Raw genomic sequence first — 226,448 nt, 5'->3', positions numbered from 1 at the left:
CGATCAGGGCCTCACCGGTCTTGCCCTGCACCTTGGCGGCACGCTCGTAGGCGCGCACCAGCTGGCGCTCGGAGATGTCGTACTGAGCGCGCAGACGCTGCTTCTCGAGCAGACGGACCTTGTAGTCCGAGTTCTGCTTGCGGCCACGGCCGTGCTCACCCGGCGGGTAGGGACGGGCCTCGAAGTACTTGACGGCCTTCGGCGTCAGCGCGATGCCGAGGGCACGCGACTTCTTGACCTTGGGGCGGGACTGGTTCGCCACTGTTTCTCTTTTCCTTGTTCCGGCTTGTCAGGGTTGCGGGAGGTCGCATCCGCAGCCGGGGAAACCCGTCGGGTCCACACGGGACCTGCCGGGCAGCCGCTCCCCTGATCTGGGCACATACGTGCAGCACGCGAGTGGCCCACCGACCTTTCCCGGAGCTCCGGGTGGTGGTGGGCTGCCCGCGACACCGTTCGACGGTGCGCGACGCTCCTGGAACCCGCGGGGGGTTCCGGCCGGCTGTCCCGCTCTGACGGCACGGAACTCGGCACTTCAGGGCAGTCTACAGGGCGCTCAGGACCGCTTGCGACCGAGGTGCTTGCGGGTCCACTCCACGGCGTCCGCGTAGCGCGCCTCCGCGCCGTGCCGGGTCGGGGTGTAGTACTCGCGGTCCTTGAGCACGTCCGGGGCGTACTGCTGGGCGGCGATGCCCTCGGCCAGGTCGTGCGGGTAGACGTAGCCCTGGCCGTGGCCGAGCTTGCCGGCGCCCTTGTAGTGGCTGTCGCGCAGATGCGCGGGAACCGCCCCGGCCAGCCCCTTGCGTACGTCGTCCAGGGCGGCGCCGATCGCCGTGGTGGCGGAGTTGGACTTCGGCGCCAGCGCGAGGGCGATGGTGGCGTGGCTGAGGGTGAGCGCGGCCTCGGGGAAGCCGATCATGGCGACGGCCTGCGCCGCGGCGACCGCGATGGGCAGGGCGTTCGGGTCGGCCAGGCCGATGTCCTCGCTGGCGGAGATCATCAGACGGCGGGCGATGAACCGGGGGTCCTCGCCGGCCTCGATCATGCGGGCCAGGTAGTGCAGGGCCGCGTCGACGTCGGAGCCGCGGATGGACTTGATCAGGGCGCTGGCGACGTCGTAGTGCTGGTCGCCGTCGCGGTCGTACTTCACCGCGGCCCGGTCGACGGTCTCCTCCAGGGTGGACAGGGAGATCTCCGCCTCGCCCTTGTCCAGGGCGGCCCCGGCGGCGGCCTCCAGTGCGGTGAGCGCGCGGCGGGCGTCGCCGCCGGCGATGCGCAGCAAGTGGTTCTCGGTGTCCTCGGGGAGGTCGACGGCGCTCTTCAGGCCGCGCTCGTCGGTGAGGGCGCGCTTCAGCAGGCCGCGGATGTCGTCGTCGCTGAGGGGTTCGAGGGTGAGCAGCAGGGAGCGGGACAGCAGCGGGGAGATGACCGAGAAGTACGGGTTCTCGGTGGTGGCCGCGATCAGGGTCACCCAGCGGTTCTCGACGGCGGGCAGCAGGGAATCCTGCTGTGCCTTGCTGAAGCGGTGGATCTCGTCGAGGAAGAGGACGGTCTCCTGGCCGTATCCGCCGCTGGCGCGGCGGGCGCCGTCGATGACCGTGCGCACCTCCTTGACCCCGGCGGTGATCGCGGACAGCTCCACGAAGCGCTTGTTGGTGGCCTTGGAGACGACGTAGGCGAGCGTCGTCTTGCCCGTACCGGGCGGGCCCCACAGGATCACCGAGGACGGCCCCGCCGGCCCCTTGGCGCCCTCGCCGACCAGCCGGCGCAGGGGTGAACCCGGCTTGAGCAGGTGCTGCTGCCCGACGACCTCGTCGAGGGTGCGCGGACGCATCCGGACCGCGAGGGGGCTGGTCGTCGGGTCCTTCTCCTGGCGTTCTTCGGCTGCGGCGGTGAACAGGTCGGGCTCCACGTCAGAAACCCTAAAGGACGGCACTGACAACCCGGCGGGCCGATCTCGGCCGCGCGGACCGCCGGGGCGGCGTCAGCTGGTCCAGAAGTCCCACCAGCGGGTCAGGACCAGCATGCCGATGATGCCGACGTGAAGGACCGGCAGGACCCAGGTGAACTCGCCGAAGAAGCCCTTGAGCCAGCGGGGGGCGGGCAGCAGGTCGTTGCGGATGTTGAACGACGTCACGTACCAGAACATGGTGATCGTGGCGACCCAGGCCAGGGAGCACCACAGGCACAGCGCGTTGATCCGGTACAGGGACTGGAACTGCAGCCAGGTGCAGAAAGCCACCCCGAAGAGCGTGCCGAAGTTGAAGGTGAGCCAGTACCAGCGCGGGAAGCGGGCGCGGGCCAGCAGGCTCATGCCGACGCAGACGACGATGCCGTAGCAGACCAGGCCGAGCATCGGGTTGGGGAATCCGAAGGCGGCGGCCTGCTTGGACTCCATCACGCTGCCGCAGGAGACGACCGGATTGAAGCTGCAGCCGGGCGTGAACGTCTTGCCCGCGACCTTGGCCTCGAGGATCTTGAACTTGTCCAGGGTGATGACCCAGGCGGCGAGCAGTCCGGCCGAGCCGGTGATCACCAGCAGCACTCCGAAGGCGCGGCTGCCGCCCACGGTGCGCGGCGCGGCGGCCCCGGCGTGCTGCGGCTCGGGGTCGGTGGAGACGTCCTTCACTGTCGTCTTGCTCATTCCGCCGGTTCCGTCACTTGAGAGTTGGACCTTCTTCGGGCAGGGCCATTGTGCCGCACGCGTCCCACTGTCCACCGTTCGATGGACATAAGGAAGTACGCGCCCGGGAGGGCGGGCGTTCGGATCCGGCCGCTGATCGGACGCCCCGCCGCGCATGTCGCGCGCCCGGCCCGAAAATCCCCTCGCGGAGCGACCGCGCGGGCGCCGGGTTGACGGCGGAGGGCGCCCGGTCGACGGCGGAGGGCGCCGGGATCACCCGGCGCCCTCCGTGGTTGTGGTCGGTCGTCAGCGGCCGAGCCGGGACTCCAGCTCCGCCACGATCTCGTTCACGCCGACCGCCGTCTGCTCGCCGGACTCCATGTCCTTCAGCTGGACGACGCCCTCGGCGAGGTCGCGCTCGCCGGCCACGATCGTGTAGCGGGCGCCGCTGCGGTTGGCGTTCTTCATCGCACCCTTGAGCCCCTTGTGCCCGTAGGAGAAGTCGGCCGCCACGCCCACCTTGCGCAACTCGGTGACCTTGGCGAACAGCACGCGGCGGGCCTCGTCGCCGAGCGGCACCGCGAAGACGCTGGTCGTGGAGGGCAGTTCGAGCTCGACGCCCTCCGCCTCGAGCGCGAGCACCGTGCGGTCCACGCCGAGCGCCCAGCCGACGGACGGCAGCGCGGGGCCGCCGATCATCTCCGACAGGCCGTCGTAGCGGCCGCCGCCGCCCACCGCGGACTGCGAGCCGAGGCCGTCGTGGACGAACTCGAAGGTGGTGCGGGTGTAGTAGTCGAGGCCGCGCACCAGCTTCGGGTCGTCCTCGAAGGCCACGCCCGCGGCCGTGATCAGCTCGCGGACCTCCTCGTGGTACGCCTTGCAGGCGTCGCACAGGTAGTCGCGCAGCAGCGGGGCGCCGGTGAGCTGCTTCTGCACCGCCTCGCGCTTGTCGTCCAGGACGCGCAGCGGGTTGATCTCCGCGCGGCGCAGCGTGTCCTCGTCGAGGTCGAGGCCGCGCAGGAAGTCCTGCAGCGCGGCCCGGTACACCGGCCGGCACTCCTTGTCGCCCAGGCTGTTGAGCAGGATGCGGAAGTTCCGCAGACCGAGCGAGCGGTACGCCTGGTCGGCGAGGATGATCAACTCAGCGTCGAGCGCCGGGTCCTCCGCGCCGATCGCCTCGGCGCCGACCTGGGAGAAGTGCCGGTAGCGGCCCTTCTGCGGGCGCTCGTAGCGGTAGTAGGAGCCGGAGTACCAGAGCTTGACGGGGAGGTTGCCCGCCTTGTGGAGGTTGGCCTCCAGCGCGGCGCGCAGCACGGAGGCGGTGCCCTCGGGGCGCAGGGCGAGCCTGTCGCCGCCCTTGGTCTCGAAGGCGTACATCTCCTTGGTCACGATGTCCGTGGACTCGCCGACACCGCGCGCGAACAGCTCGACGTTCTCGAAGCCGGGGGTCTCGATGTAGCCGTAGCCGGAGGCGCGCAGCGGGGCGGCGATCGCCTCGCGCACCGCGAGGTACGCGGCCGAGTCCGGCGGGATCAGGTCGTACGTGCCCTTGGGGGCCTTGAAGGTGCTCACGGAAGTCTCTCGATCACATTCCTCGTCGGGGAGCCGTAGGCGCTCCCTGGCCGGCCGCCACCTGCCGCAGATACGGGTTGGTGGCGCGCTCCTGGCCGATGGTCGTCTGGGGGCCGTGTCCGGACAGCACCACGGTCGCGTCGTCGAGCGGCAGGACCACGCGGGTCAGGGACTCGAGCATGTCGTCCATGGAGCCACCGGGGAAGTCGGTGCGTCCGATGGAGCCGGCGAACAGCAGGTCGCCCGAGAACAGGATCGGCGGGATGTCCGCCGTCTCGGGCAGGCCGAAGGTCACCGACCCCTTGGTATGGCCCGGCGCGTGCGCCACGGTCAGCTCCAGACCGGCCAGCTCCAGCTGCGCGCCGTCGGTCAGCTCCTTGACGTCGTCCGGCTCCCCCACGGTCAGCTCGCCCATCAGCGGCATGCCGATGGACCGGCCGAGCGCCTTCTCCGGGTCGCTCATCATGAACCGGTCCTCGGGGTGGATCCAGGCCGGTACGTCGTGCGCGCCGCACACGGGGACGACGGAGGCCACGTGGTCGATGTGACCGTGGGTGAGGACGACGGCGACGGGCTTGAGCCGATGCTTCTTCAGCGCCTCTTCGACTCCGGGGGCCGCCTGATGGCCCGGGTCGATGATCACGCACTCCTCACCGGCGGCGGGGGCGACGAGATAGCAATTCGTCCCCCAGGCCCCGGCGGGGAACCCGGCAATGAGCACGATCGTCCTTCGTTGTGGCGGTTGTGGTCGGTATGGGGGCGGCGTCTCGCGCCCGCGCCCGCGGTCAGAGCCTACCGGCGCTGCCGATTCCTCAGCGAACCCATATACGGTACGGGGCACACGCAGGCGATCGGTTCATCGGACGCACGCGCCCCACCCGACGTACCAGAGGCATTGAGGAGTAACCCCGGTGGTCAGCCAGGAGCAGCGGCGGCGTCAGCTCGCCCGGGAGAAGTTCTTGCGGCAGCAGCAGCGGCGCACCGACGCGCGGCGCAAGGCGCGGGTCCGTAATTCCGTGATCGCCTCGGTGCTCGGTGTGGTCCTGGTGGGCGGGCTCGCGGTGTACACGACCGGGGTGTTCAAGGACGACGGCAAGTCGAACGCGAGCGCCGACGTGACGCCGTCGGCGTCGGCCAAGCCGAAGGACCCGTGCGCGAAGCCGGCTCCGGGCGCGGTGAAGAAGCTGAAGTTCGACAAGGAGCCGGCGATGTCGATCGACACGTCGGCCAAGTACACGATGAAGCTGGACACCACGTGCGGTGAGATCGACCTGGCGCTGAAGGCGTCGGCGGCCCCGCACACGGTGAACTCGTTCCACTTCCTCGCGGGCAAGGGCTACTTCGACCACACCAAGTGCCACCGGCTGACCACGTCCGGCATCTACGTGCTGCAGTGCGGCGACCCGACGGCCACGGGCATGGGCGACCCGGGCTACAAGATGAAGGACGAGAACCTCAAGGACAAGAGCCTGAAGGGCAACGTCTACCCGGCGGGCACGGTCGCGATGGCGAACTCCGGCCCGAACACCAACGGCAGCCAGTTCTTCCTCGTGTACCAGGACAGCCCGCTGCCGCCCAGCTACACACCGTTCGGTACGGTGTCGCCGGCGGGCATGCAGGTGCTGAAGAAGATCGCGAACGCCGGTGCCCAGCCCGCCGATCCCACCACCCAGAACACCGCCCCGAACGCGACGGTGGTGATCGACAGGGCGACGGTCGTGAAGTCGTGACGCGACCTGGGCGTCCGGCGCGGCCAGCTGGGAAATTTCCGTCGCGCTGGATGCGGACAGGCAACCCGCTGGTCGCCTATGTTGGCGGTGAACAAACTGTGGACGATGCCCGGGGGAGCTCGAAGGCCCCTCGCAGGCATCATGTGGAGGAGGCGCTGTGAGCAGCGACCCGTGGGGCCGCGTCGACGAGACGGGGACCGTGTACGTGCGGACGGCCGACGGCGAGCAGGTCGTCGGTTCCTGGCAGGCAGGCTCCCCTGAGGAGGCGCTGGCCTACTTCGAGCGCAAGTACGAGGGCCTGGTTGTCGAGATCGGCCTCCTCGAGAAGCGAGTGCGCACCACCGATCTGTCGGCCAAGGACGCCACGGCCGCGATCGACCACCTGCGCGAGCAGGTGGACGCGCACCACGCGGTGGGTGACCTGGACGCGCTGCGGCAGCGCCTGGACAAGCTCGTGGCGACCGTCGAGTCGCGCCGCGAGGAGCGCAAGGCACAGCGGGCCAAGCAGGCCGACGAGGCCCGGCACGCCAAGGAGTCCCTGGTCGTGGAGGCCGAGGAGCTGGCGCAGTCCGACCAGTGGCGGGCGGCCGGCGAGCGGCTGCGGGCCCTGGTGGACACCTGGAAGGGGCTGCCGCGGCTCGACCGCAAGTCGGACGACGAGCTGTGGCACCGGTTCTCGCACGCCCGGTCGGCGTTCTCCAAGCGCCGCAAGGCCCACTTCGCGCAGCTGGACGCGCAGCGCGAGGAGGCCCGCCGGACCAAGGAGCGCCTGGTCGCCGAGGCCGAGGCCCTGTCGAGCTCGACGGACTGGGGGCCGACGGCTGCCCGCTACCGCGAGCTGATGGCCGAGTGGAAGGCCGCCGGCCGCGCCCAGCGCGAGCACGAGGACGACCTGTGGAACCGCTTCCGCGGCGCCCAGGACGTCTTCTTCGCCGCGCGCAGCTCGGTGTTCGCGGAGCGGGACGCCGAGCAGGCGGAGAACCTGAAGCTGAAGGAGGAGCTGGCCGAGGAGGCCGAGAAGCTCCTGCCGGTGACGGACCTCAAGGCCGCGCGGGCCGGGTTCCGCTCGATCAACGAGCGCTGGGAGGCCATCGGCCATGTGCCGCGGGACGCCCGGCCGAAGGTCGAGGGCCGGATGCACGCGGTCGAGCGGGCGATCCAGGAGGCCGAGGAGGCCGAGTGGCGCCGGACGAACCCGGAGGCACGCGCGCGTGCCGAGGGTCTGACCGGTCAGCTCCAGGCCGCCGTCGACAAGCTCCGCGGCCAGATCGAGCAGGCGCGCGCCCAGGGCAACACCGCGAAGGCCGACAAGCTGGAGCGTGAGCTGGAGGGCCGCCAGGCCCTGCTGGACCAGGCGCTGAAGGGCCTGCAGGAGTTCGGCGGCTGAGCCGCTCCTCCCGGGCACGGTAAAGCCCCCGTACACCTCGTGTACGGGGGCTTTCCCATGCCATGTCTCCCGCGGCCTGTACGGCCCTGTGGCCGGCCTTACGACGGCCGGCGGGCCGAGGTGACGCGGTAGACGTCGTAGACGCCCTCGACGCCGCGTACGGCCTTCAGGACGTGACCCAGGTGCTTGGGGTCGCCCATCTCGAAGGTGAACCGTGAGGTCGCCACCCGGTCGCGGGACGTCTGGACGGCCGCGGACAGGATGTTGACGTGCTGGTCGGACAGCACGCGCGTGACGTCGGAGAGGAGCCGGGAGCGGTCCAGGGCCTCGACCTGGATGGCGACCAGGAAGACCGAGGACTGGGTGGGCGCCCACTCGACCTCGAGGATGCGCTCCGGCTCACGGGAGAGCGACTCCACGTTGACGCAGTCGCTGCGGTGAACCGATACGCCGCTGCCGCGGGTGACGAAGCCGATGATGGGATCGCCGGGCACCGGCGTACAGCAGCGGGCCAGCTTCACCCACACGTCGTCGACGCCCTTGACCACGACACCGGGGTCGTTGCTGCTGCGCCGCTTGCGGCCGCGGCCGCGGGTGGGCGGGACCGCCTCGTCGATCTCCTCGGTGGCGGCCTCCTCGCCGCCGAGCGCCTGCACCAGCTTCTGCACGATGTGCTGCGCGGAGACATGGCCCTCGCCGATCGCCGCGTACAGCGCGGAGATGTCGGAGTAGCGCATCTCGTGCGCCAGCGTGACCAGGGAGTCGCCGGTGAGGATGCGCTGGATCGGCAGGTTCTGCTTGCGCATGGCCCGCACGATGGCGTCCTTGCCCTGCTCGATCGCCTCGTCGCGGCGCTCCTTGGAGAACCAGGCCCGGATCTTGTTGCGGGCGCGGGGCGACTTGACGAAGCCGAGCCAGTCCCGGGAGGGTCCGGCGCCGGCGGCCTTGGAGGTGAAGACCTCGACCAGGTCGCCGTTGTCGAGGGTCGACTCCAGCGGGACGAGCCGGCCGTTGACGCGCGCTCCTATGGTGCGGTGGCCGACCTCGGTGTGCACGGCGTAGGCGAAGTCCACCGGGGTGGCGCCGGCCGGCAGGGCGATGACGTCGCCCTTGGGGGTGAAGACGAAGACCTCGTTGCGGGACAGGTCGAAGCGCAGGGACTCCAGGAACTCGCCCGGGTCCTCGGTCTCCTTCTGCCAGTCCAGCAGCTGGCGCAGCCACGCCATGTCGTTGAGGTGGTCGTCCTTGCCCTTGCCGGACGACTTCGGCGCGTCGGTGCGCACCTTGGAGGCGCCGGCGACGGCCTCCTGCTTGTACTTCCAGTGCGCGGCGATGCCGTACTCGGCGCGGCGGTGCATGTCGAAGGTGCGGATCTGCAGCTCGACGGGCTTGCCGCTGGGCCCGATCACCGTCGTGTGCAGCGACTGGTACATGTTGAACTTGGGCATCGCGATGTAGTCCTTGAACCGCCCGGGAACGGGGTTCCAGCGGGCGTGGACGGTGCCCAGCGCGGCGTAGCAGTCGCGGACGGTGTCCACCAGGACGCGGATGCCGACCAGGTCGTAGATCTCCGCGAAGTCACGGCCGCGGACGATCATCTTCTGGTAGACGCTGTAGTAGTGCTTGGGGCGGCCGGTGACGGTGGCGCGGATGCGGGCGGCACGCAGGTCGCCCTGGACCTCGTCGATCACCTTGGCCAGGTACTCGTCGCGCTTGGGGGCGCGCTCGGCGACCAGGCGCACGATCTCGTCGTACATCTTGGGGTAGAGGATCGCGAAGGCGAGATCCTCCAGCTCCCACTTGATGGTGTTCATGCCCAGGCGGTGGGCGAGCGGCGCGTAGATCTCCAGGGTCTCGCGCGCCTTCTTCTCCTGCTTCTCGCGCTTGAGGTAGCGCATGGTGCGCATGTTGTGCAGGCGGTCGGCGAGCTTGATGACCAGGACGCGGGGGTCCTTGGCCATGGCGACGACCATCTTGCGCACGGTCTCGGCCTGCGCGGCCTCGCCGAACTTGACCTTGTCCAGCTTGGTCACGCCGTCGACGAGCAGGGCGACGACGTCGCCGAAGTCGCGGCGCAGGTCCTCCAGGCCGTACTCGGTGTCCTCAACGGTGTCGTGCAGCAGGCCGGCCATCAGCGTGGCCGGGTCCATGCCCAGCTCGGCGAGGATGGTGGTGACCGCGAGCGGGTGCGTGATGTACGGGTCGCCGCTCTTGCGCTTCTGGCCGCGGTGCCAGCGCTCGGCGACCTGGTAGGCGCGCTCGATCTGCCGCAGGGTGGAGTTCTCGATCTTGGGGTCGTTGCTGCGGACTATCCGCAGCAGCGGTTCCAGGACCGGGTTGTAGGGGTTGGCGCGCTGGACGCCGAGGCGGGCCAGACGGGCGCGGACGCGGTTGGAGGAGCCCGTGCGGGCGGGCGGGGCCGCGGGCGTGCGGACCACGGGCGCGTTGACGGGCCGCTCGGGGGGCGCGGGCTTGGGGCGGATCTCCTCGGCCGGCTTGTCGACGGGCGCCGACTGGGCGTGCTGGACCGGCCCGCGGGTGTCGTTCTTCGCGTGCGGCGCGGTCGGCGCGGGCTGTGCCGCGGATCCCGGGGCTGGCTCGGGCTTGGCGGCGGTCAGGTGCTGGGCCTCGTCTGGCAAGAGGACTCCTCGTGCGCGATCCGGGTCCCCCGGTCAGGCTCCGGAGTCCCCATCGTAGCGAGCCTGGGCTCCAGGATCGCCTTCAGGCCACTGTGCGGACCGTGTACCCCGGAAACACAAGGGGCGGGCACCGGATTCCCCCGGGCCCGCCTCTCGTGTGACCTTCGGTTGCGTCAGACCGTGAGCAGCGCCTCCAGCGGGGCCTCGCCGAGGGCGGCCTGCAGGCGCGGGCGGCCCTCGAGGAAGCTCAGCTCCATCAGGACCGCGGCGCCCGCGACCTCGGCGCCGGCCCGCTGGATCAGCTGGACCGCTGCCTCGGCGGTGCCGCCGGTGGCGAGGACGTCGTCGACGATCAGGACGCGGTCGTCGGCGCTCAGGTCCTCGGCGTGCACCTCGATCTCGGCCGAGCCGTACTCCAGGTCGTAGGACTGGCTCAGGGTGGCTCCGGGGAGCTTGCCCGCCTTGCGGACCGGGATGAAGCCGAGGCCCGCGCGGACGGCGACGGGGGCGCCGAGGATGAAGCCCCGGGCCTCCAGGCCGACGATCTTGGTGGCGCGGGTGCGCTCGGCGATCTCGGCGAACGCGTCGGTGAGCGCGGTGAACGCCGCCGGGTCCGCGAGCAGCGGGGTGATGTCCTTGAACATCACGCCGGGCTCCGGATAGTCGGCCACGTCCCGGATACGGCTGAGGAGCAGCTCGCGGATCTCGGTCATCGGCGCTTCCCCGAGGGCCGGCCGCGACCGCGGTTGCGGGTGGCGGACTGGTCACGGGGGCCGACGACCGCGGGCGCGGCGTCGTCGGAGTCGTCGGCGCCGCTGCGGGCGGCTGCGAACTCCTCCTGGGCGCCGGCCTGGGCCCGCTTGGCCAGGACGCGCTTCCTCAGGGCCTTCATCTGCGGCTCGCGCTCCTTGAGGTCGGCGACGAGCGGCGTGGCGATGAAGATCGAGGAGTACGCACCGGCCGCGAGGCCGACGAACAGCGACAGCGAGATGTCGTTGAGCATGCCGGCGCCGAGGAAGCCGCCGCCGATGAACAGCAGGCCGGCGACCGGCAGCAGCGCGACCACCGTGGTGTTGATGGAACGGACCAGGGTGCCGTTGATGGAGCGGTTCGCGATGTCGCTGTAGGTCCACCTGGTCTGCTTGGTGATGTCCTTCGTCTGCTCCTTGAGGCTGTCGAAGACGACGACCGTGTCGTAGAGCGAGTAACCGAGGATGGTCAGCAGACCGATCACCGTGCCCGGAGTGACCTCGAAGCCGACGAGGGCGTAGATACCGGTGGTGATGGTGATGTCGTGGATCAGGGCGACGAGCGCGGCCACGGCCATGCGCCACTCGAAGGCGATCGCCAGGTAGATCACGACGAGGACCATGAAGATGGCGAGGCCCTGCCACGCCTTGTTGGCGATCTGCTCGCCCCAGCTGGGACCGACCAGGTCGGCGTTGATCTTCTCCGCGTCGACCTTGAGGTCCTTGGCCAGCTCGTTCTTGATCTTGGTGGCGTCGCTGGTCTCGATGCCCGCGACCTGGATGCGCAGGCTGCCGTCACCGAGCTTCTGGACGATCGCGTCGTGGCCGGAGGCGTCCTGTGCGTAGCCCTCGGCGCTCGCCACCGACACCGACATGTTCTTCGGGGTGGTGAAGACGGCACCGCCCTGGAACTCGATGCCCATGTTCAGGCCGCGCACCGCAAGGCCCAGGATGGCCGTGATGGTGATCAGGATCGAGACGCCGTACCAGATCTTGCGCTTGCCGATGAAGTCGTAGCCGATTTCGCCACGGTGGAGCCGGGCGCCGAGGTTGCCGAGCTTCGACATCTCTCACGCCTCCTTCGGGTCGACGGGGCCGCCGGCGGCCGGACGGGAGGAACGACGGGTGCTGCGCAGCGGCGGCTTGGCGCCCAGGCTCCGGGGGTCGAGGCCGGACCACTTGTGGCCGTCCGCGAAGAACTTCCGGCGGGCCAGGATCGTCAGCAGCGGCTTGGTGAAGAGGAACACCACGACGACGTCGAGCAGGGTGGTCAGACCGAGCGTGAACGCGAAGCCCTGCACCTTGCCGACGGTCACGATGAACAGCACCGCGGCGGCGAGGAAGGAGACGAAGTCGGAGACGAGGATCGTGCGCCGGGCACGCGGCCAGCCGCGCTCCACGGCGGGACGCAGGGAGCGGCCCTCGCGGATCTCGTCGCGGACGCGTTCGAAGTAGACGATGAACGAGTCCGCGGTGATACCGATGGCGACGATCGCACCGCACACGGCCGGCAGGTTCAGCGCGAAGCCGATGGCCGGGCCGAGCAGCGACATGATCACGTAAGTGAGCGCGGCGGACACCAGCAGCGAGGCGCAGGCGATCAGCGCCAGGCCACGGTAGTAGGCCACCAGGTAGATCACGACCAGGGCGAGACCGATCGCACCGGCGATCAGACCGGCCTTGAGCTGCTCACCGCCGAGCGCCGCGGTCACCGTGGTGACGCTGTCCTCCTTGAAGGTCAGCGGCAGGGCGCCGTAGGAGAGCATGTTGGCGAGGCTCTGCGCCTCCTCCTGCGAGAAGTGGCCGGTGATCTCGGCGTTGCCGCCGGTCAGCGCCTCGCGGACGAACGGGTCGGAGACGACGTTGCCGTCGAGGACGATCGCGAACTGGTTCTGCGGGGTCTGCTGCTGGGCCAGCTTGCCGGTGATGTCGGCGAACTTCTTCGCGCCCTTGGAGGTGAACTCCATGGTGACGGTCCAGCCGGAGGCGTTCTGCGTGTTGAAGACGGCCTGCGCCTTCTTCACGTCGGTGCCGTCCACGCCGGCCGGGCCGAGGATGTACTTCTGCCACTGGCCGCTGGAGTTGCCGCAGGCCAGCGTGGGCTCGTCGGGCTTGCTGCCCTTGCCGGCCGTGGCGCGCTGGTCCGCCTTGGAGCAGTCCAGCGCGGCGTACTGCGCCTGGAGCTTGGAGGTGGCGTCACCGGGGGCGCTGCTCGACGCGGAGGGGGACGCCTTGGGGCTGCCGGAGCCGCTCGAGGACGGCGTGGCGTCCGCCTTCAGCGCGTCCGAGACGGGCCGACCCTGGGAGGTGGCGCTCGCCGACGGGGTGGCCGACGGGGAGGACGAGCCCTTGCCGGTCGCCTCCGGCTTGCCCGAGGCCTTGCCGCTCGCCTTGCCGCTCGGCGACGCCGAGGGCTTGCCGGTGCCGCTCGGCGTCGGGGTCGCCGTGCCGGGGCCGGAGAGCTCGGTGGCCAGGACCGGGCGGAAGTAGAGCTTGGCGGTGGTGCCGACCTGCTGGCGCGCCTGCTCGGAGTTCGTGCCCTTGGGGATGTTGACGATGATGTTGCGATTGCCCTGGGTCTGGACCTCGGACTCCGACACACCAAGACCGTTGACGCGGCGTTCCATGATCTGGACCGCGGTGTCCATGTTGGTCTTGTTGATCGCGGACTCCTGGCCGGCCTCGGGGACCGCCCGGAGCGTGATGCTCGTACCGCCGGCAAGGTCGATGCCCAGACGCGGGGTGGTGTGCCCGGAGGCAAACATCCCGCCGGTGAGCGCCACGATGGCGATCAGGATCAGGGCCAGCGCGCGCCACGGCTTGCTCTGGGCGCTCGCGGTCCGGCCCTTTCTAGGTGCTGCCACCTTCTCGTACTCCCTCTCGGGCCGCCCCGCGCCGGGTCAGCGCTGCGGCGGCCATGACATGGTTGGGACCCCCTGCGAGAAGCGCACGTCGCCCAGGGCACGCGCGACGGTGGTGGCGCGTGCCCCGCGGACGCGACTACTTCGCGTCGGTGTCGCCCTCGGACTTCTTCGGCTCTTCGTCGGCCTGAGCCTTCGCCTCGGCCGCGTCGGCCTTGTCCTCGGCGGCCTTGATCGCGTCGTCGCCCCGCTCGGCGGCGTCCGGCTTGCCGAGGTCGATCTTGTCCTCGGAGGCGGCAGCGGCGGACTCGTCGTCGGTGAGGGCGGACGCGTCGTCGGGGACGATGTCGGCGTCGGACTTCAGGTCGTGCTCGATGCCGTGGACGATGCGGTTGTACTCGTCGTCGCTCAGGACGGCGCCGATCGAGTTCTTCGCGAAGAGGAGCTCCACACCGGGACCGGCGTCAAGGAGGACCGTCTCCTCGTTGACCTCCTTGACCGTCGCGTACATGCCCCCGATGGTGCGGACGCCGGAACCGGGCTGCATGTGGTTCCGCATGTCCGCGGCCTGCTGCTGCTTCTTCTTGGCGGAGCGGGTCATCAGGAACATGGCCCCGATGAGCACGATGAACGGGAGGAGGGTCACGAGACTCACGGGTCGGTACTTCCTTCACACGACCGCGATGGTGAGCGGCCTGATGGCTGGGGGTGTATGGGGGCTGCCGTCACAGGCGGCATCGGCGGAGTCTAAGCGAGTCCGCGCGCAAGGAACAACGCTCAGCATGGCACCTGGGTTCCTGAGCCCGCCAATCCCTCGCCGATGCGCCTCCGTCATGCACCGTCTCCTGCTGTCATGCCCCGAACAGGTCCGCTTGTCCGTTTCCGGCCGCCGACGAGCGCGGCGGGGTGAGACCGAGATGGGCCCAGGCGGCGGGGGTGGCGACCCGGCCGCGCGGCGTGCGGGCCAGCAGGCCCTCGCGCACCAGGAAGGGTTCGGCCACCTCCTCGACCGTCTCGCGCTCCTCCCCCACCGCGACGGCCAGGGTCGACAGGCCGACGGGGCCGCCGCCGAACAGCTTCAGCAGCGCCTCCAGCACGGCCCGGTCCAGGCGGTCGAGACCGCGCTCGTCTACCTCGTAGACGGCTAGGGCGGCGGCGGCGATGTCCCGGGTGATCAGGCCGTCGGCCTTGACCTGCGCGTAGTCGCGGACGCGGCGCAGCAGCCGGTTGGCGATGCGGGGCGTGCCCCGGGAGCGGCCCGCGATCTCGGCGGCACCGGCGGGATCGATCTCGACGTCCAGCAGGTGCGCCGAGCGGTGCACGACGCGCTCCAGTTCGTGCGGCTCGTAGAACTCCATGTGCGCGGTGAAGCCGAAGCGGTCGCGCAGCGGCGGCGGCAGCAGGCCCGCCCGGGTGGTGGCCCCGACCAGGGTGAAGGGGGGCAGTTCGAGCGGGATCGCGGTGGCGCCGGGGCCCTTGCCGACGATCACGTCGACGCGGAAGTCCTCCATGGCCATGTACAGCATCTCCTCGGCGGGCCGCGACATGCGGTGGATCTCGTCGAGGAAGAGCACCTCTCCCTCCTGCAGGGAGGACAGGATGGCGGCGAGGTCGCCGGCGTGCTGGATGGCGGGGCCGGACGTGATGCGGATGGGGGCGCCCATCTCGGCCGCGATGATCATGGACAGGGTGGTCTTGCCGAGGCCGGGGGCGCCGGAGAGCAGCACATGGTCGGCCGTGGCGCCGCGCGCGCGGGCGGCGCGCAGCACCAGGTCGAGCTGCTCGCGCACCTTTTCCTGGCCGATGAACTCGCCCAGGTCCTTGGGGCGCAGTGCGGCCTCGACGGCCTGGTCCTCACGGTCGGCGACAGAGCCCACCAGCCGCTCGGGGGCGGGGGTGTCGGTGGAGTCGTCCCAGTTCATGTGGTGTGCCTTCGGCTGTCGGGGTCGGCGGGGCGCGTGCGGTCGGCGGCGCGTGCGGTCAGCGGGCGCGGTTCAGGGTCTGCAGGGCGGCCTTCAGCAGCTGTCCGACCTGCGGCGTGCCGCCCGCGGCCTCGGCCTGGGGCGCGACGGCGGTCACCGCCTCGTCGGCCTCCCGGGTCGCGTAGCCCAGTCCGATCAGGGCGGCGTGCAGCTGGTCGCGCCAGCCCTGGGTGACCGGGGCACCGACGACGGGCGCCCCGACGGGCTCGCCGAGCCGGTCCTTCAGCTCCAGCAGCAGCTTCTGGGCGCCCTTCTTGCCGATGCCGGGGACCGCCGTGAGGGCCTTCTCGTCACCGGTGGCCACCGCGCGGCGCAGCGCGTCCGGGGTGTGCACGGCGAGCATCGCCTGGGCGAGGCGCGGTCCGACACCGCTCGCGGTCTGGAGCAGCTCGAAGACCTGGCGCTCGTCGTCGTCGGTGAAGCCGTACAGGGTGAGGGAGTCCTCGCGGACGACCAGGGACGTGTGCAGCTTGGCGGGCTGGCCCATGCGGAGCGTGGACAGCGTGTTCGGCGTGCACTGGACGGCCATGCCGACCCCGCCGACCTCCACCACCGCGGCGTCGGGGGCGAGCGCGGCGACCGTGCCGCTGACGAAGGCGATCATGCCGTACGGCCTTTCGATACGGGGGTGGTGTGCCGGGCGACGGCCTGCTGGAGCCGGCTGTGGGCGGGGGCACGCCAGATGTGGCAGATGGCGAGCGCCAGGGCGTCGGCGGCGTCGGCGGGCTTGGGGGGTGCGGCGAGCCGGAGCAACCGGGTGACCATCGCTCCGACCTGCGCCTTGTCGGCGCGGCCGCTGCCGGTGACGGCTGCCTTGACCTCGCTGGGCGTGTGCAGGGCGACGGGGATGCCGCGGCGGGCGGCGCAGAGCATGGCGACGGCGCTGGCCTGGGCGGTGCCCATGACCGTGCGCACGTTGTGCTGGCTGAAGACGCGCTCGACGGCGACGCATTCCGGCCGGTGCTCGTCCAGCCACTGCTCGATGCCCTGCTCGACGGCCAGCAGCCGGTGGCTGAGCTCGGCATCGGCGGGTGTGCGGACGACTCCGACACCCACCATCGTGAGCGGGCGGCCCGCGACGCCCTCGACCACGCCGACACCGCACCGGGTCAGTCCGGGGTCCACCCCCAGTACGCGCACCGCGCCCCTCCCTCGGATCCCTCGATCACCTGTTTGTGCAGGCTATCGGGTCCCACTGACAATGACGGCGGGCCGGTGGGACGTGTCCCACGGGCCCGCCGTCATTCCGCTGGTCTCAGCGGGGCGTCACGCGTCGACCTTCTCCATGATCTCGTCGCTGACGTCGAAGTTGGCGAAGACGTTCTGCACGTCGTCGCTGTCCTCGAGCGCGTCGATCAGCTTGAAGATCTTCCTCGCGCCCTCCTCGTCCAGCTCGACCTGCACGGACGGCACGAAACTGGAGTCGGCGGAGTCGTAGTCGATGCCGGCGTCCTGGAGGGCGGTGCGGACCGCGACCAGGTCGGTGGCCTCGCTGATGACCTCGAAGGTGTCACCGAGGTCGTTGACCTCCTCGGCGCCCGCGTCCAGGACGGCGCCGAGGACGTCGTCCTCGGTCAGCTCGCCCTTGGGGACGATGACGACGCCCTTGCGGCTGAACATGTACGACACCGAGCCCGGGTCAGCCATGTTGCCGCCGTTGCGGGTCATGGCGACGCGGACGTCGGAGGCGGCGCGGTTGCGGTTGTCGGTGAGGCACTCGATGAGCACGGCGACACCGTTCGGGCCGTAACCCTCGTACATGATCGTCTCGTAGTCGGCGCCGCCCGCCTCGAGACCGCCGCCGCGCTTGATGGCGGAGTCGATGTTCTTGTTCGGGACAGACTGCTTCTTGGCCTTCTGGACAGCGTCGTAGAGGGTCGGGTTGCCGTCCAGGTCGACGCCGCCCATACGTGCCGCGACCTCGATGTTCTTAATCAGCTTCGCGAAGAGCTTGCCGCGCTTGGCGTCGATCACGGCCTTCTTGTGCTTCGTCGTAGCCCATTTAGAGTGGCCGGACATCTGCCTGTCTCCTTCGCGTAACCCATCTCTGTACGAACGCCTGGAATCCTACAAGGACTACGACGTCCCGTTCGCGCGCACCATGTCGACGAACAGGGAGTGCACGCGATGGTCGCCGGTCAGTTCCGGGTGGAACGACGTGGCGAGGGCGTTGCCCTGGCGCACGGCGACGATGTGGCCCTCGTGCTCGGCGAGCACCTCGGCGCCGGCACCGACGGACTCCACCCAGGGGGCGCGGATGAAGACGCCCTCGACGGGAGCGCCCTCGACGCCCCGGACACCGACCGCCGCCTCGAAGGACTCGTTCTGGCGGCCGAAGGCGTTGCGGCGCACGATCATGTCGATGCCGCCGATCGTCTCCTGGCCCGAGCGCGGGTCGAGGATCTTGTCGGCGAGCATGATCATGCCGGCGCAGGTGCCGTAGACGGGCATTCCCTCACGCACGCGTGCGCGCAGGGGCTCCATCAGGCCGAACAGGACGGCCAGCTTGGAGATGGTGGTGGACTCGCCGCCGGGGAGGACGAGACCGTCGACCTCGGCGAGCTCTTCGGGGCGCCGCACCGGCCTGGCCACGGCGTCCGCCGCGGCCAGGGCGATGAGGTGCTCCCGTACGTCGCCCTGGAGAGCCAGGACGCCGATGACAGGAGTGTTCATGAGTGGCTTACCTGTAGTGGCGTACCGGGGTGATTACCAGCCGCGGTTGGCGTAGCGCTCGGTCTCGGGGAGGGTGTCGCAGTTGATGCCGACCATGGCCTCGCCGAGGTTGCGGGACGCGTCCGCGATGATCTTCGGGTCGTCGTAGAACGTGGTGGCCTTCACGATGGCGGCGGCGCGCTTGGCCGGGTCGCCGGACTTGAAGATGCCGGAACCGACGAACACGCCCTCGGCGCCGAGCTGACGCATCAGGGCCGCGTCGGCCGGGGTGGCGACGCCACCGGCGGAGAAGAGGACGACCGGGAGCTTGCCCAGCTCGGCGACCTCCTTGACCAGCTCGTACGGGGCGCGCAGCTCCTTGGCGGCGGCGTACAGCTCGTGGTTGTCGAAGCCGCGCAGCTTGGCGATCTCGTTCTTGATCTGGCGCAGGTGGCGGACGGCCTCGACGACGTTGCCGGTGCCGGCCTCGCCCTTGGAGCGGATCATCGCGGCGCCCTCGGCGATACGCCGCAGGGCCTCGCCCAGGTTGGTGGCGCCACAGACGAAGGGGGTGGTGAACGCCCACTTGTCGGAGTGGTTGACCTCGTCGGCCGGGGTGAGGACCTCGGACTCGTCGATGTAGTCGACGCCGAGGGACTGCAGGACCTGGGCCTCGACGAAGTGACCGATGCGGGACTTGGCCATGACCGGGATCGAGACGGCGTCGATGATGCCCTCGATCATGTCCGGGTCGGACATACGGGCCACGCCGCCGTCCTTGCGGATGTCGGCCGGGACCCGCTCGAGGGCCATGACCGCGACGGCGCCCGCGTCCTCGGCGATCTTCGCCTGCTCCGGCGTGACGACGTCCATGATCACGCCGCCCTTGAGCTGCTCGGCCATGCCGCGCTTGACGCGGGCGGTACCGATCTCGGGAGCCTGGTTCTCGGTGCTGGACACGGGTGACCTCACTGAAGGAAAAGAGGGGGTTACTGCAGCACTGAGGAAACGTGACCCGACCAGTCCACAGCAAGGGCCAATGAAAACCCGGTGGCTCCTTTTGGCCGGAACCGGTCTGTCTGGAACCGTATGGGGGGTGTCAGGCGGAGCGGTCGGCCAAGGGCGCCGGGGGCTCGTCGTCCATTTCGAAGGCCATCGGGAACGGGGCGTGGCCGGCGAGGCGGAACCAGCGGACCTTGCGGTGCTCGCGCAGGCGGCGGGCCGCACCGACCGCGTCGTTGTGGAAGCGGCGGGCCATCGGGACGCGGCGCACGGCCTCCGTCAGCTCGCGGGCCGCCTCCTCACCCCCGGGCGCGTCCCGGACCGCCGCCAGTTGCTCCCGTTCCGCGAACACCGCGCGCAGCGCCTGGCTCAGCTCGCTCTCGGCGACCTCGCGCTGCTCCTCCTCGGCCTGCCGGGCGGCGTGCGCGGCCTCGTACAGCACGATCGACGCGGCCGGGTCCAGCACGCCCGAGGTCGCGACCTCCTGCGCCACCGAGGCCCGCCGCAGCAGCTGCGCGTCCAGGGCGGCGCGGGCGGCGTCGATCCGCGCGTGGAGCCGGTCCAGCCGCCCCGCGGTCCAGCTGAGGTACAGGCCGATCGCGACGAGGACGACGAGGGTCCAGATGAGGGTTGCGGTCACGGGCGGCCACCTTACCGGCGCGGCACGGACGGACCTCCGGCCCGCGCAGCCTCGCCGGGGTCACCGGGCGGGCGCCCGGCCCGGACGTCACCGAACCCGCCGGCCACGAGCCTCCCGGGTCGTGCGCAACCCGGCCGGCGTCACACTCCGGCAGGGCGTCTCAGCCCCGCGCCCCGGCAGGGCCGTCGCAGTCCCGCGCCCGCCCAAGCCGTCCCGGTCCCGCGCCCGGCAAGGCCCTCTCAGTCCCGCGCCAGCCCCCACCGGGCCCGCAGACCTGTGGGCCCGGTGTCCTCCGCGGCCACCGCGGCCGCGCCGGCCGTGACCGTCTCGTACACCGACAGGATGTCCGCGCCGACCGTGGACCAGTCGAAGCGGCGGACGTGGGCGCTGCCGCGCTCGCCGAGTTCCGCCAGCCGCGCCGGGTCGTCCAGCAGCCGCAGCGCCGCCCCGGCGAGCGCGTCGGCGTCCTCGTTGGCGAACAGCTCGCCCGCCTTGCCCTGGTCGAGGACCTGGGCGAAGGCGTCGAGGTCGGAGGCGAGCACGGGCGCGCCCGCGGACATCGCCTCGACCAGGATGATCCCGAAGCTCTCGCCCCCGGTGTTGGGTGCGACGTAGAGGTCGACCGAGCGCAGGAAGCGGGCCTTGTCCGCGTCGCTGACCATGCCGAGGAACTCCACGCGGGAGCGCAGCTCGGCCGGCAGGGAGGCCACCGCCTCCTCCTCGTCGCCGCGCCCGGCGACCAGCAGCCGGGTCTGCGGCCGGGCGGCGAGGATCTTCGGCAGGGCCCTCATCAGCACCGGCAGGCCCTTGCGGGGCTCGTCGATGCGCCCGATGAAGCCGATGGTGTCGCCCTGCCACGCGGGGTTCGGCTCGGCCTTGGCGAAGAAGTCGACGTCCACGCCGTTCGGGATGACGACGGCGTCCCCGCCGAGGTGCTCGACCAGGGTGCGCCGCGCGTACTCGCTCACCGCGATCCGCGCGCTGATCTTCTCCAGCGCGGCCTGCAGGATGGCGTACGCGGCGATCATCGCCTTGGAGCGCGGGTTGGAGGTGTGGAAGGTGGCGACCATCGGTCCGCGCGCCGCCCAGCAGGTCAGCAGGCCCAGGGACGGCGAGGTCGGCTCGTGGATGTGGACGACGTCGAAGTTGCCGTCGTGCAGCCAGCGGCGTACCCGGGCCGCCGACAGGAACCCGAAGTTCAGCCGGGCCACCGAGCCGTTGTACGGCACCGGCACCGCGCGCCCGGCCGAGACGACGTACGGCGGCAGGGGCGTGTCGTCGTCGGCGGGCGCCAGGACGGACACCTCGTGGCCGAGCCGGATGAAGTACTCGGCCAGGTCCCGGATGTGGAACTGGACGCCGCCGGGCACGTCCCAGGAGTACGGGCAGACGATGCCGATCCTCACGCGGGCCCCTTCGACGGGTCGAGATCGGCGAGCCACAGCCGCTGCAGCATGTGCCAGTCCTCCGGATGGTCGGCGATCCCCGTGGCGAAGGCGTCGGCCAGCGCCTGTGTCATGGAGGACGTCTTCTCGGCGCGCGTACCTGACTCGGGGACGTCGACCGGCGGATGCACCCGGCCCCGCATGACCGGCGAGTCGTCGTACCAGAGGGTGACCGGCAGCAGCAGGGCGCCGGTCTGCTGGGCCAGCAGGGCCGGTCCGGCGGGCATGCGGGCCGTGTCGCCGAAGAAGTCGACCTCCACACCCGAGGAGGACAGGTCGCGGTCGGCGACCAGGCAGACGAGGCCGCCGTCGCGCAGCCGCCGGGCGAGCGTGCCGAAGGCGGAGCCGCCGCTGTGCGGCAGGACCTCCATGCCGAGGCCCTCGCGGTAGGCGACGAAACGGTCGTACAGCGTCTCGGGCTTCAGGCGTTCGGCGACGGTGGTGAACGGGATGCCGAGCTTGGTGGTGACCCAGGCGCCGGCCAGGTCCCAGTTGGCCAGGTGCGGCAGGGCGAGTATGACGCCCTTGCCGGCGGCCATGCCCTCGGTGAGGTGGTGGAGGTCCTTGGGGTCGAAACCCTCCTTGATGCGCTCGGTGCTCCAGGCGGGCAGCCGGAAGGACTCCATCCAGTAGCGCAGATAGGAGCGCATCCCCGCGCGGGACAGCTCGGCGAGGCGTTCGGGGCTCGCGCCGGGCACCACGCGCGCGTAGTTGGACTCCAGCCGCTGGACGCCCTTGCCGCGCTGCTTCCAGGCGAGGTCGGCGATCGTGCGGCCGAGGCGCACCGCGGCCGGCTCGGGGAGTTTCTTCACGGTGCCCCAGCCGAGGCCGTACAGGGCGTCGGTCAGCCGCTCCTGGGCGCTCACTTGGCGGTCTCCCTCCCCTGCGGCTCCCCCGGTGTCGCGGCGGCCGCCGCCTCCGCCTCCGCCGACTCGCGGCGCACGGTGACGACCCGCTGGATCAGCGTGACCAGGCTGCCGACGGCGACGATCCACAGGGCGACGGGCAGCAGGTACTGGATGCCGGGCACCCCGAACTTGTGCAGGCCCGCGAAACCGGCCGCGACCAGCGAGATCACCAGCCGCTCCGCCCGTTCGACGAGCCCGTTGACGGCGACCGGCAGCCCGATCGACTCGCCGCGCGCCTTGGTGTACGACACCACCTGGCCGCTGGCCAGACAGAAGATCGACACCGCGCACAGCACGTTGTCGTTGCCGTTCCCCGCATACCAGAGGGCGAAGCCGCCGAAGATCGCGCCGTCGGCGACCCGGTCGAGCGTGGAGTCCAGGAAGGCGCCCCAGCGGCTGGAGCGGCCCAGCTGGCGGGCCATGTTGCCGTCGACGAGGTCCGAGAAGACGAACAGCGTGATCACGACCGTGCCCCAGAAGAACTCGCCCCGGGGGTAGAAGACCAGCGCTCCGGCGATCACCCCGGCGGTGCCGATCAGCGTCACCGTGTCGGGGCTGACCCCCCGGCGGATGAGAAACGCGGCGAACGGCGTGAGAACACGCGTGAAGAAAGCACGCGCGTACTTGTTCAGCATGGCCTTCCCGACTGGTCGGTGTCGCCGTGCGGCCCCTGCTGGCCACCGGCTGGCCCATCGTAGCCACGCGCGCGTGCGGCCGAGGGGCGGGCACCCGCAGCCGTGTCACCCATCGGGGCCCGCCGGGCACCGGGGCGCGCGCGTCCCTCGTATGGACGCGGCGTTACGGGAGTGGAAAGCTCGAAGGACGCGGGCGTCGCCGGAGCCGCCCACACGCGGCCTCCCGCGTGTCCGCGCCCACAGTGACCTCACCGTGCACGGGAGGCAGGATCATGGGCGACAAGGCACAATCCCACCCCGGAGCCGCCGGCAGGGCTACGGCGGCCGACCACCCCGCGTCCATTCGGAATGTGGTGCTGGTCGGCCACTCCGGATCGGGCAAGACGACTCTGGTGGAGGCTCTCGCGCTGACCGCGGGAGCGGTGAACCGGGCGGGCCGCGTGGAGGACGGCGGCACCGTCTCCGACCACGACGACATCGAGCACCGCCAGCAGCGCTCGGTGCAGCTGTCCCTGGTGCCCGTCGAATGGGACGGCATCAAGATCAACTTGCTGGACACCCCGGGATACGCCGATTTCGTCGGGGAACTGCGGGCCGGTCTGCGCGCGGCGGACGCGGCCCTCTTCGTCGTCTCCGCCTCGGACGGGGTGGACGGCGCGACCCGCATGGTGTGGGACGAGTGCGCGGCCGTCGGCATGCCGCGGGCGATCGTCGTCACGCACCTGGAGGCGGCCCGCGCGGACTTCGAGGACATGACCCGGGTCTGCGCCGAGGCGTTCGGCGGTGACGACCCCGACGCCGTGCTGCCGCTGTATCTGCCGCTGCACGGCTCACCGGGGCCCGACGGGCACGCGCCCGTGACCGGTCTGGTCGGGCTGCTCACACAGAAGCTGTTCGACTACTCCTCCGGCGAGCGCAAGGAGTCCGAGCCCGGCGACGACCAGCTGCCGGACCTCACCGAGGCCCGCAACCGGCTGATCGAGGGGATCATCGCCGAGAGTGAGGACGAGACCCTGATGGACCGCTACCTCGGCGGCGAGCAGGTCGAGCTGAAGACACTGATCCAGGACCTGGAGCGGGCCGTGGCACGCGGCACGTTCTTCCCCGTCCTGGCCGCCGCCCCGGCCGCCGAGGGCGCCAAGCAGGGCATCGGCACGGTGGAGCTGCTGGAGCTGATCACCGGTGGGTTCCCGACCCCGTTCGAGCACCCCACGCCCGCGGTCACCACGATCGACGGCGCGCCGCGCGAGCTGAAGCCGTGCGACACCGACGGACCGCTGGTCGCCGAGGTCGTCAAGACCTCCTCCGACCCCTACGTCGGCCGGATCTCCCTGGTCCGCGTGTTCTCCGGCACCCTGCGCCCCGACCAGACCGTCCATGTCTCCGGGCACGGACTGACCGACCGCGGCCACGAGGACCACGACGTCGACGAGAAGGTCGGCGCCCTGTCCACCCCGTTCGGCAAGCAGCAGCGGCCGGTGACGCACGCCGTCGCGGGCGACCTGGTGTCCGTGGCGAAACTCAGCCGTGCCGAGACCGGGGACACGCTCTCCGCCAAGGACGACCCGCTGCTGATGGAGCCCTGGCAGATGCCGGACCCGCTGCTGCCGCTGGCCATCCAGGCGCACAGCAAGGCCGACGAGGACAAGCTGTCCCAGGGCCTGGCCCGGCTGGTCGCCGAGGACCCGACGATGCGCCTGGAGCAGAACCAGGACACCCACCAGGTCGTGCTGTGGTGCCTGGGCGAGGCGCACGCCGACGTCGCGCTGGAGCGGCTGCGCACCCGGTACGGCGTCCAGGTCGACGTCGTCCCGCACAAGGTGTCGCTGCGGGAGACCTTCGCGAACAAGTCGGCCGGGCGCGGCCGGCACGTGAAGCAGTCCGGCGGGCACGGGCAGTACGCCATCTGCGAGATCGAGGTGGAACCGCTGCCGGGCGGCTCGGGCGTCGAGTTCGTCGACAAGGTGGTCGGCGGGGCCGTGCCCCGGCAGTTCATCCCGTCGGTCGAGAAGGGCGTACGGGCGCAGGCGGCCAAGGGCGTCGCGGCCGGCCATCCGCTGATCGACGTGCGGGTGACGCTCCTCGACGGCAAGGCGCACTCGGTGGACTCCTCCGACGCCGCCTTCCAGACCGCGGGCGCGCTCGCCCTGCGGGAGGCCGCGGCCGACGCGAAGATCCATCTGCTGGAGCCGGTGGCCGAGGTGTCCGTGCTGGTCGGCGACGAGTACGTCGGCGCCGTGATGAGCGACCTGTCCGGCCGGCGCGGTCGGGTGCTGGGCACCGAGCAGACCAGCGGCGGGCGCACGCTCGTACGGGCCGAGGTGCCGGAGATCGAGATCGGGCGGTACGCCATCGATCTGCGGTCGATGACCCACGGCACGGCGCGCTTCGACCGCCGCTATGTGCGGCACGAGCCGATGCCGGCGCAGGTCGCCGAGCGGATCCGGGAACAGGAGCGCGCGGCTTCGTAGTTGACACCCTCCCGCGCACAACCGGCGTGCGGGCGGGGCTCTTCCGGCTCGGCGGGCGGCTCCTTGGGCCGTCCGCCGACGGATGTCGGTGCGTGCGGATACGCTGATGACCTGATCAACAGGTGTGCGCAGGACGCAAGTCGGGAAGGCCGCAGAAGCGAGCAATGCGGCGACCGGGGGTGGGGATGAGCGTGGACGGCGGTTACGCGGACTTCTTCGGGCCACAGGTGCCGCGCACCGGCGACGAGGGCCAGACGGCGACGTTCGCGCTGGCCTCCGCGGCCTACCGGGACAACCCGATGGAGGAGATCAAGAAGGCCGACAACGAGTGGCACCAGTCGGAGGTGAAACCCGGCAAGCTCGCGCTGTTCCGGCCGAACCTGGGCGAGGCGTTCGCCCGCGCGGTCGTGGACCGCATGATCGGCGAGGGCCGCAAGCCGCTCATCCAGTCCTTCGGCGCCGAGCCGCAGGCCGTCGTCGAGCACTGCCTGGCGGCGAACAACATCCGCCGGGACCGCGACAACCGGCTCACCGCCGCCATCGTGCTGTGCGGAGTGCTCTTCCTGCCCGGGTTCCTGGTGTGGCTGCTGGTCTTCCAGATCCGCACCACCATCGACAAGACCGACAACAGGCGGGCCTCGGCGCTGGCGACCGTCCTGCTCGTCGCCGTGGCCGCGCTCGCCGTGGTCTTTCTGCTCCGCATGCCCTTCAGCGGCTTCTGGGGGTGGTACGCGCGCGCCGCCGTGGTGATGCCGGTGATCGGCTGGTTCTGGGCCCGGCGGATCTGCGAGCGCACCGCCGTGGACCTGCGGGAGCGCTGGGCCGGCCTGCTGTCGGGCAGCAGCGTCGGCGCGAAGGTGCCCGAGGCGGTGCCCACCGGCCCCCGCGAGACCGCCGCCGAGCAGCTGCGCCAGTCCCTGGCCCGGCTCGGCGCCGAGCAGCAGTCGAACTCCGTCTTCTACGCCGGCCCCAAGGGCGTTCTCGGCATGGGCACCCGCTGGGGGTCCTGGCAGCTCGCCGAGGAACTGGTGCCCGCCGGCCCCGGTCGGGAGATCCATCCCTTCCGCAGCTGGGACGTGATCCGCGCGATCCACGACCAGCTGCGCATGCTGGAGCGCGGCCCGCTGAACACCGGCGGCTTCCCGGCCCCGTCGATACGGCACTGGATCGTCACGCCGATCGGTGAGAACGCCCAGGAAGTGGCCCGGCCCTCGGGCACGGACGTCGACGCGTACCAGGTGAAGTCGCACGCGATACAGGACATCTGCAACAAGCAGCAGTTCGGCGCGGGTGACCGGCACTACCTGGGCGTGCAGTGGACGCTGTGGGACGGCCAGCTGGTGATCACCATGATGATCACGGTGACGGTGCTGCACGCGACGCTGCGCATCGAGGTCACCGGGCATGCGCTGGGGCCGGTGAATTCGCTGTTCACGACGAAGCCGGAGGCGCCGACCAAGGAGGTCGCGAAGTCCTTCAAGCCGTGGGAGACACGCAAGATCAATCTCCCGCTGGTCACCACCAACGAGGTCGTACGGCTCGCGGTGCGGGCGCCGCTGACCTGGTATCCCCCGGCGCTGAAGTGGCTGGGCGGCACGATCGGCCTGCCGGAGCCGTTCGGTCTGCGGCACGCGTGGGCCGATCAGCCGTGGAGGCACCGCTTCATGGCGGACGACGCGCTGCGGGCGGCGACGCCGGTCCTGCGCGTGGTGCACGCGGCGGCGATCAAGGTGCTGGAGGAGAACGGCGTGGACACGGGAAAGTTCGGCACGCGCTCGGCGTTCCTCAGCACGGCCGTGCAGGACGTCTCACCGAGGAAGGCGGACGTGTACGACGCCTGAGCGGTGCCCCCGCGCGACCGGGGGCGCCCGCCCGCGCTCAGGAGGGCCAGGCCTCCGCGAGCATCTTCCGCGTGTCGGCCAGGAGCTGCGGCAGCACCTTCGTGTGGCCGACGACCGGCATGAAGTTCGTGTCGCCGCCCCAGCGCGGGACGATGTGCTGGTGCAGATGGGCCGCGATCCCCGCGCCGGCCACCGTCCCCTGGTTCATGCCGATGTTGAAGCCGTGCGCGCCGGAGGCGGTGCGCAGCGCCGTCATGGCCTGCTTGGTCAGCTCCGCCAGCTCGGCGGTCTCCGCGTCCGTGAGGTCGGTGTAGTCGGCGACGTGCCGGTACGGGACCGTCATCAGATGGCCGCCGTTGTACGGGTACAGATTCAGCACCGCGTACACCTGCCGGCCGCGCCTGACGATCAGCCCGTCCTCGTCGGACTTGGCCGGGAGCGAGCAGAAGGGACAGCCGTCGTCGGCCCCCGGGCCGCTCGGCTTGTTCTCCCCCTGGATGTAGGCCATCCGGTGGGGGGTCCACAGGCGCTGGAACGCGTCCTGCGTCCCCACTCCGATCTGCTGCTCCGGCTCACTCGTCATGCGTGCAGCATATGGCGTCCACACGGGTGACAGGGCAAGGCCCCCGGCGGGATCGAGTCACCGGGGGCCTGCTCACAGCGGGGTCAGATCTGGGCCCGCTCCTCGACGACCTTCGTGATCTTCGCGATCGCCTCGTCGAAGGGGATGCCGTTCTCCTGGGAGCCGTCGCGGTAGCGGAAGGACACGGTGTGGTGACCCATGTCCTCGTCGCCCGCGATGACCATGAACGGCACCTTCTGCTTCTGGGCGTTGCGGATCTTCTTCTGCATGCGGTCCGAGGAGGAGTCGACCTCGACCCGCAGCCCCTTCTCCTTCGCGGCCTCGGCCCACTGCCGGAGGTAGTCGACGTGGGCGTCGCCGATCGGGATGCCGACGGCCTGCACCGGCGCGAGCCACGCCGGGAAGGCGCCCGCGTAGTGCTCCAGGAGCACGCCGAAGAACCGCTCGATGGAGCCGAACAGCGCGCGGTGGATCATCACCGGCTGCTGGCGGGAGCCGTCGGCCGCGGTGTACTCCAGACCGAACCGCTTGGGCTGGTTGAAGTCGACCTGGATGGTCGACATCTGCCAGGAGCGGCCGATGGCGTCCTTGGCCTGCACGGAGATCTTCGGGCCGTAGTAGGCGGCGCCGCCCGGGTCCGGGACCAGGGGCAGGTTCTGCTTCTCGGCGGCCTGGCGGAGGGCCTCGGTGGCCTCCTCCCAGTCCTCGTCCGTACCGATGAACTTGTCGGAGTCGTCGCGGGTGGACAGCTCCAGCTCGAACTCGGTCAGACCGTAGTCGCGCAGCAGGTCCAGGACGAACGTCAGGAGCGTGTCCAGCTCCTGCGGCATCTGCTCCTTGGTGCAGTAGATGTGCGAGTCGTCCTGGGTGAAGCCGCGCGAGCGGGTCAGGCCGTGCACCACGCCCGACTTCTCGTACCGGTACACGGTCCCGAACTCGAAGAGACGCAGCGGCAGTTCACGGTAGGAACGCCCGCGCGACTTGAAGATCAGGTTGTGCATCGGGCAGTTCATCGCCTTGAGGCGGTAGTTCTGCTCGTCGAACTCGATGGCCGGGAACATGCCCTCGGCGTAGTGCGGCAGGTGGCCGGAGATCTCGAACAGCCGCTCCTTGGAGATGTGCGGGGTGTTCACGAACTCGTAGCCGGAGACCTCGTGCCGCTTGCGCGAGTAGGTCTCCATCTCCTTGCGGATCACACCGCCCTTGGGGTGGAACACGGCGAGGCCCGGGCCGAGCTCCTCCGGGAAGGAGAACAGGTCCAGTTCGGCGCCGAGCTTGCGGTGGTCGCGCTTCTCGGCCTCGGCGAGGAAGTCCAGGTACTGCTTCAGTTCGTCCTTGGTCGGCCAGGCGGTGCCGTAGATGCGCTGGAGCTGCGGGTTCTTCTCGCTGCCGCGCCAGTAGGCGGCGGCCGAGCGCATCAGCTTGAACGCCGGGACGACCCGGGTGGTGGGCAGGTGGGGACCGCGGCAGAGGTCCTTCCAGCACAGCTCGCCGGTCTTGGCGTCGAGGTTGTCGTAGATCGTCAGCTCGCCGCCGCCGACCTCCGCGTCGGCGCCCTCGGCGGCCTGGGCGGCGTTGCCCTTGAGACCGATCAGCTCCAGCTTGTACGGCTCGCCGGCCAGCTCCTCGCGGGCGTCCTCGTCGGTGGTGACGCGGCGGGAGAAGCGCTGACCGCGCTTGATGATCTCCTGCATCTTCTTCTCGATGCGCTTGAGATCGTCGGGGTGGAACGGCTCGGCCACGTCGAAGTCGTAGTAGAAGCCGTCGCGGATGGGCGGGCCGATGCCGAGCTTGGCCTCGGGGAAGATCTCCTGCACGGCCTGCGCCATGATGTGCGCGGTGGAGTGGCGCAGGATGTTGAGACCGTCCTCGGAGGAGATCTCGACGCCTTCGACGGTCTCGCCGTCCTTGACCTCGTAGGCGAGGTCCCTGAGCTCACCGCCGACACGGGCGGCCACGACCGAGCGCTCGCCGGCGAAGAGGTCGGCGGCCGTAGTGCCCGTCGTCACCACGCGTTCTTCCCGCTCGGAATCGCGCTGGATGATCACACGGACGTCTGACACCGGTCTCTCCTGACTGAAGGTGGGGATGCGGCGCCATACCGGAGCGCACGCACGAGTAAGGATCGTACCGACCGAACACGTCCGGAGGCGAAACGGTTCCTGGTTGCCATGCGCACGACAGTGGGCCCTGAGCAGCGGGGCGGACCGCCGCACCCTCAGGGCCGCGGGGAACTGCGCGAGCAGCCACGACGAAATCCGCACACGGAGAACGACGGCTCCACCCCGCTCCCCCACGGCTCCACCCCGCTCCCCCGCACCCCTCAGTCCCCTCCGCAGGCCTCCTCGAAGAAGTCCAGGTTCTCCTGGAGCGATTTGATCAGCCGGTCCCGTTCCGTCTCGTCCACCTCGACCGGCGCCACCCCGGACACCCCCGTGAGCCGGCGGAAGCCGTCCCGGCTCTCCAGCCGTCCATGGACCCGCACCGGCAGCCCGACCAGGTGCGCGTGCCCGGCGATGCGGTAGTCCTCCTCGTCCAGGGTCAGCCGTACGTGCGGCACGTCCGCGCCGGCCAGGACACGCAGCCGTATCGTTCCCTCGCCGCCCGGGGCGGCCCGGCGCATCCGCACCACGGTCCCCGTCAGAACCACCGGTACCGCGGGTTCGCCGCGCAGATAGCGCGCCCCGGCCTCCCGCAGCACGCTCAGGTCTCCCGGCGAGAACTCCACCGGCTCCCCGTCCGCGGCGCAGCCGTCCGGCACTCCGGCCGCCGGCGCCCACAGCACCGCGACCCGCGCCCCCTCCGTGCCCTGAACGAGCGCGATCAACGCCTGGGTGAGCTCCCTGCTGACCCCCGCCCGCACCGCTCCGTCGAACGCGTCCATGCTCCCAGTGGCGCGCTGGTAGTCGACGGCCTCCCGCGCCGCGTACAGCGCCTGCTGCAGCCGCACGGCCAGCGGGCGCGCGGCGGCGACCGGCACGAACGCGGTCAGACCGCCGTCGCCGCCCGCCCCGACCAGCACTTGGTCCAGCAGCGCCGCGGCCGGCCGGCGGTGCCGGGCCCCGTGGTAGCCGGCCCGCGCCCGGGTGGCCAGCGCCGCGGCGAGCAGCATCCGCCGGGCGGCGCCGCGCAGCCGCTCGTCGGCGCTCCAGGCGGCGCTGCCGGCCGGCCCGCCGGGCGGCGCGTCCCGCCACCAGCGGATCTCGTCGCTCGGCACGGCGAGCGAGACGAGCACCTCGCGCGCGGACGGCGTACCGCTGCGGGCGAGCGCGTCGAGCGCCTCGGCGAGCAGGTCGTCGCTGTCGGGGAAGGCACGGCTGACCGGCACGAGCAGGCTGGTGCCGGCCCCGCCCGGCCCGGGCGGTGTCCAGCGGCCGTAACGGCCGGGGGCGCCACCGCGGCGCTGCCAGCCGTGCCGGTGCAGCAGGGCGGCAAGGACGGCCGGGTCGACGTCTGCGGGGGCGGGCGCTCGCGCCGGGAAGGTCTCGGGGTGAGCCCGCGGGGCGTCCGGCAGTGGGCGGTGGGTCATGGTCTGCCTCCCGTCCCGACCCGCGTCATTATCTCGCACAGCGCCCGGTCGTCGAAGATGCGCGAGGTCGGGATGCGCACGGTGGTGCGGTTCCGGCCGGTGATCGGGTGCCCGGCGAGGTTGACCCAGTAGCAGCAGTGCCGCAGGTCGAGCCGGTCGTGGCCGGCGCGCAGCCACTGGTCCCGCGAGCGCGGGACGATCATGACGACGAGGATCTTGTGCACGGAGACCGGGGTGCGGGCGAGCTTGCGCAGGTGGTCGTTGTCGAGCGTGAAGGAGAAGGAGCGGCCCGGCGGATGGGGCGCGACCTGGTACGTGGCCTTCAACTGCACCTTGATGGTGACCTCGTCGTCCACGGTGTGCCCGGGCGAGCCGTGACTGACGTGCCAGTCGATGCCGTTGTCCGGGAACGGCTGGGACAGCGAACAGCCCGCGGCCGCCGCGACCGCGTGCAGATAGCCCACCTGCAGTGTCTCCATGCAGGCGGTGGTGGCCAGTGAGCCGCGAAGAGGGCCCGCGCGATCGGGCAGCAGCCCGCCCCGCTCGGGCTGCGCTATCGCCATGGCGAACAGCCTTCCACGCAAAGTGATACCCCGCTGCGGGCCGCTGAACTGCAAAGACCCGTACTCCTGTTGTCTCCTTGCGGCGTACGGCGCAAACAGCCCGGGTATCACCGAAGCGGGCAGAAGACGGTGCGTCAACTGCCGATGGTGAACGAGGGGTTGTTGGGTATGGCGTGCTGGTACGAGGGGCCCCTGGCCGCCTTCGACACGGAGACCACGGGCGTGGACGTCGAGACCGACCGGATCGTGTCGGCCTCCCTCGTCGTGCAGGACGGTCCGGGCTACCGGCCGCGGGTGAGCCGCTGGCTGGTCAACCCGGGTGTGCCGGTGCCCGAGGAGGCGACGGCGGTGCACGGGCTGACGGAGGATCATCTGCAGCGCAACGGCCGCTGGCCGGCGCCGGTGATGTACGAGATAGCCGAGCAGCTGGCCGATCAGGCGCTGGCCCGCCGCCCGCTGGTGGTGATGAACGCGCCGTTCGACCTGACGCTGCTGGACCGGGAACTGCGCCGGCACCGGGCCTCGAGCCTGGACCGGTGGTTCGAGCGGGCCCCGCTGCTGGTGCTGGACCCGCGGGTGCTGGACAAACACCTCGACCGCTACCGCAAGGGCCGCCGCACCCTGACCGACCTGTGCGCGCACTACGGCGTCACGCTGGACGAGGCGCACGACGCGGCGGCGGACGCACTGGCGGCGCTGGAGGTCGTACGGGCCCTGGGCCGCCGGTTCGCCGCGCGGCTGGAGCGGCTGACCCCCGCCGAGCTGCACACCCTGCAGGCGACCTGGCACGCGGCACAGGCCCGCGGCCTGCAGGCGTGGTTCGCGCGCAGCGGCTCGGAGGAGGAAGTGGACCCGGCGTGGCCGATGCGCCCGGAGCTGCCGGCGGCGGCCTAGCCGGAACGCGTAAGGCCGGTCCGCTGCTGCGGACCGGCCTTCCCGGTGGTGGGCGATACTGGGTTCGAACCAGTGACCTCTTCGGTGTGAACGAAGCGCTCTCCCACTGAGCTAATCGCCCGGGAACGCACTGAACAATACAGGGACCGGCGGGCTTCCTTCAAACCGCTTCGAGATACGTGACGAGTCCGCGCCGTCCGGCGCGCATCATCAGCCGGTGGTTGGCGCGGAAGAGCGGCCGTCCGGGCACGGCCAGCCGCCTCAGCAGCGGCTTGGTCACATCGACGACCTGCTCGTAGCGGGCGAGGCTGCCGGGCCCGCCGGCGGTGACGGTCCAGCGCGCCCACCCGGCGACGTCGCCGGACAGCGCGCTCTCCAGGACGCCGGCCGCCGGGTCGCGGCGCACCTCGCGCGCGGTCAAGGACAGGGCGTACGGCAGAAGGGACCGGATCGTGATCAGCCCCGTGGTGTCGTCCAGCCGGGTCACCGACCGCACCTGGGGCCACCAGCGCGGGTAGTCCTCGACCCGTTCCAGCACGGGGTAGACGGTGGCCGGCGGGGCGGGCAGGGGCCAAAGGCTGACGAAGCGGTAGTGCGTCCAGTCCATGCGCCGAGTCTGCCCGGCCCGGCCTGAGTACGTTCTTGAGTACGCGCGCTCATGCCGTACGCCGTGACACGGCCCACACTCCGAACCATGACACACGTTCCGCCACCGGCCGAGGAGCTGCGGCTCATCGACGCCGAGCTGTGGCAACTGGACGCCCGACGGGCGCAGTTGCTCGCCCGTCGCGCCTGGCTGGTCGCCCACCTCCCGGCCCCGGTGCCGTTCCCGGCGCCGCCGCAGCCGTCCCAGCCGCCCCGCCCCGAGGCCACCGCGCCGCGGGTGCAGAACGTGCTGCTGCTCCTCGGCGGCCTGCTGCTGACCATCGCGGCGATCGCGTTCACGCTGGTCAGCTGGGGACACTTGGGGATCACCGGCCGGTCGCTGGTGCTGGGCGCGGTCACGGTGGCCGCGCTGGCCGCACCGCTGCCGCTGCTCGGGCGCGGCCTGCGTTCGACGGCCGAGGCGGTGGCGGGGCTCGCGCTGGCGCTGACGGTCCTCGACGCGTACGCGCTGCACGAGGCCGCCCTGACCGGAGTGGACGGCACGGCGTACTCGGCGGTCGCCTCGGCGGTACTGGCTGCCGTGTGGACGGGGTACGGGCTGCTGCCGCGCCCGGCGGTACTGCGGCTGCCGCGCCCGGCGGCGCTGGCCGCGGCCCAGTTGCCGCTGCTGCTGGGGGCGGTGGCGGCGGGCGCGGGGCGCTCCGGGATCGTCGCCGCGCTGCTGGTGACGGCCGCGTGCGACACGGTGGTGGTACTGCGCGCCGCGGCCGGTCCGGTGCGGATCACCGCCGTGGTCGGCGCGTACGGCACGGGGGTGTGCGGCGCGCTGGGCGCGGCCGGGCTGTCGTGGACGGCCGGCGGTCCGGGCGCCGGGATGCGTGCGGCGGCGCTGCTGCTGTTCGCGGCCGGCATCGCGCTGGCGACGGCGCGGCACGAACGGGCCGGGGGGCACGCCGTCGCCCTGTCCGTGGCGGCCGGTCTGCTCTCGGTGACCGCCCTCGGCGGCATCGCCCGCCCGGCTCTGCCGGTCACCTGGACGGTTCCCGTGCATCTGGCCTTCGGTGTCGCACTGTTGGCGGCGGCACGGGCCGGCCGGCTGCCGGGGCCGGTGCGGCGGGGTCTCGCCGTCGCCTCCACCGTCGTGCAGGGCCTGGCGGTGCTGTGGGCGCTGCCCCTGGTGGCGCTGACACTGCTGGGGCCGGCCACCTCGGTGACCGGTGTCTGGTCGGGGGCGCCGCGTGGTGCCCGGGAGGCCGTGACGGCCGGTGAGCCGTGGCTGCCGCAGTTGCAGGCGGCTCCGCTGGTCCTGGCCGCCGTCGCCGTCGTCGCCGCGCTCGCGGTCCGCGACCTCGCCTGGCGGCCCCGGGCGCTGACGGGTGCGCTCGCCCTCGGCTGGGGCGCTCTCCTGGTCGTACCGGTGGCGCTGGACGCGCCGTATCCGGTGGCGCTGCTGATGGAGGGGCTGGCGACGGCCGCTCTGCTCGTGGGGGCGGCGCGGAGCCGGACGACCGGGCGGGCCGAGGCGCTGCCCACGTTGGTGCTCGCCCTCATCACCTCGGTCTCGCTCACGTTTCTCGCGCTGCCCGAGCGGTCCGCGACCCTCGGGGTTCTCACCGCCCTGACGGTGCTCTTCGCGGCGGTCTCCCTCAGGCCGGGCCCGGCGCTCGTCACCGCCCCGGCCGCTCTCGCGTACGGCGCCGCCCTGGCCTGTGCGGTGGGGGCGGCGGCGCACTGGGCTTCCGCGCACACGGCGCTGCTCGTGCTCGTGGTTCCGGCCGTGGCGGCGCTTCTCGCGGCCCGGATCGCCGACGTGCCGACGACCGTGGCGGTCGAGGCGACGGGCGCGGCCGCCGGTCTCCTCGCGCTCGCGCTCGCGGTCGGCGAACCGGCGATGCTCGCGCTGGTGCTGTCGCTGTGCGCGGTGATCGCCGCCGGGACGGCGCTGCGCCCCGACCGCCGCCGCGCCGCCTACGCGGCCACCGCCCTGTTCGCCCTGGCCGCCTGGCTACGTCTCGCGGCCTGGGACGTCACCGCACCGGAGGCGTACACACTGCCGGTGTCCGTCCCGGCCCTCGCGCTGGGCGTCCTGCGCCGGCGCCGGGATCCACGGGCCTCGTCCTGGGTGGCGTACGGGCCCGGACTCGCGGTCACGCTCGTGCCGAGTCTCGCGGCCGCCTGGACCGATGCGCACGCCATGCGGCCGTGGCTGCTGGGCGCGGCGGCGCTGCTCGTCACCCTGCTGGGCGCCCGGCACCGGCTGCGGGCGCCGCTGCTGCTCGGCGGCGCGGTGCTCGTGCTGGACGGGCTGCACGAGCTGGCCCCCTATCTGGTGCAGTTCGCCGACGCCCTCCCCCGCTGGGTACCCCCGGCACTGGCCGGAGCCCTGCTGCTCGCCGTCGGCGCGACCTACGAACGGCGCCTGCGGGACGTGCGACGGGTGCGGGAGGTCCTGGGGCGGATGAACTAGCCGGCTGCTACGGCATCCTGTCGCCGAGCAGCAGCCGAGCGCGTCGGCCTGCCCGAAGCCGAGGGCGACCTTGGCGAAGAGGGCCTTGGCGTCCTGCCGGAGGTGGAGGTCGTACAGGTTGCTTGCCGCCCACCTCTCCAACGGATGTGACGCCGTCTCGGAAGTCACGGATCCTCAGATTACCGGCGTGTATCCGGGACTTGAGGTCCAGCAGGACTCCACGCTTGTCGTACTTCCCAAGAAATGTGACGGAGTTCTGGAAATCGTCCTCGGGATTTCCGCCCGCGGCCTGCGCCTGGAACTTCTCCCAAAAAGAGACGTAGTCCTGGAAGTCGGTCTTCACCTGGATCTTCGGATACTTCTCCTCGAACAGCGCGATGGACTGGTTGATCCCGCCCGGGGCGGCAGCGGGCGCCGGCCCGGGGCGGCCGCTTCGGCGGCAGGCCGGCCGCCCGCTGACCGGACGGAGCCCGGAACCTTGCGGTGGCCGGAAGCAGGCCGGAGCCGAAGGAGGCCGGAGCCGGGCGGCAGGCGGATGTGTGTCGTAGGCCGCCGTGCCGGCGGGCCGCCGGCACGGCAGATGGCGAGGGTCGCACGGCGGGGCCCTCTGCGGCCTCGGCGTGGCGGTGCCCTCCCCCGGTGGGCAGCGCGCCGTCCGGGCTACGTCATCGGTCCCGGTCCCGGAGGGCCTGGGGCCGTGCACAGTCCACGCTGTCCCGCTCGGTGGGCGCTACCTCACCGGCCGTAGCCGGCCGCGACACGGCGGAAGGGTCCCGCGCAGGAACGACACCGGCCCGCCTGCGTTGTCGCAGGCGGGCCGGTGTTCCGGGTGGGCGATACTGGGTTCGAACCAGTGACCTCTTCGGTGTGAACGAAGCGCTCTCCCACTGAGCTAATCGCCCGGGCGCAGGAAGAACATTACCCCATGTCAGGGGGTGCCTGTGACCACCCCGGGCCGGGGCGGACGCGACCCGCGCCGCCCGCGCCCCCGGGTGCGTGTCACTGATCCTTGATCTTCCATGGCATCACAAAACCGAACTTCCACACGTAGAAGCCGACCAGCGCCGCCACGATGACGAGACCGATGCTCGTGAGGATGATGTTGCGCCGCCGCACCTTGGGGTCGAGCGCCTTCTGGGCCGCCTCGGTGACCTTCCGTTTCGTCCAGCGGAGCACCAGCTGCGCCCAGACGAACTCCGTGGCCCAGATCGCCATGCCGCCGAAGATCACGACCCAGCCCGGCCCGGGAAGGGGCAGCATCACGATGCCGGCCGCCACGACCGCCAGGCCGATCACGAAGACGCCCACCTGCCAGCTCAGATGGAGCATCCGGCGGGACTTGATGAATTCCGGCGCCCGGGACCCGAGCCCGTGCCCGTCCTCGTTCGTCCGCGCCTCGCCAGGCTTCTCACCGTCTGCCGACACGGCGACCTCGCCCGGCCCGTCACTCCCCGTATTCATACGGAGAAACTTTACCCGAAGGAAACCAGTCACCGGAATGGCCGTAGTTCGCGAAGATCTCTCGGCCGGAAGAGTTACGTAAAGAGACGCAAAACCCTCAGAGGGGTTTACAACGGCACCGTAGGTGGCATGTCGATTTCGCCGACGTGCGAATCCCCGAGCGCACACTGAGCGAAAGGCCCTGGCGCTTATGAACACCACGGTCAGCTGCGAGCTGCACCTGCGCCTCGTTGTGTCGAGCGAGTCCTCCCTGCCTGTCCCCGCAGGCCTGCGGTACGACACGGCCGACCCCTACGCCGTGCACGCCACCTTCCACACCGGAGCCGAGGAGACCGTCGAGTGGGTGTTCGCCCGCGACCTCCTCGCCGAGGGGCTTCATCGACCCACCGGCACCGGCGACGTCCGTGTCTGGCCGTCGCGCAGTCACGGCCAGGGCGTGGTCTGCATCGCCCTGAGCTCGCCGGAGGGCGAAGCCCTGCTCGAGGCCCCGGCGCGGGCCCTCGAGTCGTTTCTGAAGCGGACGGACGCCGCCGTGCCCCCCGGCACGGAGCACCGGCACTTCGATCTCGACAAAGAGCTCTCCCACATCCTGGCGGAGAGCTAGGCCGCGGCCCTCACCAAGCCGCCCGGCGCCGTCCACTCGGGGAGACGGCACGGGCCCAGGACAACCGCATAGGGCATACGCCGACGTCGTCCGGGCAGTCAGCTGCGGACGGCGTCGGCGTGCGCGCGTGCGGGGCCCTCGCTCCGCCTCGCTCACGCTCCGCTGCCGTGACTCTTCGCGTTCGCTCGGGAACCCTCGCGGCCCCTGTCGCGTTCTACCGGCATCCGCGGGCCGTAGCGACCGGTGCGCGGCCGACGGGAGCCATTACCATCGGCCAGCATCGGCGGGCGCCTGCCCGACCCCCAGGCCAGGGAGCGAAACGTGCTGATCACCCACGACACCCGGTGCGCCCTCGACGCCGTGGTGGATCTGGTGAACACCGCGCCGGAGGACGACGCGACGCCCGACGGACTGCAGGATGTCGCCGCGCTCGCGGACTTCGTGCGAAAGCACCAGATCAGCGATGTGGGGGTGCTGTCGGAGTTCGATCTCTCGGCCGTGCGCAAGGTCCGCGGACGGTTCGCCGGTATCTTCGCCGCGCCCGACGCCCGCAGCGCGGCCGGACTGATCAACGATCTGGTGGCCGCCGCCGGCACCACCCCGCGTCTGACGGACCACGACGGCTACGACTGGCATGTGCACTACTTCGCCCCCGGCGCGTCGGTCGCCGACCACCTGGCGGCCGACTGCGGCATGGCGCTGGCGTTCTTCGTGGTGGCCGGTGAGCAGGAGCGGCTGCGGCGCTGTGAGGCACCGGACTGCCGGCGGGCGTTCGTCGACCTGTCCCGCAACCGCTCGCGCCGGTACTGCGACAGCCGCACCTGCGGCAACCGGCTGCATGTGGCCGCCTACCGGGCGCGCCGCAAGGAAGCGGCGGGCTGACCGCCGGGGAGGATCGCGGCGCCCGGCGGGTGACGCCGGGCTCCACGGGTACGGCTCACAGCAACAGCAGGTCGTGCAACGAAGCCATGAGCAGCAGACACCCGATCACCGCAAGGAAGATCATCAGCGGTGGCTGGGAAAGGGCGAAGAGGCAGCCGCGCGGCTCTTCCTGCGGCGGCGCGGCCTCGCTCTGTGTCGTGTCCAGCTGCGTCGTGTCCAGCATCTCGCGGTGATGATGGCGCAGCCGGGCCGCCCTCGGCGATCAACACACCCCTCATGTCCGGTAGATCGCCGGAATCGTGATGACCTGCGCGAACCGTGATCGTTGAGTGATCACTTCGGGCCGCGCGCGGATCCCCTGTGTCGTTTCGCCGCCGGGCTCCTGTGCCGTTTCCGCCCCCGGGCTCTTCAGCCGACGGCGAGGCCGTGCCTCATATGCCGTGCTTCTTGAGGATGGCCTCGATGTCGGAGAAATCGTCGGACGCGTTCGCCTTCGGTGCGGTCGCGGGCCGGGTCGCCGGCCGCGTGCCCGGGCCGAGGGAGGCGGCGGACGCGGTCGGGGCGACGGCGTCGGGCTGGGCGGCTCGGGCAGCCTTGCGCTCGGCGCGCGTACCGCCGCGGCGGCGCTCGACGGCGCGGGTCGTCATGAAGAGAGCCCAGGCTCCGCCGAGGATCACCACCCCTGCCCAGGCCGTGGGACTGAATGCGGTGTCGGCCGCCCACTGGACGACCCCCGTCATGACGAGACCGAGCGGCACGAGGGCGTACGCCGCGATACGGGCAGCGGCGAGGAAGCGCTTGCGGTAGGCGGTGACCACCGCGATGCCCAGGCCGGCGGCGGCGACGGCTGAGCAGACGGTCTCGGCAATCATCCGGTCCTCCAGCGGGCTCGGTCGGGCAGACGGACGGTCGGTTCGTCCCTTCCATCCTGCACCGCCCGATCCCCCGCGGGCCATGCCTGAGGCCCGACATCAGGGAGATGTCCGGGTCGCCCCCTCCCGGGACTCCGGGTCGTCTCCACCCGTGGGAGCAGACACCCTCCTCCCCAGGCCCCGCCGCCTCAGGTCCCGCCGCCCAGGGTCCCGCCGCCCAGGTCCCTTCACCCTGGGGCCCGCCCCCGACCCAGGACCGTGAGGGGCCTGCCTCCTTGCCCGGTCCGGATTGGGGTGTCGCGAGCCGGACTGGGAGACTGGGCGCATGAGCGAGTCCTCCTCCGCGGCCACCACTCCCGCGTCCCCCGCCGCCCCCGTCGTCCTCGACGTGTGGTGCGAGTTGCAGTGCCCCGACTGCCGCACCGCCCTCGACGACCTGCGCGCCCTGCGCGCCCGCTACGGCGAGCGGCTGGAGGTGCGGCTGCGGCACTTCCCGCTGGAGAAGCACAAGCACGCCTTCGCCGCGGCGCAGGCCGCCGAGGAGGCGTTGGTCCAGGGGCAGGGGTGGCCGTATGTGGAGGCGGTGCTCGGCCGGGTCGAGGAGCTGGACCGCAAGGGAGAGCCCTTCCTCGTCGAGGTGGCCGGCGAACTCGGTCTGGACGCGGAGGAGTTCGACACCGCGCTGATCGACGGCCGGCACATCCTGATGGTGGACGCCGACCAGGCCGAGGGCAAGGCGATCGGAGTGACGGGCACCCCGACGTACGTCATCGGCGGTGAGCGCCTCGACGGCAGCAAGAGCCAGGAGGGGCTGCGCGAGCGCGTCGAGGAGATCGCCGACCGCCTGCTGGCGTCCGGCCAGGAAAGCTGACCCCCTAACCCTCCGCCCCCCTGTCCCTGACCCCCGGGGGCCTTGCCCCTGACCCCCGGGCCCCCTGCACCGGACGCCACGGGCTCCTCCGGATCCTCCGGCTGCTCCGCCACCTGCGGTTCCGGGACGGCTACACCAGCTGTTTGTAGACGGAGTACAGCGTCGTCTCGTAGCCGAGGGACTCGTAGAGCCGCTCGGCGGGTGTGTTGCCCGCGAAGACGTTGAGGCCGATCCTCCGCTGCCCCGCCATGACGGCCTGGGCCTCGGCCAGCAGCATGAGGGAACGCCCGTGCCCGCGGCCGCGGTGGGCGGCGTCGGCCTCGACGTCGAAGACGAAGGCGCCGTCCTCGCGCAGCGCCAGCCACAGCGTGCCGACCGGTGTCCCCTCGTGTTCGAGGACGCTGACGAGCATGCCGGGGGTGGCGCGGCCCTCGGGCAGCAGGGTGGCGTGATCCCGCTCCGACTTGGCCCGCGCCTCGGCCTCCGGCACCCCGCGCGCGATCCAGCTGCGGGCGTAGTCCTCCTTGCCCTTGGCCAGCCAGGGACCGAACTCGTCGTCCGTCATCGGCCGCCCGGCGCTGCCCTCGGGCAGCGGGGGCGGGGCGTCGCCGAGCGGCTTGGCCATGTTCCGGTTGCGCACCACGTACCCGAGCGTCGTGGCGAGGCGGAACGCGGCGGCGGCGTCGGCCGGGACGGTCGCCTCGATACGCCGGCAGCCCCAGCCGCGTACGACCTCCTCGGCGGCGAGCGCCGCGACCATCGCGCGGCCGCGCCGCCGGTCGGGTTCCTCGATGCGCAGGTCGAGGACCTCGGCGACGGCGTCGCCGAAGACGGGGTGGGTGCCGAGGTGTATCGCGCCGACGGGTCGGCCGTTCACGCACACCTGGAAGCGGCGCGAACGGGTCCCGTCGGCGTTTCGCTGGAGCGGCTCGGTCGGCCGCAGGGTCGTGGTCATCACGGGTGTTCTACCCGCCCTGCGCCCCCGCGTCAGCCGAATATCGCGGGGCTCTACGGGTCGAGGTCGTCCCCGGCGCGCTCCTGGAAGATCCGCATGGCCTTGGCGGTCACCGGGCCGGGCGCGCCGGGCAGTTCGCGGCCGTCGACCCGGTGCACGGCCTGCACATCGCGCAGGGTGGAGGTCAGGAAGATCTCCTCGGCGCGCTCGAGCACGTCGAGCGGGAGGTCGGTCTCCTTGGCGCCGGTCCACTCGACCACCAGCTGCCGGGTGATGCCGGCGAGGCAGCCGGAGGCGACGGGCGGGGTGTGGAGCTCGCCGTCGAGCACGACGAAGACGTTCGAACCGGTGCCCTCGCACAGCTGCCCGACGGTGTTGCCGAACAGCGCCTCGGAGGCGCCCTGTTCGTGGGCGCGGGCGAGGGCGACGACGTTCTCGGCATAGGAGGTCGTCTTCAGTCCGGTGAGGGCACCGCGCTCGTTGCGGGTCCACGGGACGGTGACGACGGCCGTGGTGTCCGGGCGGCGGGTGGTCTCGCCCAGGGCGACGACCAGGGTGGGGCCGTGCTCGCCGCGGTCGGAGCCGAGGGGGCCGTGGCCGCCGGTGTAGGTGATGCGCAGCCGGCCGAGCGGCATGGGGTTGGCCGCGAGGACGGCCGCGCAGGCGCGGCGGACCTCGTCGTGGTCGGGGTCGGGCAGGCCGAGGCCGCGTGCGGAGCGGGACAGCCGGTCGAGATGGCGGGTCAGGGCGAACGGCGTGCCGTCCACCGCCTTCACCGTCTCGAAGATGCCGTCGCCCACGGTCAGCCCGTGGTCGAAGACGGAGACGCGGGCGGACTCGATGTCCTGCAGCGCGCCGTCCAGCCAGATCTTCACTGGTCGCTACCTCGCAACTTCGGGCCGGGGACCCGGCCGCCGCCGCCCGTCCGGGGTCGGTGCGTCATGCCGTCGGTCCTTCTCCACTCACCTCGTACGTCCCCGACGCTACCGCGAGCAGCCGGGACGCCTTCAGCTCGGTCTCCCGCCACTCCCCCTCCGGGTCGGATCCCCAGGTGATCCCGGCGCCGGTGCCGAAGCGCAGCGTGCCGTCGCCGCGGTCGATCCAGAAGGTGCGGATGCCGACGGCCAGCTCGCCGGTGCCCCGGTCGGCGTCGACCCAGCCGATGCCGCCGCAGTACGGGCCGCGGGGTGCCGTCTCCAGCTCCTCGATGATCCGCAGGGCACTGGACTTCGGGGCGCCGGTGACGGAGCCCGGCGGGAAGGCGGCGGCGAGCAGCTCGGGCCAGCCGGCCCCCTCGCGCAGTTCGCCGCGCACGGTGGAGACCAGGTGGACGAGGCCGGGGTGCTTCTCGACGACGCACAGGTCGGGGACGGTGACGCTGCCGGTGGCGCACACGCGCCCGATGTCGTTGCGGACCAGGTCCACGATCATCACGTTCTCGGCGTAGTCCTTGGCCAGCAGGTCCGCCTCGGTCCGTCCGGTGCCCTTGATCGGCCCGGACTCGACGACGCGCCCGTCGCGGCGCAGGAACAGCTCCGGCGAGGCGGTCGCTGTCTCCACGCCGTGCGCAGGAAGCCGAATCGTTCCTGCATACGGCGCCGGGTTGCCGCGGGCCAGCACGGCCGTGAGGGCGTCCACGTCGGCGTCCGGCGGGACGGGCGCGGACAGCACGCGGCAGAGGTTGGCCTGGTAGACCTCGCCGGCCGCGATGTACTCGCGGATCCGCCGCACGCCCGCGGTGTACGCGGCGTGGTCGAGGGAGGACGTCCAGTCGCCGGCGGCCGGGCCGTGCCAGGCGCCGGGCACGGGCGCGGGCACCGGCTCCTGACGGACGTCCGAGAAGCGGGCGCAGGTCAGCCGGCCCTCGAAGTCGGCGGCGACCGCCCAGAAGCCGGAGGAGTCCAGGGCCGCGGGGTCGTCGGTGACGTCGGTCAGGCCGGTGGCGAGGCGGTCGCCGAACCGGGCGAGCGGGGGCAGTTCGAGCACGCAGTCGAGTCTATGGCGGGTGTGCGCCGGGCGGTCCGGGCGTGTCCCCGCGGTGCTCCGGGCGCGTGCCCGTGCTGCTCCGGGCGTGTCCCCGCGGTGCTCCGGGCGGCGGAGTGAGCGGCCCTGAGCAGGTCGTCGCGGGGGCGCACCGCAGCACGCTGCGCAAACGCGTTTTTGTACTGGCCCAGGAATCCGCTAGAGTTCAACACGTCGCCGGGACGCGCAAGCGGACCGAAACGACAGGCGGACGTAGCTCAGTTGGTAGAGCGCAACCTTGCCAAGGTTGAGGTCGCGAGTTCGAGCCTCGTCGTCCGCTCGAAGGACGTAAGGGATCTTCCTGGATCCCCTACACTCCTGGTGGAGTGGCCGAGAGGCGAGGCAACGGCCTGCAAAGCCGTCTACACGGGTTCAAATCCCGTCTCCACCTCCAAGGACGATTAGCTCAGCGGGAGAGCGCTTCCCTGACACGGAAGAGGTCACTGGTTCAATCCCAGTATCGTCCACTGGATCTCCCCGGAGGTCCGAGGATCTTCTCGAAGATCCACACCCCCCGCGCGATTAGCTCAGCGGGAGAGCGCTTCCCTGACACGGAAGAGGTCACTGGTTCAATCCCAGTATCGCGCACTGTCGGTGACCCGGTGGTCACTGATCCCGGACGATTAGCTCAGCGGGAGAGCGCTTCCCTGACACGGAAGAGGTCACTGGTTCAATCCCAGTATCGTCCACACACCGAAGCCCCCGGTCCTGCGACCGGGGGCTTCTTCGTGCCCTGCGCTCAGCTGGAGAAGAGCATGTGGCCGAAGCTCTTGTGGCGGTGGTGCCCGCCGTGGCCGTAGTGACCGCCGTGGTGGCCGCCGTGCTGCGGGGCGCCCCAGGCGGGAGCCTGCGGGGCCGGATAGGCCTGCGGGGCGGGCGGAGGCGGGACCGGCTGGGACCACTGCGACTCCAGGCGGGTCAGCGCCTCCAGCTCGCCGTAGTCGAGGAAGATCCCCCGGCAGCCGCTGCACTGCTCGATCTGCACGCCGTTGCGGTTGTAGGTGTGCATGGGCGCATGACACTTGGGACACTGCATCGTCGGCTCAACTCCTCGCCGTTCGGTCCTGCTTCGCGTATCGCCAGGACAGACTCTGTCCGGCCGCGTGTCGGTTGCACCCTACGGTGTGACCTGCGCCGCCGTCTGCGCCGGGGCGCCGGCCATGCGGGCGCAGGCGTCCACGACGGCCCGCTCCACCTCGTCCAGCGGGCGGCCCGCCGCGGCGGCCTTCACGAGCGCGCGGGCCGCGGTCTGGACGGTCAGGGCGCGTGCCGGGACGTCCAGCGCCGGCCAGGGGTCGCCGGTCGCGGGGACCGCGGGGCCGCCGGCGGCGCGGTAGGTGTCCAGGAAGCGGGAGAACTCCTCGGGCGGAAGCAGCCCGCAGGCGTACCAGGCGGCCGGACGGGCCAGATCCCACGCCGGTACGCCGACACCGAGATCGTCGACGTCGATGAGCCGCCAGGCCCCGGCCGGCGCGGGATGCCGGACGAGCTGACCGAGGTGCAGATCGCCGTGGCAGACGGCGAGAGGGCCGGGCATGGGCGCCTCGGCGCGGGCCCAGGCGGGCAGAGCGGCCCAGGCGCGCAGGACGGGAGCGGCGTCGGCATCGGCATCGGCATCGGCATCGGCGTCGGCATCGACGACGAGGGTGGGGGGCCGGGTGGCGGTGGCTTCGGCGAGGGGGGCCGGGACACGGGCTTCGGTGGAGGCGGATCGCAGGGCGGCACGCAGGCGGCTGACCGCGTCCGCCGCCTTGGCCGGGCCGCGCATGGCGGGCAGGTCCGGCGGGACGGGGGCCCGGTGGAGGCGGGCGAGGAGGGCGCCGGCGGCCTCCCAGGGAGCGGCGTCCGGGTCGTCGGGGTCCACCGGGGCCCCGTAGGGCCAGAACGTCACCGGGCGTCCGTGCAGGGTGAGCGGGGTCTCGGTCAGCGGCGGCAGGAGCACGTCGGGCAGCCGGGCGGCGACGGCGAGGCGGGGGGCGAGACCGGCGGGGTCGGTGTGCGGTGCGTGCGCCTTGGCGACCGTGTCGGCGTGGCGCACGACGGTGGCGTCGGGGCGGTCGGCGAGCGTGCCCACCGCGCAGGCGGAACAGCGCGCGCCGGTGGGGTGGGCCCTGTGTCCGACCTGGCGGGCGAGGTCGGCGAGGAGGGCATCGGGCATGGGGGTGAGCGTACGACGGGTCCGGGGGCCGGGGTTCCGCGTGACCGGGATTCGGGGCGACCGGGGGTACCGGGTACCCGGGGTTCCAGGTGACCGGGCGTGACCGGGTGGCTGGGCGTGACCGGGTGGCCGGGTCTGAGGTGACCGCGCGTCACGGGTGGTCGGGGGTGGGGTGCGGGTCCCGGCGTCGTGCGGTGCGGTGCGTGAGGGCAGAGCAATGCCGGCGCAGCTCCCCAGCTGCGCCGGCATTTTTGCCGTCCGCCGCACCCCCGTCCCCACGGGGTTTCATGGATGGATGTCCCCGCCCGGACCGCTCTTTCCGGGCCTGGGGTCGCCGCTCAGCGCCCCAGCATCACACCCACGGACGACGCCTGTGTGGCCACTGTGTCCCAGCCGTCGAAGACGAGCAGGAGCAGGGCCGCCAGGGGAAGGGCCATCAGCGTCGCCACCAGGGGGTGGCGGCGGCCCGTGCGGCGGGGGCGCGTGAGGCGTCCCTGCGTGCGGAACAGTGTCCGCGGTGCCGTGTGGGCCATGGTCCCTCTCCCGACCGTGATCAGTTGTCGTTGGCAGCGGCGAGTGTCGTGACCTCGGGGGACGAGTGCTGCACCCGCCGCTTGACCTCAAATCTAGGCGGGCGGCGCGGCGGAGACGTCATGCCTTCGTATCGATTGCCGGGCCTCCCGGAGGATGAGCCGCCACCTGGGACGTACTCCCCTGGGTGGAGACGCGGGCCCGCGTCTCGGGGTCTTCCCGGAGGGGGCGTGCGCTGCGGACGGGTTCGTCCCGGCCTTTCCGCCCCGCTCAGGAGGTCCGGCCGGGTGACTTCGATCACTTCGTCCGCTCCGGGGTGGGCCGTCGTCGCCGCCCGGCGGCCCGCCCCGCCGGTCCGCGTCCCGCGCGGGCCAGGCGTGTCCCCCGCCGCCGAGACCGGCGAGCGGTGGTCGCGCGCCTCAAGATCAACTTCCCTGATGTCGTGGGCGGTTGGGATCCGTCCTCGTTCGGAAGCAGGTCGTCCGTACTGCTTCTGACCCGGCCTCAAGTGCCGTCCGTGCGACCGGCAACGCATCGGGACGAGAGGGCGCGGCCTCTGCGCGCAACCGGCCGCGGAAACGTAAGCTGTGCCACGTCACACGGACCGGGCAGCGGGGATGAACATGGCGATGATGCGCCTGAGGCGCGAGGACCCGCGCGTCGTCGGCTCGTTCAGGCTTCACCGACGGCTCGGCGCGGGCGGGATGGGCGTGGTCTACCTGGGCTCCGACAAGAAAGGGCAGCGGGTCGCGCTGAAGGTGATCCGCCCCGATCTTGCGGAGGACCAGGAGTTCCGGTCACGGTTCGCGCGCGAGGTCTCGGCGGCGCGGCGCATCCGCGGCGGATGTACGGCCCGGCTGGTGGCCGCCGATCTGGAGGCGGAGCGGCCCTGGTTCGCGACGCAGTACGTGCCCGGACCGTCGCTGCACGACAAGGTCGCCGACGAGGGACCGCTGATCGCGGCCGACGTCGCCGCGGTCGGGGCCGCCCTGTCGGAGGGGCTGGTCGCGGTCCACGAGGCCGGCGTGGTGCACCGGGACCTCAAGCCGTCCAACATCCTGCTCTCCCCCAAGGGCCCGCGGATCATCGACTTCGGCATCGCCTGGGCCACCGGCGCCTCCACGCTGACGCACGTCGGCACGGCCGTCGGCTCGCCGGGCTTCCTGGCGCCGGAGCAGGTGCGCGGCGCGGCGGTCACTCCGGCCACGGACGTGTTCTCGCTGGGGGCGACCCTGGCGTACGCGTGCACCGGTGACTCGCCGTTCGGGCACGGCAGTTCCGAGGTGATGCTCTACCGGGTGGTGCACGAGGAGCCGCAGCTGCACGGCGTACCGGACGCGCTCGCGCCGCTCGTGCGCACCTGCCTGGCGAAGGACCCCGAGGAGCGGCCCAGCACGCTGGAGCTGTCGCTGCGGCTGAAGGAGATCGCGGCCCGTGAGGCGCAGGGCCTCGCCGATGTGCGTCCGCCCGCGCCGCGCGCCGCCGAGGCCGACCGGCCCACGGGGCGGCTGGCCGACACGCTGTACCCGGAGCACACCCAGCGGCGGCCGCAGGGCCCCACGAGCAACCCCGGGACTCCGCTGCCGCGTGGCAGCGCCGGATCGCGGGCCGGCGCGGCCCGGGGCGGGGCGCCGGCGCGCGGTGACAGCCCCTCCCGGGGCGGGGGCGCGGCCGCGCGCGGCGGGGGCCCGGTGTCGCGGGGCGGCTCCGGTTCCCGGTCCACCGGCCGGTCGACGCCGGCCTCGCGCGACGGACGGCGGCCGGGCAGCGGCAGCCGGCCCGCGCCGCGCAGCGCCTCCGGACGTCCGGCACCGCGCACCACGGGGACGCGGCTGCGGCCGGCCAACCCCCGGCTGCTGCGCCAGCGGCTGACCGTGTTCGTGGTGGTGACGCTGCTCGTGGCGCTCGGTATCGCCCTCGTCCAGGGCTGCGAGGGCCCGGCCCGGGGACTCGGCGACGACAGCCGCGTACGGCAGACGCACCAGACCCAGGACCGGACGCAGGAACGGACGCAGCCGGTGCGGGAGAGCGGGCTGCCCGGCTTCACGCCCCTGCCCGAGGACGGGCTGATGTCGCAGCGGTACGAGTCGACGCTGCGGCAGGACTGAGCGAGCCCCTGCGGCAGCGCTCGGCGGGCTGAGAGCGACCCCGTCTCACTGGGCCGCCGACCTACAGCGAGCGCGGTGCGGGTGCGCTTGTCCCGGTCTGCGAGCGCGGCGAAAAGGACGGCGCGGTCCGGTCTGGGAGCCAGGCGGCCCCTGAGCGCGCCCCCTCCTCAGACCTGTCGGGGTCCTGAGCGCGGCCCCGCCCTCGAAGCCGGTGGGAGCCGAGTGACCCCCGAGTCGGGGTCCGGCGGGTGCGCCGCTGCTTCAGAGCTGTGGGCGGCCCGTCGCCACCGCGTAGAAGGCGACCGCTGCCGCCGCGCCCACGTTGAGGGAGTCCACGCCGTGGGACATCGGGATGCGGACCCATTCGTCGGCGGCGGCCAGGGCCCGCCGGGACAGGCCGTCGCCCTCCGCGCCGAGCATGAGCGCGACGCGGTCCATGGTGTGCGGGGCGCACTCGTCGAGGGTCCTGGCCTTGTCGTCGGGCGTGAGGGCGAGCAGCGTGAAGCCTGCCTCGCGCACCGCGTCGAGCCCCTGGGGCCAGGTCTCCAGCCGGGCGTAGGGCACGGAGAAGACCGCGCCCATCGACACCTTCACGCTGCGCCGGTACAGGGGGTCGGCGCAGTCCGGGGACAGCAGCACCGCGTCCATGCCGAGGGCCGCGGCCGAGCGGAAGATGGCGCCGATGTTGGTGTGGTCGTTGACGGACTCCATGACCGCGACGCGGCGGGCGCCCGCCAGCAGTTCGCCCGCCGTCGGCAGGGGCTTGCGCTGCATGGACGCGAGAGCGCCGCGGTGGACGTGGTAGCCGGTGACCCGTTCGGCGAGTTCCGGGTCGATCGTGTAGACGGGCGCCGTCGACGCGTCGATGACGTCGCGCATCGTCTCGATCCACTTGGCCGACAGCAGCATCGAGCGCATCGCGTAGCCGGCCTCACCGGCCCGCCGGATGACCTTCTCGCCCTCGGCGATGAACAGGCCCTCGGCCGGCTCGCGCCGGCGGCGCAGCTCGACGTCGGTCAGTCCGGTGTAGTCGGTGAGGCGAGGGTCGTCGGGGTCGTCGATGGTGATGAGTTCGGCCACGGGGTGATACTGCCTTGTCGTGCGTGCGGAGCGGGCGGCGCGGGTGAGGGGGCTGCCGGGTTACGGGGTCGGGCCCACCTTCACGACCTCGCCGATGACGATGACGGCCGGGGGCTTCACGTCCTCGGCGCGGACGGTCTCCGCGACCGTCGCGAGGGTGGCGTCGACGCGGCGCTGCGCCGCCGTCGTGCCCTCCTGGACGAGCGCGACCGGGGTGTCCGGGGACTTGCCGTGGTCGACGAGCGTCTCGGCGATCTTGCCGATCTTGTCGACGCCCATGAGGACGACGAGCGTGCCGGTCAGCTTGGCCAGCGAAGGCCAGTCGACCAGGGAACGCTCGTCGTCGGGCGCGACATGCCCGCTGACGACGGTGAACTCGTGGGCGACTCCGCGGTGGGTGACCGGGATGCCGGCCGCGCCGGGGACGGAGATCGAGCTGGAGATGCCGGGCACGACGGTGCAGGGGATGCCCGCCTCGGCGAGCGCGTGCAGTTCCTCCATGCCGCGGCCGAAGACGTACGGGTCGCCGCCCTTGAGCCGGACGACCGACTTGCCCTGCTTGGCGTGCTCGATCAGCGCGTTGTTGATGGCCTCCTGGGCCATGAACCGGCCGTAGGGGATCTTCGCCGCGTCGATCACCTCGACGTGCGGCGGGAGTTCGGCGAGCAGGTCGCGCGGGCCGAGGCGGTCGGCGATGACGACGTCGGCCTCGGCGAGCAGCCGGCGGCCGCGCACGGTGATCAGGTCCGGGTCGCCGGGGCCGCCGCCGACCAGGGCGACACCCGGGGTGCGGGTGCGGTGGTGCGGGGCGACCAGGGTGCCGTCCCGCAGGCCCTCGACCACCGCGTCGCGGATGGCGGCGGTGTGGCGGGGGTCGCGGCCGCGGGCGTTCGTGGTCAGTACGGCGACGGTGACGCCCTCGCTGTGACCGGTGGCCGGTGTCCACGCGGTCGCCGCGTCGGCGTCGTCGGAGCGCACGCACCACACGCGGTGCCGTTCGGCCTCGGCGGAGGCGGCGGTGTTGGCGTCGGCGTCGCTGGTGGCGATCAGGGCGTACCAGGCCTCGGCGAGGTCGCCGTCCTGGTAGGGGCGCCGGTGCCAGGTGATCTCGCCGGCGTCGGCCATGGCCTCGACCGACGGGGTCGCCCCGGGCGACACGAGGTGGACGTCAGCGCCGGCCGCGATGAGGGCGGGCAGGCGGCGCTGGGCGACCTGGCCGCCGCCGAGGACGACCACGCGACGGCCGGTGAGGCGGAGTCCTACGGGGTAGGCGGGGTGTTCGGCCATGAGGGACGGCTCCTCGTGCAGCGGTGCGGTGGGGCGCGCTGCGGCTCCGGAGCGGCCCTGACGTGCGGATTTTAGGCGGTGGGCGGGGCGGGGCGCACGGGTGGTCCGGCAGCTGAACGCCGGACCGCCCGTGGCGGGTCGCCTGCTTCTGCGGCGGCGGGTCGCCTACTTCTCGGTGACGCCGGCCGAGTCGAACGTCGCCACCTCGTGCATCGCCCGGGCCGTGGACTGCACCAGCGGCAGGGCGAGCAGCGCGCCGGTGCCCTCACCGAGGCGCAGGTCGAGGTCGACCAGGGGGCGCAGGCCCAGCTTGTTGAGCGCGGCGACATGGCCGGGCTCGGCGCTGCGGTGACCGGCGATGCAGGCGGCCAGCACCTCGGGCGCGATGGCGCGGGCCACCAGGGCCGCGGCGCCCGCGCTGACGCCGTCGAGGATCACCGGCGTCCGCAGGGAGGCACCGCCGAGCAGCAGGCCGACCATGGCCGCGTGCTCGAAGCCGCCGATCGCCGCGAGCACGCCGATCGGGTCGGCCGGGTCCGGCTGGTGCAGTTCCAGTGCGCGGCGGACCACCTCGGTCTTGCGGGCGAGCGTCTCGTCGTTGATGCCGGTGCCGCGGCCGGTGACCTCGGCCGGGTCGGCGCCGGTGTAGACGGAGATCAGCGCGGCGGACGCGGTGGTGTTGGCGATGCCCATCTCGCCGGTGAGCAGCGCCTTGTTGCCGGCCGCGACCAGGTCGCGGGCGGTCTCGATGCCGACCTCGATGGCCTTCTTGGCCTCCTCGCGGGTCATCGCGGGGCCGGTGGTCATGTCGGACGTACCGCCGCGGACCTTGCGCGGCAGCAGACCGGGCGTGGCGGGCAGGTCGGCGACGACACCGACGTCCACGACGCACACCTCGGCGCCGACCTGGTTCGCGAAGGCGTTGCAGACCGCGCCGCCGCCCAGGAAGTTGGCCACCATCTGGGCGGTGACCTCCTGCGGCCAGGGGGTGACGCCCTGGGCGTGCACACCGTGGTCGCCCGCGAAGATCGCGACGGCCGCGGGCTCCGGGATCGGCGGGGGGCACTGCCGGGACAGCCCGGACAGCTGCGCGGAGATGATCTCCAGCATGCCGAGCGCACCGGCCGGCTTGGTCATCCGCTTCTGCCGCTCCCACGCCTCGCCGAGAGCCTTGGCGTCCAGCGGGCGGATCTGCGCGACCGTCTCGGCGAGCAGGTCGTGCGGCTCCTCGCCGGGCAGCGCGCGACGGCCGTACGTCTCCTCGTGCACGACCCAGGACAGCGGGCGGCGCTTGGACCAGCCGGCCTGCATCAGCTCGGGCTCGTCCGGGAACTCGTCGACGTACCCGACGCACAGGTAGGCGATGACCTCCAGGTGCTCGGGCAGGCCGAGGGCGCGGACCATCTCGCGCTCGTCGAAGAAGCTGACCCAGCCGACGCCGAGGCCCTCGGCGCGGGCGGCGAGCCACAGGTTCTCCACGGCGAGCGCGGCGGAGTAGGGCGCCATCTGCGGCTGCGTGTGGCGGCCGAGGGTGTGGCGGCCGCCGCGGGTCGGGTCGGCGGTGACCACGATGTTCACCGGGGTGTCGAGGATCGCCTCGATCTTCAGTTCCTTGAACTGCTTCGCCCGGCCCTTCGGCAGCGACTTGGCGTACGCGTCGCGCTGCCGCATCGCCAGCTCGTGCATCGCACGGCGGGTGTCGGCGGAGCGGATGACGACGAAGTCCCACGGCTGGGAGTGGCCGACGGACGGCGCGTGGTGCGCGGCCTCCAGGACGCGCAGCAGCACCTCGTGCGGGATGGGGTCGCTGCGGAAGCCGTTGCGGATGTCGCGGCGCTCGCGCATCACCTTCAGCACGGCCTCGCGTTCGGCCTCGTCGTAGCCGGGCGCCGCCGGGCCGGTGGACTCTGGTGTCTCTGCCACGGCGGCCTTGCTCTCGTCGTCCCGGTCGTCCCGGGGTTCCGGCTGTTCCTGGTCTTCCCGCGGTTCCAGGTCCTCCTGGTCCGCGGCCGTCGTCCGCAGCTCGTCCGCGTGCTGGACGACACCGGCGTCGGCCTCGGCCTCACGGGGGGCCGGGACCGGGGCGACCTGCTCCTCCACGGGCACGGTGAGGGGGTGCGGCGGGGTCGGGGCGAGGTGCGGAGTGGTGGGCACCTGTCCGTCGACCGGCACGAACTGCCCGAGCGGCAGCGCGGCCGCGGGGTCGAACGCGGCCGGCTGCGCCTCGGAGGGCGCGGGCACGGCGGCGGGAGCGGGCTGCGCTGCCCCGGGTGCGGCGGCCTGCGGCACGGCGTGCTGCGGGGCCTGCGGGGCGGCGACGGCCACCGCCGGCTGCGGGACGTCCTGCGGCTGCGGCACCTGCGGGCCCTGGACGGGCGCGGTGGCGGTGATCTGGGTGTCCGGCTGAGGAGCCGGGGCGGGCGCGGGCTGCGCCGCTTCGTCCGGGGTCGGCAGGGGGGTCTCCTGAGCTGCGGCGACAGCCACCGGGGGGTGTGCGGCGGCGGACGCGTCCTGCGGGGCGGCGACCCGGGCGGTACCCGGGTCGGCGGCCGGGGCGTCGGTGGGCTGCGGGGACGCGGCGGCGTCCGGCTCGGCGGCCGGGGCGTTCGCGTCGGGCAGCGGGGCCTCGGCGGTGGGCAGCGAAGCCTCGGCAGTGGGCTCGGCGGGCCGGGGTGCTGCCACGACGGGGGGCTCCGGGGCCTGGTCGGCCTCCGCGGGGGCCGGCGGGGCAGCGGTGGGCTCGACGGGGGCCGGTTCGGCGGCGGGCTCCGGGGCGGCGACCGGCTCGGCAGCGGCGGCTGCAGCAGCGTCGGCGGCGTCGGCGGTCGGCTCGGATGCCTGGGGGGCCTCGGGGGCGGCAGGCTCGGGAGTCTGCGGGGCCTCGGCTGCCGGCTCGGCTGCCTCCGGTGCGGGGGCCTCCGAAGCCGGGGCCGCGGGCGCTTCAGCGGGGGTGGCGGCGGGCGCCTCGGCCTGCGGTGCCACGGCAACGGGCTGCGCGTCGGGCGTCGCGGGGACCTCGGGTGCCTGCGCTGCGGCGGGGGCCCCGGGGGCGGTGGCGGTGTCCGCCGGGGCCGCGTCGGTGCCCTGCGCCTCGGGGGCGTCGGTTGCCTGGGCATCGGCCGGCGACGACTCGTCGGCCGACGGTGCCTCGGCGGCGGCCGTCGGCTCGGGCGTGTGCGCCTCGGCGGGGAGTTCGGAAACCGCCTGCGCCGCCTCGGGAGCCTGCGGCGCCTCGGGAGCCGGCGGCGCCGTGGGAGTCTGCGGCGCCTCGGCCGGGGTGGCCACCGGCTGGGCTGCCTCGGGCGCCACGGGCGCGGCGGCGGCCTGGGTCGCGTCGGCAGCGACCGGCTCGGCAGGCGTGGCGTCGGCCGGGAGCGGCTGGACGGCGAGCGCAGGCTCGGCGACCGGAGTGGCCTCGGCGGCCGGAGCGGCGGGCTGTGCCGGTTCCACGGCCGGAGCGGCGGCGGGCTGGGCGGCATCGACGGGCTCCGGGGCGGCGACCGGCTCGGCCGTCGGCGCGGCGGCGTCCTCGCTCAGCGGGACAGCGGCGGTCTCCCCCGCCGTGGCCGGCTCCGTCGCCGGCGACTCCGCCACGGCGGGCTCGTCAGTCGGCTCCACCACGGCAGCCTCCACCACCGCAGCCTCCGCCACGGCAGGCTCCGCCCCGGCAGGGCCGTCCTCCGTCGGCGCATCCGCCGGCGCGTTCTCGGCGCCCGGGGCTTCGACGGTCTCGGCCGCGGCCGGCTGCTCCGGGGCGTCGGCCTGGGTCTGCGCGGCCGTGGCGGCGACGTCCGCGGCTGCGTCGGCCGGGACCGCCTCGGCACCGGTCCCTGCCGCCGTGTCCTGCACCGACGCCTCGGCGACGACGGGCTCGGCAGCAGCCGGCGTCTCCTGCTCCGGCTGCACCGCCTCGGGCAGTTCGGTCGGCGCCGGTACCTGAGCCGACGCCTGAGCCGGAGCCTCCGCAGGAGCGGGCACCTCGGCCGGCGCCTGCGTCTCGGCCTCGGCAGCGGCCACGCCGTGCGCCGCCGCCTCCGTCACCGCCTCTTGGACCTGCGGCGGCAGCACATGGCTGCCCGTCGCCGTGACCGCCTCCGTCGTGAGGCGGGCCACGGCGGCCTGGGCCGCGTCCACCGGGCCGGGCTGCGGGGCCGCCGCCGGGTCAACCGTTTCGGCAGGGGCCGGTCCGGCGGCCACCTGGACCTGCGCGGGCCACGGCGCGGCCTCCGCGGATGCCGGAGCGCCGGCCTGCTGCGGGGTGTCGAAGTACTCGGGTCCGGCGGTGGGCGGGGCCGCCTGCCGGAGCGGGGCGTCGGCGGGGCCGCGGTCGGCGAGGGAGCGGACCGGGCTCGCGGAGGCGTCCGGGATCGGCGGGCCGAGGTGCAGCGGCCGGCGGGGGGTGATCGGCGGGATGGGCCGGGTGGGCGCCGTCCGCTGGGGCGCCGGACCCGGGAGCCGTACGCCGTTCAGGTCGACGGAGCCGCTGTCGCGGCCGGACAGCTCGTGCGGGCCCGGCTCGTGCACGGCCTCGACGACCGGCTCGGGGGCGGGCGGCGCCACCTCGTTGCCCCAGGCCCCGTGGGAGCCGGGCAGCAACAGGTCTTCGTCCTCGGCGGGGCTCTCGGAGAGGTAGGCGTACGCACCGGGCGCGGAGACGCCCGGCTGCTCCACCGTGCCTGCGTTCTCCGGCAGCCCCTCGCCCGGGACCTGGCCGGTGTCGGTCATGCGTACCCCTCGCCCATCGGTTAGTGCCTCTACGACCAGTTCACCCGGAACGGCGCACCGACCGCCCCGCAGTGAAGAACGAGCGGGCGTGCCCAGCGGCACGAACGACCGCCCGCAAAAGGCGACAAAGCCATTCAGTGGCATTGTCCCGGCCGTTGCGCCGTCGCGACAGCGTGATCCGCGACAGCCCGCTGTGGACTGCGCCACGTTGCGCATCCACGCGTTCTGCCGTACCACACCCGCCCCGAAACGAGCCGGTTTTTACGGACATTGACCGGCGCAGCGCCGGGCGACCGGTTGCGGTACGACGATCGGCCAGCCTACCCCGCGATACGACAAGCCGATCACGGGGTTCGGTCCGCGAGCACCCCGGTGAGCAGGAACGCCACGCTCCGCTCGGTCTCGGTCCAGGCGCGGGTGTCGAGCTCGACGGACTGCCGCAGGGCGCACTGCACCTGGTAGCCGTGCTCGGTCAGGTCCCGGCCGATGAGTTCGGCGGCGTCGCGGGTGCCGGCGTGGGTGACGATGCGCTGCGGGCGGCGGTCGGCGACGGCCGAGACGACGGCCGCTCCCCCGCCGCCGACCCGTACGACGTCGGGTTCGGGGAGGTCTTCCAGGACCTGCGGGGCGGTGCCGTGGACGATCTGCAGCTGGACGCCGTGGCGGCGGGCGGCGGCGTCGGTGCGGGCGCAGGCGTCCGGGTCGCGGTCGACGGCGAGGACGGCGGCACCGGCGCGGGCGGCCTCGGTGGCGAAGGCGCCGGAGCCGCAGCCGATGTCCCACACGAGGTCGCCGACGCGGGGTCCGAGGCGGGCGAGTTGCGCGGCGCGCAGCGACTCGGTCTCACCCTCGCCGAGGTCGCCGTCGTAGGCGTCGGCGGGCAGGGTCCAGCCGCGGGGCGCGGTGGCCGGGTCGCGGCCGGCGATCCAGCCGCCGTCCTCCGCGGCGCCGGCCCGGCCGCCGATGACGATGACGACGTTCGGGTCGCGCCAGGTGTGGTCGGCGGCCTTGTCGGAGGTGACGACGGAGACCTGTTCGCGTTCGGTGCCCAGCTCCTCGCAGATGACGAAGGTGCGGTGGACGCCTTCGAGGAGCAGGCCCAGTTCGGCGGGGCCTGCGCCGGGGGCGGTGAGGACGGCGACCTTGGTGTGGGCGCGGCACACGTTGACGGCGCGGCGCAGGGTGCGGGGGTGGGCGACGACCACCAGGGCGTCGTCCCAGGGCATGCCGGCGCGGGCGAAGGCGGCGGCGACGGAGGAGACGGCGGGAACGACCTCGACCTCCAGGCCGAACTCGGGGGCGCGCAGGGTGCGCACGACGCCGAAGAAGCCGGGGTCGCCGTCGGCGAGGACGACGGCGGTGCCGCGGTGGCCGGCGATGCGGCGGGCGGCGAGGGCGACGCTGCCCAGCCGGATGCGTTCGGCGCCGGGCGGTACCTCGGGCAGTGCGAGGTGGTGGGCGGCACCGGCCACCAGCGTGGCGGCGCCGAGGGCGGCGCGTGCCGCGTCGGTCAGCGGCGAGCCGTCCCAGCCGATCACCGTGACCCGGTCGGCCATCGTCGTCAGTCTCCAGGTTTGCGCAGGTCGTCAGGGGTGCTGGGCCCGGGGGCGGCTTTGAGCGTACCTGGTGGGGTGCCGCGGCTCAGTTCCAGTCGGAGTACGGCGCGAAGCCGCTGGTGTCGGCGAGCTGCTCGTCGGCTCCCTCGAGGTCCTCCGGGAGCAGGCTCCACACGATGAAGTCGGTACGCACGTCGGTCCACGTGCCGTCCTCGGTGCGGACGTGGACTATGCAGGCGTTGCGCAGCACGCCCTCGCTGATGCAGCCGATCTTCTGGGCGACCTGCTGGGAGGCGGTGTTGTCGGCGGCGGTGCGCAGTTCGATGCGCTCGAACTTCTGGTCGTTGAAGAGCCACTGGGCGGTGGCGAGCGCGGCCTCGGAGGCGTAGCCCTCGCCGCGCGCCCACGGGGCGACGATGTACGACAGTTCGGTGGACCGGATGTGCCAGTTGGTCTTGGTGAGCTGGACGACGCCGACCAGGCGCTGGGTGAGGAACTCGGTGACCGCGAGGTCGAGGCCGCGTCCCGTGGTGCGCTCGGCGGGCGCGTACTCGGTGATCCACTGCCGGGCGCCGTCCTCGGTGAACGGCTGGGGCACGTCGGTCCAGGCGGCGGTCTGCTCGTCGTTCATCATGGCGGTCAGGGCGGGCACGTCGTCCTCGTCGAGGGGACGCAGCACCAACCGCTCCGTGCTGATGGAGATGTTGGGGAAGGTGCTAGTCATGCGACGCTCCGTAACCTTCGGGAGTTTCTTGAGGAACCGTCAGGGCCCGCTGAACTGCCCAGCATGCAGCATGTAACCACTGAACCGCACAACGGGGTCCACCCCCGGTGAGGGAGTGGACCCCGTTGGCTCATGCGCGGGCTCAGAACGCCGGGACGACGGCGCCCTGGTACTTGTCCTCGATGAACTTCTTCACCTCGGGGGAGGTGAGGAGCTTCGCGAGCTTCTTGACGCGCGGGTCGTTCTCGTCGCCCTTCTTCACCGCGAGGAAGTTGGCGTACGGGTTGTTCTGGGCCTTCTCCGCGGCGAGGGCGTCCTTCGCGGGGCTGAGCTTGGCCTCCAGCGCGTAGTTGCCGTTGATGACGGCGGCGTCCACGTCACCGAGGGAGCGCGGCAGCTGGGCCGCCTCCAGCTCCTTGAACTTCAGGTTCTTGGGGTTGGAGGTGACGTCCTTGGGGGTCGCGGAGTACCCGGCACCGGCCTTGAGCTTGATCACCCCGTTGTCCTCGAGGAGCTTGAGCGCGCGGGCCTCGTTGGTGGTGTCGTTGGGCAGCGCGACGGTGGCGCCCGACGTGAGGTCGCTGAGCTTCTTCAGGCTCTTGGAGTAGACGCCGAGCGGCTCCAGGTGGACCGTACCGCCGGGCACCGGGACGATGTCGGTGCCGTTCTTCTTGTTGAAGTCGTCGAGGTACGGCTTGTGCTGGAAGTAGTTGGCGTCGACCTCGCCCTGCTGGACGGCCGTGTTCGGGGTCACGTAGTCGGTGAACTCCTTGACCTCGAGCTTGAGGCCGGCCTTCTGCGCCAGGTTGTCCTTGATGTAGGTGAGGATCTCGCCCTGCGGGGTGGGCGTGGCGGCGACCGTCAGCGTGGCGTTCGGGTCCTTGGCGGAGTCCTTGTCCGAGCCGCAGGCGGACAGGCCCAGGGTGAGGGCTGCGGCGGCGAGGACGGCGGTGGTGATCTTGGCGGTGTTACGCACGAAAAGTGCCTTTCCTTATGGGTGGTGCGGCCCCGTTGTGAGGTGAACGGGGAGTTCTCGGGGTTGCTCAGCCCTTGCGGACGGCGTCGGTGGCGACCGTGCCGCCGAAGACGCCGCGCATCGGGCGGAACAGGAGCAGGCCGCCGGTTTTGCCGGTGCGGCGGTGCAGGGTGCGGGCGGCGTGGTCGCCGGCGAACTGCAGCAGGGAGATGACGACGGCCAGGATGGCCACCGTGATCCACATCAGTCCGGTCTCGAAGCGCTGGTAGCCGTAGCGGATGGCGATGTCGCCGAGGCCGCCGGCGCCGACGGTGCCGGCCATGGCGGAGTAGCCGATGAGGGCGATGATCGTGGTGGTGGTGCCGGAGATCAGCGACGGGAGCGACTCGGGGACGAGGACGCTGCGCACGACCTTCCAGGTGCTGCCGCCCATCGCCTGGACCGCCTCCACGAGACCGCCGTCCACTTCGCGGACGGACGTCTCGACGAGCCGCGCGAAGAACGGGATCGCGCCGATCGCGAGCGGCACGATCGCCGCGTCACGGCCGATGGTGGTGCCGGTGACCCAGCGGGTGAAGCCCATCAGCGCGACCATCAGGATGATGAACGGCATCGAGCGGGCGATGTTCACGATCTGGCCGATGACCTTGTTCGCGACGACGTTCTGCAGCAGGCCGCCCCGGTCCGTCAGGACCAGCAGGATGCCGAGCGGCAGGCCGCCGACGACGGCGATGAGGGTGGACCAGCCCACCATGTAGAGGGTGTCCCAACACGCCTGCGACAGCAGGGGCTGCATCTCGGACCAGGTCACTTGGCACCTTCCTTCACCAGCACGGGCTCCTGGCCCAGGACGTCGATCTGGAGTCCCTGCTCGCGCAGGAAGCCGATGGGCACGACGTTGTCCTCGTAGCGGCCGGGCAGCTCGATGCGCATCCGGCCGATCTGCAGTCCGCCGACGGTGTCGATGGCGGCGCCGAGGATCGAGATGTCGATGTTGTAGGTGCGCGCGAGCTGGGAGATGACCGGCTGGGTGGCGGCCTCGCCCTGGAAGGTGACGTCGAGGACGGTGCGGTCGTCCGCGGAGGCCTCGCCGCCGACCGGGAACAGCGCGGTGGCGAGCTTGCTGCCGGGGGTGGCGAGCAGTTCGCTGACCGTGCCGGACTCGACGATGCGGCCCTTCTCCATCAGCGCGGCGGAGTCGCAGACCGTCTTCACGACGTCCATCTCGTGGGTGATGAGCAGGACGGTGAGGCCGAGCTCGCGGTTGAGGTCGCGCAGCAGGGTCAGGATGGAGCGGGTGGTCTCCGGGTCGAGGGCGCTGGTGGCCTCGTCGGAGAGCAGCACCTTGGGGTCGCCGGCCAGGGCGCGGGCGATGCCGACGCGCTGCTTCTGGCCGCCGGAGAGCTGGGCGGGGTAGGCGCCCGCCTTGTCGGCGAGGCCGACGAGGTCGAGCAGTTCGAGCGCCTTGCGGGAGCGGTCCTTGCCGGAGCGGCCGAGGATCTCCAGGGGCAGCTCGACGTTGTCCTGCACGGTCCGCGAGGACAGCAGGTTGAAGTGCTGGAAGACCATGCCGATCCGGCTGCGGGCCTGCCGCAGCTCGCGGCCGGCGCGCGGGCCGCGCCCGGCGAGGGCGGTGAGGTCCTGACCGGCGACGGTCACGGTGCCGGAGGTGGGGCGCTCCAGCAGGTTGACGCAGCGGATGAGGGAGGACTTGCCGGCGCCGGACTGGCCGATGACGCCGTAGACCTCGCCTTCGCGGACGTGCAGGTCGACGCCGGCCAGGGCGGTGACCTCGCGGCCGCGTGAGCGGTAGACCTTGGTGAGGCCCTGTGTGGTGATCACGTGGGGTTTCCGTCACTGTCGAGTGCGCGGCACGTCGTGGGCGCCGGGCACGGGGCATGAAGAATCGAAGGCAGCCGGGGCGCGGCGTGTTCTTCGGCGCGGGGGTGCGGCCGTGGGGGTGGAACGTGCGCGCGCGGGGCGGGGCTCGGCCGCGCAGGGCGGAACACGAGCGGGCACTCGCTTCGGGGCGCGAGGCTCAGGTGGTGCGGGGGCCCTCTAGCAGGCGCACATTCGGCGCGTACGACACATACAACGAGCACCGGGCGTCATGGTCGCCTCGGTCGCAGGGGTGCGGTCGCTCGTCGTGGTCATGCGATCAGTAAAGCAGACGTACGGTGCTGACCGGTCAGGACTGTCCGGATAGTGGACAGTGGTGGGACGGCACCGGACGCGGCGCAGGCCCGTGCACCGGTCCCGGCGCCGGCGGCGGTGACCAGTACGGACAGGGCCGGCCGGCCGCCCGCGAGGCGGTCGGTGCCGGGCTCGTGGGCACGGTGGTTGTGGCCAACGCCACGGTGACCGTGACGGCGGGCGCCGCCGGTCCGGGCGCCGACGGCAGGGGTGCGGACGGCGGGACGATTCGGCCGTAATAAAGTCGCTGCATGCTTGATGTCCTGACGCTGGTGACCGGGGTCGCCGCGCTGTTGCTGGCCGCCTGGTGCGGCTGGGCGGCCTATCGTGACCAGCCGACCAAGGACTGGCACTTCATCGGCATGGGCGTGGTCTCGCTGCTGGCCGTGGTCCAGCTGGTGGTCGGGATCGTGCAGCTGGCGCGGGGCGAGAAGCCGGCGCAGGGCACGGCGATCTTCGTGGCGTATCTGCTGGGCGCCTTCGCGTGCGTCCCGGCGGCCGGGTTCATGTCGCTGGCCGAGCGCACCCGGTGGGGTTCGGTGACCGTCGCCGCCGGCGGCGTGGTGCTCGCCGTGCTGGAAGTACGGCTCTACGACATCTGGGGAGGCTGAGATGACGGCGGTGCAGGAGAAGCCGGCCCGGCTGATCAGCGGGCCCGGCATGCTGCTGGTGTGGCTGTACGGCGTGATGGTGGTCGGCGCGGTGTCGCGGTCCGTCTACCAGATCGCGACCGAGTTCGACCGGGCGCCGCTGGCCTACTCGCTGTCGGCGGTGGCCGGCGTCGTCTACGGCTTCATCACGTACTCGCTGGTGCGCGGCGGCGAGCGCGCTCGCCGCGCCGCCCTGTGGTGCTGCGCCGCGGAACTCGCGGGCGTACTGACCGTCGGCACCTGGACCCTGCTGGAACCGTCGGCGTTCCCCGACGCGACCGTGTGGTCCGACTACGGCATGGGGTACGTCTTCATCCCGGTGCTGCTGCCGCTCTCGGCGATCTACTGGCTGCGGGCGTCGCGGCAGCAGCAACCCTGAGTCACGCCGTCTGCGCGTAGACCCCGGCCGGCTTCTCCAGGACGATCATCCGGACGCCGTCGGTGCCCTCGGCGGTACCGACCGCCTGGTAGCCGACCTTGCGGTACAGCCGCAGGTTGCCCTCGCTGCGGTGGCCGGTGTGCAGCCGGAACCGGGTGACGCCGTGCTCGTCGGTGAGCACCGTCTCGGCCTTGCGCAGCAGCCGGGCGCCGATGCCGTGCCCCTGCAGGCGCGGGTGGACGCAGAGCTTGCCGATGGCCGCCGAGCCGTCCTCGGTGACGTGGCCGCGCACCGAGCCGACCACCTCGTCGCCGAGCCGCGCCACGTAGACGCAGTCCCGGGCGACCTCCTCGCGCACCGAGTCCAGGGTCTGCACGAGCGGGTCGATGCGGTAGTTGCCGTACAGCGCGGCCTCGCTCTGGAAGCACAGGTACTGCAGCCTGAAGATGTGTTCGGCATCCTGCTCGGTCGCCGCAGAGATGGTCACGCTCATGCCCATGTGCGCATGCCTCCCGCTCACCTGATCACCTGTCGTCCCCCACTCCTATCCCCGCGGTCAACGCGCCGCAACCTCCCGAACGAGCAAACGCCGCAGACATCCCAGACATCTGGAGCGTTCCGGGCCGAGACTGCCCTGTGAGATACCCAACTCCCCCGCGATCTCCCGGTATGTCAGGTCCCGGGGCGACAGCAGCGCCTCCAGCAACCGCGGGCACCGGCCCGGCAGCCGGCGCACCGCGGCACGCAGAGCCCGCCCCCGCGCGGCGGCCAGCACCAGCGCTTCCGGCCCGGGCTCCTTGCCGGCCGGCTCATCGTCGTAGCGCTCCTCGCGCCGCCGGGTGCGACGGGTGCCGCGGGCCTCGGCGCGGACGGCCCGGCGCAGCCAGCGCTGCGGGTCGGGCGGCGGGCCCGCGGTGGCGAGGCGTTCGAGGAGCCGCAGCCAGACCGCCTGCTCCAGGTCCGCGGCCTCGCCCCCGCAGGCATGCGCCTCGGCACGGGCCTCGGCGGCGAGCAGCGGACGCAGGGCGGCGAGCAGGTCGTGTCCCCGGTGCGGCAGGTCGTGTGCCCCATGCGGCAGGTCGTGTGCCCCGTGCGGGACGTGGTGCGTCATGTCCGGCACGACGCGGCCGCCCGGGCGGTGGGTTGCCCGGACGGCCGTGAGGTCACTCCAACGAGTCGGTCAGCCGTTGACGAAGGCCTCGCGGGCCAGCACTCCTGTGTCCGCGTTGTCGGTGAAGACGCCGTCGATGCCGGTGGCGAAGTACGTCCGGAAGGCGCCGAACGCGTCGCCGTAGCCGTCGGCGTCGGTCCCCTTGCGGAAGCCCGCCGACAGGAAGGGGTTCTCGTTGCGCATGGTGTAGGGGTGCAGGATCAGCCCCACCTTGTGCGCGTCGGCGACGAGCGTGGTGGGCCGGGTGAGGTCGCCGTTCGCGTCCTTGGGGATGACCAGGTCCAGGGTGGGCCCGATGCCCTGCGCGTAGCCGGCGATCTCCCGCAGGCCCCGGGGGGTGATCAGGTCGGCGGTCGTGCGCGGGTCGCCGGAGTCGACGAAGTCGTACGGACGGCTGTTCGCGGACGACAGCAGTACGACCAGCGGGTTGTCGACGAGCTTGTTCAGCCGCTGGATGCTGGTCGGTTCGAAGGACTGCAGGATGACCGGCGAGGTGCGCTTGTCCTTGCCGTGCTTGTGCAGCAGCTTGGCCACCCGCTCCTCCAGGCCGAGGCCCAGCTTGCGGAAGTAGGTGGGGTGCTTGGTCTCCGGGTAGATCCACACCTGCTTGCCGCGCTTGCGGGTCTGCTCGTCCTGCCACTTCAGGACCTCTTCGAAGGTGGGGATCTCCCAGCGGCCGTTGTAGAGCGTGTTGTGCGGCCGGTTGGCCGGGATGCGCTCGATCGCGCGCAGCGTCTTCAGCTCGGCGAGCGTGAAGTCCTCGGTGAACCAGCCCGTGGTGGGCACGCCGTCGAGCGTCTTGGTGGTCCTGCGGCCGGCGAACTCGGGATGGTCGGCGACGTCCGTGGTGCCGCCGATCTCCGGCTCGTGCCGGCACACCAGATGGCCGTCCTTCGTGGGCACCAGGTCACCGGCCTCGACGATGTCGGCGCCCAGGTCGAGGGCCAGCTGGTAGGAGCCGAAGGTGTGCTCCGGCCGGTAGCCGCTCGCGCCGCGGTGCCCGATGATCGTCGGCACGGGCAGGCTCTTCAGACCGCCGCCGTGGCGCGCGGCACCGCCGGCCGCCCGCGCCGTGCCGGCGAGTCCCAGCACGGAGGCGCCCGCCCCGAGCACCGCGGCGCCGAGCAGCGCGCGCCGTCCGGTTCCCCCGCTCGTGGTCCCTTCCGTCTCCCGCGACTCCTGTGTGCCCATGTGCGACCTCCTGCCCCTCGATGTCCGTGCGCGGCGATCGTAGGGGCGTGCACATGACGAAGGGGAGGCCCTGACGGGAACACACGGATGACTGCGGATGTCGTATTTCGTCTCGTCCCCCGGCTGCTGACCCACCGTCGGGGTACTCGTGCGGCGTCCGGGTGAGCCGTCGGTCACATCGTCACCGGCGTGTCATACGCCGTCCACAGGGCGGCACCGCAGGTAAACCGGCGTCAACAGTGCGTAAGACCTCGGTGAACCCGATGTGCGCCGGCCCCCCGGCCGCGAGTATCGTCCTCACCTGCACATACTCATACCGACTCCCTTGACACCGGAGGGCCCGTTGTCCCGCTTCGCGATCATCAAGGCAGTGCTCGGACCGGTCATGCGCCTGATGTTCCGTTTCCGGGTCGAGGGCGCCGAGCACATCCCGGGCGACGGCCCGGTGATCCTCGCCGGCAACCACCTCACCTTCATCGACTCGATGATCCTGCCGGTCGTCTGCGACCGTCAGGTGTTCTTCATCGGCAAGGACGAGTACGTCACCGGCAAGGGCCTCAAGGGCCGGCTGATGGCCTGGTTCTTCACGGGCGTCGGCATGATCCCGGTCGACCGCGACGGCGGCCGCGGCGGTGTCGCGGCACTCATGACCGGCCGCCGGATCCTGGAGGAGGGCAAGGTCTTCGGCATCTACCCCGAGGGCACCCGCTCGCCCGACGGACGGCTGTACCGGGGGCGCACCGGTATCGCCCGGCTGACGCTGATGACCGGTGCGCCGGTGGTGCCGTTCGCCATGATCGGCACGGACAAGGTCCAGCCGGGCGGGGCGGGGATGCCGCGCCCGGGCCAGGTGACCGTCCGCTTCGGTGAGCCGATGGAGTTCTCCCGGTACGAGGGCATGGACCGGGACCGGTATGTGCTGCGGGCCGTGACGGACTCCGTGATGGCCGAGGTGATGCGGCTGTCGGGGCAGGAGTACGTGGACATGTACGCGAGCAAGGCGAAGGAAGCGGCGTAGGTCTTCGGCGCCTTTGCCTACCCGCCGTCTCGCCTTGTGACGTACGGCGGGTTCGGGGTTCGTTGTGGCTGGTCGCGCAGTTCCCCGCGCCCCTTGGCGGTGTTGTCCAGCCGTTGGCCTCGCGGTTCCGGGCTCTTCTACGCGGCGTTGTCCAGTCGTTGGCCTCGCAGCATGAACCATGCCGCTGCTGCCGCTGCCAGCAGGACCGCCGCGCCGACGCCGGAGGCGAGGGCGAGGCCGTCCACGAAGGACTGGCGGGCCGCGTCCAGCAGCGTCTGTGCCGTGTCGGCCGGCAGGCCCTGGGCCGCCTCGACCGCGCCACCGAGTGATTCGTGGGCCTCGGCCGGGGTGCCCGCCGGGGACGCGAAGTTCCGGTAGACGCCCGTCACGATCGAGCCGAGGACGGCGATGCCCAGGGCGGCGCCGAGTTCGTACGCCGTCTCGGAGACCGCGGAGGCCGCGCCCGCCTGGTCCTTGGGGACGCTGGAGAGGATCACGTCGGCGGTCACCGTGAACGAGAAGCCCGCGCCGATGCCGACGACCAGCAGCACGGTGCCGAGGACGGGGTAACCCGTCGACTGGCCCAGCAGGGTCAGCGCGGCCAGCGCGAGGCCGACCACGGCCAGTCCGCCGGAGACCACCGTACGGACCGAGAAGCGGCGCGCCGCACGGCCGGCGATCAGACCGGCCGCCACCGCGCCGACGGCGGCCGGGACTTCGGCCAGGCCCGCCTCGAAGGGGCGCCTGCCCTGCACCAACTGCAGGTACTGGGACAGGAAGAACACCAGTCCGGACATGCCGAGGACGGTCAGCAGGTCGGCCAGTACGGCGCCGCTGAAGCCGCGGTTGCGGAACAGCCGCATGTCCAGCAGCGGGGTCGGCATGGTGAGCTGGCGGTGGACGAAGCCGTAGAGGGCCGCCGCGCCGAGGAGGCCCACGGCGAGGGCCGGCAGGCCGAAGCCGTGGGAGGCGGTGTCCTTGACGGCGTAGACGACGCCGATCATGCCCAGCAGCGACAGCAGGACGCTGCGCAGGTCCCAGGGGCCCGGGTTCGGGTTGCGGGACTCCGGCAGCATCCTGACGCCGACCAGCACCAGCACCGCCATCACCGGCAGGTTGATCAGGAAGACCGAGCCCCACCAGAAGTGCTCCAGCAGGAAGCCGCCCGCGATCGGGCCGACGGCGGTGCCGGCGGACGCGGTGGCGCCCCAGATGCCGATGGCGAAGCTGCGCTCGCGCGGGTCGTGGAAGATGTTGCGGATCAGGGCCAGGGTGGCCGGCATCAGGGTGGCGCCCGCGACGCCGAGCAGGGCGCGGGCCAGGATCATCAGCTCGGGTGTGCCGGCGTAGGCGTTGAGCACCGAGACCGCGCCGAACGCGGTGGCGCCGACGAGCAGGATCCGCTTGCGGCCGATGCGGTCGCCGAGGCTGCCCATGGAGACCAGCAGGCCGGCGATGACGAAGGAGTAGACGTCGCCGATCCACAGCAGCTGGGTGCCGGACGGCCTGAGGTCTTCGCTGATGTAGGGGGTCGCGAGGCCGAGGACGGTCGCGTCGACGGCCACCAGCAGCACGGCCAGGACGAGGACGGACAGCGCGAGCCAGCGGCCCGGGCGCTTCACCGCCTCCGTCGTGCCGGCCGGCTGCAGGGTGCTGGTCATGGTTCCTCTCTTCTGATCGGGTCGTTGCGTCGTGCACCGCCGAGCAGCAGCTCGACGATCATGTAGGTGAAGTCCTTGGGGGCCACCCGGCCCTCGGTCACCGCCCAGGCGCCGGAGGCCAGCAGGCCGTACAGCGCCTCGGTGAGCCAGACCGGGGTGAGGTCGATGCGGAACTCGCCGCTCGCCTGGCCGCGCCGGAACAGGGCCGTCATGCGCTCGTCGATGCGGGTCCAGCCGGCGTTCTGCTCCTCCCCCTCGAACAGCTGGTTCTCGGTGTAGAGGAAGGCGATCAGCCCGGCGGCGGGTTCGATCTCCCGCACGAGCCGGTGGACGGCGTCCGCTGCCGGGCCGTCGTCGAGCCGGGCCGCGTCCAGCGCGGCCTCGCACTCGGCGATGCCGAGCGCCTCCAGCGCCCGGACCAGTGCGTCGCGTCCGGCGAACTGCCGGTGCAGGGTGGCGCGGCTGATCCCGGCGGCCTTGGCGACCTCGTCCATGGTCGCGGTGGCTTTCCGGGTCAGCAGGGCCGCGGCACTGCGCAGCACATGGTCACGATCGACAGCCATGAGACAAGCATAGACCACATGAGACATTCGTGTCTCATTGAATGCGCACGTGTCTCATCGGTTGGGCCCCCTCGCGGGGAACTCAGTGCCAGGGCAGCCGGCCGCGCCCCTCCCAGTAGGCGGCCGGGTCCTCGGCCAGGGTGGCGAGCCGGGTGAGCTGCTCCTCGTCCAGGTCGACGACGGCCGCGTGCAGGTTGGAGGCGAGCTGCCGGGTGGTCGCCGCGCCGGACAGGACGACACCCGCCCATGGCCGGCGCAGCACGAACGCGAGGGCCACGGCGTCGCAGCCGAGGCCGGTGGCCGCGGCCACGGCCCGCAGGGCGTCCGGGGCCTGCGGATCGGCGAGGCGCCCGTTGGCCATGCCCTCCTTGACGATCACCGTGAGTCCGGCGGCGTGCGCCTCGGCGAGGGCGGGGCCGGCGGAGGTCTCCAGCAGGTTGAAGGTGGACTGGACGGTCCGGAAGAGGGGCTCACCGTCGACGGTCACGGCGAGCGCGGCACGGATCGCGTCCGCCTGGGCGGGCCCGCTGGTGGAGAACCCGATGGTGACGCCCTGCGCGGCGGCCTCGGCGAGCCGGGCGTGCAGGTCCTTGTCGGTGAGGGCCGGGCTGTCCGGGGTGACCGAGTGGATCTGGTAGAGGTCGAGCCGGTCGCCGAGGAGTGCGTCGGTCTCCGCGCGCTGCCGTTCGTAGGTGGCGAGGCTGTGGTCCTTGACCTCGTGCCGCTCGGCGTCGGTGGACCAGTCGGCGGTGTAGGTGTAGCCCCATTTGCTGCCGACGACGACGTCCTGGATCTCGGGGCGGGCCTTCAGCCAGTCGGCGAGGAACTCCTCGGAGCGGCCGTAGGAGCGGGCCGCGTCGAGGTAGCGCACACCCTGGGCGTAGGCGGCGTCGAGGAGTTCGTGCGTGCGGGCGCGCAGGGCGTCGACGCTGCGGTCCTGGCCGAGGTCGTCGTCGCGGCCGAGGTTGATGTAGCCGGGACGGCCGACGGCGGCGAGACCCAGTCCGAGGTGGCAGGTCGGGGTGGTTGCTGCGGCCAGTCGCGCGAAGGGCATCGCGGGCTCCGTTCGGTCGGCTCCGGTGCGGCTGCCGACCAACGTAACCCGCGATGCCCTTCGGTCACTTCTTGGCGTTCGCCCACTCCTGCTGCGTCGCCACGTCCGCCTTGACCTCCGCCAGCTGGACGGCCACGGCGCTGGGCGCCGTACCGCCCCGGCCGTTGCGGGAGGCGAGGGCGCCGGGGACGTCGAGGACCGAGCGCACCTCGGGGGTGAGATGGGCGGAGATCTTCGCGAACTGCTCGTCCGTGAGCTCGTCCAGTTCCTTGCCCTCGGCCTCGGCGACCTTCACGCACTCGCCGGCCACCTCGTGCGCGACCCGGAAGGGCACGCCCTGCTTGACCAGCCACTCGGCGATGTCGGTGGCGAGGGAGAAGCCGGCCGGGGCCAGTTCCTCCATGCGCTCGCGGTTGACGGTGAGGGTGGCGATCATGCCGGTGAAGGCCGGGAGCAGCACCTCGAGCTGGTCGCAGGAGTCGAAGACGGGCTCCTTGTCCTCCTGGAGGTCGCGGTTGTACGCGAGCGGGAGGGCCTTCAGCGTCGCCATCAGGCCGGTCAGGTTGCCGATCAGGCGCCCGGACTTGCCCCGGGCCAGCTCGGCGATGTCCGGGTTCTTCTTCTGCGGCATGATCGAGGAGCCGGTGGAGAACGCGTCGTGCAGGGTCACGAAGGAGAACTCCTTCGTGTTCCAGATGATGATCTCCTCGGCGATCCGGGAGAGGTCGACGCCGATCATCGCGGTGATGAAGGCGAACTCGGCGACGAAGTCCCGGGAGGCCGTGCCGTCGATGGAGTTGCCGACGCTGCCGTGCTCGAAGCCCAGGTCCTTGGCGACCGCCTCCGGGTCCAGGCCCAGGGAGGAACCGGCGAGGGCGCCGGAGCCGTACGGCGAGACGGCCGTGCGCTCGTCCCACTGGCGCAGCCGCTCCGCGTCCCGGGACAGGGACTGCACATGCGCGAGGACATGGTGGGCGAAGAGCACCGGCTGGGCGTGCTGGAGGTGGGTGCGGCCGGGCATGGCCACGTCCGGGTGGGCCTCGGCGAGGCCGATCAGCGCCTCCTGGAGCTCGGCGATCAGAGCGCCGATGATCCGGGCGTGGTCGCGCAGGTACATCCGGAAGAGGGTCGCCACCTGGTCGTTGCGGGAGCGGCCGGCGCGCAGCTTGCCGCCGAGGTCGGGGCCGAGGCGCTCCAGCAGGCCGCGCTCCAGGGCGGTGTGGACGTCCTCGTCGGCGATGGTGCCGACGAAGGTGCCGGCGGCGACGTCGGCCTCCAGCCGGTCGAGCCCGGCGATCATCCGGGTCAGCTCGTCCTCGGTGAGGAGCCCCGCCTTGTGCAGCACGCGCGCGTGGGCACGCGAGCCGGCGATGTCGTACGGCGCGAGCCGCCAGTCGAAGTGGACGGATGCGGACAGCTTCGCCAGGGCGTCGGCGGGACCGTCGGCGAAACGGCCGCCCCAGAGCCGTACGTCACCGCTGTTGCTGCTCACTGCGTTGCTCCTAGAGAGGTACGGATGTGCCACCGCCTCCCCACACTTGCAGGCGGGGAGGCGGCTGTCAGCCGGATGCGGGTGAGGTGAACCCGTACGGGGTCAGGCCAGGTCCCGCTTGGCGGCGATCTTCGACGACAGGCTGTAGATGTCGATGAAGCCCTTGGCCGCGGACTGGTCGAACGTGTCGCCCGTGTCGTAGGTAGCGAGGTTGAAGTCGTACAGCGACTCCGCCGAGCGCCGGCCGGTGACCACCGCGCGGCCGCCGTGCAGGGTCATCCGGATGTCGCCGGTGACGTGCTGGTTGGCCTCGTTGATGAAGCCGTCCAGGGCGCGCTTGAGCGGGGAGAACCACTGGCCGTCGTAGACCAGCTCGCCCCAGCGCTGCTCGACCTGCCGCTTGTAGCGGGCCAGCTCACGCTCGACGGTGACGTTCTCCAGCTCCTGGTGGGCGGTGATCAGGGCGATCGCGCCGGGAGCCTCGTAGACCTCGCGGGACTTGATGCCGACGAGACGGTCCTCGACCATGTCGATCCGGCCGATGCCCTGGGCGCCGGCGCGCTCGTTGAGCTGCTGGATGGCCTGCAGGACGGTGACGGGCTTGCCGTCGATGGCGACGGGGACGCCCTCCTTGAAGGAGATGATCACCTCGTCGGCCTCGCGGGCGACGGCCGGGTTCTGGGTGTACTCGTAGATGTCCTCGATCGGGGCGTTCCAGATGTCCTCGAGGAAGCCGGTCTCGACGGCACGGCCGAAGACGTTCTGGTCGATGGAGTACGGGGACTTCTTGGTGGTCGCGATCGGGAGGTTCTTCTCCTCGCAGAACGCGATGGCCTTGTCCCGGGTCATCGCGTAGTCACGGACCGGGGCGATGCACTTCAGGTCGGGGGCGAGGGCGACGATGCCGGCCTCGAAGCGGACCTGGTCGTTGCCCTTGCCGGTGCAGCCGTGGGCGACCGTGGTGGCGCCGTGCTTCTGGGCGGCGGCGACGAGGTGCTTGACGATCGTCGGCCGGGAGAGGGCGGAGACCAGCGGGTAGCGGTCCATGTAGAGGGCGTTGGCCTTGATCGCCGGGAGGCAGGACTCGTCGGCGAACTCGTCCTTGGCATCGGCGACCTCGGCCTCGACGGCACCGCAGGCGAGCGCGCGCTTGCGGATGACGTCCAGGTCCTCGCCGCCCTGGCCGACGTCGACCGCAACGGCGATGACCTCGGCGCCCGTCTCCTCGGCGATCCAGCCGATGGCGACGGAGGTGTCCAGACCGCCTGAGTAGGCGAGTACGACGCGCTCGGTCACGGGTTTCTCCTCACAGTGCATTCGCTGACATGCATGAGTATGCAGAACTCTGCATGGTTCGTCAATCCGCGCCGGATGACATCGCCACAAGGACCCATATTCGTTAGACACTCGAACAATTTTGCTGAATAATCGTTAGTCATGGGAAAGACTCATGAGCGCATCGACGGCAGGCTCCGCACCTTCATCGAGGAGCAGCCGCTCTTCTTCACGGCGACCGCGCCCCTGGCCGGCGACGGCACGATCAACCTCTCCCCCAAAGGGCTCAAGGGGTCCTTCGCCGTGCTGGACGAGCACACGGTCGCCTATCTGGACTTCGCCGGGTCCAACGCCGAGACCATCGCCCATCTGCGGGAGAACGGCCGCATCACGCTGATGTGGACCGCCTTCCAGGGCCCGCCGAACATCGTGCGCGTGCACGGCCGCGGCGAGCCCGTCTTCCGCGACGACCCCCGCTTCCCGGAGCTGCTCGCCCACTTCCCGGACATCGACCCGACCCCGCACGGCCTGCGCGCGATCATCCTCGTGCACGCCGAACTCGTCCGTGACACCTGCGGATACGCGGTGCCGTTCATGACGTACGACGCCGAGCGGGATCTGCACGCCAAGCGGTTCGCCCGCGAGGACGACGACTCGCTCAGCGCGTACTTCACCAAGAAGGAGCACATCGCGACCAGCCTGGACGGCCTGCCCGGGCTGCCGCTTCCGCTGCCCCCGTCTACGGTCTGAGCCATGCGCTCCCGTGTCGTCGCCACCGCCCTCGCCTGCGCGGCCCTGCCCGTCCTCGGTGCCGCGCCCGGCGGCGAGGCCCCGCTGCCCGCGCGGATGCGGGACACCGGCGGCGGCACACAGCTGATCGTCGCCCGGGCGCCGAGCACAACCTCGACGACGGGCACGGTCAGCTGGTGGGACCTGCGCGGCGGGCGGTGGGTGCGGATCGGCTCGGCGCCGGCCCGGTTCGGAGCGAAGGGGCTCGTGGAGGGCACGAAGCGGCGGCAGGGGACGAACAGGACGCCGACGGGGCTGTACGACCTGCCGTTCGCGTTCGGCGTTCAGGCGGCGCCGAACGGTACACGGATGCCGTACCGGCCGGTGCGCCAGGACTCCTGGTGGTGTCAGGACAACGGCTCCCGTGCCTACAACCGGTGGAGCGAGCCACTGGCCTCCGACTGCCGGGCCGCGGAGGCCGAGCACCTGGTGACCTACCGCACGCAGTACGCCTACGCGCTCGTCGTGGCGTTCAACTACCGCACGCCGGTGCGGAATCGCGGCGCAGGCATTTTCCTGCATGTCCACGGGCGTGGGGCTACGGCGGGGTGCGTTTCCGTCCCGGAGGACGCGATGCGGGAGATTCTGCGGTGGGCTCTGCCTGGTCGTAAGCCGCACATTGCTGTGGGAACCGTGAGCGGGGCTACGGCCGTCACGCGGTACTGAGGCTCTGAGCGCGGTTCCTCGCGCCCCTTTCACGTCGGTATACGCACCGTGAACGTCGTCGCACCCGGCGAGCTCGCCACCCCCACGCTTCCCCCGTGTGCCCTCACCACCGCCGACACGATCGACAGGCCCAGGCCCGCTCCGCCGCCGGGGGCGTTCGTGCGGCGGTGGTCGGCCCGGGTGAAGCGTTCGAAGACGTCCGGCTGGATGTCGGCGGGGATGCCGGGGCCGTCGTCGTGGACCGTGAGGACCGCGTCCGGGCCGCCGGTCGACAGGGACACCGTGACCTTCGTGCCGGCGGGGGTGTGGACCCGGGCGTTGGCGAGCAGATTGGCCAGCACCTGCTGCAGCCGGTGGGCGTCGCCGGTGACCGACACCGGCTCCTCCGGCAGGTCCAGGGACCAGCGGTGGCCGGGGCCCGCGGCACGGGCGTCGGTGACCGCGTCCAGCACCAGGCGGGTCAGGTCGACCGGGCGGCTCTCGAGCGGACGGCCCGCGTCCAGGCGGGCCAGCAGCAGCATCTCGTCGACCATCTCCCCCATGCGGGAGGACTCGGCGGCGATGCGCTCCAGGGCGCGGCTGATCTCGGGCGGCACCGGCCCGGGGTGCAGCAGCGCCAGCTCCGCGTGCCCGCGCACCGAGGCGACGGGGGTGCGCAGCTCGTGGCTGGCGTCGGCGGCGAAGCGGCGCAGCCGCTCCTCACTGGCGTGCCGTTTCGTCAGCGCGTCCTCGACGTGACCGAGCATGCGGTTGAAGGCGGCGGCGACCCGGCCCACCTCGCCGCGCGGGTCGGACTCCGGCGCCCTGGGCGGCAGCGCCACCTCTCCGCTGGCCAGCGGCAGCTCGCTGACCCGGGTGGCGGTCGCCGCGACCCGGCTGAGCGGCCGCAGCGACCAGCGCACCCACAGCGCCCCGGCCACCCCGGTCACGGCGAGCGCGACACCGAAGACGATCGCGGCGACCGCCTCCAGCCGGTGCACGGCGGACTCCACGGGCTCCAGCGGCAGCCCGGTGATCAGCACGTCGCCGTCCCGGCCGCGGCCGGCCACGACCCGGTAGTCGTCCAGTGCGCTCAGACGGACGCTGTGGCCGTGGCCGTCGGCGGGGACGGCGGCCAGCGTGCGCTGGTCGCGGGGCGAGAGGGTCACGCCGAGGTCGGTCGTCACATCGCCGGAGCGGACCACGGCCGCATTGGTGACCCTGCCGTCCAGCAGGCGGGCGCCGAAGGTGCCGGTGGCCTGGCGGCGGGTGTCGCCGTGCTCGTCGCCGTCGTGGTCGTCGGGTTTCTGCCCGGCGTGCTCCAGGCTCGCCGGGAAACGGCTGCCGACGTCGGTGAGCTGCTGGTCGAGGCGGCGGGTGAGGAAGCCGTCGAGTTCGACGACGGCGGCCACGCCGACCGCGGCGCAGCTGATCGCCAGCAGCACCACCAGACCGGCGGTCAGCCGGGCGCGCAGGGTGCGCGGCCAGGGCACACGGATCCGCCGCGGCCACGGCGGGCGCGGGGTCACGGTGTCACCGGCTTCAGCACGTATCCGGCACCGCGCACGGTGTGGATCATCGGTTCCCGGCCGGCGTCGACCTTTTTACGCAGGTAGGAGATGTACAGCTCGACGACATGGGCGCGGCCGCCGAAGTCGTAGGACCAGACCCGGTCGAGGATCTGGGCCTTGCTGAGCACCCGGCGCGGGTTGCGCATGAGGAAGCGCAGCAGCTCGAACTCGGTCGGGGACAGCTCGATCAGCGCCCCGGCGCGGGTGACCTCGCGGGCCTCCTCGTCCATGACCAGATCGCCGACGACGAGCTGGTCGCCCTCCTCGCTCTGGCGGGCCATGCCGGCGCGGCGCAGCAGGCCGCGCAGCCGGGCGACGACCTCCTCCAGGCTGAACGGCTTGGTGACGTAGTCGTCGCCGCCCGCGGTGATGCCGGCGATGCGGTCCTCCACGGCGTCGCGCGCGGTGAGGAACAGCACGCACACGTCCGGCCGGACCGCGCGCAGGCCGCGCAGCACGGCGAAGCCGTCGGTGTCGGGGAGCATGACGTCCAGGACGACCGCGTCGGGCAGGTGCTCGCGGGCGGCGGCGAGTGCCGACGTGCCGTCGCCCGCCGTGCGGATCTGCCAGCCCTCGTAGCGCAGGGCGCCGGAGAGGACCTCGGCGAGGTCGGGGTCGTCGTCGACGACGAGGACGCGCACGGGCGTGCCGTCGGGGCGGGTGAGCGCGGGGCGGCCGGAGCGGGTGGTGGTGTTCATGGCTGTCTCCAGCATCGCCCCTCGCGTGGGCCGCGGGTGCCGCCGGAGGCTCTGAGTTTGCTTTGAGTCCGCGCTGAGACCGCCGTTTCAGAGGGTCCTCAGAGGTTCGCCCCGCAGAGTTGCGTTCCGGACAGGCGAAAGGACACGAGTGATGACGACGGTGGACGAGCGGCGGGCCGCCCCGCCCGTGGCGCCGCCCGCCCGGCCCTCCCCCGCGGCCGCCGTACTGGCCGCGATAGGGGCGGGGGTCGCGGCGGTGATCGCGCTGTGGTGGTCGGACACCGCATCCGTGGTCGGTACGGCGGGATGGCTGACCGGGGCCGGGCGGATCGCGGGGCTGCTGTGCGGGTACGCGTGCGCGGTGCTCGTCGCGCTGATGGCCCGGGTGCCGCTGCTGGAGCGGCGGATCGGCTCGGACCGGGTGGCCCGCTGGCACGCCATGGCCGGCCGCTACACGGTCTGCCTGCTGCTCGCGCACATCACGCTGATCCTCGCCGGGTACGCCGCGCAGGACCACGCCTCCCTGCTGCACGAGACGCTGACGGTGGTCCTGGACTACCCGGACATGCTAAAGGCGACCGCCGGCACGGTGATCCTCCTCGCGGTGGGTGTCACCTCGGCGCGCGCGGTGCGCCGCCGCACCGGTTACGAGTTCTGGTACTACGTCCACCTGCTCACCTACGCCGCCGTCTTCCTCGCCTTCGGCCATCAGCTGACCCTCGGCAACGACTTCAACGGCAAGCCGGCCGCGACCGCCTTCTGGTACGTGCTGTACCTGGGGTCCGCCGCCCTGGTGGTGTGGTTCCGGCTGCTGACGCCGTGGCGGCTCAACTCCCGGCACCGGCTGCGCGTGGAATCCGTGCACGTCGAGGCGCCCGGCGTGTGCTCGGTGGTCGTGCGCGGGCGGCGGCTGGACGAACTGGGGGCGCGGCCGGGGCAGTTCTTCCGGTGGCGGTTCCTCGCGCCGGGGCTGGCGTGGACGTCGACGCCGTACTCGCTGTCGGCGCCGCCGCGCGCGGACCGGATGCGGATCACGGTCAAGGCGCTCGGCGGGCACAGCGCCGCCGTGGCGGGGCTGCGGCCGGGCACCCGGGTGTGGGCGGAGGGGCCGTACGGCTCGCTCACCGCCGACCGGCGCACGGCGGCGAAGTCGCTGCTGATCGCGGGCGGTGTGGGCATCACCCCGCTGCGCGCGCTGTTCGAGACGCTGCCGGGCGAGGTGACCCTGCTGTACCGGGCGCGCCGGGCGGAGGACCTGGCGCTCGGCGGAGAACTGGAGGCGCTCGCCCGCTGGCGCGGCGCCCGGGTGCGGTACGCGCTCAACGGGCCGCACGGCGAACGCCCTGACCTGTCGGCCGCCGCCCTGCGGACGGAGTTCGGGGACCTCGCCGCCTACGACGTGTACCTGTGCGGTCCGCACGGCTTCGCCGCCTTCCTATACGAGCAGTTGCGCGCCGCCGGGGTGCCGGACGGGCGTATCCACCACGAGTCGTTCGAGCTGTGAGGCCTGCGGAAGTGCACGCACTGAGGAAGAACCGTCCGCTGCGCCGGATCGTGCTGGCGAGCGCCGCCACCGTCTCCGGCGCGGTGCTGCTGCTGTCGCTGAAGCCGCACACCACGCCTGCCCTGGCCACGGACAACACCCCGAGGACGTCGGTGAGTTCGAGTGCCACCCCCGGGGCTTCGGGCGCCACCGGAGGCACCGGCGGCACCGGCAGCAAGACCGCCACCGGCGCGTCCGTCGACACCCGCTGGGGTCCCGTCCAGGTGCGGGTGACCGTCACCGACGGCAAGTTGGCCGACGTCACCGCGGTCGTCTACCCGTCGGAGAACCCCCGCGACCAGGAGATCAACGCCTACGCCATCCCCCAACTGCGGCGTGAGGCACTGGACGCGCAGAGCGCGGACATCGACTCCGTCTCCGGCGCCACCTACACCAGCGACGGCTACAAGCAGTCGCTGCAGTCCGCGCTGGACTCGGCGGGCCTCTGAACGCTCCCGCGGGACGGCGCGTATGTGTGGGCCAAGGGTCCCGTCCCCCCGGAGGATTCGTGAGCACCACGCTCGCCGGCGGCCGTGCCGCCCGTCGCCAGACGATGCGCCGCATCCGCCCGCGCCGCTCCCCCGCCGCCGTGCTGCTGCTCGCCGTGGGGGCGGGCGCGGCCGGCGTGCTGTGGCTGTGGTGGCGCAACACGCCGTCCATCGCCGACGACACCGCCCGGGTCCTGGGCGCGGGCCGGATCACCGGCCTGCTGGCCGGCTATCTGATGGCGCTGGTCGTGCTCCAGATGGCACGGGTGCCCGCGCTGGAGCGGCGGGTGGGCTCCGACCGGGTGGCGCGCTGGCACGCCATGAGCGGCCGTTACACGCTCAGCCTGGTGCTCGCGCACATCGTGCTGACCATGTGGGGCTACGCCCTCCAGGCGGGCAGGTCGGCCACGGACCTCGTCCGGCAGACGGTCGATTCCGTCACCACGCTGCCCGACCTGGGCAAGGCGGCGATCGGCACCGGTCTGCTGCTGCTCATCGGGCTGCTGTCGGTGGGCGGCGTGCGCCGCCGGCTGGGCTACGACACCTGGTACCACGTCCATCTGCTGACCTACGCGGCGGTGTTCCTGACGTTCTGGCACCAGATCAGCGACGGCAACGACTTCGCCGTCGAGCCGCTCGCGAAAACCTTCTGGTACGGGCTGTACGGCACGGTCACCGCGCTGGTGCTCTGGTACCGCGTCCTCACCCCGCTCCGGCTCAACCTGCGGCACCGCATGCGGGTCGAGGCGGTGATCGAGGAGACACCGGGCATCGTGTCGGTCCTCATCAGCGGCACCAAGCTGCACCGCATGGGCGCGGAGGCCGGGCAGTTCTTCCGCTGGCGGTTCCTCGCACCGGGGATGCGGTTCAGCTCGCACCCGTACTCGCTGTCGGCGGCGCCGCGCCCCGGCATGCTGCGGATCACCGTGAAGGCGATCGGCGACCACAGCTCCCGGCTGCGTGAGCTGACGCCGGGGACCCGGGTGTGGGCGGAGGGCCCCTACGGCGCGCTGACCGCGCAGCGCCGCAGCCGGGGCAAGGTGCTGCTGGTGGCGGGCGGGGTCGGCATCACGCCGATGCGGGCCCTGTTCGAGACGCTGCCCGGCGCGGCCGGCGACCTCACGCTGCTGTACCGGGCCAACAGCACACAGGACCTGGCCCTGTGGGACGAGCTGGCGACGATCGCCGACGAGCGCGGGGCACGGCTGATGTACGCCGTGAACAGCCCCGACGGGGAGCGCCCCGACATCTCGCCCGAGTCGCTGGCCCGCAAGATCCCGGACATCGACCACCACGACGTCTTCCTGTGCGGGCCGCCCGGGTTCGCGCAGTCCGTCTACGAGGCGCTGCGGGGCGCCGGGGTGCCCGCCCGCCGTATCCACCACGAGTCGTTCGAGATGTGAGCGGGAGCTGCACACGATGAGGAAGAACCACCCCGTCCGGCGGATCGTGCTGACGACCGCCGCGACCGTGTCCGGTGTCGTCCTGCTGCTGACCCTCAAGCCGGCCTCCGGCCCGACGTCGGCGCAGGCCGGCGCCGCCGCCGCGCCGCCGGCCGCCGCGCAGCCGTCCGCGCAGGGCGGCACCGCCGCGGGAACGGTCACCGGGGACGTGGCCCGGACGCAGTACGGCGCGGTCCAGGTCCGTCTCACCGTGGCCGGCGGCCGCATCACCGGGGCGGAGGCGGTGCAGGCTCCGAAGGGCGGCCACAGCGACGAGGTCACGGCGATGGCGGTGCCGCGGCTGAACCGGGCGGCGGTGGCGGCGGGCAGCGCGGACATCGACGCGGTCTCCGGTGCGACGTACACCAGCGCCGGGTACAAGCAGTCGCTCCAGTCCGCGCTGGACAAGGTCGGCAAGGCCGGCAAGGCCGGCAAGGCCGGCACGGGCGGCACCGCGACCGCCGGGGCGCGGACCGTCACCGGCGCGACGGCGAAGACGCAGTACGGCCCGGTGCAGGTCCGGATCACGGTCAGCGGTGGCCGGATCACCGAGGCGGAGGCCGTCCAGGCACCCCAGGGCGGTCTCAGCGACCAGAAGACGGCGCTGGCCGTGCCCCGGCTCAACCAGGAGGCGGTCGCGGCCGGCAGCGCACGGATCGACACGGTGTCCGGTGCGACCTACACCAGCGCCGGGTACAAGCAGTCACTGCAGTCGGCTCTGGACAAGGCAGGGGGCTGAAGAAGATGGACGCGACGACTCCCGCCGCGGTGCGCCGGACGGAGGAGGTCATGGGGACGGTCTTCTCCTTCGACGTCCGCGGCGGGGACCCCCGGGCGGTCCGGACCGCGCTCGCCGAGGCCGTCGCCGGTCTGCACCGCGCCGACGAGATGTTCAGCACCTACCGCGGGGACAGCCAGCTCTCCCGGCTGGCCCGTGACGAGCTGACCGTGGACGCTTGCGACCCCGAGATGGCCGAGGTGCTGGAGCTGGCGGCGCAGGCGGAACTCGTCAGCGACGGCTGGTTCAGCCCTCGTTACGCGGGCCGGCTCGACCCGACCGGCATCGTCAAGGGCTGGGCGGCCGAACGCGCGGCACGGGTGCTGGCGCAGGCCGGGGCGAGCGGGGTGAGCGTCAACGGCGGCGGGGACGTGCAGATGTACGGCGCGCCCGGCCCCGAGCGCCCCTGGCGGGTCGGCATCGCGGACCCGCTGCGCCCCGGCGGCCTGGCCGCGGTGATCTCGGCGGCCGGCACCGACGAACTCGCGGTCGCCACCTCGGGCACGGCGGAGCGCGGCGCGCACATCGTCGACCCCCGCACGGGCCGTCCCGCCGTCACGGACCTGGTCGCGGTCACGGTGACGGCCCCCTCCCTGACCTGGGCGGACTGCTGGGCGACGGCGGCCTTCGCGATGGGGTCGCGCACGGCCCTGCCCTGGCTGGAGTCCCTGCCGGGGGTGGAAGCGCTGCTGATCACATCGGGCGACGAAGTCAGGTGCACCGGCGGGCTCGCGGCACGGCTGGGCTGAGACGGCGTCCTCCGCCGCCCCGCACCGGTGGCGCGGTTCTGTCCGCGGCGCGCGACCGGTGCACGCGACCGGTGCGACCGGCGCGCACGGCTTCGCCGGGGTGATTTTGCCGGCGAGCGCGATTTTTTACCGAGCAACGGCCATCCGTCCGCGGCCCTGCCACGTATCCCCTCTGAGCACCTTTCAGGAGGCACGGTATGGCTATCTTCACCTCTCTGATGCCGGCGAAGCACCGGAAGCACGGGAAGGACACATCCAGCGACGACTCCACGCGGCACGGGCACCGTCACGACAAGACCAGCCGCCACGGCCACACCAGTCGTCACGGCAACAGCCGCAACAAGTAGCGGACCCGCACGAAGGCTGAGCGGACCGGAGGCCCGGCGGGCCCGTCCGCTCCGCCTTCGAGCCAACGGGTACGGCTGCCATGGTGCATGTCCTGCGGCGTCTGCTGTCGGTGAGCGAGTCCTCCGACGCCGTGGTCGCGGCCGCGCCGCCGCTGCCCCCGCTCGAGGTGTTCCGGCGCTTCTGGCCCTACACCCGCGGTGGCCGGCGCTGGCTCGTGCCCGTCGTCCTGTTCAGCCTGGCCGGTCCCGTCGTCGACGCCGCGGAGATCTGGCTGTTCAAGATCGTCGTGGACGACGTGCTGGTCCCCCGCGATCTGCGACCGTTCCTGTGGATCGCCCCGGCCTATCTGGGCCTGATCCTCTGCTCCGGCATTCTCGGATTCGCCGACGACGTGACGTCCACCTGGGTCAGCGAACGGTTCCTGCTCGCGCTGCGCTCCGACGTCTTCCGGCATGTCCAGGGGCTGTCGCTCGGCTTCTTCGAACGGCGGCGGCTCGGCGACGTACTGTCACGGGTCACCGGTGACGTCGACGCGGTCGAGACCTTCCTGCTCTCGGGTGTCGCCGACGCCCTGTACTACGTGATCCGCCTGGGCGTCTTCCTCAGTCTGCTGTTCTATCTGCGCTGGGACCTGACCCTGCTCGCCCTGGTCATCGTGCCGCTGTTCTGGGGCGCCGCCCGGCACTTCTCCCGGCTGATCAAGAAGGCGTCACGCGAGCGCAGGCGCCGCACCGGCTCGATCAGCGCGATCGCCGAGGAGTCGCTGGGCAACGTGGCCCTGGTACAGGCGTACAACCGGCAGGGCTGGGAGCAGCGCCGGTTCGAGCGGGAGAGCCTCGGCAGGTTCCGGGCGGCGATGGCCTCGGCACGCATCCGCGCCGTCTACGGTCCCGTCGTCGAGATCATCGAGGTGTCCGGCGGTCTCGCGGTCATGGGCCTCGGCACCTGGAAGCTGGCCCAGGGGCAGCTGACGCTCGGCGAACTGCTGGTCTTCCTGGCGCTGATCGGCAAGATGTACAGCCCGGTGCGGGGCCTGTCCCGCCTGGGCACCACGTTCTACACGGCGTCCGCATCGGCCGAGCGGATCATCGAGTTGCTGGACCAGAAACCGCAGGTCGTCGACGCTCCCGGGGCCCGGCGCACCGGCCGGGCGCGGGGCGAGGTCGAGTTCGACGGCGTCTGCTTCCGCTACCCCGGCACCTCCCGCCCGGCCCTGTCGGAGGTGTCCTTCCATGTGGCGCCCGGGGAGACGCTGGCCCTGGTCGGGGCGAGCGGCGCCGGCAAGTCGACCATCGCCAAGCTCCAGCTGCGCTTCTACGACCCGGACCGGGGCGCGGTCCGCCTCGACGGCGCCGACCTGCGGGAGCTGCGGCTGGGTGACGTACGGGAGAGTGTCGCGGTGGTGCTGCAGGAGACGCTCGTCTTCCACGGCACCGTGCGGGAGAACATCGCCTACGGCCGGCCCGGGGCCACGGAGGCGGACATCGTCGCGGCGGCGCGGGCCGCGGACGCGCACGAGTTCGTCGAGCGGCTCCCGGAGGGCTACGACACGCTGGTGGGCCAGCGCGGCCGCACCCTGTCCGGCGGGCAGTGCCAGCGTCTGGCGATCGCCCGCGCGATGATCAGGGACGCGCCCGTGCTCCTGCTGGACGAACCGACCACGGGGCTCGACGCCGGCTCGGGCCGGCGGATCATGGACCCGCTGCGCCGGCTCATGGCGGGGCGCACCACCGTCGTCATCTCCCACAACCTGCTGACCGTCCGCGACGCCACCCGCATCGTGGTGCTCGACCACGGCCGGGTCGTCGAGGACGGCACCCATGACGACCTCCTCCGCCTCGGCGGGGCCTACGCCCGGCTGCACCGGCTCGGTACGGTGACCGCCGCCCCGGCCGCGGGGACGGTGCTGTCGTGAGCGTCACCGCGGCCCCGGTGGCCGCGCCCCTGGCCCCGGGCACCCGGCCGGTCCCGGGCTACGCGATCCTGGCGCACCTGACGCGCACGGGCTGGCTCGACGTCTACGACGCGTGGAGCGAGGAACGGGCCTGCCGGTGCGTGATCAAGGTGGTGCGCCCCGACCGCCGGGGCGAGGAGCGGCTGCGCGCACGGCTGCTGCGGGAGGGCCGGTGGCTGCGGGACTTCACCCATCCGCATCTGACCCGCGCCTACGACACCTTCGAGCAGCCGGAGCCGATGGTCGTCCTGGAGACGCTGACCGGTGAGACGCTGTCCCACCTGCTCGACCGGTTGCGGCGCCGGCCGGCCGCCGCCGACGTGGCACTGCTCGGGGTGCAGCTGTGCTCGGCGGTCCACTATCTGCACGGCCGGGACGTGCTGCACCTGGATCTCAAGCCGTCCAACGTGGTGGTGGAGCGCGGTCACGCCAAGGTGCTGGACCTGAGCGTGGCCCGGCCGCCCGGGCCGGCCCCCGCCGGGCTCGGCACCTGCTGCTATCTGTCTCCGGAACAGGCCCGCGGCGGGCGGCTCACGGCCGCCGCCGACGTGTGGGGCATCGGTATCACCCTGTTCGAGTTCGCCTGTGGTGAGCTGCCGTTCGACTGCGGCAGGCCCTCCGGGTCACCGGACGACGGGGGTGGCGACGGCTCACAGGAGTGGTTCCCGCAGGCGGAGGGCAGTGCCCCGCCGGTCCGGTCCCGGCGGCGTCTGCCCTCCGTGCTCGCCGCCGCCGTCGACGCGTGCCTGCGGCCCGAGCCGGCCGCCCGGCCGACGGTCACCGAGCTGGCCTCCGCGCTGGAGGCGGCACTGGGCTGACCACGGCGTCACAGGGCGCCGGGCCCGGGCGTCAGGGGGCGGCCGATGCGGGGCCCGTGCGGGGGCTCAGTCCGGGGTGGTCACGACGCGGCTCGTCTGCAGGCGGGCCGTGGCAAGGACGGTGCCGTCGGGGGCGGTCAGCCGGGCGCCGGAGACCGTCACGGGGTCGACGCGGGCGGCCACGCCCCAGTGGCCGTGCCCGTCGTGCAGGGTGAAGTCACCGACGCGGACGGTCGTGCCGTCCGCGTGTTCGAGAACGCACTCCACCTTGCCGTGGTAGGCGCTGTCGCGGCCCGCGAGATCGACGGAGACGAAGACCCAGCCGGGGGCGCCGGGATGGGCGTAGATCTCGCCGACGGGCTGCCCACCGTCCACGGCGGGTGCGGTCATGTCCCCGACCAGCATGGGTTCGGACTCCACGGCGGGCGGGGCCGACGCCGTGCTGCCGTCCACGGTCGTGCCGACCGCCCAGCCGGCGAACCCGAAGGTGACGGCGACCCCGGCGGCGACCGCCACGAGACGCAGCCGGGTCCGGCGGGCGCGGCCGTGCAGACCGCGGTGCCCCGGCGACGCCCCACGGGCCGGGCGTCCCTCGTACGCCGCCGCGCCCTGGGGCAGCCTGCGCGCCACCCGGGTCTCGAAGCCGAGCGGCGGCTCGCAGTCGGGAAGCAGGCCGACGAGCCGGTCGCCGAGGAGGGTCAGCCGCCGGACGTACTCCCGGCAGTCCGCGCACCGTTCCAGATGGCCGACCGCCTCGGCCCGCTCCCGGCCGGGCAGCACCCCGAGTGCCAGCTCGGCGCCGTACTCCCGCAACTTGTCGCAGGTGACTTCACTGGCCATGGCCGCCTCGCTCCGGAGACGCAAGTGTGGTGCGCAGCTTCGCCATCGCTGCCCTGATCCGTGTCTTGGCCGTGCCGAGCGGGATCTCCTCCACCTCGGCGATCTGCTGGGCCGTCATCCCGTAGATGCCCGCCATCACCAGGGCCCGGGCCTGTCCCCGCGGCAGCCGCGCCACGGCGGCCCTCAGCTGGGACGAGGCCTCGTCGACCAGGGCCCAGCGCTCGGGGGTCTCGGTGACGACGCCGAGGAGGGCGTCGAGGTCCTCGGGTGCCACGGGCTCCGTGCGCCGCGCGCGGACGGCGTCGATGGCGAGGTTGTGCGCGATGGTCGTCAGCCAGGTCGTGACCGAACCGCGACGCGAGTCGTAGATCTGCGCGTGCCGCCAGGCACGCTCGAACGTCTGCTGGGCGATGTCCTCCGCGAGCTGGGGGTCCCCGGTGACGGCCATGGCCACCCCGAAGACCCGGTGCTGGAACCTCCGTACGAAGGTGACGGCGAGTTCCGGGTCACCGGTGGCCAGCCCGGACAGCAGAGCCTCGTCCGGGAGACGGCCCAGAGGGAACCGGAAACCCGACACATCTGTGTATACGGTCGCCGGCCGCCAGGGGATTGCCCGCCCGCCCCGGAAGATCACCCACCCATTGTCCGCCGCCCGCCCGGGCGGTGCAGGAGGATCAGTGCCCGTTCTGCGCCAGCCGCAGCAGGTGGTCCGCCAGCGCCTGGCCCCCGGTGGGTTCCCGGCTGATCAGCAGCAGCGTGTCGTCCCCCGCGATGGTGCCGAGGATGTCGTGCAGCTCGGCCTGGTCGATGGCCGAGGCCAGGAACTGCGCGGCCCCCGGAGGGGTGCGCAGGACCACGAGGTTCGCCGAGGCCTCCGCGGAGATCAGCAGCTCCTGCGACAGCCGCCGCATCCGCTCCTCCTTGGCGGACTCACCGAGCGGCGCCCGGGGCGTGCGGAAACCGCCCTCGCTGGGCACCGCGTAGATGAGGTCGCCGTCGGTGTTGCGAATCTTCACCGCGTTCAGCTCGTCGAGGTCGCGCGAGAGCGTCGCCTGGGTGACGCTCAGCCCGTCGTCGGCGAGGAGCTTCGCCAACTGGCTCTGCGACCGCACCGGTTGCCGGTTGAGGATGTCCACGATCCGGCGGTGGCGGGCGGTGCGGGTCTGCGGCACGGCAGGCCCCGCGGTGCCGTTCTCGTGCTCCTGCGCCTGACTCATCGTCGTCTCATTCTCCGGCTCGTCCGTCCCCGTTCACCTGCGCCAGGATGCCGGGCAGCGCCCCGAGGAACGCGTCCACCTCGTCGTCCCCCACATTCAGGGCGGGCATCAGCCGTACGACGTCGGCGGCGGGCGCGTTCACCAGGAACCCGGCCTCCTGGGCCGCCTGCTGCACCTGCTGCGCGTACGGCCCGGTGAGCACGATACCCAGGAGGAGTCCCGCTCCCCGGACATGTCCGATCAAGGGGTGGCCGAGGCCCTCGATCCCGGTGCGCAGCTTCTCGCCCTGCCGCTTGACGTTCTCCAGCAGGCCGTCGTTCGCGATGGTGTCGAGGACGGCGAGGCCGGCGGCGCAGGCGACGGGGTTGCCGCCGAAGGTCGTGCCGTGCTGGCCGGGCTGAAGCAGCTCCGCGGCCCGTCCGAAGGCGACGGTCGCGCCCAGCGGCAGACCGCCGCCGAGCTGCTTGGCGAGGGTGACGACGTCGGGCAGGACGCCCTCGTGGGCCTGGTAGGCGAACCAGTGCCCGGTGCGGCCGGTGCCGGTCTGCACCTCGTCGAGGACGAGCAGCGCACCGGTGGCCGCCGTGATCGCGCGGGCCGCCTTGAGATAGCCGGCGGGCGGCACGACGACGCCGTTCTCGCCCTGGATGGGCTCGATGACGACGAGGGCCGTCTCCTCCGTCACCGCCGCAGCGAGCGCCTGCGCGTCGCCGTAGGGCACGTGGGTGACGTCGCCGGGCAGCGGCCGGAACGGCTCCTGCTTGGCGGGCTGGCCGGTCAGGGCCAGGGCGCCCATGGTGCGGCCGTGGAAGCCGCCCTCGGTGGCGACGATGTGCGTGCGCCCGGTCAGCCGGCCGATCTTGAAGGCGGCCTCGTTGGCCTCGGCGCCGGAGTTGCAGAAGAACACCCGTCCCTCGCGGCCGAAGAGCTGCAGCAGCCGTTCGGCGAGCGCGAGCGTGGGCTCGGCCATGAAGAAGTTGGAGATGTGCCCGAGGGAGCCGATCTGCCGGCTGACGGCCTCGACGATCGCGGGGTGGGCGTGGCCGAGGGCGTTGGTGGCGATGCCGCCGACGAAGTCCAGGTAGCGGGTGCCGTCGGCGTCCCAGACCTGCGTGCCCTCGCCGCGGACGAGGGGCAGCCGCGGGGTGCCGTAGTTGTTCATGAGCGCGCCCTGCCACCGCGCGGTCATCTCCTGGTTGTTCATGTCTCCCCCTCGGTGTCCGAGTCGGGCACGACCATGGTGCCGATACCCTCGTCCGTGAAGATCTCCAGCAGGATCGAGTGCTGGACGCGGCCGTCGATGACGCGGGCGGTCGTCACGCCGTTGCGCACGGCGTGCAGACAGCCCTCCATCTTCGGGACCATGCCGGAACTCAGCTCCGGCAGCAGCTTCTCCAGCTGGGAAGCGGTGAGGCGGCTGATCACCTCGTCGGAGTTCGGCCAGTCCTCGTAGAGACCCTCGACGTCGGTGAGGACCATGAGGGTCTCGGCGCCCAGTGCCGCGGCGAGCGCGGCGGCCGCCGTGTCGGCGTTGACGTTGTAGACGTGCCCGTCGTCCTCGGAGCGGGCGATCGACGAGACGACCGGGATACGGCCGTCCGCGAGCAGCGCCTCGATCGCGCCGGTGTCGATGCCGGTGATCTCGCCGACGCGGCCGATGTCGACGCGCTCGCCGTCGATCTCCGGGGTGTGCCGGGTGGCGGTGATGGTGTGCGCGTCCTCGCCGGTCAGACCGACGGCGAGCGGGCCGTGCTGGTTGAGCAGCCCGACCAGCTCGCGCTGCACCTGCCCGGCGAGCACCATGCGGACGACGTCCATGGCCTCCTCAGTGGTGACGCGCAGGCCGGCCTTGAACTCGCTGACGATGCCGTGCCGGTCGAGCGCGGCGCTGATCTGCGGACCGCCGCCGTGCACGACGACCGGCTTGAGGCCGGCGTGGTGGAGGAAGACGACGTCCTGGGCGAACGCGGCCTTCAGCTCCTCGTCGACCATGGCGTTGCCGCCGAACTTGATGACGACGGTCTTGCCGTTGTGCCGGGTCAGCCAGGGCAGCGCCTCGATGAGGATCTGCGCCTTGGGCAGCGCGGTGTGCTTCCGGGTGGATGTCATGACGAGTAGGCGCTGTTCTCGTGGACGTAGTCGGCGGTGAGGTCGTTGGTCCAGATCGTCGCGGTCTCGGAACCGGCGGCGAGGTCGGCGACGATGTGCACCTCGCGGTAGCGCATGTCGACCTTGTCGCGGTCCTCGCCGACGGAGCCGTTCTTGCACACCCAGACGCCGTTGATGGCGACGTTGAGCCGGTCCGGCTCGAAGACGGCCTGCGTGGTGCCGATCGCGGACAGGACACGGCCCCAGTTGGGGTCCTCGCCGTGGATGGCGCACTTGAGGAGGTTGTTGCGGGCGATGGTGCGGCCCACGTCGACGGCGTCCTCCTCGGTCGCGGCGCCCACCACCTCGACCTTGATGTCCTTGCTGGCGCCCTCGGCGTCGCCGATGAGCTGCCGGCCGAGGTCGTCGCAGACGGTGCGGACGGCCTCGGCGAACCCGGCGTACTCGGGGGTGATGCCGGAGGCACCCGAGGCCAGGAGCAGGACGGTGTCGTTGGTGGACATGCAGCCGTCGGAGTCGACCCGGTCGAAGGTGACCTTGGTGGCGGCGCGCAGGGCCTTGTCCAGGGTCTCGCTGTCGACGTCGGCGTCGGTGGTGATCACGACGAGCATGGTGGCGAGGCCGGGGGCGAGCATGCCGGCGCCCTTGGCCATGCCGCCGACGGTCCAGCCGTCCTTGGTGACGACGGAGGTCTTGTGGACGGTGTCGGTGGTCTTGATGGCGATGGCGGCCTTCTCGCCGCCGTGCTCGGAGAGCTGGGCGGCGGCGGTCTCGACGCCGGGCAGGACCTTGTCCATGGGGAGCAGCAGGCCGATGAGGCCGGTGGAGCAGACGGCCACCTCGCCGGCGCCGCAGCCGAGGACCTCGGCGGCCTTCTCGGCGGTGGCGTGGGTGTCCTGGAAGCCCTTGGGGCCGGTGCAGGCGTTGGCGCCGCCGGAGTTGAGGACGACGGCGGTCAGCTGCCCGCTCTTGAGGACCTGCTCGGACCACAGCACCGGGGCGGCCTTGACGCGGTTGGAGGTGAAGACGCCGGCGGCGGCGCGGCGGGGGCCGGTGTTGACCACGAGGGCCAGGTCGGGGTTGCCGTTCTCCTTGATCCCGGCGGCGATGCCCGCCGCCGTGAATCCCTTCGCTGCCGTCACACTCACGGCGCAACTCCGATCGTCGTCAATCCCGTGGTCTCGTCGAGACCGAGGGCGATGTTCATGCTCTGGACGGCACCTCCGGCGGTGCCCTTGGTCAGGTTGTCGATGGCGCTGATCGCGATGATCCGTCCCGCGGCCCCGTCGTGGGCGACCTGGACCTGGACGGCGTTGGAACCGTAGACGGAGGCGGTCGCCGGCCACTGCCCCTCGGGCAGCAGGTGCACGAAGGGCTCGTCGGCGTACGCCTTGGCGTAGGCGGCGCGCACGGACTCCGCGGTCACCCCGGGCAGGGCCTTCGCGCTGCACGTGGCGAGGATGCCGCGGGGCATCGGCGCGAGGGTGGGTGTGAAGGAGACGCCGACCCGCTCGCCCGCCACACCGCTGAGGTTCTGGATCATCTCGGGCGTGTGCCGGTGACCGCCGCCGACGCCGTACGGCGTCATGGAGCCCATGACCTCGCTGCCCAGCAGGTGCGGCTTGGGCGCCTTGCCCGCCCCGGAGGTGCCGGAGGCGGCGACGATCACGGCCTCGGGCTCGGCGAGCTGGGCGGCGTAGGCCGGGAACAGGGCGAGGGAGACGGCGGTGGGGTAGCAACCGGGGACCGCGATGCGCTTGGACCCCTCCAGCGCGGGGCGGGCACCCGGAAGTTCGGGAAGGCCGTAGGGCCAGGTGCCGGCGTGCGGGGAGCCGTAGAACGTCTCCCAGTCGGCGGCGTCCTTCAGCCGGAAGTCGGCGCCCATGTCCACGACGAGGACGTCCGGACCGAGTTGCTCGGCGACGGCGGCGGACTGGCCGTGGGGCAGGGCGAGGAAGACGACGTCGTGGCCGGCGAGGGTGTCGGCACTGGTCTCGGCGAGGGTGCGGTCGGCCAGTGGCAGCAGGTGCGGCTGCAGGGCGCCCAGCTTCTGTCCGGCGTTGGAGTTGCCGGTGAGGGCGCCGATCTCGACCTCGGGGTGGGCCAGGAGCAGGCGCAGCAGCTCCCCGCCTGCGTATCCGCTCGCTCCGGCGACTGCCGCGCGTACTGCCATGGAATCCTCCTCGTGGATGGCATGACTATACGCAGCGCTGCACGTTTATGCAATCTCCTGAATCGCTATGCGGACCGGGCCGCCCGTGGGGACGCGCCGCCCGGGTGATCCCGCGCCTCGCGTGACGGGTCTTGCGTTGGAGTGGGCTCCAACTCCTACGGTTCTGGGCATGAGCAACCAGCACAGCAGCACCCGTGACGAGCGCTTCGCCCAGGGACTCGAGGTCCTCAGGAGTGTCGACGGCGAGGCCGGGCAGCGAGTCATCGACTCGCTCGCCGACATCAGCCCCGAGCTCGGCCACCAGATCGTCGCCTGGGGCTTCGGGGAGATCTACGCCCGGCCCCAGCTGGCCCCGCGCGACCGCCAGCTGGTGACCCTGGGCATGCTCACCGCGCTCGGCGGCTGCGAGCCGCAGCTGGAGGTGCATGTCAACGCCGCCCTGAACGTGGGCCTCACCCCGGAGCAGATCGTCGAGGCCATGCTGCACTCCGCCGGGTACTGCGGTTTCCCGCGCGCCCTGAACGCCACGTTCGTCGCCAAGAAGGTGTTCGCCGAGCGGGGGCTGCTGCCCGTCGGACAGCAGCCCCCGCAGGAGGATCCGGCTGCCTCTGCCTGATCCGCAGGAAGGTCAATGGGTCGTGCGGCAACCACGGAGAATGGCGTGATGGATGAGTTCTGGCCGGTTCCGGACGTCCTGGCGTACCTGGCCGGGGACTGGCAGGTCGAACGGTCGGTGCGGGACCTGGCGAGCGGCGACGAGGGCCGGTTCACCGGCACGACGGTGTTCGAACCGCTGGACGGCGGCGGTCTGCTGCACGTCGAGACCGGCACGTTCGTCTGGCAGGGCGTCGCCCGCCCCGCCGAGCGCACCCTGCGCTTCCTGCCCGGCGGCGCACCCGGCACGGCCGACGTGCGCTTCGCCGACGGCCGTCCCTTCCACGACCTGGACCTCACCGGCGGTCACCACGTCGCCGACCACCCGTGCGCGGCCGACCTCTACCGGGGCGAGTTCACCGTCCGGGACGCCGCGCACTGGCGGACGGTGTGGCGGGTGCGCGGCCCCGCCAAGGACCTGGTGCTGACCACGCACTACCGTCGCGGCCGCTGAGCGGGGCTCACTCGAAGACGAGGGCCATCCACTGGTCCGGCCGGTCCAGTGGCCGGAAACCGATCTTCTCGTAGACCCCGTGCGCATCGTGCGTGGCGAGCAGGATCCGCTTCAGCCCGTACGGCCGCAGGTGCTCGCGTACGGCGGCCACCAGCGCCCGGCCGATGCCCTTGCCGCGCACCGAGCGGTCGACGTACACGTCGCACAGCCAGGCGAAGGTGGCCCGGTCGGTGACCACCCGGGCGTACGCGACCTGGTCGCCCGACGCGGCGCTGTAGACGCCGAAGTTGAGCGAGCCGGCGATGGCGCTCTCCTGCTTCTCGCGCACCCGGCCGAGCGCCCAGTAGGCGTCGGTGGACAGCCAGTGGTGCACGCGGGTCACGTCGAGCCGGGCGGGGTCGGTGGAGATCTCGTAGCCGTCGGCGAGCGGCGGTGTCTCGGTCATGACGGGATCCTGGCAGACCGGCAAGGGCCCCCACCACGGAGTTCCGGCGGCCGCACCACGCCGCCGCCCCGCAGTACCGGCGGGCCCCGACGGGCCGGTTGCAGTCGGCTCGGGTGCTGCCCACACTGGTGTGGTCGGTGCTGCCGCGCCCGCAATGGTGAGGAGGGCCCACACGATGCACGCAACCGTGGGCGACCAGCTTGTCCAGCACGGCAGGGTGGTCGGTCAACACGACAAGGTCGGCGAGATCGTCGAAGTCCTGGGCCAGGAAGGCAATCCGCCCTACCGCGTCCGCTTCGACGACGGCCACGAGGGCGTGTGCTCGCCCGGCCCGGACACCGAGATCCGCCACCGGGCGACGAGCATGCCCCAGATGCCCAAGATGATGCCGTAGCCGCGCGGACACCGCAGGTCAGCGCGGGGGGCTCGCCGGCTGCCCGTAGTGGTCGGCGACCACCCGTGTCATCGCCCCGAGCGGGTCCGCGGCGACCTCCTTCGCGGCGAAGAAGACGTGCCCGCGCACCTGCGGGTACTTCTTCGCGAGCGTGAGATGGCGGGACAGTTCCGCCGGGTCCTGCCAGGCGGCGGGCTGGGCGGGGTCCCCCACCTTGTACAGCGCCTCCCCCAAGTAGAGCTTCGTGGCCGTCCCCTTGGCGACGCCGGCCCACCAGGGCACGAGCGTGGCGTAGTCGGCGGCGGCCAGGCCGATGTTCCAGTACAGCTGCGGCACGATGTAGTCGATCCAGTTCTCGCGCACCCAGGTCCGGGTGTCCGCGTACAGGTCGTCGTACGACTGCACACCGCCCTGGGTGTCCGAGCCCGCCGGGTCGGTGGACGCGTTGCGCCACACGCCGAACGGGCTGACGCCGAACCGCGCGGTGGGACGGAGCTGCCTGGTGCGGGCGCCCGTCTCGCGGATCAGGGTGTCGATGTTGTGCCGGCGCCAGGCGGCGCGGTTCGGGAAGCCGCCGCCGTACCGGTCGTAGGCCTCGTCGTCGTCGAAGGTCTCCCCGGCCACGGGATAGGGGTAGAAGTAGTCGTCGAAGTGGACCGCGTCGAGCGGGTAGCGGCGGACCGCGTCGAGGATCGCGTCCTCCACGAAGGTCCGCACCTCGGGCAGCCCGGGGTTGTAGTAGAGCCTGCCGCCGTACGCCACGACCCAGTCGGGATGGCGGCGGGCCGGATGCCCGGCCACCAGCCGGCCCGGATCGGTGTGGTCGGCGACCCGGAACGGGTTGAACCAGGCGTGCAACTGCAGGCCCCGCTCGTGGGCCTCGGCGACGGCCGTGCCGAGCGGGTCCCAGCCGGGGTCCTTCCCCTGGGTCCCGGTGAGGTACTGCGACCACGGTTCGTACGGTGACGGCCACAGCGCGTCGGCCATCGGGCGGACCTGGAGGATCACCGTGTTCAGCCGCCGTCCGACCGCCGCGTCGAGGAGGGCGAGCAGTTCGGAGCGCTGCCGCGCCGCGCTCAGCCCGGGCTGCGAGGGCCAGTCGCGGTTCTCCACGGTGGCCAGCCACATGCCCCGCATCTCGGCCGCGGCCCGGGCGTCCCGGGCGTGGCTCCGCGCCGGTGCGGCGCCGAGCGCCAGCGTCGACAGCGCGGCCGCCGCGAACGCCCGCCTCGTCAGTCGTCCCATCGCGGAACCCCTTACGTCATGCATCCGACCGGTGACGGATCGTCACCGGGAGTTCAGGATGCCGCACCCCGTCGATCGATCATCGATACTTCGCGGTAACGTGCACGATCGGAGCAGGCCGTCCGACCCGGAGGTCCTGCCAGTGCCGTGGATCAGCGAAGGGGTCGATGTGACGGGCTTCCCAACGGGAGATATTGCGCGCGTCGGAATCGTGGGCTGCGGGCAGATGGGCGCCGGCATCGCCGAGGTGTGCGCACGCGCCGGTCTGGACGTGAAGGTCGCCGAGACCAACGGCGAGGCCCTGGAGATCGGCCGTACCCGGCTGTTCAACTCCCTGGCCAAGGCCGCCGAGCGCGGCAAGATCACCGAGGAGGAGCGGGACGCGACCCAGGCGCGGCTGAGCTTCACCACCGACCTCGGCGAGTTCGCCGACCGTGACCTCACCATCGAGGCGGTCGTGGAGAACGAGCAGGTGAAGACCGAGATCTTCCAGGTGCTCGACCAGGTGGTGACCCGTCCGGACGCGATCCTGGCGTCCAACACCTCCTCGATCCCGCTGGTCAAGCTGGCGGTCGCCACCGCGCGCCCCGACCACGTCGTCGGCATCCACTTCTTCAACCCGGCCCCGGTGCAGAACCTGGTCGAGCTGGTTCCCGCGCTGACCACGTCCGAGGGCACCCTGAGCCGCGCGCAGATCTTCGCCGAGAAGGTGCTGGGCAAGCACACCATCCGCGCCCAGGACCGCTCCGGCTTCATCGTCAACGCGCTGCTGGTGCCCTACCTGCTCTCCGCGATCCGCATGTTCGAGTCGGGCATCGCCGGGCGCGAGGACATCGACAACGGCATGGAGATGGGCTGCGCCCACCCCATGGGCCCGCTGAAGCTCGCGGACCTCATCGGCCTGGACACCGTCGTGTCGATCGCGAACTCGATGTACGCCGAGTACAAGGAGCCGCTGTACGCCGCTCCCCCGCTGCTCCAGCGCATGGTCGAGGCGGGCCGGCTGGGCCGCAAGACCGGCTCCGGGTTCTACACCTACGGCTGATCACTCAGCGCGACACCCGGGCGGGCCCGGCACCCACAAGGTGCCGGGCCCGTCCGTTTCACACGCCGTGTGCGCGCCGGGCACGCATATGCCCCTCGCACACTCTCCCCAGGCGCCGACCAGGCGAGTTCACTCTTCATGCGCATGCAAGGGACGCACCCCGCGTCCCTTCGACCACGGAAAGGAGTGGACACGTGAGCGCCGACTCCGGCCATCCCGTCGCCCCAGGAGACCTCGCAGAGTTACGACGCCGGCTCGACGTGGCGTACGCGCGCGTCGAGGGCGGGCTGGCCCTGCTCAGTCATCGCACCGAGGAGACCGCCAAGGAGCTGGACGAGCTGAACAGCAGGCTCGCCAGCCTGGAGCACGCCCGTTGGCCACTGCCCTCGGTGGCCGCGGTCACGGCGCTGGGCGCGCTGATCGTGGCGGTCTGGCAGGTACTGGCCCGCTGACCACCGGCCTCGGCGGTCCCGGCGAGCCGAAGTGGCGCAGCCCCGGACTCGTGCGAGCCGAAGTGGCGTAGCCCGGGCTCAGGCGAGCCTGAGGTGGTGCAGCAGAAGTAACGCGGCCGCCATGTTGGCGGCCGGCACCTCCCCGCGGGCGATCAGGTCGGGGACGACTTTGAGGGGGACCCATTCCCGGCGGTCCGACTCGAAGTCGTCCACGGGATGCCCGACGTACTCGCCCGTCTCGGACCAGTAGATGTGGTGCCGGGCGTCGGTGAGACCGTTGGACGGCTCCACACTCATCAGGTGGTGCAGGGGCCCCGGCCGCCAGCCGGTCTCCTCCTCGAGTTCGCGGGCGGCCGCGGCGGCGATGTCCTCGCCGTCCTCGACGACGCCCGCGGCCAGCTCCCAGCCCCAGCTGTCGGTGATGAAGCGGTGCCGCCAGAGCAGCAGCACCTCGTTGGCCTCGTTGACGACCGTCGCGACGGCGACCGGCCGCAGCCGTATCAAGAAGTGGTCGAGGTGCCGGCCGTCCGGCAGCACGACGTCCGCCAGATTGACGCTGAACCAGCGATTCGAGTACACAGTCTGTTCGGTCTGTTTCGTCCACTGCACGGTTCTGCCACCTTCCGACGAGTAAGTGGCAATATCGCAGCAGGGAGGGGTCCCGCCTACCGGGCGCCGACGGTCACAGCGGCACGCGCAGGGCCCCGTCGATCAGTTCGGCCGCCTCGGCCGTGCCCGCACAGCCGCTGCTCGCCAGGTGCTCGCGCACCGCTCTGAGCCGGTCGCGCAGCCGCTGGGACTCCATCCCGCGCGCCTGCTCGGCCATCTGCACGGCCGTCGTCACCGCTTTGTCCGCGTTTCCCTGACGCAGCTCGATCGTGCTGAGCATGGCCAGCCGGTGCACCCGGCCACGGTCGTGGGCGGGAGTGTCCACGGCCGCCGCCGCGTGCTCCGCCGCCGCCCGCAGCTCACCGAGGCTCAGCAGCGCCTCCGCCACCTGCACATTGACCAGGCCCGGCTGCACATAACCGGTCTCGTCGGGCTCGTGACCGCGCCGGATGCGTTCGGCGGCCTGCTCGGCCCGCCGGATGCAGGACAGCGCGCTGCCGCCGTCACCGAGGTGCGCGTACGCCTTCGCCTGCATCGCGTACAGATCGGAGGTGAGCGCCGGCGTGATGTGCCGGTCGGCGGCCCGCAGCGCGGCCTCGGCGAAGGCGACGGCCTGCCGGTACTCCCGCATGAACAGCGACTGGTTGACCAGCAGCGCTATCACATACGCCCCGAGTCCCCGGTCGCCGCTGGCCTTGGCGAGCCGCAGCGCCTGGTGGAAGTAGCGCTGGGCGAGGCCGTGCGCGTCGGAGTCGTAGGCGCAGATGCCCGCGACGGCCACCAATCCACCGGTGGCCCGGTGCAGTTGGCGGCCGGTCTCGTCGGTGTAGCCGCCGCGCAGCAGCGGCGCGGCCTCGGCGTTGAGGAACCCGACGATCCGGGAGCGGGTCGCGACGCCACCGGTCTTGCGGTACATCTGCTCGTAGTGCGCGCGGGCGGCGCGCAGCATCTCGATGTCGGCCGGGGTGACCCGGTGCCGCCCACCGCGCGAGACGTCCACGTCCTCCGGCGGGTTCTCCCACTCCCACACCGGCATCACGGCCGGCGTGCCGGTGACCGCCGGGGCGCCCAGCAGATGCGGGCGCTGCTGCTCGTCGGACCGCCACAGGGCGGTGGCCCGCTCCACGAAGCCGGACAGGGAGGTGCCGTTCGGGGGGTGGGGCTCGCCCGGGACGCCGAGGCCGATGTCGTCGAGGGTGACGGGACGCCGCAGCCGGCCGGCGAGCACCTCGCAGATCAGGTCCGGCACCTGGCCGCGCGGCCGCTGCCCCTTCAACCAGCGGGCCACGGCGGTGTGTTCGTAGCGCAGGGCGAGTCCGCGGGAGCGGCCGGCCTGGTTGACGTGCGCGGCCAGACCGGCGTGCGAGATACCCGCCTCGTCCAGGATCGCGTCGAGCAGTGTGTTGGGCTGCATGGGTGGCCCCCCGGTGGCTCGGTGCCCGACAGAGTAGTGCGTCCCGCTTCGCACGGGGTGTGAACGGAGTACGCGAATCCGCGGCGTACACGCGGTGTCGCTCCACGTGTCCGGCGGGGTTTCATGGTCGTCTCGCAAGAGGCCCGGCCGGGCCACCGGCTCCCCCTCACAACAGCGGTGGCCCGGCCTCCGGCGGCTGCCTCCGGCGGGTCGGCGGTGCGATTCAGCGGCGCTGGGCCACCGGTGGTTCGTCGGGTGCGGGTGCGTGGTGGCTGGTCGCGCAGTTCCCCGCGCCCCTGGGGGTCGGCTGCTGCAGCCGTTCGTTTCTCAGGATCAACAGCGCGATGTCGTCCATCGGCATGCCCGCTGCGTGGCGCAGGAGCGCCGTGAGGAGAGTCTTGAGGACCCGCTCCGGGGTGATCGGCGATGCCCTGACCGCTCCGGCCAGAGCTGCCCGTAACGGGAAGAAGCGCCCCCGGCGGTCGCGGGCGTCCTCCGCGCCATCCGTGAAGAGGACGAGCATCTCGCGGGGCCGCAGAGGACGACAGGACAGCGCGGACAGATCGGCCGGAAGCGGGAACGGGCCCAGCGGGGGCAGCGGGTCGGTCCGGGCCAGCGGTTCGACGCGGGGGCCGCTGAGGCGGTACGGCCAGGGATGGCCGCAGTTCAGGGCGTGGAGGCGGCCGTCGCGGGCGATCTCCAGGAGCAGGACGGTGACGAACTCCTCGGCGACCGGACCGTCCGGGACCGCCTGGCCCGCAGAGGGGTGCTCGGCTCGGGCCCGCTCCCGCAGGTGCCGGGCCAGCGCCCGGTCCAGGCGGCGCAGGACACCGGCCAGGTCGGGCTCGTCGTGCGCGGCCTCCCGGAAACTGCCGAGAACCGCGGCGACCGTGCCGAGCGCCGCGAGCCCGTGGCCGCGCACGTCGCCGATCACGGCACGGACGCCGTGCTCGGTGGCGACGACCTCGTACAGATCGCCGCCGACACAGGCGCCGCGCTCGGCGGCGAGCTGCGCCGCCGCGACGTGCAGACCGTCGATGCGGGGCGGCAGCGGCCGGACCAGCACGCGCTGGGCCGCGCCGGCGATACGGCGTATCTGCCGCAGTTCCCTGAGCAGGGTGCCGCGGGCATGGGCGACGATGCCCGTGCCGACGGCGAAGAAGACGGCGCTGGTGGCGATCCGCGCGCCGAACCCGTCCTGCTGGGCCAGCGGACAGGCCAGCTTGTAGGTGACCGCCACGGCGCCCCAGGCCATGGGCAGCCCGAGCGCGGCGGCCCGGCGCAGCGGCACCCTGATGCGGAACATGTCGTTGGCCCCCCAATCAGGCCCTGACAGCGCAGACGGACCGACCCCGAAAGGCCGGTCCGATTCTGTCGCCGCATGACCCGGAAGGGCTGGGTCCGCCGGATACCTCACCCATATGAGTGAGGTGACTGAGAGCGCCCCGAAAGGGGCGCGGGGAACTGCGCGATCAACCGGACACAACCCGCACCCGGCAGACCACCCGGTCCCCCACGGCGACTAGCCGCGAATCACAGCCCCCGTGCGCTCGCCCGCAAGGGCAACCGCCGCATCCCGAGCCGCCGACGCCTCGTCGACCGTCAGCGTCCGGTCGCCCGCGCGGAAGCGCAGCGCGTACGCCAGCGACTTCTTGCCGTCGCCCAGCTGCTCCGCGTTCTCGTACACGTCGAACAGCCGGATGTACTCGAGGAGTTCACCCGCGCCCTCGCGCAGCGCGGCCTCGACCTCGGCGGCCGGGACCGGCTTGTCGACGACGAGGGCGACGTCCTGCGTGGCGACCGGGAAGGTGGAGATCCGCGGCGCCTGCGGGGTGTCGTCGCCGACCCGCTCCACCGCGTCGAGGTTCAGCTCCATCGCGCAGGTGCGCTCGGGCAGGCCGAGGGTCTTCATCACACGCGGGTGCAGCTCACCCGCGTGACCGATGACCTGCTCCTCGCCGTCGGCCACGACGGCCAGCTCGGCGCAGCGGCCGGGGTGCCACGGGCCGTACGCGCCCTTGCGGACGATCAGCTCCGCACCGGCCTCCCGGGCGACGGCCCGCGCGGCCTCGACCGCGTCGGCCCAGCCGGCCGGGCGGCCCGCGCCCCACCAGCCGGCCTGCTCGCGGGCGCCCGCGAGGACGGCGGCGACGTGGCGCGGCTGCTCGGGCAGCGCGGCGTCGAGCTCGGCGATCTCCTCGACCGTGGGGCGCCGGTCCACCGGCAGCGCGGCGGCGGTCTTCTGCTCGGCGCGCGGGTGGAAGACCAGGCCGGTCTCGAAGAGGGCGAGGTCGTGCGAGCCCCGGCCGTCGTTGCGGCGCAGGGCGCCCAGCAGACCCGGCAGCAGCGACGTACGGAGGGCGGGCTCCTCGTCGTTGAGCGGGTTGGTGAGCTTGACGACACGGCGGGCCGGGTCGTCGGCCTCCAGGCCAAGCTGGTCGAAGACCTGCTCGGAGACGAACGGGTAGTTCGGCGCCTCGACGTAGCCGGCCCCGGCCAGCGCGCGGCCGACGCGGCGGTGCAGACGCTGGCGGTGGGTGAGACCGCGCCCGGACGGCGGCTTGGGCAGCGTGGAGGGCAGGTTCTCGTAGCCCTCCAGCCGGATGACCTCTTCGGCCAGGTCGTTCGGGTCGGTGAGGTCCGGCCGCCAGGACGGGACGGTGACGATCAGCTCGTCCTGCCCGTAGACGTCGCAGCCGATCTCCTGGAGGCGGCGCACGACGGTCTCACGGCCGTAGGTGACACCCGCGACCTTGTCGGGGTGGTCGGCCGGGATGGCGATCGTGCGCGGCGCGGAGGGCGCGACGACCTCGGTGACGCCCGCCTCGGCGGTGCCGCCCGCGAGGATCACCAGCAGGTCGACCGTGCGCTGCGCGGCAGCGGCGGCGGCCGCCGGGTCGACGCCGCGCTCGAAGCGGCGGGAGGCCTCGGAGGACAGCTTGTGGCGGCGTGCCGTGCGCGCGATGGAGACCGCGTCGAAGTGGGCGGCCTCGATCACGACGTCGGTCGTCGCGTTCTCCACGTCGTCGTGGTCGGCGATCTCGGTGTTGGCGCCGCCCATCACACCGGCGAGGCCGATGGGACCGCGCTCGTCGATGATGACGAGGTCCTCGGCGTCCAGGGTGCGGCTCACACCGTCGAGGGTGACGAGCTTCTCGCCCGCCTCCGCGCGGCGCACGCCGATGGTGCCCTGGACCAGGTTGCGGTCGTAGGCGTGCAGCGGCTGGCCCAGCTCCATCATCACGTAGTTCGTGACGTCGACGGCGAGCGAGATCGGGCGCATGCCGACCTTCTGCAGGCGGCGCTGCAGCCAGATCGGGGAGCGGGCCTCGGGGGTCAGACCGGTGACGGTGCGCGCGGTGAAGCGGTCGCAGCCGACCGGGTCGGTGACCTGCACCGGGTAGCCGAAGGCGTTCGGGGCGGGCACGTCGAGCAGGGCCGGGTCGCGCAGCGGCAGGCCGTAGGCGATGGCGGCCTCGCGGGCGACGCCGCGGATGGACAGGCAGTCGCCGCGGTTGGCGGTGACGGCGATGTCGAGGACCTCGTCGACCAGTTCCAGCAGCTCGACGGCGTCCTTGCCGATCTCGGTCTCCGGCGGCAGCACGATGATGCCGTGCGTGCCGTCGTCGCCCATGTTCAGCTCGTCGCTGGAGCAGATCATGCCGCGCGAGATCCGGCCGTACGTCTTGCGCTCGGCGATCTGGAAGTCACCGGGCAGCACCGCGCCGGGCAGGGCGACGACGACCTTGTCGCCGGCCTGGAAGTTGCGGGCGCCGCAGATGATCTCCTGCGGCTCGCCGGTGCCGTTGGCCTGGCCGACGTCGACGGTGCAGAAGCGGATCGGCTTCTTGAACTCCGTCAGCTCCTCGATGGTCAGCACCTGGCCGACGACCAGGGGGCCCTTGAGGTCGGCGCCGAGCCGTTCGACGGTCTCGACCTCCAGACCGGCTGAGACGAGCTTCTCCTGGACGTCACGGCCTGTTTCCGTCGCCGGCAGGTCGACGTACTCCCGCAGCCAAGAAAGCGGGACCCGCATCAGATCTCCATCCCGAAGGGCCGGGTGAACCGGACGTCACCCTCGACCATGTCTCGCATGTCTTCGACGTTGTGGCGGAACATCAGCATCCGCTCGATGCCGAACCCGAAGGCGAAGCCGCTGTACTTCTCCGGGTCGACGCCGCAGGCGGTCAGCACCCGCGGGTTGACCATGCCGCAGCCGCCCAGCTCGATCCAGCCCTCGGAGGAGCAGGTGCGGCAGGGGCGGTCCGGGTTGCCGACGGACTCGCCGCGGCAGACGTAGCAGACCATGTCCATCTCGGCGGACGGCTCGGTGAAGGGGAAGAAGTTCGGCCGCAGCCGCGTCTTCATGCCCTCGCCGAACAGCGACTGGACCATGTGGTCCAGGGTGCCCTTGAGGTCGGCCATGGTCAGGCCCTCGTCCACGGCGAGCAGCTCGACCTGGCGGAACACCGGGGTGTGCGTGGCGTCCAGCTCGTCGGTGCGGTAGACGACACCGGGGCAGATCACGTAGACCGGCAGCTCGCGCTCCAGCAGGGAGCGGATCTGCACGGGCGAGGTGTGGGTGCGCAGCACCACGCCGGACTCGGTGCCGCCCTCGGGGCCGGCCACGAAGAACGTGTCGTGCTCGCCGCGGGCCGGGTGGTCCGGGCCGATGTTGAGCGCGTCGAAGTTGAACCACTCGGCCTCGGCCTGCGGGCCCTCGGCGACCTCGTAGCCCATGGCCACGAAGATGTCCTCGATGCGCTCCGACAGCGTGGTGAGCGGGTGGCGGGCACCGGCCGGCACGCGGTCGTACGGCAGCGTGACGTCCACGTCCTCCTCGACGAGCACGCGCGCGTCCCGCTCGGCCTCCAGCTCGACCTGGCGGGCGGCGAGGGCCTTGTTCACGGCGCCCCGGGCCTGGCCGACGAGCTTGCCGGCGGCCGCCTTGGCGTGCGGGGGCAGCGCGCCGATCTCCCGGTTGGCGAGCGCCAGCGGGGAGGTGCCGCCGGTGTGGGCGACCTTGGCCTCCTGGAGCGCGTCGAGGGAGTCCGCGGCGGCGAAGGCGGCGAGCGCCTCGTCCCGCATGCGCTCGATCTCTTCCGGTTTCAACGCCTCGACCTCGACAGGGTCGTACGACTTATTCGGTGCCGACATCTCTTCCCGTGCTTCCGGTTGGCTGGCTGAAGGTCCCCGTCACCGACTCGTTGGGCCACGTGAGGACGCAAAGGTGCCAAAGGCCGAGTCTAACGGGGTGGAGGTGTACGAAGAGCCCGTGGGCCGTCAGGCGAGATACGCCGGCGCCGCCACGGGCAGCGTAAATCGGAATTCGGCGCCGCCCTGCCGGGCGCGGCCGACCGTGATCGTGCCACCGTGGGCTTCGACGATGCCCTTGACGATGTAGAGCCCGAGGCCCGTGCCGCCGCGCTTGCTGCCCCGCCAGAAGCGGGTGAAGACGCGGTTCATGGACTCCTCCGGGATGCCGGGCCCCTCGTCGCTCACCGTGACCGACGTGCCGGTCTCCTCCCCTTCGCGGGGGGACGCCGTGGCCGTGATGTCGATGGTGACGGTTCCCTCGCCGTGACGCACGGCATTTTCGATGAGGTTGCTGAGCACCTGGTCGATCTTGTCGGGGTCGGCCCACAGGTCGGGCAGGGGCTGCTCCAGGCGCAGCAGGAAGCGGTCGGCGGGCTGGCCGGCGGCCACGTAGGCCTGGATGTGGCGTCCCACGGCGGCGCCGATGTCGACGGGCTGGCGCCGCACCTCCAGCCGGCCGGAGTCGATCCGGGAGATGTCCAGCAGCTCGGCGATCAGGCGGGTGACCCGGTCGGCGTCGGCGTCGACGGTCTCCAGCATCAGCCGCTTCTGGTCGTCGGTGAAGCGTTCCCACTTGGCCAGCAGGGTCGCCGTGAAGCCCTTGACCGAGGTGAGCGGGGAGCGCAGCTCGTGGGCGACGGTGGCGATCAGCTCGGCGTGACTGCGCTCGGTACGGCGGCGGGCCTCGGTGTCGCGCAGCTGGACGACGACGCGCTCCACGGGTCCGGTGGGCTCGCCGCGCACATAGCGGACGGTGACGAGCACCTCGTGGCCGCCGGGCAGGAGGAGGTTGCGCTCGGGCTGCCGGGTGCGGATGGCGAGACCGCCGTAGGGGTCGGTCAGCTGCCACCAGCGCCGCCCCTCCAGGTCCTCTAACGGAAGGGCCTTCTCCAGGGTCTGTCCGAGGGCCTGCGCGGCGGGCGTGGCCGTGATCCGCTCGGCGGCCGCGTTGAAGCAGACGACACGGCCGTCCGCGTCGGCGACGACGAGGCCGTCGGGCAGGTCGTCGGGGTCGATGCCGGGCGCGGCGGGATCACCGGGTGGCCGGGGCGCGGGCGCTCGCCGCACGTCCGGTGCTCCCGGTGCGCTGCTGGTGCCGACGCTCATCCCCGTATCCCACCTCTCAGGCAGCTGGGCAGCAGGCCCTGGAGCTGGTCACCCTACTAGCTCCCGGTGACGGAGCGGCACCCTCCGGAGGCGCGCTGTGCACGGGCCGACGCATACAGACATACGGCGGCGGCGGTCGCGAGGTTCAGGCTCTCTGCCTTGCCGTGGATGGGCACGCGGACGACGGCGTCGGCGAGGGCCCGGGTCTCCTCCGGCAGGCCCCAGGCCTCGTTGCCGAAGACCCAGGCGGTCGGCCCGCCCATGCTGCCCTTGTCGAGCTCCTCGTCCAGGTCGCGGTCCCCGGCCCCGTCGGCGGCGAGGATCCGCACGCCGGCCGCCTTCAGCCCGTCGATGGCCTGCTCGACGGGGACGCCGACGGCGACGGGCAGGTGGAAGAGGGAACCGACGGAGGCACGGACGGCCTTGGGGTTGTACAGGTCGACGGAGGCGTCGGTGAGCACGACGGCCTCGGCGCCGGCGGCGTCGGCGCAGCGCAGCACGGTGCCGGCGTTGCCGGGGTCGCGCACGTGCGCGAGGACGGCGACGAGCTTCGGCCGGCCGCGCAGGACCTCCTCGAAGGGGGTGTCGAGGAACCGGCACACCCCGACGAGCCCCTGCGGGGTGACGGTGGTGGAGATGTCCTCGATGACCTGCTCGGAGGCGAGGTGGACGCGGGCGCCGGCGGTGCGGGCCTCCCCGATGATGTCGGCGTAGCGCTCGGCGGCCTCGACGGTGGCGAACAGCTCGACCAGCGTGTCCGCGTGCCCGGCCGCCTCCCGCACGGCCTGCGGCCCCTCCGCGAGAAACAGCCGCTCCTTCCCCCGGAAGTTCCGCTTGGCCAGCCGCCGCGCGGCAAGAACACGGGGGGACCGCGGAGAAATCAGCTCGGGGCTGACGGGAGGCATGCTCTTCTTCGCTTTCAGGAGGGTTGGTTCTTGTGAACACCGGCACAGGAGCGCCCCTGAAAGGGGCGCGGGGAACTGCGCGGCCAGCCACAACGGGCCCGCAGCCGAACGACGGCAGACGAGCCGCAACAACAGGACCCGCAAGCTCAAAGCCTGCGGGTCCTGCGGTGAACGTCGGCTAAAGCCAGCGCAGCGTCACGCGGCCTTCGGCGCGTTGACGTCCGACGGCAGCGCCTTCTGCGCCACCTCGACCAGCGCCGCGAACGCGTTCGCGTCGTTGACCGCGAGCTCGGCCAGGATCTTGCGGTCGACCTCGATGTTCGCGGCCTTCAGACCCTGGATGAAGCGGTTGTACGTGATGCCGTTGGCGCGGGCAGCGGCGTTGATGCGCTGGATCCACAGCTGGCGGAAGTCACCCTTGCGCTTCTTGCGGTCGTTGTAGTTGTAGACCAGCGAGTGGGTGACCTGCTCCTTGGCCTTGCGGTACAGGCGCGAACGCTGACCGCGGTAGCCGGAGGCCTGCTCGAGGATCGCCCGGCGCTTCTTGTGGGCGTTGACTGCCCGCTTGACGCGTGCCACTTGTTAACTCCTTGTAGCGGGGCCGTGGGTGTCTTCACACGGCCCGGAATCGATTGGGTCCCGGTTGAGCCGTACGGCGCTCAGTGGCGCCCGTACGTCACTTGCCGAGAAGCTTCTTGATCTTCGCGGCGTCGCCCGGGGCCATCTCGGCGTTGCCGGTGAGGCGACGCGTCACGCGGGACGACTTGTGCTCGAGCAGGTGGCGCTTGCCGGCGCGCTCACGGAGCACCTTGCCGGAGCCGGTGACCTTGAAGCGCTTGCTGGCACCGCTGTGCGACTTGTTCTTCGGCATAGCGCCGTTCTCTCCTCGTCGGTGGCGCTCCGGTGCCCGGTCGCGAAAACCGGGCACGGATGGAGCGTCGCTCTTGTTTCGGTTACATCCTCGGGGACGTGCGTCCCCCGGGATCACGCCTCGGCGGAAGCCTCGGCAGGGGCCTCCTCGGGGGCCTCCGCCTGGGTCTCGGCGTTGACGGCGTCCGGGTCGGCAGCGTTCTGCGACTTGCCCGGGTTCGCCTTCGCCTCGGCCTTGCGGGCCTCCTGCGCCTGGCGGGCCTCGGCCATCGCCTCGGTCTTCTTCTTGTGCGGACCGAGAACCATGATCATGTTGCGGCCGTCCTGCTTCGGGTTCGACTCGACGAAACCGAGGTCCTGGACGTCCTCCGCGAGACGCTGCAGCAGCCGGTAGCCCAGCTCGGGCCGGGACTGCTCGCGACCACGGAACATGATCGTGATCTTGACCTTGTCGCCCTGCTTGAGGAACCGGACGACGTGACCCTTCTTGGTGTCATAGTCGTGCGGGTCGATCTTCGGCCGGAGCTTCATCTCCTTGATGACCGTGTGCGCCTGGTTCTTGCGCGCCTCACGGGCCTTCATGGCCGACTCGTACTTGAACTTCCCGTAGTCCATGAGCTTGCACACGGGCGGACGGGCGTTCGCCGCTACCTCAACCAGGTCGAGGTCGTACTCCTGAGCAAGCTCCAGTGCCTTCGCGAGCGGCACGATGCCGACCTGCTCGCCACTGGGACCGACAAGTCGCACCTCGGGAACGCGAATCCGGTCGTTGATGCGGGGCTCGGCGCTGATGGATCCTCCTCGGTAGCACCACGCGGCGGTCTGGCGGACAGCCGCGTATGTCTGTTTTCGTAAGACCTAACCGCGCCGAAGCAGAAAAAATGCCCCGGACGATCACAGGCGGGGCTCCTCGCACTACCGGAGCACCGCCGCGGTGACCGCGGGGCGCACTATCGGGCGACTCCATCGTCCGTACGGAACGATGGCGGCCGCCTGACCGGATGACCCGCCGTCCCGGGGACGGTCAGGTGGGAGTTCGGAGCCTCCACTTGTGGGCCGTGCACTCCGGTGCTGCTCATGGGGTGTCCGGCCGGTCGTCACACAAGGTTAGCAGCTACCCGGGGGTGGTGCGAACCGCCGTGGTCCGGGGCCTATCGTGTGGGACATGAGTGACACCCCTCCTGAGTCCACCGAACCGTCCGAGGCCCCCGACTTCGACGCCATGACCCGCGACATCGCCGAGGTCCCCGCCGTCGAGGTGATCGTGACGGTCGCCGTCAACCTGATGAGCGCCGCCGCCGTGAAGCTCGGCCTGACGGAGGAGGGTGACAAGCACAAGGACCTGGACGAGGCCCGCAAGCTGGTGCACGCCCTCGCCGGTCTGCTCGACGCGTCCGCGACCGAGATCAGCTCCTTCCACGCGGCGCCGCTGCGCGACGGTCTGAAGTCGCTGCAGCTGGCCTTCCGCGAGGCGTCGATCGTCCCGGACGAGCCGGGCCAGGGACCGGGCGAGAAGTACACCGGCCCGGTCTACGGCTGACGGTTCACGCGCGTACGTACAGGGGCTCGCCCGGAGGCGTGGTCTCGGCCGGCAGGACTGCCAGGTCGAGGCCGCGCACCAGGCGGGCCCTCAGCGTTTCGTCGGCGGCCAGCCGCCCGGCGACCGCGCGGGCGGCCTCGGCGGGTGCGGCGGCCGGGTCGAGGACGAGGGCGAGGGTGCCGTCGGCCCGGCCGGGGCCGAGGTGGGCGCGCAGCACGGCCGGCTCCGCCGCCACGGCCGTCCGTACGGCCTCGCGCACCGCCGGGTCGGCGAGCGGGTCGGTGCTGGTGCGGCCCTCGGCGAGCGCGAGCAGCGCGGGGCCGGTCAGCTCGAACGGCACCGGTCCGGCCAGGTCCAGCACGACCGTGTCGGCCTTCTCGTGCGCGGCGGCCTGCAGCGCCTGGTGCAGGGGTACGGCGACGGGGCGGGCCGCCGGGTCCCAGCGGGCCAGGGAGTCGGTGGAGGTGAAGGCGGGCAGCGCGGTCCGGTGACCGGCCTTCAGGGTCGGCACGGCCATGTCGGAGGTCTTCTCGCGGCGCAGACCGTTCTCGTCCTCCTCGACCTCGCCCAGCACGGCCACCACCGGCACGAGCAGCCGGGCGCCCTTGAGCGCCGCCAGGACCGGCCCGACGGCCGTGCGGTCCTCGGCCCAGGCGGCGAGCGCGGCGCTCAGCCGGGGGTCGGCGGAGCCGTCGTCGTCGGAGAAGCCGGAGTCGGGAATGTTCTTGTTCGCCACGGCCTCGACCCTACGCGGTGGGGCCGGGCGGCGTTCACAGGGCGTCGTGCTCCTCGCGCCGGCCCCGCCACGGGTACTGCTCGCGCCGTCCCCGCCACAGGACGACGGCCACGACCAGCAGCACTCCGCCGGCGCTGCCCGCGAGCGGGGCCGCCCAGTCGCTGGTGCCGTCGTCCTCGCGGGCGGCCTGGGGGCCGTCACCGAAGTACTTCTCCCCGTAGGCCGCCGAGCGCAGGCCCTGCGGCTCGAGACGGGCGGCCGCCTTGATGGCGGCGGCCGGGTCGACGAACCCGAAGCCGCGGGAGTCGTCGTGGCCGCCGACGGGCGCGTTGCGGGCGGTCTGTTCCAGTAGCTGCTTGATCTGCGCCGGGGTGAGGCCCGGGTGGGCGGCCTTGATCAGCGCGACGCAGCCGGAGACGAACGCGGAGGCAGCGGAGGTGCCCCAGCCCTGGTAGTAGCGGTGGTCGGGGTCGGCGATGACGATGTCGACGCCGGGGGCGCTCACGGTGGCGTACCAGCGGCGGGTGGAGAAGGAGGCGCGGGTGCCGAAGCGGTCGACGGCGGTCGCGGCGATCACGCCGGGATAGGCCGCCGGGTATGAGATGTGGTCGCCCTTCTCACCGCCGTTGCCCGCCGAGGCGACGACGACGGCGCCCTTCTTCAGGGCGTACTGGACGGCCTCGTCCTCACCGGCCTCGGGGTGCGCGGAGGCGGAGTCGTCGCCGAGGGAGAGGTTGATGACGTCGGCGCCGTGGTCGGCGGCCCAGCGGATGCCCTCGGCGAGGGCGTTGCCGCGGGTGCGGCGGGCCCGGTCGCGGTCGGGGTCGCTGTCCTCCAGGATCACCCGGACGGGCAGGATCCTCGCCCTCGGCGCGATGCCCATGACGCCGTCGCCGCCGCCGGGGCCGTGGCCGTGCCCGGCGATGATCGAGGCCATCGCGGTACCGTGCCGGGCCCACGGCCGCTGGCCCTCCCTCGCGCCGAAGCCGACGAGGTCCGCGCCGGTCAGGACGTTGCCGGCGAGGTCGGGGTGGTCGGCCTCGACGCCGGTGTCGAGGACGGCGACGGTGACGCCCTCGCCGCGGGTGGTGCGCCAGATCTGCTGGGCGTGCAGGGCGTCCAAGGCCCACTGCTGACCCCGTATGCCGTCGGCGTGCGCCGGGGCGGCGGGCAGCAGCGCGAGGGAGCCGGCGAGCAGACAGGCCAGCAGCCCCGTGCGGCCCGCGCGGGCGACGGTCGTGGGGCGGCTCATGAAGAGGTCTCCGTGGGCGAGTTGACGCTGTGGCGCAGGTTCTTGCCGATGCGGTCGGCCAGGCCCTCCGCCTCGTTGCCGAGGCCGGCCTGCACGGGGGCGGTGGTGGCGCCGGCCGAGGTGGCCGGGGCGGGCTGCGGGGCGTCCACGGTGCGGCCGTCGGCCCAGCCGGAGACGGCGTAGACGACGACGGGGGCGTCGGTGAGCACGGTGATCGTCCAGGCCGCGCGCTGCCGGTCGCCGAACCCGGCGGCCGGGGTACCGGCGGTGGCGTAGGGGCGGGGCATCAGATCGGGGCGGGTGCCGAGGCCCTCGGTGCGGAAGCGGGTACTCAGTGCCCGCATGCCGGCCGGGTCGGCCTTGGTGAACAGCAGGCCCACGGTGGTGACGTAGCTCTGTGTGGCGTCGGTGTACGTGGCGCGCAGCAGACGGGCACAGCCGACGGGGGCGAGGGCCTTGCGCAGCAGCGGGTCGAAGGCGTCGGCGCAGCCGCCGTCGGGGGCGACGGCGATCCGGGTCCAGGTGCGGTCGGCGCCGCCGGGGCCGGCGCCCGGTCCTGCCACGGTGGGCGGGAAGAGCTGGTCGACGGGCACGTTGTGCCACAGGCCGGCGGCCGCGGTGAACGTGCCGGCCTTCCCGGAGTCGTCGGAGTCGCCGGTCAGCCACGCTCCCGTGACGGCCCCGCCGATCAGCCCCAGGCCGAGGACCAGGCACACGGCGGCGGCGACGGTGTGGCGCCGCGTCCGCGCGGGTCCGCCGGCGGAGCGGTCGTCGAAGAACTCGGGCCGCCCGAACGACACCCGCGGCCGCGCCGCTCCGTCCGAGCCCCAGGACAGCGCCGGGTCGGGCGAGGGGCCGCCGGCAGCAGCGGGCTCCGGACGGCTGCCGGGGGTGCCGGACGGGAGGTGGCCGGGTGCGCCGGACGGGAGGTGGCCGGGGGTGCCGCTGGGCGCGGCCGACTCCGGCGTGCGGCCGCCGGGGCCGCCGAAGGCGGCGGAGGCGTCCGGAGCGCCGCTCGGTCCGGGGACGCGCGGGGCACGGCCCGGGTCCGGCCGGGAGGAGGGTGTGAATCCGGGGCGGTCGAATCCGGCGCGGTCGGGGACGGGGCGTTCGGGTCCGGGGCGGTTCTCGCGGTAGGCCGCCGACGCCCCGGTGTCACCGGGGCGGACGGCGCCCGACGCGCGCGCGTCCAGCCGGCGCGGGAGCCCGGCCGAGCCGACGGCCGAAACGGCCGTGACGGAAGCGGACATGGCCAGCGAACCGGAATCTGCCGCCAGGTCGTCGGCGGTGTCGGCGGCGGGGATGGGACGCAGCCGGGCGGTCGTCTCCGCCGGGGTCTCCTCGGGCACGGACCCGCCCGTGGGCAGTCCCGCTGTGCCTGCGCCGATCGTCGGCGGGCCGTCGGGGAAGCGGGCGGAGGCGGGGGGCGGCGGAGGATCGTCCGGGAAACGGGCCGACGCGGGCGGCGGCGGAGCGTCCCGCTCGGCGTCGGCGGGCGTGCCCGGCCGCAGCAGCGGAAAGCGCGGCGAGGTCCCTGCGGGACGGGCGGAGCGAGAGGCGGCGGGCCCGGAAGCGGAACCGGAATCCGGACTCGAAGCGGAAGGGGAGGCGGAACCCGTGGGGGCCGTTCCGCCGGCCGTCGGGCGGTCGGGCTGGGGTCGGGCGCCGTGGCGTGCCTCCGTGCTCATGCACCCCCCGTTTCCTCGGCCCCGGACCATCGCTTCGCCTGCGCTGCGCGTCACTCTACGGGTTGGAACCGGCCGGACGGGAACCGGTCCGGGGAGCCCGGGGCATCTGCCCGGAACGTCCCCCTACCCTGCGGTAATCCGGTCTGGCAGGCTGCCGTCATGACTGCGCGCGCCGCCGACCGGGCCCGTTACGACCGGGCCACCGCCCATCTCGACGCCCCTGTGGCGATCGTGGACCTGGAGGCCTTCGACGCCAACGCGGACGATCTGGTCCGCCGTGCCGGGGGCAAGCCGATCCGGGTCGCGAGCAAGTCCGTGCGCTGCCGGGCGCTGCTGGAACGGGTCCTGGCGAAGGACGGGTTCCGCGGCGTCATGTCCTTCACGCTCGCCGAGTCCCTGTGGCTCGCGCGCTCCGGCTTCGAGGACGTCCTGCTGGCCTATCCGTCCGCCGACCGCGCCCGTTTCGCCGAACTCACCGCCGATCCCAAGCTGGCCGGCGCGGTGACCGTGATGGTCGACGACGTGGCACAGCTCGACCTGATCGACGCCGCGCGCGGCGACGGGCGGGAAGTCGTGCGGGTCTGCCTGGAGTTGGACACGTCGCTGCGGCTCCTCGGCGGCCGGGTCCGGGTCGGTGCGCTGCGCTCCCCGCTGCACTCCCCCGCCCAGGTGGCCGAGCTGGCACGGGCGGTGACCCGCCGGCCGGGCTTCAAGGTCGTCGGGCTCATGGCGTACGAGGGGCACATCGCCGGGGTCGGCGACGCGGTCGCGGGGCGGCCGCTGCGCTCCCGGGCGATCCGGCTGATGCAGGCCGCCGCCCGCCGTGAACTGGCCGAGCGGCGCGCCGCGGTGGTGCGCGGGCTGCGTTCCCTGGTGCCGGACCTGGAGTACGTCAACGGCGGTGGCACCGGCAGCGTGCAGCACACGGCCGCCGAGGACGCCGTCACGGAGATCGCGGCCGGGTCGGGGCTGTACGTGCCGCGGCTCTTCGACAACTACACCTCGTTCAGCGGTCGTCCGGCCGCGCTGTTCGCGCAGCCGGTGGTGCGCCGCCCGGGCGTGGGCGTGGTGACCGTGCTGGGCGGCGGCTACCCGGCCTCCGGCGCGGCCGGCCCGGACCGGCTGCCGGTGCCGTACCTGCCCGAGGGGCTGCGGTACGACCCGCAGGAGGGGCCCGGCGAGGTGCAGACGCCGCTGCTCGGCTCCCCGGCCGACGACCTGCTGATCGGCGACAAGGTGTGGTTCCGGCACGCGAAGGCCGGTGAGATGTGCGAGCGGTTCGACGTGCTGCACCTGGTCGAGGGCGACCGGGTCACGGCGACCGTGCCGACGTACCGGGGCGAGGGGCACACGTTCCTGTGACGCCTCGGCGGCTCATGGGGTGGGGCCGATGCTGCTGCCCACCCCGCCGCCGGTGGCCGCGTCGCCGACGGGCCGGATGCCCCGGGTGATGCGGTCCATGTCGGTCAGCGGCGGCCCGTCCCGGCCGGCGTCGAAGACGTAGCGCACGACGACGGGCGCCTCGGTGCCCGTGCTGGACGGGAAGACCAGGGACTGGACGTAGCCGCCGGGGCCCTTGGCGGTGGTGACGTGCCAGCGCACGTAGTACCCGGCGCGGCCCGCGACGGCCACCGTGCCCTGGGCGACGACCTGATGGCCGGTCATCCCGCCGAAGGGACGCCGGTTCAGGGTGTCCTCGTCGAAGGCCAGCCCGGCCGCCTCGCTGATGTCCGCCTTCGCGAGGGCCTCGGGTGACGTCTGGTCCGTGGAGGTCGCGGTGTGGGTGGTGACCAGGCCGTGGCGGCACATCCCGGGGTCGCCGGGGCAGTCGTAGGTGCCGTCGGTGGTCATGACGACGGAGTCGTCGGCGACGAACTCGGGCCGCACCCAGCCGTGGGGCATGGTCAGCGTGATGCCGTTGAGCTGGTCGACGACGACGGACGGGTCACCGGTGGGCGAGGCGGAGGACGGCTCGGCGCCGGACGGCTCGCCCGTGGCCGTGGCGAGGGTCGGGGCGGGCCGCGGGGTGGTCCCGGCGGCCGGCTCGCCACCGTGGCCGCCCCGGCTCAGCAGGATCGCGCCGGTGGCGATCGCCGCGACCAGCACGGCGCCGGCGACGGCGAGCGCGACGGCCTTGCCGCGCCCCGGGGAGGCAGCGCGCTGCGGGACCGTCACGGGCTGCTGCGGGAACGCCCCGGGCGGCACCTGGAACGCCGGCGGCTGCGGCGCGACCGGCTGGTGCAGGGGCACGGTCGGGGGCGCCGGGTCCGTGCGGGCGCGCCGGTGCTCCGTCCAGGCCGTGCCGTCCCACCAGCGCTCCAGGTGCTCGGCCGTCGGGTCCGGGTACCAGCCGGGCGGGGGCGTCATGCTCATCCGGGCACTGTAGGGCCCGGCCCGGTGGTCAGTACACGGTGTCCCGCTGGTCGGGCACCACCGATCCGTCGTCGCGCAGCAGCGGCCCCCGGGTGCCGTCGGGTGCGGTGTACGCGGTCGTCGCACACGGGTAGGGGGTGTCGCGGCGCGGCAGCGGCTGGAGGAACATCGGATTGACCAGCCAGTGACCGTCGGCGTCGTCGTAGGCCCTGCACATCAGTTCCGGCTTGTTGCGGTTGATCACGAGATGCACGGCGGTCGCGTCGGCAACGAACGTGACATCGGTGTCGGCGTCCCCGGCGGCGATCGCGGGGCGCTGCGGCCACGGCCGGCGCTGCCAGGCGGCGGGGCCCCGGACGCCGTAGATCTCCTGGTTGACGAAGCAGCGCTTGCCGTCGATGTAGGGGATGACCGCGCCGCGGGTCGCCGGGACGCCGCCGCAGCCCTCGGTCCAGGGGGTGATGCGGCCCCGGCGGTCGAGGACGGACCGGATGGCGATGGTGTGCGCGGCGTCGAGGCCCACGCCCCGGGACCAGACCTCGGTGATCGGCTCGGAGCCCGCGGAGACGATGTAGACGTCGAAACCGGCCCGCCGCAGGGTGCGGATCAGGTCGCGCTGCTGGTCGTAGTAGCGGACGTAGGCGGGCACGGTGTGGGTGCCGACGCGGCGGGTGGCGCCGACGGGGGCGGCGAGGGCCTCGCGGCGGGCGGCGTCGGCGTAGGAGGCGAGGTCGGCCGGGGTGCGGCCGGTGAACAGCTGCGGCACCCAGGCGTACTGCGGGACCGTGCGCCGGTGGTCGAAGGTCCCGGCGAAGGCGGCGGCGCCGCTCATGGTGGTGCCGTTCTCGCGGATCTGCAGGATCTCGTCGGCGCAGGGGGCGTCGGCCGAGGTCCGCAGCGGTGTGCCGGGCGCGCCGGGGCCGCAGGCGCGGGTCAGGGCGCGGTCGGCTGCGTCGGTGAGCCAGGCGCTGGTGTCCTTCCAGCGGGCGGGGCGCGGCAGCCGGTCGTGGCGCAGCGCCCAGGAGAGGGTGGCGTCGGTGACGTCGTTCTTGACGACGGTGTTGTCCCAGTCGAACACGGCGACCGGGCGGGGCCGGCCGGGCCGGCCGGCACAGGTGCCGCGTGCGTCGATGGCCTGCTGGAGGTGGGCGCGGTTGTCGCCGTACCAGGTGGCGGTGAGACGGGGGCAGGCGGTACGGCCGTCCGGACGGGCGGCGGGCGCGGCCGCCAGGACGGCGGCCGCTGCCAGGGTCCACGCGAGGAGCTGTCGCATACGCCCGGACCGTACCGTTCACACCCTTACAGGGGTGTGACGTACGCGCCGGAGATTCCGCCGTCGACGAGGAAGTCGGTGGCGTTGACGAAGGAGGAGTCGTCGCTGGCGAGGAACGCGACGGCGGCGGCGATCTCCTCGGCCTCGGCGAACCGGCCGACCGGGATGTGCACCAGGCGGCGCGCGGCCCGCTCGGGGTCCTTGGCGAACAGCTCCTGCAGCAGCGGGGTGTTGACCGGTCCCGGGCAGAGCGCGTTGACGCGGATGCCCTCCCGGGCGAACTGGACGCCGAGTTCACGGGACATGGCGAGCACGCCGCCCTTGGAGGCGGTGTAGGAGATCTGCGAGGTCGCCGCCCCCATCCGGGCCACGAAGGAGGCCGTGTTGATGATGGAACCCTTGCCCTGGCGGCGCATGTAGGGCAGGGCGGCCTTGCAGCACAGGTAGACCGAGGTCAGGTTGACCTCCTGCACCCGCTTCCACGCCTTCAGACCGGTCTCCAGGATCGAGTCGTCGTCGGGCGGTGAGATGCCCGCGTTGTTGAAGGCGACGTCGACACTGCCGTAGGTGTCGTACGCGGCCCGGAACAGGGCCTCGACCTGCTCCGGGTCGGTGACGTCGACCTTCACGAACAGTCCGCCGGTCTCCTCGGCGGCGGCCTTGCCCCGGGCCTCGTCGACGTCGCCGCACACCACGTGCGCGCCCTCGGCGGCGAGACGGCGGGCGGAGGCGAGGCCGATGCCGCTGCCGGCTCCGGTGACGACGGCGGTACGGCCGGCCAGGCGGCGGCACACGATCTCTTCGGTCACTGTGCGGGGCCCTCCGTACTGATGAAGACGTTCTTGGTCTCGGTGAAGGCGGCCAGCGCGTCCGGGCCGAGCTCCCGGCCGACACCGGACTGCTTGAAGCCGCCGAAGGGAGTCCAGTAGCGGACGCTGGAGTGGGAGTTGACGGACAGGTTGCCCGCGCGCACGGCCTGCGAGACGCGCAGGGCGCGGCCGACGTCCCGGGTCCAGATGGAGCCGGACAGGCCGTAGTCGGTGGCGTTGGCGAGCGCGACGGCCTCGCGTTCGTCGTCGAACGGCAGGACGACGGCGACGGGCCCGAAGACCTCCTCGACGGCGACGCGCGCGTGCGGGTCGACACCGGTCAGGACGGTCGGCGGGAACCAGTAGCCGGGGCCTTCGGGGGCCTTGCCGCGGATGCCCTCGGCGTCGCCCGGGACGTAGGAGCGGACCCGGTCGAGCTGGGCGGCGGAGATGAGCGGGCCCATCTGTGTGGACTCGTCGGCCGGGTCACCCACGACGACGGACTCGACGGCGGGGGCGAGCAGAGCGAGGAAACGGTCGTACACGGAGCGCTGCACGAGGATGCGGGTGCGCGCGCAGCAGTCCTGGCCGCTGTTGTCGAGGAAGGACATGGGGGCGGCGGACGCGGCCTGTTCGAGGTCGGCGTCGGCGAAGACGATGTTGGGGCTCTTGCCGCCGAGTTCCAGCGTGACCCGCTTGAGCCGCTCGGCGCCCTTGGCCCACACCTGTTTGCCCACGGCCGTCGACCCGGTGAACACGATCTTCGCGACGCCGGGGTGCTCGACGAGCGCGGTGCCCGCGACCGGTCCGCGCCCCGGCAGAACCTGGAAGAGCCCCTCGGGCAGCCCGGCGGCCAGGGCCAGCTCGGCCAGCCGCAGAGCGGTGAGCGGGGTGGTCTCGGCGGGCTTGAGGATCACGGCGTTGCCCGCGGCGAGGGCGGGTGCGGTGCCCCAGGCGGCGATGGGCAGGGGGAAGTTCCAGGGAGCGATGACGCCGACGACGCCGAGCGGCTCCAGGATCGTCACGTCCAGCCCGCCCGGCACCGGGATCTGCCGTCCCGTCAGCCGCTCCACTCCCCCGGCCGCGTAGTCGAGCAGGTCGCGCACGTTGCCCGCCTCCCAGCGGGCGTTGCCGATGGTGTGCCCCGCCTCGCGGACCTCCAGCAGGGCCAGTTCCTCCAGGTGCTCGTCGACGACCCGGGCGAAGCGGCGCAGCAGCCGGGCCCGGTCCCCGGGCGGGAAGCCGGCCCACTTCGCCTGCGCCCGCCCGGCGCGTACGACGGCGGCGTCCACGTCGGCCGCCGTCGCGGCCGGGACGGTGGCGACGACCTCCTCCGTGGCGGGGTTGAGGACCTCGAGGACGTACGGGTCGGACGGGTGGCTCACGACGGGCCTCACATGCGTTCGAAGGAGCGGCGCAGCTCCCAGTCGGTGACGGCGGCGTCGAAGGCGTCCAGCTCGACGCGGGCCATGGTGCGGTAGTGCGCGACCACCTCGTCGCCGAAGGCGGCCCTGGCCAGAGCGCTGTTTTCCCACAGCCCGGCGGCCTCGCGCAGCGTGGTCGGGACGTGCGCGAAGTCGGCGGCGTAGGCGTTGCCGGGGCAGGGCTCGGGCAGCTCCAGTTTCTGTTCGATGCCGTGCAGGCCGGCCGCGATCATCCCGGCCACCGCGAGGTGCGGATTGACGTCCCCGCCGGGCAGGCGGTTCTCGAAGCGCAGGGAGCGGCCGTGGCCGACGACGCGCAGGGCGCAGGTGCGGTTGTCGTGGCCCCAGGCGACGGCGGTCGGTGCGAAGGAGCCCGGCTGGAACCGCTTGTAGGAGTTGATGTTCGGCGCGTACAGCAGCGAGAACTCGCGCAGCGCGGCGAGCTGTCCGGCCAGGAAGTGCCGCATGACGTCGGACATCCCGCCCCCGTCCGCTGCCATGACGCTGCGGCCGTCGGCGTCGGCGAGGGAGAGATGGATGTGGCAGGAGTTGCCCTCGCGCTCGTTGTACTTGGCCATGAAGGTGAGCGAGACGCCCTCCTGGGCGGCGATCTCCTTGGCGCCGGTCTTGTAGATCGCGTGCTGGTCGCAGGTGGTCAGGGCCTCGGCGTAGCGGAAGGCGATCTCGTGCTGCCCGGGGTTGCACTCGCCCTTGGCGGACTCCACGGTCAGCCCGGCGCCGGCCATCTCGTTGCGGATACGGCGCAGCAGGGGCTCGATGCGTCCGGTGCCGAGGATCGAGTAGTCGACGTTGTACTGATTGACCGGCGTGAGAGCGCGGTAACCGGAGTCCCAGGCCTGCTCGTAGGTGTCGCGGAAGACGATGAACTCCAGCTCGGTGCCGACCTGCGCGGTGTATCCCAGCGCGGCGAGCCGCTCCAGCTGGCGGCGCAGGATCTGCCGGGGCGCGGCGGCGACGGGCGAGCCGTCCTCCCAGGCCAGGTCGGCGATCAGCAGGGCGGTGCCGGGGTGCCAGGGGACGCGCCGCAGGGTCCGTGGGTCGGGGCGCAGGGCGAAGTCGCCGTAGCCCCGGTCCCAGGAGGACATGGCGTAGCCGTCGACGGTGTTCATGTCGGCGTCGACGGCGAGGAGGTAGTTGCAGCCCTCCGTGCCGTGGTGGAGGACCTCGTCGAGGAAGAAGCGGGCGGCGAACCGCTTGCCCTGGAGCCTGCCCTGCATGTCGGGGAAGGCCAGGACGACGGTGTCGATCTCGCCGCTCGCGACGAGGGCGTGCAGCTCCTCGACGCTCAGCGGGGGTGTGCGGTCTGCCACGGGAGAGCCTCCTCGGGCTGCTGCGGCGTTCTCGTCCGGCACCGGAAGCCATAAGGTATTGCTGTTGACCTTTGCTTGGGAAGGGGACGCGGCGGGATGGCGCGGACGGAGGGCGACAACGGGCCGGTGCAGGCGGCGGACCGGCTCACGCCGCTGCTGCGGCCGGTGCGGGCGGGCAACGGCTTCGAGGAGGCGCTGGAGCAGATCCTCCAGGTGGTCCGGCTCGGGCTGGTGCCGGCGGGCGGGCGGCTGCCCGCGGAGCGGGAGCTGGCGGAGCGGCTCGGGATCAGCCGGGTGACGCTGCGCGAAGTGCTGAAGGTGCTTCAGGACCAGGGGCTGGTGGAGGCCCGGCGCGGCCGCTACGGCGGAACGTTTGTGCTGCAACGCCCCCAGGCGGCCGACGCCGGCGGCGAGGACGAGCTGCGCCGCCGGATCGCCGAGGTCGACATCGAGGACGTGCTGCGGTTCCGGGAGGTGCTGGAGGTGGGCGCGGCGGGTCTGTGCGCGCAGCACGGGCTGACACCGGAGCGGGCGGAGCGGCTGCGCGAGGCGCTGGCGGCCACGCAGGACGCGCCGCTGGCGGACTACCGCCGGCGCGACACCCTGCTCCACCTCACGCTGGCCGAGCTGAGCGGCTCGGCCACGCTCACCGCCCAGTACGCGGCGGTGCGGGCCACCGTGAACGACCTGCTGGACTGCATCCCGCTGCTGGTGCGCAACCTGGAGCACTCCCAGCGTCAGCACACCGCGCTGGTCGAGGCGGTCCTGGACGGCGACGCGGACGGCGCCCGCGAAATGATGCGCGAACACTGCGCGGGCACGGCGGCGCTGCTGCGGGGCTTCTTGGCGTGAGGGTGCGGCCGTTCGGCGGGGGGCGCCGTGCGGCGGACTGCGGGGGCGGCGCCACGCGGCGGGGGCGCCCCCCGGGAGGCGGCGGGCGAAAAGGTACGGACCCGCTCCATTGCAGGGGCGCCGGGGGGCCGTCGGGCCCGGGCGACAGCGGTTACCGCTCTTACGGGCGACAGCGGTCACCGCTCCTACGGGAAGCCGTGGGACCCGGCGCCCGGTCACTGCCGTCGCGGCGGCCGTAGGACCTGCCCCCGGTCACCGCCGTTGCGGTGGGCCGCAGGACCCGTCACCGCATCGGCCCGTCACGCCGCGGCCGCCGTACCCTCATGCACTCATGCCCCCGCTCCCCCCGGCCCGGTGGACGGCGAGCGTGTCAAGGACAGCAGTTCCCGTGCCGGGCCCGCCGGCCGGTGGCCCGCCGGCCAGACCGCCCGCAGGGCCCGTGCCAGTGCCACGCCCTCCACCGGGACCCGTACCAGGCGCCGCGACGCCAGTTCCTCCCCGACCACCAGCTCGCTCAGCACCGCGGGCCCCGCCCCGCTCACCGCCGCCGCCTTCACCGCGGTCGTCGAGGACAGCTCGATCAACGGCACCGCGGGCGTGCCCAGCGCGGCGTCCAGCACCTGCCGCGTCCCCGACCCCGTCTCCCGCAGGATCAGCGGCGTCGCCGCGAGCTCCTCGGCCGAGACGGCTCCCCGGCGGCGCCGCGCCCAGGGGTGTCCGGGAGCGGTGACCACGATCAGCCGGTCGCGGGCGATGACCGCGGAGTCCAGTCCGCCGGGCAGCGTCAGCCCCTCCACGAACCCGAGGTCGGCCTCCCCCGCCAGCAGCCGCTCCGCGACCACCGCGGAGTTCCCGGCGAGCAGCGACACCGCCGTGCCGGGCAGCCGGGTGCGCAGCGCGATCAGCCACCCGGGCAGCAGGTACTCGGCGATGGTCATGCTCGCCGCGACGCGCAGCCGCGAGTCCCGCCGGTCCCGCAGCGCCTGCGCGCCCACGTCGAAGGCCTCGGCGGCCTCGACGATCCGCCGCGCCCAGTCCGTCACCAGCGCCCCGGCGTCCGTCAGCCGCGACCCGCGCGGCGAGCGGTCCACCAGCGCCACGCCCAGCTGCCGTTCCATGGAGCGGACACGGCTGCTCGCGGCGGGCTGGGTGATGCCCAGCTCCCGTGCGGCCGCGCCGAGACTGCCCAGCCGTGCCACGGCCAGCAGCAGCTCCAGCGCGCCGAGATCGGGCACCCGGTGCGCCAGCGACCCGCCCGGCACCTGGGCCGCGCTCTCCCTCCCGCTCACGTCTGCCATAAACCCAGCTTATGCCCTCATAGAGACATCGTCCCTGGTGGGGGCCGTCCGCTCAGGGCACGGTGGTGTCATGATCACCGCAGTCCGGCACCTGGGGCCCAACTGGTACGCCACCGTGATGGGCACCGCCGTCCTGGCCACGGCCGGCGTCGCCCTCCCCGTCCACCTCCCCGGCCTGCACACGGCGTGCACGGCGGTGTGGGTCCTCGCCCTCGCCCTGCTGCTGCTCCTGCTGTCCACCCGCGCCCTGCACTGGCGTCACCACCGCGACCAGGCCCGCGCCCACCTGCTGGACGCGGCCATGGCTCCCTTCTACGGCTGCCTGGCGATGGCCCTGCTCTCCGTCGGCGCCGGCGCGCTGACCGTGGGGCGCGCCTGCATCGGGACGACCGCCGCGGTCGCGCTGGACACCGTGCTGTTCACCGCCGGTACGGCCGTCGCCCTCGCCGCGGCGGTCGCGGTGCCGTATCTGATGGCCGTACGGCATCGGGCAGCGGCGCAGGAGGCGACGCCCGTGTGGCTGCTGCCGCTGGTGGGGCCGATGGTGTCGGCGGCGGCCGGACCGCTGCTGGTGCCGCACCTGCCGCCCGGGCAGCCCCGCGCGACCCTGCTGCTCGCCTGCGTCGCCCTGTTCGGTCTCAGCCTGCTGGCGGTCCTGCTGGTGCTGCCGCTGGTGTTCGCCCGCACGATCGGCGGGCCGCTGCCGCTCGCCCTCACCCCGACGCTCTTCCTGGTGCTGGGGCCGCTCGGCCAGTCCACCACCGCGGCGGGCAAGTTCGCCGACACCGCACCGGGGGTGATGCCGGGCCCGGCCGGTACCGGCTTCGAGGTGTTCGCCGTGCTGTACGGCGTGCCGGTGACGGGGTTCGCGCTGCTGTGGCTGTTTCTGGCCGGCGCCCATGTGGTGCGCGCCCGGCGCCGCGGCATGGGGTTCACGATGACCTGGTGGGCGTTCACCTTCCCCGTCGGCACCTGTGTCACGGGCGCCGAGGCGCTCGGCCGGCGCACCGGGCTCGTCGCCTTCGACGCCCTCGCGCTCGGCCTGTACGCGCTGCTGGTCGCCGGCTGGCTCGCCGCCGCCGCGGGCACCGCGCGCGGCCTGCTCAGCGGTGAGCTGCTGCGAGGGCCGCGCCCAGCACCCGTGGCGCCTCGGCCAGTGACGGCCCGTACCACGTCAGGTGCCGTCCGCTGACCAGCGCGCAGGTCAGGCCGGGGAAGGCCTCGGGGCCGTCGTCGGCGGTGAAACGGTACGGCTCGTCCGGGAGGACGACGACGTCCGGACCGGCCTCCCGCAGCTCCTCCAGCGGCACGCGCGGGTAGCGCTCCGCGTGCCCGGCGTACAGCTGGTCAACGCCGAGCCGGGCCAGGACGTCCCCGGCGAAGGTGTCACGGCCCAGCACCATCCATGGCCGGCGCCAGATCGGCACGACGGCGCTGCGGCGGGCGTCCGGCTCCGGGAGCGTGCGCCACGCCGCCTCCGCCTCGTCCAGCCAGCGCGGCCGGTGCCGCACCCCGCAGGCCCCGACCACCCGGTCCAGTTCCCGGAAGGCCTGCGGCACGTCGCGCACCTCGGTGACCAGCACCTCGACGCCGGCGGCGCGCAGCGCGCCGAGGTCGGCGGCGCGGTTCTCCTCCTCGTTGGCGACGACCAGGTCGGGGGCGAGATCGAGGACGCGGCCGACATCGGGGTTCTTGGTGCCGCCGACGCGTACGACGTCCAGGCCCTCGGGGTGGGTGCACCAGTCGGTGGCACCGACCAGGACGCCGGGCGCGGAGGCGGCGACGGCCTCGGTCAGCGAGGGCACCAGCGAGACGACCCTCACCGGCGCGGCCGGTCCCGTACGGCCTCGATGTGCTCGGCGACGGCGACGACGATCAGCCGGGTGTCGGGCACGGTCGCCCGCCAGCGGTGACGCACCCCGCCGGTCAGATACAGGGTGTCGCCGCGGCCGAGCCGGTAGGCGCGGCCCTCGGCCTCGATCTCGACGGCGCCGTCGGCGACGTACATCAACTGGTCGTTGCGGTACTGGAACTCGCGGCCGGCGTCGTGGTCGCCGAGGAACTCCGAGGCGTGCATCTGGTGGTGCCCGCGCACCAGGGACCGCACCTGCGGCACCGGCCCGGGTTCGAGGTCCTCGGCGCGTACGACGTCGACGCTGCACGCCGGGTCGGCGGCGGCGAGCAGCTCGACCGCGGTGGTGCGCAGGGCGTCCGCCACCTTCTCCAGGGAGCCGCGGCTGGGCCGTGCCCGGTCGTTCTCGACCTGGCTGAGGAAGGGCACCGACAGGCCGCTGCGCTCGGCCACGACGGCGAGGGTGAGGTCCAGGGCACGGCGACGCCGCCGCACGGCCGCGCCGACCCGCAGGGGCTGCTCTTTGTGGTCGCCCATCGCTCCGGCTCCCTCCTTCGCTCGTCGTCCCGGTCGTCGCGCCGCTCGGTGTGTCCGGGCCGGCGGGTGCGGTCCTGCTTGAGTTCTCTGCACCCTACGCATGTTCGGCAAACCGTTTCATGCGGCCGTCACAACGAAGACACACGGGGTGGGTTCCGACCTGTTGGTTCTCGCCAGTGGATCACCTGCCCGGGCGGTCGGCTGAGGGGGCGTTCGGCGTACCGCGATGCCCGTGTCATGTTCAATGCGGCGGCTCTCCCGGGTGTTCCCGTATCCGGCAGCCGGGTTCTGGTGGTGGCATGGCGCTGTGTGGTTGGCCGGATCTTTTCGGAGCGGGCGGACATGACCCGAGGGGTGGGCCCTCCCACGCGGTCAGGTGGCGTGGGTGGCCCACCCCTCGGGGGTGCGGTCGCAGTGGCCTGCTACTGCGGGGTCATGCGCTCGGCCACCTCCGGGTGCTGCTTCAGCCAGGCGGCGACGGCGTCGTCCTCGTGGCCCTGGCCACGCTGGTTGATCTCGGCCTCGAGACCGCCGAGCTCCGCCTCGCTCATCCGGAAGTTCTTGATCCAGCGGGTGAGCTGCGGGTACTGCTCGGGGAACTTCTCGCCCGCGATCGTCCGGATGGTGTTGCCCTCGCCGAAGAGCTTCTCGGGGTCCTTCAGCTTGGTCAGGTGGTACTGGCTGTACGCCCAGTGCGGCGACCACAGGACGACGGCGACCGGCTGCTTCTTGGCGTAGGCGCGCTTGAGCTCGGCGAGCATCGCCGGGGTGGAGCCGTCGACGACCTTGTACTCCTTGTCCAGGCCGTAGCCCGGCAGCACCTTCGTCTTCAGCAGGTTCATCTCGCCGGTGCCGGGCTCGATGCCGATGATCTTCCCGCCGAACGCGCCCCCCTTGCCCTTGAGGTCCTGGAGCGAGCTCACGCCCTTGACGTAGGACGGCACGGCGATCTCCAGCGAGGTCGGCCGGTACCAGGTGCCGAGGTCCTTGAGGCGGTCCTTGCTCTTGTCCCAGTAGTTCCCTTGCGCGTACGGCAGCCAGGCGTCGAAGTTGAGGTCCAGGTCCCCCGAGGCGAGGCCGGTGTAGACCGGGCCGACGTCCATCTGCTTCAGGTTCAGCTGGTAGCCGCGCCGCTCCAGGACGTTCTTCCACAGGTGGGTGACGGCGATGTCCTCGTCCCAGGGGAACCAGGCGACGTCGACCGGCCGCTTGGCCTCGGCGGCGGCCTGGGTCTTGCCGACCGGAGCGAACTTGTCCACGAGACCCGGGTTGCTCTTCAGCCAGGCGCGCACGGCGTCCTGCTGCTTGCCCTTGCCCGCCTTGGTGATGCCGGCCTCGAGGCTGGTCAGCTGCTTCTCGTCCAGCTTGAAGCCCTTCAGCCACTTGGCGAGGACCGGGTTGTCGCCCGCGAAGCCCTTGCGGGCCAGGGTGTGCAGCCCGTCGCCCTTGCCCCAGGCGCCCTTGGGGTCCGCCAGCTTCTTCAGCCGGTAGTCGTTGTACGCCCAGTGCGGCGACCAGAGCGGGACGACGATCGGTTCCTTCTTGCTGTAGGCGCGCTTGAGCTCGGCCAGCATGGCCGGGGTGGAGCTGTCGACGACCTTGTACTCCTTGTCCAGGCCGTACTCCTTGAGGACCTTGCTCTTGAGCAGGGCCATCTCGCCGGCGCTGGACTCGATGCCGGTGATCTTCCCGCCGAACTCGCCGGCCTTGCCCTTGAGGTCGGCGAGCGTGTTGACGTCCTTCATGTACGCCGGAACGGTCAGCTCGAGAGACGTCGGGCCGTACCAGCTGCCCAGGTCGTCGATCCGCGAGCCGTACTTCTTCCAGTACTGCGCGTGGGTGGTCGGCAGCCAGGCGTCGGTCTGGAAGTCGACGGTGCCCGAGGCGAGGGACGTGTAGAGCGGGCCGGCGTCGAGCTGCTTGGCCTCGACCTGGTAGCCGCGCTGTTCGAGGATCTCCTTCCACAGGTAGGTGGAGGCGATGCCCTCGTCCCAGGGGATGTAGCCGATGGTGATCTTCTTGCCCTGGCCGATGTTCTCGCCGTCGGCGACGGCCGTGGCGGCGCCCTTGCCGCCGAAGACGCCCATGCCGCCGGCGACCAGGCCGAGGATGACGACGCCGATGACCGCGATCTGCGGACGGGGCCGGTAGGACCAGATCTTCAGGCCGCCCGCGGCACGCGCGCGTGCGGCGGTGCGCCGGCCCAGCGGGGAGACCTGGGTGCCGAGCGCGCTCGTCATGCGGTCGAGGTAGATCGCGAGGATCACGATCGCCACGCCCGCCTCGGAGCCGAGGCCCACGTTGAGCTGGCCGATGGCCTCGTTGACGTCGCCGCCGAGGCCGCCGGTGCCGACCATGCCGGCGATCGCGGCCATCGACAGGCCGAGCATGATGACCTGGTTGACGCCGGCCATGACGGTGGGCAGCGCCAGCGGCAGCTGGACCCGCAGCAGCGTGCTGCGCGGCGTGGTGCCGAACGCCTCGGCGGCCTCCACCAGTTCCTTGTCGACCTGGCGGATGCCCAGCTCGGTCATCCGTACTCCGGGGGCGAGCGCGAAGATCAGGGTGGCGACGATGCCGGCGGAGGCGCCGGTGCCGAAGAACAGGATCGCCGGGATGAGGTAGATCATCGCGGGCAGCGTCTGCATGAAGTCCAGCACCGGCCGCACCAGGGAGCTGACCCGGTCCGAGCGGGCGGCCCAGATGCCCACCGGCACCGAGATCACCAGCGCGATCAGCGTGGCGACGAGCACCAGCGACAGGGTCACCATCGCGTCGTCCCACAGCTGGAGGGAGTCGATGAAGGCGAAGCCCGCGAAGGTGAGCACCCCGGCGAGGGTGCCGCGCAGCCAGAAGGCGAGCACGGCGAGGATGCCGGCGAGCAGCAGCGGCTGGGGCGCCTGGAGGACGGCGTCGATGGCGTCGTAGGCGCCGGTGAAGACGGTCTTGAAGAAGTCGAAGAGCCAGGAGACGTGGTTCAGGAGCCAGTCGACCGCGTCGTTGACCCAGGTGCCGAGCGGGATCCTAGGCACGGGCCATCACCTTCTCCCCGCCCTTGTCCCGGCGGTCGTCGCAGGTGCCCGGGGCGCCCTCCTCGTCGCCGAGGAAGCCGACCAGACGCCGGCGCGGTACGACGCCGACGAGCGTGCCCTCGGCGTCGAGGACGGCGACGGGGTGCGCTGCGCGGGCGCTGAGCGCGCACAGCTCGGTGAACGGCGTGTCGGGCGTCGCGGTCGCGCAGCCGCAGTCGGCCTCGTCGCCGCGCAGTCCGTCGGTGTCCATGACGGCGCCGGCGGTGACCACGCGGGAGCGGTCGACGTCCTGGATGAAGGAGGCGACGTAGTCGTTCGCGGGGCGCAGCAGGATGTCCTCGGCGGTGCCGTTCTGGACGATGCGGCCGTCGCGCATGACGGCGATGCGGTCGCCCAGGCGCATGGCCTCGTTGAGGTCGTGGGTGATGAAGACGATGGTCTTCTTCAGGGTGCGCTGCAGTTCCAGGAGCTGGTCCTGCATGTCGCGGCGGATCAGCGGGTCCAGGGCGCTGAAGGACTCGTCCATCAGCAGCAGGTCGGCGTCGGTGGCGAGGGCCCGGGCGAGGCCGACGCGCTGCTGCATGCCGCCGGACAGCTCGTCGGGCCAGGAGTCCTCCCAGCCGGCCAGGCCGCACAGCGCGAGTGCCTCGGCGGCGCGCTCGTTCCGCTCGGCGCGGGGCACTCCCTGGACGGCGAGGCCGTAGGCGGCGTTCTCGCGGACACTGCGGTGCGGGAAGAGCGCGAAGTGCTGGAAGACCATGCTGATCTTGTTGGCGCGCACGGCGCGCAGTTCGTTGCCGCCGAGCGAGGTCAGGTCCTGGCCGTCGAAGAGGACGCGGCCGGCGGTGGGTTCCAGCAGGCCGTTCAGCATGCGCAGGAGGGTGGACTTGCCGGAGCCGGACAGGCCCATGACGACGAAGATCTGGCCGGGGTCCACGGTGAAGGACGCGTCGATGACGGCGGCCGTGGTGCCGTCCGCGCGCAGCTCCTCACGGTCGGCTCCCGCACGGAGCCGTTCCACCGCCTGATCTTGTCGTCTGCCGAACACCTTGTAGAGGTGCTCGGCCTGAAGCCTGGCTGACACGCGGACCTTCTCTTCTCGACGGCAGGGAAGGGAGCGAGGAGGTCACACGCACCACACAAAGGTTGAACGCGCAACCGGCATCGCTCCGAAGGCGCGCCTCCCCTCTTTCCTCTCAGGCAAACGCACAAGTGGGCCACGTCACTGAGGAGCGCAACGCGTTGCACCCTGCGCGCCGGGCGGTCCGTGCCGGTGGCGCCGGGCGGCCGCTGTCGGTGCCGTACGGCATGATGCGAGCGTGACCGGACGACTGATGCTCCTCGACACCGCCTCGCTGTACTTCCGCGCCTACTTCGGCGTCCCGGACTCCGTGAAGGCCCCGGACGGCACGCCGGTGAACGCCGTGCGCGGACTGCTCGACTTCATCGACCGCCTCGTCAAGGACCACCGGCCGGCGCACCTGGTGGCCTGCATGGACGCCGACTGGCGGCCGCAGTGGCGGGTCGAGCTGATCCCCTCCTACAAGGCGCACCGCGTCGCCGAGGAGCACGAGAGCGGCCCCGACGAGGAAGAGGTGCCCGACACCCTGTCGCCCCAGGTGCCGGTCATCGAGGCGGTCCTCGACGCGCTCGGCATCGCCCGCGTCGGAGTCGCGGGGTACGAGGCGGACGACGTCATCGGCACCTTCACCGCCCGCGCGAAGGGACCGGTCGACATCGTCACCGGCGACCGGGACCTGTACCAGCTGGTCGACGACGCCCGGGACGTGCGCGTGCTGTACCCGCTCAAGGGCGTCGGCACCCTGCAGATGACCGACGAGGCGCTGCTGCGCGAGAAGTATGGCGTCGACGGCAGGGGGTACGCGGATCTGGCGCTGCTGCGCGGCGACCCGAGCGACGGCCTGCCCGGCGTGGCCGGGGTCGGCGAGAAGACGGCGGCCAAGCTGCTGGCCGAGTTCGGCGACCTGGCCGGGATCCTGGCGGCCGTGGACGACCCGCGCGCCAAGCTCACGCCGGCCCAGCGCAAGCGGCTCACCGAGGCGAAGCCGTATCTGGCGGTGGCGCCGAAGGTGGTCCGGGTCGCCGACGACGTCCCGCTGCCGGACGTCGACACGGCGCTGCCGCACGCCCCGCGCGACGCGGCGGCACTTCAGGAGCTGGCAGGGCGCTGGGGGCTGGGCGGGTCCCTGCAGCGGCTGCTGACCACGTTGGCGGAGTGACAGGTGTTCACCCGAACGAGGTGCTAGCTTAGGTAAGCCTAAGCATGGGGAACAGGGAGGCCGTCATGGCAGAACGTCCGGGACGCAAGCCGCGCAGGGTGCACTCCGCGCGCGTCGTCCGCACCGACCGGCTCACCCCGCACATGCAGCGCGTGGTGCTCGGCGGCGAGGGCCTCGCCGCCTTCGAGGCGGACACCTGCACCGACCACTATGTGAAGCTGCTCTTCCCGGCGGACGGCGTGACCTACCCCGAGCCCTTCGACATGGAGCGCGTGCGCGAGGAGTTCCCGCGCGAGCAGTGGCCGGTGACCCGGACGTACACCGTGCGCTCCTGGGACGCCGAACACCGCGAGCTGACCCTGGACTTCGTGATCCACGGCGACGAGGGCCTCGCGGGCCCGTGGGCGATGCGCGTGCAGCCCGGCGAGACCGTCCGTTTCATGGGCCCCGGCGGCGCGTACGCCCCCGACCCGGCCGCCGACTGGCATCTGCTCGCCGGTGACGAGAGCGCGCTGCCCGCCATCGCGGCCGCCCTGGAGGCGCTGCCCGACGGCGCCGTGGCGCACGCCTTCATCGAGGTCGCCGGGCCCGAGGAGGAGCAGAAGATCGACTCCGACGTGGACGTCGTCTGGCTGCACCGCGGCGAGCGCCCCGTCGGCGAGCTGCTCGTGGAGGCCGTGCGCGCGCTCGAGTTCCCCGAGGGCAGGGTGCACGCCTTCGTGCACGGCGAGGCGGCCTGCGTGAAGGAGCTGCGCCGGCTGCTGCGCGTGGAGCTCGGCATCCCGCGCGAGGACCTGTCGATCTCCGGCTACTGGCGCCTCGGCCACAACGAGGACGGCTGGCAGGCCTCCAAGCGCGAGTGGAACGCCCGCGTGGAGGCCGAGCAGGAGAGCACCCCCGCCGCCTGAACGACGGCGGAGGAGGCCGACCGGGACGACATCGGCCGTGCATCACGGCCGCCGGGACCGGTCCTCGACCACGGCCGCCGAGACCGGCCCCGAACGACGGCCGCCGGAGCCGGCCCTCGGCCACGACCGGCGAGACCAGTCCTGAACGCCAGCCGTCGGGGGCCGGCCCTCGGCCACGACCGCCGAGGCCCGCCCCGAACGACCGCCGCCGGGGCCGGGCACCGGCCACGACCGCCGGGTTCGGGTCCGTCAGTCGCCGCGTACGCGTGCGTGCAGGTGCATGTCGTGCCAGCCGTCCGGGTGCAGCAGGGCCCGCCGCTTGGTCCCCTCCAGCGCGAAACGGGCCTTGGCCGCCACCCGGCAGGAGGCCGCATTGCCGACGGAGTGCAGCAGCTCCAGGCGTTCGAACCCGATCTCGTCCAGGGCCCAGCGGGCCAGCGCGGTCGCCGCACGGGCGGCGACGCCCCGGCCCCGCGCCGCCGCGTGCGTCCAGTAGGCGACCTCGGCGACGCCGTCCAGCAGCTCGATCTGACGCAGCCCCACCCGGCCGAGCAGCCGGTCGTCCCCCGCGTCGGCGACGGCCCACTGCGCCGTGCGCTCCCCCGCCCAGGCCCGCTGCCACTCGGCGATCCAGCCGCGCACCTCCTCCTCTGAGTCGGCGGAGCGGATGTGCCACTGGTGGATCACCGGGTCCTGGAAGGCCTCGTACACGGCGGGCGCGTCCTCGGTGCGCCACGGGCGCAGCACCAGGCCGTCACCGGTGGGGATCGTGGGCTGGGGGGTACGGGAGAGGGTGCCGGCGGGCAGCACCGGCTGCGTCAGATCAGGCATGATCGCCATCCTGCCCACGCGCTCCCCCGACGGCCCAGCGGTTTTCCCCGGCCGGCGCCGCCCTCGTACCCTGGCCTGCGATGAGACGTCGTAACCCGCCCCCGCCCTCGCCGCTTCCCCAGCTCGACGGAGTGGACCCGGTGCGGGTACGGCTGCCCGCGACGGGGTCGTGGGCCACCGTCCGGGAGTACCTGGTCGCGCGGCTCACCGGGGCGGGCCCCGGGGTGCTGGAGGCGCTGTTCGATGCCGGTCTGATCGTCGCCGCCGACGGACGGCCGGTGGCGCCGGACGCGCCGTACACCCCCGGGATGTACGTGTGGTTCCACCGGGAGCTCGCCCCGGAGGCATCGGTGCCGTTCCCGGTCGACGTCGTCTACCGCGACGAGCACATCGTCGTCGCCGACAAGCCGCACTTCCTGGCCACCACCCCGCGCGGCAGCCATGTCACCGAGACCGCCCTGGCCCGGCTGCGCCGCGACCTGGGCATCGAGGCGCTGACCGCCGCGCACCGGCTGGACCGGCTCACGGCCGGGCTGGTGCTGTTCACGGTGCGCCCCGAGGAGCGCGGCGCCTACCAGACCCTGTTCCGCGACCGGCGGGTGCGCAAGGTCTACGAGGCGATCGCGCCGTGCGACCCGGCGCCGGAGCTGCCGGTGACCGTGCGCAGCCGGATCGTGAAGGAGCGCGGGGTGCTCACCGCGCGGGAGGTGCCCGGCGAACCGAACGCGGTCAGCCGCATCGAGCTGGCCGAGCGGCGCGGCGGCCTCGGCCGGTACCGGCTGGTGCCCGCCACCGGTCAGACGCACCAGCTGCGGGTGCACATGAACACGCTCGGTGTGCCGATCCTCGGCGATCCGCTCTACCCGCGGGTCGCCGCCCCCGTCCCGGCCGGTGACTTCCGCCGCCCGCTGCAACTGCTCGCGCGGGAGCTGGAGTTCACCGATCCGGTCACGGGGGCGGAGCACCGCTTCCGCAGCGGCCGTACCCTCGCGGCCTGGACGTCGTACGACGCCTGGGCGGCCGTATAGCCCTTGCGGGCCGGGCGGTCAGTGCCCGCGCCACCAGCGCACCAGACGCTGCCACACCCCGCGCGGCCGGGCCGGGTCCGCCGGCGGCACCGGAGGCTGCCCGTACGACGGCCCGGCGGCGGGCGCCTGCTGGGGCGGCCCGAGGGGCGGCGCCGGCACGGCCGTGGCCGCCGCAGCGGGCGCGGACGGGACGGTCGCGGGCTGCGGCGGGGGCGCGGTCACCTGCCACACCGGCGGACGCTGCGGCTGCGGCTGCCCGTGCAGGCTCGGCGCGGCCTTCACGTCCTGCTGTGCCTTGGGGTCGAACCGCACCGGCAGCTCGACCAGGTGCCGGGAGGCGATCGACTCGGTCCAGCGCAGGTCGTCCTCGTCGCAGTCGAGCTGCACATCGGGCAGCCGCATCAGCAGCGCGTCCACACCGGCGTCGGCGATGGCACGGCCGATGTCCTGACCGGGGCACTCGTGCGGTCCGCCGCCGAAGGCGAGGTGGGAGCGGTTGCCCTGCATGTTGGCGCTCAGGTCGGGCCGCACCCGCGGGTCGATGTTGCCGGCGGCGGGCGCGAACAGCAGCCCGTCACCCTTGCGGATGCGCTGGCCGCCCAGTTCGGTGTCCTGCTTGGCGTAGTACGCGAAGACCGTGCTGAACGGCGGCTCGTCCCACAGGGACTGCTCCACCGCCTCCGGCACGGTCATCTGCCCGCCGTTGAGCTTGGCGTAGAAACGGTCGTCGGTGATGACCATGAGCAGCACGTTGGCGAGCAGGTTGGCGGTGGCCTCGTAGGCCGCCATGAGGACCAGCCACAGGTGCTTGGTGACCTCGTCGTCCGTGAGCCCGGCGGGGTGACGGATCAACTGGCTGGCGAAGTCGTGCTGGGGCTCGGCCCGGCGGCGCGCGGTGAGGCGCTGCAGCACTTCCATGACGTAGGCATGGCTGGCGATGGCGGTCTCGGTGCCGCGGAGCATGTCACGGGCGGCCTGCACGATCCGGCCGTTGTACTCCTCGGCCATGCCGAAGATCTCGCACATCACCGCCATCGGCAGGTGCTCGGCGAACTGGCCGACGAGATCCGCCTCGCCGCTCTCGCAGAAGCTGTTGACGAGGATCTGCGTGTACCGGGTGATGTGGCGGCGCAGACTGCGGTGGTCGATGGTCGTCATGGCACCGGTGACCGCGCCGCGCAGCCGCAAGTGCTCGTCGCCCTCGGCGTAGGAGCAGATGGGCTCCCAGGCGATGTGCGGCATCAGCGGGTGGTCCGGCTTGACCATGCCCTCGTTCAGCGGCGTCCAGATACGGCTGTCGCGGCAGAACTGTCCCGGTGAGCGGACGAGCTGGAGGTTCTCGGCATGGCCGAGGACCACCCACATCGGGACGTCCTCGGGCAGCAGGACGGGCGCCACCGGCCCGTACTCCTCCCGCAGGTGCTCGTACAGCTCGCCCAGGTCATCGACTCCGGGGCCGTACAGCCGGTGCAGCCCGCCGGGTCCCTTGGCGTGGGCGGGGCAACCGGGAGGCGGACTCAGGGCGGGATCGTCCGTGCCGGTCGTGGACAGGGATTCAGGCGTCACGGGGTCGCTCCGGTGAAGGGGTTTCGCGTAGGGGCAGGGGCGTCAGACGAGCCGGCCGGCCGCCGACAGACCGGTCAGGAACCGCATCAGGGTCAGCAGGACGTCACGGCTGGAGGCACGCCGGCGGGCGTCGCACTCGAGGATCGGGATCCCCGGCACGAGGTCGAGGGCCTGCCGCAGGTCCTCGACGGGGTAACGGGGCGCGTCCGGGAAGGTGTTGACGGCGACCACGAACGGCACGCCGCGCTCCTCCAGCCGGCCCATGACCTCGTAACTGACCTCCAGGCGGCGGGTGTCGAGCAGGACGACCGCACCCAGGGCGCCCTGGAACAGCCGGTCCCACAGGAACCAGAAGCGCTCCTGGCCGGGCGTGCCGAACAGGTACAGCACCACCTCGTCGGAGACACGGATACGGCCGAAGTCCATCGCCACGGTGGTGGCGGTCTTGGTCTCGGAGCCGAAGTTGTCGTCGACGCCGACACCCGCCTGGGTCATGGTCTCCTCGGTGGTCAGCGGTTTGATCTCGCTGACCGAGCCGACCATGGTGGTCTTGCCGACACCGAAGCCGCCCACGATCACGATCTTCGCCGCCGCCTGGGTGGACTGCGGCAGATGATCTTCCGCCCGTGGGCCGGGAAGGGTGTCAGAGCCTTTCAAGTCCATGCATCACCGCTTCGAGAAGGGATCGGTCGGGCAGCTGCTGGCGGACGATCGGGGCGCGCGCGTGCACCAGCTCGGCGGCCAGCATCTCCGTGAGCAGCGCGGTCATCGCGCTGAACGGCAGCTGCAGATAGGCCGAGAGTTCGGCCACGGACAGGGGGGCGGCACACAGCCGGAGCACGGCGGTCTGCTCGGGGGTGGCGGACGACGGCGGGTCGGCGTGCGCCACGATCAGCGTGACCAGGTCGAGCTTGGCCCGGTCGCCCTCGGCGCCCGTGATGATGTAGAGCCGCTCGGGTGCCTTCTTGTCACCCTCCTGCTGCGCCGGCCGGGGCGGCGGCAGCGGCGGGGACGGTTCCTTGCGCTGTCGCCTCTGGCGCTGCGGAGGCGTCATACGGTCTGCCCGTTGCGCCGGGGCGGACTGGTCAGGTGCTCCCCGATGCGCAGCACCAGGTCGCGCATGTAGTGGCTCATCGCGCCGGGTTCGCAGCGGATGTCGGAGAGCACCGCGAGGTAGGCGTTGGCGCCGGCGGCCATCAGATAGAAGTAGCCGCGGTCGAGTTCGACGACGACCAGCTTCATCTCGCCGCTGCTCGCGGGCAGTTCCTGGGCAACGGCACCGGCCAGGCTCTGCAGGCCCGCGCAGGCGGCGGCGACACGGTCGGCGGCGTCGGGGTCGCCGCTGTAGCGGGCGATGCGCAGGCCGTCGGCGGACAGCACCACGATCATCTCGATGCCCGGAACGCTGTCGTAGAGTTCCTTGAGCATCCAGTCGAAGTTCTGTCGCTGCTGGATCACGTCAGATCCCCTTCGTCGTCGCCCTCGGGGCGGGCCTTGTCGTTGAGCAGGTAGCTGAACGCGCTGGGGTTGCGCGTGAACTCGGTGGGGTGGGTGCCGGGCGGCAGGTCCTTCTTCAGCCCGTCCCAGAACGCCTCGACCCACATGCCGGGGGCCGGCTCGTCCTTGACCGGCTCCGGTTCGGTGCGGGACTGCGCCCAGACGGTGGCCTCGCGCTCGCGTGCCTCCCGCTCCTCACGCTCCAGGCGGTCCTGCTCGGCGTACTGCTGGGCCCGCAGCTCGGTGATCGGGATGACGGCCTTGCTGCGCCGCTGCGGCAGGCCCTTCTCGGTCCACTCGGTGACCACGGGGACGTCGTCTTCCAGCGACAGGTTCTCCGGGATGCGCGGGTTGGTCGGGCGGCGCTTCTTGGGCGGGCGCTTGGGGCCCTCGGCCACGTCGGGGCCGATCGCGGGCAGGGAGGTGGCGCCGACGCCGTGCGCGAAGCCGGGCGCCGGATGGCTGGTGAGCATGGCGCTCGGCACGATCAGTACGGCGCGGACGCCGCCGTAGGCGGAGGAGCGCAGCGAGATCTGCATGTCGTGCGCCGTGCACAGGCGGCCGACGACCGCGAGGCCCAGGCGGGGCGCCTCGCCCAGGATGTTCAGGTCGACGCCGGCCATGGCCCGCTGCAGGATGCCCTCGAGGCGGGCGCGGGACTCCTCGGTGAGGCTGACGCCGGCGTCCTCGATCTCGATGGCGACACCGCTCTGCACCTCGGTGGCGGTGACGTGGACCTTGGTCTGCGGCGGCGAGTAACGGGTGGCGTTGTCGAGCAGCTCGGCGCAGGCGTGGATGACCGGCTCGACGGAGATGCCGCGGACGTTGACCTTGGCGATGTTGTCGAGCGAGATGCGGCGGTACTCCAGGATGCGTGACATGGCGCCGCGCAGCACGCTGTACAGCGGCACGGGTTCGGGCCACTGGCGGCCGGGGCGGCCGCCGCCGAGGACGGAGACGGAGTCGGCGAGGCGGCCGATCAGCGAGGTGCCGTGGTCGATGCGCAGCAGGTCGTCGAAGACCTCGGGGCTGCGGCCGTGGTCCTCCTCCATCTCCCGCAGTTCCTTGAACTGCTGGTGGACGATGGCCTGGACGCGGCGGGCGACGCTGACGAAGGCGCGCTGCTGGGAGTCGCGCAGGTTCTCCTCGTGGTCGAGGATGCGCAGCACGGAGAGGATGACCTCGCGGCCGGCCTCGCGCAGCCCACGAAAGCGCGCATCACCGTCGAGGATGTCGCGGGTCGTGTCGAAGAGTGAATTCCCGCGGCGCAGATATTCGACGGCGACCGGCAGGAGTTCGAACGCGAGGCGGTGGTTGTCCGCGTCATGGGTCGCGAGGCGCTGTTCCAGATACGCGGTGTGACGGGCGTGCTCGACCTGCTGGACCCGCAGTCGGCGGCCGCGGCGGCGCGCTTCGGCGGCCGTCAGGGCGACGAGGACGGTGGCGATGCCGCCGCACACGGCCACGGCCGGCCGGGCCGGTTCGGCGACCAGGGCGACGGCGGCCCCGGTCGCCGCGGCCATCGCTATGACGGGCAGCAACAGCACGCCGGCCAAGGGGAGTTCACGGCCACGAGGAGGGGATTGGACGCTCACCATGCAGGTCCTTGAATCTAAGGAGTTTTAGGGAAGAAAAGAGCTTCGGGGAACAAACGCACGAATACGCCTCAACTCGGTGCGCTGCGGGCGAGCTTAGTCCGAGCGGATCATCGCCGGGTCATGTTCGGGAAGCCGCTGAATTCCCTCCCGTACCAGGAGTACGCTCGGTGCCATTTGCACGCAGTGGATCTGCTCGTACACGATGCGTGACGACGTACGGGCGTGCGACATCACTCACCGCAACGGATGAGATGCCGTCAACCGGACGGGCACCCCGACCGGGGCGAGGGACACCGTCAACGAGACCGGACCCACGGCCGGGACGCGTGACACCGTCAACCTGACCCGGACCCCGACCCGGACGAGGGACACCGTCAACCCGACCCTGACCCCGACCGGCGCGAGGGACACCGTCAACCCGGACCTGACCCCGGGGCGAGGGACACCGTCGACGAGACGGGCCGACCGGCGTGGCGCAGGGGTGCCGCCAAACCTGACGGGCCCCACCGCCGTGGCGATGGGGCCCGTCAGGGATGTGTTTTGCCGGGGCTCAGCCCACCGACGAGTACGCCACGACGCCGCGCAGCAGGGCCTCGACCGCCTTGCGGGCGGCCTTCGGGACCGTGGAGCCCGCGGCGGGGGCCGCCGCCTGGATCTGGCCCAGGACGTCGATGACCTGCTTGCACCAGCGCACGAAGTCACCGGCCGGCATCTCCGCCTCGCGCAGCACCTCGTCCAGGCCCTTGCCGGAGGCCCACATGAACGCGGCCCAGGCGAACCCGAGGTCGGGCTCACGCTGACCGACTCCCTCGGTCTGGCTGATGCGGAAGTCCTCCTCCAGGGCGTCCAGCCGCCCCCAGATCCGCACCATCTCGCCGAGCGCCGCCTTCGCGTTGCCCGAGGGCAGCTTCGGCGCCATGGCGTCGTCGCTCATCCGCGCCTCGAACACCAACGCCGACACACACGCGGCGAGTTCGGCCGGTGACAGACCCTCCCAGACGCCCGCGCGCAGGCACTCGCTGGCCAGCAGATCCAGTTCGCCGTACAGCCGGGCGAGCCGCTTGCCGTGCTCGGTGACCTCGTCGCCGCGCAGGTAGTCCAGCTCGGTCAGCAGCGCCACGATCCGGTCGAAGGTCCGCGCGATCGTGTTCGTGCGGCCCTCGATGCGGTGCTCCAGCTGCCGGGTGTCCCGCAGCAGCCGGTGGTAGCGCTCCGCCCAGCGGGCGTGGTCCTCGCGCTCGTCGCAGCCGTGGCAGGGATGCGCCCGCAGCGCCTTGCGCAGACGGGCGATCTCCCGGTCGTCGGCGGCCGCGGAGCGCTTCTTGCGGTGCCGCTCCGGCGGGATGTGCCCGGCCTTGGTGCGCAGCGCGGAGGCGAGGTCACGCCGGGACTGCGGGGAGCGCGCGTTGAACGACTTCGGGATCCGCATCCGCTCCAGCGGCTCCACGGGCACCGGGAAGTCCATCGCGGCCAGCCGCTTGACCTGCCGCTCGGCGGTCAGCACCAGCGGGCGCGGACCGTCGTGGGCGTCGAAGCCGCGGTGCCCGTTGGACCGCCCGGCCGGCAGACCGGGGTCCAGCACCAGCGCCAGACCCGCGTACTTGCCCGTCGGGACATGGATGATGTCCCCCGGCTTGAGCTTCTCCAGCGCGAGCGCCGCCTCGGCCCGCCGCTGGCTGGCGCCCTGGCGGGCCAGCTCCGTCTCGCGGTCCTTCAGCTCGCGGCGCAGCCGCGCGTACTCCTCGAAGTCGCCGAGGTGGCAGGTCATGGAGGCCTTGTAGCCCTCGAGACCCTCCTCGTTGCGCTGCACCTGCCGGGAGATCCCGACGACCGACTTGTCCGCCTGGAACTGCGCGAACGACGTCTCCAGCAGCTCCCGCGAGCGGTGCCGCCCGAACTGCTCGACCAGGTTGACCGCCATGTTGTACGACGGCTTGAAGCTGGAGCGCAGCGGGTACGTGCGCGTGCCCGCGAGCCCGGCGAGGTGCTCGGGGTTCATGCCGCGCTGCCACAGCACGACCGCGTGACCCTCGACGTCGATGCCGCGCCGGCCGGCCCGGCCGGTGAGCTGCGTGTACTCGCCGGGGGTGATGTCGGCGTGCTGCTCGCCGTTCCACTTGACGAGCTTTTCCAGCACGACGGACCGGGCGGGCATGTTGATGCCGAGCGCGAGGGTCTCGGTGGCGAAGACCGCCTTGACCAAGCCGCGTACGAACAGCTCCTCGACGACCTCCTTGAACGTCGGCAGCATGCCCGCGTGGTGGGCGGCGATGCCCCGCTCCAGGCCCTCCAGCCACTCGTAGTAGCCGAGGACGTGCAGGTCCTCGGCCGGGATGGACGCCGTGCGCTCCTCGACGAGCGCCCGCACCTTTTCCCGGGCCTCGTCGTCGTTGAGCCGCAGGCCCGCGTACAGGCACTGCTGGACGGCCGCCTCGCAGGCGGCCCGGGAGAAGATGAACGTGATCGCGGGCAGCAGGCCCTCGGCGTCGAGCCGCTCGATGACCTCGGGCCGTCCCGGCGTCCAGATCCGCGTGCGCTGGCGGCGCTCGCGCTCCCGGTCGGCCTCGCGCATGCTGCGGCCGCGCCTGCGGTCCTGGAAGGACGGGCGGCTCGCCTCCATGCGCGCCATCCGCATCAGATCGGGGTTGACCGCCTTGCGGTGCCCCTCGCCCTCCTCGAACAGGTCGTACATCCGCCGGCCGGCCAGCACGTGCTGGAACAGCGGCACCGGCCGGTGCTCGGAGACGATCACCTCGGTGTCCCCGCGGACGGTGTCCAGCCAGTCGCCGAACTCCTCGGCGTTGGACACGGTCGCCGACAGCGACACCAGCGTCACCGACTCGGGCAGGTGGATGATCACCTCCTCCCATACGGCGCCGCGGAAGCGGTCGGAGAGGTAGTGCACCTCGTCCATCACCACATAACCGAGGCCCAGCAGGGTCTGGGAGCCCGCGTACAGCATGTTCCGCAGCACCTCGGTGGTCATCACGACCACCGGGGCGTCGGAGTTGACGCTGTTGTCACCGGTCAGCAGGCCGACCTTCGCCTGGCCGTAGCGCCGGCACAGGTCGGCGTACTTCTGGTTGGACAGCGCCTTGATGGGCGTGGTGTAGAAGCACTTCTTGCCCTGCTGGAGGGCGAGGTGGACGGCGAACTCGCCCACGATCGTCTTGCCGGAGCCGGTGGGCGCGGCGACCAGCACGCCCTTCCCCGCCTCGAGGGCCTTGCAGGCCTCGATCTGGAAGGGGTCGAGGCCGAAGTCGTACATCTCGCGGAAGGACGCGAGGGCGGTGGCCTGCTCGGCAGCTCGCCTGCGTGCTGCCGCGTACCGCTCGGCCGGTGAGAGGTCCTGTGTCATCGTGCTTTCCACCGTACCGGGCCGCACTGACAACAGGACGATCATTAACCGGATCTCCTGCTGTGAATCCTGCCGTACGCCCAGCTCAGCGGGCATGCGTGCGGTGCCCCGGGACCGCGGCGGGGCCACCTACGGCGAACCGGCCGCCCCGCGGTGCGAAGCGGCCGGCCGGCCGGGCGTCAGCGTGTCAGGTCACGTCGTCGTATCCGTTGACGCGGTCCGTGCTCGTCTGCTCCGGCAGCGCGCGGCTGGCGCTGACCGGTTCGACCTCGTCGATGGCCTCGGGGGTGAGGTCCAGCTCCGACGCCTCGTCGTCGTCGGGCTCCTCGGCCGCGCGGCGTTCCTTGCGGCGGTCGTTGAGCAGGGAGAACGCCACCGCTCCGAAGTACAGCACCCAGATCGGCCCGGAGAGCGCCAGCATGGAGAGCGGGTCCGTGCTGGGCGTGGCGACGGCGGCGAAGATGGTGATCCCGAGGATCATGCCGCGCCACCAGCCGAGCATGCGCCGGCCGCTGATCACTCCGGTGAGATTGAGCATCACCAGCAGCAGGGGCAGCTCGAAGGAGAGTCCGAAGACGATCACCATGCGGGTGACCAGCTGGAGCAGGTCGTCCAGCGGAAGCAGGTTGTCCACGCCGTGCGGGGTGAAGTCGATCAGCACCTTGGCGGTGGTGGGCAGCACCCGGTAGGCGAAGTAGCCGCCGCTGAGGAAGAGCGGGACGCCGGTGCCGACGAACGCGTAGGCGTACTTCTTCTCGTGCCGGTGCAGACCCGGCGCGACGAACGCCCACAGCTGGTAGAGCCAGATCGGCGAGGCGAAGACGACACCCGCCATCAGGGACACCTGCAGGGCCAGCGTGAAGGGGGCGAGCAGACCGTTGATGGTGATCCGCGCGCACTGCTGGTTGTCGCTCGAGGACCGGGCCAGTTCCTCGAAGCTCTTCCCGCACCCGACCGAGTCGAGGATCGGCTGGGTGAGGAAGTTGATGATGTCGTTGTAGAAGAAGGCGGCGACGACGGTGACGACGACGATGGCCAGCATCGCCTTCGCGAGCCGGTTGCGGAGCTCACGAAGGTGCTCCGCGAGAGGCATGCGCCCCTCGGGATCCTTCTCCTTCTTGCGGGCAGGCTTCAGCAACCCACGTTCCCATCTCGTGCGGCGGGCCGGAGGTCACCGGCCCTGCGTCAGCGCTTGGTCGTGTCCGTCGGCTCGTTGACCGGGCGGGCGCTGGTCACGTCGCCGGGGGACGCCTGGATGGTGCGCTGCGCGGGAGGCTGCTCGTCGGTGGCGGGCGCCTGGGCGGACGTGCCGCTGCTGCCCTCGTCCTTCATCGCCTTGGCCTCGCTCTTGAGGATGCGGGCGGACTTGCCCAGCGAGCGGGCCATGTCCGGAAGCTTCTTCGCGCCGAACAGCAGGATGATGACGACGAGGATGAGAATGATCTCGGGGGCTCCGAGCCTTCCGAACATAAGTCTTTACCTTCTCACCGAGGCGGCAGGGTGGGGTGCTGTCCGACTGGTCGGACACGCGTCCGATCAGCCGTTCTGGCAGCGATCGTAACGCCCAGGGGTAAACGTGAGGCAATCCCCGTGCGTACTCCCGGCTCACGGAGCGGGCCTCGTTCTCCGCCCCGCGATCAGCAGCCTACCCGTGCGGTTACAGCGAATCCACGGCCCGGGCCGCGCTCGCCGTGGCCCGCTCCAGGTCCTCGGCCGCCCTGTTGATACGGCGTGTGGAATCCGCCACCTGCCGGCCCAGCCGCTCCGCCTCCAGGAACACCCGGACGGCCAGCACACCGAGCACGGCGAGACCCACGAAACCCACAGCTACCGCGAACATCGGCCAGAACATGCCGACGAGCCTAGACCCTGTGGCGGGGCCGGTCTGCGCGGGCCGGGCTCGGACACGAGCGCGGCGCCGCGCGGCCTGAATGAACTGCGCAGCACGGCCACGCGCTCCGGCTCTCCCCGAGGGCTGCTCGACCCACTCCGTACGACGCGGTCCGGCTCCCGCCGAGGGCTGCTCGACCCACTCCGTACGACGCGGTCCGGCTCTCACCGGGAGGTGTGTGCGGCTCACCCGGTGCGACCCGGCCCCGCGCGGACCGCTCAGACCGTGGAGTGCAGGCGCAGCGTACGGACGCCGCCGCCGGTGAGCAGCTCCACGATCCGCTCCCCCGCCGGCTTGCGCACCGCCGCCCCGCACTCGGGGCAGGTGAACGAGTAGAACGTGGTGCGGCTGGAGCCGCCGATGGCCAGGCGCAGCGCGCTCGCGGCGAGTTCGAAACGGCCCCGGCAGTCCGGGCAGCCGGCTCGGAACACCACGGGAGCCACCCCGCGCATCCCCGCGAACGCGGAGGCCACCGTCATGCCCAAACCGTGCGGCGACGCCGACTCGCTCACAGCCTCTGCTCCTGCCTGTCGTTGTGCACCTCACCCGCTCCGGCGGCCGGGACCGGGTGCGGCCCGGACGGCCCGTGCGGTGCCCGCGGCTCCTGCGCCTCGATGCCGTCGTAGGCCGCAAGGGCCTCGCGGGCCGCGCGGCGGGCGCTGTCCGCCAGGTCGGGCGGCGACACGATCCGTCCGTCGCGGCCGAGCCGCAGCGCCAGCCTGCGCAGGGACGCCGGGTCCGGGGTGCGCAGCGTGATCCGCAACCCACCGTCGGGGAGCTCCTCGGCGCTGTCGTGCGGGTAGTACTCGGCGACCCAGCGGCCGCCCGGCGCGACCTCGACGACGACTTCCGGGTCCTCGGCGGCCGGCTGGACCAGCCCCTCGGACAGATCGCGCAGCTCTATCTCCGGCGGCGCCGACGGCTCGTCCAGGATCCTGATCTCGGCGACCCGGTCCAGCCGGAACGTACGGCGCGCCTCGGAGCGCCGGCACCACGCCTCGACGTAGGTGTGGCCGACGCTGACCAGGCGGATGGGGTCGATCTCGCGCTCGGTGACCTCGTCACGGGCCGGCGAGTAGTAGCGGATCCACAGCCGGCGGCGCTCGGAGATCGCCCGGTCGACGTCGGCGAAGACACCGCCCTCGGACTCGAAGGTCACCGACAGCCGGGAGCTGGCACCGGCGGCCTCTCCGGCGGCGGTCTCCACCTTGGCCGTGGCCCGCAGCAGCGCCTGCCGGTCGCTCTCGCGCAGCCCGGGCAGGGTGGCCACCGCGCGGGCGGCGACCAGCAGCGCCGTCGCCTCGTCGGCGGCCAGCCGCAGCGGCTCGGCGGCCTCCGCGCCGAGCGCGGCCGGGTTGTGCCACCAGATGCGCTCGCCGTCGGTGTCGATGTCGAGGAGGTCGCCGCCGCGGAAGCTGGTGCCGCACATGGGCAGCACGTCGAGGTCGGAGACCAGCTCGTCCTCGGTGATCCCGAAGGCGCGCGCCACGTCCTCGATCCGGGCGCCGGGCCGCTCCCTGAGATACGTCACCAGGGACAGCATCCGCCGGGTCTGGTCGATGGCGCTCGTGGGCCTGACCGGTTTGCCTGCCACGTCTCGCTCCGCTCCCCCTCAGCCCTTGGCCACGGCGCGCAGCCGGTCCACGACGTCGGCCCGCAGCTCGGCGGGCTCCAGCACCACCACGTCCGGACCGAACTCCACCAGCCAGGCATCCAGGCCGTGCCCGTACGGAATCTCCAACTCGTCCCAGCCGTCGCCGAGTTCCCGCACGGCCGCCGCCTTCGCCCGAAGGGGGTACCCGGCGCCGGAACGCAGCCGGATCAGGGCGCTGCGGTCGGCGGTCTCACCGGCCCAGCTCGCGACGGTCTCGCGGACGGTGACGACATCGGGCACCGGGGCGGTGAACTTCCCGCCGCGGGAGCGCACCTTGCCGGTGATCCGCGACAGCCGGAACACGCGCTCGGCGCCGCGGTCGCGGTCGAAGCCGGCCAGGTACCAGTGGCCGCGCCAGCACTCCAGCGCCCACGGTTCGACGTGCCGGGTCTCGGGGTGGGCGGCGTTGGCCTTGCGGTAGTCGAAGGCCACCGTGCGCCGGTCGCGGCAGGCCAGCATCAGCGGTTCGAACGCGGCCTCGTGCACCGGGATGCGCGGCTCCAGCGCGCTGTGCGCCTCGTACGGGTCGACGTCCTCGGGCAGTCCGGCGGCACGCAGCTTCTGCAGGGCACCGCTGGCCGCGCCGGCCAGGCGGGCCTGCTGCCAGACCTTGGCGGCCAGACCGAGGGCGGCGGCCTCCTCGGCGTCCAGGGTGATGGGCGGCAGCCGGTTGGAGTCACGGCGGGCGAGATAGCCGATCTCACCGTCGAGGCTCTCCACGGTTTCGATGACCAGACCCAGCTCACGCAGGTCGTCCTTGTCCCGCTCGAACATGCGGTTGAAGGAGTCGTCGGCGCCCGGCGCGCCCTTCTCCGGCCCGAAGGCCTCGACGTAAGCCTCGATGGACTCGCGCAGCTCACGCTTGCTGAGCGGCCGCCGCGTCCCCAGCAGACACAGCGCCAGGTTCATCAGCCGCTCGGCCTTGGCAATGGCCATCGACGCGCTTCGCCTCCCTATGGTCCTTACGATCGATGACCGTACCGCTCCGCGGGGCGATGGCAAAAGCCGAGGGTCCATGCCCGTACGGGCATGGACCCCATGTGATCAGCTGTGATCGTGCGACGATCAGACCGAGACCAGGTCGCAGACGAAGATCAGCGTCTCGCCCGGCTTGATCGCGCCACCGGCGCCACGGTCGCCGTAGGCGAGGTGCGGCGGGATGATCAGCTGGCGGCGGCCGCCGACCTTCATGCCCTGCACACCCCGGTCCCAGCCGGCGATGACCTGGCCGGCGCCCAGCTTGAACTGCAGCGGCGTACCGCGGTTCCAGGAGGCGTCGAACTCCTCGCCGGAGGAGAAGGCCACACCCACGTAGTGGACCTGGACGAAGTCGCCGGCCTTCGCCTCCGGACCGTCGCCCTCCCAGATGTCCTTGATCTCGAGGTCAGCCGGCGGCTCGCCGCCCGGGAAGTCGATCTCGGGCTTGTCGATGCTCACGTCTTGAAGCTCCTGCATATCTACGACACGGAACGCGGACAGTCTGTCATCCCCGGCACCCCGGCGCCTGCCGGGCCCGGCGGTCGCGGGCCACGCCACCCCGGCCGCGGCCCCGCGGGTCACATCTTCGCCAGGATGTCCACCGTGAACACCATCGTGGAGTCCTTCTTGATGCCGCTGCCCTGCGGCGGGTTGTTGCCGTACCCCAGCGCCGGCGGGATGACGATCAGGACGCGGCTGCCGACCTTCTTGCCGGTCAGGCCCTGACCCCAGCCCTTGACGACCTGCTGGAGGGAGAAGGACGTCAGCGACTTGCGGCTGTACGTGGAGTCGAACTCCTTGCCGGTGTCCCACAGCACGCCCTTGTACTGCACGAGCACCGTGCTGTCGGCCTTCAGTTCCTCCCCGTCGCCCTCCAGGATGTAGGTCGCCACGAGCTTCTTCGGCGGGGCCGTCTTCTTCGGCACGTCGATGGTCGGCGCCCCGCCGTCCGTGTTCGTCCCGACCGTCGGCAGCGCGGCGTCGTTCTGCGGGACCTTCTTGCCCTGGGCGGAGCTCTTGCTGTTGAACACGTCCTTCAGATCCACCACGAACACCAGCGTGTCGGTGCCCTTCACCCCCGCCTGGGCACTGCCCTGCGGGCCGTAGCCCCAGGCCGGCGGCACGGACATCTCCACACGGCTGCCGACCTTCTTCCCGGGCAGCGCGATGCGCCAGCCCTCCCAGATCTGCCCCTGGGCGAGCTGCGCGATCAGCGGCGTCTTGCTCTCGTAGGAGTTGGCGAAGACCTTGCCGCTGTCCCAGATCTGGCCCAGGAAGTGCGCCTGCACGAAGTCGTTCTCCGCGACCGTGCGACCGCTGCCCGTGATCAGCGTCTTCACCGCGATGTCCTTCGACGGCGCGCCGCTGCCCTTGGCGACCGTCGGCTTCTCACCGAACTTCGTCCCCGCGGTCACCGCCGGCAGCGGACCGGCGACGATCTTCGGGCTCGGCGCGGCCGACGGCTGCGAAGCCGACGGCGACGCGCTGTCGCTCGCCTTGCTCGAGTCGGACTTGCCGTCACCGCAGCCGGCGAGAGTGACCAGTCCAGCGGGTACCGCAATCATCAGGGAACGTCGGCGCACGATAAGAGCCTCGTAATCGGTCGATCTTGTGGATGGCGTGCGCGCAACTCTACGGCGTGAGAAGGGCGCCGTACGGGTAACGTACGGCGCCCGAGTGGCGTTCCGGCATGTCGCCGAAAGCCGGCTCACATTCCCGCGATGAGCTTCTCCACCCGATCGTCCACCGACCGGAACGGGTCCTTGCACAACACGGTCCGCTGAGCCTGGTCGTTCAGCTTCAGATGCACCCAGTCGACCGTGAAGTCCCGCCGCTGCTCCTGCGCCCGGCGGATGAAGTCACCGCGCAGCCTGGCCCGAGTGGTCTGCGGCGGAACCGACTTGCCCTCGAAGATCTTCAAGTCGTTGCAGATCCGGGCCGCTTGCCCCTTCTTCTCCAGCAGGTAGTACAGGCCACGACGCCGGTGGATGTCGTGGTACGCGAGGTCTATCTGCGCGACCCGCGGATGCGACATCGTCATGTTGTGCTTGGCCCGGTACCGCTCGATGAGCTTGTACTTCATGACCCAGTCGATCTCCGTGCCGATACGGTCGAGGTCCTCGGCCTCGATCGCGTCCAGCGTGCGGCCCCACAGCTCCAGCACCTGCTCCACCGTGCCGGTACGGATACCGCGGCGCTCACAGAAGTCGACGGCCTTCTCGTAGTACTCGCGCTGCACCTCCAGGGCCGAGGCCTCACGGCCGCTGGCCAGGCGCACCTTGCGGCGGCCGGTGATGTCGTGGCTGACCTCACGGATCGCCCGGATCGGGTTCTCCAGAGTGAGATCACGCATCACCGTGCCCGCCTCGATCATGCGCAGCACCAGGTCGGTCGCCCCGACCTTCAGCAGCATGGTCGTCTCGGACATGTTGGAGTCGCCCACGATGACATGCAGGCGCCGGTAGCGCTCGGCGTCGGCGTGCGGCTCGTCGCGGGTGTTGATGATGGGCCGCGAGCGGGTCGTCGCCGAGGAGACGCCCTCCCAGATGTGCTCGGCCCGCTGGCTGACGCAGTAGACGGCACCGCGCGGGGTCTGCAGGACCTTGCCCGCACCGCACAGCAGCTGCCGCGTCACCAGGAAGGGGATGAGGATGTCCGCGAGCCGCGAGAACTCCCCGTGCCGGGCCACCAGGTAGTTCTCATGGCAGCCGTAGGAGTTTCCCGCCGAGTCCGTGTTGTTCTTGAAGAGGTAGACGTCGCCTGCGATTCCCTCCTCGTGCAGGCGTCGTTCCGCGTCCACCAGCAGGCCCTCGAGAATGCGCTCTCCGGCCTTGTCGTGGGTGACCAGCTCGATCACGTTGTCACATTCGGGTGTCGCGTATTCCGGGTGAGAGCCCACATCGAGATACAGGCGGGCACCGTTCCGCAGAAACACATTGCTGCTGCGGCCCCATGACACGACACGGCGGAAGAGGTACCGCGCCACCTCGTCAGGTGACAGACGGCGCTGTCCCCTGAACGTGCACGTGACGCCGTACTCGTTCTCCAGCCCGAAAATGCGGCGGTCCATGAGGGAACATTACGCCCGATCCCCCGAACTGAAACGGGGTTCGGCAGCACGATTTGGATCATTTTCCGATGAGGCCGCAACAACCCCCGTCGCGGCGGGAGCTGCAAGGACGGTGCGTGTACCCAGCAGAACAAGCAGCGAAACCGCCCCGGCCGCACCGGGCACCGCGAATCCCCACAACGCCCCGCCCGCCTGGACGACCGGCCCCGCCAGGCCCGTTCCCACCGACGCGCCCACGGTGAACGTCGTCACCAGCCAGGAGAACGCCTCCGTGACCGTGCCGCTCGGCGCATGCCGGTCCACGATGACGAACGCACAGGCGATGGACGGCGCCAGGAACACCCCGGCGAGCGCCGTGAGCGCCACCATGGCCACCGCGCCCGGCATCAGCGTCAGCGGCAGATAACACACCGCCAGAAACGCCACCAGCACCCGCAGTCGCCGCTCCGGCGGACCCGCCCACCGCCGCGCCCCGTACACCGTGCCACCGGCCAGCGCACCGAGACCGAGCGCGGCCATCAGCCAGCCGTACACCGCGTCACCGCCATGACCGTCCGCATACGGCACGGCGGCCACCGTGATGGAGCCCAGCGCCATCCCGATGAACAAGAACGCCGCCAGCAGCGCCAGCAGCCCCCGCGAGCGCAGCGCGCCCAGCCAGTGCGCCTCACGCGGCGCGGACCGCCACGCGCGCGAGGGCGGCGACACGACCACGGAGAGCGCCCCGAGGACGCCGAGCACACTCAGCACCAGCAGCGCCGCCCGCGCGGACCACAGCGAGACGCACAGCGTCACCAGCAGCGGGCCCACGGTGAACATGACCTCCTGCGCGATCGCGTCCATGGCGTACGCCGTGTGCACCTGGTCCTCACGGCGCAGCACGCTCGGCCACAGCGCCCGCAGACCGCCCTCCAGCGGCGGCGTGAACAGGCCGGAGGCGGCCACGGCCGCATACGCCGGCGCGGCCGGGGCCACCCCTACGGCGGCGAAGACGCTCATGGCCAGCGCCGAGGCGACCGCGGCGGGCAGCTGGATCCTCGGCTGCCCGTACAGGTCGACGAGCCGGCCCAGCACCGGCTGGCCGACCGCGTTGGCGACGCCGTACACCGCCGCCAGCGCGCCCGCCAGGCTGTACGTGCCGCCCTCGGCCCGCACGAACAGGACGATCGCGATGGCGGCGGTGGCGTTGGGCAGCCGTCCCACCAGCGTGCCCGTGAGCAGGCGGGCGGCGTGCCTCGCCCTGAGGATCTCCAGGTATCCCGCGGCCATGTCCGCCCTCCGGCTCAAGTTTTACGTATAACGTCCTGCGTCATACGTACCATGTGCGCTGTTCAGCAGTCCAGACGACGGAAGCGAGCGGACGGTGGCCCGAAGCAGCACCCGCCCCACCAGCCGGGACGTCGCCCAAGCAGCCGGCGTCTCCCAGGCCGCCGTCTCCCTCGTCCTCGGCGACAAATGGCGCGGCCGCGTCTCCGAAACCACCGCCGAACGCGTCCGCGAAGCCGCCCGCGCACTCGACTACCGGCCCAACCTCGCCGCCCGCAACCTCCGCCTCGGCCGCACCCGCACCGTCCTCCTCGTCGTCCCCGCCCTCACCACCGAATTCTTCGCCGGCGTCTACACCGGCGCCGCACGCGTCGCCGCCGACCACGGCTTCGGCGTCGTCCTCTACCCCTCCCCCGAAGGCGTCGGCCCCGCCCGCGACCCCTTCGCCTCCGCCCAGGCCGCCCTCGACGGCGTCCTCGCCTCCTCCATGGCCGCCGACGCCCTCACAGCCATCCGCGGCGACCGGCTGCCCCTCGTCATGCTCGACAGCGACCCCACCGCCAGCGTCGGCGCCGCCACCGTCAACCTCGACATCGCCGACGGCGTCCGCCAGGTCACCGAACACCTCCTCGGCCTCGGCCACCGCCACTTCCTGCACCTCGCCGCCGACGTACCCTCGTGGACCTTCCAGGTACGCGCACGCGAACTCGCCCGGCGCATCGGCGCCGCACCCGGCACCTCCCTGCGCACCGCACCCGCCCCCGCACCCATCTCCATCGACGCCGCCCTGGCCGCCACGCACACAGCACTCGGCAGCGCACACACACGCCCCACCGCCATCGTCTGCGACGACGACATACTCGCCGCCGGCGCCTACAAGGCACTGCGCCGACTCGGCCTGCGCATCCCCGAGGACATCTCCGTCACCGGCGTCGACGACCTCGGCCTCGCCACCGCCATCGACCCCGAACTCACCACCGTCCGACTCGACGCCGAACTCTTCGGCGAACACGGCATGCGCGCCCTCCTCGCCGTCCTGGACGGCCGCACACCCGACGCAGGGGACATCCCCGTCCACCTCGTCGTACGCGGCTCCACAGCCCCGCCCAAGGCCCCCTGAACACCACTGCGCCCCGACCGTGGGACGGCCGGGGCGCAGCAGACACGCGCGGTCCTACTCCTCGTCGCTGCTCTCGGCCTCCGTGGCCGTACTGCCCGCCTGCAACAGCCGGCCCAGCTGCGCACCGACGATCCGCTTGAACTTACGCTGCTGCGGCCGCGTACGGTCCAGCACCGCCACCTCGAGACGCTCCGCGGGAATCTCCCGCTCCGTCCCGTTCGTGTCCCGCGACAACGCCCGCACCGCCAGCTGGAGCGCCTCCGCCAGACTCATACCGTCCCGGTGATGCTGGTCCAGGAAGCCACTGATCTGCTCCGCATTGCCACCGACCGCCACCGAGCCGTGCTCGTCCACGATCGACCCGTCATGCGGCAGCCGGTAGATCTGGTCACCCTCCGGGGTCTCCCCCACCTCGGCCACCACCAGCTCCACCTCGTACGGCTTCTCCGCCGCCGAAGAGAAGATCGTGCCCAGCGTCTGGGCATACACGTTGGCCAGACCCCGCGCCGTGACATCGTCCCGGTCATAGGTGTAACCACGCAGGTCCGCGTAGCGCACACCACCGATGCGCAGATTCTCGTACTCGTTGTACTTGCCGGCCGCGGCGAAGCCGATCCGGTCATAGATCTCGCTGAACTTGTGCAGCGCACGGGACGGGTTCTCACCGACGAACACAATGCCGTCGGCGTACTGCATGACGACCAGGCTGCGGCCACGCGCGATGCCCTTGCGGGCGTACTCGGCGCGGTCGGCCATCGCCTGCTGAGGTGAGACATAGAACGGCGTCGACACCGGTTATCCGTCCCTTTCTGTGGAAGTCACTGGATCACCTGACAACACATCCGGCCCCGCCCTCAGAGCAGAGCGGCCCGCGGGCCGTCCGGCTGCTCCAGGCGGCGCTGCAGCACCGAACGGGCGATCTCGGAGGACTCGTCGTCGGTGAGCCGGCGGAAACCGTCCTCGGTGATCACGGTGACGATCGGGTAGATCCGGCGGGCGACATCGGGACCACCGGTCGCCGAGTCGTCGTCAGCCGCGTCGTACAGGGCCTGCACCACCAGCGTCGTGGCATCGGCCTCGGACAGGTCGTCGCGGTACAGCTTCTTCATCGCGCCCCGGGCGAACACCGAACCCGAACCGGTCGCGGCGAAGCCACGCTCCTCGGTACGGCCACCCGTCACGTCGTAGGAGAAGATGCGGCCCTTGGCCCGGTCCACGTCGTACCCCGCGAACAGGGGCACCACGGCCAGACCCTGCATGGCCATGCCGAGGTTGGAGCGGATCATCGTCGACAGACGGTTGGCCTTGCCCTCCAGCGACAGCTGGGCACCCTCGACCTTCTCGAAATGCTCCAGCTCCAGCTGGAAGAGCTTGACCATCTCGACCGCGAGACCGGCGGTGCCGGCGATACCGACGGCCGAGTACTCGTCCGCCGGGAACACCTTCTCGATGTCGCGCTGCGCGATCACATTGCCCATGGTGGCCCGGCGGTCACCGGCCAGCACCACGCCGCCCGGGAACGTCACCGACACGATGGTCGTGCCGTGCGGCGCCTCGATCACACCCTGCACCGGAGGCAGCGAGCGCTTGCCCGGCAGCAGCTCCGGCTGGTGCTCGGCGAGGAAGTCCATGAAGGAGGAGGATCCTGGCGTCAGGAAGGCAGCAGGTAGACGCCCGGTGCCACGAGAATTGGCTTCCACGAGGTTCCTTCCAGGTAGGCAGCGGCCCGACGGGCGGCGTCGGGATCGTCTCCCAACTTGCCGATGGCCGAGTTGCAGTTGAAGCACAGTACGCCACGGACCCTACCCGTCGAGTGGCAGTGATCCACATGCACGGCCGGGGCATCCAGGCAGATCACACAGAGACCCATCTGCTCGGCGACCATGGCGTCGCGTTCGGCTGGCGTGAGGCCGTACTTGCGCTTGAAGTAGCTGACGCGGTTCCGCTCCGCCCGGCACGCACGGCATGAGGTGGCCCACCCGTCCGACGAGGACTTAATGCGTTCCCATTCGGAGTGCGGCTTGACCTCTCCGCAGCCCTGGCAATGCTTGTGGCCAGGCGGCACACCGTCACGCGATGGGAGCGTTCTCCCCATGGCCTGCTGGCGCCGCCGGTCGGATTCTGCAGCACATTCACGGCAGCGGTGCTGGAGGCCGTCGAGGTTCGTGCGCTTGCGGGCGAAGGCTGCGCGCGGCTTGGTCTTCCCGCACCGCGCACAGCGCTTCACTTCCGAGTCGCTTGCCACCACTCCACCCCGCCCACCTTCGAATCGAAGGTAAAAGTGGCTTACTGGCCACCCTTCTGAACGAAGGAGCGCACGAAGTCCTCCGCATTTTCCTCGAGCACATCATCGATTTCGTCCAGGACGGAGTCCACGTCGTCGCTCAGCTTCTCGTGGCGCTCCTTGAGGTCGTCCGAGGCCTGTGCGTCCTGCGCCTGCTCCTCGACTTCCTCGGTGGAGCGCGTGGCCTTCTGCTGGCCGCCGCCGGTGTCCTTGGTTGCCATAACCCTCACCCCGCTCTTTCGCCCGACATGGGTCGACAGGTCGGCATTCCTGCCGATCGGTGATGATCAGACCCTACAAGCCAGGTCCGACATCGGCCCCGCAGTTTCCACAACGTGCGGGGGCCACCTCGATGATTCCCGGCCGGGGGCATTTCCACCCTGTTCCGGCCGGGGAGGCCGACGAGTACCCTCAGCCGCCCGAGAGCACCCTGACCAGGTCTTCCGCTGTGCGGCAGCGGTCCAGCAGTTCCTTGACGTGATTTCGCGTTCCGCGAAGCGGTTCGAGGGTTGGGACCCGCTGGAGGGAGTCCCGGCCCGGCAGGTCGAAGATGACCGAGTCCCAGGAGGCCGCGGCGACGTCGTCGGCGTACTGCTCCAGGCAGCGGCCGCGGAAGTACGCGCGGGTGTCCTCCGGGGGCTTGTGCATGGCCCGCTCGACCTCGCCCTCGTCCAGCAGCCGCTTGATGCGTCCGCGGGCGGCGAGGCGGTTGTAGAGGCCCTTCTCGGGCCGTACGTCGGCGTACTGGAGGTCGACGAGGTGCAGGCGGGCCGCGTCCCAGTCGAGGCCGTCGCGGCGCCGGTAGCCCTCCATGAGTTCGCGCTTGGCGACCCAGTCGAGTTCGCCGGCGAGGCTCATGGGGTCGTTCTCGAGGCGCGTGAGGGTGTCCTCCCAGCGCGTCAGGACGTCCTTGGTCTGTTCGTCGGCGTCGGCCCCGAAGCGTTCCTCGACATATTTCCGGGACAGCTCGAAGTACTCCATCTGCAGTTGCACGGCGGTGAGTGTGCGGCCGCTGCGGAGGGTGACGAGGCGCTTGAGGGACGGGTCGTGGGAGACCTGGTGGAGGGTGCGGACGGGCTGGTCGACGGCGAGGTCGACCGCGATGAAGCCGTCTTCGATCATGGACAGGACGAGGGCCGTCGTGCCGAGCTTGAGGTAGGTGGAGATCTCCGAGAGGTTGGCGTCGCCGATGATCACGTGCAGGCGGCGGTATTTCTCGGCGTCGGCGTGCGGCTCGTCGCGGGTGTTGATGATGGGGCGCTTGAGGGTGGTCTCGAGCCCGACCTCGACCTCGAAGTAGTCCGCGCGCTGGCTGAGCTGGAAGCCGTGTTCGTGGCCGTCCTGGCCGATACCGACGCGACCGGCGCCGGCGAAGACCTGGCGGGAGATGAAGAAGGGTGTCAGGTGGCGCACGATGTCCGAGAAGGGGGTTTCCCGCTTCATCAGGTAGTTCTCGTGCGTGCCGTAGCTGGCGCCCTTGTTGTCGGTGTTGTTCTTGTACAGGTGGATGGGCTGGGCGCCGGGGAGCTGGGCGGCTCGTTCGGCGGCCTCGGCCATGATGCGTTCGCCGGCCTTGTCCCAGAGGACGGCGTCGCGCGGGTTGGTGACCTCGGGGGAGCTGTATTCGGGGTGTGCGTGGTCGACGTAGAGGCGGGCGCCGTTGGTGAGGATGACGTTGGCCAGGCCGATGTCCTCGTCGGTGAGCTGGCTGGAGTCGGCGGCTTCGCGGGCGAGGTCGAAGCCCCGCGCGTCCCGCAGCGGGTTCTCCTCTTCGAAGTCCCATCGGGCGCGGCGGGCCCGGTGCATCGCCGCCGCGTAGGCGTTGACGATCTGGGACGAGGTGAGCATGGCATTGGCATTGGGGTGGCCGGGGACGGAGATGCCGTACTCCGTCTCGATGCCCATTACTCGCCGTACGGTCATGCGGCCCTCCTTGCCCGGCGGCACCCTCGGTCGTGGGCGTCGCTCAAGTACCGCGATTGCTCCGGTGCGTGTGCGGTGCCCCTCCCCGCACTGCGCGTTCGGGCGGTACGGAAGAGCCTAGAACGCCTTTGCGCTGGTGGGGAGATCATTTGTGTCTTTGCCTTGTGTGCTGTGCCCCGGATGTGGCCGGAAAAAACAGCGGGCTGCGGGTACCCGGTGAGGGCACCCGCAGCCGCCCTGTTTTTACAGGTACTGTCCGGTGTTCGCCACCGTGTCGATGGAGCGTCCGGTGTCGGCGCCCTGCTTTCCGGTGATGAGGGTGCGGATGTAGACGATCCGCTCGCCCTTCTTTCCGGAGATGCGGGCCCAGTCGTCCGGGTTGGTGGTGTTGGGGAGGTCTTCGTTCTCCTTGAACTCGTCCACGCAGGCCTGGAGGAGGTGGGAGACGCGGAGGCCCTTCTGGTTCTTTTCGAGGAAGTCCTTGATCGCCATCTTCTTGGCCCGGCCCACGATGTTTTCGATCATGGCGCCGGAGTTGAAGTCCTTGAAGTAGAGGACTTCCTTGTCACCGTTGGCGTAGGTGACCTCCAGGAAGCGGTTCTCCTCGGATTCGGCGTACATGTGCTCGACCGCGGTCTGGATCATGGCCTGGACCGTGGCCGACTTGTCGCCGCCGTGCTCGGTGAGGTCGTCGCCGTGCAGCGGGAGGCGTTCGGTGAGGTACTTACCGAAGATGTCCTTGGCGGCTTCGGCGTCCGGGCGCTCGATCTTGATCTTCACGTCGAGCCGGCCGGGGCGCAGGATGGCGGGGTCGATCATGTCCTCGCGGTTGGAGGCGCCGATGACGACCACGTTCTGCAGGCCTTCCACGCCGTCGATCTCGGCGAGCAGCTGCGGGACGATGGTGTTCTCCACGTCCGAGCTGACGCCGGAGCCGCGGGTGCGGAAGAGGGATTCCATCTCGTCGAAGAAGACGATCACGGGGGTGCCTTCGGAGGCCTTTTCCCGGGCTCGCTGGAAGACGAGGCGGATCTGCCGCTCGGTTTCGCCGACGTACTTGTTGAGCAGCTCGGGGCCCTTGATGTTGAGGAAGAAGCTCTTGCCGGCGGCCTGGCCGGTGACCTCGGCGACCTTCTTGGCCAGCGAGTTCGCGACGGCCTTGGCGATGAGCGTCTTACCGCATCCGGGGGGACCGTAGAGCAGCACGCCCTTGGGCGGCCGCAGTTCGTGCTCCTTGAACAGGTCGGGGTACAGGTAGGGGAGCTCGACCGCGTCGCGGATGGCTTCGATCTGGCCGCCGAGGCCGCCGATGGCCTCGTAGCCGATGTCGGGGACCTCTTCGAGGACGAGTTCCTCGACCTCGCTCTTGGGCACGACCTCGTAGACGTAGCCGGAGCGGGGTTCGAGCAGGAGGGCGTCGCCGGGGCGGATGGTGACGTCCAGCAGCGGCTCGGCGAGCCGTACCACCCGTTCCTCGTCGGTGTGCCCGAGCACCAGGGCGCGCTCGCCGTCCTCGAGGATCTCCTTGAGGGTGACGATGTCGCCGACGCTCTCGTACTCCATGGCCTCGACCACGTTGAGTGCCTCGTTGAGCATGACCTCCTGGCCACGCCTGAGGTCGTCGAGCTCGACGTTGGGGCTGACGTTCACGCGGAGCTTGCGGCCGCCGGTGAAGATGTCGGCGGTGCCGTCCTCGTTGGCCTGCAGGAAGACGCCGAAGCCGGCGGGCGGCTGGGCGAGCCGGTCGACTTCTTCCTTGAGGGCCACGATCTGGTCGCGGGCCTCGCGCAGGGTGTTGGCGAGCCGCTCGTTCTGGGCGGACACGCCGGCCAGGTTGGTCTGCAGCTCGACGATCCGCTCTTCGAGAATCCTCGTGTGTCGCGGAGAGTCGGCGAGCTTGCGTCGCAGGACGGCGATCTCCTGCTCAAGGTAGGCAATCTGCCCGGTCGGGTCGTCGGACCCGCGTCCCGGGCGGATGCCGCGGTCAATGTCGTCGTCGTGGGCTGCCACGGTCCTCACCTCCTCCAAGGGGAGCTGGACGCTTCCAGACCCTACCTGGGCGGGTGTCGATTGAAACCCCTAGATCACAAAGACGGTCGGGGTGTGTCCGATCTTCACCCTTGCGCTCTCCCTCACGCCAGGGGAATACCCACGGAACATGATTGGAAAGCGGGCCCAGGTAGGGTCGAAGTGTTCAACACCCGTCAGAGCCTGCATCGTTCCCGTGCGGCTCGACCGTAAACGGCAGGAGAGGTGAGTCGTGCAGCAGGAGGCCGCGTCCGCGGGCGAGGCGCTGGAGGTCTGGATCGATCAGGACCTGTGTACCGGTGACGGTATCTGCGCCCAGTACGCGCCGGAGGTGTTCGAGCTGGACATCGATGGTCTGGCCTATGTCAAGGGCGCGGGAGACGAGCTGCTGCAGGCGCCGGGGGCGGCGACGCCGGTGCCGCTGCCGTTGCTGACGGATGTGGTGGATTCGGCCCGTGAGTGTCCGGGCGAGTGCATCCATGTGCGTCGGGTCGGGGACCGGGTGGAGGTGTACGGTCCGGACGCGGAGTGAGCGTCCGGCTGCCGCGCGTTAAGTCGTCTTCAAGACGCTTTCGAGGGCGGTCACGCGCGGGGCGCGCGTGGCCGCCCTGTGGTGTGTCTGATTTCTCACAGTCTCGTGACGTGGGTCACACGCTGTGCGCCTCGGCCGGGGTGGAGCGGACGAACGCGCCGTCCTTCCACTGCCACTTCACGCTGCGCCGTACGTCGGGGCAGCAGGAGGGGACGTCGTCGGAGGAGTAGCCGAGCAGGGTGGCGTGCACGGCTCGGTCGTGTACGGCGATGTCGCTGACGTTGGTGCGGTCCTTGGGGTCGGTGAGGGTCGCGACGATGCGGGGCCGGCCGGTGCCGGGCGCGTGCGTGAGGACGTAGACGCCGTCGGGTGGGGTGCCCATGGGGGCGTCGCAGTGGACGACGGCGACGGTCTCGGGCCGGTGGTCGCCGTCGAGGTCGCCGGTGGCCTGCTTGACGACGACGGCCTTGACGGGGCCGCAGTCCAGGGGGAAGGCGACGCCGGTGGTGGCGGGGGCGGCGAGGGTGGTGGTTTCCGCGCCGGGTGTCGGGGCAGCCGTGGCCGTGCGGGGTTGCAGCAGGGAGGACAGCGCGACGACGCCGGCGAGGGCGGTGGCGGTCGCGAGCCAGTGGATGGGGCGGGTGTGCGTGTGGGCCAGTTCCGGGACGGCGGGGTGCTGCACTAGGAGTGTCTCCTGTGAGGGCTGTGCCGGTGGGGGTGGCCTGCATGGTGCCACACGTCACAGTGCGGCGGAACGGCGGGGTGCGTCTGAGGTCCGGGTCTGAGGTCCGGGCCGGTGTGACGCGGGTGCAAGACGACGGCGCCGTGGCCGAGTTCCGCGCGGGGTGCGGGAACTGGGCCACGGCGCCGGTGCGTTGCCGTGGTGAGGGCGGGCCTCAGCGGCCGAGGCCGCCGTCGGCGTTGGGGCCGCTGTAGTCCTCGCCGTAGGCGCCCTTGGCGGGGCGGCGGCGGCGCATGGGCGGCTCGACGCCGTCGGCGAGGCGGCGGGCGGTGAGGAGGAAGCCGGTGTGGCCGATCATCCGGTGGTCCGGGCGCACGGCGAGGCCCTCGATGTGCCAGTTGCGGATCATGGTCTCCCAGGCGGTCGGCTCGTTGAAGCCGCCGATCTCCCGGATGGACTCCACGGTCCGGGCGAGCTGGGTGGTGGTGGCGACGTAGCAGCAGAGGATGCCGCCGGGGACCAGCGCCTTGGAGACGGCCTCCAGGCACTCCCAGGGGGCGAGCATGTCGAGGATGACGCGGTCGACGTCGGTGTCGGACAGGTTGTCCTGCAGGTCGCCGACGGTGAGCTGCCAGGCCGGGTGCGGGCCGCCGAAGTAGCGCTCCACGTTCTGCTGGGCGATCTCCGCGAAGTCCTCGCGGCGCTCGTAGCTGTGCAGCATGCCCTGGTCGCCGATGGCCCGCAGCAGGAAGCTGCTGAGGGAGCCCGAGCCGACTCCGGCCTCCACGACGCGTGCGCCGGGGAAGATGTCGGCGAAGGCGAGGATCTGCCCCGCGTCCTTCGGGTAGACGACGGCTGCCCCGCGGGGCATGGACAGGACGTAGTCGGGGAGCAGGGGGCGCAGCGCGAGGTAGGCGACGTTGCCGGTGGTGCGGACAACGCTGCCCTCGGGAGCGCCGATCAGTTCGTCGTGCGGGAAGCTCCCCTTGTGGGTGTGGAAGTTCTTCCCGGCCTCGAGCGTGAACGTGTAGTGGCGGCCCTTGGGGTCGGTCAGCTGTACCTGGTCCCCGACCTTGAAGGGCCCGCGTCGGCGGGCGGCACCGGTCGGTTCGGACATGTGACCAGCCTACCGGGGTTTGCGGGGGCCGCGGACCACCCCCCGGCCGGGGTGAGCGGGGCTCAGCTGGGGCGGGCCATGGCCTTGACGAAGGCGCGCTCGACGTCGGCGGCGGACAGGACGCCGTAGATCTCGCCGGTGTCCTCGACGACGAGGTATTCGGTGGCGGGTGTGGCGCGCAGGACTTCGAGGAGGTCTTCGCCGGCCAGTTCGGCGGAGACGCGCATGCCGTCGGTGAGGTCCTGGGCGAGGTTGCTGACGGTGACCCAGGGGCGGCGGTGTTCGGGGACGCCGACGATGGCGGCCTCGCGGACGAGGGAGAGGGGTTCGCCGTCGGTGTCGACGACGACGAGGGCGCGGGCGCCGGCCTCGTTGGCGCGGCGCAGGGCCTCGGAGAGCGGGGTGTCGGTGTGGACGGGGACGGCGCGTCGGGTGAGGGTGCGGGCGCGCAGTTCGGGCAGGTGCTCGCGCAGGCGGGCGACGCGCAGGCTGTTGCCGGCTCCCGTCCAGATGATCGCGGCGAGGATGGCGGCGAGCAGGGCGTCGGTGACGGTGTCCATGCCGACGCTGTCCTCGGCGGTCGCGCCGAGGGCACCGGACTGCGTGAGCAGCGGCAGGCCGATCAGGACGGAGACGGCGAGGGCGCGGCCGACCCAGGCGGCGGCGATCGTGCCGCTCATGGGCCTGCCGGTGATCTTCCAGACGATGGCGCGGAGCATGCGGCCGCCGTCGAGGGGCAGGCCGGGCAGGAAGTTGAAGATCGCCACGATGAGGTTGGAGATCATCAGGCCGGCGAGCAGGACGCCGGGGACGGTGCCGGGTTCGACGGGCTGCATGGCGAGGTAGAAGACGCCGGCGAGGACGAGGGAGAGCAGCGGGCCGACGAAGGCGAGGACGAATTCCCGGCCGGGGGTCTCGGCCTCTTTCTCGATTTCGCTGACGCCGCCGAAGAACTGCAGCTGGATGCGGCGCACCGGGAGCTTGAAGCGCAGGGCCGCGACGGTGTGGGCCAGCTCGTGGACGAGCACGGAGGCGTAGAAGGCGACGGCGAAGAAGAGGGAGACGAGGTAGCGGGCGGCGCCGAGCTCGGGCAGTACGCGGTCGAGCTGACCGCCGAAGACCCAGGTGATCAGCGCGGCGACGAGGAACCAGCTGGGCGCGACGTACACGGGCACGCCGAAGGGGCGGCCCATGAGCAGCCCGCTGCGGGGCTCCGGGGGGCGCGGGGGGCGTCCGCCGGATCCCGCGTGGGCGTGACTGCGGTCGGGGTGCTGATCGTGCGGACCGGCGCCGGGGGTGTGGTGCGCGTGCGGGGGGTTGGGGGGCGCGGGCGGAGTGGGGTGGTGGGGGGCGGGGGGCTCGCCGGGGGCGTCCGGCTCGTTGTTTTGTGCGGGCGTCCCGGAGGTGGCCGGCTCATTGCTCTGTGCGGGCGTCGCAGGGGTGCCGGGGCCGGTCGGGCGGGCGGGCTCGTCGGCGGGGTGGGCGGGCGCTGCGGGGGCCTTCGCGCCGGAGGCCGGCTCGTCGCCGGGGTGGGCGCCGGGAGCGGGTGTCGCAGGGGTGGTCTTCGGGTCGGCGTGGCCGGGCGACCCGTGGGGGCCGGTGGGGTCGGGGTGTGCGGGGGCGGCGGGCGGGGTGGGCACGCCGGTGTGGGGCTTCGCCGCCTCGTCGTCACCCGACCGCGGCTGCGCGCTCCGGCCGCTCTCGTCCACGGTGTCCCCTCGTTCGAAGCGTCTTCCGAGCCGGCCGGCCGGAAGCGGTCTCGGGTCGATGGTATGCGTCCGTCGCGGCGCGTTCCGCCCCGGCACCCCCCGTGTTCGCCGTGCCGTACCCCTCCCGCGGGGGTCGCGGGTTGGGTCACTGTCAGTGGCGGGCCGTAAGGTCTTGGGGCATGGAGACGAGCAGCGAGGGTACGGCCGAGCCGGGCGGCGGCGACACCGGGACGGTGGCGCCCGCGTCCGGGGCGCGAGGCGTGGCGAGGGCGCACGGGCCGCTCTCCACGACGGTGCCGGGCCAGGACGCGGGACGCGGGGTGGCGGCGGACACGCCGTCGATACGGCCCGCTGCCGACACGTCCCCCGAGGCGACCGCCCCCGCCGACGCGTCCCCGGAGCCTTCCGACTCTGCCGACGCGTCCCCGGAGCCTTCCGACTCTGCCGACGCGTCCCCGGAGCCTTCCGACTCTGCCGACGCGTCCCCGGAGCCCGAACCCGCCGCGTCCCCCGAGGTGACCGCCCCCACCGACGCGACCCCGGAGCCCGCCGCCCCTGCCGAGGCAGCCGCGGAGCCTGCTGCCCCCACCGACGCGTCCCCGGAGCCTTCCGAATCTGCCGACGCAGCCGCGGAGACCGTCGGCAGCGCGGCGTCCGTGGCCGGGGGCGGTGCGCTGCCCCTGGTGGTGCTGCCCTCCTCGGAGGACGGGCATCCGGAGGCCGCCGCCCCTGTCGCGCCGCGGCCGGACCGTTCCGCGCCGGTCAGCCTGTCGCCCTCCCGGGCCGGTGATTTCATGCAGTGCCCGTTGCTGTACCGGTTCCGGGTGATCGACCGGCTGCCGGAGAAGCCGAGCGCGGCGGCCACGCGGGGCACGCTGGTGCACGCGGTGCTGGAGCGGTTGTTCGACGCTCCGGCGGCCGAGCGGACCGCGCCGCGCGCCAAGTCGCTGATCCCGGGGCAGTGGGAGCGGCTGCGGGAGAGCCGCCCGGAGGTCACCGAGCTGTTCGCCGACGATCCGGACGGCGAGCGGCTGGCGCAGTGGCTGACGGAGGCCGAGCAGCTCGTGGAGCGCTGGTTCACGCTGGAGGACCCGACGCGTCTGGAGCCGGCGGAGCGTGAGCTGTTCGTCGAGGCTCAGCTGGAGTCGGGGCTGACCCTGCGCGGGATCATCGACCGGGTGGACGTCGCGCCCACCGGGGAGGTGCGGATCGTCGACTACAAGACCGGCAAGGCGCCCCGGCCCGAGTACGCGGAGGGGGCGCTGTTCCAGATGAAGTTCTACGCCCTGGTGGTGTGGCGTCTGAAGAACGTCGTGCCCCGGCGGTTGCAGCTGGTCTACCTCGGCAGTGGGGACGTCCTGACCTACGATCCGGTCCTCGCCGACCTGGAGCGGGTGGAGCGCAAGCTGCTGGCGCTGTGGGAGGCGATCCGGCGGGCCACCGAGACCGGTGAGTGGCGGCCGCGGCCGACGAAGCTGTGCGGCTGGTGCGATCACCAGGCGCACTGCCCGGAGTTCGGCGGCACTCCCCCGCCGTATCCGCTCCCGGTGCGTGCGGACGGCTCCGGCGGCGCCTGAGCCGCGGGTCCGTCCCGGAGGGTGAGGGGCGGTGGGGCGTGATCCGTACGGGCTGCCCCGGGGGCGGTCCGGGTGGCGGGTGCAGGGCAGAATGGGCCCGGACGAGCGAAGGAGACTCACGTGGCCATCCGTGTCCTACTGGTCGACGACCAGCCGCTGCTGCGTACGGGCTTCCGGATGATCCTGGAGGCGGAGCAGGACATCGCGGTCGTCGGCGAGGCCGGGGACGGCCTCCAGGCGCTCGACCAGGTGCGTGCCCTGCAGCCCGACGTCGTGCTGATGGACATCCGTATGCCCCGCATGGACGGCGTGGAGGCGACCCGGCAGATCACCGGGCCGGAGCGCAACGGTCCGGCGAAGGTGCTGGTGCTGACGACGTTCGACCTCGACGAGTACGTGGTGGAGGCGCTGCGTGCGGGGGCGAGCGGCTTCCTGCTGAAGGACGCGCCGGCGAACGAGCTGGTGCAGGCGATCCGTGTGGTGGCGGGCGGGGAGGCGATGCTCGCGCCGAGCATCACCCGGCGCCTGCTGGACAAGTACGCCACCCATCTGCCCTCCGGTGAGGAACCTGTGCCGGACACGCTGCACACGCTGACCGACCGTGAGGTCGAGGTGCTGAAGCTGGTGGCGCGGGGGCTGTCGAACGCGGAGATCGCCGCCGATCTGTTCGTCAGTGAGACCACCGTCAAGACGCATGTGGGTCATGTGCTGACGAAGCTGGGTCTGCGTGACCGTGTGCAGGCGGCGGTGTACGCCTACGAGAGCGGTCTGGTGCGCCCGGGCGCCCAGTAAGGACGCGCCGTTGCTTCACGTCGTGCGAGGGCGCCCCTCCCCCCGGCTGTCCGGGGGAAGGGGCGCCCTTGGTGTGCGGGTGGCCGCTCAGCCCTTGTGCAGCTCCCAGAAGCGGAACACGGTGGAGGCGTCGAGGCAGGACTCGAGGCCGTAGACGCCGTCGCGGACCACGGCGTACTGCTTGCCCTGCCACACGGGCAGGACGGGTACGTCGTCGGCGACGATGTCCTGGAGTTCGCCGTATTCCTTGCCGGTGGAGGCGCGGTCGCTCTGGGCCGCGGTGCGCGGGATGAGCGTGCCGGTGATGGTCTTGTTGCTGTAGTTGTTGTCCAGCACGTTGCCCTTGCCGAAGAAGGGGGCGGTGAAGTTGTCGGCGTCCGGGTAGTCGGGGACCCAGCCCTTGACGTAGACGCCGTACTTGCCGGCCGCGATGTCCTTCTCGTACTGGTCGAAGGCCACCGACTTCACGTCGGCCTCGAACAGCCCGCTGGCGTTGAGCTGGCCGGCTATCGCCTTCAGTTCCGCGTCGGTGGCGGGGCCGTAGCGGGCCGGGGTGGACCACAGGGTGAGCTTGACCTTGCCGGTGATGCCGGCGGCGCGCAGGGCTTCCTTGGCCTGGGCCTTGGAGGGGCGGGCGCCGTAGGTGTTGAAGAACGACGTGGTGTGGCCGGCGATGCCGGCCGGGATGATCGAGTACAGCGGGGTCGCGGTGCCCTGGTAGACGTCCCGGATGAGGGCGTCGCGGTCGAGGAGGTGGGCGATGGCCTTGCGTACGCCGGCCTTTCCGGCGACCGGGTCGTTCATGTTGAAGACCAGGTGCTGGACTTCGGCGCTGCTGCCCTCGACCACCTCGACGCCCGAACTGCCGCCGCTCTTCTGGATGTCGGCGATGTCGGCCGCGCTCAGACCGCGGTAGGCGGCGTCGACCTTGCCGTCGAGGAGGGCCTTCTTCAGGGCGCTCTGGTCGCCGTGGAAGAACTTCAGCGTGACGCCGGAGTTCTTCACCTTGGCGGTGCCGTTGTAGTTGCCGTTGACGGAGAAGACGGCCTCTTCGTCGTTGAAGGAGTCCAGCTTGTACGGGCCGGAGCCGACGGCCTTGCCGTCCTTGCGCAGGCCGTTCGCGTCGTACTGGCTGTGGTCGACGATGGATCCGGCGCCGGAGGCGATCTTGCTGGGGAAGGTCGCGTCGGAGGTCTTGAGCTGGAAGACGACCGTCTTGTCGTCCGGTGTCTCCACCGAGGCGAGCGAGGGGAACATGACCGCCGGGCCGGCCGGGTCGTTGATCTTCAGCATGCGGTCGAAGGAGAACTTCACGTCCTTCGAGGTGAGCGTGTCACCGTTGCTGAACTTGAGGTCGTCCTTGAGGGTGCACCGGTAGACCTGGGCCTGGGTGTCGGTGAAGCCGCACTGCTTCGCCGCTTCCGGCTGCGGCTCGGTGGCTCCCTCGGGGAAGCTGAGCAGCGACTGGAAGACGTTGTTGAACAACAGCCAGGAACCGGGGTCGTAGCCCGAGGCGGGGTCCGTGGCCAGGACGTCGTCGGACATCCCCATCACCACGGCGGACCCGGTGCCCCCGGAATCGCCGTTCTCCGTTCCGCATCCGGTCAACAGGCCGGAGGCCAGCCCGGCCACGAGGGGCAGGACCGGCCACTGGTTGCGCATGTTCACGTACGTGTGCCTTGTCTTCGGTTCTCCGACGGCCCGGGGCCCGTCGCCGGGTCCCGGGCAAGGGTGCGTCAGCCGCTCACACCGCGGCCCAGCTCCCACAGCTGCAGGGTCGAGGTGTTGTTCAACGCGTAGGCGGTGCCCGTGATGTCGTCGCGGGCGGCGACGTACTGCTTACCCTGCCACAGCGGCAGAACGGGCACGTCGTCGGCCACGATGTCCTGGATGTCCGTCAGGCTCCGCGCGGCGGCGAGGCGGTCGGCCTCGCGCCGGGACTGCGGGATCAGCTGGTTGATGATCTCGCTGTTGCGGTACGGCGACTTGAGGAAGTTGTCCTTGTCGAGGAACGGCGCGAGGTAGTTGTCGGCGTCCGGGAAGTCCGGGAACCAGCCCATGCCCCACACGTCGTAGGTGCCCTTGCGCTCGGCGGGGACGAAGGCGTCCCAGGGGGTGCCCTGGATCTGGACGTCGAACAGCCCGCTGGCGTTGAGCTGCTGCTGGAGCACCTCGAACTCGCGCTTGGTGACCGCGCCGTAGTGGTCGGTGGTGTAGTGCAGGGTCAGCTTGACCGGGGTGGTGATGCCGGCCTTCGCGAGCAGCGACTTGGCCTTGGCCTTGCTGGGCTCGCCGTACTTGTTGAAGAACGAGTTGGAGTGGCCGGTGACGGTGGCCGGGACCAGGGAGTACAGGGCTTCGGCCTGGGTGCCGTACACCTGGGAGACGAGGGCGGCGCGGTCGACGACCTGGGCGACGGCCTGGCGCACGGCCTTGTCCTTGACGGACGGGGCGTCGGTGTTGAAGGCCAGGTAGCGGATCTCCAGGCCGGGCATGTCCAGCAGGTCGATGTTCTTGCCGGAGCCGGCCTGCAGCTTGCGCACCTGGTCCGGGGACATGGTGCGGCTCATGAGGTCGATGTCGCCCTTTTCGAGCGCTGCGCCCATGGCGTCGGCGCTGTCGAAGGAGTCCAGCTCGACCTTGTCGTTGTTCACGGTCAAGGACCCCTTGTAGTCGGGGTTCTTGGTGAAGACGGCCTTGGTCATGGAGTCGCCGCTGGTCTCGGCCTTGAGGGTGTACGGCCCGGAGCCGTCGACCGAGAAGCCTTCGCGCAGTTTGTCCTTGGGGTAGTCGGCGGGGTCGACGATGCCCGCGACGGGGGTGGACAGCTTGTACGGGAAGGTCGCGTCGGCGGTCTTCAGGTGGAAGACGACCTCCTTGTCGCCCTGGGTCTCGACCGTGTCGACGGTGGACAGCAGGGACGCCACTCCGGAGTCGGCCTGGATGGCGCGGGCGCGGTCGATGGAGTACTTCACGGCGTTCGCGGTGACGGCGTCGCCGCCCGCGAACGTCAGTCCGTCGCGCAGCTTGCAGGCGTAGCGCTCGTTGCCGCTGTCGGTGAAGCCGCAGCTCTGCGCCGCCTCGGGGACCGGCTGGCCGCCGCCCTTGGGCAGGGTCATCAGGGTCTGCACGGTCTGGCGCAGGATGTTCCAGCTGCCGACGTCGTAGGCGTAGGCGGGGTCGAGCGGCGCCGGGGCGTCCTTCGTGGCGGTGAACCGGTCCGTGGTGCCGACGACGATGGCCTTCCCGCCGCTGCTGCTGCCGTCGGTGCTGCCGCACGCGGCGAGCACGGGGGCGAGCAGGCCTGCCATGGCCGGCAGCACCAGAGTCTTGCGGTTCATGCTCGAGTTTCTCCAGAGCGTCTGACTCCGTGTATCCGGCATGCAGGGGTGTCGCAGCGGAGCACGGGGGTAAGGGGCGATGTTCTCGCGATGAGATTAGTCCGCGCCCGCGGGCCGGTTCGCGGGCCATGGAGCCGGTGCCCCATCACGCTGCGAAACCGGGCGGGGACGCAACGAAAACCCGACAGGGGAAGGATTCGTGCAGGGTTTCATCAATCGGGACACAAGGGTGCGCGCTGCGGCCGCCGTTGGGGGTGTGTGGCGCCGCGTCAGCCCCGGCCCGGGCCTGCCGGGCGTGGGGAACGTCACACGCGGGCAGGGGGGCACGGGGGCGCAATTCGCCCTCGGCGTGCGCCGTGAATTCCGCCGGAGCGCCGTCCGCCGCCCCTGGGCGGAATGTCCCGGCAATGGCCGGGACACGCTGGGTGAACGGTTACCGCATTTCCGTCAGCGCATTTGCGTCATCAGGCCGCGCAGAAATGCGAGATCGACTTCTTCGAGCGAGGTCACGACGGTGCGCCGGTCGGCGGGTCCGATGGGTGCCACGGAGGGTACGGCGACGACGTGGCAGCCGGCGGCCTCGGCGGCCGCGACGCCGGTGGCGGTGTCCTCGACGACGGCGCAGCGGGTCGGGTCGACGCCCAGGCCGGCTGCCGCGAGCAGGTAGGGGTCGGGGTGCGGCTTGGTCCGGGAGACCTCGTCGCCGGCGATGCTCAGCGAGAAGTGGTGGGGGCCGAGCGTGGTCAGCACGCGGTCGATGATGCGGCGGTGGGAGGCGGAGACCAGGGCGGTCGGCACGCCCTGCTCGTGCAGTTCCGCCAGCAGCCGGGCCGCGCCCGGCATCAGCGGCAGGGCCTCGCCGATCCGGTCCTCGAAGCCCTGGTTGAGCAGGACGGTCAGCTCGGCGAGGGGGATGTCGGCGCCCGTCGCCTCGATCAGGAACCCCGCGCTGCGGGTCATGGGACCGCCGACCACGACATGGCGCCATGCGTCGTCGAGGGCGTGGCCGAGGGCGGCGAACACCTCGACCTCGACGTCCCACCAGAAGCCCTCGGTGTCCACCAGGGTGCCGTCCATGTCCAGGAGGACGGCCTGCAGTGCGGAGCCTTCGGCCGTCTTGGTACCGGGTGCGGGGACCGTCGTCGTCATCCGGCGTACCTCCTTGGGGACGATCAGGCCGGTTCCCGACGGGAACCGGCCTGCGGTGGACCGACCAGTGTACGACGAATTCGATCGACATGCCCAAGATGCCGGTCACGGCCTGTCGAACGGGGTCACCGTGCGTTGAAGTACTTCGCCTCCGGGTGGTGGATCACGATGGCGTCGGTGGACTGCTCGGGGTGAAGCTGGAACTCCTCCGACAGGTGCACGCCGATGCGTTCCGGCTGGAGCAGGTCGGCGATCTTGGCGCGGTCCTCCAGGTCGGGGCAGGCGCCGTAGCCCAGCGAGAAGCGGGCACCGCGGTACTTCAGCTCGAACATGCCCTCGATCTCGGCCGGGTCCTCGCCGGCGAATCCGAGCTCGGAGCGCACGCGCGCGTGCCAGTACTCGGCGAGGGCCTCCGCGAGCTGGACGGACAGGCCGTGCAGCTCCAGGTAGTCGCGGTAGGCGTTGGCCTCGAACATGCGCGCCGTCTCCTCGCCGATGCGCGAGCCGACGGTCACGACCTGGAAGCCGACGACGTCGGTCTGTCCCGACTCCTCCGGGCGGAAGAAGTCGGCCAGGCACAGCCGGCGGCCGCGGCGCTGGCGCGGGAAGGTGAAGCGGGTGCGTTCGTTGCCCTGCTCGTCCAGGACGATCAGGTCGTCGTCCTTGGACACGCACGGGAAGTAGCCGTAGACGACGGCCGCCTCCAGCAGGTTCTCCGTCTGCAGGCGGTCCAGCAGGCCGCGCAGCCGGGGCCGGCCCTCGGACTCGACCAGCTCCTCGTAGGTGGGGCCCTCGCCGGTGCGGGCCTGCTTCAGCCCCCACTGGCCCTTGAACAGGGCGCCCTCGTCGAGCCAGGAGGCGTACTCCTTGAGCTGGATGCCCTTGATGACGCGGGTGCCCCAGAACGGCGGCTCGGGCACCGGGTTGTCGGTGGCCACGTCGGAGCGGACGTGCCCCTCCTGCGGGCGCTCCTCGACCTCGACGGTCGCCGCCCTGACCCGGCGCTGCTTCAGCTCGGGCAGCTTGGCGCCGGGCACGCCGCGCTTGACGCCGATGAGGGCGTCCATCAGGCGCAGGCCCTCGAAGGCGTCACGGGCGTAGCGGACCTCGCCCTGGTAGATCTCGTGCAGGTCCTGCTCGACGTAGGCGCGGGTCAGCGCGGCGCCGCCGAGGATGACCGGGTACTTGCCGGCGAGCTCGCGCTGGTTGAGCTCCTCCAGGTTCTCCTTCATGATCACTGTGGACTTCACCAGCAGCCCGGACATGCCGATCACATCGGCCCGGTGTTCCTCGGCGGCCTCCAGGATCGCCGAGACGGGCTGCTTGATGCCCAGGTTGACCACGTTGTAGCCGTTGTTCGACAGGATGATGTCGACCAGGTTCTTGCCGATGTCGTGCACGTCCCCGCGGACCGTGGCCAGCACGATCGTGCCCTTGCCCGCCTCGTCGGTCTTCTCCATGTGCGGTTCGAGGTGGGCGACGGCCGTCTTCATCACCTCGGCGGACTGGAGGACGAACGGCAGCTGCATCTGGCCGGAGCCGAACAGCTCACCGACCACCTTCATGCCGTCCAGCAGCGTCTCGTTGACGATGTCCAGGGCGGAGCGGGCGGTGAGCGCCTCGTCGAGGTCGGCCTCCAGGCCGTTGCGCTCGCCGTCGATGATGCGGCGCTTGAGGCGCTCCTCGAGCGGCAGCGCGGCCAGCTCCTCGGCCTTGGACGCCTTCAGCGACTTGGCGGTCGCGCCCTCGAACAGCTGCATGAGCTTCTGCAGCGGGTCGTAGCCCTCGGCGCGCCGGTCGTGGATCAGGTCCAGCGCGGTTTGGACCTCTTCCTCGCTGAACCGGGCGATCGGCAGGATCTTCGAGGCGTGCACGATCGCCGAGTCCAGCCCGGCCTTCACACACTCGTCCAGGAAGACGGAGTTGAGCAGGATGCGGGCGGCCGGGTTCAGACCGAAGGAGATGTTCGACAGACCGAGGGTGGTCTGCACGTTCGGGTGGCGGCGCTTGAGTTCGCGGATGCCCTCGATGGTGGCGACGCCGTCCTTGCGGGACTCCTCCTGACCGGTACAGATGGTGAAGGTGAGGCAGTCGATGAGGATGTCCTCCTCACGGATGCCCCAGTTCCCGGTCAGGTCGGCGATCAGCCGCTCGGCGATCTCCACCTTCTTCTCAGCCGTGCGGGCCTGGCCCTCCTCGTCGATGGTCAGCGCGATCAGCGCCGCGCCGTGCTCCTTGGCGAGCTGGGTGACCTTGGCGAAGCGGGACTCGGGGCCGTCCCCGTCCTCGTAGTTCACCGAGTTGATCACCGCGCGGCCGCCGAGCTTCTCCAGCCCGGCCCGGATGACCGGCACCTCCGTGGAGTCCAGCACGATCGGCAGCGTCGACGCCGTGGCGAAGCGCCCGGCCAGTTCCTCCATGTCCGCGACGCCGTCGCGGCCGACGTAGTCCACGCACAGGTCGAGCATGTGCGCGCCCTCGCGGATCTGCTCGCGGGCCATCTCCACGCAGTCGTCCCAGCGGCCCTCCAGCATCGCCTCACGGAACTTCTTCGACCCGTTGGCGTTGGTGCGCTCACCGATCGCGAGGTAGGAGGTGTCCTGCCGGAACGGCACCGTCTGGTAGAGGGAGGCGGCACCCGGCTCGGGGGCCGGGTGGCGCTCGGCGGGGGCGAGGTCACGCACCCGCTCCACGACCTGCCGCAGGTGCTCGGGGGTCGTACCGCAGCAGCCGCCCACCAGGGACAGGCCGTAGTCGCGGACGAAGTTCTCCTGGGCGTCGGCCAGGCCCTCGGGGCCGAGCGGGAAGTGCGCGCCGTCCTTGGTGAGGATCGGCAGACCGGCGTTGGGCATGCACAGCAGCGGGATGCGGGAGTGGCGCGTGAGGTAGCGCAGGTGCTCGCTCATCTCGGCGGGGCCGGTGGAGCAGTTCAGGCCGATCATGTCGATGCCGAGCGGCTCCAGCGCGGTCAGCGCGGCGCCGATCTCGGAGCCGAGCAGCATGGTGCCGGTCGTCTCGAAGGCCATCGACACCAGCAGCGGTACGTCGAGGCCGGACAGCTCGATCGCGCGGCGGGCGGCGACGACGGAGGCCTTGGTCTGCAGCAGGTCCTGCGTGGTCTCCACGATCAGGGCGTCGGCGCCGCCGGCGAGCAGGCCCTCGGCGTTGGCCTGGTAGCCGTCGCGGATCGTCGTGTAGCCGACGTGGCCGAGCGTGGGCAGCTTGGTGCCGGGGCCGACGGAGCCGAGCACCCAGCGGGGGCGTCCGTCGCGGGCGGCGAACTCGTCGGCCACCTCGCGGGCGATGCGGGCGCCGGCCTCGGACAGCTCGTGGACGCGGTCGGAGATCTCGTACTCGGCGGCGGCCGTGTGGTTGGCGCCGAAGGTGTTCGTCTCGACGCAGTCCACGCCGGCCGCGAAGTACTCCTCGTGGACCGAGCGGACGATGTCGGGGCGGGTGACGTTGAGGATCTCGTTGCAGCCTTCGAGCTGCTGGAAGTCGTCCAGGGTGGGGTCCTGCGCCTGGAGCATGGTGCCCATCGCTCCGTCGGCGACCACCACACGGGTGGCGAGCGCCTCTCGGAGCGCGGACACACGTGTCCGGCTGTCGGCGGAAGGGGTCAGCGGCGACGAGGCCATGAAGGGGCTCCCTTTGATGCGACGGCTGTCGGCTATGCGGCTTCGCGCGGTATTCAGGCGAGGCGCACGGCGCCAGCCTAACCGGGACAGGTCGAGGATGGGCAGAGCGTCCACGAGGCGGACGGGCGCGGGAGCGGGGCACCCGGCCCGGAGAAGCCACGTGAGCCGGTGCGGTGCGCCGCGCCGAACGGGTGAGGGAGGACGGGGGCGGACGCCGGGGACGTACATCGGGGTCGGCCGCGGTCACGGGGACGTAGGCCGCGGCGGGGGCGGGCCCCGGAGACGTTCGACCGCGTATGAGGGCCGGGGACGTACGACCGGGTCCGGGGCGTCCCGCAGGCACCCCAGTGTGGCCGACACGCCGCGCATGGCGTAACAAGTACCGTCCGACCATTGGCGGGAGGTCGGCATGGACCGGTAGTGTTCGACATTGCCGAACGACGGTGGCAGCACCCGGATGGGCGGCCAATGGGGACGGAGGCAGGACGGCGATGGCACGGAACATCCAGTCGCTCGAGCGGGCGGCCGCGATGCTGCGGCTGCTCGGGGGCGGCGAGCGGCGCCTGGGCCTGTCGGACATCGCCTCCGCGCTCGGCCTCGCCAAGGGCACCGCGCACGGCATCCTGCGCACCCTCCAGGCGGAGGGGTTCGTGGAGCAGGACGACGCCTCCGGGCGCTACCAGCTGGGCGCGGAGCTGCTGCGCCTGGGCACCACCTATCTCGATGTGCACGAGCTGCGCGCCCGCGCCCTGGTGTGGACCGACGACCTGGCCCGCTCCAGCGGGGAGAGCGTCTACCTGGGTGTGCTGCACCAGCAGGGCGTGCTGATCGTGCACCACGTCTTCCGGCCGGACGACAGCCGGCAAGTGCTGGAGATCGGGGCGATGCAGCCGTTGCACTCCACGGCGCTGGGCAAGGTGCTGTCCGCCTACGACCCGGTGGCGCACAGCGAGGCCCTGGAGTCCGACCGCAAGGCCTTCACCGACCGCACGGTGTGCGACCTGGACGCCTTCGAGCGCCTCCTCGACGTCACCCGCGCGCGGGGCTACGCGGCCGATGTGGAGGAGACCTGGGAGGGCGTCGCGTCCATCGCCGCGCCCATCCACGACCGGCGGCGCATGCCGGTGGGCGCGGTGGGCATCACCGGCGCCGTGGAGCGGGTGCGCCGGGACGGGGAGCTGCGGCCCGAGCTGATCGCGGCCGTGCGGGACTGCGCCCGCGCGGTGTCGCGGGACCTGGGCGCCGGGCGGTTCTGAGACGTCGTACCACCATCGGGGCCGGAGCGCTGGAGACGCGCCCCGGCCCTTCGTCGTGCCCTCTGGCCGGGGCGTCCGCGCGAAGCGATCAGTAACGATCGGGCTTTCGAACCGAGACCTCTTGCCCGGACCTCTTGACGCACCTGTGAAGGCGAAGCAAGACTCCCGTCCATCGGTCGGCATTGTCGAACACCTACCGGCAATACGCGCTAGAGTGTGACAACGCCAAGGGCCGGATTCGCTCTCACCCCGAGGGCGCCGCAACCCCGGAGGGACCCGGGAGTTCGGCTTCCCCCCTGGACGAAGGACAAAGGAGTCGCGGGTGTCCAGCTCCGACATCTTCATCGGCGAGACCATAGGTACCGCCGTTCTCATCCTCCTCGGCGGCGGCGTCTGCGCCGCCGTCACTCTGAAGGCCTCCAAGGCCCGAGGCGCCGGCTGGCTCGCCATCGCCTTCGGCTGGGGTTTCGCCGTGATGACGGCGGTGTACATCTCCGGCCCGCTCTCCGGTGCCCACCTCAACCCGGCCGTGACGGTCGCCCTGGCCATCAAGGACAGTGACTGGACGAACGTGCCGGTCTACTTCGCCGGCCAGCTGCTCGGCGCGATGATCGGCGCCGCGCTGGTCTGGGTGGCCTACTACGGCCAGTTCCAGGCGCACCTGACCGACAAGGAGATCGTCGGCGGTCCGGGCGCGCAGGCCACCACGGCCAAGGCCGTCGAGGCGCAGGAGAAGGGCGCCGGCCCGGTCCTGGGCGTCTTCTCCACCGGTCCGGAGATCCGGAACACGGTGCAGAACCTCCTGACGGAGATCATCGGCACGGTCGTGCTGATCCTCGCGGTCCTCACCCAGGGCCTCAACGACAAGGGCAACGGCCTGGGCGTCCTGGGCGGTCTGATCACCGCGCTGGTGGTCGTCTCGATCGGTCTGTCCCTGGGCGGTCCGACCGGCTACGCCATCAACCCGGCCCGCGACCTCGGCCCGCGCATCGTGCACGCCCTGCTGCCGCTGCCCAACAAGGGCGGCTCGGACTGGGCCTACGCGTGGATCCCGGTGGTCGGTCCGCTGATCGGCGGCGCGATCGCCGCAGGCCTCTACAACGTCGCATTCGCGTAGGAGCCAGCTCACGATGGTCGTGAGGACCAGCGAGACGTCCCCGCGGCCCACCGAGCACCGCACGCGCCGTAGCCATCAGCCCCCCAACGACGGATCTCCCAGGAGCACACAGTGACCGACGCGCACACCGCCGGCCCCTTCATCGCCGCCATCGACCAGGGCACCACCTCCAGCCGCTGCATCGTCTTCGACCGGGACGGCCGGATCGTCTCCGTCGACCAGAAGGAGCACGAGCAGATCTTCCCGAAGCCGGGCTGGGTCGAGCACAACGCCACCGAGATCTGGACCAACGTCCAGGAGGTCGTCGCCGGCGCGGTCGCCAAGGCCGGCATCACCCGCGACGACATCAAGGCCATCGGCATCACCAACCAGCGCGAGACCACCGTGCTGTGGGACAAGAACACCGGTGAGCCCGTCCACAACGCCATCGTCTGGCAGGACACCCGCACCGACGCCCTGTGCCGCGAGCTCGGCCGCAACGTCGGCCAGGACCGCTTCCGCCGCGAGACCGGTCTCCCCCTCGCCTCCTACTTCGCCGGCCCCAAGGCCCGCTGGCTGCTCGACAACGTCGAGGGTCTCAAGGAGCGCGCCGAGGCCGGGGACATCCTCTTCGGCACCATGGACACCTGGGTCATCTGGAACCTGACCGGTGGTGTGAACGGCGGCAAGCACGTCACCGACGTCACCAACGCCTCCCGCACCATGCTGATGAACCTGCACACCATGGAGTGGGACGAGAAGATCGCCGAGTCGATCGGCGTGCCCCTGCGGATCCTGCCCGAGATCCGCTCCTCCGCCGAGGTCTACGGCGAGATCAACGGCGGCAAGCTGGGCGACCTGCTCGGCGGCATCCCGGTCGCCTCCGCGCTCGGCGACCAGCAGGCGGCCCTGTTCGGCCAGACCTGCTTCGCCGAGGGCGAGACCAAGTCGACGTACGGCACCGGCACCTTCATGGTGATGAACACCGGTGACAAGATCATCAACTCGTACGCCGGTCTGCTCACCACCGTCGGCTACAAGATCGGCGACCAGGACACGGTCTACGCCCTGGAGGGCTCGATCGCCGTCACCGGCTCGCTGGTGCAGTGGATGCGCGACCAGATGGGCCTGATCTCCACGGCCGCCGAGATCGAGACCCTCGCGCTGTCCGTCGAGGACAACGGCGGCGCGTACTTCGTGCCGGCCTTCTCCGGCCTGTTCGCCCCGCACTGGCGCTCCGACGCCCGCGGTGTGATCGCCGGCCTGACCCGGTACGTCACCAAGGCGCACCTCGCGCGCGCCGTCCTGGAGGCCACCGCCTGGCAGACGCGGGAGATCGCCGACGCCATGACGAAGGACTCCGGCGTCGAGCTGGCCACGCTGAAGGTCGACGGCGGCATGACGGCCAACAACCTGCTGATGCAGACGCTGTCGGACGTGCTGGACGCCCCCGTGGTGCGTCCGATGGTCGCCGAGACCACCTGCCTGGGCGCCGCCTACGCCGCCGGTCTCGCCGTCGGCTTCTGGAACAGCACCGACGACCTGCGTGCCAACTGGCGCCGGGCCGCCGAGTGGACCCCCCGCATGGACGCGGAGACCCGCGACCGTGAGTACAAGAACTGGCTCAAGGCCGTCGAGCGGACCATGGGCTGGCTCGAGGACGAGGAGTAAGAACAGCATGACCACCAAGTCCACCCTGCAGTCCGTGCCTGCCCTGGGGACGCACCCGGCCTCCGGCTCGAACCCGAGCCGAGCCGAGACCAGGGAGCAGCTTTCCAAGGCGTCGTACGACCTTCTCGTGATCGGCGGCGGCATCCTGGGCATCTCCACCGCCTGGCACGCCGCGCAGTCCGGCCTCAGGGTGGCTCTGGTGGACGCCGGCGACTTCGCCGGAGCCACGTCCTCCGCCTCCTCCAAGCTGCTGCACGGCGGTCTGCGCTACCTGCAGACCGGTGCGGTGAAGCTGGTGGCGGAGAACCACTTCGAGCGCCGTGCGGTCTCCCGTCAGGTGGCCCCCCACCTGGCGAACCCGCTCACGTTCTACCTCCCCGTGTACAAGGGCGGGCCGCACGGCGCGGCGAAGCTCGGTGCGGGTGTCTTCGCCTACTCCGCGCTCTCCGCGTTCGGTGACGGCGTCGGCCACCTGCTCTCCCCCGCCAAGGCGGCGCAGGACGTGCCGGAGCTGCGCACCGACAACCTCAAGGCCGTGGCCGTGTACGGCGACGACCAGATGAACGACGCGCGCATGGCGCTGATGACGGTCCGCGCGGCCGTCGACGCGGGCGCGGTCGTCCTCAACCACGCCGAGGTGACCGGCCTGCGCTTCACCCGGGGCCGGGTGACCGGGGCCGACCTGCGCGACCGGCTGTCGGGCGAGGAGTTCGGCGTCAACGCCCGCCTGGTGCTGAACGCGACCGGTCCGTGGGTCGACCACCTGCGGAAGATGGAGGACCCGAACGCGGCGCCGTCCATCCGCCTGTCCAAGGGCGCGCACCTGGTCCTCAAGCGCACCTCGCCGTGGAAGGCGGCGCTGGCCACGCCGATCGACAAGTACCGCATCACCTTCGCCCTCCCCTGGGAGGACATGCTGCTGCTCGGCACCACGGACGAGGAGTTCGAGGGCGACCCGGCGGACGTCTCGGTCAACGACAAGGACATAGCCCAGATCCTGGACGAGGCCGCGTTCTCGATCCGCGACCAGCAGCTGAGCCGGGACCTGATCACGTACTCCTTCGCGGGGCTGCGGGTGCTGCCGGGCGGCCCCGGGGACACCGCCAAGGCCAAGCGCGAGACGGTCGTGACCGAGGGCAAGGGCGGCATGCTGTCCGTCGCGGGCGGCAAGTGGACCACCTTCCGCCACATCGGCCGTACGGTGATGCAGAAGCTGGAGGCGCTGCCGGGTCACCCGCTGGGCGACGACTTCGAGCCGATCGCCTCGCTGCCGAAGAAGCTGCCGCTGCCCGGTGTCGCCAACCCGCGGGCGGTCGCGCACCGCCTGCTGATCGACCGCCCGGCGCCGGGCCCGCGCATGGCCGCGGACACCGCCAGGCACCTGGCGACGCACTACGGATCGCTGGCGTTCGACATCGCCCGCCTGGCGAACGAGAACCCGGAGCTGGGCGAGCGGGTCCACCCCGACGCCCCGGAGATCTGGGCGCAGGTCGTCTACGCCCGTGACCACGAGTGGGCCGAGACGGCGGACGACGTGCTGCGCCGCCGCACCACGCTGACGATCCGCGGTCTGGCCACGGACGAGGTGCGCGGCAAGGTCCAGGACCTGCTCGACAAGAAGTAGGGCCGCAGAACCTGCGCGGCAGGAGGTAGGACCGGCGAGGGCGTCGACGGCCGGACGGTCCTACGGCATGTCAGGGGGCGGCTTCCCGCACGGAGCCGCCCCCTTCTCCCGTTGCCGGCCGGGGTGTTCCGGGGTGGTGATCGGGGCAGTGTTCCGTTCACTCCCCCGTGCAAGGGGGCTGCGGGCGCCCCCGCCGCACGCCGTAAGGTTGGGTGGTCAAGCGAGGGCACGTCGGAAGGAGGCGCTGGGTGATCGAGCTCGAGGGGGTTCCCGAGCTGATCGACCCGGTCATGGTGGCCGCGTTCGAGGGCTGGAACGATGCCGGCGACGCCGCCTCCACCGCGGTCGCGCATCTGGAGAAGGAGTGGAAGGGCGAGGTGTTCGCGGCACTGGACGCCGAGGACTACTACGACTTCCAGGTGAACCGGCCCACGGTGTTCATGGACGGCGGCGTCCGCAAGATCACATGGCCGACGACAAGGTTGTCCGTGGTGCGTGTCGGCGGGGACAAGCCGCGCGACCTGGTCCTGGTCCGCGGCATCGAACCCTCCATGCGCTGGCGCTCGTTCTGCAACGAGCTGCTGGGTTTCGCGCACGAGCTGGGCGTGGAGCTGGTGGTGATCCTGGGCGCCCTGCTCGGCGACACCCCGCACACCCGTCCGGTCCCGATCAGCGGGACGACGTCGGATGCCGACCTGGCACGCCGGATGGACCTGGAGGAGACCAAGTACGAGGGCCCCACCGGGATCGTCGGCGTCCTGCAGGAGGCGTGCACGCACGCGGGTGTGCCGGCGGTGTCGCTGTGGGCGGCGGTGCCGCACTACGTGTCGCAGCCGCCCAACCCGAAGGCCACGCTGGCGCTGCTGAACCGCCTGGAGGACCTGATCGACGTGCGGATCCCGCTGGGCGAGCTGCCCGAGGACGCGCGTGCCTGGCAGGTGGGCGTGGACCAGCTGGCCGCGGAGGACAGCGAGGTCGCCGAGTACGTCCAGACGCTGGAGGAGGCCCGGGACACCGCGGAGCTGCCGGAGGCGTCGGGCGAGGCGATCGCCCGGGAGTTCGAGCGGTATCTGCGGCGCCGGGACGTCAGCCCTCCGGGCGGCAAGCCGAGGCCGCCCGCCTCCGGCGGCGGTCCGAGGGAGGACGACGAGGACGACGGTCCCGAGGGCTGAGCGTACGGACGGCGAAGGGGCGCTTCCCAGGTGGGAAGCGCCCCTTGTCTTCGGCCGGCGCGCCGGTGCGGGACCGTTGTGACAGGTCGCGCAGTTCCCCGCGCCCCTCACGGGGCGCGTTCCTTCAGGCGTTCACAGCGCCACGCCCAGCAGCGCGTCCACCGCGCGGGAGACGACTCCGGGTGCGCCGATGTCCGTGCCGCCCTGCTCCTGCTGGAGCGCGACCCAGCGGTCGACGGCGGCCAGTGCGGCCGGGGCGTCGAGGTCGTTCGCGAGGGCGTCGCGGATCTCCTCGACGAGCGCGTCCGCGGACGGGCCGTCGGGCCGGGAGACGGCCGCGCGCCACCGGCCGAGCCGGGCGACGGCGTCGGCGAGGACCTGGTCGGTCCACTCCCAGTCGGCGCGGTAGTGGTGGGCGAGCAGCGACAGGCGGATCGCGGCGGGGTCGACGCCGTCCCGGCGCAGCTGGGAGACGAAGACCAGGTTGCCCTTGGACTTGGACATCTTCTCGCCGTGCAGGGCGACCATGCCGGCGTGGACGTAGGCCCGGGCCATGGGGAACTCGCCGGTGAGCACCTGGGCGTGCGAGGCGCCCATCTCGTGGTGCGGGAAGGCGAGGTCGCTTCCGCCGCCCTGGACGTCGAAGCCCATGCCGAGGTGGTCCAGGGCGATGGCGACGCACTCGATGTGCCAGCCGGGGCGTCCCCGGCCGAGCGAGGCGCCGTCCCAGCTGGGCTCGCCCTCGCGGGCGGCCATCCACAGCATCGGGTCGAGGGGGTTCTTCTTGCCCGGCCGGTCCGGGTCGCCGCCGCGCTCCGCGGACAGCAGCCGCATGGCGGCGGCGTCCAGGTTCGAGACCTTGCCGAAGTGCGGGTCGGACTCCACGGAGAAGTAGATGTCACCTTCGAGCTCGTAGGCCGCGCCGAGGTCGCGCAGGCGCTCCACGAGCGGGACGATGCCGGGTATGGCCTCGACCGCGCCTATGTACTGCCGGGGCGGCAGCATCCGCAGGGCCGTCATGTCCTCGCGGAAGAGGGCCGTCTCCTTCTCGGCGAGGGCGACCCAGTCGAGGCCGTCCCGCTGCGCGCGTTCGAGCAGCGGATCGTCGACGTCCGTGACGTTCTGGACGTAGTGAACCTGCCGCTTGGTGTCGAGCCACACGCGCTGCACGAGGTCGAACGCGTTGTAGGTCGCCGCGTGCCCCAGGTGGGTGGCGTCGTACGGGGTGATGCCGCAGACGTAGATACGGGCGACGGGACCGGGCTGGAGGGTGACCAGCTGGCCGGTCGCGGTGTCGTGGATCCTCAGGTCGCGGCCCTGACCGTGCAGGGCGGGGACTTCGGAAGCGGGCCAGGCATGCATGTCATGAGCCTAACCGGACCGGGGTTTCACATACGAACCGGAGCGGGCCGGATGGCCGGGAAGGCGCTCTTGTGTCTTCCCGGCGGATGTGCAGTCGGGGTGTGCCCGGCGGCGTGGGGGCGTGTCAGACGGGTGGCCAGGGGATCGCCGGCCATTCCCCGCTCGGCTCGGGGTGTTTGCCGGAGGCGAGCAGCGCCTCGACCCGCGCGCGGGTGGCGTCGGTCTCGGCGGGGGTGATCAGGGCGGCTAGCCGCTCGGCGAGGGGGCCGCCGGGCGTCAGCTCGGTGCGCAGCCGGGTGAGGGCGTCGACGGCCTCCTCGGTCAGCGGCTCGCCCGCCCAGCCCCACAGCAGGGTGCGCAGCTTGTTGTCGACGTGGAAGGTGACGCCGTGGTCGATGCCGTAGAGCCGTCCTTCGGCGGTGGGCAGCAGATGGCCGCCCTTGCGGTCGGCGTTGTTGATCACGGCGTCCAGGACGGCGAGCCGCCGCAGCCGGGCGTCGTCGGCGTGGACGAGCAGGGCGGTGCGGCCTTCGCCGACCTCGGCGAAGCCGATGGCCTTCCAGCCCGGCTCCGGTTCGTCGCCGTCGACGAGGGCGAGCAGGTCGGCGCCCTCGGGTTCGACGTCGATCCAGAGCTGGCACATGCCCTCGCCGTAGGGGCCGTCGCGCAGCACGGTCGGCGGGATCAGCTGCCAGCCGGTCGCCTCGGACACCTCGTACGCGGCGACCTCGCGGCGGGCCAGGGCGCCGTCGGGGAAGTCCCACAGGGGGCGCTCACCGGCGACCGGTTTGTAGATGCAGGCGGCCTCCTGGCCGTCGAGGGCCACCGTGCAGTACAGGGCCGCGTTGGAGGCCTCGCGGATGCGTCCGCGGACGGTCAGCTCCCCGTCGGCGAGGAGCCGCGCCGCGGTCACGCTCCGCGGCGATATCCGTTCTGGCGCGGACATACGTGTCCCTCCGGGTCGAGCGGCAGGCTGCACAGCGGGCAGGGCGGCCGGCCGGCGTTGACGACGTCGAGGGCGCGCTTGGCGAAGGCTCTGGCCTGGGCGCCGCTGAGGCGGACCCGCAGCATCGGGGGCCCGTTCTCCTCGTCCTGCAGGAGGCGTTCCTCGGCCTCGGCGAGGTCCTCCTCGGACTCGGCGTCGAGTTCCACCAGGGCCTGCGCCTCGACGATCATGCACTGGTCCTCGCCGTCCCAGGCGAGGGCCATGGTGCCCACCCGGAACTCCTCCTCGATGGGAGTCTCCAGCGGGGCGCTGTCGGAGATCTCGGCGGGCGCGACGGCCGGGACGGCGGCGTTGCCGCCGCTGCGGCGCACCACCTCGTCGAGGAGCTCGTCCATGCGCTCGGCGAGCGCGGCGACCTGGGTCTTCTCCAGTGCCACGCTGGTCACCCGGGCGCCGGCGCTGGCCTGCAGAAAGAAAGTACGGCGCCCGGGCAGTCCGACCGTACCGGCCACGAAGCGGTCCGGTTGGTCGTAGAGGAACACCTGACGGGACACGTCCAGCTCCAAGAATCGTGAGGGGCCATCGCTGCGCTACTGCGACCGCTTCACCCTACTGCGGCCGACGATCACGGTGCGCCCGCACCACCCCCCACGGTCGCGTCGTCGCCCGGCGGCTCCTCGCGGGGGGCCAGGGAGGCGAAGTCGCCGGTGTCGCCGAGGCGTACGAGGAAGGGCCGCAGCCGGGTGTAACGGATCGCGGTGATGGAACACGGTTCGACGGAGATCCGCTGGAAGAGGTCGAGATGCAGGCCGAGTGCGTCGGCCACGAGCGACTTGATGATGTCGCCGTGGGAGCACATCAGGTACACCGCGTCGGCGCCGTGGTCGCGCTCCACGCGCGCGTTCCACTCGCGGACCGCTTCGGCGGCGCGGGTCTGCATGGCGCGCATGGACTCCCCGCCGGGGAAGGCGGCGGCGGAGGGGTGGGCCTGGACGACCTCCATCAGGGGCTCGTCGGTCAGCTCGGCGAGCTTGCGGCCCGACCAGTCGCCGTAGTGGCACTCGCCGATACGGTCGTCGGTGTGCGGCGTCAGGCCGGGGCGGGCCGCCAGCAGCGGGGCCACGGTCTCCTGGCAGCGCTGCAGCGGGCTGGTGACGATCTCGGCGAGCGGCAGCGCGGCGAGCCGGCCGGGCAGAGCCGCGGCTTGCGCGCTGCCGCGCTCGTCGAGGGCGACGCCGGGGGTCCAGCCGGCGAGGAGTCCCTCGCTGTTCGCGGTGGAACGTCCGTGCCTTACGAGGATCAACGTGGGCATGCGCCCCAGGGTAGGCGTACGCAGGGCTGCGCTGTCGGCCCGCAGGAAGGAGAATGCGCTCCGTGATCGTCGATTGCGCCATCTACAGCGACGGCAGGCGGACCGAGGGGCCCGGGGACTTCTCCGACGCCCTGGAGGAGGCACGGGCCGCGGGCGGGTTCGTGTGGGTCGGGCTGTACGAGCCCTCCGAGGACGAGTTCGATCATGTCACCCAGGAGTTCGCGCTGCATCCGCTGGCGGTGGAGGACGCCCTGAAGGCGCACCAGCGGCCCAAGCTGGAGGTGTACGACGACTCGCTGTTCCTGGTGCTCAAGCCGGTGGTGTACGAACCGGAGAGCGACACCGTCTCGGCCGGCGAGGTCATGGTCTTCCTCGGCGACGGCTTCGTGGTGACGGTACGGCACGGCGAGGGGTCGCCGCTGGGGGCGGTGCGCCAGCGGCTGGAACACGAGCCGGAGCTGCTCGGCAAGGGGCCGACGTCGGTGGTGTACGCCATCGCCGACACCGTCGTGGACCACTATCTGGACGTGGCGACGGAACTGCAGACCGATCTGGAGGAGCTGGAGACGGAGGTGTTCTCGCCGTCCAGCGGCGGCACCCGGCACACGGCGTCGCGGATCTACACCTTCAAGCGGCAGGTGCTGGAGTTCCGCCGGGCGACCGGACCGCTGGCGAAGCCGCTGAGCCGGATGGCGGGCGGGGGCGAGTACGGCGCGAACGTGCCGTTCGTGGACGACAAGGCGCGGCCGTTCTTCCGGGACGTCAGCGACCACCTGACGCGCGTGAACGAGTCCGTGGAGGGGCTGGACCGGCTGGTGTCGGACATACTCTCGGCGCACCTGGCGCAGATGAGCGTCCGGCAGAACGACGACATGCGGAAGATCTCCGCGTGGGCGGCCATGGCGGCCGTCCCGACGATGATCGCCGGGATCTACGGCATGAACTTCGACCACATGCCCGAGCTGCACTGGGTGGGGTCGTACCCGGCCGTGATCATCGTGATGGTCGGCCTGGTGGTGCTGCTGTACCGGCTGTTCAAGCGGCGGGGCTGGATGTGACACCGGCGGCGCGGTGAGCGGGGCGCCGTGAGCGGGTGCGCGGGCGCGGGGCGGGTGGTCAGGCGAACTCGGGGGCCGTGGTGGGGGCGCCGCCGAGTGCGTCGCGGCGTTCGGGCATGCGCAGGGACACCATGCGGTGCCAGCCCGCGAACCGTTCCCAGGCGTACACCGCGTGGATGCCGGCGGCGAGCAGCGCGGACTTCGCCCGGGACCAGCCGAGGATGCGGCCCATGTGCGCCATGACGGCGAGGCTGACGTCGCGGTAGATGCGGATCTCGGCGAGGGCGCAGGCGCGCAGGGTGCGCTGGATGAGCCGGCCGTGTCCGGCGGCCGCGAGGCGCAGCAGTTCCTCGTGCGTGTACGCCAGGTGGTTGTCCTCGTCGGCGGAGATCATCCGGACGGCCTTGCCGATGTCCGGATGGTCGGCGAAGCACGTGCGGAGCATGACCATCTGTTCGGCGGCGCGCTGTTCGGTGACCCGGCTGTGCGCGAGGTAGACGACGATGTCCTCCGGCGTGAGCGGCCGGTCGGCGCGGAGCCTGTCGTGCGACAGGCCGATGCCGTGCTCCTCCAGGAGCATCGTGTAGTCGGTCTCGTGCGGCACCGGCACGGGTCGCAGGCCGCGTTTCCTCATGAGGGCGTTGAAGATGCGGCCGTGCTTGTCCTCGTCGGCTCCGTGCCGGGCGATCTTGGGGGCCATGGCGCGTTCGCTCTCCGGCACGAGCGCGGCGATACGGCCGTTCTCCCAGCCCCCTTGTGACTCCCCGCCGGCGGCGATGGAGCAGAACAGCGCGAAGGACTCGTCGTGGTCGAGGATCTCCTGGAACAGATTCTTCGCCGAAAGCATCTGAGGCACCTCTCTGCAGGTCTCCGCAAAGAACGAGTCAAGTGCGGTGGGAGAGGTGCTGCAACACGGGTGCCGGATCGCTCCGCCGGACGGGGGACCGTCCGGCTCGGAAAAGGGCCGTAACCCGGGGGCGCCGGGCGCGTTGTTCCGGGTGACGGCCGTGGCGGGGAAGACCCCCGAGCCCCCACCACGGCCGTAGTGCTGTGCGCGCGAGTCCGCCGGTCACGCCAGGCCGGCGCGCTCCAGGGCCTCGACACCGGCGCGCAGCGCGGCGACGCGCTCGTCGAGGGTGAAGCCGGCCGGGTTGAGGTTCAGGGTGGTGACCCCGGCCGCCGCGTACGCCTTCATCCGGTCGGCGATCCGGTCCACGGAACCGAGCAGCGTGGTGGCGTCGATCAGCTCGTGCGGTACGGCGGCCGCGGCGCCCTGCTTGTCGCCGGAGAGGTACTTCTCCTGGACCTCGGCGGCGGCCTGCTCGTAGCCCATGCGCCGGGCGAGCTGGTTGTAGAAGTTCTGCTTGGCGCTGCCCATGCCGCCGACGTACAGGGCGGTGTAGGGGCGGAAGGCGTCGGCGAGAGCGGTGACGTCCTTGTCGTCGCCGAGGTGGAGCGGCAGGGTGGGCGCGACGTCGAAGCCGTCCATGGTCAGGCCGGCCTTCTCGCGTCCGGCGCGCAGATGGCGGAGCGCGGTCTCCTCCAGGTGCTCGGCGGAGGGGAAGATCAGCAGGGCGCCGTCGGCGATCTCGCCGGTCTGCTCCAGGTTCTTCGGGCCGATCGCGGCGATGTACAGCGGGATGTGCTCGCGCTCGGGGTGCACGGTCAGCTTGATGGGCTTGCCCGGGCCGCCGGGCAGCGGCAGCGTCCAGTGCTCGCCCTCGAACGACAGCCGCTCGCGGCTCATCGCCCGGCGCACGATCTCGACGTACTCGCGGGTGCGGGACAGCGGCTTGTCGAACTTGACGCCGTACCAGCCCTCGGAGACCTGCGGCCCCGAGACGCCGAGACCGAGCCGGAAACGGCCGCCGGACAGGGAGTCCAGGGTCGCCGCTGTCATGGCGGTCATCGCCGGCTGGCGGGCCGGGATCTGGAAGATGGCCGAGCCGACGTCGATGCGCTCGGTCTGGGCGGCGACCCAGCTGAGCACGGTGGCCGCGTCCGAGCCGTAGGCCTCGGCGGCCCAGCAGACCGCGTAGCCGAGCCGGTCGGCCTCCTGGGCGACGGCGAGGTTGTCCGCGTCCATCCCGGCGCCCCAGTAGCCGAGGTTGATCCCGAGCTGCATGCCGCTCCCCTTACCGATCAGTAATGTCCCGTGTGCGCCGACCTTAGCGCGGGGTCCGCCGCGGGGGCAGGGTGGTGTGGCGAGCGTCGCGCCCGCGCGCCGCGCAACCCCTGTGGAAAGCCGCGATTCTCGTTGTCCACAGGCAACCCACGGCGCATCCCTGGCCAGTAATCTCGGCGTTCATGGAGCAGAGGCATCTCGGCCGCACCGGCCTGCGTGTGTCCCGCATCGGGCTCGGCACCCTGACCTGGGGCCGGGACACCGACGAGCACGACGCCGCGGACCTGCTGAAGACGTTCTGGGAGGCGGGCGGCACCCTCGTCGACACCGCGGACGTGTACGGCGACGGGGAGGCCGAGTATCTGCTCGGGCAGCTCATAGCGGGGCTGGTCCCACGCCGGGACCTCGTCATCTCCACCAAGGCGGGCGGTGTGCCCGACCCGGACCGCCGGTTCGACGGCTCACGCGGGCATCTGCTGGCCGCGCTGGACGCCTCGCTGGCCCGGCTCGGCACGGACTACGTGGACCTGTGGCACCTGCACGCCTACGACCCGCACACGCCGCTGGAGGAGACCCTCCAGGCCCTGGACATCGCGGTGAGCAGCGGGCGGGCGCGCTACGCCGGGGTGTCCAACTTCTGCGGCTGGCAGCTCGCCAAGGCGGGCACCTGGCAGCTGGCGGCGCCGGGCACGCGGACCCGGCTGGCCGGAACGCAGATGGAGTACTCGCTGCTGCAGCGCGGGGTCGAGCGGGAGGTGCTGCCGGCCGCGCTGGACCTCGGGATCGGGCTGCTGCCGTCGTCGCCGCTGGGCCGCGGGGTGCTGACCGGCAAGTACCGGGGCGACGCCCTGCCGCCGGACTCCCGCGGCGCCTCGGAGCATCTGGCGCCCTTCGTCGCGCCGTACCTCGACGACACGGCGAGCCGGATCGTCGACGCGGTGGCGACGGCCGCCGACGGGCTCGCCGTGACCCCGCTCCAGGTGGCCCTCGCCTGGGTCCGCGACCGGCCCGGCGTGACCGCGCCGATCGTCGGCGCACGCACGGGACAGCAGCTCACGGCCGCGTTGTCAGTGGAGGCCCTTAGTCTTCCTGACGAGATCTGCCGGGCGCTCGACGATGTGTCGGCGCCCGTGCACCGCTATCCCGATCACGACTGGAGCACGCTGTGAGCACGGAGCCGGAGACCACGGAGGACGCCGGGCCGGGGACGCCGGACACCGGGGCGGAGCCCGGCACTCCGCAGGAGGAGCCGGAGCGGGACACCGGGACCGGTACCGGGGACCCGGGCACGGGGGACGCCGGCGAGGGCGCGCAGGGCGCGGGCGGTTCGGAGGTCGGCGGCGAGGGTGCGGACGGCGCCGTCGGGACCTCGGGTGAGGGCGCCGGTGGGCTGTCCGAGGCGGCGGCCGAGCTGCGGGCGCAGGAGATCGAGCGGGAGCGGATCGAGCGGCGCAAGGCCGAGAAGCAGGGGCCGATCGAGAGCGGGACGAAGCTCAGCGGCACGGCGGCCGACCTGCTCGCCGCCGTACGGGCCGTGGAGAGCGGGCAGAAGCCCGCGCGGACCGTGTTCAGCGAACCGGCCGCCCCCCGCCGCCAGGCCCCGCAGCCGGTACGGCGGCCGGAGCCGGCGCCTGCGCAGTCCGCGCCTGCGGCTCCGGCCCCCGCTCCTGCCTCCGCGCCCGTCTCCGCTCCGGCGTCCGCTTCCGCCCAGGCCGTCGCCGCCGTGGGGAGCGTGCTGGCCGACGGGGGCGCCCCGGAGGCGCTGGCCGCGCAGGCCGCGGCGGTGCTCGGCGAGGGCGCGGCCGACGTGCTGCGCGAGGACCCCTGGCAGCTGCTGCGGGTCGCCGGGGTGCGCCCCGAGCAGGCCGACGGCTTCGCCCGGGCCCTGCTCGGCCCGGACTGCGGTCCTCAGGACGAGCGGCGGGGCCGCGCGCTGACCGGCTGGCTGCTGGAGCAGGCCGCCGTCGCCGGGCACACGGCGCTGGAGCTGACCGCGCTGACCGCCGCGCTGGGGCAGCGCGGGGTGTCCGACCCGGACGCCGCCGTGCAGGACGCGCTCGCCGAGGGTGAGGCGCTGGCCTTCCAGGACGCCCTCGACGAGCAGCCGCAGGCCACCGCCGGGGACGAGGGCGACGAGGAGGAGGCCGAGCGCCCGGTGCGCGTCCTGATCGGCCTGGAGCGGTACGCGCTGGCCGAGGAGAGCCTCGCCGACTCCCTCGCCCGCGTGGCCAACTCCCTGGCCGAGGAGGACGGCACCGACTGGACGTCGGCCGCCGCGTCGGCGTCCGGCAGCGCGGCGGAGCTGATCCGCGCCGTCGCCGGGCACGGACTGGTGCTGCACACCGGCGGGGAGGCGGCCCGCGCGGAGCCGGCGGCCCTCGTCGCCGCGGCCCGCACGCTGGGGCTGCGAGCCGTTGCCGCCTGCCACACCCCGGACGGCCGGCGCCGCTTCACCACTGTGCTCCCCGGCGAGGACGGCGCGGCGGGTGCGGACGTGGTCACCGTCGCCGGGCTGCTCTCCGGTGCGGAAGGCCCCGGCCGGGACGCCGACGGCGCGCTCGCTCTCGATCTGCTGGTGGTGCTGGACGCTCCCCAACTGGACGTCGAGAGCGCGGCGATGGTGGTGGAGTCGCTGCCGGACGGAGCGCGGCTGGTGCTGAGCGGCGATCCCGCGGTGCTGTGGTCGGCCGGGCCCGGGCGGGTCTTCGCCGACCTGCTGGCCGCCCGGGTGTGCCCGCAGATCGCCTCCCGTACGCCCGACCCGGGGCCGATCGGCGAGCTGGTGTCCGGGATCGGCGTCGGCGAGCTGAACCAGGTGGAGGCGCCCGGCAAGGAGATCGTGATCGTGCCGGTGCGGGACGCGGGCGAGGCCGTGCACCGCACCGTGCAGCTGGTCGCGGACTCGGTGCCGCGAGCCCTCGGGGTGCCCCCGGAGCAGACGGTCGTGATCACCCCGGGCCATGGCGGCGCGGCCGGTACGCGGGCGCTCAACGCGGCGCTCAAGGAGCGTCTGAACCCCGGGCCCGGCCGGTTCGGCGGCTTCGACGCGGGCGACCGGATCGCCTACTCCCCCGCCCCCGGGCGCACGGTCCCGGGGCAGGTGACGGGGGCCGACGCCGACGGACTGCACCTGACGTGCGCGGGTGTCCCCGTCGTCGTACCGCGTGAGCGGGTGGAGCAGAGTGTGCGGCACGGCTGGGCGCTCACCGCGCACCAGGCGGTGGGCAGCCGGTGGCCCGCGGCGGTCGTGGTGCTGCCGGGCGACGCGGCGCAGACCCTGAGCCGGCCGTGGGTCTACACGGCGTTCGGCCGGGGAGAGCGGCATCTGTCGGTGGTGCACGGCGTGGAGCAGGCCCTCCCCAGAGCGGTCGCCGAGGTCCCGGCCAAGCCCCGCACGACACGCCTGCCCCTCCTCCTGCGCACCCAGGTCCCGACGGCAGGCTGACGGGCAACCGCCCGTTCGCCCGGAGCGGCGGGACGGCCGGTACCGGCCGCTCGTCCCTGCCCCGGGGGCTGTACCGGCCCGCTCTCCAGTGCTCCTGGGGGCGTACCGGCCCGCTTGCCGCTCCCGGCGCGAGGCGGCACCGGCCGCTCGCCGCTCCCGAAGGGGGGTCGGGCGCCGGCCCGCCTCGGCGCTCCGGGCGGGGACGGCCGGGGACGCGTGCGGCCCGGGACGTGTCGTCCCGGGCCGGTTGCGGGGGGGGTGTCAGCGGCGGGCTGTCAGTGGTCGGCGTCCAGGGGTTCCAAGTCGTCGTCCTCGTCCGGGGGGAGATCCGGGCGTGGGTCGTCGTCCTCGTCGTCGTCGAGGTCGTCGTCGAAGACGGCGCTGACGTCGAAGCGGCAGACCGCCCGCTGCGGATCGATCTGCTCGAACGGCGCCTCCAGCCATTCGCCGGGATCGGCCGGTTCGTCGGCGGCGACCACCCACAGCGTGGAGTCGCCCTCCTCCAGGCCGAACTCCTTGTGCCGGGAGGCGATCTCGTCCGGTTCGAACTCGCCGAACAGGATGCCCAGCGCCCCGTGCACCGTGCCGGAGATCCCCTCGCCCGCGCTCTCCCCGTCCGCCGCCTCGATGCGCTGGGCCTGCGCCCGCAGCCGCTGCGGCTGCGCGACCGCGTAGTCGCGGCGGATCAGCACGCTGAGCGCGTTCGGCTCCTCGGGGCCCGTGTACGGCGGCGGCGAGTCGTCGGCCCCGGGGATCTCGAAGGGCGTGACCTCGTCGTAGCGGTCGTAGAGCAGCTCGTCGTACGCCTCGGCGGCCGCGGCCAGCTGGTTGAAGGCCTCGTAGACATCCGGGTCGTCCTCGCCGGACCTGCGTTCGACCGCGGCCAGGTGGCGGTCGAGCGCGGTCTTGACCGCCTCGGCGGCGGCGCGTACCTCGGCAGCGGTGGGCTGCGCAGCATCAGACATAGTGCAGACGCTATCCGTAGCGGGCCCCAGCCCGCACAATAGATGCGATGCCGGAATACGAATTTGTCGACGTGTACCTACCGCGCGGGGTCTCCCGCAAGGAGACGACACGTCTGCTGACCGACCATGCCGAGTACGGACACTGGGAGTTGTTCCGTCTGAGTCTGCTGCGCGACGGCAGCCGCAGGGTGCGGCTGCGGCGGCGGATCATCCGCCAGGTGCGCGCCACGTGGTGACGTGAGGCAGACGGAGCGGGCCCCGCTGGTGCGGGGCCCGCTCCGTTCGTGTGCCGTCGTGGCACGGTGCCGCTCAGGCCGAGGCGCGCGCCTTGCGGTACATCACCGCTCCGGCGAGCAGGGCGCCCGCGCCCACCGGCAGGACGACGCCCATGGGCAGGTCACTGCCGGTGTGGGCGAGCTGGTCCGAGCTCCCGGCCGGGCTGACCGAGTGGCTGCTGGGCTGCTGGGAGTGGCCGGGCGTCCCGGGCGTCTGGTGCCCCGGAGTGGTCGGGGTGGCCGGCGTACCGGGGTGACCCGGGGTGCCGGGGTGGCCGGGGTGACCCGGGTGACCCGGGTGGCCAGGGGTACCGGGGTTGCCCGGGGTCCCGGGGTTGCCGGGCGGGGTCCCCCCGCCGCCCGGAGGGGTGTGGGCACCCCCGCCGTTGGCGCAGTTGTTGCCCATGGCCGGGTTGAGCGCCCCGACGACGTCGACGCTGTTGCCGCACACGTTGACCGGGACGTCGACCGGCGCCTCGACGTGGTTGCCGGAGCCGACACCGGGCGAGTCACTGGTGTGTCCGCCGGCCTGCGCGCCGCCCGAGCCACCGGATCCGCCGGAGCTTCCGGAACCGCCGTGCCCGCCGGAGCCGCCGTGTCCGCCGGAGCCGCCGTGCGCGCCCGTGTTGGCGCAGGAGTTGCCCATCGCCGGGTTGAGCGCCCCGACGACGTCGACCGTGTTGCCGCACACGTTCACCGGGACGTGCACCGGCGCCTGGACCGAGTTGCCGGACAGCACGCCCGGCGAGTTGGAGGCGGAGCCGCTCGCGCCCGAGTCGGCGTGGGCGTAACCGCCGGCGGCGGCGAGCACGCCGGTCGCTGCCGCCACCGTCATGAGGCTTTTGCGGGTGACCTGTCGCATTGCTGAATTCCTGCCTTCCGCGATGTCTCGCACATCAACTCGCAGATCAAGTCGCTTCGTGAAACGCGCAAAAGACCGAACGGCCCCGGAGCGCATGGCGCGCGCTCCGGGGCCGACGGTGTGGACGACCCTCAGAGGACCGACCCGCGAAGGACCAACCCCCGGAAGGGGACGTCAGTCGTTGACGCAGGTGTTGCCGAAGGCGGGGTTCAGGAGCCCGATCACGTTGATCGTGTTGCCGCACACGTTCACCGGGACGTGCACGGGCACCTGAATGACGTTGCCGGACACGACGCCCGGGGACTGCACGGCGGCACCCTGGGCACCGGCGTCGGCGACGGCCAGGCCCGCACCCGCGAGAACCAGCCCACCGGTGGCAGCCGCAGCAGCGACGACCTTCTTGATCATTATTCCTCCTTGTTGGCAAAAGCGATCCCAGCGTTGCGGACCGCATCACCTGTAACGAGGAGGGTGTAATGAGGCTACGAGCGTATCGTCGCATTCACTCTTCTCAGTGGTTGCCGCACGCACGCCCGATTTCAACGGCCGAATTCAGCAAGGCCTTTCAGGACGCGTCGATGAAGCGGTCGAGCACCCGTACACCGAACTTCAGCCCGTCCACCGGCACTCGCTCGTCGACGCCGTGGAACATGCCGGCGAAGTCCAGCTCCGGCGGCAGCTTAAGCGGCGCGAAGCCGAAACCGCGGATACCGAGGTCGTCGAAGGACTTGGCGTCGGTGCCGCCGGAGAGCATGTACGGGATCGCCTTGGCGGCCGGGTCCTCGGCGACCAGCGCGGACTGCATGGCCTCCACCAGCGCGCCGTCGAAGGAGGTTTCGACGGCCTTGTCGGCGTGTACGTCCTCGCGGCGGACGTGCGGGCCGAGGAGCCGGTCGAGGTCGGTGAGGAACTCCTCCTCGTGACCGGGCAGGAAGCGGCCGTCGATGTGCGCGGTGGCCTCGCCGGGGATGACGTTGACCTTGTAACCGGCGTTCAGCTGGGTGGGGTTGGCGGTGTTGCTGAGCGTGGCGCCGATCAGCTTGGCGATGCCGCCGAGCCGGGCGAGGGTGGACTCCATGTCCTCCGGGTCCAGTTCGGTGCCGAGGGCGTCGCCGAGTTCGTCGAGGAAGGCGCGGGTGGTCTTGGTGACCCGCACCGGGAACTTGTGCCGGCCGACCCGGGCGACGGCCTCGCTCAGCTCGGTGATCGCGTTGTCCCGGTGGATCATCGAGCCGTGCCCGGCGGTGCCGGCCACGGTGAGCTTCATCCAGTGCATGCCCTTCTCGGCCGTCTGGATCAGATACAGCCGTCGCTGCTCGCTGACGGTGAAGGAGAAACCGCCGACCTCGCTGATCGCCTCGGTGACGCCCTCGAAGAGGTCCGGGTGGTGGTCGACGAGGTGACGGGCGCCGTAGGTGCCGCCCGCCTCCTCGTCGGCGAGGAAGGCGACGACGATGTCGCGCGGGGGCCGGCGCCCGGAGCGCAGCCTGTCGCGCACGACGGCGAGCGTCATCGCGTCCATGTCCTTCATGTCGACCGCCCCGCGGCCCCAGACGCAGCCGTCGGCGACCTCGCCGGAGAACGGGTCGTGGGTCCAGTCGGCGGCGTTGGCCGGCACGACGTCGAGGTGGCCGTGGATGAGCAGCGCGGGCCGGGACGGGTCCTCGCCCTCGATGCGGGCCACCGTGGAGGCGCGGCCGGGGTGCGACTCGAAGATCTTGGGCTCGAGGCCGACCTCGGCGAGCTTCTCGGCGACGTACTCGGCCGCCTTGCGTTCACCGGGGCCGGAGTGGTCGCCGTAGTTGCTGGTGTCGAACCGGATCAGCTCGCGGCAGAGGTCCACGACCTCGTCCTCGCCGGTGACGCCCCTGGCCGTGTCCGTCTCGCTCACGCTGCTTCCTCCCGGTGTCACTGCGGTGTCCCTGCTGGTGGTCCCCCTCATCCTCCCCCCGCCCCCCGCCGTGGCCCAAGACCGGTCCCGGCCCGTCACACCCCGTTCACGTGAGGACGGCCGCACCGGGGGGTGATCGGCCACCCCGGAAAGCCTGGTAATGTTTACGTCGTCGCCGCGAGGGAAACCCCGCACGACAGACACCTTGTCCGGGTGGCGGAATGGCAGACGCGCTAGCTTGAGGTGCTAGTGCCCTTTATCGGGCGTGGGGGTTCAAGTCCCCCCTCGGACACAGCGAGAAGGCCCCTGCTCAGCGGGGGCCTTCGGCGTTTTCGCAGCGCCCCGGCGACCGGGCACAATGGCGGCCATGACGACGCGTTCCTGCCCCTGCGGACTGCCGGAGCCGTACGCCGCGTGCTGCGGCCGCTACCACCGCGGCGAGGCGGCCGCGCCGACGGCCGAGGCACTGATGCGCTCGCGCTACAGCGCGTTCGTGCAGGGCGACGCCGGATACCTGCTGCGCACCTGGCACCCGCGGACCCGGCCGGCGCGGCTCGATCTGGACCCCCGGATGCGCTGGACCGGGCTGGAGATCCTCGCCACGAGCGACGGCTCGGCGTTCCACTCCAGCGGGACGGTGACGTTCCGCGCCTCCTACCGGGGCGGTTCGCTGCAGGAGCACAGCCGTTTCGAGCGGGTCGACGGGGCGTGGGTGTACGTCGACGGCGACTTCCCCGAAGCCTGAGCCGGACTCAGGGCGCCAGGATGTCCAGTTCCTGCAGCGCCCCGACCGTGATCTGACGGGTCAGCTCTTCCGCGCGCTCGGCGTCGCGTGCCCGGACCGCCTCCGCGACGCGGACATGGAGCGTGACGGCGGCCGGGTCCGGGTCCTCGAACATCACCTCGTGCTCGGTGCGGCCCGTGAGGACCTCGGCGACGACGTCGCCGAGGCGGGCGAACATCTCGTTGCCGGAAGCGGCGAGGATCACCCGGTGGAAGGCCACGTCGTGCAGGAGGTAGCCCTCCAGCCGGTGGCCGCGGGAGTTGGCGACCATGCCGAGGGCGCACTCCGTGAGTTCGGCGCACTGCTCGGCGGTGGCGTTGCGGGCGGCGAGGCCGGCCGCGACCGGTTCGACGGCCGAGCGCAGCACGGTCAGTGAGCGCAGCTGGTGCGGCCGGTCCGCGCCGGCCAGGCGCCAGCGGATGACCTGCGGGTCGTAGACGTTCCACTCGGCCTTCGGGCGCACGGTCACGCCGACCCGGCGGCGTGACTCCACCAGGTGCATCGACTCCAGGACCCGGACCGCCTCGCGCATCACGGAACGTGACACCTCGAAGCGCTGAGCGAGTTCGTCGGTGCGCAGCACGCTGCCCGGAGGGTACTCGCCCGCGGTGATGGCGGGGCCGAGGGTGTCCAGTACATGGCCGTGCAGACCCCGGCCCGGAGTGGTCATGCACACAGAGTACGGGCCGGATCACGGGAACAAAAAGTCAGACTTATTTGTCACAGACTCTTGAATTCGTCGTACCTAATGGGTTTCAGTAGCCCGGCATCAACGTGTCGACGAGGACAGCGAGGCAGCGATGAACACCCCCCACGTCGTCGTGGTCATGGGCGTGGCAGGCACCGGCAAGACGACCATCGGTCCCCTGCTGGCCGCCCGGCTCGGCGTCCCGTACGCCGAAGGCGACGACTTCCATCCCGCGGCCAACATCGCCAAGATGTCGGCCGGCGTACCGCTCACCGACGAGGACAGGTGGCCGTGGCTGGACGCCATCGGCGCCTGGGCGGACGGCCGGGCGGGGCTCGGCGGGGTGGTCAGCTCCTCGGCGCTGAAGCGGTCGTACCGCGACCGGCTGCGCGCCGCCGCGCCCGGGCTGGTGTTCGTGCACCTGACCGGTGACCGCGCTCTCATCGCCGACCGGATGGCGCACCGCCAGGGTCACTTCATGCCCACGGCACTGCTCGACTCCCAGTTCGCCACGCTGCAGCCGCTCGGGGCGGACGAGGCGGGCGTCGAGGTGGACGTCGAGGGCAGCCCGGAGCAGATCACCGAGCGGGCCGTGTCCGCTCTGGCCGCGCTGCCCGAGCCGACGACCCGGTAACCCCCTCCGGGGTCCCGCCCCGGTCCCCCCTCCCCCGGGGTCCCGTCCCGGCCCTGCCCTCAGGGCCGTCGGCACCCCGTTCCCTCCATCCCCCGTAACCGCAAGGGAAACCCCCGTGACCAGACTCAGCGTCGAGATGCTGGCAGCGGACAAAGTCGAGCCGATCACCTCGGCCGGCCACGCCCAGCTGGGCATCGCCGTGCTGGCGGGCATCGCCGTCATCGTCCTGCTGATCACCAAATTCAAGCTCCACGCGTTCCTGTCCCTGACGCTCGGCACGCTCGTCCTCGGCGCGGTCGCCGGGGCGCCGCTCGACAAGGCCATCACCAGCTTCACCACCGGGCTCGGCTCCACCGTGGCCGGTGTGGGCGTCCTGATCGCCCTCGGTGCGATCCTCGGCAAGATGCTCGCCGACTCCGGCGGCGCCGATCAGATCGTGGACACGATCCTGGCCAAGGCCGGCGGGCGGGCCATGCCGTGGGCGATGGTGCTGATCGCCTCCCTGATCGGACTGCCGCTGTTCTTCGAGGTCGGCGTCGTGCTGCTGATCCCGGTCGTGCTGATGGTCGCCAAGCGCGGCAACTACTCCCTGATGCGGATCGGCATCCCGGCCCTGGCCGGTCTGTCGGTGATGCACGGGCTGGTCCCGCCGCACCCCGGTCCGCTCGTCGCGATCGACGCCGTGAAGGCCAACCTCGGCGTCACGCTGGCGCTCGGCGTCCTGATCGCCATCCCCACGGTGATCATCGCCGGCCCGCTGTTCTCGAAGGTCGCCGCCCGCTGGGTGGACGTCCAGGCACCGGAGCGGATGATCCCGCAGCGCGCCTCGGAGGAGCTGGAGAAGCGGCCGGGCTTCGGCCCGACGCTGGCCACGATCCTGCTCCCGGTCGTCCTGATGCTCTCCAAGGCACTGGTCGACATCACGGTCGACAACCCCGACAAGACCGTGCAGCGGATCTTCGACGTCGTCGGCTCGCCGCTCATCGCGCTGCTCGCCGCCGTGCTCGTGGGCATCTTCACGCTGCTGCGGCCCGCCGGGTTCGGCAAGGACCGCGTCTCGCCGCTGGTCGAGAAGGGTCTCGCGCCCATCGCCGGCATCCTGCTGATCGTCGGCGCGGGCGGCGGCTTCAAGCAGACGCTGATCGACACCGGCGTGGGCCAGATGATCCTGGACGTCTCCAAGGACTGGAACATCCCGGCGCTGCTGCTGGCCTGGCTGATCGCGGTGGCGATCCGGCTGGCCACCGGTTCCGCGACCGTCGCCACGGTCTCGGCGGCCGGCCTGGTCGCGCCGCTCGCTGCGGACATGTCGACCACGCACACGGCCCTGCTCGTCCTGGCCGTCGGCGCGGGCTCCCTCTTCTTCAGCCATGTCAACGACGCCGGCTTCTGGCTGGTGAAGGAGTACTTCGGGCTGAACGTCGGCCAGACCATCAAGACCTGGTCGATCATGGAGACGATCATCTCGGTGGTCGCGGGCGGCCTGGTGCTGCTGCTGTCCCTGGTCATATAGGGGTCCCTGATCACATGCGGTCCCTGGTCAAACAGGTACCGCATGGGATGGTCGTACAGGGACCGCTCGATCGATGACGACACACCCGCTGTGGCCTACGGGCGCCACAGCGGGTGTTCGCGTTCCGCCCACCACCGGCCGACCAGGCCCGTGCGCAGTCCGCGGCGGGCCTCCGGATCGCCCAGGGCCATGCCGATGTGCCCGGCCAGGACCACACCGATGGTCAGGGCCAGCCAGTCGTGCACGAAGGTCGCGCTGGTGCGCCACTTCAGCGGGGTGAGGTGCGTGAACCACATCAGCAGCCCGGTGCCGAGCATGACCAGCGTCGCCCCGGCGATCCAGGCGGCGTAGATCTTCTGCCCGGCGTTGAACTTGCCCGCGGGGCGCGAGGAGTGCCGCTTGTCGCGCCGCAGCGCGGCGCGCAGCCAGCGGCGGTCGTGCGCGCCGAAGCGGTTGAGCCGGCCGAGGTCGGCGCGGAACGCCCGGGAGGCGAGGCCCAGCAGCACGGGCACGGGCAGGGCGAGGCCGGCGCACTCGTGGACGCGGACCACCAGCTCGCGGCGGCCGACGAGTTCGGCGAGCTGCGGGACGTACAGGAAGGCCGCGGTCACCACGCAGACGCCCATCAGCGCGGCCGTCGTGCGGTGGATCCAGCGCTCGGCCGGGCTGAAGCGCCGTACCTGCCCCGTGGCCGGGGCCGTGGGGGCGTCAGCTCGTAGGCTCATCGTCACGTCCGTTCGAGCGGCCGACCCAGGCGTCGACGTCGTAGCCGCGCTCTTCCCAGTAGCCGGGCTCGACCCCGTCGGTGACGGTGATGCCGGAGAGCCACTTGGCGGACTTGTAGAAGTACATGGGGGCGACATAGAGGCGGACCGGGCCGCCGTGGGCGTGGCCCAGGTCCTTGTCCTGCATGCGCAGCGCCACCAGGACGTCGGGGCGGCGGGCCTGGGCGAGCGTGAGGGACTCGCTGTAGGTGCCGTCGAAGCAGGTGAAGCGGATGGCGCGGGCGGTGGGGCGCACTCCGGCGGCGTCCAGCAGCCGGGAGAGGCGTACGCCCTGGAAGGCGGTGCCGGGGACGCGCCAGCCGGTGACGCACTGGACGTCCTTGACGATCCGGGTCTGGGGCAGGGCCCGCAGCTCGGCCAGGGTGTAGCCGCGGGGGTGGTCGACCAGGCCGTTCACGGTGAGGCGGTAGTCCCGTGCGCCGAGGTGCGGCACCGACGCGGCGACGGAGTAGTAGCGGAAGCCGCCGCCGTTGGGCAGCAGTCCGGTCAGGCCGGTGGGGTCGCCGCTGGACAGGGACTCCAGCCCGTTCTGCAGCGCGGGCGCGGTGAGCAGGCCCAGGGCGCCCAGGCCCAGGGTGCCGAGCAGGACGCGGCGGCCGATCGGGCGGCCTTCCTCGTCGGGCCCGGGCGGTGGTGGTGGTTCGGGGTTCACCTCTTCATTCGAGCACCCGGGAACCCCTGGGAGAAGGGTTCCCGGGCGGGCGTCAGATTTTCGTCATCACTGCTCGCCCGGACCGGAGGCGGCGGCCGCCTTGTCCAGCTGGAATGCCTCGTTGCCGAGGCCGATACGGGCGTGCGCCCGCGGGTTGCGGGAGCGCAGCAGCAGGCCCTGCGCCAGCCCGGCGACCAGGGCGAGGCCGATGACGGCGGGCAGCGCCCAGCTGAGGGTGGAGCCGGGGCCGGCGCCGACCAGGACGTCGAAGTCCTTGACGGTGTAGCCGGCGAGCACCAGCAGGGCGAGCCCGGCCAGCGCGGAGGTGAGGAGCCGCCATGCCTGGGCGCGGGCGGCGCCGCGCCGGACGAAGAAGACGATCACGGACAGCGAGGCGGCGGCCATCAGCAGGATCACGCCGAGTGCGCCGAGGTTGCCGCACCAGGTGAACAGGTGCAGCACGGGCGCGGTCGGGTCGCCCGTGGGCTTGCCGTCGGTGACGGCGAAGAGGATCACGACGGCGGCGGACACGGCGGTCTGCAGCAGCGAGCCGGTGCCGGGTGCGCCGCTCGCGCCGGTCGTGCGGCCGAAGGCGCGCGGCAGCAGGCCCTCGCGGCCCATGGCGAAGGCGTAGCGGGCGACGACGTTGTGGAAGCTGAGGGTGGCGGCGAACATGCCGGTCACGAACAGCACGTGCAGGACGTCGGTGAAGGTGGCGCCGAGCCGGGACTCGGTGAGTGCGAACAGCAGTCCGGCGCTCTCCTTCTGTGCGGTGCCGACGATCTGCGAGGGGCCGGTGGCGACGGTGAGGGCCCAGGAGCTGATCGCGAAGAACACGGCGACGGAGGCGACGGCGAGGAACATCACACGCGGCACCAGGACGTGGGGGCGGCTGGTCTCCTCGGCGTACACGGGCGCCTGTTCGAAGCCGGTGAAGGCGGCGATGCAGAAGCACAGGGCGGTGGAGACACCGGCGCCGGTGAGGGTGGCGGGGTCGAAGGCGTGCAGGGACAGGCCTTCCTTGCCGGGGTCGGAGATCGCCGCGATGTCGAAGATCACGACGAGGGCGACCTCGATGACGAGGAGGACGCCGAGCACGCGCGCGTTGACGTCGATCTTCAGCCAGCCGAGCGCGCCGACGACGGCGACCGCGAGCAGCGCCGGTATCCACCAGGCGACGGTGACGTCGGCGTAGGTGGCGAGCAGCCCGGAGACCTCGAAGCCGAAGATGCCGTAGATGCCGACCTGGAGGGAGCTGTAGGCGACGAGGGCGACCAGGGCCGCGCCGGCGCCGGCGGTGCCGCCGAGGCCGCGGGCGATGTAGGCGTAGAAGGCGCCCGCGTTGTGGACGTGCCGGCTCATCTCGGCGTAGCCGACGCTGAACAGGACCAGGACCGCGCCGAGCGCGACGAAGAGCAGCGGCTGGCCGACGATGCCCATCACCGCGTACGTCGTCGGCATGACGCCGGCGACGACCATGAGCGGGGCGGTCGCGGCGAGCACCGAGAGCAGCAGACCGGAGGTGCCGAGGCGGTCGGCGCGCAGGGCCCGGTCGGGGCCCAGGTAGGTGCTGATGTCGTCGGCGGGTCTGGTGGTGCGGGGACTGCCGGTCGTCATGCGGGGTCCTTTCGGGGGCGGGGGCCTCGCGGGCGGGGGCCCGTGGGGGCCGAGCGGGGAGTCAGCCGGTTCCGAGGGCGCGGTCGCGGGCGGCGCGGAAGGCTGCGTAGGGGTCGCGGTCGGGATAGGACCAGGGCGCGGGGGTGGCGTGTTCGCCGATGCGGTGGAAGAGGGCGGCGGCCTCGGCGCCGCGGCCCTCGCAGACCTTGGCGTGGGCGAGGTGGTTGAGGTCGACCAGGCGCCGGGGGTGGCCCTCGTGCTCCCATTCCAGCCACCAGTCGAAGGCGGCCTTCATCACCTGCCGGGCGCGGCGGTCGGTCCAGTGGCCGGAGGCGGGCGGGTCGGTGGAGACATGGCCGGCTCGGGCGAGGACGCGGTAGCGCTCGGCGTGCGCGATGACGGGGAGCATCGCCAGCGGGGAGTCGGCGGGTGCCTGTTCGGCGGCCCAGGCGGCGAAGTCGTACACCTCGTGCAACGGGTCGGGGCCGACGTCGGCGCGGCGCTCGGCGAGCCGGGCGACCATCAGGTGGTGGGCGTGGTGGTGGTCGGAGTGCCGGGCGCGCACATGCTCGAAGGTGCGGACGACCGCGGTGTCGTCCCCGTGGGTGCGTTCCAGCAGGAGCAGGGCCAGCCAGGGCGTGGGGTCGGCCGGGGCGAGCGCGGCGGCGGCGTGGCAGGCCTCGCGGGCGGCGTCGGGCTTGCCCTTGCCGCGCAGGGCGCGCTGGACGCGGGCGGCGGCGAGCAGCACGGCGGCGTCGACGGAGTCGGGTTCGGCGAGGAGCCAGTCCTTGGCCCAGGCGGCGCTGTAGGACTCGGCGGCCAGGACGACGACGCGGTGGCCGCGGCGGTCGTGGTCGTCGCCGGTGAGCGCCAGCAGCGAGCGCGCGGACTGCCACCGGCCCTGCGCCAGGGCGGCGCGGGTGGCGACGAGTTCGGCGTCGTCGAGGGCGGCGTCGAAGGCGTGGGCGGCGCGTCTGCGGCCGCGGCCCAGGGGAGGCGGGGGTGGGGGCACCGCGGGGCTACCTCGTGTTCCGTGTTCCTGGTGCGTGATGGCGGTCCGCTGTCGGAGGGCTGGTCGGGCTCCTCCACGGACGGGCATGCACCTGCCACCGTGCGATTACGCACAGCCAACCGTCAGCGGGTGAGGCGCGTCAAGGGCCGACGGGCCGATGACACGCGTCAACTGACCGCTGGTTGGCGGGATTTGAGCGGTACCGCCCGCGGTGACCCGGCCCGGCGGTGCGGTGGCGCCGCCGGGCCGGGACGGCGTACGGCCGGGTGGTACGGCCCGAGGGGACGGTGTGCGCCCGGCTGGTACGGCCCGAGGGGACGGCGTGCGCCCGGCTGGTACGGCCCGACGGGGCGGCGTACGCCCGGGTGGTAGGGGCGGCCCCGACGGACTGGAACGCCCGGGTGGGGGCAGACGCAAGGGACCGTTCCGCGTACTCCGGGGGCGCCGTGAGTCCCGGGACGTTAGAGTCGGGCCTCACGACCCCGTGACCCGACCGGACGATCGAGGGACGCAGCGTGTCGGTTCTGGTTCTTGTCCTCGCCGTGAGTGCCGCGTGCTGTGTGGGTTTCGGTTTCGTCCTGCAGCAGAGCGCGGCGCAGCGGGCGCCGCTCGGTGACTTCCTCTCACCCCGGCTGCTGCTGAACCTGATGCGGGTACCCAGCTGGCTGGGCGGACTCGCGATGATGGTGGCCGGGATGGTCCTCGGCGCGATCGCGCTCGGCCGGGGCGAGGTGTCCCTGGTCGAACCGCTGCTGGCGACCAACCTGCTGTTCGCGCTGGCGCTCTCCCGGCACCGCACCCGGCAGCCGCTGGGCCGTCAGGGCTGGGCGGGACTGGCGCTGCTGGCGGGCGGGGTGAGCGCGTTCATCCTGGCGGGTCAGCCGCGCGGCGGGAGCGCGGTGACCGATCCGGTGCGCCACTGGGTGATCATCGGCGTGATGACCGGTGCGGCGCTGCTGCTGGCCGCCTGCGCCAAACGCTCCCGGCTGAACCGGGGCCCGGTCCTGCTCGCCCTCGCGGCCGGTCTGCTCTACGGCGTCCAGGACGCCCTGACCCGGGTCAGCGGGCAGCGCTTCTCCGACGGCGGCACGGCCGAACTGCTCACCGGCTGGCAGCCGTACGCGGTGCTGGCGCTCGGGGTCACCGGACTGCTCCTGGTCCAGAGCGCGTTCGAGACGGCTCCGCTGCGCATGTCGCTGCCCGCGCTCACCGCGGCGCAGCCGCTGGCGGGGATCGCCTGCGGTGTCGGCTTCCTCGGCGACCGGCTGCACACCGACACCGGTGCGCTGGCCTGGGAGGCGGCGGGCCTCGCCGCGATCGTCACGGGCATCGTCCTGCTGGGCCTGCACCCGTGCCTGCCGCAGGGCACGGCGGGCGAGGAACGCGTGGACGCCCTCCAGGGGCGCTGACCGGGCCCGCCGGACCGGCCCCCGACACCGGCCCCCGGCATCGGGGTGCGGGGTCCTGCTTGGATGGCTCCATGAACCCTGCTGACGAGATCCTCGACATCGTCGACGAGAACGACCGGGTCGTCGGGCAGTCGCCGCGCGGCGAGGCGTACGCGGGCGGGCTGCGCCACCGGTGCGTCTTCATCCTGGCCCGGGACGCGGACGGCCGTGTCTTCGTGCACCGCCGGACCCCGACCAAGCTGGTCTTCCCCTCCCGCTACGACATGTTCGTCGGCGGGGTCGTCGGCGCGGGCGAGTCCTACGACGACGCCGCGCTGCGCGAGGCCGAGGAGGAACTGGGCGTGACGGGGCTGCCCCGCCCCACGTACCTGTTCAAGTTCCTCTACGACGACGGGGCCGGGTGCAGCTGGTGGTCGGCGGTGTACGAGGTCCGCTGCGAGCTGCCGGTGCGGCCGCAGGCGGAGGAGATCGCCTGGCACGCCTTCCTCACGGAGGAGGAGCTGCGCGGGCGGCTCGCCGAGTGGGAGTGGGTGCCGGACGGCATGTCCGCGTACGAACGGCTCGCGGACCGTCGCCCGGCGCACTGAGCGGGCGGCGCCGGCCGTGAGGATAGGGTCCTGCACGTGATCGAACTCGTACGGAACGTCCGGTTGTGGTTCGCGCCGGAGCGGGTGCGGGAGGAGGGCGGGACCCCCGACTACCGGTTCTCGCTGGCCAACGAGCGCACCTTCCTGGCCTGGCTGCGCACCGCGCTGGCGCTGATCGGCGGCGGGTTCGCGGTGGACCAGTTCCTGCCCGATCTGCGCTGGGGCTGGCGCGTGGGGCTCGCCCTCGCGCTGCTCGCCGCGGGTGTGCTGTGCGCGCTGCGGGCCATCAACCACTGGGTGCGCTGCGAGCGGGCGATGCGCCGCGGGGAGGATCTGCCGGTGTCCCGGTTCCCCGTGGTGCTGAGTCTCGTCATCGCCGTGGTCGCGGTGGCGATGGTCGTCGTCGTGCTCATCGGGTGGGCGGGGTGAGCGGTGCCCGCCGGCCGGGCGAGGTGAGCGACGCGCGGGATCCGGGGCTGCAGCCGGAGCGGACCCGGCTCGCCTGGCGTCGTACGACGCTGGCGTGCACGGTCGCGGCCGTGCTCGCCGTGCGGGCCGCGCTGCACGGCGGCGCGACGGCGGCCGGTGTCGTCGCGGCGGCGGTGTGCTGTGTGCTGTGGGTGGGCTTCCTGCTGGTCGGCCATCGCCGCATCCGTCTGCTGGCGGCGACGGGCCGCCCCCGGCCGATGCCCGCGCGGCTGGCCTCGGCGGCGGTGCTGTGCACGGTCGCGATGGCGGTGTGCGCGACGGCACTGGTGCTCTGAGCCGGGCGTGGGCGGCCTCGGGCGGCCCACGGAGCCGGCGCCGTGGGCCCGTTCTGCACCGCCTCCGGCGCGTCGGCCGGCCTCGGACGGAACCTGCGACCGTCAGGCCGTGACCCAGGTACCAGCCCTGCCCGGTGTCGGCCGGCCTCGGACGGAACCTGCGACCGTGAGGCCGTGGCCCAGGTACCAGCCCTGCCGGTGCATCGGCCGGCCTCCGGCGGCGCCGGGGGCCGTCAGGCCGCAGCCCCGGTGCCCTCGCCGCCGGTGGGTCAGCCGGTCTCGGGCACCGTCACCACGATCTTGCCGCGGGTGCGGCCCTCCTGGCTGTGCCGGTGGGCGTCCGCGGCGCGCTCCAGCGGGTAGGTCGCGTCGACGTGCACCGAGAGCGCGCCCTGGTCTGCGAGTTCCGACAGTTTGCGCAGGTCCTCGGCGTCGGGCCGGACCCACGCGTAGCGGCCGCCGTAGGTCAGCACGTCCGGGTCGGCGATCGAGGCGAGGCGGCCACCGGCGCTCAGAAGCGCCACGGAGGCCTGGAGGGCGTCGCCGCCGACGGTGTCGAAGGCGGCGTCCACGCCCTCGGGGGCGAGCCCCCGCACCCGGTCGGCCAGGCCCTCGCCGTAGCTCACCGGTTCGCCGCCCAGACCCCGCACGAAGTCGTGGTTGCGTTCGCTCGCCGTACCGATCACGCGGGCGCCGAAGTGCCGGGCCAGCTGGACGGCGATCGAGCCGACGCCGCCGGCCGCGGCGTGCACCAGCACCGTCTCGCCGCGCTTGACACCGAGCGCCTTGACCAGCACCTGGTAGGCGGTCAGCCCGGCCAGCGGCAGCCCGGCCGCCTGCTCGAAGGAGAGGCTGCGCGGCTTGGGGGCCAGGGTGCGCACGGGCGCGGCCACGTACTCGGCGAAGGTGCCGCGGGACAGGAAGTCCTCGCGGACGTACCCGATGACCTCGTCCCCTTCCGCGTACTCCGTGACGGAGACGCCGGGCCTGACCACCACGCCGGAGACGTCCCAGCCGGGCACCACCGGGAAGACGGAGTCGAACATGCCGTCCAGATAGCCCTCGCGGCACTTCCAGTCCACCGGGTTCACCGCCGCCGCCCGCACCTTCACCAGCACGGAGTCGGGGCCGACCTTGGGCTCGCGCACCTCCCCGTACTCCAGCACCTCGGGTCCGCCGTACCGGCTGTAGCTGATCGCCTTCATGGCACCGACCCTCGGGTGTCTCCGGGCGCCGCGCAAGCCCGGAGGGCCCACGCGGGCGCGGGTGCGCCGCGGGGGTCGTTGACTATCGTGGCACCGGTCACGTTCGGCCGGGGCACTGGACTACATACCGACCGGTCAGCATGATGGTGGACGTCACGTTCACCTGCCCGTAGGAGCGACGATGAGCCCCGACCACCCGCCCGGACTCGATCTCGACCGGCTGCGCGGTCTGCTGGAGCGCGAGCGGCCCGGTCTGGTGACCGGTCCCCTGACCGGCCGGCTGGTCGAGGGCGGACGGTCGAACCTGACGTATCTGGTCGGCGACGGCACGGGGCGGTGGGTCGTGCGCCGGCCCCCGCTCGGGCATGTGCTGGCCACCGCGCACGACATGAAGCGTGAGTTCCGGGTGATCAGCGCCCTGCATCCGACGAAGGTGCCGGTGCCCGAGCCGCTGCTGCTGTGCGAGGACGAGGAGGTGCTCGGCGCGCCCTTCTACGTCATGGAGTTCGTCGAGGGCACCCCGTACCGCACCGCCGAACAGCTCGCGCCGCTCGGCCCCGAGCGCACCCGGCAGGCGGTGCTCTCGCTCGTCGACACCCTCGTCGACCTGCACGCCGTGGACCCCGGCGAGGTCGGCCTCGGCGACTTCGGCCGCCCTGAGGGCTTCCTGGACCGGCAGCTGCGCCGCTGGGGCAAGCAGCTGGACGCCTCACGCAACCGCGAGCTGGCCGGCATCGACGAGCTGCACGCCGCGCTCGGCCGGCAGCTGCCCCACTCCCCCGCACCGACGGTCGTGCACGGCGACTACCGGCTGGACAACGTCCTGATCGGCACGGCGGACGAGCCGGACCAGGGCGCCGACCGGATCAAGGCGGTGCTCGACTGGGAGATGTCCACGCTCGGCGACCCGCTCACCGACCTGGGGCTGCTGGTGATGTACAGCCAGCCGCTCGGGATGCCCGACTCCCCCGTCTCCACCACCGCGCAGGCCCCGGGCCACCCGGCCCCGCGGGAACTGATCGAGCGGTACGCCGCGCGCTCGGGGCGCGACGTGTCGGCGGTGGACTGGTACACGGCGTTCGCCTGGTTCAAGCTCGCCGTCATCCTCGAGGGCATCCACTACCGCTACACCCTGGGCCAGACCGTCGGCCGCGGCTTCGACCGCATCGGCGAACTGGTCCCGGTCTTCATCGAGCACGGACTGACGACTCTGCAGAAGGGCGAGTAGGCCATGGACTTCGCGTTCGACGCACGCACCGAGGAACTGCGCGCCAAACTGCTCGCCTTCATGGACGAGTACGTCTACCCGGCGGAGGTGGTGGCCGAGGAGCAGCGGGCCGCGCTCGCCTCGCCGTGGGACACCCCGCAGATCGTGGAGGACCTCAAGGCCGAGGCCCGCCGCCAGGGCCTGTGGAACCTCTTCCTGCCGGACACGGAGTACGGCGCCGGGCTGAGCAACCTCCAGTACGCGCCGCTCGCCGAGATCACCGGCCGCTCCCCGCAGCTCGCGCCCACCGCGCTGAACTGCTCCGCGCCGGACACCGGCAACATGGAGGTGCTCGCGCAGTTCGGCGACGAGCAGCAGAAGAAGCAGTGGCTGGAGCCGCTGCTCGCCGGGGAGATCCGCTCGGCGTTCGCGATGACCGAGCCGGAGGTGGCCTCCTCCGACGCCACCAACATCACCACGCACATCGAGCGGGACGGCGACGAGTACGTCGTCACCGGCCGCAAGTGGTACATCTCCGGCGCGATGGACCCGCACTGCAAGATCTTCATCGTGATGGGCAAGACCGACCCGGACGGCGAGGACATCCGCCGTCAGCAGTCCATGGTCCTGGTGCCGCGCGACACTCCCGGCGTCACCGTCAAGCGCGCGATGCAGGTCTTCGGGTACGAGGACCACTACCACGGCGGGCACGCCGAGGTGATCTTCGACCACGCGCGCGTGCCCGTGACCAACCTGATCGGCGAGGAGGGCGGCGGCTTCGCCATCGCCCAGGCCCGGCTCGGCCCCGGCCGTATCCACCACTGCATGCGGCTGATCGGCATGGCCGAGCGGGCCATCGAGCTGATGTGCAGGCGGGCCGTCGGCCGCACCGCGTTCGGCAAGCCGCTCGCCCAGCAGGGCGTGGTCCAGAACTGGATCGCCGACGCCCGGGTGACGGTGGAACAGCTGCGGCTGCTGGTGCTGAAGACGGCCTGGCTGATGGACACCGTCGGCAACAAGGGCGCGCACACCGAGATCCAGTCCATCAAGATCGCCACGCCGCGTGCGGTGGTCTCCATCCTGGACCGGGCGATCCAGCTGCACGGCGCGGGCGGGGTGAGCCAGGACTTCCCGCTGGCCGAGCTGTACGCAGGGGCCCGCACCCTGATGCTCGCCGACGGCCCGGACGAGGTGCACCAGCGCTCCCTGGCCCGCAGGGAACTGAAGAAGTACCTCTAGGGCCTGTTGGTCGGATCACCCCGGCGACGCGGCCGGCCTGATCCGAACGACAGAGTCTAGTAGCCGCCGGAGTAGTGGTGGTCCTGGCGGGCGAGGGCCCGCAGGAACGACAGGAACCGGTCGAGGAGAGAGGGTCTGCGTGTCATGCGTCCAGCGTGGCGCGCGGGCCGTCGACCGGTCCAACAGATGGTTTCGCTGGCGGCCATCTCTAGAATAGATGGATGGAGATCCGCCAGCTCCGCCACTTCATGGCGGTGGTGACCGAGGGCAGCTTCACCGCCGCCGCCCGGGCCGAGCTCATCGTGCAGTCGGCGCTCAGCACCTCGATCAGGAACCTCGAACGGGAGCTGGGCGCCGACCTGTTCGAGCGCACCGGCCGCCGCGTGGTGCTGACGGAGGCGGGGCGCGCGCTGCTGCCGCAGGCGCGGGCGCTGCTCACCGGTGCCGAGGCCGCCCGGGACGCCGTGGCCGCCGTGACGGGGCTCGCCACCGGCCGGGTGTCCGTCGGCACCGTCCAGACGCTCACCTGCGTCGACCTGCCCGCCGAACTGGCCTCCTTCCATCAGGAGTTCCCCGGCGTGCAGGTCTCCGTCCGGGACGCGCCCGTCGGCGAGCTGACCGACGCGCTGCGGGCCGGGGAACTGGATCTGGCCTTCCTCGCCCCGGACGCACGGGACCTGCCCGAGGGGCTGCACGCGTACGCCACCTGGCAGGAGGAGCTGGTGCTGATCACCGCGCCGGGCCATCCGCTCGCCCGGGCCGGCCGCACGCTCGTCAAGGACCTCGCCGACGAGCCGTTCGTCGACTTCCGCGCCGGGACGGGCCTGGAGACGGCCGTACGGCGCCTGGCCGCGCACTGCGGCCTGGACCGCCGTATCACGTGTGACGTGACCCAGATCGGGCTGCTGGTGGATCTGGTGCGGGCCGGAATCGGGGTCGCCTTCGTGCCCCGGGCGATCGGCGAGCGGGCCGGGCTGCCCTGTGTGCGGATACGGCAGCCCGAGCCCGGCCGTACGGTCGTGCTGGCGGGGCGGGGGCAGCGGCCGCGCAATCCGGCGGCCGCGGCCCTCGCCCGTCACCTCACGGGCAGAACGGCCGGGACCGCAGGGCCTCTCAGGGGCGCAGCGCCCGCAGCAGCAGGTCGGCCAGGTGGTCGGCGACCTCCTGCGGGGTGAGCGGGCCGTCCGTGCGGTACCAGGTCGGCAGGTGGTGCACCGAGCCGAAGTGGTAGTCCACGACGAGGTCGGCCGGGGTGGCCGTGGAGAAGACGCCCTCGCGCTGCCCCTCCTCGATCAGCGCGCGGAAGCGCTCGTGGTAGTGGCGGCGTTCGGCGCGCACCTGCTTGTTCTTCTCCGGGCTGAGGTGGTGCATGGACCGGAAGAAGATCGACGTGTCGTCGAGGTTCTCGATGGTCGTCACCACCACGTCGGCCGCCGCGTCCCGCAGGCGCTGCTCCACCGGCGCGTCCATCCCCGCGAAGTGGTCGAGGCGCTCCTGCTGCAGGCGCAGCACGCGCGCGTACACCTCCTGCAGGAGGTCGTCCTTGGAGCCGAAGTAGTGGTACAGCGCCCCCTTGGTGACGCCGGCCGCCTCGACGATCTCCTGCACCGAGGTGCGGTCGTATCCCTGCTCGGCGAAGAGCCGGGTGGCGGCGGCCAGGAGCCGCTGCGGCACCGGGGTGCCGTCTTTGTCCGTCGTCCTGGGCACTGCCGCCACCTGCCTTTCCGTATGTCTACTGGCTGTCTCGCGCGCGGGAACGCAGTTCCCGACGGAGGATCTTGCCACTTGCCGTCTTGGGCAAGTCGGGCAGGATCTCGACCTGCCGAGGGTATTTGTAGGCGGCCAGTCTCTCCTTGCAGTACGCGGCGAGTTCACCCGGGTCGGTCTCGGCGCCGGGGCGCAGGCTGATGTAGGCCCGCACGGTCTCCCCCCGGTAGCCGTCGGGCACACCGACCACGGCGGCCTCACGGACGGCCGGATGGGTGTAGAGCACGTCCTCGACCTCGCGCGGCCACACCTTGAAGCCGGAGGCGTTGATCATGTCCTTCTTGCGGTCGACGACGTACAGCCATCCCTGCTCGTCCATGAAGCCGATGTCGCCGGTGCGCAGCTCGCCGCCGGGGAAGGTCTCGGCGGTGGCGTCGGGGCGGCGCCAGTAGCCGGGGACCACCTGGGGGCCGCGGACGGCGATCTCGCCCTGCTCGCCGAAGGGCACGTCCTCGCCGCGCTCGTCGACGATCCGCACGACGGTGTCGGGGCCGGGCAGACCGACCGCGAGGGTGCCGGAGGCCGGGTCGACGGGCGCCTGGAGGCCCGGCGGCACGGAGGCGCAGGGGGCGGTGCACTCGGTGAGGCCGTAGCCGTTGCGGATGTACGGGCCGAAGCCCGCCCGGAACTTCTCCACCAGCGCGGGCGGCAGCGGGGCGCCGCCGGAGGAGATGACGGTGAAGGACGCGAAGTGCTCACGGGTGCAGGACGGGTGGGCGGCCAGCGCCATGAACGCGGTGGACGGGCCGACGGTGTAGTGCGGGCGGTGCGCGGCGAACGCGTCGAGGACGACGCCCGCGTCGAAGCGGTAGGCCAGCACCAGCGTGCCCGCGCTGTTCAGGCAGGCGCCGAACTCGCAGACCATGCCGGTGATGTGGAACAGCGGCGCCAGCGCGAAGTAGACCGGCTCCTTCGGCAGACCGAGCCCGGTGCTCTGCCGCTCGGCATTGTACATGATGTTGCCGTGTGTGTTGGTGGCGCCCTTGGGGGTGCCGCTGGTGCCGGAGGTGTAGCTGATCAGGGCGATGCCGTCGGGGACGGGGTCGCGGCCGTCGGGAGCCCGGTGGCCTGCGCGGGCGACGGCGGTCAGGTCGTCGGCGTCGGGGGCCTGCGGCAGCCGTTCGAAGGACAGCACGCGCGCGTCGTTCTCGCTCTGGAAGTCCAGCTCGCACGCCGTCAGCGCGATCCGCACCGGCGAGTTCGCGGCCGTGTCCCGCAGATACGTCTCCCACGCCCGGTCGGCGCACACCAGCGCCGCGACTTCGGCGTCCCGCAGGATGTGGGACACCTCGCCGGACTTGTACATCGGGTTGACGGGGACGACGACCGCGCCGGCCTTCCAGGCGCCCAGCACGGCGAGCACGAAGTGCGGGGAGTTCTGCAGCAGGACCGCCACCCGCTCACCCGGTTCCAGGCCGCGCGCGGCGAGGTGCCCGGCGACGGAGTCGCTGAGTTCGTCGGCCTCGCGGTAGGTGAGCCGGCCGTCGAAGTAGGCGAGGAAGGTGCGCTCCGGGGACTCGGCGACGGCCCGGCGCAGGGCGTGCACCAGGGAGCCGGCCGGCGCGACGGGGGCCTTCTGGGCGTCGGTGAGGAGGGCCAGCCAGGGCTTGGCCGCGTACCGGGACTCGGTCACTGCCCCGCCTCCCACTTGCGCTGGAGGTGGTTCATGTTCGTCAGCCAGCGGTCGGGGTCCGCGGCGCGGGCCTGGTAGTACCCGGCGACCTCGGGGTGCGGCAGGATCAGGAAGCGGTCCTCCTCCATGCCCTTGAACAGCGCGTCGGCGACGTCGTCCGGTTCGATCGCGGTGGGCTTCAGGACCAGGTCGCCGGCGCTTCCGGTGGCGGAGAGCATGTCGGTGCGCACCCCCTGCGGGCAGATGGCGTGCACCGTGATCCCGCGGTGACGGTAGGTCAGCGACAGCCACTCGGCGAAGGCGTAGGCGCCGTGCTTGGTGACGCTGTAGGGGGCGGCGCCGATCATGGTGAGCAGTCCGGCGGCGGAGACGGTGGAGACGAAGCGGCCGCTGCCGCGCTCCAGCCAGCCCGGCAGGAGGGCGCGGGCCGCACGGACGTGCGCCATGACGTTGACGTCCCAGGCGAGCTCCCAGACGCTCTCCTCGGCCGCCTCCGAGCCGCCGGAGCCGACGCCGGCGTTCGCGCAGTAGACGTCGACCGTGCCGAGGGCGTCCAGGGCGGCCTGCACGATCGTGGAGGCGTCGCCGGGGACGGCGGTGGCGCCGATCTCGTCGGCGACGGCCTGCGCCTTCCCGGCGTCCAGGTCGTTGACGACGACCCGGGCGCCCTCGGCGGCGAAGCGGCGGGCCAGGGCGGCCCCGATGCCGCCTCCGGCCCCCGTGACGACCACTCCAGCTCCCTGAACGGCTTCCACCATCGGTCTCCTTCGACGCGGCTCGGCTCCCCCGGTGCGGCCACACTAACCGGTCGGTATGTGGAGGGGAAGGCCGAGGCGGCTCCCCCGCGGGGCGCGCAGCCGGTGGCCGCCGCACTCTCCCCACAACCGGCGCCAGGGCCTACCGTGCACCCCATGCGCCTCTCCAGACGAACGCTCCTCACCGCGACCACCGCGGCGGCGTCCCTGGCCGCCGCTCCCCCGGCCACCGCAGCGGCGGACCGCAGGCGGTTACGGACCGGCTTCGAGCGCCTCGCCGCCGACGGCTACGCCCCGCTGGCCGGGCAGCGCGTCGGGATCGTCACGAACCCGACCGGCGTCACCCGGGACGCCCGCCACATCGTCGACGTCCTGCACGCCGACCCCCGCGTCGACCTGCGGGCCGTCTTCGGCCCCGAGCACGGCTTCCGGGGCACCGCCCAGGCCGGCGGCTCCGAGGGCCGCTACGACGACCCCGCGACCGGGCTGCCGGTGTACGACACCTACCTCAAGAGCGGCCGGCCGCTCGCCGACGTGTTCACCGCGTCCGGTGTGGACACGGTCGTCTTCGACATCCAGGACGTCGGCGCCCGCTTCTACACGTACATCTGGACGCTGTACGACTGCATGGAGGCCGCCCAGCTCGCGGGCAAGCGGTTCATGGTGCTGGACCGGCCCAATCCGGTCACCGGGCGCGCCGCGCTCGGCCCGGTGCTGCACAGGGAGTTCGCGACCTTCGTCGGCCGGCAGCCCATCGCGCAGGCGCACGGCATGACGGTCGCGGAGCTGGCCCGGCTGTTCAACGGGGAGTTCCTGAGCACGCCGGTGCCGCTGGAGACGGTGACGATGACCGGCTGGAAGCGGACCGACTTCTACGGCGCCTCGGGGCTGCCGTGGGTGCCGCCGAGCCCGAACATGCCGACACCGGACACCGCGCTCGTCTACTCCGGCACCTGTCTGTTCGAGGGCACCAACCTCTCCGAGGGGCGCGGCACGACCCGCCCCTTCGAACTGCTCGGCGCGGAGGGGATCGACGGGCGCTGGGCGGCGGCCGCGAACGCCCTGGGCCTGCCGGGGGTGCGCTTCCGGGAGGCGTACTTCGCGCCGACGTTCTCCAAGTTCCAGGGCAGGACGATCGGCGGAGTGCAGCTCCATGTGCACGACCCCGCGGCCTTCGACCCGGTACGCACCGGGATCGGGCTGCTGGTGACGGCCAGACAGGTGTGGAGCGGCTTCGCCTGGCGCTCCGACAACTGGATCGACAAGCTGACCGGTTCCACCGGGGTGCGCACGGCGATCGACGCGGGTGCCGACACGGACACGGTGGTGGCGGGCTGGCAGGACGAGCTGGCGGCGTTCCGCCGGGTGCGGGAGCGGTATCTGCTGTACCGGTGACGCGGCCGTGGCGGTGACCCACCCGTACCCGGGGAAAACCCGTCGTACGGGTGGTGCCGTGACGTATGGCCAATCTCCCCCTTTCGCAGGACGATGCGCCACAACGCGCAGCGCATGGGGGGACGAAGGAGTCCGTCATGGCAGAGCCGGCGATGAGTGTGACGCCGTACTGGGAGCTGACCTTCGACGCGGACGGCGACGTCGACCGCGCGGAGCGGGACCGGTTGCTGGCCCAGGTGGCCGAGCGCCGGGTGCGGGACCTCGTGGTCTTCGCGCACGGCTGGAACAGCGACCGCTCCGGCGCCACCCGGCTCTACAGCAGCTTCTTCGCCCCGTTTCCGGAGCTGACGCCGGGCGCGCGGACCGGGTACGTGGGCGTGATCTGGCCGTCGATGCGGTTCTCCGACGAGCCGATCCCGAACTTCCCGCGGGCACTGGCCGCGGAGCCGCCGCGTCGCCCGGCGCTCGACAAGGACACCCGGCACGCGCTGCTGGAGAGCTTCCCCGGGCGGGCGCCGATCGTCGAGCAGATCGGCCGGCTGCTGGAGCAGCAGCCGGGTGACGTGGCGGAACTCGCGGAGTTCGGGCGGCTGGTGCGGCTGCTGGTGGAGGTCGTGGCGCCCGGCCCGCAGGCGCTGTTCGCCGCCGACACGGTGGCGGAGGGCGTGCCGCAGGACGAGCCGGCGATGTTCACGCGGCCGGCCGCCGAGGTCTGCGCCGAGTTCGCGGCAGCGCTGGCGGGCACGGAGGCGGGCGTGGGAGCGCCGGCGGGCGCGGAGGGGTTCGCGCTGCCCAATCCCTGGGACGGGGCGCACGAGCTGCTGCGGCAGGCGACGTACTACGCGATGAAGCGGCGCGCGGGGACCGTCGGCGAGCGCGGGCTCGGGCGGGCCGTCGGGGAGCTGGCCGCCGCCGTGCCCGGGGTGCGGGTGCATCTGGTGGGGCACAGCTTCGGCGGGCGGCTGGTGTCGTTCGCGCTGCGCGGGCTGCCCGAGGGGGTGCGGGCGGTGGCCTCGGTGACGTTGCTGCAGGGCGCCTTCTCGCACTACGCGTTCTCCTCCCGGCTGCCGTACGACCCGCGGGCGGGAGGGGTGCTGCAGGGGCAGCAGCTCCGGGTGGACGGCCCGGTGGTGTGCTGTCACTCGCGGCACGACACCGCGCTCGGCACGTTCTACCCGCTGGCGTCGAGGATGGCGGGCGACGCGCAGGGGGCGGTGGAGGAGTTCGGCCTCGGGCAGCTGCTCGGCGTGAAGTGGGGCGCGATGGGCTACGACGGGGTGCAGGCGGTGCCCGGCACGCGCGCGATACCGCTCGCCGAGGCGCTGAGCGGGCCGCTGCCCGCCTCGGGCTGTGTGAACGTGGACGCGGCGGCGGTGGTCTGCCACGGCGGCCCGCCGGCCGGGGCGCACGGCGACATCCTGCACCCCGAACTGGCGCGGGTCGTGGTGGCGGCGGGCCGGATCGCCCGGCCCGCCGCCTGAGCGTCACCGGTGTGAGGTGAACTCCACGACCTGCTGGTAGGTCGGCCGGTTCTGCCAGCTGATCTTTCCGTGCTTGATGCCGCCCAGCGTGCGCTGGACGATGGCGTCCGCGCACCACTGGTCGCCCGCGGAGCACTGGTCGTCGCCCGGGTAGACCTGGGCGGCGCTCTTCCCGGCTGCCTCCTTCAGCGTGCCGACGAGCAGGTCACGGCAGGCGCCCAGGTCGCCGCCGCCGCAGTAGGCGTGCGCGAGCGGGCCGCGCACCGACTCGCCGAGGACGGCGCGGACGTCCTTGCCGACATAGCTCCACCAGCCGTACTGGAAGGAGCTTCCGGCGTGCGCGCCCGTCGGGCCGTGGCCGGCCGACGGTGCCTCGTCGACCGGCAGATTGCGGGTGAGGGCGGTGTACAGGCCGGTGCCCAGGCCCGGCTCGAACTCGGCCTTCACCAGCAGCGGCCACCAGGCGTCCAGGAGGCGGATCGCGTCGGCGTCGGCGTACGTCTTCGACCCGGCCGAGGTCTCGGTGCGCCGGGCACCCGCCGCGAGCCAGTTGCGCAGCTTCTCGACGGCCGCCGCGGCCGTCGGGTCGGTCACCGGGGCGCTGCCGATCACCTTCAGCAGGTCCGGTACGACGTCCTCGGCCCGCAGGTCGGTCAGGGCCGCCTCGGCCATCGCCCGGGTCAGGGACGCGCGGGTGACGCCGCCGGCCGCGACCAGCTTCTTCACCCGGTCGTCGAGGAGGTTGCCACGGTGCACGGACCCCTCGCCCCAGGGAGCGGCCGCGTAGTCCTCGGCCTGCTTGTTGTTCCAGGAGATGTAGTAGTCCTGGTCGACGGAGTTGGGGTGCGCGGAGGGCGGGGTGTAGGCGGCGGTGTTGGTCGCCGGGTCCCAGTCGCGCCATTCGTAGGCGGTCTGCGCCCACACCGGGAAGTCGGCGTCGACGCCGTTCGCGCGCACCGGGTTGTCGCCGCTGTTGTAGTACGCGGTGTGCGCGGAGTCGGCGTAGAACCAGTTGAAGGTGTAGTTGATGTGCTGCACGGCGCTCTGGAAGTCCTTCGGCCCCTTGACGTAGTCGGGGTCGTTGAGCATCTGGAAGCCGATGATGGAGTCGGCCTCGTGCAGGTAGGACGAGCGCAGGGTGGTGTAGGCGACCTTCTTGCCGCCGACGGTGGCCCGGTACTGCACCGGCCCGTAGGCGGTGCGCCACACCCGCATCGTGTAGGAGCCGGCCGCGGTCCCGTCGGCGACGGTCGGCTTCCAGGCGTTCCTCTGCTCGACCTGGTCCATCGCCGTGCAGGTGCCGCGGTAGAGGTAGTGGTGGTCGTCCTGGCACAGCTCGACGGCGTAGGTGTCGATGATGTCCTGGCCGGACGTGGTGGCGCTCCAGGCGTAGTCCTGGCCGCGGCCGAGTTCGACGTACATGCTCAGTCCGGCGAAGGAGGCGCCGCGGGCGCTCAGGCCCGGGCCCTGGATCTCCTGGAGCATGAGCAGCTGGGGCGCGAAGTAGCCGGTCTGCGGGCCGAACACGGCGACGGGGTGACCGCTCGCGGTGTGCGCGCCGCTGACGACGAGGGCGTTGGACATGCCGCGCCGGGCCGAGGACAGTGCGCTGTCCAGGGCCGTCTTTGAGGCCGTGCCCGCGCTTGCCGTGGCCGCGCTGCCGGTGCGGTCGAAGACGAGCGGCTCCTCGGTGACCGAGCCGGCGTCCGGCAGGGCCTCGCCCTGCGGGTCGTCGGGCCGGGTGGCGTAGGGGAAGCGCTCGCCGTTGTGGAGGGTGAGGACGGCCTCGGGGTCGTTGCGCTCACGGAAGGACTCCCACACCCGGGTGCCCTCCGCCACGCCGTACTTCTCCTGGGCGGCGAGCAGGGAGAGCGCGTTGTTCACCTCACCGCCGCCGCCGGAGCCGAACAGGGCGCCGATCACGGAGGCCAGCGCGACCATGTCGGTGACCTTGAAGTGCTCGATGGTGCCGGCGTTGGTGATGGAGTCCTTGTGGCCGGTCAGGACGTACTCGCCGGGGAAGTAGCGGCCGCTGTCGGAGGCGTCGATGTAGGCGTTGACGCCGGCCAGGTAGGCGTTCACGTCGGCGAGGGCCTGCCGGCCGCGGGCGCCCGCGGCGGCGACGGCCCGGTCGATCTGGCCCTGCAGTTCGGCCTCGGTGTACGGGGCGTTGCGCCAGAACTGCTGCTCCAGACCCTGGTTCGAGGGCGCGCCGCCCGCGAAGGAGGTCAGCTGCCCTCGTCCGACGTGGCGGAAGACGTCCATCAGCCACAGCCGGTCCTGGGCCGCGGCGTAACCGGCGCCGAACTCGGTGCCGTAGCGGGTGGTGCCGGTGATGTGCGGTACGCCCGTCTTCTTGTCGCGGACGATCGTGACGTCGCCGCGTCCCGCGGGCTTCAGCGTGGAGGCGACCTGGTCGGCGGGGACGCCGAAGGAGGCGTCGCCGAAGAAGGTGTTGATCTTGTCGGTGGTCAGCGACGGGTAGCCGGTGGCCAGGTTCGCGTAGGGCCCGAGCTGGTCCTCCGCGTGGCTCGGCTGGGTGCCGAAGGCCTGGTTGAGCAGGATCTGGGCGAGGGTGGCGTTGCCGTTCTGACCGGGCGGCAGGATGTCCGAACACTGGCCGCCGCAGTGGTCGTTGGCGGCGGTGGCGGCGGTGGCCGCCGCCGCGGTTTGGGAAAAGGGTGACAAAAGCCCGGCAACGAGGACGCATACCGAGGCTGTCTTCAGGAACCCGGGGAATCTGCGGGGAGTTCTCAGTCTGTCCAGCGTGCTGCGTGGGGTGCGCCAAGACATGGGCGGCTCCTACCGACGTGGGGGTTGGCCGGATGTTACCGGCGGTATCCCCGCGTTCGAAGGTGAACATGCGTCAAGTTTGGAGGTCAACTCCCGCGGATCCGGGGGAAGTCGTGGTCGAGCGGGAGGCGCTTATGGACGGCATCGGAAAACGGATGGAGCCGAATCGCGTGTCGATACGTCTATTCGGCGACGTCCGCACGACGACGCCGACGTGACCGAAGTACAGGTGCAGGTGTGACGGAGGTGCAAGGCGATGGCCGGTTTCCGGAGTCTGGCGAGACAGGTACGTGATCCGCGGAGCGATCTGGCGCTACGCCGGTACTCGTTGCGCAAGTGCCTCGAGCGGTTCGCGCCCTACGGGCACAGGGCGACCTGGGACCACTTGTGCACCCGGTGGGGGTTCGGGCCCGAGGACAGGTCCGCCGACCCGGCGCGGCTCGTGGCCGCGCTGGGCGAGCTGGAGGAGGCGCGGTCGGTGTGGCTCGCCTACGAGGTGGAGTTCGCCGAGCGGCGCAGGAAGGAGAAGCACGACGGGCTGCGCAGGCCGGGCAGCGTGGACGACTGGCACCGGATGACCTGGGGCGGTTTCGGGGTCGCCTGGTGCGACGATCCGCGGGTGCACCCGCACGAGCCGCTGGCGGAGGTGCTGCGCCGGCTGATCGCGGCGCTGGAGCGTGAGCCGGGGTCGACGTGCCCGGTGTGCGACGGCTCCCGGCTGGTGTGGCGCTACGGCCTGGACCACGAGCCCTCGGCGGGCCCGGTCTGCGTCCACTGCGGGATCCTGGTGCCGCGGCCGGTGCTCACGGCCGAGGCGCTGACGCAGGCGCGGTTCGGGCGGGTGCTCGTGTCTGCCTGAACGGGGTGACTCCGTCGGGGCCCGGTGACTGCGTCGGGGGGCTGGATGACTCCGTCGGGGTCGGCTGACTCCGTCGGGGTCGGCTGACTCCGTCAGGGGGTCGGGCGTGGGGGGCTGCTGCGGCCGGTGCGGGTGCGTCGTGGCTGGTCGCGCAGTTCCCCGCGCCCCTTGGGCGCGTGACGTTAGCAGGCGGTAATTCGGTCGATCCAGTGGATTGGTGTGCGGAGAGTGGGAGGTGAAGAACACCACTGGACCCGCAGGGAGTTACCGATGTCGACGCTTCGCGTCACTGCCGAAGTGCTGACCGTTCACGCGCATCCGAACGCCGACGCGCTGGAGCTGGCCCAGGTGGGCCTGTACCGCGCGGTCGTCGCCAAGGGCGCGTACCGCACGGGTGAGGCCGCCGTCTACATCCCCGAGCAGGCCGTGCTGCCCGCCGGGCTGATCGAGGAGCTGGGGCTGACCGGGCGGCTGGCGGGCGGCGCGGCGAACCGGGTCAAGGCGGTGCGGCTGCGCGGCGAGCTGTCGCAGGGCATCGTGTGCCGGCCGAGCGCGCTGGCCGGAATCGACCTGGCGCGGGCCGCGAAGGAGGGCACGGACTTCGCGGAGCTGCTCGGCATCACCAAGTGGGTGCCGCCGGTGCCGCCCACGATGAACGGCGAGGTGGAGTCGGCGCCCGAGCTGCTGCCGTGGGTCGACATCGAGAACCTCCAGCGCTATCCGGACGTTTTCGCGCCGGGCGAGCCGGTGGTGCTGACGGAGAAGCTGCACGGGTCCGCCTGCCTGGTGACGTACACCGCCGAGGAGGACCGGGTGTACGTGTCGTCCAAGGGGTTCGGCGCGAAGTCACTGGCGCTGAAGGAGGATCCGCGGAACCTGTACTGGCGGGCGGTGCGGGCGCACGGGGTCGCCGAGGTGGCGGCCGGGCTCGCGCGGCGGCTCGGGGCACGGCGGGTCGGCGTCTTCGGCGAGGTCTACGGCGAGGGTGTGCAGGATCTGTCGTACGGGGCCGACGGGCGCCGGGATCACGCGCTCGGGTACGCCGTGTTCGACGTCTCCGCGGAGATCGACGGGACGGTGCGCTGGCTGGACGCCGCCGAGCTGCTCGACGGGCAGCTGCCGCTGGTGCCGCGGCTGTACGAGGGGCCGTTCGCCATCGAGCGGGTGCTGGAGTGGGCCAGTGGGCGGGAGACCGTCTCCGGGAAGGGGCTGCACCTGCGGGAGGGCGTGGTCGTGCGGCCCGCCCGCGAGCGGTACAGCCCGGTGACCGGGGGCCGGGCGATCGCCAAGGCGGTGAGCCCCGCGTATCTGACCCGCAAGGGCGGCACCGAGTTCGAGTAGGGGCTTCAGCGCTTCGGTTCCGCCATCAGACGCGATCCGGTCAGCCGCTCGCCGAACACGTCGTCGGGGTTGGACAGCACGCAGTTCTCCAGGGACAGGCAGCCGCAGCCGATGCAGTCGGTGAGGTGGTCGCGCAGCCGGTTGAGCTGCTTGATGCGCTCGTCCAGCTCCGAGCGCCAGGTCTCGGACAGCCGCGCCCAGTCCTCGCGGGTGGGGGTGCGCTCCTCGGGGAGCTGGGCGAGGGCGTCGCGGATCGTGGCGAGCGGGATGCCGACGCGCTGAGCGGCGCGGATGAAGGCGACCCGGCGCAGGGTGTCACGGCCGTAGCGGCGCTGGTTGCCCGAGGTGCGGCGGCTGCTGATCAGCCCCTTGGCCTCGTAGAAGTGCAGGGCGGAGACGGCGGCGCCGCTGCGGGCGGACAGCTGCCCGACGGTGAGCTCATGGATCTTCTCGGGAATCTGTGGCACTCCTCGAAGCCTACCGACCGCACCGGGCGGCCCGGTCGTCGTTGACAGCGGCCGCTCGCACGACCATGCTAAGCAGTTGCTTAGACACCTGGGGTCGATTCCCCGACAGGCGACGCGAGAGGCCGGGACCATGGCAGAGCCGAGGATCTTCACGTCCACCGACGAGCTGAAGGCGGCGGTGGGCGAACAGCTGGGGTACACCGACTGGCTGGAGGTCGACCAGAAGCGGATCGATCTGTTCGCGGAGGCCACCGGCGACCACCAGTGGATCCACGTGGACCCGGAGAAGGCCGCTTCCGGTCCGTTCGGGACGACCATCGCGCACGGTTACCTCACCCTGTCACTGCTGCCGCTGTTCGGCCCCCAGCTGATCGCGGTCGAGGGCGTGAAGATGGGTGTCAACTACGGCACCAACAAGGTCCGCTTCCCCGCCCCCGTCCCGGTCGGCTCCCGGCTGCGCGCCACGGCGACGATCACGGGGGTCGAGGACGTGCCGGGCGGGGTGCAGGTCAGCGTCGCCTTCACGGTGGAGCGCGAGGGCGGCGACAAGCCGGTGTGCGTCGCGGAGTCGGTGTCCCGGTACTACGTGTAGCCCCTGGGCCTACTTCGCCCCCACCATCCGGAGCACGAGGTCGGCGTAGAGCGCGCCGACCTCCTCCGGCGTGCGGGGGCCGTCCACGTTGAACCAGCGGGCGACGTCGATACAGAGGGAGAGCACCGCCAGCGTGGTGCCGTGCACGTCGAGGACGTCGAACTCGCCGTTCGCGACGCCCTCCTCGATGATGCCCCGGACCTCGGCGTCGACCTGGCGGCGCAGCGCGAGGATCTCGGCGCGGGCCTCGGGACCGAGCGCGTCCAGTTCGTACTGGACGACCCGCGCGGTGGTGCGCCGGCCCGCGTGCCAGCGGACGAAGGAGCTCACGCCCTCGGCGAGCCGCTCGGCCGCGGTGCCCTCACCGCGGGCCGCCGTGCGCAGGATGCTCAGCGCCCGGTCGTGGCCGATGCGGCTGATGCGGTGGAGGAGCTCCTCCTTGGTCTTGTAGTGGATGTAGAGCGCGGCCGGGCTCATCCCCGCGCGGCCCGCGATGTCGCGGGTGGTCGTCGCGTGGTACCCCCGCTCGGCGAAGGCCTCCACGGCGGCGACCAGCAACCGCCGGGCCGCCTCAGGGGTGACCTCGTCCCACGGCTCGTTCTCGCCGCCGGCCGTCTCCTCCGCCGTACTCATCTGCTGTTCGCCCCTTCCGGTGACAGGGACACCACCATACCGCCGAAGCTGAGCGGCCGCTTAGAGCCTGTCGTTTGGATCATCCCGGCGTCGCGGGGCCTGGCACGCACATCTGCGGCGTTGTCGTCGGTTACCAACGCTCCGCGTTGGCGCCCTCCTCCGCCTTGCAGCTGCACGCACCAGACCCCGCTCGGGTCGGCCGAGGCGCACCGCAGCTCGAAGCCCGCCTGATCCAAACAACAGGCCCTGGAGCCGGTGGCCGCGCGGCGTCGCGGTCAGAGCTTTTCGAAGGGGTCGTGTTCGGCGAGCAGCTTCTCCAGCCGGGCCTGGTCGACGCGGCTGTGGATCTGCCCGGCCTCCTGCCGGTCGCGGATCACCTTGGCGAGGGTGAAGGCGGAGGTGACCAGGTAGAGGACGGCGATGGCGAGGAAGCCGCGCACCCAGGCGTCGGCGTTCAGCCGGAAGATGCCGATGGCGGTGGCCGCCATGGCCACGGCGAAGGAGGCGACGGCCTGGCCGTAGAAGGCGGCCGTGCTCTGCTGCTTGACCGGTGTGTCACTCATGGGGACAAGCCTCGGCGGACGTGGCGGCCGCCACATCCGCCGGGATACTCAGGACGTACTCAAAAGCACGGGAAAGCGCCTCAGAACGCCGAAACGCCGGTCAGCGCCCGCCCGATCACCAGCTTCTGGATCTGGCTGGTGCCCTCGTACAGGGTCATCACACGGGCGTCGCGCAGCAGCTTGCCCGCCGGGTACTCGTCGATGTAGCCGTAGCCGCCGAAGACCTGAAGGGCGTTGTTGGCGGCGCGGACGGCGGCCTCGGAGGCGAACAGCTTGGCCTTGGAGGACTCGACGGCGAACGGCTGCCCGCGGTCGATGAGATCGGCGACGCGCCAGGTCAGCAGCCGGGCGGCGTCGACGTCGACGGCGATGTCGCTGATCAGCTCCTGCACCAGCTGGTGATGGGCGATGGTCCTGCCGAACTGCTCGCGCTCACCGGCGTAGCGCACGGCGGCGTCCAGCGCGGCCTGGGCGATGCCGACGCAGCCGGCCGCGACCGACATCCGCCCCTTGGCCAGCGCGGACATCGCGACCTTGAAGCCCTGCCCCTCCTCGCCGAGCACGGCCGTGGCGGGCACGCGCACGTCCTGGAGGACCAGCTCGGCCGTCGCCTGGCCACGCAGGCCGAGCTTGCCGTGGATCGTGCGGCGGCTCAGCCCGGGGGTGTCGGTGGGGACGAGGAAGGCGGTCACACCCTTGTGGCCGGGGGCGTCGGTGGAGCGAGCGAAGAGCAGCACGACGTCGGCCCAGGTGCCGTTGGTGATGAACATCTTGGTGCCGTTGATGACGTAGTCGTCGCCGTCGCGCACCGCCCGGGTGGCGAGGTTGCCGGCGTCGGAGCCGGTGCCGGGCTCGGTGAGGCCGAAGCAGCCGACGAGTTCGCCGGCGGTGAGTCCGGGCAGCCAGCGCCGCTTGTGCTCCTCGCTCCCCCAGGCCGCGATCGTCTTGGCGACCAGGCCGAGGGAGACGGAGACGATGCCGCGCACGGAGGAGTCGCCGCGCCCCAGCTCCTCGGTGACCAGGCAGTACGCGAGGTGGTCGCCGCCGGAGCCGCCGTACTCCTCGTCGATCGTCAGGCCCAGGAAGCCGACCTCGCCGAGCTTCTTGACGACCGACCGGTCGACCTCCTCGGCCCGGTCCCATGCGACGACGTGCGGGGCGATCTCCCGCTCCACGAAGTCCCGAGCGAGCTGCCGTACGGCCACCTGCTCCTCGCTCAGCTCCAGGCTCACCACGCGACCACCCCACAGACTAAGGACCTTGAAAGCTGCACATTTAAATTAGCACTGCTAGTTTCGATGCGCAGCCCTACTATGTGCGCCATGGCCCGACCGCGCAAGCCCCTGCTGAGCACCGACCGCATCGTGGAGACGGCGCGGGAACTCGTCGACACCGAGGGCCTCGCGGCCGTCTCCACCCGGCGCCTGGCGGCCGAACTGGGCGTGAGCGGGCCGTCGCTGTACAACCACTTCCGCACCAAGGACGAGATCCTCGAGGCGGTCGCGGACTCGGTGAGCGCCCAGGTCGATCTGTCGATGTTCGAGGACGGCCGGGACTGGCGGACCGCGCTGCACGACTGGGCCGTCTCCTACCGGGCCGCGCTGCGCGACCACCCGAACATCGTCCCGGTCCTGGCCCGCGGCCCCGGCCGCCGCCCGGCGGGCCTCAGACTGGCCGACGCGGTCTACGGCGCCATGGTGGACGCGGGCTGGCCACCGGCCCAGGCGACCAGCATCGGCGCCCTGATGCGGTACTTCATCATGGGCTCCGCGCTCGGCTCGTTCGCCGCGGGCTTCGTCGAGGACCCGAGCGCCTACGACCCCGCCGACTACCCGCACCTCGGCCAGGCCCACCTGCTCGCCGAGCAGCAGGACAAGATCGACCAGCGGGCCTTCGAGACCGGGCTGTCGGCCCTGCTGGACGGGCTGGCCCAGCAGTACGCGCTGCTGTCGTAGCGGCCCCTCGGAGCGGCCCCTCGGCGAGCCCGGCGCTTCCTGCCGCCGCGGTCACCACACTTCGGTGCACGCCGAAGCGTCGGTGCCGCATGCTGGAGCGCATGACCTCCAGGGACCCCCAGGCCCCGGGGCCTGGCCCGGCTGGCCGCGCTGATCGCCGACGAGACCCGGGCCGCCTGCCTGCTCGCCCTGCTCGACGGACGGGCCTGGACCGCGGGCGAGCTGGCCCGGCACGCCCAGGTCGCCGCGTCCACGCTCAGCGAGCACCTCGGCAAACTCGTCGCGGGCGGCCTGCTCGCCGAGGAACGCCAGGGCCGCCACCGGTACGTCCGGCTCGCCGACGCCCGGGTCGCACAGCTCGTGGAGGATTTGGCGGCCCAGGTCGCACAGGACGCCGTCGTACGGCCGCGGTCGCTGCGGGCGGTGAGCGCCGGGTCGGCCATGGCCCGCGGGCGCACCTGCTACGACCATCTCGCCGGGCGGCTCGGCATCGCGGTCACCGACGCCCTCACCGCGCGCGGACTGCTGCGCCAGGACACCGGGTTCGCGCTCACGGACGCGGGGGTGACCTGGTTCGAGAGCGCGGGCATCGGGCTCAGCCGTTCGGCGCGCCGTCCGCTCGCCCGGGCCTGCCTCGACTGGACCGAGCGCCGGCCGCATCTCGCGGGGATCGCGGGCGCCGCGCTGTGCCGGCACGCCCTGGACACCGGCTGGTGCGTGCGGATCGGCTCCGAGCGGGCGGTGAAGGTGACGGCGAGCGGCGAACGCGCCCTGTCCGAGCTGCTCGGCATCGAGCCCGCGCTGCTGCGATGACCCGTCCCTCGCCTCCCTCGTCAGGTCCGAAATCCGCGAGACCCATGACCGCCCCTCCCCTAGCCTCGGGAGCATGATGAGCGCCTCCCCCTCCTCCCGCCGTCCGGAACTGCTCGCCGCGGCGGCAGCCGCGGTGACCGTAATCCTGTGGGCCTCCGCCTTCGTCTCCATCCGCAGCGCGGGCGCCGCCTACTCCCCCGGCGCGCTGGCGCTGGGGCGTCTGCTGTCGGGGGCCGTGGCGCTCGGCCTGATCTGTCTGATACGGCGCGAGGGGTGGCCGCCGCGGGCCGCCTGGCGCGGCATCGCGGTCTCCGGGGTGCTGTGGTTCGGCTTCTACATGGTCGTCCTGAACTGGGGCGAGCAGCAGGTGGACGCCGGGACGGCCGCCCTGGTGGTGAACATCGGGCCGATCCTGATCGCGCTGCTCGGCTCCCGGCTGCTCGGTGACCCGATGCCGCCGCGGCTGCTGGCGGGGATGGCGGTGTCGTTCGCGGGCGCGGTGACCGTGGGTCTGTCGATGTCCGGCGGGGGCGGCTCCTCGGTGCTCGGCGTGGCCCTCTGCCTGCTGGCCGCCGTCGCCTACGCGGGCGGTGTCGTCGCGCAGAAGCCGGTGCTGGGGCGGGCGACCCCGCTGCAGGCGACCACGTTCGGCTGTCTGATCGGTGCGGTGGCGTGTCTGCCGTTCGCCGGCCGGCTGGTGCACGAGGCGGCCTCCGCCCCGGCGTCGGCCACGCTCAACATGGTCTACCTGGGTGTGTTCCCGACCGCCCTGGCCTTCACGACATGGGCGTACGCGCTGGCCCGGACGACGGCGAGCCGGATGGGGGCGACGACGTACGCGGTGCCCGCGCTGGTGGTGCTGATGTCGTGGCTGGCGCTGGGCGAGGTGCCGGGGGTGCTCACGCTGGCGGGCGGTGTGCTGTGCCTGGCCGGGGTGGCGGTGTCCCGCTCGCGGTCGCGGGCCGCCCGGGTCGTGACGGCGGGGGCGTCACGACCCGAGAAGACCCGTGAGTCAGCGTGAACGCGCCCGGGAGGCGAGCACCTTGATGGACAGCAGGGCGATGACCGACAGGCCGATGATGTAGCCGGCGACGGACATCGAGGTGCCGGTCGCCTCCAGCAGCAGCACCATCACGAAGGGGGCGAGACCGCCGCCGGCCACCGCGGCGATCTGGTAGCCGAGGGAGGCGCCGGTGTAGCGCATCTCCGGTGTGAACAGCTCGGCGAACAGGGCGGCCTGCGGGCCGTACATGATGCTGAGGAAGCAGCTGGCGACGAAGCTGCCGACGGCGAGCCACAGCAGCGATCCGGTGTCGATGAGCAGGAACAGCGGGACCGCCCACAGGGCGATGCCGGCCGCGCCGAGGGCGTAGATCCGGATGCGGCCGACCCGGTCGGACAGCGCGGCGGAGGCGGGGATCAGCGCCAGCTGGGTGAGGCTGACGCACAGGGAGACGGTGAGGACGGCCCCGCGGTTCATGTGCAGTTCGCGGGTGGTGTAGTCGAGGACGCCGGTGATGAGGATGTAGAACGTCGCGGTGTTCACGGCGAAGGAGCCGCCGGCCAGCAGGACCGTGCCGAGGTGGTGGCGCAGGATCGTACGCAGGGGTGAGACGGCCGCGGTCTTGTCCCGCTCCGCGAGCGCCTGTTCGGCCTGCCGGAACTCCGGGGTCTCCTCGACGCGGGTGTGGATGTACCAGGCGAGGACCAGGACCAGCAGGCCGGCCAGGAACGGCACGCGCCAGGCCCAGGACGCGAAGGCCGCGTCCGAGGTGAAGGCGCCGGCCAGCAGGAAGACGGTGTTGGCGGTGACCACGCCGATGGGGACGCCCAGCTGGACGACGCTGCCGTAGATGCCCCGCTTGCCCTCGGGGGCGTACTCGGTGGCCAGCAGCATGGCGCCGCCCCACTGCGCGCCGACGGCGACGCCCTGCACGACGCGCAGGACGACCAGCAGGATCGGGGCGGCGACGCCGATGGTGTCGTACGTCGGGAGCAGGCCGATGCCGGTCGTGGCCAGGCCCATCAGGGTGAGGGCGAGGACCAGCATGGGTTTGCGGCCCCGCTTGTCGCCCAGGTGTCCGGCGACGATGCCGCCGAGGGGGCGGGCGAGGAAGCCGACGGCGAAGGTGGCGAAGGAGGCGAGGACTCCGGCGGAGGAGCTGCCGGCGGGGAAGTAGAGGTCGCCGAGGACGAGGGCCGCGGCGATGCCGAAGACGAAGTAGTCGTACCACTCCACCGCCGAGGCGAGGGCCGCGGCGGTGGCGACGCGACGGCGGTTGCCGGCGGGCGGTGCGGTGGTGGTGAGCGGCTGAGCGGAAGGTGCCGTGTCCATGCGTGCACACTCCGGTGGGTGCGGGGGACGGAACGGGGGGCGGCTCGAGTTCCCGGGACCGTACTGACCGGACGGTATGGCCGTCAACGGGTCACGCGCCGCGACTTTTACCTGTACTTGGCACCCGTTCCGGCAGCGGGCATGCCGGTGTCCCCGGCCGCCGCTCACGGCCGGGGACGGGCGTCGGCGCGCCGGAGGGACCCGGCGCGCGGGGGACGCTAGAAGACGACCAGGGCGCGGCCGCCCTTGCCCGCAAGCATGTTCTCGAAGGCGGCGGGGATGCCGTCCAGCGCGATGCGTTCGGTCACCAGCGCGGACAGGTCCAGGCGGCCTTCCCGCACATGCTCGGCCAGCACCGGGAGGTCGGCGGCCGGGTCGCAGTTGCCGTAGACACAGCCGGACAGGGTGCGGCCCCAGTGGAAGATCTCCAGGGCGTTGAAGGTGACCTGCTCGTCCTTGCCGCCGATGCCGACGACCGTGGTGCGGCCGCCGCGCCGGGTGGAGTCCCAGGCCGCCCGGATCGACAGGGCGCGGCCCACGCACTCCACGGCCACGTCGACGCCCTGCTTGCCGGTGAGACCGCGGATCTCGCGGGCGGTGTTGTCGGAGGCGACGACGTAGTGCGTGGCGCCCGCGGCGCGGGCCAGCTCCTCCTTCTCCGGCGAGACGTCGACGGCGACGATCGTCGACGCCCCGGCGATCCGCGCGGACTGGAGGGTGGCCAGCCCCACTCCCCCGACGCCGAACACGGCGACGCTCTCCCCCTGCCGCACCTGCGCGGAGTGGTGGACGGCGCCGTAGCCGGTGAGGACCGCGCAGCCGAGCAGGGCCGCGTCGGTCAGCGGGACGCCGGCCGGCAGCGGCAGCACACAGGAGGAAGCGACGACGGTCTCCTCGGCGAACGCGGCGACGTTGAGGCCGGGGTGCAGCTCGGTGCCGTCGGCCGTGCGGGCGTGGACGTCCGCGGCGCCGTTGAGGGCGTTGGCGCACAGCCACACCTCCCCGCGTGCGCAGGCGGGGCAGTTGCCGCAGGCCGGAGCCCAGTTGAGGACGACGCCGTCACCGGGCGCCACGTGCGTGACGCCCTCGCCGACGGCGACGACCGTGCCGGCGCCCTCGTGGCCGAGCACGGCGGGCACCGGCACGCGCATGGTGCCGTTGGACAGCGACAGGTCGGAGTGACAGACGCCGGCGGCGGCGAGACGGACCCGGACCTGGCCGGGTCCGGGATCGGGCAGCTGGATGTCGGTGATCTCCAGCGGGGCGCCCACGGCGGGCAGGACGGCAGCGCGAACCACGTGAACTCTCCTAGAACTGCAGGGACTTGGTCTGGAGGTACTCGGTGAGGCCGTGGGCGCCCAGCTCGCGGCCCACGCCGGACTGCTTGTAGCCGCCGAAGGGGGCGAGCGGGTTGAAGCGGCCGCCGTTGATGTCGACCTGGCCGGTGTCCATGCGGCGCGCGAAGGCGACCGCCTCCGCCTCGTCGCCCGCCCACACCGCGCCGGCCAGGCCGTAGACCGTGCCGTTGGCGATGCGCAGGGCGTCGTCCTCGTCGTCGTAGCGCAGGATCGACAGGACCGGGCCGAAGATCTCCTCCTGGGCGATCGTCATGTCGGGGGTGACGTCGGCGAACACCGTCGGGCTGACGTAGTAGCCGGCCTCGCGCGGGGACTCGGGGCCGCCGGCGACGAGCCGGGCGCCCTCGGCGACGCCCTTCTCGATGTAGCCGAGCACGCGCTCCTGCTGCTTGGCGTTGACGACCGGGCCGATGCGGTCGCCGTACTTGGCGGCGGCGGCCGCGGCGAGCGCGACGGCCTCGTCGTACTGGTCGCGGTGGACCAGCATGCGCGTCCAGGCGCTGCACGTCTGCCCGGAGTTGGACATCACGTTGGCGACGCCGACGTTGACCGCCTTGGCGAGGTCGGCGGACGGCAGGACGACGCTGGCGGACTTGCCGCCCAGCTCCAGGGCGACCTTCTTGATCGCGGCACCGGCCAGCGCGCCGATACGGCGGCCGACGGCGGTGGAGCCGGTGAAGGACACCATGTCGACGCCGGGGTGCTCGGCGAGGGCCTGGCCGGCGACCGGGCCGAGGCCGGTGACCAGGTTGAACACACCGGCCGGGACGCCCGCCTCGTGCACCGCCTCGGCGAACAGCTGGGCGGTCAGCGGGGTGTCCTCGGCGGGCTTGAGGACGACCGTGCAGCCGGCGGCGAGGGCGGGGGCGACCTTGGCGACGATCTGGTGGAGCGGGTAGTTCCACGGCGTGATCGCGCCGACGACGCCGATCGGCTCGTGGTACACGGTGGAGTTGCCGGCCCTCTCCTCGAAGGGGTACGCCGCGGCCAGCTCCGCGTAGGAGCCGGCGACGGCGATCGGCACGGCCGCGTGCACGTTCTGCGAGAACGGCAGGGGGGAGCCGAGTTCGGCGGTCACCGTCTCGGCGATCTCGTCCTTGCGCACGGCGAGCGCGTCCCGCAGGGCGGCCAGGCGGGCGGCGCGCTCGGCGGGCGGGGTGGCGGCCCAGGCCGGGAGGGCGGCGCGGGCCGCGCGTACGGCGTTGTCCACGTCTGTGGCGTCGCCGGCCGGGACCTGGGCGATGACCTGCTCGTCGGCCGGGTTCACCACCTCGATCACGCCCTGGCCCGTCGCGGGGCGCCAGGCGCCGTCGAGGTACATGCCGTCGTGTGCCTTCATGGTGCTCCTCGGGGCGGGGCGGGTTTGTCGTCCGGCACACAAACTAGCGGCGATAGTTTTAGTGCGCCAGACGCCGCCTATGACATCACGTCGCGGGGGTGGGGTGGGGGGTGCCTGCGGGTGCCTGCGGCGCCGGGTGGGTTGTGCCTGCGGCGCCGGGTTGTTTTTCGGGTGCGGGTGCGTTGTGGCTGGTCGCGCCGTTCCCCGCGCCCCTTTTTTGCCTGCGGCGGCCCGTTGCGGTCCGTCGTGGCGTGTGTCGCCAACGGCCGGTGGGCAAGGCGGGGCCGGGGTGGGAACTGCGGGACGCCTTCCCTATTCGTCCAGGTCCGGTAGGTGGGACGGGGAGGGGGAGATGCGTTCGCCCTGGTGGTCGAAGACGAAGAGGTGCGCCAGGTCGACCAGGAGGGGGACCTGCATGCCGTGACGCAGGTGCAGGTCGGGGGTGGTGCGTACGACCAGGTCGCCGGGGACGCGGGGGGTCGGCGCGGGGGTGGTCTCGGGCTCGGGCGGGTGGTCCAGGACCACGACCGGGCCGGCCCGTAGCGCCCCGGCCCGCTCGCGCAGGCGCTCCAGGACGGATCCTTCGCGCCGGCGCCGGCGCAGCGGGCGGGAGGCCGGGCGCGGGGCCTCCAGTTCCGGCACGACAGCGGGGCGGGAGCCGGTGTTGAAGTGGACCAGGCTCTCGTGGCCCTGGAACTCGATGTGTTCGACGAGCCCGGTGAGCGGCACCTCGCCGGGGCGGGCCGCGCTGTGCTTGGCGATGCGGACGGCCTCCGAGCGCAGGCCCACGATGACCTCGCGGCCTTGCTGGACGCGGAGCAACTGGTGGTCCAGGGAGAGCGGTTCGGGCAGCCGCAGGAACTGCTTGCCCAGGCTGATCGTCATCGCGCCGTCGAGCGGGGCGCGCACCAGGCCGCGCAGCAGGTTGATGCGCGGGGTGCCGATGAACGCGGCGACGAAGACGTTGCGCGGCAGGGCGTACACCTCGCGTGGTGTGCCGACCTGCTGGAGCACTCCGCCGCGCAGGACGGCGACCCGGTCGCCGAGGGACATGGCCTCGCCCTGGTCGTGGGTGACGTACACCGTGGTGACGCCCAGTTCCCGGGTGAGGGTGGAGATCTCGGCGCGCAGG

Annotated in this window: 207 protein-coding genes, 8 tRNA genes and 2 pseudogenes (2 of these 217 running past the window's edge); 72 read left to right on the top strand and 145 right to left on the bottom strand. The window is 72.2% G+C overall.

What is annotated here, in order from left to right; genetic code table 11:
• From rpsD to ACZ64A_RS29940, 5 genes are all read right to left on the bottom strand, one after another.
• Nucleotides 1–262, bottom strand: the beginning of a protein-coding gene (gene rpsD, locus ACZ64A_RS29960) for a 30S ribosomal protein S4 (RefSeq protein ID WP_469814776.1). 353 nt of this gene lie to the left of the window's left edge; 262 of the gene's 615 nt are visible here — the first part of the coding sequence; the start codon lies at nt 260–262; the stop codon falls past the left edge of the window.
• Nucleotides 263–553: 291 nt separating this feature from the next.
• Nucleotides 554–1,909, bottom strand: a complete 1,356-nt coding sequence (locus ACZ64A_RS29955; protein WP_469814774.1) for a replication-associated recombination protein A — start codon at nt 1,907–1,909, stop codon at nt 554–556.
• 72 nt (nt 1,910–1,981) lie between these two features.
• Complete coding sequence (locus ACZ64A_RS29950) at nt 1,982–2,641, bottom strand: vitamin K epoxide reductase family protein (protein WP_469814772.1); 660 nt, start codon at nt 2,639–2,641, stop codon at nt 1,982–1,984.
• A gap of 285 nt (nt 2,642–2,926) precedes the next feature.
• Nucleotides 2,927–4,192: a histidine--tRNA ligase gene (gene hisS / locus ACZ64A_RS29945; protein ID WP_469814770.1), complete on the bottom strand. Its 1,266-nt coding sequence runs from the start codon at nt 4,190–4,192 to the stop codon at nt 2,927–2,929.
• Nucleotides 4,193–4,205: 13 nt separating this feature from the next.
• Nucleotides 4,206–4,913: an MBL fold metallo-hydrolase gene (locus tag ACZ64A_RS29940; protein ID WP_469814768.1), complete on the bottom strand. Its 708-nt coding sequence runs from the start codon at nt 4,911–4,913 to the stop codon at nt 4,206–4,208.
• A gap of 190 nt (nt 4,914–5,103) precedes the next feature.
• Here ACZ64A_RS29940 and ACZ64A_RS29935 point away from each other — a divergent pair, with 190 nt between their 5' ends.
• Together ACZ64A_RS29935 and ACZ64A_RS29930 are read left to right on the top strand one after the other, a co-directional pair.
• The gene (locus tag ACZ64A_RS29935) at nt 5,104–5,922 is read left to right on the top strand and encodes a peptidylprolyl isomerase (RefSeq protein ID WP_469814766.1); all 819 of its coding nucleotides are present in this window, start codon (nt 5,104–5,106) and stop codon (nt 5,920–5,922) included.
• Nucleotides 5,923–6,079: 157 nt separating this feature from the next.
• Nucleotides 6,080–7,309 carry a DUF349 domain-containing protein gene (locus ACZ64A_RS29930; RefSeq protein ID WP_469814764.1) on the top strand — a complete coding sequence of 410 codons (1,230 nt, stop codon included), beginning with the start codon at nt 6,080–6,082 and terminating at the stop codon, nt 7,307–7,309.
• A gap of 98 nt (nt 7,310–7,407) precedes the next feature.
• On the opposite strand, the gene relA is transcribed toward ACZ64A_RS29930, so the two are convergent.
• The 15 genes from relA to pgsA form a co-directional block, all read right to left on the bottom strand.
• Entirely contained in the window at nt 7,408–9,948 is a 2,541-nt protein-coding gene (relA, locus tag ACZ64A_RS29925; RefSeq protein WP_469814762.1) for a GTP pyrophosphokinase, read from the bottom strand.
• Between the two features lie 173 nt (nt 9,949–10,121).
• Nucleotides 10,122–10,661 carry an adenine phosphoribosyltransferase gene (locus tag ACZ64A_RS29920; protein ID WP_469814760.1) on the bottom strand — a complete coding sequence of 180 codons (540 nt, stop codon included), beginning with the start codon at nt 10,659–10,661 and terminating at the stop codon, nt 10,122–10,124.
• The gene (secF, locus tag ACZ64A_RS29915; protein WP_469814758.1) at nt 10,658–11,764 is read right to left on the bottom strand and encodes a protein translocase subunit SecF; all 1,107 of its coding nucleotides are present in this window, start codon (nt 11,762–11,764) and stop codon (nt 10,658–10,660) included. Before secF ends, ACZ64A_RS29920 begins: the two co-directional genes overlap by 4 nt.
• A 3-nt stretch (nt 11,765–11,767) precedes the next feature.
• Nucleotides 11,768–13,561: a protein translocase subunit SecD gene (gene secD, locus ACZ64A_RS29910; protein ID WP_469814756.1), complete on the bottom strand. Its 1,794-nt coding sequence runs from the start codon at nt 13,559–13,561 to the stop codon at nt 11,768–11,770.
• A 136-nt stretch (nt 13,562–13,697) separates the two neighbouring features.
• Nucleotides 13,698–14,213, bottom strand: coding sequence for a preprotein translocase subunit YajC (yajC, locus tag ACZ64A_RS29905; RefSeq protein WP_469814754.1), 516 nt, complete (start codon nt 14,211–14,213; stop codon nt 13,698–13,700).
• A 196-nt stretch (nt 14,214–14,409) separates the two neighbouring features.
• Entirely contained in the window at nt 14,410–15,480 is a 1,071-nt protein-coding gene (gene ruvB, locus ACZ64A_RS29900; RefSeq protein ID WP_469814752.1) for a Holliday junction branch migration DNA helicase RuvB, read from the bottom strand.
• A 58-nt stretch (nt 15,481–15,538) separates the two neighbouring features.
• Nucleotides 15,539–16,144: a Holliday junction branch migration protein RuvA gene (ruvA, locus tag ACZ64A_RS29895; RefSeq protein ID WP_469814750.1), complete on the bottom strand. Its 606-nt coding sequence runs from the start codon at nt 16,142–16,144 to the stop codon at nt 15,539–15,541.
• Nucleotides 16,141–16,680 (bottom strand): crossover junction endodeoxyribonuclease RuvC, encoded by a 540-nt coding sequence (ruvC, locus tag ACZ64A_RS29890; protein ID WP_469814748.1) that lies wholly within the window; start codon nt 16,678–16,680, stop codon nt 16,141–16,143. The genes ruvA and ruvC overlap by 4 nt, the downstream gene beginning before the upstream one ends.
• A 126-nt stretch (nt 16,681–16,806) precedes the next feature.
• A complete protein-coding gene (locus ACZ64A_RS29885; RefSeq protein WP_469814746.1) occupies nt 16,807–17,559 on the bottom strand; it encodes a YebC/PmpR family DNA-binding transcriptional regulator in 753 nt (250 codons plus the stop codon).
• A gap of 57 nt (nt 17,560–17,616) precedes the next feature.
• Nucleotides 17,617–18,213: a pyridoxal 5'-phosphate synthase glutaminase subunit PdxT gene (pdxT, locus tag ACZ64A_RS29880; RefSeq protein ID WP_469814744.1), complete on the bottom strand. Its 597-nt coding sequence runs from the start codon at nt 18,211–18,213 to the stop codon at nt 17,617–17,619.
• Nucleotides 18,214–18,246: 33 nt separating this feature from the next.
• A complete protein-coding gene (gene pdxS, locus ACZ64A_RS29875) occupies nt 18,247–19,152 on the bottom strand; it encodes a pyridoxal 5'-phosphate synthase lyase subunit PdxS (RefSeq protein WP_469814742.1) in 906 nt (301 codons plus the stop codon).
• Between the two features lie 139 nt (nt 19,153–19,291).
• Nucleotides 19,292–19,834, bottom strand: a complete 543-nt coding sequence (locus ACZ64A_RS29870; protein WP_469814740.1) for a LemA family protein — start codon at nt 19,832–19,834, stop codon at nt 19,292–19,294.
• A 239-nt stretch (nt 19,835–20,073) separates the two neighbouring features.
• Complete coding sequence (locus ACZ64A_RS29865; RefSeq protein WP_469814738.1) at nt 20,074–21,240, bottom strand: glycosyltransferase family 4 protein; 1,167 nt, start codon at nt 21,238–21,240, stop codon at nt 20,074–20,076.
• Complete coding sequence (locus ACZ64A_RS29860) at nt 21,237–22,145, bottom strand: phosphatidylinositol mannoside acyltransferase (protein ID WP_469814736.1); 909 nt, start codon at nt 22,143–22,145, stop codon at nt 21,237–21,239. Before ACZ64A_RS29860 ends, ACZ64A_RS29865 begins: the two co-directional genes overlap by 4 nt.
• Nucleotides 22,142–22,822 carry a phosphatidylinositol phosphate synthase gene (pgsA, locus tag ACZ64A_RS29855; RefSeq protein ID WP_469814734.1) on the bottom strand — a complete coding sequence of 227 codons (681 nt, stop codon included), beginning with the start codon at nt 22,820–22,822 and terminating at the stop codon, nt 22,142–22,144. Before pgsA ends, ACZ64A_RS29860 begins: the two co-directional genes overlap by 4 nt.
• A 272-nt stretch (nt 22,823–23,094) precedes the next feature.
• Between pgsA and ACZ64A_RS29850 the strand changes: the two genes are divergently transcribed.
• Nucleotides 23,095–25,293 carry an elongation factor G-like protein EF-G2 gene (locus ACZ64A_RS29850; protein ID WP_469814732.1) on the top strand — a complete coding sequence of 733 codons (2,199 nt, stop codon included), beginning with the start codon at nt 23,095–23,097 and terminating at the stop codon, nt 25,291–25,293.
• 185 nt (nt 25,294–25,478) lie between these two features.
• Nucleotides 25,479–27,134, top strand: a complete 1,656-nt coding sequence (locus tag ACZ64A_RS29845) for a hypothetical protein (RefSeq protein WP_469814730.1) — start codon at nt 25,479–25,481, stop codon at nt 27,132–27,134.
• 37 nt (nt 27,135–27,171) lie between these two features.
• Here ACZ64A_RS29845 and ACZ64A_RS29840 read toward each other — a convergent pair whose 3' ends face one another.
• The 4 genes from ACZ64A_RS29840 to ACZ64A_RS29825 all read right to left on the bottom strand — a co-directional run bounded on the left by ACZ64A_RS29840 (nt 27,172) and on the right by ACZ64A_RS29825 (nt 31,809).
• Nucleotides 27,172–27,717: an HIT family protein gene (locus tag ACZ64A_RS29840; protein WP_469814728.1), complete on the bottom strand. Its 546-nt coding sequence runs from the start codon at nt 27,715–27,717 to the stop codon at nt 27,172–27,174.
• An 83-nt stretch (nt 27,718–27,800) separates the two neighbouring features.
• Nucleotides 27,801–29,780, bottom strand: a complete 1,980-nt coding sequence (gene thrS, locus ACZ64A_RS29835) for a threonine--tRNA ligase (RefSeq protein WP_469814726.1) — start codon at nt 29,778–29,780, stop codon at nt 27,801–27,803.
• A gap of 260 nt (nt 29,781–30,040) precedes the next feature.
• Nucleotides 30,041–31,246: a hypothetical protein gene (locus tag ACZ64A_RS29830; RefSeq protein ID WP_469814724.1), complete on the bottom strand. Its 1,206-nt coding sequence runs from the start codon at nt 31,244–31,246 to the stop codon at nt 30,041–30,043.
• Complete coding sequence (locus tag ACZ64A_RS29825; protein ID WP_469814722.1) at nt 31,243–31,809, bottom strand: DUF4365 domain-containing protein; 567 nt, start codon at nt 31,807–31,809, stop codon at nt 31,243–31,245. Before ACZ64A_RS29825 ends, ACZ64A_RS29830 begins: the two co-directional genes overlap by 4 nt.
• Nucleotides 31,810–31,977: 168 nt before the next feature.
• Here ACZ64A_RS29825 and ACZ64A_RS29820 point away from each other — a divergent pair, with 168 nt between their 5' ends.
• Nucleotides 31,978–32,703, top strand: a complete 726-nt coding sequence (locus tag ACZ64A_RS29820; RefSeq protein ID WP_469814720.1) for an exonuclease domain-containing protein — start codon at nt 31,978–31,980, stop codon at nt 32,701–32,703.
• A gap of 46 nt (nt 32,704–32,749) precedes the next feature.
• Here ACZ64A_RS29820 and ACZ64A_RS29815 read toward each other — a convergent pair.
• Both ACZ64A_RS29815 and ACZ64A_RS29810 read right to left on the bottom strand, forming a co-directional pair.
• Nucleotides 32,750–32,824 (bottom strand) — tRNA-Val (locus ACZ64A_RS29815).
• A gap of 39 nt (nt 32,825–32,863) precedes the next feature.
• Nucleotides 32,864–33,310, bottom strand: a complete 447-nt coding sequence (locus ACZ64A_RS29810; protein ID WP_469814719.1) for an SRPBCC family protein — start codon at nt 33,308–33,310, stop codon at nt 32,864–32,866.
• Between the two features lie 87 nt (nt 33,311–33,397).
• Here ACZ64A_RS29810 and ACZ64A_RS29805 point away from each other — a divergent pair, with 87 nt between their 5' ends.
• Nucleotides 33,398–35,776 (top strand): SCO7613 C-terminal domain-containing membrane protein, encoded by a 2,379-nt coding sequence (locus ACZ64A_RS29805; RefSeq protein ID WP_469814717.1) that lies wholly within the window; start codon nt 33,398–33,400, stop codon nt 35,774–35,776.
• Between the two features lie 118 nt (nt 35,777–35,894).
• On the opposite strand, the pseudogene ACZ64A_RS29800 reads toward ACZ64A_RS29805, so the two are convergent.
• From ACZ64A_RS29800 to ACZ64A_RS29790, 3 genes and pseudogenes are all read right to left on the bottom strand, one after another.
• Nucleotides 35,895–36,167: pseudogene (locus tag ACZ64A_RS29800) on the bottom strand (extracellular solute-binding protein); the annotation flags it as partial.
• Nucleotides 36,168–36,606: 439 nt separating this feature from the next.
• A tRNA-Val gene (locus ACZ64A_RS29795) sits at nt 36,607–36,678 on the bottom strand.
• Nucleotides 36,679–36,775: 97 nt separating this feature from the next.
• A complete protein-coding gene (locus tag ACZ64A_RS29790) occupies nt 36,776–37,237 on the bottom strand; it encodes a TIGR02611 family protein (RefSeq protein WP_469814716.1) in 462 nt (153 codons plus the stop codon).
• A 190-nt stretch (nt 37,238–37,427) separates the two neighbouring features.
• Here ACZ64A_RS29790 and ACZ64A_RS29785 point away from each other — a divergent pair, with 190 nt between their 5' ends.
• Nucleotides 37,428–37,841: an SsgA family sporulation/cell division regulator gene (locus tag ACZ64A_RS29785; RefSeq protein WP_030011909.1), complete on the top strand. Its 414-nt coding sequence runs from the start codon at nt 37,428–37,430 to the stop codon at nt 37,839–37,841.
• Between the two features lie 321 nt (nt 37,842–38,162).
• Entirely contained in the window at nt 38,163–38,723 is a 561-nt protein-coding gene (locus tag ACZ64A_RS29780; RefSeq protein ID WP_469814714.1) for a CGNR zinc finger domain-containing protein, read from the top strand.
• A gap of 55 nt (nt 38,724–38,778) precedes the next feature.
• Here ACZ64A_RS29780 and ACZ64A_RS29775 read toward each other — a convergent pair whose 3' ends face one another.
• Nucleotides 38,779–38,946: a hypothetical protein gene (locus ACZ64A_RS29775; protein WP_361625181.1), complete on the bottom strand. Its 168-nt coding sequence runs from the start codon at nt 38,944–38,946 to the stop codon at nt 38,779–38,781.
• Between the two features lie 208 nt (nt 38,947–39,154).
• Nucleotides 39,155–39,595, bottom strand: coding sequence for a hypothetical protein (locus tag ACZ64A_RS29770; RefSeq protein ID WP_469814712.1), 441 nt, complete (start codon nt 39,593–39,595; stop codon nt 39,155–39,157).
• A gap of 325 nt (nt 39,596–39,920) precedes the next feature.
• Between ACZ64A_RS29770 and ACZ64A_RS29765 the strand changes: the two genes are divergently transcribed.
• A complete protein-coding gene (locus tag ACZ64A_RS29765; RefSeq protein ID WP_469814710.1) occupies nt 39,921–40,466 on the top strand; it encodes a DsbA family protein in 546 nt (181 codons plus the stop codon).
• Between the two features lie 130 nt (nt 40,467–40,596).
• On the opposite strand, the gene ACZ64A_RS29760 is transcribed toward ACZ64A_RS29765, so the two are convergent.
• The 3 genes from ACZ64A_RS29760 to ACZ64A_RS29750 all read right to left on the bottom strand — a co-directional run bounded on the left by ACZ64A_RS29760 (nt 40,597) and on the right by ACZ64A_RS29750 (nt 43,407).
• Nucleotides 40,597–41,421 carry a GNAT family N-acetyltransferase gene (locus tag ACZ64A_RS29760; RefSeq protein ID WP_469814708.1) on the bottom strand — a complete coding sequence of 275 codons (825 nt, stop codon included), beginning with the start codon at nt 41,419–41,421 and terminating at the stop codon, nt 40,597–40,599.
• Between the two features lie 53 nt (nt 41,422–41,474).
• Nucleotides 41,475–42,296: an aminotransferase class IV gene (locus tag ACZ64A_RS29755; RefSeq protein WP_469814706.1), complete on the bottom strand. Its 822-nt coding sequence runs from the start codon at nt 42,294–42,296 to the stop codon at nt 41,475–41,477.
• A gap of 64 nt (nt 42,297–42,360) precedes the next feature.
• A complete protein-coding gene (locus ACZ64A_RS29750) occupies nt 42,361–43,407 on the bottom strand; it encodes a chorismate-binding protein (RefSeq protein ID WP_469814704.1) in 1,047 nt (348 codons plus the stop codon).
• Nucleotides 43,408–43,650: 243 nt separating this feature from the next.
• Between ACZ64A_RS29750 and ACZ64A_RS29745 the strand changes: the two genes are divergently transcribed.
• The 5 genes from ACZ64A_RS29745 (at nt 43,651) to ACZ64A_RS29725 (ending at nt 44,132) form a co-directional block, all read left to right on the top strand.
• Nucleotides 43,651–43,723 (top strand) — tRNA-Gly (locus tag ACZ64A_RS29745).
• A 40-nt stretch (nt 43,724–43,763) separates the two neighbouring features.
• Nucleotides 43,764–43,837, top strand: a tRNA-Cys gene (locus ACZ64A_RS29740).
• A 1-nt stretch (nt 43,838) separates the two neighbouring features.
• Nucleotides 43,839–43,910: transfer RNA gene (locus ACZ64A_RS29735), tRNA-Val, on the top strand.
• Nucleotides 43,911–43,959: 49 nt separating this feature from the next.
• Nucleotides 43,960–44,031: transfer RNA gene (locus ACZ64A_RS29730), tRNA-Val, on the top strand.
• A 29-nt stretch (nt 44,032–44,060) separates the two neighbouring features.
• Nucleotides 44,061–44,132: transfer RNA gene (locus ACZ64A_RS29725), tRNA-Val, on the top strand.
• A 50-nt stretch (nt 44,133–44,182) separates the two neighbouring features.
• On the opposite strand, the gene ACZ64A_RS29720 is transcribed toward ACZ64A_RS29725, so the two are convergent.
• From ACZ64A_RS29720 to ACZ64A_RS29710, 3 genes are all read right to left on the bottom strand, one after another.
• Entirely contained in the window at nt 44,183–44,479 is a 297-nt protein-coding gene (locus ACZ64A_RS29720; RefSeq protein WP_469814703.1) for a TFIIB-type zinc ribbon-containing protein, read from the bottom strand.
• A gap of 81 nt (nt 44,480–44,560) precedes the next feature.
• Nucleotides 44,561–45,601 (bottom strand): phosphotransferase, encoded by a 1,041-nt coding sequence (locus tag ACZ64A_RS29715; protein ID WP_469814701.1) that lies wholly within the window; start codon nt 45,599–45,601, stop codon nt 44,561–44,563.
• 338 nt (nt 45,602–45,939) lie between these two features.
• A complete protein-coding gene (locus tag ACZ64A_RS29710; protein ID WP_469814699.1) occupies nt 45,940–46,134 on the bottom strand; it encodes a hypothetical protein in 195 nt (64 codons plus the stop codon).
• A gap of 615 nt (nt 46,135–46,749) precedes the next feature.
• Here ACZ64A_RS29710 and ACZ64A_RS29705 point away from each other — a divergent pair.
• Nucleotides 46,750–48,240 carry a serine/threonine-protein kinase gene (locus ACZ64A_RS29705; RefSeq protein WP_469814823.1) on the top strand — a complete coding sequence of 497 codons (1,491 nt, stop codon included), beginning with the start codon at nt 46,750–46,752 and terminating at the stop codon, nt 48,238–48,240.
• Between the two features lie 261 nt (nt 48,241–48,501).
• On the opposite strand, the gene ACZ64A_RS29700 is transcribed toward ACZ64A_RS29705, so the two are convergent.
• The 8 genes from ACZ64A_RS29700 to ACZ64A_RS29665 all read right to left on the bottom strand — a co-directional run bounded on the left by ACZ64A_RS29700 (nt 48,502) and on the right by ACZ64A_RS29665 (nt 60,430).
• A complete protein-coding gene (locus ACZ64A_RS29700; RefSeq protein WP_469814697.1) occupies nt 48,502–49,320 on the bottom strand; it encodes a TrmH family RNA methyltransferase in 819 nt (272 codons plus the stop codon).
• A gap of 60 nt (nt 49,321–49,380) precedes the next feature.
• The gene (gene cobA / locus ACZ64A_RS29695; protein ID WP_469814696.1) at nt 49,381–50,607 is read right to left on the bottom strand and encodes a uroporphyrinogen-III C-methyltransferase; all 1,227 of its coding nucleotides are present in this window, start codon (nt 50,605–50,607) and stop codon (nt 49,381–49,383) included.
• 165 nt (nt 50,608–50,772) lie between these two features.
• Nucleotides 50,773–55,332, bottom strand: a complete 4,560-nt coding sequence (gene cobT / locus ACZ64A_RS29690; protein WP_469814694.1) for a nicotinate-nucleotide--dimethylbenzimidazole phosphoribosyltransferase — start codon at nt 55,330–55,332, stop codon at nt 50,773–50,775.
• A gap of 344 nt (nt 55,333–55,676) precedes the next feature.
• A complete protein-coding gene (gene cbiE / locus ACZ64A_RS29685) occupies nt 55,677–56,888 on the bottom strand; it encodes a precorrin-6y C5,15-methyltransferase (decarboxylating) subunit CbiE (protein WP_469814693.1) in 1,212 nt (403 codons plus the stop codon).
• Nucleotides 56,889–56,973: 85 nt separating this feature from the next.
• Nucleotides 56,974–57,612, bottom strand: coding sequence for a GNAT family N-acetyltransferase (locus ACZ64A_RS29680; RefSeq protein WP_469814691.1), 639 nt, complete (start codon nt 57,610–57,612; stop codon nt 56,974–56,976).
• 142 nt (nt 57,613–57,754) lie between these two features.
• Complete coding sequence (locus ACZ64A_RS29675; protein ID WP_469814690.1) at nt 57,755–58,588, bottom strand: MetQ/NlpA family ABC transporter substrate-binding protein; 834 nt, start codon at nt 58,586–58,588, stop codon at nt 57,755–57,757.
• Nucleotides 58,589–58,655: 67 nt separating this feature from the next.
• A complete protein-coding gene (locus ACZ64A_RS29670) occupies nt 58,656–59,399 on the bottom strand; it encodes a methionine ABC transporter permease (RefSeq protein WP_469814688.1) in 744 nt (247 codons plus the stop codon).
• On the bottom strand, nt 59,396–60,430 hold the full coding sequence (locus ACZ64A_RS29665; protein ID WP_469814687.1) for a methionine ABC transporter ATP-binding protein: 1,035 nt from the start codon (nt 60,428–60,430) through the stop codon (nt 59,396–59,398). The genes ACZ64A_RS29670 and ACZ64A_RS29665 overlap by 4 nt, the downstream gene beginning before the upstream one ends.
• A gap of 602 nt (nt 60,431–61,032) precedes the next feature.
• Between ACZ64A_RS29665 and ACZ64A_RS29660 the strand changes: the two genes are divergently transcribed.
• Nucleotides 61,033–61,392 carry a hypothetical protein gene (locus ACZ64A_RS29660; RefSeq protein ID WP_469814685.1) on the top strand — a complete coding sequence of 120 codons (360 nt, stop codon included), beginning with the start codon at nt 61,033–61,035 and terminating at the stop codon, nt 61,390–61,392.
• A 1-nt stretch (nt 61,393) separates the two neighbouring features.
• A complete protein-coding gene (locus ACZ64A_RS29655; RefSeq protein ID WP_469814684.1) occupies nt 61,394–61,810 on the top strand; it encodes a hypothetical protein in 417 nt (138 codons plus the stop codon).
• 1 nt (nt 61,811) lies between these two features.
• On the opposite strand, the gene ACZ64A_RS29650 is transcribed toward ACZ64A_RS29655, so the two are convergent.
• From ACZ64A_RS29650 to ACZ64A_RS29640, 3 genes are all read right to left on the bottom strand, one after another.
• A complete protein-coding gene (locus tag ACZ64A_RS29650; protein ID WP_469814822.1) occupies nt 61,812–62,309 on the bottom strand; it encodes a GNAT family N-acetyltransferase in 498 nt (165 codons plus the stop codon).
• A gap of 57 nt (nt 62,310–62,366) precedes the next feature.
• Nucleotides 62,367–62,921 carry an RNA polymerase sigma factor gene (locus ACZ64A_RS29645; RefSeq protein WP_469814682.1) on the bottom strand — a complete coding sequence of 185 codons (555 nt, stop codon included), beginning with the start codon at nt 62,919–62,921 and terminating at the stop codon, nt 62,367–62,369.
• 69 nt (nt 62,922–62,990) lie between these two features.
• Nucleotides 62,991–64,172 carry a glycerophosphodiester phosphodiesterase gene (locus ACZ64A_RS29640; RefSeq protein WP_469814680.1) on the bottom strand — a complete coding sequence of 394 codons (1,182 nt, stop codon included), beginning with the start codon at nt 64,170–64,172 and terminating at the stop codon, nt 62,991–62,993.
• A gap of 343 nt (nt 64,173–64,515) precedes the next feature.
• Between ACZ64A_RS29640 and ACZ64A_RS29635 the strand changes: the two genes are divergently transcribed.
• Nucleotides 64,516–65,190 carry a lysophospholipid acyltransferase family protein gene (locus tag ACZ64A_RS29635; protein WP_469814678.1) on the top strand — a complete coding sequence of 225 codons (675 nt, stop codon included), beginning with the start codon at nt 64,516–64,518 and terminating at the stop codon, nt 65,188–65,190.
• 137 nt (nt 65,191–65,327) lie between these two features.
• Here the strand turns inward: ACZ64A_RS29635 and ACZ64A_RS29630 are convergent, their stop codons facing one another.
• From ACZ64A_RS29630 to ACZ64A_RS29610, 5 genes are all read right to left on the bottom strand, one after another.
• A complete protein-coding gene (locus tag ACZ64A_RS29630; RefSeq protein WP_469814676.1) occupies nt 65,328–66,851 on the bottom strand; it encodes an MFS transporter in 1,524 nt (507 codons plus the stop codon).
• The gene (locus ACZ64A_RS29625) at nt 66,848–67,414 is read right to left on the bottom strand and encodes a TetR/AcrR family transcriptional regulator (protein WP_469814675.1); all 567 of its coding nucleotides are present in this window, start codon (nt 67,412–67,414) and stop codon (nt 66,848–66,850) included. Before ACZ64A_RS29625 ends, ACZ64A_RS29630 begins: the two co-directional genes overlap by 4 nt.
• A gap of 82 nt (nt 67,415–67,496) precedes the next feature.
• Nucleotides 67,497–68,468, bottom strand: coding sequence for an aldo/keto reductase (locus ACZ64A_RS29620; protein ID WP_469814673.1), 972 nt, complete (start codon nt 68,466–68,468; stop codon nt 67,497–67,499).
• Between the two features lie 64 nt (nt 68,469–68,532).
• On the bottom strand, nt 68,533–69,960 hold the full coding sequence (gene argH / locus ACZ64A_RS29615) for an argininosuccinate lyase (protein WP_469814671.1): 1,428 nt from the start codon (nt 69,958–69,960) through the stop codon (nt 68,533–68,535).
• A gap of 102 nt (nt 69,961–70,062) precedes the next feature.
• The gene (locus ACZ64A_RS29610) at nt 70,063–71,256 is read right to left on the bottom strand and encodes an argininosuccinate synthase (RefSeq protein WP_469814669.1); all 1,194 of its coding nucleotides are present in this window, start codon (nt 71,254–71,256) and stop codon (nt 70,063–70,065) included.
• 141 nt (nt 71,257–71,397) lie between these two features.
• Here ACZ64A_RS29610 and ACZ64A_RS29605 point away from each other — a divergent pair, with 141 nt between their 5' ends.
• Nucleotides 71,398–71,985 (top strand): pyridoxamine 5'-phosphate oxidase family protein, encoded by a 588-nt coding sequence (locus ACZ64A_RS29605; RefSeq protein WP_469814667.1) that lies wholly within the window; start codon nt 71,398–71,400, stop codon nt 71,983–71,985.
• Between the two features lie 3 nt (nt 71,986–71,988).
• Complete coding sequence (locus tag ACZ64A_RS29600) at nt 71,989–72,690, top strand: L,D-transpeptidase family protein (protein WP_469814665.1); 702 nt, start codon at nt 71,989–71,991, stop codon at nt 72,688–72,690.
• 29 nt (nt 72,691–72,719) lie between these two features.
• On the opposite strand, the gene ACZ64A_RS29595 is transcribed toward ACZ64A_RS29600, so the two are convergent.
• Nucleotides 72,720–74,168, bottom strand: a complete 1,449-nt coding sequence (locus ACZ64A_RS29595) for a sensor histidine kinase (protein ID WP_469814820.1) — start codon at nt 74,166–74,168, stop codon at nt 72,720–72,722.
• Nucleotides 74,169–74,194: 26 nt separating this feature from the next.
• On the bottom strand, nt 74,195–74,938 hold the full coding sequence (locus ACZ64A_RS29590; RefSeq protein WP_469814663.1) for a response regulator transcription factor: 744 nt from the start codon (nt 74,936–74,938) through the stop codon (nt 74,195–74,197).
• Between the two features lie 151 nt (nt 74,939–75,089).
• Between ACZ64A_RS29590 and ACZ64A_RS29585 the strand changes: the two genes are divergently transcribed.
• The 8 genes from ACZ64A_RS29585 (at nt 75,090) to ACZ64A_RS29550 (ending at nt 83,058) form a co-directional block, all read left to right on the top strand.
• Nucleotides 75,090–76,442: a ferredoxin reductase family protein gene (locus tag ACZ64A_RS29585; protein WP_469814661.1), complete on the top strand. Its 1,353-nt coding sequence runs from the start codon at nt 75,090–75,092 to the stop codon at nt 76,440–76,442.
• 11 nt (nt 76,443–76,453) lie between these two features.
• The gene (locus ACZ64A_RS29580; protein WP_469814660.1) at nt 76,454–76,930 is read left to right on the top strand and encodes an FMN-binding protein; all 477 of its coding nucleotides are present in this window, start codon (nt 76,454–76,456) and stop codon (nt 76,928–76,930) included.
• A gap of 59 nt (nt 76,931–76,989) precedes the next feature.
• Entirely contained in the window at nt 76,990–78,372 is a 1,383-nt protein-coding gene (locus ACZ64A_RS29575; protein ID WP_469814658.1) for a ferredoxin reductase family protein, read from the top strand.
• A gap of 16 nt (nt 78,373–78,388) precedes the next feature.
• Entirely contained in the window at nt 78,389–79,150 is a 762-nt protein-coding gene (locus ACZ64A_RS29570; RefSeq protein WP_469814656.1) for an FMN-binding protein, read from the top strand.
• Nucleotides 79,151–79,200: 50 nt separating this feature from the next.
• A complete protein-coding gene (locus ACZ64A_RS29565; protein WP_469814818.1) occupies nt 79,201–79,938 on the top strand; it encodes an FAD:protein FMN transferase in 738 nt (245 codons plus the stop codon).
• 197 nt (nt 79,939–80,135) lie between these two features.
• A complete protein-coding gene (locus ACZ64A_RS29560; RefSeq protein ID WP_469814654.1) occupies nt 80,136–80,285 on the top strand; it encodes a hypothetical protein in 150 nt (49 codons plus the stop codon).
• Between the two features lie 80 nt (nt 80,286–80,365).
• The gene (locus tag ACZ64A_RS29555) at nt 80,366–82,201 is read left to right on the top strand and encodes an ABC transporter ATP-binding protein (RefSeq protein WP_469814652.1); all 1,836 of its coding nucleotides are present in this window, start codon (nt 80,366–80,368) and stop codon (nt 82,199–82,201) included.
• Nucleotides 82,198–83,058 (top strand): serine/threonine-protein kinase, encoded by an 861-nt coding sequence (locus tag ACZ64A_RS29550; protein WP_469814650.1) that lies wholly within the window; start codon nt 82,198–82,200, stop codon nt 83,056–83,058. Before ACZ64A_RS29555 ends, ACZ64A_RS29550 begins: the two co-directional genes overlap by 4 nt.
• Before the next feature lie 66 nt (nt 83,059–83,124).
• Here ACZ64A_RS29550 and ACZ64A_RS29545 read toward each other — a convergent pair whose 3' ends face one another.
• From ACZ64A_RS29545 to argC, 7 genes are all read right to left on the bottom strand, one after another.
• A complete protein-coding gene (locus ACZ64A_RS29545; protein ID WP_469814648.1) occupies nt 83,125–83,898 on the bottom strand; it encodes a hypothetical protein in 774 nt (257 codons plus the stop codon).
• Nucleotides 83,888–84,475, bottom strand: coding sequence for an RNA polymerase sigma factor (locus ACZ64A_RS29540; protein ID WP_469814647.1), 588 nt, complete (start codon nt 84,473–84,475; stop codon nt 83,888–83,890). Before ACZ64A_RS29540 ends, ACZ64A_RS29545 begins: the two co-directional genes overlap by 11 nt.
• Before the next feature lie 97 nt (nt 84,476–84,572).
• Nucleotides 84,573–85,115 (bottom strand): arginine repressor, encoded by a 543-nt coding sequence (locus tag ACZ64A_RS29535; protein ID WP_363264952.1) that lies wholly within the window; start codon nt 85,113–85,115, stop codon nt 84,573–84,575.
• Nucleotides 85,116–85,122: 7 nt separating this feature from the next.
• Nucleotides 85,123–86,319 carry an acetylornithine transaminase gene (locus ACZ64A_RS29530; protein WP_469814644.1) on the bottom strand — a complete coding sequence of 399 codons (1,197 nt, stop codon included), beginning with the start codon at nt 86,317–86,319 and terminating at the stop codon, nt 85,123–85,125.
• The gene (gene argB / locus ACZ64A_RS29525) at nt 86,316–87,224 is read right to left on the bottom strand and encodes an acetylglutamate kinase (protein ID WP_469814642.1); all 909 of its coding nucleotides are present in this window, start codon (nt 87,222–87,224) and stop codon (nt 86,316–86,318) included. Before argB ends, ACZ64A_RS29530 begins: the two co-directional genes overlap by 4 nt.
• Nucleotides 87,221–88,372: a bifunctional glutamate N-acetyltransferase/amino-acid acetyltransferase ArgJ gene (gene argJ, locus ACZ64A_RS29520; protein WP_469814640.1), complete on the bottom strand. Its 1,152-nt coding sequence runs from the start codon at nt 88,370–88,372 to the stop codon at nt 87,221–87,223. The genes argB and argJ overlap by 4 nt, the downstream gene beginning before the upstream one ends.
• Complete coding sequence (gene argC, locus ACZ64A_RS29515; RefSeq protein ID WP_469814638.1) at nt 88,369–89,397, bottom strand: N-acetyl-gamma-glutamyl-phosphate reductase; 1,029 nt, start codon at nt 89,395–89,397, stop codon at nt 88,369–88,371. The genes argJ and argC overlap by 4 nt, the downstream gene beginning before the upstream one ends.
• Nucleotides 89,398–89,566: 169 nt before the next feature.
• Between argC and ACZ64A_RS29510 the strand changes: the two genes are divergently transcribed.
• Both ACZ64A_RS29510 and ACZ64A_RS29505 read left to right on the top strand, forming a co-directional pair.
• Nucleotides 89,567–90,013 (top strand): carboxymuconolactone decarboxylase family protein, encoded by a 447-nt coding sequence (locus tag ACZ64A_RS29510; RefSeq protein WP_469814636.1) that lies wholly within the window; start codon nt 89,567–89,569, stop codon nt 90,011–90,013.
• Between the two features lie 48 nt (nt 90,014–90,061).
• Nucleotides 90,062–90,505, top strand: a complete 444-nt coding sequence (locus ACZ64A_RS29505) for a DUF6314 family protein (protein WP_469814634.1) — start codon at nt 90,062–90,064, stop codon at nt 90,503–90,505.
• Nucleotides 90,506–90,512: 7 nt separating this feature from the next.
• On the opposite strand, the gene ACZ64A_RS29500 is transcribed toward ACZ64A_RS29505, so the two are convergent.
• Nucleotides 90,513–90,950, bottom strand: a complete 438-nt coding sequence (locus ACZ64A_RS29500) for a GNAT family N-acetyltransferase (protein ID WP_469814633.1) — start codon at nt 90,948–90,950, stop codon at nt 90,513–90,515.
• Between the two features lie 175 nt (nt 90,951–91,125).
• Between ACZ64A_RS29500 and ACZ64A_RS29495 the strand changes: the two genes are divergently transcribed.
• Nucleotides 91,126–91,344 carry a DUF1918 domain-containing protein gene (locus tag ACZ64A_RS29495; protein WP_469814631.1) on the top strand — a complete coding sequence of 73 codons (219 nt, stop codon included), beginning with the start codon at nt 91,126–91,128 and terminating at the stop codon, nt 91,342–91,344.
• A gap of 18 nt (nt 91,345–91,362) precedes the next feature.
• Here the strand turns inward: ACZ64A_RS29495 and ACZ64A_RS29490 are convergent, their stop codons facing one another.
• On the bottom strand, nt 91,363–92,589 hold the full coding sequence (locus tag ACZ64A_RS29490; protein WP_469814629.1) for a glycoside hydrolase family 10-like protein: 1,227 nt from the start codon (nt 92,587–92,589) through the stop codon (nt 91,363–91,365).
• Nucleotides 92,590–92,758: 169 nt separating this feature from the next.
• Here ACZ64A_RS29490 and ACZ64A_RS29485 point away from each other — a divergent pair, with 169 nt between their 5' ends.
• Both ACZ64A_RS29485 and ACZ64A_RS29480 read left to right on the top strand, forming a co-directional pair.
• On the top strand, nt 92,759–93,634 hold the full coding sequence (locus ACZ64A_RS29485; RefSeq protein WP_469814627.1) for a 3-hydroxybutyryl-CoA dehydrogenase: 876 nt from the start codon (nt 92,759–92,761) through the stop codon (nt 93,632–93,634).
• Between the two features lie 194 nt (nt 93,635–93,828).
• Nucleotides 93,829–94,086, top strand: a complete 258-nt coding sequence (locus ACZ64A_RS29480) for a hypothetical protein (protein WP_469814625.1) — start codon at nt 93,829–93,831, stop codon at nt 94,084–94,086.
• Between the two features lie 78 nt (nt 94,087–94,164).
• Here the strand turns inward: ACZ64A_RS29480 and ACZ64A_RS29475 are convergent, their stop codons facing one another.
• The 10 genes from ACZ64A_RS29475 to infC all read right to left on the bottom strand — a co-directional run bounded on the left by ACZ64A_RS29475 (nt 94,165) and on the right by infC (nt 105,099).
• The gene (locus ACZ64A_RS29475; RefSeq protein ID WP_469814624.1) at nt 94,165–94,695 is read right to left on the bottom strand and encodes an NUDIX domain-containing protein; all 531 of its coding nucleotides are present in this window, start codon (nt 94,693–94,695) and stop codon (nt 94,165–94,167) included.
• 73 nt (nt 94,696–94,768) lie between these two features.
• On the bottom strand, nt 94,769–96,109 hold the full coding sequence (locus ACZ64A_RS29470) for a transcriptional regulator (RefSeq protein WP_469814622.1): 1,341 nt from the start codon (nt 96,107–96,109) through the stop codon (nt 94,769–94,771).
• A 223-nt stretch (nt 96,110–96,332) separates the two neighbouring features.
• The gene (locus ACZ64A_RS29465; RefSeq protein WP_469814620.1) at nt 96,333–97,415 is read right to left on the bottom strand and encodes a PP2C family protein-serine/threonine phosphatase; all 1,083 of its coding nucleotides are present in this window, start codon (nt 97,413–97,415) and stop codon (nt 96,333–96,335) included.
• A gap of 216 nt (nt 97,416–97,631) precedes the next feature.
• A complete protein-coding gene (pheT, locus tag ACZ64A_RS29460; RefSeq protein ID WP_469814618.1) occupies nt 97,632–100,145 on the bottom strand; it encodes a phenylalanine--tRNA ligase subunit beta in 2,514 nt (837 codons plus the stop codon).
• The gene (pheS, locus tag ACZ64A_RS29455; RefSeq protein ID WP_103784143.1) at nt 100,145–101,266 is read right to left on the bottom strand and encodes a phenylalanine--tRNA ligase subunit alpha; all 1,122 of its coding nucleotides are present in this window, start codon (nt 101,264–101,266) and stop codon (nt 100,145–100,147) included. The genes pheT and pheS overlap by 1 nt, the downstream gene beginning before the upstream one ends.
• Nucleotides 101,267–101,392: 126 nt before the next feature.
• On the bottom strand, nt 101,393–102,532 hold the full coding sequence (locus tag ACZ64A_RS29450; RefSeq protein WP_469814615.1) for a sensor histidine kinase: 1,140 nt from the start codon (nt 102,530–102,532) through the stop codon (nt 101,393–101,395).
• Between the two features lie 56 nt (nt 102,533–102,588).
• A complete protein-coding gene (locus ACZ64A_RS29445) occupies nt 102,589–103,437 on the bottom strand; it encodes a TrmH family RNA methyltransferase (protein ID WP_469814613.1) in 849 nt (282 codons plus the stop codon).
• A gap of 195 nt (nt 103,438–103,632) precedes the next feature.
• Entirely contained in the window at nt 103,633–104,016 is a 384-nt protein-coding gene (rplT, locus tag ACZ64A_RS29440; RefSeq protein ID WP_016642495.1) for a 50S ribosomal protein L20, read from the bottom strand.
• 97 nt (nt 104,017–104,113) lie between these two features.
• Nucleotides 104,114–104,308, bottom strand: coding sequence for a 50S ribosomal protein L35 (rpmI, locus tag ACZ64A_RS29435; RefSeq protein WP_004933563.1), 195 nt, complete (start codon nt 104,306–104,308; stop codon nt 104,114–104,116).
• A gap of 113 nt (nt 104,309–104,421) precedes the next feature.
• On the bottom strand, nt 104,422–105,099 hold the full coding sequence (gene infC / locus ACZ64A_RS29430; protein WP_469814816.1) for a translation initiation factor IF-3: 678 nt from the start codon (nt 105,097–105,099) through the stop codon (nt 104,422–104,424).
• 373 nt (nt 105,100–105,472) lie between these two features.
• Between infC and ACZ64A_RS29425 the strand changes: the two genes are divergently transcribed.
• Complete coding sequence (locus ACZ64A_RS29425; RefSeq protein WP_469814611.1) at nt 105,473–105,847, top strand: DUF1844 domain-containing protein; 375 nt, start codon at nt 105,473–105,475, stop codon at nt 105,845–105,847.
• Between the two features lie 4 nt (nt 105,848–105,851).
• Here ACZ64A_RS29425 and ACZ64A_RS29420 read toward each other — a convergent pair whose 3' ends face one another.
• Genes ACZ64A_RS29420 through ACZ64A_RS29410 form a run of 3 tightly spaced genes read right to left on the bottom strand, consistent with a single transcriptional unit; the run spans nt 105,852 to nt 109,184 of the window.
• Nucleotides 105,852–106,583, bottom strand: coding sequence for an SseB family protein (locus tag ACZ64A_RS29420; RefSeq protein WP_469814609.1), 732 nt, complete (start codon nt 106,581–106,583; stop codon nt 105,852–105,854).
• 34 nt (nt 106,584–106,617) lie between these two features.
• Complete coding sequence (gene mycP, locus ACZ64A_RS29415) at nt 106,618–107,835, bottom strand: type VII secretion-associated serine protease mycosin (protein ID WP_469814607.1); 1,218 nt, start codon at nt 107,833–107,835, stop codon at nt 106,618–106,620.
• Nucleotides 107,832–109,184 carry a hypothetical protein gene (locus ACZ64A_RS29410; protein ID WP_469814605.1) on the bottom strand — a complete coding sequence of 451 codons (1,353 nt, stop codon included), beginning with the start codon at nt 109,182–109,184 and terminating at the stop codon, nt 107,832–107,834. Before ACZ64A_RS29410 ends, mycP begins: the two co-directional genes overlap by 4 nt.
• Nucleotides 109,185–109,682: 498 nt before the next feature.
• Between ACZ64A_RS29410 and ACZ64A_RS29405 the strand changes: the two genes are divergently transcribed.
• Nucleotides 109,683–110,885 (top strand): amino acid deaminase/aldolase, encoded by a 1,203-nt coding sequence (locus ACZ64A_RS29405; protein WP_469814603.1) that lies wholly within the window; start codon nt 109,683–109,685, stop codon nt 110,883–110,885.
• A 12-nt stretch (nt 110,886–110,897) separates the two neighbouring features.
• Here ACZ64A_RS29405 and ACZ64A_RS29400 read toward each other — a convergent pair whose 3' ends face one another.
• The 5 genes from ACZ64A_RS29400 to ACZ64A_RS29380 are packed head-to-tail and all read right to left on the bottom strand — an operon-like array spanning nt 110,898 to nt 116,733.
• Nucleotides 110,898–111,890, bottom strand: coding sequence for a DUF2510 domain-containing protein (locus ACZ64A_RS29400; protein ID WP_469814815.1), 993 nt, complete (start codon nt 111,888–111,890; stop codon nt 110,898–110,900).
• A gap of 34 nt (nt 111,891–111,924) precedes the next feature.
• Complete coding sequence (locus ACZ64A_RS29395; protein WP_469814601.1) at nt 111,925–113,169, bottom strand: HAD family hydrolase; 1,245 nt, start codon at nt 113,167–113,169, stop codon at nt 111,925–111,927.
• Nucleotides 113,170–113,195: 26 nt separating this feature from the next.
• Nucleotides 113,196–113,978 (bottom strand): 3-oxoacyl-ACP reductase, encoded by a 783-nt coding sequence (locus tag ACZ64A_RS29390; protein WP_469814599.1) that lies wholly within the window; start codon nt 113,976–113,978, stop codon nt 113,196–113,198.
• A complete protein-coding gene (locus tag ACZ64A_RS29385; RefSeq protein ID WP_469814597.1) occupies nt 113,975–115,363 on the bottom strand; it encodes an aldehyde dehydrogenase family protein in 1,389 nt (462 codons plus the stop codon). Before ACZ64A_RS29385 ends, ACZ64A_RS29390 begins: the two co-directional genes overlap by 4 nt.
• A gap of 8 nt (nt 115,364–115,371) precedes the next feature.
• Nucleotides 115,372–116,733, bottom strand: a complete 1,362-nt coding sequence (locus ACZ64A_RS29380; protein WP_469814595.1) for a glutamine synthetase family protein — start codon at nt 116,731–116,733, stop codon at nt 115,372–115,374.
• A gap of 96 nt (nt 116,734–116,829) precedes the next feature.
• Here ACZ64A_RS29380 and ACZ64A_RS29375 point away from each other — a divergent pair, with 96 nt between their 5' ends.
• The gene (locus ACZ64A_RS29375; RefSeq protein ID WP_469814593.1) at nt 116,830–117,585 is read left to right on the top strand and encodes a FadR/GntR family transcriptional regulator; all 756 of its coding nucleotides are present in this window, start codon (nt 116,830–116,832) and stop codon (nt 117,583–117,585) included.
• Nucleotides 117,586–117,914: 329 nt separating this feature from the next.
• Here the strand turns inward: ACZ64A_RS29375 and ACZ64A_RS29370 are convergent, their stop codons facing one another.
• Complete coding sequence (locus ACZ64A_RS29370; RefSeq protein WP_469814591.1) at nt 117,915–118,883, bottom strand: LysR family transcriptional regulator; 969 nt, start codon at nt 118,881–118,883, stop codon at nt 117,915–117,917.
• Nucleotides 118,884–118,953: 70 nt separating this feature from the next.
• Here ACZ64A_RS29370 and ACZ64A_RS29365 point away from each other — a divergent pair, with 70 nt between their 5' ends.
• The gene (locus ACZ64A_RS29365) at nt 118,954–120,075 is read left to right on the top strand and encodes a TDT family transporter (protein WP_469814589.1); all 1,122 of its coding nucleotides are present in this window, start codon (nt 118,954–118,956) and stop codon (nt 120,073–120,075) included.
• Here ACZ64A_RS29365 and ACZ64A_RS29360 read toward each other — a convergent pair.
• From ACZ64A_RS29360 to ACZ64A_RS29345, 4 genes are all read right to left on the bottom strand, one after another.
• Entirely contained in the window at nt 119,987–120,706 is a 720-nt protein-coding gene (locus tag ACZ64A_RS29360; protein ID WP_469814587.1) for a helical backbone metal receptor, read from the bottom strand. The genes ACZ64A_RS29365 and ACZ64A_RS29360 overlap by 89 nt on opposite strands.
• Nucleotides 120,703–121,272 carry a helix-turn-helix domain-containing protein gene (locus tag ACZ64A_RS29355; RefSeq protein ID WP_361625401.1) on the bottom strand — a complete coding sequence of 190 codons (570 nt, stop codon included), beginning with the start codon at nt 121,270–121,272 and terminating at the stop codon, nt 120,703–120,705. The genes ACZ64A_RS29360 and ACZ64A_RS29355 overlap by 4 nt, the downstream gene beginning before the upstream one ends.
• 422 nt (nt 121,273–121,694) lie before the next feature.
• Nucleotides 121,695–124,304, bottom strand: coding sequence for an ABC transporter permease/substrate binding protein (locus ACZ64A_RS29350; protein WP_469814585.1), 2,610 nt, complete (start codon nt 124,302–124,304; stop codon nt 121,695–121,697).
• The gene (locus ACZ64A_RS29345; protein ID WP_469814583.1) at nt 124,297–125,388 is read right to left on the bottom strand and encodes a quaternary amine ABC transporter ATP-binding protein; all 1,092 of its coding nucleotides are present in this window, start codon (nt 125,386–125,388) and stop codon (nt 124,297–124,299) included. Before ACZ64A_RS29345 ends, ACZ64A_RS29350 begins: the two co-directional genes overlap by 8 nt.
• A 235-nt stretch (nt 125,389–125,623) precedes the next feature.
• Between ACZ64A_RS29345 and ACZ64A_RS29340 the strand changes: the two genes are divergently transcribed.
• Both ACZ64A_RS29340 and ACZ64A_RS29335 read left to right on the top strand, forming a co-directional pair.
• Nucleotides 125,624–126,544, top strand: a complete 921-nt coding sequence (locus tag ACZ64A_RS29340) for a 5'-3' exonuclease (RefSeq protein ID WP_469814581.1) — start codon at nt 125,624–125,626, stop codon at nt 126,542–126,544.
• A gap of 65 nt (nt 126,545–126,609) precedes the next feature.
• Nucleotides 126,610–127,452, top strand: coding sequence for a siderophore-interacting protein (locus ACZ64A_RS29335; RefSeq protein WP_469814579.1), 843 nt, complete (start codon nt 126,610–126,612; stop codon nt 127,450–127,452).
• Between the two features lie 249 nt (nt 127,453–127,701).
• Here the strand turns inward: ACZ64A_RS29335 and ACZ64A_RS29330 are convergent, their stop codons facing one another.
• Nucleotides 127,702–128,283, bottom strand: a complete 582-nt coding sequence (locus ACZ64A_RS29330) for a GNAT family N-acetyltransferase (RefSeq protein WP_469814578.1) — start codon at nt 128,281–128,283, stop codon at nt 127,702–127,704.
• Between the two features lie 80 nt (nt 128,284–128,363).
• On the opposite strand from ACZ64A_RS29330, the gene ACZ64A_RS29325 reads away from it, so the two are divergent.
• Entirely contained in the window at nt 128,364–129,311 is a 948-nt protein-coding gene (locus tag ACZ64A_RS29325; RefSeq protein ID WP_469814576.1) for an RluA family pseudouridine synthase, read from the top strand.
• Nucleotides 129,312–129,329: 18 nt separating this feature from the next.
• Here ACZ64A_RS29325 and ACZ64A_RS29320 read toward each other — a convergent pair whose 3' ends face one another.
• The 16 genes from ACZ64A_RS29320 to ACZ64A_RS29245 form a co-directional block, all read right to left on the bottom strand.
• On the bottom strand, nt 129,330–130,877 hold the full coding sequence (locus ACZ64A_RS29320; protein ID WP_469814574.1) for a cytochrome P450: 1,548 nt from the start codon (nt 130,875–130,877) through the stop codon (nt 129,330–129,332).
• Between the two features lie 42 nt (nt 130,878–130,919).
• Nucleotides 130,920–131,540: a GTP-binding protein gene (locus ACZ64A_RS29315; protein ID WP_469814573.1), complete on the bottom strand. Its 621-nt coding sequence runs from the start codon at nt 131,538–131,540 to the stop codon at nt 130,920–130,922.
• Entirely contained in the window at nt 131,521–131,931 is a 411-nt protein-coding gene (locus tag ACZ64A_RS29310) for a DUF742 domain-containing protein (RefSeq protein WP_469814572.1), read from the bottom strand. Before ACZ64A_RS29310 ends, ACZ64A_RS29315 begins: the two co-directional genes overlap by 20 nt.
• Nucleotides 131,928–132,335, bottom strand: a complete 408-nt coding sequence (locus tag ACZ64A_RS29305) for a roadblock/LC7 domain-containing protein (RefSeq protein WP_361625431.1) — start codon at nt 132,333–132,335, stop codon at nt 131,928–131,930. Before ACZ64A_RS29305 ends, ACZ64A_RS29310 begins: the two co-directional genes overlap by 4 nt.
• Complete coding sequence (locus ACZ64A_RS29300) at nt 132,332–133,921, bottom strand: sensor histidine kinase (protein WP_469814569.1); 1,590 nt, start codon at nt 133,919–133,921, stop codon at nt 132,332–132,334. The genes ACZ64A_RS29305 and ACZ64A_RS29300 overlap by 4 nt, the downstream gene beginning before the upstream one ends.
• Nucleotides 133,922–134,522: 601 nt before the next feature.
• Nucleotides 134,523–137,375 carry a DEAD/DEAH box helicase gene (locus ACZ64A_RS29295; protein WP_469814568.1) on the bottom strand — a complete coding sequence of 951 codons (2,853 nt, stop codon included), beginning with the start codon at nt 137,373–137,375 and terminating at the stop codon, nt 134,523–134,525.
• 142 nt (nt 137,376–137,517) lie between these two features.
• A complete protein-coding gene (tatC, locus tag ACZ64A_RS29290) occupies nt 137,518–138,468 on the bottom strand; it encodes a twin-arginine translocase subunit TatC (RefSeq protein WP_469814566.1) in 951 nt (316 codons plus the stop codon).
• A 47-nt stretch (nt 138,469–138,515) separates the two neighbouring features.
• Nucleotides 138,516–138,800, bottom strand: a complete 285-nt coding sequence (gene tatA, locus ACZ64A_RS29285; RefSeq protein ID WP_469814564.1) for a Sec-independent protein translocase subunit TatA — start codon at nt 138,798–138,800, stop codon at nt 138,516–138,518.
• A gap of 187 nt (nt 138,801–138,987) precedes the next feature.
• Complete coding sequence (locus ACZ64A_RS29280) at nt 138,988–139,182, bottom strand: hypothetical protein (RefSeq protein ID WP_469814562.1); 195 nt, start codon at nt 139,180–139,182, stop codon at nt 138,988–138,990.
• Nucleotides 139,183–139,439: 257 nt separating this feature from the next.
• Nucleotides 139,440–139,700, bottom strand: a complete 261-nt coding sequence (locus ACZ64A_RS29275; RefSeq protein WP_469814561.1) for a hypothetical protein — start codon at nt 139,698–139,700, stop codon at nt 139,440–139,442.
• Nucleotides 139,701–139,729: 29 nt separating this feature from the next.
• Nucleotides 139,730–140,815, bottom strand: a complete 1,086-nt coding sequence (locus ACZ64A_RS29270) for a helix-turn-helix transcriptional regulator (RefSeq protein WP_469814559.1) — start codon at nt 140,813–140,815, stop codon at nt 139,730–139,732.
• Between the two features lie 18 nt (nt 140,816–140,833).
• Nucleotides 140,834–141,811 (bottom strand): helix-turn-helix transcriptional regulator, encoded by a 978-nt coding sequence (locus ACZ64A_RS29265; RefSeq protein WP_469814557.1) that lies wholly within the window; start codon nt 141,809–141,811, stop codon nt 140,834–140,836.
• 129 nt (nt 141,812–141,940) lie between these two features.
• Nucleotides 141,941–142,312: an FKBP-type peptidyl-prolyl cis-trans isomerase gene (locus tag ACZ64A_RS29260; RefSeq protein ID WP_469814555.1), complete on the bottom strand. Its 372-nt coding sequence runs from the start codon at nt 142,310–142,312 to the stop codon at nt 141,941–141,943.
• A 119-nt stretch (nt 142,313–142,431) separates the two neighbouring features.
• Complete coding sequence (locus ACZ64A_RS29255; protein ID WP_469814553.1) at nt 142,432–143,436, bottom strand: FKBP-type peptidyl-prolyl cis-trans isomerase; 1,005 nt, start codon at nt 143,434–143,436, stop codon at nt 142,432–142,434.
• Nucleotides 143,437–143,561: 125 nt separating this feature from the next.
• Nucleotides 143,562–144,923 carry a Pup--protein ligase gene (gene pafA / locus ACZ64A_RS29250; RefSeq protein ID WP_009297738.1) on the bottom strand — a complete coding sequence of 454 codons (1,362 nt, stop codon included), beginning with the start codon at nt 144,921–144,923 and terminating at the stop codon, nt 143,562–143,564.
• Nucleotides 144,924–144,932: 9 nt separating this feature from the next.
• Entirely contained in the window at nt 144,933–146,192 is a 1,260-nt protein-coding gene (locus tag ACZ64A_RS29245) for an MFS transporter (protein WP_469814551.1), read from the bottom strand.
• A 94-nt stretch (nt 146,193–146,286) separates the two neighbouring features.
• Between ACZ64A_RS29245 and ACZ64A_RS29240 the strand changes: the two genes are divergently transcribed.
• Nucleotides 146,287–147,309 (top strand): LacI family DNA-binding transcriptional regulator, encoded by a 1,023-nt coding sequence (locus ACZ64A_RS29240; protein ID WP_469814549.1) that lies wholly within the window; start codon nt 146,287–146,289, stop codon nt 147,307–147,309.
• 54 nt (nt 147,310–147,363) lie between these two features.
• Here the strand turns inward: ACZ64A_RS29240 and prcA are convergent, their stop codons facing one another.
• From prcA to arc, 6 genes are all read right to left on the bottom strand, one after another.
• Nucleotides 147,364–148,101: a proteasome subunit alpha gene (gene prcA / locus ACZ64A_RS29235; RefSeq protein WP_469814548.1), complete on the bottom strand. Its 738-nt coding sequence runs from the start codon at nt 148,099–148,101 to the stop codon at nt 147,364–147,366.
• A 62-nt stretch (nt 148,102–148,163) separates the two neighbouring features.
• On the bottom strand, nt 148,164–149,009 hold the full coding sequence (prcB, locus tag ACZ64A_RS29230; RefSeq protein WP_469814546.1) for a proteasome subunit beta: 846 nt from the start codon (nt 149,007–149,009) through the stop codon (nt 148,164–148,166).
• Nucleotides 148,961–149,554 (bottom strand): endonuclease VII domain-containing protein, encoded by a 594-nt coding sequence (locus ACZ64A_RS29225; RefSeq protein WP_469814813.1) that lies wholly within the window; start codon nt 149,552–149,554, stop codon nt 148,961–148,963. The genes prcB and ACZ64A_RS29225 overlap by 49 nt, the downstream gene beginning before the upstream one ends.
• 41 nt (nt 149,555–149,595) lie before the next feature.
• Nucleotides 149,596–149,814, bottom strand: coding sequence for a ubiquitin-like protein Pup (locus tag ACZ64A_RS29220; RefSeq protein ID WP_181794039.1), 219 nt, complete (start codon nt 149,812–149,814; stop codon nt 149,596–149,598).
• Between the two features lie 190 nt (nt 149,815–150,004).
• Nucleotides 150,005–151,516 (bottom strand): depupylase/deamidase Dop, encoded by a 1,512-nt coding sequence (gene dop, locus ACZ64A_RS29215; RefSeq protein WP_469814545.1) that lies wholly within the window; start codon nt 151,514–151,516, stop codon nt 150,005–150,007.
• 243 nt (nt 151,517–151,759) lie between these two features.
• A complete protein-coding gene (gene arc / locus ACZ64A_RS29210) occupies nt 151,760–153,526 on the bottom strand; it encodes a proteasome ATPase (protein WP_469814543.1) in 1,767 nt (588 codons plus the stop codon).
• A 250-nt stretch (nt 153,527–153,776) separates the two neighbouring features.
• Here arc and ACZ64A_RS29205 point away from each other — a divergent pair, with 250 nt between their 5' ends.
• Nucleotides 153,777–154,076: a ferredoxin gene (locus ACZ64A_RS29205; RefSeq protein WP_469814542.1), complete on the top strand. Its 300-nt coding sequence runs from the start codon at nt 153,777–153,779 to the stop codon at nt 154,074–154,076.
• Nucleotides 154,077–154,191: 115 nt separating this feature from the next.
• Here ACZ64A_RS29205 and ACZ64A_RS29200 read toward each other — a convergent pair whose 3' ends face one another.
• From ACZ64A_RS29200 to ACZ64A_RS29190, 3 genes are all read right to left on the bottom strand, one after another.
• Complete coding sequence (locus tag ACZ64A_RS29200) at nt 154,192–154,758, bottom strand: hypothetical protein (protein ID WP_469814540.1); 567 nt, start codon at nt 154,756–154,758, stop codon at nt 154,192–154,194.
• Nucleotides 154,759–154,972: 214 nt separating this feature from the next.
• Entirely contained in the window at nt 154,973–155,875 is a 903-nt protein-coding gene (locus ACZ64A_RS29195) for a tRNA (adenine-N1)-methyltransferase (protein WP_469814538.1), read from the bottom strand.
• 62 nt (nt 155,876–155,937) lie between these two features.
• The gene (locus tag ACZ64A_RS29190) at nt 155,938–157,584 is read right to left on the bottom strand and encodes a site-2 protease family protein (protein WP_469814537.1); all 1,647 of its coding nucleotides are present in this window, start codon (nt 157,582–157,584) and stop codon (nt 155,938–155,940) included.
• Between the two features lie 674 nt (nt 157,585–158,258).
• On the opposite strand from ACZ64A_RS29190, the gene ACZ64A_RS29185 reads away from it, so the two are divergent.
• Together ACZ64A_RS29185 and ACZ64A_RS29180 are read left to right on the top strand one after the other, a co-directional pair.
• On the top strand, nt 158,259–159,161 hold the full coding sequence (locus ACZ64A_RS29185; RefSeq protein WP_469814811.1) for a RecB family exonuclease: 903 nt from the start codon (nt 158,259–158,261) through the stop codon (nt 159,159–159,161).
• Between the two features lie 120 nt (nt 159,162–159,281).
• Entirely contained in the window at nt 159,282–159,953 is a 672-nt protein-coding gene (locus ACZ64A_RS29180) for a response regulator transcription factor (RefSeq protein WP_361625498.1), read from the top strand.
• Between the two features lie 87 nt (nt 159,954–160,040).
• Here ACZ64A_RS29180 and ACZ64A_RS29175 read toward each other — a convergent pair whose 3' ends face one another.
• The 4 genes from ACZ64A_RS29175 to metH all read right to left on the bottom strand — a co-directional run bounded on the left by ACZ64A_RS29175 (nt 160,041) and on the right by metH (nt 168,081).
• The gene (locus ACZ64A_RS29175; protein WP_469814536.1) at nt 160,041–161,621 is read right to left on the bottom strand and encodes an ABC transporter substrate-binding protein; all 1,581 of its coding nucleotides are present in this window, start codon (nt 161,619–161,621) and stop codon (nt 160,041–160,043) included.
• A 68-nt stretch (nt 161,622–161,689) separates the two neighbouring features.
• Nucleotides 161,690–163,294: an ABC transporter substrate-binding protein gene (locus tag ACZ64A_RS29170; RefSeq protein WP_469814535.1), complete on the bottom strand. Its 1,605-nt coding sequence runs from the start codon at nt 163,292–163,294 to the stop codon at nt 161,690–161,692.
• A 447-nt stretch (nt 163,295–163,741) separates the two neighbouring features.
• The gene (locus ACZ64A_RS29165) at nt 163,742–164,443 is read right to left on the bottom strand and encodes an HAD family hydrolase (RefSeq protein ID WP_469814533.1); all 702 of its coding nucleotides are present in this window, start codon (nt 164,441–164,443) and stop codon (nt 163,742–163,744) included.
• Between the two features lie 125 nt (nt 164,444–164,568).
• Nucleotides 164,569–168,081, bottom strand: coding sequence for a methionine synthase (metH, locus tag ACZ64A_RS29160; protein WP_469814532.1), 3,513 nt, complete (start codon nt 168,079–168,081; stop codon nt 164,569–164,571).
• 491 nt (nt 168,082–168,572) lie between these two features.
• Here metH and ACZ64A_RS29155 point away from each other — a divergent pair, with 491 nt between their 5' ends.
• The 5 genes from ACZ64A_RS29155 (at nt 168,573) to ACZ64A_RS29135 (ending at nt 174,900) form a co-directional block, all read left to right on the top strand.
• Nucleotides 168,573–169,337 (top strand): IclR family transcriptional regulator, encoded by a 765-nt coding sequence (locus ACZ64A_RS29155; protein WP_469814529.1) that lies wholly within the window; start codon nt 168,573–168,575, stop codon nt 169,335–169,337.
• 322 nt (nt 169,338–169,659) lie between these two features.
• Nucleotides 169,660–170,454, top strand: coding sequence for an MIP/aquaporin family protein (locus ACZ64A_RS29150; RefSeq protein WP_469814528.1), 795 nt, complete (start codon nt 169,660–169,662; stop codon nt 170,452–170,454).
• 111 nt (nt 170,455–170,565) lie between these two features.
• Nucleotides 170,566–172,104 carry a glycerol kinase GlpK gene (gene glpK, locus ACZ64A_RS29145; RefSeq protein ID WP_469814526.1) on the top strand — a complete coding sequence of 513 codons (1,539 nt, stop codon included), beginning with the start codon at nt 170,566–170,568 and terminating at the stop codon, nt 172,102–172,104.
• 7 nt (nt 172,105–172,111) lie between these two features.
• Nucleotides 172,112–173,728, top strand: a complete 1,617-nt coding sequence (locus ACZ64A_RS29140) for a glycerol-3-phosphate dehydrogenase/oxidase (protein ID WP_469814524.1) — start codon at nt 172,112–172,114, stop codon at nt 173,726–173,728.
• 248 nt (nt 173,729–173,976) lie between these two features.
• Nucleotides 173,977–174,900: a PAC2 family protein gene (locus ACZ64A_RS29135; protein ID WP_469814523.1), complete on the top strand. Its 924-nt coding sequence runs from the start codon at nt 173,977–173,979 to the stop codon at nt 174,898–174,900.
• Between the two features lie 132 nt (nt 174,901–175,032).
• Here the strand turns inward: ACZ64A_RS29135 and mshC are convergent, their stop codons facing one another.
• The 4 genes from mshC to ACZ64A_RS29115 form a co-directional block, all read right to left on the bottom strand.
• On the bottom strand, nt 175,033–176,262 hold the full coding sequence (gene mshC / locus ACZ64A_RS29130) for a cysteine--1-D-myo-inosityl 2-amino-2-deoxy-alpha-D-glucopyranoside ligase (protein ID WP_469814522.1): 1,230 nt from the start codon (nt 176,260–176,262) through the stop codon (nt 175,033–175,035).
• Between the two features lie 124 nt (nt 176,263–176,386).
• Entirely contained in the window at nt 176,387–177,208 is an 822-nt protein-coding gene (locus ACZ64A_RS29125) for an SCO1664 family protein (RefSeq protein WP_469814521.1), read from the bottom strand.
• Nucleotides 177,172–177,762 (bottom strand): DUF3090 domain-containing protein, encoded by a 591-nt coding sequence (locus ACZ64A_RS29120; protein ID WP_469814520.1) that lies wholly within the window; start codon nt 177,760–177,762, stop codon nt 177,172–177,174. Before ACZ64A_RS29120 ends, ACZ64A_RS29125 begins: the two co-directional genes overlap by 37 nt.
• 71 nt (nt 177,763–177,833) lie before the next feature.
• Nucleotides 177,834–178,520 (bottom strand): histidine phosphatase family protein, encoded by a 687-nt coding sequence (locus tag ACZ64A_RS29115; protein WP_469814518.1) that lies wholly within the window; start codon nt 178,518–178,520, stop codon nt 177,834–177,836.
• A gap of 62 nt (nt 178,521–178,582) precedes the next feature.
• On the opposite strand from ACZ64A_RS29115, the gene corA reads away from it, so the two are divergent.
• Nucleotides 178,583–179,578 carry a magnesium/cobalt transporter CorA gene (gene corA / locus ACZ64A_RS29110; RefSeq protein WP_469814517.1) on the top strand — a complete coding sequence of 332 codons (996 nt, stop codon included), beginning with the start codon at nt 178,583–178,585 and terminating at the stop codon, nt 179,576–179,578.
• Nucleotides 179,579–179,636: 58 nt separating this feature from the next.
• On the opposite strand, the gene ACZ64A_RS29105 is transcribed toward corA, so the two are convergent.
• Together ACZ64A_RS29105 and ACZ64A_RS29100 are read right to left on the bottom strand one after the other, a co-directional pair.
• Nucleotides 179,637–180,425: a ferritin-like domain-containing protein gene (locus ACZ64A_RS29105; protein ID WP_469814516.1), complete on the bottom strand. Its 789-nt coding sequence runs from the start codon at nt 180,423–180,425 to the stop codon at nt 179,637–179,639.
• Nucleotides 180,426–180,647: 222 nt separating this feature from the next.
• A complete protein-coding gene (locus ACZ64A_RS29100; protein ID WP_469814514.1) occupies nt 180,648–181,703 on the bottom strand; it encodes an LLM class F420-dependent oxidoreductase in 1,056 nt (351 codons plus the stop codon).
• 182 nt (nt 181,704–181,885) lie between these two features.
• Here ACZ64A_RS29100 and ACZ64A_RS29095 point away from each other — a divergent pair, with 182 nt between their 5' ends.
• Both ACZ64A_RS29095 and ACZ64A_RS29090 read left to right on the top strand, forming a co-directional pair.
• On the top strand, nt 181,886–182,872 hold the full coding sequence (locus tag ACZ64A_RS29095; protein ID WP_469814512.1) for an aldo/keto reductase: 987 nt from the start codon (nt 181,886–181,888) through the stop codon (nt 182,870–182,872).
• Nucleotides 182,869–185,148, top strand: a complete 2,280-nt coding sequence (locus ACZ64A_RS29090; protein ID WP_469814511.1) for a helix-hairpin-helix domain-containing protein — start codon at nt 182,869–182,871, stop codon at nt 185,146–185,148. Before ACZ64A_RS29095 ends, ACZ64A_RS29090 begins: the two co-directional genes overlap by 4 nt.
• A gap of 275 nt (nt 185,149–185,423) precedes the next feature.
• On the opposite strand, the gene ACZ64A_RS29085 is transcribed toward ACZ64A_RS29090, so the two are convergent.
• Nucleotides 185,424–186,113 carry a hypothetical protein gene (locus ACZ64A_RS29085; RefSeq protein WP_469814509.1) on the bottom strand — a complete coding sequence of 230 codons (690 nt, stop codon included), beginning with the start codon at nt 186,111–186,113 and terminating at the stop codon, nt 185,424–185,426.
• A 47-nt stretch (nt 186,114–186,160) separates the two neighbouring features.
• On the opposite strand from ACZ64A_RS29085, the gene ACZ64A_RS29080 reads away from it, so the two are divergent.
• Nucleotides 186,161–186,349 (top strand): DUF5703 family protein, encoded by a 189-nt coding sequence (locus ACZ64A_RS29080; RefSeq protein WP_469814507.1) that lies wholly within the window; start codon nt 186,161–186,163, stop codon nt 186,347–186,349.
• Nucleotides 186,350–186,422: 73 nt separating this feature from the next.
• Here the strand turns inward: ACZ64A_RS29080 and ACZ64A_RS29075 are convergent, their stop codons facing one another.
• From ACZ64A_RS29075 to ACZ64A_RS29065, 3 genes are all read right to left on the bottom strand, one after another.
• On the bottom strand, nt 186,423–187,250 hold the full coding sequence (locus ACZ64A_RS29075) for a chaplin (protein WP_469814506.1): 828 nt from the start codon (nt 187,248–187,250) through the stop codon (nt 186,423–186,425).
• Between the two features lie 174 nt (nt 187,251–187,424).
• Nucleotides 187,425–187,658 (bottom strand): chaplin ChpH, encoded by a 234-nt coding sequence (chpH, locus tag ACZ64A_RS29070; protein WP_469814504.1) that lies wholly within the window; start codon nt 187,656–187,658, stop codon nt 187,425–187,427.
• A 157-nt stretch (nt 187,659–187,815) separates the two neighbouring features.
• On the bottom strand, nt 187,816–189,141 hold the full coding sequence (locus ACZ64A_RS29065; protein WP_469814503.1) for a M20/M25/M40 family metallo-hydrolase: 1,326 nt from the start codon (nt 189,139–189,141) through the stop codon (nt 187,816–187,818).
• Between the two features lie 207 nt (nt 189,142–189,348).
• Between ACZ64A_RS29065 and ACZ64A_RS29060 the strand changes: the two genes are divergently transcribed.
• Nucleotides 189,349–189,433, top strand: a tRNA-Leu gene (locus tag ACZ64A_RS29060).
• A 75-nt stretch (nt 189,434–189,508) separates the two neighbouring features.
• A complete protein-coding gene (locus ACZ64A_RS29055; RefSeq protein WP_469814502.1) occupies nt 189,509–189,886 on the top strand; it encodes a YchJ family protein in 378 nt (125 codons plus the stop codon).
• A 7-nt stretch (nt 189,887–189,893) separates the two neighbouring features.
• Here ACZ64A_RS29055 and ACZ64A_RS29050 read toward each other — a convergent pair whose 3' ends face one another.
• Nucleotides 189,894–190,595, bottom strand: coding sequence for a FadR/GntR family transcriptional regulator (locus ACZ64A_RS29050; protein ID WP_469814500.1), 702 nt, complete (start codon nt 190,593–190,595; stop codon nt 189,894–189,896).
• Between the two features lie 130 nt (nt 190,596–190,725).
• On the opposite strand from ACZ64A_RS29050, the gene ACZ64A_RS29045 reads away from it, so the two are divergent.
• Both ACZ64A_RS29045 and ACZ64A_RS29040 read left to right on the top strand, forming a co-directional pair.
• Entirely contained in the window at nt 190,726–191,247 is a 522-nt protein-coding gene (locus ACZ64A_RS29045; protein ID WP_469814498.1) for a gluconokinase, read from the top strand.
• 115 nt (nt 191,248–191,362) lie between these two features.
• Nucleotides 191,363–192,760 carry a GntP family permease gene (locus ACZ64A_RS29040; protein ID WP_469814497.1) on the top strand — a complete coding sequence of 466 codons (1,398 nt, stop codon included), beginning with the start codon at nt 191,363–191,365 and terminating at the stop codon, nt 192,758–192,760.
• A 95-nt stretch (nt 192,761–192,855) separates the two neighbouring features.
• Here ACZ64A_RS29040 and ACZ64A_RS29035 read toward each other — a convergent pair whose 3' ends face one another.
• The 4 genes from ACZ64A_RS29035 to ACZ64A_RS29020 all read right to left on the bottom strand — a co-directional run bounded on the left by ACZ64A_RS29035 (nt 192,856) and on the right by ACZ64A_RS29020 (nt 196,826).
• Entirely contained in the window at nt 192,856–193,485 is a 630-nt protein-coding gene (locus ACZ64A_RS29035; RefSeq protein ID WP_469814495.1) for a cytochrome b/b6 domain-containing protein, read from the bottom strand.
• Nucleotides 193,469–194,197 (bottom strand): molybdopterin-dependent oxidoreductase, encoded by a 729-nt coding sequence (locus ACZ64A_RS29030; RefSeq protein WP_469814493.1) that lies wholly within the window; start codon nt 194,195–194,197, stop codon nt 193,469–193,471. The genes ACZ64A_RS29035 and ACZ64A_RS29030 overlap by 17 nt, the downstream gene beginning before the upstream one ends.
• 66 nt (nt 194,198–194,263) lie before the next feature.
• Complete coding sequence (locus ACZ64A_RS29025) at nt 194,264–195,814, bottom strand: APC family permease (protein ID WP_469814491.1); 1,551 nt, start codon at nt 195,812–195,814, stop codon at nt 194,264–194,266.
• Between the two features lie 61 nt (nt 195,815–195,875).
• Complete coding sequence (locus ACZ64A_RS29020; protein ID WP_469814490.1) at nt 195,876–196,826, bottom strand: hypothetical protein; 951 nt, start codon at nt 196,824–196,826, stop codon at nt 195,876–195,878.
• A gap of 515 nt (nt 196,827–197,341) precedes the next feature.
• On the opposite strand from ACZ64A_RS29020, the gene ACZ64A_RS29015 reads away from it, so the two are divergent.
• From ACZ64A_RS29015 to ACZ64A_RS29000, 4 genes are all read left to right on the top strand, one after another.
• Entirely contained in the window at nt 197,342–198,235 is an 894-nt protein-coding gene (locus ACZ64A_RS29015; protein WP_469814488.1) for a DMT family transporter, read from the top strand.
• Between the two features lie 71 nt (nt 198,236–198,306).
• Nucleotides 198,307–198,822 (top strand): NUDIX hydrolase, encoded by a 516-nt coding sequence (locus ACZ64A_RS29010; protein WP_469814487.1) that lies wholly within the window; start codon nt 198,307–198,309, stop codon nt 198,820–198,822.
• Between the two features lie 36 nt (nt 198,823–198,858).
• Nucleotides 198,859–199,251, top strand: a complete 393-nt coding sequence (locus tag ACZ64A_RS29005) for a YidH family protein (RefSeq protein ID WP_469814486.1) — start codon at nt 198,859–198,861, stop codon at nt 199,249–199,251.
• Nucleotides 199,248–199,586 (top strand): DUF202 domain-containing protein, encoded by a 339-nt coding sequence (locus ACZ64A_RS29000; RefSeq protein WP_469814485.1) that lies wholly within the window; start codon nt 199,248–199,250, stop codon nt 199,584–199,586. The genes ACZ64A_RS29005 and ACZ64A_RS29000 overlap by 4 nt, the downstream gene beginning before the upstream one ends.
• A 269-nt stretch (nt 199,587–199,855) precedes the next feature.
• Here ACZ64A_RS29000 and ACZ64A_RS28995 read toward each other — a convergent pair whose 3' ends face one another.
• The gene (locus ACZ64A_RS28995; protein ID WP_469814484.1) at nt 199,856–200,791 is read right to left on the bottom strand and encodes an NADP-dependent oxidoreductase; all 936 of its coding nucleotides are present in this window, start codon (nt 200,789–200,791) and stop codon (nt 199,856–199,858) included.
• A gap of 181 nt (nt 200,792–200,972) precedes the next feature.
• On the opposite strand from ACZ64A_RS28995, the gene ACZ64A_RS28990 reads away from it, so the two are divergent.
• From ACZ64A_RS28990 to ACZ64A_RS28980, 3 genes are all read left to right on the top strand, one after another.
• The gene (locus ACZ64A_RS28990) at nt 200,973–202,019 is read left to right on the top strand and encodes a phosphotransferase family protein (RefSeq protein ID WP_469814483.1); all 1,047 of its coding nucleotides are present in this window, start codon (nt 200,973–200,975) and stop codon (nt 202,017–202,019) included.
• Between the two features lie 3 nt (nt 202,020–202,022).
• Complete coding sequence (locus tag ACZ64A_RS28985; RefSeq protein WP_469814482.1) at nt 202,023–203,237, top strand: acyl-CoA dehydrogenase; 1,215 nt, start codon at nt 202,023–202,025, stop codon at nt 203,235–203,237.
• Nucleotides 203,238–203,458: 221 nt separating this feature from the next.
• The gene (locus ACZ64A_RS28980; RefSeq protein ID WP_469814480.1) at nt 203,459–204,412 is read left to right on the top strand and encodes a LysR family transcriptional regulator; all 954 of its coding nucleotides are present in this window, start codon (nt 203,459–203,461) and stop codon (nt 204,410–204,412) included.
• Here ACZ64A_RS28980 and ACZ64A_RS28975 read toward each other — a convergent pair.
• The 3 genes from ACZ64A_RS28975 to ACZ64A_RS28965 are packed head-to-tail and all read right to left on the bottom strand — an operon-like array spanning nt 204,351 to nt 207,395.
• Nucleotides 204,351–204,944 (bottom strand): TetR/AcrR family transcriptional regulator, encoded by a 594-nt coding sequence (locus ACZ64A_RS28975; protein WP_469814479.1) that lies wholly within the window; start codon nt 204,942–204,944, stop codon nt 204,351–204,353. The genes ACZ64A_RS28980 and ACZ64A_RS28975 overlap by 62 nt on opposite strands.
• Nucleotides 204,945–204,969: 25 nt before the next feature.
• Complete coding sequence (locus ACZ64A_RS28970; RefSeq protein WP_469814477.1) at nt 204,970–206,637, bottom strand: class I adenylate-forming enzyme family protein; 1,668 nt, start codon at nt 206,635–206,637, stop codon at nt 204,970–204,972.
• Nucleotides 206,634–207,395 carry an SDR family oxidoreductase gene (locus ACZ64A_RS28965; protein WP_469814476.1) on the bottom strand — a complete coding sequence of 254 codons (762 nt, stop codon included), beginning with the start codon at nt 207,393–207,395 and terminating at the stop codon, nt 206,634–206,636. Before ACZ64A_RS28965 ends, ACZ64A_RS28970 begins: the two co-directional genes overlap by 4 nt.
• 153 nt (nt 207,396–207,548) lie before the next feature.
• Between ACZ64A_RS28965 and ACZ64A_RS28960 the strand changes: the two genes are divergently transcribed.
• Both ACZ64A_RS28960 and ACZ64A_RS28955 read left to right on the top strand, forming a co-directional pair.
• Complete coding sequence (locus tag ACZ64A_RS28960; protein ID WP_469814474.1) at nt 207,549–208,787, top strand: exo-beta-N-acetylmuramidase NamZ family protein; 1,239 nt, start codon at nt 207,549–207,551, stop codon at nt 208,785–208,787.
• 137 nt (nt 208,788–208,924) lie between these two features.
• Nucleotides 208,925–210,268 (top strand): alpha/beta fold hydrolase, encoded by a 1,344-nt coding sequence (locus ACZ64A_RS28955; RefSeq protein ID WP_469814473.1) that lies wholly within the window; start codon nt 208,925–208,927, stop codon nt 210,266–210,268.
• A 3-nt stretch (nt 210,269–210,271) separates the two neighbouring features.
• On the opposite strand, the gene ACZ64A_RS28950 is transcribed toward ACZ64A_RS28955, so the two are convergent.
• Complete coding sequence (locus ACZ64A_RS28950) at nt 210,272–213,061, bottom strand: penicillin acylase family protein (RefSeq protein ID WP_469814471.1); 2,790 nt, start codon at nt 213,059–213,061, stop codon at nt 210,272–210,274.
• 256 nt (nt 213,062–213,317) lie between these two features.
• On the opposite strand from ACZ64A_RS28950, the gene ACZ64A_RS28945 reads away from it, so the two are divergent.
• On the top strand, nt 213,318–213,920 hold the full coding sequence (locus ACZ64A_RS28945; RefSeq protein ID WP_469814469.1) for a hypothetical protein: 603 nt from the start codon (nt 213,318–213,320) through the stop codon (nt 213,918–213,920).
• A gap of 270 nt (nt 213,921–214,190) precedes the next feature.
• Nucleotides 214,191–215,261, top strand: a complete 1,071-nt coding sequence (locus tag ACZ64A_RS28940; protein WP_469814467.1) for an RNA ligase (ATP) — start codon at nt 214,191–214,193, stop codon at nt 215,259–215,261.
• Between the two features lie 5 nt (nt 215,262–215,266).
• Here the strand turns inward: ACZ64A_RS28940 and soxR are convergent, their stop codons facing one another.
• A complete protein-coding gene (soxR, locus tag ACZ64A_RS28935; protein WP_469814465.1) occupies nt 215,267–215,728 on the bottom strand; it encodes a redox-sensitive transcriptional activator SoxR in 462 nt (153 codons plus the stop codon).
• A gap of 130 nt (nt 215,729–215,858) precedes the next feature.
• On the opposite strand from soxR, the gene ACZ64A_RS28930 reads away from it, so the two are divergent.
• Nucleotides 215,859–216,320 carry a MaoC family dehydratase gene (locus ACZ64A_RS28930; RefSeq protein WP_469814464.1) on the top strand — a complete coding sequence of 154 codons (462 nt, stop codon included), beginning with the start codon at nt 215,859–215,861 and terminating at the stop codon, nt 216,318–216,320.
• Between the two features lie 9 nt (nt 216,321–216,329).
• On the opposite strand, the gene ACZ64A_RS28925 is transcribed toward ACZ64A_RS28930, so the two are convergent.
• From ACZ64A_RS28925 to ACZ64A_RS28915, 3 genes are all read right to left on the bottom strand, one after another.
• Entirely contained in the window at nt 216,330–216,953 is a 624-nt protein-coding gene (locus ACZ64A_RS28925; protein WP_469814463.1) for a TetR/AcrR family transcriptional regulator, read from the bottom strand.
• A 275-nt stretch (nt 216,954–217,228) separates the two neighbouring features.
• Nucleotides 217,229–217,516 (bottom strand): YiaA/YiaB family inner membrane protein, encoded by a 288-nt coding sequence (locus ACZ64A_RS28920; protein WP_469814462.1) that lies wholly within the window; start codon nt 217,514–217,516, stop codon nt 217,229–217,231.
• Between the two features lie 80 nt (nt 217,517–217,596).
• A complete protein-coding gene (locus ACZ64A_RS28915) occupies nt 217,597–218,748 on the bottom strand; it encodes an acyl-CoA dehydrogenase family protein (RefSeq protein ID WP_469814809.1) in 1,152 nt (383 codons plus the stop codon).
• Nucleotides 218,749–218,838: 90 nt separating this feature from the next.
• Between ACZ64A_RS28915 and ACZ64A_RS28910 the strand changes: the two genes are divergently transcribed.
• The 3 genes and pseudogenes from ACZ64A_RS28910 to ACZ64A_RS28900 all read left to right on the top strand — a co-directional run bounded on the left by ACZ64A_RS28910 (nt 218,839) and on the right by ACZ64A_RS28900 (nt 221,305).
• The gene (locus ACZ64A_RS28910; protein ID WP_469814460.1) at nt 218,839–219,471 is read left to right on the top strand and encodes a TetR/AcrR family transcriptional regulator; all 633 of its coding nucleotides are present in this window, start codon (nt 218,839–218,841) and stop codon (nt 219,469–219,471) included.
• 101 nt (nt 219,472–219,572) lie between these two features.
• Nucleotides 219,573–220,284 (top strand): annotated as a pseudogene (locus ACZ64A_RS28905) (ArsR/SmtB family transcription factor).
• Between the two features lie 76 nt (nt 220,285–220,360).
• Entirely contained in the window at nt 220,361–221,305 is a 945-nt protein-coding gene (locus ACZ64A_RS28900) for a DMT family transporter (protein WP_469814807.1), read from the top strand.
• Here ACZ64A_RS28900 and ACZ64A_RS28895 read toward each other — a convergent pair.
• From ACZ64A_RS28895 to ACZ64A_RS28880, 4 genes are all read right to left on the bottom strand, one after another.
• The gene (locus ACZ64A_RS28895) at nt 221,297–222,619 is read right to left on the bottom strand and encodes an MFS transporter (protein ID WP_469814459.1); all 1,323 of its coding nucleotides are present in this window, start codon (nt 222,617–222,619) and stop codon (nt 221,297–221,299) included. The genes ACZ64A_RS28900 and ACZ64A_RS28895 overlap by 9 nt on opposite strands.
• A 218-nt stretch (nt 222,620–222,837) precedes the next feature.
• Nucleotides 222,838–223,917: a Zn-dependent alcohol dehydrogenase gene (locus ACZ64A_RS28890; RefSeq protein ID WP_469814458.1), complete on the bottom strand. Its 1,080-nt coding sequence runs from the start codon at nt 223,915–223,917 to the stop codon at nt 222,838–222,840.
• 10 nt (nt 223,918–223,927) lie between these two features.
• Nucleotides 223,928–225,316 carry an aldehyde dehydrogenase family protein gene (locus tag ACZ64A_RS28885; protein ID WP_469814456.1) on the bottom strand — a complete coding sequence of 463 codons (1,389 nt, stop codon included), beginning with the start codon at nt 225,314–225,316 and terminating at the stop codon, nt 223,928–223,930.
• Between the two features lie 312 nt (nt 225,317–225,628).
• Nucleotides 225,629–226,448, bottom strand: partial view of an ABC transporter ATP-binding protein gene (locus tag ACZ64A_RS28880; protein ID WP_469814454.1) — the 3' portion only. The gene runs 515 nt beyond the window's last position; only the last 820 of its 1,335 coding nucleotides appear in the window; the start codon falls outside the window, past its right edge; its stop codon occupies nt 225,629–225,631.

Source organism: Streptomyces sp. NPDC104814, from assembly GCF_055583185.1.
Note: the sequence above shows the minus strand (reverse complement) of the source record. Positions and strands in the feature narration are given on the sequence as shown.

Coding starts and splice junctions, on each gene's coding strand:
- ACZ64A_RS29950 (WP_469814772.1), bottom strand. CDS start 2,641: ATGAGCAAGACGACAGTGAAGGACGTCTCCACCGACCCCGAGCCGCAG.
- ACZ64A_RS29920 (WP_469814760.1), bottom strand. CDS start 10,661: ATGACCGAGATCCGCGAGCTGCTCCTCAGCCGTATCCGGGACGTGGCC.
- secF (WP_469814758.1), bottom strand. CDS start 11,764: ATGTCGAAGCTCGGCAACCTCGGCGCCCGGCTCCACCGTGGCGAAATC.
- ruvB (WP_469814752.1), bottom strand. CDS start 15,480: ATGAACTGGGACGACTCCACCGACACCCCCGCCCCCGAGCGGCTGGTG.
- ruvA (WP_469814750.1), bottom strand. CDS start 16,144: ATGATCGCCTTCGTCAGCGGCACGGTCGCCGCGCTCGCCCCCGACGCC.
- ACZ64A_RS29885 (WP_469814746.1), bottom strand. CDS start 17,559: ATGTCCGGCCACTCTAAATGGGCTACGACGAAGCACAAGAAGGCCGTG.
- pdxT (WP_469814744.1), bottom strand. CDS start 18,213: ATGAACACTCCTGTCATCGGCGTCCTGGCTCTCCAGGGCGACGTACGG.
- pgsA (WP_469814734.1), bottom strand. CDS start 22,822: ATGCTGAACAAGTACGCGCGTGCTTTCTTCACGCGTGTTCTCACGCCG.
- ACZ64A_RS29850 (WP_469814732.1), top strand. CDS start 23,095: ATGGGCGACAAGGCACAATCCCACCCCGGAGCCGCCGGCAGGGCTACG.
- ACZ64A_RS29845 (WP_469814730.1), top strand. CDS start 25,479: ATGAGCGTGGACGGCGGTTACGCGGACTTCTTCGGGCCACAGGTGCCG.
- ACZ64A_RS29840 (WP_469814728.1), bottom strand. CDS start 27,717: ATGACGAGTGAGCCGGAGCAGCAGATCGGAGTGGGGACGCAGGACGCG.
- ACZ64A_RS29830 (WP_469814724.1), bottom strand. CDS start 31,246: ATGACCCACCGCCCACTGCCGGACGCCCCGCGGGCTCACCCCGAGACC.
- ACZ64A_RS29825 (WP_469814722.1), bottom strand. CDS start 31,809: ATGGCGATAGCGCAGCCCGAGCGGGGCGGGCTGCTGCCCGATCGCGCG.
- ACZ64A_RS29820 (WP_469814720.1), top strand. CDS start 31,978: ATGGCGTGCTGGTACGAGGGGCCCCTGGCCGCCTTCGACACGGAGACC.
- ACZ64A_RS29810 (WP_469814719.1), bottom strand. CDS start 33,310: ATGGACTGGACGCACTACCGCTTCGTCAGCCTTTGGCCCCTGCCCGCC.
- ACZ64A_RS29805 (WP_469814717.1), top strand. CDS start 33,398: ATGACACACGTTCCGCCACCGGCCGAGGAGCTGCGGCTCATCGACGCC.
- ACZ64A_RS29790 (WP_469814716.1), bottom strand. CDS start 37,237: ATGAATACGGGGAGTGACGGGCCGGGCGAGGTCGCCGTGTCGGCAGAC.
- ACZ64A_RS29785 (WP_030011909.1), top strand. CDS start 37,428: ATGAACACCACGGTCAGCTGCGAGCTGCACCTGCGCCTCGTTGTGTCG.
- ACZ64A_RS29775 (WP_361625181.1), bottom strand. CDS start 38,946: ATGCTGGACACGACGCAGCTGGACACGACACAGAGCGAGGCCGCGCCG.
- ACZ64A_RS29770 (WP_469814712.1), bottom strand. CDS start 39,595: ATGATTGCCGAGACCGTCTGCTCAGCCGTCGCCGCCGCCGGCCTGGGC.
- ACZ64A_RS29765 (WP_469814710.1), top strand. CDS start 39,921: ATGAGCGAGTCCTCCTCCGCGGCCACCACTCCCGCGTCCCCCGCCGCC.
- ACZ64A_RS29760 (WP_469814708.1), bottom strand. CDS start 41,421: ATGACCACGACCCTGCGGCCGACCGAGCCGCTCCAGCGAAACGCCGAC.
- ACZ64A_RS29720 (WP_469814703.1), bottom strand. CDS start 44,479: ATGCAGTGTCCCAAGTGTCATGCGCCCATGCACACCTACAACCGCAAC.
- ACZ64A_RS29715 (WP_469814701.1), bottom strand. CDS start 45,601: ATGCCCGATGCCCTCCTCGCCGACCTCGCCCGCCAGGTCGGACACAGG.
- ACZ64A_RS29710 (WP_469814699.1), bottom strand. CDS start 46,134: ATGGCCCACACGGCACCGCGGACACTGTTCCGCACGCAGGGACGCCTC.
- ACZ64A_RS29705 (WP_469814823.1), top strand. CDS start 46,750: ATGAACATGGCGATGATGCGCCTGAGGCGCGAGGACCCGCGCGTCGTC.
- cobA (WP_469814696.1), bottom strand. CDS start 50,607: ATGGCCGAACACCCCGCCTACCCCGTAGGACTCCGCCTCACCGGCCGT.
- cobT (WP_469814694.1), bottom strand. CDS start 55,332: ATGACCGACACCGGCCAGGTCCCGGGCGAGGGGCTGCCGGAGAACGCA.
- cbiE (WP_469814693.1), bottom strand. CDS start 56,888: ATGGCCGACCGGGTCACGGTGATCGGCTGGGACGGCTCGCCGCTGACC.
- ACZ64A_RS29680 (WP_469814691.1), bottom strand. CDS start 57,612: ATGACTAGCACCTTCCCCAACATCTCCATCAGCACGGAGCGGTTGGTG.
- ACZ64A_RS29660 (WP_469814685.1), top strand. CDS start 61,033: ATGCTTGATGTCCTGACGCTGGTGACCGGGGTCGCCGCGCTGTTGCTG.
- ACZ64A_RS29655 (WP_469814684.1), top strand. CDS start 61,394: ATGACGGCGGTGCAGGAGAAGCCGGCCCGGCTGATCAGCGGGCCCGGC.
- ACZ64A_RS29650 (WP_469814822.1), bottom strand. CDS start 62,309: ATGGGCATGAGCGTGACCATCTCTGCGGCGACCGAGCAGGATGCCGAA.
- ACZ64A_RS29645 (WP_469814682.1), bottom strand. CDS start 62,921: ATGACGCACCACGTCCCGCACGGGGCACACGACCTGCCGCATGGGGCA.
- ACZ64A_RS29640 (WP_469814680.1), bottom strand. CDS start 64,172: ATGGGCACACAGGAGTCGCGGGAGACGGAAGGGACCACGAGCGGGGGA.
- ACZ64A_RS29630 (WP_469814676.1), bottom strand. CDS start 66,851: ATGACCAGCACCCTGCAGCCGGCCGGCACGACGGAGGCGGTGAAGCGC.
- ACZ64A_RS29625 (WP_469814675.1), bottom strand. CDS start 67,414: ATGGCTGTCGATCGTGACCATGTGCTGCGCAGTGCCGCGGCCCTGCTG.
- ACZ64A_RS29620 (WP_469814673.1), bottom strand. CDS start 68,468: ATGCCCTTCGCGCGACTGGCCGCAGCAACCACCCCGACCTGCCACCTC.
- ACZ64A_RS29605 (WP_469814667.1), top strand. CDS start 71,398: ATGGGAAAGACTCATGAGCGCATCGACGGCAGGCTCCGCACCTTCATC.
- ACZ64A_RS29600 (WP_469814665.1), top strand. CDS start 71,989: ATGCGCTCCCGTGTCGTCGCCACCGCCCTCGCCTGCGCGGCCCTGCCC.
- ACZ64A_RS29590 (WP_469814663.1), bottom strand. CDS start 74,938: ATGAACACCACCACCCGCTCCGGCCGCCCCGCGCTCACCCGCCCCGAC.
- ACZ64A_RS29585 (WP_469814661.1), top strand. CDS start 75,090: ATGACGACGGTGGACGAGCGGCGGGCCGCCCCGCCCGTGGCGCCGCCC.
- ACZ64A_RS29570 (WP_469814656.1), top strand. CDS start 78,389: ATGAGGAAGAACCACCCCGTCCGGCGGATCGTGCTGACGACCGCCGCG.
- ACZ64A_RS29565 (WP_469814818.1), top strand. CDS start 79,201: ATGGGGACGGTCTTCTCCTTCGACGTCCGCGGCGGGGACCCCCGGGCG.
- ACZ64A_RS29560 (WP_469814654.1), top strand. CDS start 80,136: ATGGCTATCTTCACCTCTCTGATGCCGGCGAAGCACCGGAAGCACGGG.
- ACZ64A_RS29555 (WP_469814652.1), top strand. CDS start 80,366: ATGGTGCATGTCCTGCGGCGTCTGCTGTCGGTGAGCGAGTCCTCCGAC.
- ACZ64A_RS29545 (WP_469814648.1), bottom strand. CDS start 83,898: ATGGCCAGTGAAGTCACCTGCGACAAGTTGCGGGAGTACGGCGCCGAG.
- ACZ64A_RS29535 (WP_363264952.1), bottom strand. CDS start 85,115: ATGAGTCAGGCGCAGGAGCACGAGAACGGCACCGCGGGGCCTGCCGTG.
- ACZ64A_RS29530 (WP_469814644.1), bottom strand. CDS start 86,319: ATGAACAACCAGGAGATGACCGCGCGGTGGCAGGGCGCGCTCATGAAC.
- argB (WP_469814642.1), bottom strand. CDS start 87,224: ATGACATCCACCCGGAAGCACACCGCGCTGCCCAAGGCGCAGATCCTC.
- argC (WP_469814638.1), bottom strand. CDS start 89,397: ATGGCAGTACGCGCGGCAGTCGCCGGAGCGAGCGGATACGCAGGCGGG.
- ACZ64A_RS29510 (WP_469814636.1), top strand. CDS start 89,567: ATGAGCAACCAGCACAGCAGCACCCGTGACGAGCGCTTCGCCCAGGGA.
- ACZ64A_RS29505 (WP_469814634.1), top strand. CDS start 90,062: ATGGATGAGTTCTGGCCGGTTCCGGACGTCCTGGCGTACCTGGCCGGG.
- ACZ64A_RS29500 (WP_469814633.1), bottom strand. CDS start 90,950: ATGACCGAGACACCGCCGCTCGCCGACGGCTACGAGATCTCCACCGAC.
- ACZ64A_RS29495 (WP_469814631.1), top strand. CDS start 91,126: ATGCACGCAACCGTGGGCGACCAGCTTGTCCAGCACGGCAGGGTGGTC.
- ACZ64A_RS29490 (WP_469814629.1), bottom strand. CDS start 92,589: ATGGGACGACTGACGAGGCGGGCGTTCGCGGCGGCCGCGCTGTCGACG.
- ACZ64A_RS29470 (WP_469814622.1), bottom strand. CDS start 96,109: ATGCAGCCCAACACACTGCTCGACGCGATCCTGGACGAGGCGGGTATC.
- ACZ64A_RS29465 (WP_469814620.1), bottom strand. CDS start 97,415: ATGTTCCGCATCAGGGTGCCGCTGCGCCGGGCCGCCGCGCTCGGGCTG.
- pheT (WP_469814618.1), bottom strand. CDS start 100,145: ATGCGGGTCCCGCTTTCTTGGCTGCGGGAGTACGTCGACCTGCCGGCG.
- pheS (WP_103784143.1), bottom strand. CDS start 101,266: ATGTCGGCACCGAATAAGTCGTACGACCCTGTCGAGGTCGAGGCGTTG.
- ACZ64A_RS29450 (WP_469814615.1), bottom strand. CDS start 102,532: ATGAGCGTCGGCACCAGCAGCGCACCGGGAGCACCGGACGTGCGGCGA.
- ACZ64A_RS29445 (WP_469814613.1), bottom strand. CDS start 103,437: ATGCCTCCCGTCAGCCCCGAGCTGATTTCTCCGCGGTCCCCCCGTGTT.
- rpmI (WP_004933563.1), bottom strand. CDS start 104,308: ATGCCGAAGAACAAGTCGCACAGCGGTGCCAGCAAGCGCTTCAAGGTC.
- ACZ64A_RS29425 (WP_469814611.1), top strand. CDS start 105,473: ATGAGTGACACCCCTCCTGAGTCCACCGAACCGTCCGAGGCCCCCGAC.
- mycP (WP_469814607.1), bottom strand. CDS start 107,835: ATGAGCCGCCCCACGACCGTCGCCCGCGCGGGCCGCACGGGGCTGCTG.
- ACZ64A_RS29405 (WP_469814603.1), top strand. CDS start 109,683: ATGACTGCGCGCGCCGCCGACCGGGCCCGTTACGACCGGGCCACCGCC.
- ACZ64A_RS29400 (WP_469814815.1), bottom strand. CDS start 111,890: ATGACGCCCCCGCCCGGCTGGTACCCGGACCCGACGGCCGAGCACCTG.
- ACZ64A_RS29395 (WP_469814601.1), bottom strand. CDS start 113,169: ATGCGACAGCTCCTCGCGTGGACCCTGGCAGCGGCCGCCGTCCTGGCG.
- ACZ64A_RS29375 (WP_469814593.1), top strand. CDS start 116,830: ATGGCGCGGACGGAGGGCGACAACGGGCCGGTGCAGGCGGCGGACCGG.
- ACZ64A_RS29370 (WP_469814591.1), bottom strand. CDS start 118,883: ATGGCAGACGTGAGCGGGAGGGAGAGCGCGGCCCAGGTGCCGGGCGGG.
- ACZ64A_RS29365 (WP_469814589.1), top strand. CDS start 118,954: ATGATCACCGCAGTCCGGCACCTGGGGCCCAACTGGTACGCCACCGTG.
- ACZ64A_RS29355 (WP_361625401.1), bottom strand. CDS start 121,272: ATGGGCGACCACAAAGAGCAGCCCCTGCGGGTCGGCGCGGCCGTGCGG.
- ACZ64A_RS29335 (WP_469814579.1), top strand. CDS start 126,610: ATGGCAGAACGTCCGGGACGCAAGCCGCGCAGGGTGCACTCCGCGCGC.
- ACZ64A_RS29330 (WP_469814578.1), bottom strand. CDS start 128,283: ATGCCTGATCTGACGCAGCCGGTGCTGCCCGCCGGCACCCTCTCCCGT.
- ACZ64A_RS29325 (WP_469814576.1), top strand. CDS start 128,364: ATGAGACGTCGTAACCCGCCCCCGCCCTCGCCGCTTCCCCAGCTCGAC.
- ACZ64A_RS29315 (WP_469814573.1), bottom strand. CDS start 131,540: ATGGACTTGAAAGGCTCTGACACCCTTCCCGGCCCACGGGCGGAAGAT.
- ACZ64A_RS29310 (WP_469814572.1), bottom strand. CDS start 131,931: ATGACGCCTCCGCAGCGCCAGAGGCGACAGCGCAAGGAACCGTCCCCG.
- ACZ64A_RS29295 (WP_469814568.1), bottom strand. CDS start 137,375: ATGATCGTCCTGTTGTCAGTGCGGCCCGGTACGGTGGAAAGCACGATG.
- tatA (WP_469814564.1), bottom strand. CDS start 138,800: ATGTTCGGAAGGCTCGGAGCCCCCGAGATCATTCTCATCCTCGTCGTC.
- ACZ64A_RS29280 (WP_469814562.1), bottom strand. CDS start 139,182: ATGTTCTGGCCGATGTTCGCGGTAGCTGTGGGTTTCGTGGGTCTCGCC.
- ACZ64A_RS29275 (WP_469814561.1), bottom strand. CDS start 139,700: ATGACGGTGGCCTCCGCGTTCGCGGGGATGCGCGGGGTGGCTCCCGTG.
- ACZ64A_RS29265 (WP_469814557.1), bottom strand. CDS start 141,811: ATGGCCATTGCCAAGGCCGAGCGGCTGATGAACCTGGCGCTGTGTCTG.
- pafA (WP_009297738.1), bottom strand. CDS start 144,923: ATGGACCGCCGCATTTTCGGGCTGGAGAACGAGTACGGCGTCACGTGC.
- ACZ64A_RS29245 (WP_469814551.1), bottom strand. CDS start 146,192: ATGGCCGCGGGATACCTGGAGATCCTCAGGGCGAGGCACGCCGCCCGC.
- ACZ64A_RS29220 (WP_181794039.1), bottom strand. CDS start 149,814: ATGGCAACCAAGGACACCGGCGGCGGCCAGCAGAAGGCCACGCGCTCC.
- dop (WP_469814545.1), bottom strand. CDS start 151,516: ATGACCGTACGGCGAGTAATGGGCATCGAGACGGAGTACGGCATCTCC.
- ACZ64A_RS29195 (WP_469814538.1), bottom strand. CDS start 155,875: ATGTCCGAACCGACCGGTGCCGCCCGCCGACGCGGGCCCTTCAAGGTC.
- ACZ64A_RS29170 (WP_469814535.1), bottom strand. CDS start 163,294: ATGAACCGCAAGACTCTGGTGCTGCCGGCCATGGCAGGCCTGCTCGCC.
- ACZ64A_RS29165 (WP_469814533.1), bottom strand. CDS start 164,443: ATGACGACGACGGTCCCCGCACCCGGTACCAAGACGGCCGAAGGCTCC.
- metH (WP_469814532.1), bottom strand. CDS start 168,081: ATGGCCTCGTCGCCGCTGACCCCTTCCGCCGACAGCCGGACACGTGTG.
- ACZ64A_RS29155 (WP_469814529.1), top strand. CDS start 168,573: ATGGCACGGAACATCCAGTCGCTCGAGCGGGCGGCCGCGATGCTGCGG.
- ACZ64A_RS29140 (WP_469814524.1), top strand. CDS start 172,112: ATGACCACCAAGTCCACCCTGCAGTCCGTGCCTGCCCTGGGGACGCAC.
- mshC (WP_469814522.1), bottom strand. CDS start 176,262: ATGCATGCCTGGCCCGCTTCCGAAGTCCCCGCCCTGCACGGTCAGGGC.
- ACZ64A_RS29125 (WP_469814521.1), bottom strand. CDS start 177,208: ATGTCCGCGCCAGAACGGATATCGCCGCGGAGCGTGACCGCGGCGCGG.
- ACZ64A_RS29115 (WP_469814518.1), bottom strand. CDS start 178,520: ATGCCCACGTTGATCCTCGTAAGGCACGGACGTTCCACCGCGAACAGC.
- ACZ64A_RS29105 (WP_469814516.1), bottom strand. CDS start 180,425: ATGCTTTCGGCGAAGAATCTGTTCCAGGAGATCCTCGACCACGACGAG.
- ACZ64A_RS29100 (WP_469814514.1), bottom strand. CDS start 181,703: ATGCAGCTCGGGATCAACCTCGGCTACTGGGGCGCCGGGATGGACGCG.
- ACZ64A_RS29095 (WP_469814512.1), top strand. CDS start 181,886: ATGGAGCAGAGGCATCTCGGCCGCACCGGCCTGCGTGTGTCCCGCATC.
- ACZ64A_RS29085 (WP_469814509.1), bottom strand. CDS start 186,113: ATGTCTGATGCTGCGCAGCCCACCGCTGCCGAGGTACGCGCCGCCGCC.
- ACZ64A_RS29080 (WP_469814507.1), top strand. CDS start 186,161: ATGCCGGAATACGAATTTGTCGACGTGTACCTACCGCGCGGGGTCTCC.
- ACZ64A_RS29075 (WP_469814506.1), bottom strand. CDS start 187,250: ATGCGACAGGTCACCCGCAAAAGCCTCATGACGGTGGCGGCAGCGACC.
- chpH (WP_469814504.1), bottom strand. CDS start 187,658: ATGATCAAGAAGGTCGTCGCTGCTGCGGCTGCCACCGGTGGGCTGGTT.
- ACZ64A_RS29055 (WP_469814502.1), top strand. CDS start 189,509: ATGACGACGCGTTCCTGCCCCTGCGGACTGCCGGAGCCGTACGCCGCG.
- ACZ64A_RS29050 (WP_469814500.1), bottom strand. CDS start 190,595: ATGACCACTCCGGGCCGGGGTCTGCACGGCCATGTACTGGACACCCTC.
- ACZ64A_RS29045 (WP_469814498.1), top strand. CDS start 190,726: ATGAACACCCCCCACGTCGTCGTGGTCATGGGCGTGGCAGGCACCGGC.
- ACZ64A_RS29035 (WP_469814495.1), bottom strand. CDS start 193,485: ATGAGCCTACGAGCTGACGCCCCCACGGCCCCGGCCACGGGGCAGGTA.
- ACZ64A_RS29025 (WP_469814491.1), bottom strand. CDS start 195,814: ATGACGACCGGCAGTCCCCGCACCACCAGACCCGCCGACGACATCAGC.
- ACZ64A_RS29010 (WP_469814487.1), top strand. CDS start 198,307: ATGAACCCTGCTGACGAGATCCTCGACATCGTCGACGAGAACGACCGG.
- ACZ64A_RS28995 (WP_469814484.1), bottom strand. CDS start 200,791: ATGAAGGCGATCAGCTACAGCCGGTACGGCGGACCCGAGGTGCTGGAG.
- ACZ64A_RS28990 (WP_469814483.1), top strand. CDS start 200,973: ATGAGCCCCGACCACCCGCCCGGACTCGATCTCGACCGGCTGCGCGGT.
- ACZ64A_RS28985 (WP_469814482.1), top strand. CDS start 202,023: ATGGACTTCGCGTTCGACGCACGCACCGAGGAACTGCGCGCCAAACTG.
- ACZ64A_RS28980 (WP_469814480.1), top strand. CDS start 203,459: ATGGAGATCCGCCAGCTCCGCCACTTCATGGCGGTGGTGACCGAGGGC.
- ACZ64A_RS28965 (WP_469814476.1), bottom strand. CDS start 207,395: ATGGTGGAAGCCGTTCAGGGAGCTGGAGTGGTCGTCACGGGGGCCGGA.
- ACZ64A_RS28960 (WP_469814474.1), top strand. CDS start 207,549: ATGCGCCTCTCCAGACGAACGCTCCTCACCGCGACCACCGCGGCGGCG.
- ACZ64A_RS28955 (WP_469814473.1), top strand. CDS start 208,925: ATGGCAGAGCCGGCGATGAGTGTGACGCCGTACTGGGAGCTGACCTTC.
- ACZ64A_RS28950 (WP_469814471.1), bottom strand. CDS start 213,061: ATGTCTTGGCGCACCCCACGCAGCACGCTGGACAGACTGAGAACTCCC.
- ACZ64A_RS28945 (WP_469814469.1), top strand. CDS start 213,318: ATGGCCGGTTTCCGGAGTCTGGCGAGACAGGTACGTGATCCGCGGAGC.
- ACZ64A_RS28940 (WP_469814467.1), top strand. CDS start 214,191: ATGTCGACGCTTCGCGTCACTGCCGAAGTGCTGACCGTTCACGCGCAT.
- ACZ64A_RS28930 (WP_469814464.1), top strand. CDS start 215,859: ATGGCAGAGCCGAGGATCTTCACGTCCACCGACGAGCTGAAGGCGGCG.
- ACZ64A_RS28925 (WP_469814463.1), bottom strand. CDS start 216,953: ATGAGTACGGCGGAGGAGACGGCCGGCGGCGAGAACGAGCCGTGGGAC.
- ACZ64A_RS28920 (WP_469814462.1), bottom strand. CDS start 217,516: ATGAGTGACACACCGGTCAAGCAGCAGAGCACGGCCGCCTTCTACGGC.
- ACZ64A_RS28910 (WP_469814460.1), top strand. CDS start 218,839: ATGGCCCGACCGCGCAAGCCCCTGCTGAGCACCGACCGCATCGTGGAG.
- ACZ64A_RS28900 (WP_469814807.1), top strand. CDS start 220,361: ATGAGCGCCTCCCCCTCCTCCCGCCGTCCGGAACTGCTCGCCGCGGCG.
- ACZ64A_RS28895 (WP_469814459.1), bottom strand. CDS start 222,619: ATGGACACGGCACCTTCCGCTCAGCCGCTCACCACCACCGCACCGCCC.
- ACZ64A_RS28885 (WP_469814456.1), bottom strand. CDS start 225,316: ATGAAGGCACACGACGGCATGTACCTCGACGGCGCCTGGCGCCCCGCG.